The sequence below is a fragment of the Pseudomonas sp. 2822-15 genome, assembly GCF_002742515.1.
Lineage (GTDB): Bacteria > Pseudomonadota > Gammaproteobacteria > Pseudomonadales > Pseudomonadaceae > Aquipseudomonas > Aquipseudomonas salomonii.
Map to the genome: position 1 here is coordinate 403,701 of NZ_LJRY01000209.1, position 221,787 is coordinate 625,487.

General features: G+C 60.7%; 194 protein-coding genes and 3 pseudogenes (1 of these 197 cut by a window edge). 93 read left to right on the top strand and 104 right to left on the bottom strand.

Annotated features, from left to right (window positions below; all coding sequences use genetic code 11):
* The 3 genes from AOA59_RS23935 to AOA59_RS23945 all read left to right on the top strand — a co-directional run.
* Window positions 1-652, top strand: the final stretch of a protein-coding gene (locus AOA59_RS23935) for an NAD-dependent succinate-semialdehyde dehydrogenase (RefSeq protein WP_099489294.1). 728 nt of this gene lie to the left of the window's left edge; 652 of the gene's 1,380 nt are visible here — the last part of the coding sequence; its start codon lies beyond the left edge, outside the window; it ends in the stop codon at window positions 650-652.
* A 113-nt stretch (window positions 653-765) separates the two neighbouring features.
* The gene (locus tag AOA59_RS23940) at window positions 766-1,674 is read left to right on the top strand and encodes a LysR substrate-binding domain-containing protein (RefSeq protein WP_099489295.1); all 909 of its coding nucleotides are present in this window, start codon (window positions 766-768) and stop codon (window positions 1,672-1,674) included.
* Window positions 1,671-2,027 carry an MmcQ/YjbR family DNA-binding protein gene (locus AOA59_RS23945; RefSeq protein WP_099489296.1) on the top strand — a complete coding sequence of 119 codons (357 nt, stop codon included), beginning with the start codon at window positions 1,671-1,673 and terminating at the stop codon, window positions 2,025-2,027. The genes AOA59_RS23940 and AOA59_RS23945 overlap by 4 nt, the downstream gene beginning before the upstream one ends.
* Here the strand turns inward: AOA59_RS23945 and AOA59_RS23950 are convergent.
* Together AOA59_RS23950 and AOA59_RS23955 are read right to left on the bottom strand one after the other, a co-directional pair.
* Entirely contained in the window at window positions 2,016-2,399 is a 384-nt protein-coding gene (locus AOA59_RS23950) for a DUF1294 domain-containing protein (RefSeq protein WP_099489297.1), read from the bottom strand. The two genes, AOA59_RS23945 and AOA59_RS23950, sit on opposite strands and share 12 nt — an antisense overlap.
* Window positions 2,396-3,226 carry an undecaprenyl-diphosphate phosphatase gene (locus AOA59_RS23955; protein WP_099489298.1) on the bottom strand — a complete coding sequence of 277 codons (831 nt, stop codon included), beginning with the start codon at window positions 3,224-3,226 and terminating at the stop codon, window positions 2,396-2,398. Before AOA59_RS23955 ends, AOA59_RS23950 begins: the two co-directional genes overlap by 4 nt.
* Before the next feature lie 224 nt (window positions 3,227-3,450).
* On the opposite strand from AOA59_RS23955, the gene AOA59_RS23960 reads away from it, so the two are divergent.
* The 3 genes from AOA59_RS23960 to AOA59_RS23970 all read left to right on the top strand — a co-directional run bounded on the left by AOA59_RS23960 (window position 3,451) and on the right by AOA59_RS23970 (window position 6,301).
* Window positions 3,451-5,085, top strand: a complete 1,635-nt coding sequence (locus AOA59_RS23960; protein WP_065911686.1) for a methyl-accepting chemotaxis protein — start codon at window positions 3,451-3,453, stop codon at window positions 5,083-5,085.
* 101 nt (window positions 5,086-5,186) lie between these two features.
* The gene (gene pnuC, locus AOA59_RS23965) at window positions 5,187-5,750 is read left to right on the top strand and encodes a nicotinamide riboside transporter PnuC (RefSeq protein ID WP_056859884.1); all 564 of its coding nucleotides are present in this window, start codon (window positions 5,187-5,189) and stop codon (window positions 5,748-5,750) included.
* On the top strand, window positions 5,747-6,301 hold the full coding sequence (locus AOA59_RS23970; RefSeq protein ID WP_099489299.1) for an AAA family ATPase: 555 nt from the start codon (window positions 5,747-5,749) through the stop codon (window positions 6,299-6,301). The genes pnuC and AOA59_RS23970 overlap by 4 nt, the downstream gene beginning before the upstream one ends.
* Here the strand turns inward: AOA59_RS23970 and ggt are convergent.
* Window positions 6,295-8,019 (bottom strand): gamma-glutamyltransferase, encoded by a 1,725-nt coding sequence (gene ggt, locus AOA59_RS23975; RefSeq protein ID WP_099489300.1) that lies wholly within the window; start codon window positions 8,017-8,019, stop codon window positions 6,295-6,297. The genes AOA59_RS23970 and ggt overlap by 7 nt on opposite strands.
* Before the next feature lie 159 nt (window positions 8,020-8,178).
* On the opposite strand from ggt, the gene AOA59_RS23980 reads away from it, so the two are divergent.
* Window positions 8,179-8,826, top strand: coding sequence for a TetR/AcrR family transcriptional regulator (locus AOA59_RS23980; protein WP_065911692.1), 648 nt, complete (start codon window positions 8,179-8,181; stop codon window positions 8,824-8,826).
* Between the two features lie 120 nt (window positions 8,827-8,946).
* Here AOA59_RS23980 and AOA59_RS23985 read toward each other — a convergent pair whose 3' ends face one another.
* From AOA59_RS23985 to AOA59_RS24000, 4 genes are all read right to left on the bottom strand, one after another.
* Window positions 8,947-12,465 (bottom strand): molybdopterin cofactor-binding domain-containing protein, encoded by a 3,519-nt coding sequence (locus AOA59_RS23985; protein ID WP_099489301.1) that lies wholly within the window; start codon window positions 12,463-12,465, stop codon window positions 8,947-8,949.
* Window positions 12,462-12,953: a (2Fe-2S)-binding protein gene (locus AOA59_RS23990; protein ID WP_099489302.1), complete on the bottom strand. Its 492-nt coding sequence runs from the start codon at window positions 12,951-12,953 to the stop codon at window positions 12,462-12,464. Before AOA59_RS23990 ends, AOA59_RS23985 begins: the two co-directional genes overlap by 4 nt.
* A 143-nt stretch (window positions 12,954-13,096) precedes the next feature.
* Window positions 13,097-13,531, bottom strand: a complete 435-nt coding sequence (locus tag AOA59_RS23995) for a MarR family winged helix-turn-helix transcriptional regulator (protein WP_083221688.1) — start codon at window positions 13,529-13,531, stop codon at window positions 13,097-13,099.
* A gap of 188 nt (window positions 13,532-13,719) precedes the next feature.
* Window positions 13,720-14,772: a 2,5-dihydroxypyridine 5,6-dioxygenase gene (locus AOA59_RS24000; RefSeq protein ID WP_099489303.1), complete on the bottom strand. Its 1,053-nt coding sequence runs from the start codon at window positions 14,770-14,772 to the stop codon at window positions 13,720-13,722.
* 305 nt (window positions 14,773-15,077) lie between these two features.
* Between AOA59_RS24000 and AOA59_RS24005 the strand changes: the two genes are divergently transcribed.
* From AOA59_RS24005 to AOA59_RS24025, 5 genes are all read left to right on the top strand, one after another.
* Complete coding sequence (locus tag AOA59_RS24005; RefSeq protein ID WP_099489304.1) at window positions 15,078-16,211, top strand: FAD-dependent monooxygenase; 1,134 nt, start codon at window positions 15,078-15,080, stop codon at window positions 16,209-16,211.
* Complete coding sequence (locus tag AOA59_RS24010; protein WP_099489305.1) at window positions 16,208-17,008, top strand: alpha/beta fold hydrolase; 801 nt, start codon at window positions 16,208-16,210, stop codon at window positions 17,006-17,008. Before AOA59_RS24005 ends, AOA59_RS24010 begins: the two co-directional genes overlap by 4 nt.
* 11 nt (window positions 17,009-17,019) lie before the next feature.
* The gene (locus AOA59_RS24015; protein WP_099489306.1) at window positions 17,020-17,772 is read left to right on the top strand and encodes an Asp/Glu racemase; all 753 of its coding nucleotides are present in this window, start codon (window positions 17,020-17,022) and stop codon (window positions 17,770-17,772) included.
* Window positions 17,773-17,783: 11 nt separating this feature from the next.
* On the top strand, window positions 17,784-18,416 hold the full coding sequence (locus AOA59_RS24020; protein ID WP_099489307.1) for an N-carbamoylsarcosine amidohydrolase: 633 nt from the start codon (window positions 17,784-17,786) through the stop codon (window positions 18,414-18,416).
* A 280-nt stretch (window positions 18,417-18,696) separates the two neighbouring features.
* The gene (locus AOA59_RS24025; protein ID WP_099489308.1) at window positions 18,697-20,007 is read left to right on the top strand and encodes an MFS transporter; all 1,311 of its coding nucleotides are present in this window, start codon (window positions 18,697-18,699) and stop codon (window positions 20,005-20,007) included.
* A gap of 181 nt (window positions 20,008-20,188) precedes the next feature.
* On the opposite strand, the gene AOA59_RS24030 is transcribed toward AOA59_RS24025, so the two are convergent.
* Complete coding sequence (locus tag AOA59_RS24030) at window positions 20,189-21,556, bottom strand: PLP-dependent aminotransferase family protein (RefSeq protein WP_099489434.1); 1,368 nt, start codon at window positions 21,554-21,556, stop codon at window positions 20,189-20,191.
* 133 nt (window positions 21,557-21,689) lie between these two features.
* Between AOA59_RS24030 and AOA59_RS24035 the strand changes: the two genes are divergently transcribed.
* The 3 genes from AOA59_RS24035 to AOA59_RS24045 are packed head-to-tail and all read left to right on the top strand — an operon-like array spanning window position 21,690 to window position 23,186.
* Window positions 21,690-22,166: a carboxymuconolactone decarboxylase family protein gene (locus AOA59_RS24035; protein ID WP_099489309.1), complete on the top strand. Its 477-nt coding sequence runs from the start codon at window positions 21,690-21,692 to the stop codon at window positions 22,164-22,166.
* The gene (locus AOA59_RS24040) at window positions 22,156-22,599 is read left to right on the top strand and encodes a GNAT family N-acetyltransferase (RefSeq protein WP_099489310.1); all 444 of its coding nucleotides are present in this window, start codon (window positions 22,156-22,158) and stop codon (window positions 22,597-22,599) included. The genes AOA59_RS24035 and AOA59_RS24040 overlap by 11 nt, the downstream gene beginning before the upstream one ends.
* Window positions 22,596-23,186 carry an FMN-dependent NADH-azoreductase gene (locus AOA59_RS24045; RefSeq protein ID WP_065911709.1) on the top strand — a complete coding sequence of 197 codons (591 nt, stop codon included), beginning with the start codon at window positions 22,596-22,598 and terminating at the stop codon, window positions 23,184-23,186. Before AOA59_RS24040 ends, AOA59_RS24045 begins: the two co-directional genes overlap by 4 nt.
* Window positions 23,187-23,246: 60 nt before the next feature.
* Here AOA59_RS24045 and AOA59_RS24050 read toward each other — a convergent pair whose 3' ends face one another.
* The gene (locus AOA59_RS24050; RefSeq protein WP_256593110.1) at window positions 23,247-27,473 is read right to left on the bottom strand and encodes a hypothetical protein; all 4,227 of its coding nucleotides are present in this window, start codon (window positions 27,471-27,473) and stop codon (window positions 23,247-23,249) included.
* A gap of 430 nt (window positions 27,474-27,903) precedes the next feature.
* On the opposite strand from AOA59_RS24050, the gene AOA59_RS24055 reads away from it, so the two are divergent.
* Window positions 27,904-29,049, top strand: a complete 1,146-nt coding sequence (locus AOA59_RS24055) for a MalY/PatB family protein (protein ID WP_099489311.1) — start codon at window positions 27,904-27,906, stop codon at window positions 29,047-29,049.
* 102 nt (window positions 29,050-29,151) lie between these two features.
* Here AOA59_RS24055 and AOA59_RS24060 read toward each other — a convergent pair whose 3' ends face one another.
* The gene (locus tag AOA59_RS24060; RefSeq protein ID WP_003173733.1) at window positions 29,152-29,367 is read right to left on the bottom strand and encodes a molybdopterin-binding protein; all 216 of its coding nucleotides are present in this window, start codon (window positions 29,365-29,367) and stop codon (window positions 29,152-29,154) included.
* Between the two features lie 151 nt (window positions 29,368-29,518).
* Here AOA59_RS24060 and AOA59_RS24065 point away from each other — a divergent pair.
* Window positions 29,519-29,813: pseudogene (locus tag AOA59_RS24065) on the top strand (ATP-binding cassette domain-containing protein); the annotation flags it as partial.
* Here AOA59_RS24065 and AOA59_RS24070 read toward each other — a convergent pair.
* Window positions 29,810-30,730, bottom strand: a complete 921-nt coding sequence (locus AOA59_RS24070; RefSeq protein WP_099489312.1) for a FecR domain-containing protein — start codon at window positions 30,728-30,730, stop codon at window positions 29,810-29,812. The pseudogene AOA59_RS24065 and the gene AOA59_RS24070 overlap by 4 nt on opposite strands.
* Window positions 30,727-31,245, bottom strand: coding sequence for a sigma-70 family RNA polymerase sigma factor (locus AOA59_RS24075; RefSeq protein WP_069787891.1), 519 nt, complete (start codon window positions 31,243-31,245; stop codon window positions 30,727-30,729). Before AOA59_RS24075 ends, AOA59_RS24070 begins: the two co-directional genes overlap by 4 nt.
* Before the next feature lie 173 nt (window positions 31,246-31,418).
* Between AOA59_RS24075 and AOA59_RS24080 the strand changes: the two genes are divergently transcribed.
* Both AOA59_RS24080 and AOA59_RS24085 read left to right on the top strand, forming a co-directional pair.
* Window positions 31,419-32,384, top strand: a complete 966-nt coding sequence (locus AOA59_RS24080) for a threo-3-hydroxy-L-aspartate ammonia-lyase (RefSeq protein ID WP_099489313.1) — start codon at window positions 31,419-31,421, stop codon at window positions 32,382-32,384.
* Entirely contained in the window at window positions 32,381-32,761 is a 381-nt protein-coding gene (locus tag AOA59_RS24085; protein ID WP_099489314.1) for a RidA family protein, read from the top strand. Before AOA59_RS24080 ends, AOA59_RS24085 begins: the two co-directional genes overlap by 4 nt.
* On the opposite strand, the gene AOA59_RS24090 is transcribed toward AOA59_RS24085, so the two are convergent.
* Together AOA59_RS24090 and AOA59_RS24095 are read right to left on the bottom strand one after the other, a co-directional pair.
* Window positions 32,749-33,375, bottom strand: coding sequence for a transcriptional regulator (locus tag AOA59_RS24090; RefSeq protein WP_065911721.1), 627 nt, complete (start codon window positions 33,373-33,375; stop codon window positions 32,749-32,751). The two genes, AOA59_RS24085 and AOA59_RS24090, sit on opposite strands and share 13 nt — an antisense overlap.
* Before the next feature lie 139 nt (window positions 33,376-33,514).
* Complete coding sequence (locus AOA59_RS24095; protein WP_099489315.1) at window positions 33,515-33,982, bottom strand: GNAT family N-acetyltransferase; 468 nt, start codon at window positions 33,980-33,982, stop codon at window positions 33,515-33,517.
* A 248-nt stretch (window positions 33,983-34,230) separates the two neighbouring features.
* On the opposite strand from AOA59_RS24095, the gene AOA59_RS24100 reads away from it, so the two are divergent.
* The 5 genes from AOA59_RS24100 to AOA59_RS24120 all read left to right on the top strand — a co-directional run bounded on the left by AOA59_RS24100 (window position 34,231) and on the right by AOA59_RS24120 (window position 39,010).
* Entirely contained in the window at window positions 34,231-35,481 is a 1,251-nt protein-coding gene (locus AOA59_RS24100) for a ribonucleotide-diphosphate reductase subunit beta (RefSeq protein WP_099489316.1), read from the top strand.
* Between the two features lie 134 nt (window positions 35,482-35,615).
* Window positions 35,616-36,104: a DUF1289 domain-containing protein gene (locus AOA59_RS24105; RefSeq protein WP_065931754.1), complete on the top strand. Its 489-nt coding sequence runs from the start codon at window positions 35,616-35,618 to the stop codon at window positions 36,102-36,104.
* 152 nt (window positions 36,105-36,256) lie between these two features.
* The gene (locus tag AOA59_RS24110) at window positions 36,257-37,171 is read left to right on the top strand and encodes a class I SAM-dependent methyltransferase (protein ID WP_099489317.1); all 915 of its coding nucleotides are present in this window, start codon (window positions 36,257-36,259) and stop codon (window positions 37,169-37,171) included.
* 149 nt (window positions 37,172-37,320) lie between these two features.
* Window positions 37,321-38,037 (top strand): phosphatidylcholine synthase, encoded by a 717-nt coding sequence (gene pcsA, locus AOA59_RS24115; protein WP_099489318.1) that lies wholly within the window; start codon window positions 37,321-37,323, stop codon window positions 38,035-38,037.
* A 193-nt stretch (window positions 38,038-38,230) separates the two neighbouring features.
* Window positions 38,231-39,010, top strand: a complete 780-nt coding sequence (locus AOA59_RS24120) for a TSUP family transporter (protein WP_017139107.1) — start codon at window positions 38,231-38,233, stop codon at window positions 39,008-39,010.
* Here AOA59_RS24120 and nudC read toward each other — a convergent pair.
* Together nudC and AOA59_RS24130 are read right to left on the bottom strand one after the other, a co-directional pair.
* On the bottom strand, window positions 38,978-39,811 hold the full coding sequence (nudC, locus tag AOA59_RS24125) for an NAD(+) diphosphatase (protein WP_099489319.1): 834 nt from the start codon (window positions 39,809-39,811) through the stop codon (window positions 38,978-38,980). The genes AOA59_RS24120 and nudC overlap by 33 nt on opposite strands.
* A gap of 5 nt (window positions 39,812-39,816) precedes the next feature.
* The gene (locus AOA59_RS24130; protein ID WP_099489320.1) at window positions 39,817-40,629 is read right to left on the bottom strand and encodes a crotonase/enoyl-CoA hydratase family protein; all 813 of its coding nucleotides are present in this window, start codon (window positions 40,627-40,629) and stop codon (window positions 39,817-39,819) included.
* A gap of 192 nt (window positions 40,630-40,821) precedes the next feature.
* Here AOA59_RS24130 and AOA59_RS24135 point away from each other — a divergent pair, with 192 nt between their 5' ends.
* Both AOA59_RS24135 and AOA59_RS24140 read left to right on the top strand, forming a co-directional pair.
* Window positions 40,822-42,111 carry a chloride channel protein gene (locus AOA59_RS24135; RefSeq protein ID WP_099489321.1) on the top strand — a complete coding sequence of 430 codons (1,290 nt, stop codon included), beginning with the start codon at window positions 40,822-40,824 and terminating at the stop codon, window positions 42,109-42,111.
* 41 nt (window positions 42,112-42,152) lie between these two features.
* A complete protein-coding gene (locus AOA59_RS24140; protein ID WP_099489322.1) occupies window positions 42,153-42,707 on the top strand; it encodes a UPF0149 family protein in 555 nt (184 codons plus the stop codon).
* A 6-nt stretch (window positions 42,708-42,713) separates the two neighbouring features.
* Here the strand turns inward: AOA59_RS24140 and AOA59_RS24145 are convergent, their stop codons facing one another.
* On the bottom strand, window positions 42,714-43,343 hold the full coding sequence (locus tag AOA59_RS24145) for a lytic polysaccharide monooxygenase auxiliary activity family 9 protein (protein ID WP_099489323.1): 630 nt from the start codon (window positions 43,341-43,343) through the stop codon (window positions 42,714-42,716).
* 341 nt (window positions 43,344-43,684) lie between these two features.
* Between AOA59_RS24145 and aroA the strand changes: the two genes are divergently transcribed.
* Both aroA and AOA59_RS24155 read left to right on the top strand, forming a co-directional pair.
* Window positions 43,685-44,941, top strand: a complete 1,257-nt coding sequence (gene aroA, locus AOA59_RS24150) for a 3-phosphoshikimate 1-carboxyvinyltransferase (protein WP_065931636.1) — start codon at window positions 43,685-43,687, stop codon at window positions 44,939-44,941.
* Between the two features lie 31 nt (window positions 44,942-44,972).
* On the top strand, window positions 44,973-45,362 hold the full coding sequence (locus tag AOA59_RS24155) for a hypothetical protein (protein WP_099489324.1): 390 nt from the start codon (window positions 44,973-44,975) through the stop codon (window positions 45,360-45,362).
* Here AOA59_RS24155 and AOA59_RS24160 read toward each other — a convergent pair whose 3' ends face one another.
* A complete protein-coding gene (locus tag AOA59_RS24160; RefSeq protein ID WP_099489325.1) occupies window positions 45,363-45,962 on the bottom strand; it encodes an NAD(P)H-dependent oxidoreductase in 600 nt (199 codons plus the stop codon).
* 83 nt (window positions 45,963-46,045) lie between these two features.
* On the opposite strand from AOA59_RS24160, the gene AOA59_RS24165 reads away from it, so the two are divergent.
* Window positions 46,046-46,651 carry a TetR/AcrR family transcriptional regulator gene (locus AOA59_RS24165; RefSeq protein ID WP_099489326.1) on the top strand — a complete coding sequence of 202 codons (606 nt, stop codon included), beginning with the start codon at window positions 46,046-46,048 and terminating at the stop codon, window positions 46,649-46,651.
* A 533-nt stretch (window positions 46,652-47,184) separates the two neighbouring features.
* Here AOA59_RS24165 and AOA59_RS24170 read toward each other — a convergent pair.
* Window positions 47,185-47,856: a GNAT family N-acetyltransferase gene (locus AOA59_RS24170; RefSeq protein ID WP_099489327.1), complete on the bottom strand. Its 672-nt coding sequence runs from the start codon at window positions 47,854-47,856 to the stop codon at window positions 47,185-47,187.
* Between the two features lie 20 nt (window positions 47,857-47,876).
* Complete coding sequence (locus AOA59_RS24175) at window positions 47,877-48,782, bottom strand: LysR family transcriptional regulator (protein WP_099489328.1); 906 nt, start codon at window positions 48,780-48,782, stop codon at window positions 47,877-47,879.
* 113 nt (window positions 48,783-48,895) lie between these two features.
* Between AOA59_RS24175 and AOA59_RS24180 the strand changes: the two genes are divergently transcribed.
* The 3 genes from AOA59_RS24180 (at window position 48,896) to AOA59_RS24190 (ending at window position 53,392) form a co-directional block, all read left to right on the top strand.
* Window positions 48,896-50,110, top strand: a complete 1,215-nt coding sequence (locus AOA59_RS24180) for an MFS transporter (RefSeq protein ID WP_099489329.1) — start codon at window positions 48,896-48,898, stop codon at window positions 50,108-50,110.
* A gap of 81 nt (window positions 50,111-50,191) precedes the next feature.
* Entirely contained in the window at window positions 50,192-51,043 is an 852-nt protein-coding gene (locus AOA59_RS24185; RefSeq protein WP_065931644.1) for a CAP domain-containing protein, read from the top strand.
* A 162-nt stretch (window positions 51,044-51,205) separates the two neighbouring features.
* Entirely contained in the window at window positions 51,206-53,392 is a 2,187-nt protein-coding gene (locus AOA59_RS24190) for a GAF domain-containing protein (RefSeq protein WP_099489330.1), read from the top strand.
* Window positions 53,393-53,396: 4 nt separating this feature from the next.
* Here AOA59_RS24190 and AOA59_RS24195 read toward each other — a convergent pair whose 3' ends face one another.
* From AOA59_RS24195 to AOA59_RS24210, 4 genes are all read right to left on the bottom strand, one after another.
* Complete coding sequence (locus tag AOA59_RS24195; protein ID WP_099489331.1) at window positions 53,397-54,563, bottom strand: GGDEF domain-containing protein; 1,167 nt, start codon at window positions 54,561-54,563, stop codon at window positions 53,397-53,399.
* A 51-nt stretch (window positions 54,564-54,614) separates the two neighbouring features.
* Window positions 54,615-56,852 carry a 1,4-alpha-glucan branching protein GlgB gene (gene glgB / locus AOA59_RS24200; RefSeq protein ID WP_099489332.1) on the bottom strand — a complete coding sequence of 746 codons (2,238 nt, stop codon included), beginning with the start codon at window positions 56,850-56,852 and terminating at the stop codon, window positions 54,615-54,617.
* On the bottom strand, window positions 56,849-60,196 hold the full coding sequence (gene treS / locus AOA59_RS24205) for a maltose alpha-D-glucosyltransferase (protein ID WP_099489333.1): 3,348 nt from the start codon (window positions 60,194-60,196) through the stop codon (window positions 56,849-56,851). Before treS ends, glgB begins: the two co-directional genes overlap by 4 nt.
* A gap of 153 nt (window positions 60,197-60,349) precedes the next feature.
* Entirely contained in the window at window positions 60,350-62,338 is a 1,989-nt protein-coding gene (locus tag AOA59_RS24210; protein ID WP_099489334.1) for an alpha-1,4-glucan--maltose-1-phosphate maltosyltransferase, read from the bottom strand.
* A 203-nt stretch (window positions 62,339-62,541) separates the two neighbouring features.
* Between AOA59_RS24210 and AOA59_RS32710 the strand changes: the two genes are divergently transcribed.
* Both AOA59_RS32710 and AOA59_RS24215 read left to right on the top strand, forming a co-directional pair.
* Window positions 62,542-62,709 (top strand): hypothetical protein, encoded by a 168-nt coding sequence (locus AOA59_RS32710; RefSeq protein ID WP_178076284.1) that lies wholly within the window; start codon window positions 62,542-62,544, stop codon window positions 62,707-62,709.
* A 178-nt stretch (window positions 62,710-62,887) separates the two neighbouring features.
* Window positions 62,888-63,436 carry a hypothetical protein gene (locus tag AOA59_RS24215; RefSeq protein ID WP_065931650.1) on the top strand — a complete coding sequence of 183 codons (549 nt, stop codon included), beginning with the start codon at window positions 62,888-62,890 and terminating at the stop codon, window positions 63,434-63,436.
* An 8-nt stretch (window positions 63,437-63,444) separates the two neighbouring features.
* On the opposite strand, the gene AOA59_RS24220 is transcribed toward AOA59_RS24215, so the two are convergent.
* Window positions 63,445-63,942: an MgtC/SapB family protein gene (locus AOA59_RS24220; RefSeq protein ID WP_065931651.1), complete on the bottom strand. Its 498-nt coding sequence runs from the start codon at window positions 63,940-63,942 to the stop codon at window positions 63,445-63,447.
* Between the two features lie 120 nt (window positions 63,943-64,062).
* On the opposite strand from AOA59_RS24220, the gene AOA59_RS24225 reads away from it, so the two are divergent.
* The 3 genes from AOA59_RS24225 to mapR all read left to right on the top strand — a co-directional run bounded on the left by AOA59_RS24225 (window position 64,063) and on the right by mapR (window position 67,463).
* Window positions 64,063-64,302: a DUF3203 family protein gene (locus tag AOA59_RS24225; RefSeq protein WP_065931652.1), complete on the top strand. Its 240-nt coding sequence runs from the start codon at window positions 64,063-64,065 to the stop codon at window positions 64,300-64,302.
* Between the two features lie 184 nt (window positions 64,303-64,486).
* Entirely contained in the window at window positions 64,487-65,896 is a 1,410-nt protein-coding gene (gene ccoG, locus AOA59_RS24230; RefSeq protein ID WP_099489335.1) for a cytochrome c oxidase accessory protein CcoG, read from the top strand.
* Between the two features lie 157 nt (window positions 65,897-66,053).
* A complete protein-coding gene (mapR, locus tag AOA59_RS24235) occupies window positions 66,054-67,463 on the top strand; it encodes a GntR family transcriptional regulator MpaR (RefSeq protein ID WP_099489336.1) in 1,410 nt (469 codons plus the stop codon).
* A gap of 115 nt (window positions 67,464-67,578) precedes the next feature.
* On the opposite strand, the gene AOA59_RS24240 is transcribed toward mapR, so the two are convergent.
* From AOA59_RS24240 to tpx, 7 genes are all read right to left on the bottom strand, one after another.
* On the bottom strand, window positions 67,579-68,325 hold the full coding sequence (locus tag AOA59_RS24240; protein ID WP_099489337.1) for an SDR family oxidoreductase: 747 nt from the start codon (window positions 68,323-68,325) through the stop codon (window positions 67,579-67,581).
* A gap of 54 nt (window positions 68,326-68,379) precedes the next feature.
* Complete coding sequence (locus tag AOA59_RS24245) at window positions 68,380-70,476, bottom strand: bifunctional diguanylate cyclase/phosphodiesterase (RefSeq protein ID WP_099489338.1); 2,097 nt, start codon at window positions 70,474-70,476, stop codon at window positions 68,380-68,382.
* A 260-nt stretch (window positions 70,477-70,736) separates the two neighbouring features.
* The gene (locus AOA59_RS24250) at window positions 70,737-72,212 is read right to left on the bottom strand and encodes an efflux transporter outer membrane subunit (protein ID WP_099489339.1); all 1,476 of its coding nucleotides are present in this window, start codon (window positions 72,210-72,212) and stop codon (window positions 70,737-70,739) included.
* Complete coding sequence (locus AOA59_RS24255) at window positions 72,209-75,316, bottom strand: efflux RND transporter permease subunit (RefSeq protein WP_074854508.1); 3,108 nt, start codon at window positions 75,314-75,316, stop codon at window positions 72,209-72,211. Before AOA59_RS24255 ends, AOA59_RS24250 begins: the two co-directional genes overlap by 4 nt.
* On the bottom strand, window positions 75,313-78,414 hold the full coding sequence (locus AOA59_RS24260; RefSeq protein WP_065931659.1) for an MdtB/MuxB family multidrug efflux RND transporter permease subunit: 3,102 nt from the start codon (window positions 78,412-78,414) through the stop codon (window positions 75,313-75,315). Before AOA59_RS24260 ends, AOA59_RS24255 begins: the two co-directional genes overlap by 4 nt.
* A complete protein-coding gene (locus AOA59_RS24265) occupies window positions 78,411-79,715 on the bottom strand; it encodes an MdtA/MuxA family multidrug efflux RND transporter periplasmic adaptor subunit (RefSeq protein WP_069788841.1) in 1,305 nt (434 codons plus the stop codon). The genes AOA59_RS24260 and AOA59_RS24265 overlap by 4 nt, the downstream gene beginning before the upstream one ends.
* A 230-nt stretch (window positions 79,716-79,945) precedes the next feature.
* Window positions 79,946-80,446 (bottom strand): thiol peroxidase, encoded by a 501-nt coding sequence (gene tpx, locus AOA59_RS24270; protein WP_065931661.1) that lies wholly within the window; start codon window positions 80,444-80,446, stop codon window positions 79,946-79,948.
* Between the two features lie 158 nt (window positions 80,447-80,604).
* Between tpx and AOA59_RS24275 the strand changes: the two genes are divergently transcribed.
* The 11 genes from AOA59_RS24275 (at window position 80,605) to AOA59_RS24325 (ending at window position 98,228) form a co-directional block, all read left to right on the top strand.
* Window positions 80,605-81,894: a glycosyltransferase gene (locus AOA59_RS24275; protein WP_099489340.1), complete on the top strand. Its 1,290-nt coding sequence runs from the start codon at window positions 80,605-80,607 to the stop codon at window positions 81,892-81,894.
* Between the two features lie 71 nt (window positions 81,895-81,965).
* Window positions 81,966-82,895: an AraC family transcriptional regulator gene (locus AOA59_RS24280; RefSeq protein ID WP_065931663.1), complete on the top strand. Its 930-nt coding sequence runs from the start codon at window positions 81,966-81,968 to the stop codon at window positions 82,893-82,895.
* 482 nt (window positions 82,896-83,377) lie between these two features.
* Window positions 83,378-89,161 (top strand): hypothetical protein, encoded by a 5,784-nt coding sequence (locus AOA59_RS24285; RefSeq protein ID WP_143522806.1) that lies wholly within the window; start codon window positions 83,378-83,380, stop codon window positions 89,159-89,161.
* A 298-nt stretch (window positions 89,162-89,459) separates the two neighbouring features.
* Window positions 89,460-90,743 carry a sugar ABC transporter substrate-binding protein gene (locus AOA59_RS24290; RefSeq protein WP_371919087.1) on the top strand — a complete coding sequence of 428 codons (1,284 nt, stop codon included), beginning with the start codon at window positions 89,460-89,462 and terminating at the stop codon, window positions 90,741-90,743.
* Window positions 90,744-90,909: 166 nt separating this feature from the next.
* Window positions 90,910-91,800 carry a carbohydrate ABC transporter permease gene (locus AOA59_RS24295; RefSeq protein WP_056859283.1) on the top strand — a complete coding sequence of 297 codons (891 nt, stop codon included), beginning with the start codon at window positions 90,910-90,912 and terminating at the stop codon, window positions 91,798-91,800.
* A 10-nt stretch (window positions 91,801-91,810) separates the two neighbouring features.
* Window positions 91,811-92,641, top strand: coding sequence for a carbohydrate ABC transporter permease (locus AOA59_RS24300; protein ID WP_078742104.1), 831 nt, complete (start codon window positions 91,811-91,813; stop codon window positions 92,639-92,641).
* A 22-nt stretch (window positions 92,642-92,663) separates the two neighbouring features.
* The gene (locus tag AOA59_RS24305; RefSeq protein WP_099489342.1) at window positions 92,664-93,767 is read left to right on the top strand and encodes an ABC transporter ATP-binding protein; all 1,104 of its coding nucleotides are present in this window, start codon (window positions 92,664-92,666) and stop codon (window positions 93,765-93,767) included.
* A 16-nt stretch (window positions 93,768-93,783) separates the two neighbouring features.
* Window positions 93,784-95,265 (top strand): mannitol dehydrogenase family protein, encoded by a 1,482-nt coding sequence (locus AOA59_RS24310; protein WP_099489436.1) that lies wholly within the window; start codon window positions 93,784-93,786, stop codon window positions 95,263-95,265.
* Window positions 95,266-95,434: 169 nt separating this feature from the next.
* Window positions 95,435-96,916 carry a xylulokinase gene (gene xylB, locus AOA59_RS24315; protein WP_099489343.1) on the top strand — a complete coding sequence of 494 codons (1,482 nt, stop codon included), beginning with the start codon at window positions 95,435-95,437 and terminating at the stop codon, window positions 96,914-96,916.
* A 12-nt stretch (window positions 96,917-96,928) separates the two neighbouring features.
* The gene (locus tag AOA59_RS24320; RefSeq protein WP_099489344.1) at window positions 96,929-97,867 is read left to right on the top strand and encodes a carbohydrate kinase; all 939 of its coding nucleotides are present in this window, start codon (window positions 96,929-96,931) and stop codon (window positions 97,865-97,867) included.
* Window positions 97,868-97,967: 100 nt separating this feature from the next.
* Window positions 97,968-98,228, top strand: coding sequence for a DUF2790 domain-containing protein (locus AOA59_RS24325; RefSeq protein WP_099489345.1), 261 nt, complete (start codon window positions 97,968-97,970; stop codon window positions 98,226-98,228).
* A gap of 87 nt (window positions 98,229-98,315) precedes the next feature.
* On the opposite strand, the gene AOA59_RS24330 is transcribed toward AOA59_RS24325, so the two are convergent.
* Both AOA59_RS24330 and ilvA read right to left on the bottom strand, forming a co-directional pair.
* Window positions 98,316-98,582: a DUF1652 domain-containing protein gene (locus tag AOA59_RS24330; RefSeq protein WP_099489346.1), complete on the bottom strand. Its 267-nt coding sequence runs from the start codon at window positions 98,580-98,582 to the stop codon at window positions 98,316-98,318.
* A gap of 224 nt (window positions 98,583-98,806) precedes the next feature.
* Complete coding sequence (gene ilvA, locus AOA59_RS24335) at window positions 98,807-99,829, bottom strand: threonine ammonia-lyase, biosynthetic (RefSeq protein ID WP_099489347.1); 1,023 nt, start codon at window positions 99,827-99,829, stop codon at window positions 98,807-98,809.
* A 275-nt stretch (window positions 99,830-100,104) separates the two neighbouring features.
* On the opposite strand from ilvA, the gene AOA59_RS24340 reads away from it, so the two are divergent.
* Together AOA59_RS24340 and map are read left to right on the top strand one after the other, a co-directional pair.
* Entirely contained in the window at window positions 100,105-100,305 is a 201-nt protein-coding gene (locus AOA59_RS24340; RefSeq protein ID WP_017135045.1) for a ParD-like family protein, read from the top strand.
* Window positions 100,305-101,066, top strand: a complete 762-nt coding sequence (map, locus tag AOA59_RS24345) for a type I methionyl aminopeptidase (RefSeq protein WP_069788835.1) — start codon at window positions 100,305-100,307, stop codon at window positions 101,064-101,066. Before AOA59_RS24340 ends, map begins: the two co-directional genes overlap by 1 nt.
* Before the next feature lie 88 nt (window positions 101,067-101,154).
* Here map and AOA59_RS24350 read toward each other — a convergent pair whose 3' ends face one another.
* On the bottom strand, window positions 101,155-102,741 hold the full coding sequence (locus tag AOA59_RS24350; protein WP_099489348.1) for a RimK family protein: 1,587 nt from the start codon (window positions 102,739-102,741) through the stop codon (window positions 101,155-101,157).
* Between the two features lie 94 nt (window positions 102,742-102,835).
* Here AOA59_RS24350 and AOA59_RS24355 point away from each other — a divergent pair, with 94 nt between their 5' ends.
* Complete coding sequence (locus AOA59_RS24355) at window positions 102,836-103,936, top strand: GNAT family N-acetyltransferase/peptidase C39 family protein (RefSeq protein ID WP_099489349.1); 1,101 nt, start codon at window positions 102,836-102,838, stop codon at window positions 103,934-103,936.
* Here the strand turns inward: AOA59_RS24355 and sfnG are convergent.
* Window positions 103,920-105,005, bottom strand: a complete 1,086-nt coding sequence (gene sfnG, locus AOA59_RS24360; RefSeq protein ID WP_099489350.1) for a dimethylsulfone monooxygenase SfnG — start codon at window positions 105,003-105,005, stop codon at window positions 103,920-103,922. The two genes, AOA59_RS24355 and sfnG, sit on opposite strands and share 17 nt — an antisense overlap.
* A 266-nt stretch (window positions 105,006-105,271) precedes the next feature.
* Between sfnG and AOA59_RS24365 the strand changes: the two genes are divergently transcribed.
* Window positions 105,272-106,510: an acyl-CoA dehydrogenase family protein gene (locus AOA59_RS24365; RefSeq protein ID WP_099489351.1), complete on the top strand. Its 1,239-nt coding sequence runs from the start codon at window positions 105,272-105,274 to the stop codon at window positions 106,508-106,510.
* Between the two features lie 127 nt (window positions 106,511-106,637).
* Here the strand turns inward: AOA59_RS24365 and AOA59_RS24370 are convergent, their stop codons facing one another.
* The gene (locus AOA59_RS24370) at window positions 106,638-107,423 is read right to left on the bottom strand and encodes a sulfite exporter TauE/SafE family protein (RefSeq protein ID WP_065931677.1); all 786 of its coding nucleotides are present in this window, start codon (window positions 107,421-107,423) and stop codon (window positions 106,638-106,640) included.
* Between the two features lie 82 nt (window positions 107,424-107,505).
* The gene (locus AOA59_RS24375; protein WP_099489352.1) at window positions 107,506-108,285 is read right to left on the bottom strand and encodes a class I SAM-dependent methyltransferase; all 780 of its coding nucleotides are present in this window, start codon (window positions 108,283-108,285) and stop codon (window positions 107,506-107,508) included.
* Window positions 108,286-108,420: 135 nt separating this feature from the next.
* Here AOA59_RS24375 and AOA59_RS24380 point away from each other — a divergent pair, with 135 nt between their 5' ends.
* The 3 genes from AOA59_RS24380 (at window position 108,421) to AOA59_RS24390 (ending at window position 110,202) form a co-directional block, all read left to right on the top strand.
* Window positions 108,421-108,942, top strand: a complete 522-nt coding sequence (locus AOA59_RS24380; RefSeq protein ID WP_099489353.1) for a DUF3455 domain-containing protein — start codon at window positions 108,421-108,423, stop codon at window positions 108,940-108,942.
* A gap of 61 nt (window positions 108,943-109,003) precedes the next feature.
* Entirely contained in the window at window positions 109,004-109,531 is a 528-nt protein-coding gene (locus AOA59_RS24385) for a sigma-70 family RNA polymerase sigma factor (protein ID WP_099489354.1), read from the top strand.
* Window positions 109,528-110,202 (top strand): anti-sigma factor domain-containing protein, encoded by a 675-nt coding sequence (locus AOA59_RS24390; RefSeq protein ID WP_069788830.1) that lies wholly within the window; start codon window positions 109,528-109,530, stop codon window positions 110,200-110,202. The genes AOA59_RS24385 and AOA59_RS24390 overlap by 4 nt, the downstream gene beginning before the upstream one ends.
* Here AOA59_RS24390 and AOA59_RS24395 read toward each other — a convergent pair whose 3' ends face one another.
* Entirely contained in the window at window positions 110,203-111,504 is a 1,302-nt protein-coding gene (locus AOA59_RS24395; protein ID WP_099489355.1) for an ATP-binding protein, read from the bottom strand.
* A gap of 3 nt (window positions 111,505-111,507) precedes the next feature.
* Window positions 111,508-112,209: a response regulator transcription factor gene (locus tag AOA59_RS24400; protein WP_017135033.1), complete on the bottom strand. Its 702-nt coding sequence runs from the start codon at window positions 112,207-112,209 to the stop codon at window positions 111,508-111,510.
* Between the two features lie 171 nt (window positions 112,210-112,380).
* Here AOA59_RS24400 and AOA59_RS24405 point away from each other — a divergent pair, with 171 nt between their 5' ends.
* The 3 genes from AOA59_RS24405 to AOA59_RS24415 all read left to right on the top strand — a co-directional run bounded on the left by AOA59_RS24405 (window position 112,381) and on the right by AOA59_RS24415 (window position 117,471).
* Window positions 112,381-113,535 (top strand): efflux RND transporter periplasmic adaptor subunit, encoded by a 1,155-nt coding sequence (locus AOA59_RS24405; protein ID WP_099489437.1) that lies wholly within the window; start codon window positions 112,381-112,383, stop codon window positions 113,533-113,535.
* Between the two features lie 6 nt (window positions 113,536-113,541).
* A complete protein-coding gene (locus AOA59_RS24410) occupies window positions 113,542-116,640 on the top strand; it encodes an efflux RND transporter permease subunit (protein ID WP_099489356.1) in 3,099 nt (1,032 codons plus the stop codon).
* A 189-nt stretch (window positions 116,641-116,829) separates the two neighbouring features.
* On the top strand, window positions 116,830-117,471 hold the full coding sequence (locus AOA59_RS24415; protein WP_065931684.1) for a DUF1345 domain-containing protein: 642 nt from the start codon (window positions 116,830-116,832) through the stop codon (window positions 117,469-117,471).
* Window positions 117,472-117,589: 118 nt separating this feature from the next.
* Here AOA59_RS24415 and AOA59_RS24420 read toward each other — a convergent pair whose 3' ends face one another.
* The 3 genes from AOA59_RS24420 to AOA59_RS24430 form a co-directional block, all read right to left on the bottom strand.
* On the bottom strand, window positions 117,590-119,845 hold the full coding sequence (locus tag AOA59_RS24420; protein ID WP_099489357.1) for an autotransporter outer membrane beta-barrel domain-containing protein: 2,256 nt from the start codon (window positions 119,843-119,845) through the stop codon (window positions 117,590-117,592).
* Between the two features lie 240 nt (window positions 119,846-120,085).
* The gene (locus AOA59_RS24425) at window positions 120,086-122,134 is read right to left on the bottom strand and encodes a hypothetical protein (protein WP_143522808.1); all 2,049 of its coding nucleotides are present in this window, start codon (window positions 122,132-122,134) and stop codon (window positions 120,086-120,088) included.
* Between the two features lie 142 nt (window positions 122,135-122,276).
* Window positions 122,277-124,241: a hypothetical protein gene (locus AOA59_RS24430; protein WP_099489359.1), complete on the bottom strand. Its 1,965-nt coding sequence runs from the start codon at window positions 124,239-124,241 to the stop codon at window positions 122,277-122,279.
* A 248-nt stretch (window positions 124,242-124,489) separates the two neighbouring features.
* On the opposite strand from AOA59_RS24430, the gene AOA59_RS24435 reads away from it, so the two are divergent.
* From AOA59_RS24435 to AOA59_RS24455, 5 genes are all read left to right on the top strand, one after another.
* The gene (locus AOA59_RS24435; protein ID WP_099489360.1) at window positions 124,490-125,548 is read left to right on the top strand and encodes a LacI family DNA-binding transcriptional regulator; all 1,059 of its coding nucleotides are present in this window, start codon (window positions 124,490-124,492) and stop codon (window positions 125,546-125,548) included.
* A gap of 85 nt (window positions 125,549-125,633) precedes the next feature.
* Complete coding sequence (locus tag AOA59_RS24440; protein ID WP_099489361.1) at window positions 125,634-126,416, top strand: sugar phosphate isomerase/epimerase; 783 nt, start codon at window positions 125,634-125,636, stop codon at window positions 126,414-126,416.
* Window positions 126,409-127,350, top strand: coding sequence for a sugar kinase (locus AOA59_RS24445; protein ID WP_099489362.1), 942 nt, complete (start codon window positions 126,409-126,411; stop codon window positions 127,348-127,350). The genes AOA59_RS24440 and AOA59_RS24445 overlap by 8 nt, the downstream gene beginning before the upstream one ends.
* Window positions 127,351-127,395: 45 nt before the next feature.
* Entirely contained in the window at window positions 127,396-128,688 is a 1,293-nt protein-coding gene (locus tag AOA59_RS24450) for an MFS transporter (protein ID WP_099489363.1), read from the top strand.
* On the top strand, window positions 128,685-129,674 hold the full coding sequence (locus AOA59_RS24455; RefSeq protein ID WP_099489364.1) for a D-glycerate dehydrogenase: 990 nt from the start codon (window positions 128,685-128,687) through the stop codon (window positions 129,672-129,674). The genes AOA59_RS24450 and AOA59_RS24455 overlap by 4 nt, the downstream gene beginning before the upstream one ends.
* Before the next feature lie 295 nt (window positions 129,675-129,969).
* Here the strand turns inward: AOA59_RS24455 and AOA59_RS24460 are convergent, their stop codons facing one another.
* From AOA59_RS24460 to AOA59_RS24505, 10 genes are all read right to left on the bottom strand, one after another.
* On the bottom strand, window positions 129,970-131,673 hold the full coding sequence (locus tag AOA59_RS24460) for an AMP-binding protein (protein ID WP_099489365.1): 1,704 nt from the start codon (window positions 131,671-131,673) through the stop codon (window positions 129,970-129,972).
* 31 nt (window positions 131,674-131,704) lie between these two features.
* The gene (locus AOA59_RS24465) at window positions 131,705-133,003 is read right to left on the bottom strand and encodes an acetyl-CoA C-acetyltransferase (RefSeq protein WP_099489366.1); all 1,299 of its coding nucleotides are present in this window, start codon (window positions 133,001-133,003) and stop codon (window positions 131,705-131,707) included.
* On the bottom strand, window positions 133,000-133,890 hold the full coding sequence (locus AOA59_RS24470; protein ID WP_099489367.1) for a MaoC/PaaZ C-terminal domain-containing protein: 891 nt from the start codon (window positions 133,888-133,890) through the stop codon (window positions 133,000-133,002). The genes AOA59_RS24465 and AOA59_RS24470 overlap by 4 nt, the downstream gene beginning before the upstream one ends.
* A 3-nt stretch (window positions 133,891-133,893) precedes the next feature.
* Entirely contained in the window at window positions 133,894-135,237 is a 1,344-nt protein-coding gene (locus AOA59_RS24475) for a 3-oxoacyl-ACP reductase (RefSeq protein ID WP_099489368.1), read from the bottom strand.
* Between the two features lie 111 nt (window positions 135,238-135,348).
* The gene (locus tag AOA59_RS24480; RefSeq protein ID WP_099489369.1) at window positions 135,349-137,874 is read right to left on the bottom strand and encodes an acyl-CoA dehydrogenase; all 2,526 of its coding nucleotides are present in this window, start codon (window positions 137,872-137,874) and stop codon (window positions 135,349-135,351) included.
* A gap of 272 nt (window positions 137,875-138,146) precedes the next feature.
* Window positions 138,147-139,592 (bottom strand): outer membrane protein transport protein, encoded by a 1,446-nt coding sequence (locus tag AOA59_RS24485; protein ID WP_065912138.1) that lies wholly within the window; start codon window positions 139,590-139,592, stop codon window positions 138,147-138,149.
* Window positions 139,593-139,715: 123 nt separating this feature from the next.
* Complete coding sequence (gene praB, locus AOA59_RS24490; protein WP_065912136.1) at window positions 139,716-140,228, bottom strand: alkane oxidation protein activator PraB; 513 nt, start codon at window positions 140,226-140,228, stop codon at window positions 139,716-139,718.
* Window positions 140,229-140,362: 134 nt separating this feature from the next.
* Entirely contained in the window at window positions 140,363-140,857 is a 495-nt protein-coding gene (gene praA, locus AOA59_RS24495; RefSeq protein ID WP_099489370.1) for an alkane oxidation protein activator PraA, read from the bottom strand.
* A 134-nt stretch (window positions 140,858-140,991) separates the two neighbouring features.
* Window positions 140,992-142,272 carry an alkane 1-monooxygenase gene (locus tag AOA59_RS24500; RefSeq protein WP_099489371.1) on the bottom strand — a complete coding sequence of 427 codons (1,281 nt, stop codon included), beginning with the start codon at window positions 142,270-142,272 and terminating at the stop codon, window positions 140,992-140,994.
* A 281-nt stretch (window positions 142,273-142,553) separates the two neighbouring features.
* The gene (locus tag AOA59_RS24505) at window positions 142,554-143,552 is read right to left on the bottom strand and encodes an alpha/beta fold hydrolase (protein ID WP_099489372.1); all 999 of its coding nucleotides are present in this window, start codon (window positions 143,550-143,552) and stop codon (window positions 142,554-142,556) included.
* A 275-nt stretch (window positions 143,553-143,827) separates the two neighbouring features.
* Here AOA59_RS24505 and AOA59_RS24510 point away from each other — a divergent pair, with 275 nt between their 5' ends.
* From AOA59_RS24510 to AOA59_RS24520, 3 genes are read left to right on the top strand one after another with little or no spacing between them, the layout of a single operon-like run.
* The gene (locus tag AOA59_RS24510) at window positions 143,828-145,366 is read left to right on the top strand and encodes an NAD(P)/FAD-dependent oxidoreductase (protein ID WP_099489373.1); all 1,539 of its coding nucleotides are present in this window, start codon (window positions 143,828-143,830) and stop codon (window positions 145,364-145,366) included.
* Window positions 145,363-146,253 carry an SDR family oxidoreductase gene (locus tag AOA59_RS24515; protein WP_099489374.1) on the top strand — a complete coding sequence of 297 codons (891 nt, stop codon included), beginning with the start codon at window positions 145,363-145,365 and terminating at the stop codon, window positions 146,251-146,253. The genes AOA59_RS24510 and AOA59_RS24515 overlap by 4 nt, the downstream gene beginning before the upstream one ends.
* 15 nt (window positions 146,254-146,268) lie before the next feature.
* The gene (locus tag AOA59_RS24520; RefSeq protein ID WP_056859239.1) at window positions 146,269-147,123 is read left to right on the top strand and encodes a metal-dependent hydrolase; all 855 of its coding nucleotides are present in this window, start codon (window positions 146,269-146,271) and stop codon (window positions 147,121-147,123) included.
* Here the strand turns inward: AOA59_RS24520 and AOA59_RS24525 are convergent.
* A complete protein-coding gene (locus AOA59_RS24525) occupies window positions 147,114-149,186 on the bottom strand; it encodes an EAL domain-containing protein (RefSeq protein WP_099489375.1) in 2,073 nt (690 codons plus the stop codon). The genes AOA59_RS24520 and AOA59_RS24525 overlap by 10 nt on opposite strands.
* A gap of 293 nt (window positions 149,187-149,479) precedes the next feature.
* On the opposite strand from AOA59_RS24525, the gene AOA59_RS24530 reads away from it, so the two are divergent.
* Window positions 149,480-149,809, top strand: a complete 330-nt coding sequence (locus AOA59_RS24530; RefSeq protein ID WP_099489376.1) for a DUF6388 family protein — start codon at window positions 149,480-149,482, stop codon at window positions 149,807-149,809.
* A gap of 74 nt (window positions 149,810-149,883) precedes the next feature.
* On the opposite strand, the gene AOA59_RS24535 is transcribed toward AOA59_RS24530, so the two are convergent.
* The 16 genes from AOA59_RS24535 to tssA all read right to left on the bottom strand — a co-directional run bounded on the left by AOA59_RS24535 (window position 149,884) and on the right by tssA (window position 169,671).
* On the bottom strand, window positions 149,884-150,726 hold the full coding sequence (locus AOA59_RS24535) for a serine/threonine-protein kinase (protein WP_099489377.1): 843 nt from the start codon (window positions 150,724-150,726) through the stop codon (window positions 149,884-149,886).
* The gene (locus AOA59_RS24540; RefSeq protein ID WP_099489378.1) at window positions 150,723-151,454 is read right to left on the bottom strand and encodes a PP2C family serine/threonine-protein phosphatase; all 732 of its coding nucleotides are present in this window, start codon (window positions 151,452-151,454) and stop codon (window positions 150,723-150,725) included. The genes AOA59_RS24535 and AOA59_RS24540 overlap by 4 nt, the downstream gene beginning before the upstream one ends.
* Window positions 151,451-154,828 carry a type VI secretion system membrane subunit TssM gene (gene tssM, locus AOA59_RS24545; protein WP_099489379.1) on the bottom strand — a complete coding sequence of 1,126 codons (3,378 nt, stop codon included), beginning with the start codon at window positions 154,826-154,828 and terminating at the stop codon, window positions 151,451-151,453. Before tssM ends, AOA59_RS24540 begins: the two co-directional genes overlap by 4 nt.
* Before the next feature lie 15 nt (window positions 154,829-154,843).
* Window positions 154,844-155,710: a type IVB secretion system protein IcmH/DotU gene (icmH, locus tag AOA59_RS24550; RefSeq protein ID WP_178076289.1), complete on the bottom strand. Its 867-nt coding sequence runs from the start codon at window positions 155,708-155,710 to the stop codon at window positions 154,844-154,846.
* 5 nt (window positions 155,711-155,715) lie between these two features.
* Window positions 155,716-157,044 (bottom strand): type VI secretion system baseplate subunit TssK, encoded by a 1,329-nt coding sequence (tssK, locus tag AOA59_RS24555; RefSeq protein WP_099489380.1) that lies wholly within the window; start codon window positions 157,042-157,044, stop codon window positions 155,716-155,718.
* 1 nt (window position 157,045) lies between these two features.
* On the bottom strand, window positions 157,046-157,528 hold the full coding sequence (gene tssJ / locus AOA59_RS24560; RefSeq protein ID WP_065912107.1) for a type VI secretion system lipoprotein TssJ: 483 nt from the start codon (window positions 157,526-157,528) through the stop codon (window positions 157,046-157,048).
* A complete protein-coding gene (gene tagH, locus AOA59_RS24565) occupies window positions 157,525-158,718 on the bottom strand; it encodes a type VI secretion system-associated FHA domain protein TagH (RefSeq protein WP_099489381.1) in 1,194 nt (397 codons plus the stop codon). Before tagH ends, tssJ begins: the two co-directional genes overlap by 4 nt.
* A gap of 13 nt (window positions 158,719-158,731) precedes the next feature.
* The gene (locus AOA59_RS33225) at window positions 158,732-158,863 is read right to left on the bottom strand and encodes a type VI secretion protein (protein WP_074854505.1); all 132 of its coding nucleotides are present in this window, start codon (window positions 158,861-158,863) and stop codon (window positions 158,732-158,734) included.
* 73 nt (window positions 158,864-158,936) lie between these two features.
* Entirely contained in the window at window positions 158,937-160,457 is a 1,521-nt protein-coding gene (locus AOA59_RS24575; RefSeq protein ID WP_099489382.1) for a sigma-54-dependent Fis family transcriptional regulator, read from the bottom strand.
* Entirely contained in the window at window positions 160,454-162,892 is a 2,439-nt protein-coding gene (locus AOA59_RS24580; RefSeq protein WP_099489439.1) for an AAA family ATPase, read from the bottom strand. The genes AOA59_RS24575 and AOA59_RS24580 overlap by 4 nt, the downstream gene beginning before the upstream one ends.
* A 12-nt stretch (window positions 162,893-162,904) precedes the next feature.
* Entirely contained in the window at window positions 162,905-163,897 is a 993-nt protein-coding gene (gene tssG / locus AOA59_RS24585) for a type VI secretion system baseplate subunit TssG (protein ID WP_099489383.1), read from the bottom strand.
* Complete coding sequence (gene tssF, locus AOA59_RS24590; RefSeq protein WP_099489384.1) at window positions 163,861-165,648, bottom strand: type VI secretion system baseplate subunit TssF; 1,788 nt, start codon at window positions 165,646-165,648, stop codon at window positions 163,861-163,863. The genes tssG and tssF overlap by 37 nt, the downstream gene beginning before the upstream one ends.
* Entirely contained in the window at window positions 165,638-166,057 is a 420-nt protein-coding gene (gene tssE / locus AOA59_RS24595) for a type VI secretion system baseplate subunit TssE (protein WP_371919084.1), read from the bottom strand. Before tssE ends, tssF begins: the two co-directional genes overlap by 11 nt.
* On the bottom strand, window positions 166,054-167,529 hold the full coding sequence (tssC, locus tag AOA59_RS24600) for a type VI secretion system contractile sheath large subunit (protein WP_065912088.1): 1,476 nt from the start codon (window positions 167,527-167,529) through the stop codon (window positions 166,054-166,056). The genes tssE and tssC overlap by 4 nt, the downstream gene beginning before the upstream one ends.
* A gap of 26 nt (window positions 167,530-167,555) precedes the next feature.
* Complete coding sequence (gene tssB / locus AOA59_RS24605; protein WP_065912087.1) at window positions 167,556-168,053, bottom strand: type VI secretion system contractile sheath small subunit; 498 nt, start codon at window positions 168,051-168,053, stop codon at window positions 167,556-167,558.
* A gap of 34 nt (window positions 168,054-168,087) precedes the next feature.
* Window positions 168,088-169,671: a type VI secretion system protein TssA gene (gene tssA / locus AOA59_RS24610; protein WP_099489385.1), complete on the bottom strand. Its 1,584-nt coding sequence runs from the start codon at window positions 169,669-169,671 to the stop codon at window positions 168,088-168,090.
* 479 nt (window positions 169,672-170,150) lie between these two features.
* Between tssA and AOA59_RS24615 the strand changes: the two genes are divergently transcribed.
* Window positions 170,151-170,666, top strand: coding sequence for an Hcp family type VI secretion system effector (locus AOA59_RS24615; RefSeq protein WP_017136833.1), 516 nt, complete (start codon window positions 170,151-170,153; stop codon window positions 170,664-170,666).
* A 53-nt stretch (window positions 170,667-170,719) separates the two neighbouring features.
* Here the strand turns inward: AOA59_RS24615 and AOA59_RS24620 are convergent, their stop codons facing one another.
* Window positions 170,720-171,541, bottom strand: a complete 822-nt coding sequence (locus AOA59_RS24620; protein ID WP_065912082.1) for an aldo/keto reductase — start codon at window positions 171,539-171,541, stop codon at window positions 170,720-170,722.
* Between the two features lie 106 nt (window positions 171,542-171,647).
* On the opposite strand from AOA59_RS24620, the gene AOA59_RS24625 reads away from it, so the two are divergent.
* Window positions 171,648-172,142, top strand: a complete 495-nt coding sequence (locus AOA59_RS24625) for a DUF1543 domain-containing protein (RefSeq protein ID WP_099489386.1) — start codon at window positions 171,648-171,650, stop codon at window positions 172,140-172,142.
* 4 nt (window positions 172,143-172,146) lie between these two features.
* Here AOA59_RS24625 and AOA59_RS24630 read toward each other — a convergent pair whose 3' ends face one another.
* Window positions 172,147-172,692 carry a GNAT family N-acetyltransferase gene (locus AOA59_RS24630; RefSeq protein WP_083221697.1) on the bottom strand — a complete coding sequence of 182 codons (546 nt, stop codon included), beginning with the start codon at window positions 172,690-172,692 and terminating at the stop codon, window positions 172,147-172,149.
* 149 nt (window positions 172,693-172,841) lie between these two features.
* Window positions 172,842-174,053 (bottom strand): YgcG family protein, encoded by a 1,212-nt coding sequence (locus AOA59_RS24635; RefSeq protein ID WP_099489387.1) that lies wholly within the window; start codon window positions 174,051-174,053, stop codon window positions 172,842-172,844.
* Between the two features lie 127 nt (window positions 174,054-174,180).
* Between AOA59_RS24635 and AOA59_RS24640 the strand changes: the two genes are divergently transcribed.
* A complete protein-coding gene (locus tag AOA59_RS24640; protein WP_099489388.1) occupies window positions 174,181-174,999 on the top strand; it encodes an alpha/beta fold hydrolase in 819 nt (272 codons plus the stop codon).
* Window positions 174,989-176,122 (top strand): PAS domain-containing sensor histidine kinase, encoded by a 1,134-nt coding sequence (locus tag AOA59_RS24645; protein WP_065912070.1) that lies wholly within the window; start codon window positions 174,989-174,991, stop codon window positions 176,120-176,122. Before AOA59_RS24640 ends, AOA59_RS24645 begins: the two co-directional genes overlap by 11 nt.
* Here AOA59_RS24645 and dapF read toward each other — a convergent pair.
* Window positions 176,119-176,922, bottom strand: coding sequence for a diaminopimelate epimerase (gene dapF / locus AOA59_RS24650; RefSeq protein ID WP_099489389.1), 804 nt, complete (start codon window positions 176,920-176,922; stop codon window positions 176,119-176,121). The two genes, AOA59_RS24645 and dapF, sit on opposite strands and share 4 nt — an antisense overlap.
* Before the next feature lie 104 nt (window positions 176,923-177,026).
* Between dapF and AOA59_RS24655 the strand changes: the two genes are divergently transcribed.
* Both AOA59_RS24655 and AOA59_RS24660 read left to right on the top strand, forming a co-directional pair.
* Window positions 177,027-178,055, top strand: a complete 1,029-nt coding sequence (locus AOA59_RS24655) for an alginate lyase family protein (RefSeq protein ID WP_099489390.1) — start codon at window positions 177,027-177,029, stop codon at window positions 178,053-178,055.
* 42 nt (window positions 178,056-178,097) lie between these two features.
* Window positions 178,098-178,676: an AAA family ATPase gene (locus tag AOA59_RS24660; RefSeq protein WP_099489391.1), complete on the top strand. Its 579-nt coding sequence runs from the start codon at window positions 178,098-178,100 to the stop codon at window positions 178,674-178,676.
* Window positions 178,677-178,802: 126 nt separating this feature from the next.
* On the opposite strand, the gene AOA59_RS24665 is transcribed toward AOA59_RS24660, so the two are convergent.
* Window positions 178,803-180,386 carry a murein L,D-transpeptidase gene (locus AOA59_RS24665; protein WP_099489392.1) on the bottom strand — a complete coding sequence of 528 codons (1,584 nt, stop codon included), beginning with the start codon at window positions 180,384-180,386 and terminating at the stop codon, window positions 178,803-178,805.
* A gap of 41 nt (window positions 180,387-180,427) precedes the next feature.
* Here AOA59_RS24665 and AOA59_RS24670 point away from each other — a divergent pair, with 41 nt between their 5' ends.
* Both AOA59_RS24670 and AOA59_RS24675 read left to right on the top strand, forming a co-directional pair.
* Window positions 180,428-181,141: a murein L,D-transpeptidase catalytic domain family protein gene (locus AOA59_RS24670; RefSeq protein WP_065912060.1), complete on the top strand. Its 714-nt coding sequence runs from the start codon at window positions 180,428-180,430 to the stop codon at window positions 181,139-181,141.
* Between the two features lie 30 nt (window positions 181,142-181,171).
* Window positions 181,172-181,918, top strand: a complete 747-nt coding sequence (locus AOA59_RS24675; protein WP_099489393.1) for a creatininase family protein — start codon at window positions 181,172-181,174, stop codon at window positions 181,916-181,918.
* A gap of 145 nt (window positions 181,919-182,063) precedes the next feature.
* On the opposite strand, the gene AOA59_RS24680 is transcribed toward AOA59_RS24675, so the two are convergent.
* The gene (locus AOA59_RS24680; protein ID WP_065912053.1) at window positions 182,064-182,405 is read right to left on the bottom strand and encodes a hypothetical protein; all 342 of its coding nucleotides are present in this window, start codon (window positions 182,403-182,405) and stop codon (window positions 182,064-182,066) included.
* A gap of 33 nt (window positions 182,406-182,438) precedes the next feature.
* A complete protein-coding gene (locus AOA59_RS24685) occupies window positions 182,439-183,083 on the bottom strand; it encodes an ATPase (protein WP_099489394.1) in 645 nt (214 codons plus the stop codon).
* Between the two features lie 143 nt (window positions 183,084-183,226).
* Here AOA59_RS24685 and AOA59_RS24690 point away from each other — a divergent pair, with 143 nt between their 5' ends.
* The gene (locus AOA59_RS24690; protein ID WP_056859831.1) at window positions 183,227-183,472 is read left to right on the top strand and encodes a hypothetical protein; all 246 of its coding nucleotides are present in this window, start codon (window positions 183,227-183,229) and stop codon (window positions 183,470-183,472) included.
* 3 nt (window positions 183,473-183,475) lie between these two features.
* On the opposite strand, the gene yfcF is transcribed toward AOA59_RS24690, so the two are convergent.
* On the bottom strand, window positions 183,476-184,108 hold the full coding sequence (gene yfcF / locus AOA59_RS24695; protein WP_099489395.1) for a glutathione transferase: 633 nt from the start codon (window positions 184,106-184,108) through the stop codon (window positions 183,476-183,478).
* A gap of 185 nt (window positions 184,109-184,293) precedes the next feature.
* Between yfcF and AOA59_RS24700 the strand changes: the two genes are divergently transcribed.
* Window positions 184,294-185,742 carry a hypothetical protein gene (locus AOA59_RS24700; protein ID WP_099489396.1) on the top strand — a complete coding sequence of 483 codons (1,449 nt, stop codon included), beginning with the start codon at window positions 184,294-184,296 and terminating at the stop codon, window positions 185,740-185,742.
* 144 nt (window positions 185,743-185,886) lie between these two features.
* On the opposite strand, the gene AOA59_RS24705 is transcribed toward AOA59_RS24700, so the two are convergent.
* On the bottom strand, window positions 185,887-186,429 hold the full coding sequence (locus AOA59_RS24705) for a DUF924 family protein (protein ID WP_099489397.1): 543 nt from the start codon (window positions 186,427-186,429) through the stop codon (window positions 185,887-185,889).
* 187 nt (window positions 186,430-186,616) lie between these two features.
* Window positions 186,617-187,222 carry a LysE family translocator gene (locus tag AOA59_RS24710; protein ID WP_099489398.1) on the bottom strand — a complete coding sequence of 202 codons (606 nt, stop codon included), beginning with the start codon at window positions 187,220-187,222 and terminating at the stop codon, window positions 186,617-186,619.
* Between the two features lie 246 nt (window positions 187,223-187,468).
* Here AOA59_RS24710 and AOA59_RS24715 point away from each other — a divergent pair, with 246 nt between their 5' ends.
* Window positions 187,469-187,993 (top strand): GNAT family N-acetyltransferase, encoded by a 525-nt coding sequence (locus AOA59_RS24715; RefSeq protein WP_099489441.1) that lies wholly within the window; start codon window positions 187,469-187,471, stop codon window positions 187,991-187,993.
* Here AOA59_RS24715 and AOA59_RS24720 read toward each other — a convergent pair.
* The 7 genes from AOA59_RS24720 to AOA59_RS24750 all read right to left on the bottom strand — a co-directional run bounded on the left by AOA59_RS24720 (window position 187,972) and on the right by AOA59_RS24750 (window position 194,919).
* Complete coding sequence (locus tag AOA59_RS24720; protein WP_099489442.1) at window positions 187,972-189,291, bottom strand: OprD family porin; 1,320 nt, start codon at window positions 189,289-189,291, stop codon at window positions 187,972-187,974. The genes AOA59_RS24715 and AOA59_RS24720 overlap by 22 nt on opposite strands.
* A gap of 139 nt (window positions 189,292-189,430) precedes the next feature.
* The gene (locus AOA59_RS24725; protein ID WP_099489399.1) at window positions 189,431-190,264 is read right to left on the bottom strand and encodes a phosphodiesterase; all 834 of its coding nucleotides are present in this window, start codon (window positions 190,262-190,264) and stop codon (window positions 189,431-189,433) included.
* A gap of 9 nt (window positions 190,265-190,273) precedes the next feature.
* The gene (locus AOA59_RS24730; protein WP_099489400.1) at window positions 190,274-191,305 is read right to left on the bottom strand and encodes an ABC transporter ATP-binding protein; all 1,032 of its coding nucleotides are present in this window, start codon (window positions 191,303-191,305) and stop codon (window positions 190,274-190,276) included.
* Window positions 191,302-192,096 (bottom strand): ABC transporter permease, encoded by a 795-nt coding sequence (locus tag AOA59_RS24735; protein WP_099489401.1) that lies wholly within the window; start codon window positions 192,094-192,096, stop codon window positions 191,302-191,304. The genes AOA59_RS24730 and AOA59_RS24735 overlap by 4 nt, the downstream gene beginning before the upstream one ends.
* Window positions 192,093-192,911 (bottom strand): iron ABC transporter permease, encoded by an 819-nt coding sequence (locus AOA59_RS24740; RefSeq protein ID WP_099489402.1) that lies wholly within the window; start codon window positions 192,909-192,911, stop codon window positions 192,093-192,095. Before AOA59_RS24740 ends, AOA59_RS24735 begins: the two co-directional genes overlap by 4 nt.
* Window positions 192,912-193,916 carry an ABC transporter substrate-binding protein gene (locus tag AOA59_RS24745; protein WP_099489403.1) on the bottom strand — a complete coding sequence of 335 codons (1,005 nt, stop codon included), beginning with the start codon at window positions 193,914-193,916 and terminating at the stop codon, window positions 192,912-192,914.
* Entirely contained in the window at window positions 193,900-194,919 is a 1,020-nt protein-coding gene (locus AOA59_RS24750) for a LacI family DNA-binding transcriptional regulator (protein WP_099489404.1), read from the bottom strand. The genes AOA59_RS24745 and AOA59_RS24750 overlap by 17 nt, the downstream gene beginning before the upstream one ends.
* 220 nt (window positions 194,920-195,139) lie before the next feature.
* Here AOA59_RS24750 and AOA59_RS24755 point away from each other — a divergent pair, with 220 nt between their 5' ends.
* Both AOA59_RS24755 and AOA59_RS24760 read left to right on the top strand, forming a co-directional pair.
* Window positions 195,140-196,237 carry a carboxynorspermidine decarboxylase gene (locus tag AOA59_RS24755; protein WP_065912037.1) on the top strand — a complete coding sequence of 366 codons (1,098 nt, stop codon included), beginning with the start codon at window positions 195,140-195,142 and terminating at the stop codon, window positions 196,235-196,237.
* Window positions 196,238-196,265: 28 nt separating this feature from the next.
* Entirely contained in the window at window positions 196,266-197,510 is a 1,245-nt protein-coding gene (locus AOA59_RS24760) for a saccharopine dehydrogenase family protein (protein ID WP_065912035.1), read from the top strand.
* A gap of 212 nt (window positions 197,511-197,722) precedes the next feature.
* Here AOA59_RS24760 and AOA59_RS24765 read toward each other — a convergent pair whose 3' ends face one another.
* Window positions 197,723-198,502 (bottom strand): IclR family transcriptional regulator, encoded by a 780-nt coding sequence (locus tag AOA59_RS24765; protein WP_099489405.1) that lies wholly within the window; start codon window positions 198,500-198,502, stop codon window positions 197,723-197,725.
* Between the two features lie 216 nt (window positions 198,503-198,718).
* Here AOA59_RS24765 and AOA59_RS24770 point away from each other — a divergent pair, with 216 nt between their 5' ends.
* The 7 genes from AOA59_RS24770 to AOA59_RS24800 all read left to right on the top strand — a co-directional run bounded on the left by AOA59_RS24770 (window position 198,719) and on the right by AOA59_RS24800 (window position 204,300).
* Window positions 198,719-199,501, top strand: a complete 783-nt coding sequence (locus tag AOA59_RS24770) for an ABC transporter substrate-binding protein (protein ID WP_099489406.1) — start codon at window positions 198,719-198,721, stop codon at window positions 199,499-199,501.
* Complete coding sequence (locus tag AOA59_RS24775; RefSeq protein WP_099489407.1) at window positions 199,498-200,166, top strand: amino acid ABC transporter permease; 669 nt, start codon at window positions 199,498-199,500, stop codon at window positions 200,164-200,166. Before AOA59_RS24770 ends, AOA59_RS24775 begins: the two co-directional genes overlap by 4 nt.
* On the top strand, window positions 200,163-200,915 hold the full coding sequence (locus AOA59_RS24780) for an amino acid ABC transporter ATP-binding protein (RefSeq protein ID WP_069788790.1): 753 nt from the start codon (window positions 200,163-200,165) through the stop codon (window positions 200,913-200,915). Before AOA59_RS24775 ends, AOA59_RS24780 begins: the two co-directional genes overlap by 4 nt.
* On the top strand, window positions 200,912-202,180 hold the full coding sequence (locus AOA59_RS24785) for an FAD-binding oxidoreductase (protein WP_099489408.1): 1,269 nt from the start codon (window positions 200,912-200,914) through the stop codon (window positions 202,178-202,180). The genes AOA59_RS24780 and AOA59_RS24785 overlap by 4 nt, the downstream gene beginning before the upstream one ends.
* Before the next feature lie 425 nt (window positions 202,181-202,605).
* A complete protein-coding gene (locus AOA59_RS24790) occupies window positions 202,606-202,941 on the top strand; it encodes a DUF6124 family protein (protein ID WP_099489409.1) in 336 nt (111 codons plus the stop codon).
* A gap of 454 nt (window positions 202,942-203,395) precedes the next feature.
* The gene (locus AOA59_RS24795) at window positions 203,396-203,731 is read left to right on the top strand and encodes a DUF6124 family protein (protein WP_099489410.1); all 336 of its coding nucleotides are present in this window, start codon (window positions 203,396-203,398) and stop codon (window positions 203,729-203,731) included.
* Between the two features lie 65 nt (window positions 203,732-203,796).
* Complete coding sequence (locus tag AOA59_RS24800) at window positions 203,797-204,300, top strand: signal peptidase II (protein ID WP_099489411.1); 504 nt, start codon at window positions 203,797-203,799, stop codon at window positions 204,298-204,300.
* Window positions 204,301-204,341: 41 nt separating this feature from the next.
* Here AOA59_RS24800 and glsB read toward each other — a convergent pair whose 3' ends face one another.
* Complete coding sequence (gene glsB, locus AOA59_RS24805) at window positions 204,342-205,250, bottom strand: glutaminase B (RefSeq protein ID WP_099489412.1); 909 nt, start codon at window positions 205,248-205,250, stop codon at window positions 204,342-204,344.
* 213 nt (window positions 205,251-205,463) lie between these two features.
* On the bottom strand, window positions 205,464-205,874 hold the full coding sequence (locus tag AOA59_RS24810; protein ID WP_065912018.1) for a hypothetical protein: 411 nt from the start codon (window positions 205,872-205,874) through the stop codon (window positions 205,464-205,466).
* A 210-nt stretch (window positions 205,875-206,084) separates the two neighbouring features.
* Between AOA59_RS24810 and AOA59_RS24815 the strand changes: the two are divergent.
* Window positions 206,085-206,234: pseudogene (locus AOA59_RS24815) on the top strand (AraC family transcriptional regulator); the annotation flags it as partial.
* On the opposite strand, the gene AOA59_RS24820 reads toward AOA59_RS24815, so the two are convergent.
* Window positions 206,235-206,864 carry a ribonuclease T2 gene (locus tag AOA59_RS24820; RefSeq protein WP_099489413.1) on the bottom strand — a complete coding sequence of 210 codons (630 nt, stop codon included), beginning with the start codon at window positions 206,862-206,864 and terminating at the stop codon, window positions 206,235-206,237.
* A gap of 37 nt (window positions 206,865-206,901) precedes the next feature.
* On the bottom strand, window positions 206,902-207,882 hold the full coding sequence (locus AOA59_RS24825; protein ID WP_099489414.1) for a Gfo/Idh/MocA family protein: 981 nt from the start codon (window positions 207,880-207,882) through the stop codon (window positions 206,902-206,904).
* Between the two features lie 127 nt (window positions 207,883-208,009).
* On the opposite strand from AOA59_RS24825, the gene AOA59_RS24830 reads away from it, so the two are divergent.
* Window positions 208,010-208,372, top strand: a complete 363-nt coding sequence (locus AOA59_RS24830; protein ID WP_065912014.1) for an NUDIX hydrolase — start codon at window positions 208,010-208,012, stop codon at window positions 208,370-208,372.
* Between the two features lie 317 nt (window positions 208,373-208,689).
* On the opposite strand, the gene AOA59_RS24835 is transcribed toward AOA59_RS24830, so the two are convergent.
* The 4 genes from AOA59_RS24835 to AOA59_RS24850 are packed head-to-tail and all read right to left on the bottom strand — an operon-like array spanning window position 208,690 to window position 210,520.
* A complete protein-coding gene (locus tag AOA59_RS24835) occupies window positions 208,690-209,172 on the bottom strand; it encodes a periplasmic heavy metal sensor (protein ID WP_099489415.1) in 483 nt (160 codons plus the stop codon).
* Window positions 209,169-209,600 (bottom strand): hypothetical protein, encoded by a 432-nt coding sequence (locus AOA59_RS24840; protein WP_099489416.1) that lies wholly within the window; start codon window positions 209,598-209,600, stop codon window positions 209,169-209,171. The genes AOA59_RS24835 and AOA59_RS24840 overlap by 4 nt, the downstream gene beginning before the upstream one ends.
* Complete coding sequence (locus tag AOA59_RS24845) at window positions 209,597-210,175, bottom strand: RNA polymerase sigma factor (protein ID WP_099489417.1); 579 nt, start codon at window positions 210,173-210,175, stop codon at window positions 209,597-209,599. The genes AOA59_RS24840 and AOA59_RS24845 overlap by 4 nt, the downstream gene beginning before the upstream one ends.
* A gap of 33 nt (window positions 210,176-210,208) precedes the next feature.
* Window positions 210,209-210,520, bottom strand: coding sequence for a YXWGXW repeat-containing protein (locus AOA59_RS24850; protein WP_069788783.1), 312 nt, complete (start codon window positions 210,518-210,520; stop codon window positions 210,209-210,211).
* 217 nt (window positions 210,521-210,737) lie between these two features.
* Between AOA59_RS24850 and AOA59_RS32715 the strand changes: the two genes are divergently transcribed.
* The gene (locus AOA59_RS32715; protein WP_178076285.1) at window positions 210,738-210,878 is read left to right on the top strand and encodes a hypothetical protein; all 141 of its coding nucleotides are present in this window, start codon (window positions 210,738-210,740) and stop codon (window positions 210,876-210,878) included.
* Here the strand turns inward: AOA59_RS32715 and AOA59_RS24855 are convergent.
* Complete coding sequence (locus AOA59_RS24855; protein ID WP_065912004.1) at window positions 210,875-211,123, bottom strand: DUF1652 domain-containing protein; 249 nt, start codon at window positions 211,121-211,123, stop codon at window positions 210,875-210,877. The two genes, AOA59_RS32715 and AOA59_RS24855, sit on opposite strands and share 4 nt — an antisense overlap.
* Before the next feature lie 246 nt (window positions 211,124-211,369).
* Here AOA59_RS24855 and AOA59_RS24860 point away from each other — a divergent pair, with 246 nt between their 5' ends.
* A complete protein-coding gene (locus AOA59_RS24860; protein ID WP_099489418.1) occupies window positions 211,370-212,314 on the top strand; it encodes a sensor domain-containing diguanylate cyclase in 945 nt (314 codons plus the stop codon).
* A gap of 287 nt (window positions 212,315-212,601) precedes the next feature.
* Here AOA59_RS24860 and AOA59_RS24865 read toward each other — a convergent pair whose 3' ends face one another.
* The 5 genes from AOA59_RS24865 to AOA59_RS24885 form a co-directional block, all read right to left on the bottom strand.
* Window positions 212,602-212,862, bottom strand: a complete 261-nt coding sequence (locus tag AOA59_RS24865) for a hypothetical protein (RefSeq protein ID WP_056859792.1) — start codon at window positions 212,860-212,862, stop codon at window positions 212,602-212,604.
* A gap of 3 nt (window positions 212,863-212,865) precedes the next feature.
* On the bottom strand, window positions 212,866-213,312 hold the full coding sequence (locus AOA59_RS24870; RefSeq protein ID WP_099489419.1) for a GNAT family N-acetyltransferase: 447 nt from the start codon (window positions 213,310-213,312) through the stop codon (window positions 212,866-212,868).
* 83 nt (window positions 213,313-213,395) lie between these two features.
* The gene (locus tag AOA59_RS24875; protein ID WP_099489420.1) at window positions 213,396-214,304 is read right to left on the bottom strand and encodes an AraC family transcriptional regulator; all 909 of its coding nucleotides are present in this window, start codon (window positions 214,302-214,304) and stop codon (window positions 213,396-213,398) included.
* 36 nt (window positions 214,305-214,340) lie between these two features.
* Entirely contained in the window at window positions 214,341-215,036 is a 696-nt protein-coding gene (locus tag AOA59_RS24880) for a fumarylacetoacetate hydrolase family protein (RefSeq protein ID WP_099489421.1), read from the bottom strand.
* A gap of 66 nt (window positions 215,037-215,102) precedes the next feature.
* Entirely contained in the window at window positions 215,103-216,158 is a 1,056-nt protein-coding gene (locus AOA59_RS24885; RefSeq protein WP_256593112.1) for an AbrB family transcriptional regulator, read from the bottom strand.
* 106 nt (window positions 216,159-216,264) lie between these two features.
* Between AOA59_RS24885 and AOA59_RS24890 the strand changes: the two are divergent.
* Window positions 216,265-217,164: pseudogene (locus AOA59_RS24890) on the top strand (LysR family transcriptional regulator).
* A 13-nt stretch (window positions 217,165-217,177) separates the two neighbouring features.
* Here AOA59_RS24890 and AOA59_RS24895 read toward each other — a convergent pair.
* Entirely contained in the window at window positions 217,178-217,507 is a 330-nt protein-coding gene (locus tag AOA59_RS24895; RefSeq protein ID WP_099489443.1) for a hypothetical protein, read from the bottom strand.
* 90 nt (window positions 217,508-217,597) lie between these two features.
* Entirely contained in the window at window positions 217,598-220,090 is a 2,493-nt protein-coding gene (locus tag AOA59_RS24900) for a TonB-dependent siderophore receptor (RefSeq protein ID WP_099489423.1), read from the bottom strand.
* A gap of 255 nt (window positions 220,091-220,345) precedes the next feature.
* On the opposite strand from AOA59_RS24900, the gene AOA59_RS24905 reads away from it, so the two are divergent.
* Window positions 220,346-221,787 (top strand): DUF6531 domain-containing protein (locus AOA59_RS24905; protein WP_256593115.1); only part of this gene is annotated, 1,442 nt, incomplete at its 3' end.

Here is a 221,787-nt window from a genome sequence, read left to right on the forward strand (position 1 = left end):
CCTGGATGCGGCGGTACAAGGATTGGTCAGCGCCAAACTGCGCAACTCGGGCCAGGTGTGCATCTCGCCGAACCGGATCTTTGTGCAGCACAGCATTTTCGAAGCTTTTATGGAACGCGTGAAGGCTGCGGTCGCCAACATCGAAGTGGACCAAGGCCTGCGCGAAGGCTTTGTGGTCGGGCCGCTTGTCAATCAACTGGGCTTCGACAAAGTCGTGCGTCTGGTCGAGGACGCCAGGGCGGCGGGCGCCAAGGTGCTGATGGGCGGCAAACCCCACGCCAAGGGCGGGCTGTTCTATGAACCGACCGTATTGACCGGCTTGCAGGACGATTCACCACTGGCCACCGAAGAGATTTTCGGCCCGGTGTTCGCCCTCTATTCGTTCAAGGATGAAGAAGAGGTCATCGCCCGCGCCAACCAGACCGAGTTCGGCCTGGTGGCCTACGCCTACACCAGCGCACTCGGCAGATCGTTGCGCCTGTCACGTCAATTGGAGGCTGGCATGGTGATCCTCAACTCGGGCTCAGTGGGCACGGCGTCGGTTCCGTTTGGTGGCATCAAGCAGTCCGGCTATGGGCGTGAAGGCAGCTATTACGGGATCGAGGAGTACGTACATGTGAAGTATGTGTTGATGGCGGGGGCGCAGTTCTAAGCCCTCTGCCCCTCCAAAAGCCAGTGCCTGCAAGGTGCTGGTTTTTTTTCAGGCTGGATTTGTGCAGGCCAGGCGCGGATAGTTCGTCCCACTGACAGGACAATAGGTTGACCATGCAAGACCTCAACGACCTCTACTATTTCGCCAAAGTCGTCGAAGCCGGCGGCTTTGCGGCGGCCGGCCGGCTGCTGGGGATTCCCAAGTCACGGCTGTCACGACGCATTGCCGAACTGGAAGAACGCCTCGGCGCGCGCCTGTTGCAGCGCACCACGCGGCAATTGACCCTCACCGCCGTCGGCGAGCGCTACCTGCGCCATTGCCAGGCGATGCTGCTGGAGGCGGAAATGGCCGACGAGGCCGTGGCCAGCATGTCCAGCGAACCGCGCGGGCGCCTGCGGGTGAGTTGCCCGGTGGGCATGGCCCAACACATGTTGCCGGGGATGGTTGCCGGCTTTCTCGCCGCTCACCCACTGGTGCAGCTTGAGATGATGTTGGTCAACCGACGCGTCGACCTGGTGGCTGAAGGCATCGACGTGGCCCTGCGCGTGCGCGAACTGGGCGATGAAGACCCGTTGCTGGTGACCAAGCGCCTGCGCCAGGCCCAGACCGTGTTGGTGGCCAGCCCACAGTTCCTGCAAGGCAAGCAAATCAAGACCCCGGACGATCTCAAGCAATTGCAGGTACTCGCTGCGCTTGAGGCCGATCGCCTGGTGCACTTGCGCTTGATCGACCCGCAGGGCAATACCGAAAACTTATCCATGGAAGCGCGCCTGGGCATCGATGATTTCATTGTGCGCAAAGCCTGCGCCTTGCAGGGCCTGGGCTTTACCCTGCTGCCGATGATGTATTGCGAAGAAGAATTGGCCAGCGGCCAATTGGTACAGTTGCTGCCGCAATGGTCTTCGCCGGGCGGCTGGCTGCAGGCGGTCTACCCGCATCGCCGTGGTGTTTTACCGGCGATTCGGGCCTGGATCGACTATCTGGAAGAAGCCTTCAAAGGTTGCGGAGACCGTTTGCTATGAAGATGAGCGAAGCACAAGTCGCGGCGTTCTGCCTGGGCCTGCCCGGCGCACGTGAAGACTACAAATGGGGCGGCGTGCGCGTGTTCTCGATTGCCGGCAACAAAATGTTCGCCGTGCAGAACCTGCGCGGTGACTCGCTGGCGTTCAAGGTCGACAAGGAACTGTTCCTGGGCCATGTGGACCGCCCCGGCATCCACCCGGCGCCCTACCTGGCGCGGGCGCAGTGGGTGATCATGAACACGCCCTACCCGCTCGGCGCCGAGGAACTGCGTGGCCTGTTGCAGCGCTCGCACCAACTGGTGGTGAGCAAGCTGCCCAAGCGCACACAGATTGGCTTGTTGCTAGAGGACTGACAGCAGCGTGCCGCCGAGGAACAACTGGTCGAGCCAGAACACCTCGTGCAGCAACACAATCACCCAGAACAGCACCTGATACGACACCTTGCGCGTCTTGTGGCGAAACACCTGTTGGGCAATCAACGCCCCGGGCCAACCACCGGCCAGTTCCACGGCATGCAGGATATTTTCGCGCACGCGCGGGCCTTCGGTTTGGGCCTTGCGTTTGTCGCCCCAGTACAGGAAAAACGCCACCACGCTGACCACGCCATAGGCGGCCAGCGGAATCAGCGTTTCGCCGCGATACCACAGCAGCGCCGAGCCGATCAGTGGCGCGGCGCACAGCAACACAAAAATCAGCGCCTTCAGGCGCGGGTATTGAATGCTCATGGCTTGACCGCCGTCCAGTCGATCCAGCCGAATTGCCAGGTGGCCAGGATCACCAGGCCGAACGCGATCCGATACCAGGCAAACGCCGCGTAACTGTGGCTGGCGATGAACTTGAGCAACGCCTTGACCGCTATCATCGCGAAGATGAACGAGGTGACAAAGCCGATGGCAAACACCGGCAAGTCATCGGGCTGGAACAGGTGACGGTATTTGTAGCCCGAATACACGGCCGCACCGACCATGGTCGGCATGGCCAGGAAGAACGAGAACTCGGTGGCGGTTTTACGCGACAGGCCGAACAACAGGCCGCCGATAATGGTCGCGCCCGAGCGCGAAGTGCCCGGAATCATCGCCAGGCACTGGGCCACACCGACCTTGAGCGCGTCTTTCCAGGTAATCTCATCCACCGTTTCAGCGTGCACCGCATGTTGGCGACGCTCGGCCCACAGCATGATCACCCCGCCCACTACCAACGCGGTGGCCACCGTGATCGGGTTAAACAGGTAATGCTTGATCAGGTCGGCAAAAATCCCCCCCAGCCCCACCGCCGGCAGCACCGCAATGATCAGGTTGACGGTAAAGCGCTGGGCCTTGGGCTGGGTCGGCAAGCCCATCACCACGTCGAGGATCTTGCGCCGAAACGCCCAGACCACCGCGAGGATCGCGCCCAGTTGGATAATGATGTTGAACGCTTCAAAGCGTTCGCCGCCGAAGCCGATCAGGTCGGCGACGATGATCTGGTGCCCGGTGCTGGAGATCGGCAGGAACTCGGTCAGCCCCTCCACCACGCCAAGAATCAATGCCTGTATGGCGGTCCAAAAATCCATGTATCCCCCAAAGGTCATGCGCTGCGGCACGCCTTGTCTGTCTTTTTAATGTTCACTGACCACGTGCAATCGTGATGCGCTGCGGATTTTCACCAGCCGTGCGCAAAAATTTCGTGAAAAATCAGGGAGTACTCAGGTTTTTCGGTTACAGGCCGAAAGCCTATCAGACAAGATGGAATTGTCGATGCAGCACACAATTATAAAAAGCACGGAGTGACAGGACGATGAACAGTTTGCGCAGCATGTCGATCAGCCGCCGTCTTTGGCTGATCCTGATAGTCGCCGTGTTGATGCTGCTGACCCTCGGGTTGCTGATGCTCAAGCAGATCCATGGCGACCTCTACCAGGCAAAACGCCAGCAGACCCAGCACGTGGTGCAAACCGCCAGCGGCGTGCTGGCTTACTATCAAAACCTTGAAAAAACCGGCGTACTGACCCGCGAGGCCGCGCAACAGCAAGCCCTCAGCGCAGTCCGCGGCCTGCGCTACGACCACGATGATTACTTCTGGATCAACGACCTGACGCCCGTGATGATCATGCACGCGGCCAACCCCAAGCTCGACGGCCAGAACCTCTCGGCCATCCGCGACCCGGACGGTTTTGCGGTGTTCAATGAATTTGTGCTCCTGGCCAAGGCCAAGGGCGCCGGGATCGTCAACTATCGCTGGCCCAAACCGGGCGCCGACGCGCCAGTGGAGAAAACCTCGTACATCCAACTGTTCGAGCCGTGGGGCTGGATTATCGGTTCCGGCGTGTATGTGGATGATGTGCAGGCTGAATTCAACGGCCAGGTTTGGAAAGCCTCGCTGATCGGCCTGGGCATTGCGCTGGTGATGGCGCTGCTGGTGATCCTGATCGCGCGCAGCATCGTGCACCCATTGCAGGCGGCAGTGAACGCCATGGGCAATATTGCCAGCGGCGAAAGCGACCTGACCCGCACCCTCGACACCCACGGGCGCGACGAGGTCACTCAACTGTCGCTGCACTTCAATAGCTTCACCGCCAAGCTGCGCCAGGTGGTCGGCCAATTGCAGGCGTGTGCCAACGCGCTGGGCCAGTCGTCCACGGAGCTGGGCACCAATGCCAGCCAGGCCCACGACCGCAGCCAGCAACAGTCCCAGCAGATGGAGCTGGTGGCCACGGCGATCAATGAAGTGACCTATGGCGTGCAGGACGTGGCAAAAAACGCCGAGCATGCCGCCAGCGAAATGCGCGACGCCCAGGCCCAGGCGCAGCAGGGCCAGGTGAATATCGACGGCAGCCTGCAACAGATCGACCAGCTCTCCAGCACCATCAGCCAGGCCGTGGAGGTGATCCGCACGCTCTCCAGTGAAAGCACACAGATTGGTGGCGTGCTGGAAGTGATCCGTTCAATTGCCGACCAGACCAACTTGCTCGCGCTCAACGCCGCCATCGAGGCGGCGCGTGCCGGTGAGCAAGGCCGTGGGTTTGCCGTGGTCGCCGATGAAGTGCGGCTGCTGGCCCAGCGCACGCAAAAATCCACGGCCGAAATCCAGGTGATGATCGAGCGCCTGCAAGGTCATTCGGAAGCGGCGGTTAAAGTGATCAGCGACAGCCACAGCGCCTCGCAATTGACCATCGAACAAGCGGGCCAGGCGGGTGCGAGCCTCACCGCCATCGGCCAGGCGTTGCGCAACCTCAACGGGCTGAATGCCTCGATTGCCAGCGCGACCTTGCAACAGGCGCATGTGGTGGAGGACATCAACCAGAACGTCACCCAGGCGGCAGGCTTGTCCCACAGCACGGCCCTGGCGGCAGAGCAATCCAGCGTGGCGAGTGCGCATTTGCGCGGGTTGAGTGAGCAGCTTGAGGGGTTGTTGCGCCAGTTCAAGATCTAGTACTCATGATCGTTCCCACGCTCCGCGTGGGAACGAGCATTCCTACGACCCACCATCTTGGTTACAATCACCGCCCTCACCCACTCTCCCAAGGAACCACCATGTCCGGGCTTGAACTGTTCGCCGCCGCCCTGGGGGTGATCGCTGTCTGGCTGACGGTCAAACAAAACCCTTGGTGCTGGCCCATCGGGCTGGTGATGGTGCTGCTCTACACCTGGGTGTTCTTCGACGTAAAACTCTACTCCGACATGCTCCTGCAAGTGGTCTACGCCGGCCTGCAACTCTATGGCTGGTGGCAATGGACCCGCGCCGGTGAGGTCAAGCAGGGCCGCCAGGTCACAAGCCTGGGCTGGCCCGCGATCATGGTCAGCCTCGCCGTCGGCGCCGTGTTCAGCGCGTTGCTCGGCGCCGCCATGGCCCACTGGACCGATGCCGCGCAACCCTGGCTGGATGCCGCCCTCACCGGTTTCAGCCTGGTGGCGCAAATGTGGATGGCACAAAAACGCGTGCAATGCTGGGCGCTGTGGATCGCCGTGGACGTGATCTTCGTCGGCCTGTTTCTCTACAAAGGCCTGTACCTCACCGCCGCGCTGTATGCACTGTTCACCGTGATCGCCGTGCAGGGCTGGCGTGAATGGCGCGCCGACCCGGCGTTGCACGCATGAAAGTGGTGGTACTGGCCGGCCCCGAATCCAGCGGCAAAAGCTGGCTGGCCGCGCAACTGTACGCCCGCTTCGGTGGGCTGATGGTGGGTGAATACGTGCGCTATTTCATCGACCATCACCAGCGCGACACCACCCTGGCGGACATCCCGGCCATCGCCCGTGGCCAACTGGCCTGGGAAGACGCCGCCCGCGCCGAGCAGCCTCACCTGCTGATCCTCGACACGAACCTGCTGACCAACAAGCTCTGGAGCCAGACCCTGTTCGGTGACTACCCGGCGTGGCTGGATGACGAGCTGCTGGCCCGCCATTACGACCTGCACCTGCTGCTGTCCCCCGAGGACGTGGAATGGAGCGCCGACGGCCAGCGCTGCCAACCAGAGTTGGCGGATCGCCGAGTGTTTTTCCAGGGCAGCCTGGACTGGATCGAACAGCACCAACAACCCGCCCTGGTGATACGTGGCGACTGGGAAGCACGCCGCGCCACAGCCCTTGAGGCGGTCGAGCAACTGCTTGCCCAGCCGCGCCAAGGGCAATGTCTAACGCCTCAGTAGCCCAAGGACAAACCGGTGTTACGACGCGGGTCGTTCGCCCCGTAGAAACGGTTGTTGCCCACCGGCTTGCCGCCCAGCGAAGGCGCGCCCACCAGGATCGCCGCCAAGTGGTTGGCATCCTGGGGACCGGCAAACTTATGGCCCCAGCTTTCCAGAATCTTCTGGGTGTCCGGGCTCACCGCGAAGGTTTCCAGGTTGGTGGTCTCAGGCATCCACTGTTGGTGGAACCGCGGCGCGTCCACGGCTTCCTGGATGTTCATTTTGTAGTCGATGACATTGAGGATGGTCAGCAAAGTCGCGGTGATAATCCGGCTGCCGCCCGGCGTACCGACCACCATCACTGCCTTGCCATCCTTGGTGACGATGGTCGGGCTCATCGATGACAACGGCGCCTTGCCCGGTGCGATAGCGTTGGCTTCGCCCTGCACCAGCCCGTACATGTTCGGCACGCCGACCTTGACGGTGAAGTCGTCCATTTCATCGTTGAGGATCACCCCGGTTTTGCTCGCCATCACGCCGGCACCGAACCAGTCGTTGAGGGTGTAGGTCACGGACACCGCGTTGCCCCACTTGTCGACGATGGAATAGTGGGTGGTGTTGTTGCCTTCATGGGGCGACACACCTGGCTTGATCGCCTGGGAATCCCCGGCTTTCTGCGGTTCGATGGCGGCGCGCAGCTTGGCGGCGTAGTCCTTGTCCAACAGGTGCGCGATGGGGTTCTTGACGAAATCCGGGTCGCCCAGGTAGCTGTTGCGGTCCACGTAGGCATGACGCATGGCTTCGATCTGGTAGTGCAGGCCCTGGGCCGAGTGATAACCCAGGTCGGCCATCGGGTAGCCTTCGAGGATGTTCATGATCTGGCAGATCACCACGCCGCCGGAGCTTGGCGGCGGCGCCGAGACCACGTGGTAGCCACGGTAGTCGCACTCGATGGGCGCCAGCTCGCGGGTCTTGTACTTGTCGAGGTCGGCCTGGGTGATGATGCCCTTGCCGGCCTGGCTGGAGTCCACCAGCGCCTTGGCGACCCAGCCTTTATAGAAGCCGTCGGTGCCCTTGGCGGAGATTTCCTTGAGGGTCTTGGCCAGGTCTTTCTGCACCAGCTTCTGGCCGACCTGCATCGGCTGGCCGTTGTGCAGGAAGATCCCGCGCAGGTCCTTGTCTTTTTCAAACTCGCCGGTGGCGGTGTGCAGCAGGTCGATATCGCCCTGCTCCAGTTCAAAGCCGTTTTCGGCCAGTTTGATCGCCGGGGCAATCACCTGGGCGCGCTTGAGGGTGCCGTATTTGTTCAGCGCGGTTTCCATGCCGGACACGGTGCCGGGTACGCCGACGGCCAAGTGGCCCTTGGCGCTGAGGCCGTCGATGACCTTGCCGTCTTTGTCCAGGTACATGTCGGCGGTGGCTGCCAACGGGGCTTTTTCACGGAAGTCGAGGAAGGTCTTGCGCCCATCTGCCAGTTGCACGGTCATAAAGCCGCCGCCGCCGAGGTTGCCCGCTGCCGGGTACACCACGGCCAGCGCATAGCCCACGGCACCCGCCGCATCCACCGCGTTGCCGCCGGCCTTGAGCACCTCCACGCCGACATGAGTGGCCAAATGCTGGGCGGTCACCACCATGCCATTTTCACCGGCCACCGGGGCCTGTGACGCGGCTTGCACACCGCTGACCGTCAGCACCAGCGCAGTGGCAATCAGGGTACGGCTGAAGGGTTGGTATTTCATCCATGGCTACTCTATTTATTGAGGTGCACCAAAATAGCCCGACTCGAATCCAATCCCCAGCGCAATGGCGTTTTTATTACAGAACTTGTCGGTCATAGAACGGGCTCGAAAAAGCCCATGCTATATTTCGCGCCCAGACTGGCGGCAAGGCGCTTTGTGATGGCGATCAAAAAGACCGGGATTCGGGCGCAACAGGCCGACCAGACACGTGCACGCATCTTGCAGGCGGCGGTCAAGGTGTTCACCCGCGACGGCTATTCCGGTGGGCGCGTCGACACCATTTCCAAGGCCGCGGACTCCAACGACCGCATGCTTTATTACTATTTCGGCAGCAAGGAACACTTGTTCGTCTGTGTGCTGGAACAGGTCTACGAACAGTTCAATAAAGCCGAAAGCACACTCAAGCTGGACCTGGGCGACCCCGTGCAAGCCTTGCGTGAATTGGTGGCCTTTATCTGGAGCTACTACGTCAAGCACCCCGAGTTCGTGGCGATCCTGAGCATCGAGAACCTGCACCAGGGTAAACATGCCCGGCAGTCGGGTGAGATGCGCAGGCTGTCGGGCGAAGCGGTTGGCGTGTTACGCCCGATCATCGAAGCCGGCCAGACCCAGGGTGTGTTTCGCCAGGACATCGACCTCAAACACGTGTATTTGATGATTGCCTCGCTGTGCTACTTCTATAACTCCAACCGCCACACCCTCAGTTCATTCCTCGGTGAAGATTTGGCGGACAAGGGACAGCAGCAGGATTGGCTGGGGTTTATCAGTGACTTGGTGCTGCGGGGTGTAACGCCGATTTCCCGATAGAAACCGGTTCATCCTGTGGGAGCTGGCTTGCTCGCGAATGCGGTATATCAGTGACTGATGAATTGACTGACCCACCGCATTCACGAGCAAGCCAGCTCCCACAGTTTTAACCGCGTCCTGTCAGTGAGTGCCAGGGTTGGCGCGCAGGTGCGCGACCTTTTGTTCCAGGCCCTTCCACTGCGGCGCATTGGGTGCAAAGCGCGTGCGCAGGTAGGCCACCAGATCCGCTACCTGGCCATTCGACAGGCTGTTCTTGAACCCCGGCATATACCCCAAGTCCCGGGTCGCCGGGTTGCTGATGCCTTGCAAGATCACCTGGATCAAATTATCCGGCTGATCGCTGAACACGTTGGTATTGCTCGCCAATGACGGGCTCACCCCAAACAGCTTCGGCCCCAGGCCATCGGCGTGACAGGCCTTGCACGAACCTTCGAATACACGTCGGCCATTGGGGTTCGCAACAGTCGCAACCTGGACTTGCGCCTCGGCAGTTGCCTCGCCCTTGAGCGACGCCAGGTACACCGCCATCGCACGAATATCGGCCTTGGGCAGCTTTGCCAACTCACTCACCACCGGCCCCATCGGGCCTGCCGCCACGCCATGGGCATCGGAATAGCCGGTGCTCAGGTAATTGAACAACTGGTCCTCGGTCCACGGCGTCGGTGCCTTGGACTGGCCCGTCAACGCCGGTGCCTCCCAGCCATCGACCACGCCCCCGGCAAGGAAGGATTTTCCGCCCTTCTGCGCCCCCATCAGGTTGCGCGGCGAGTGGCACGCGGCGCAGTGCCCCAGGCCATTGACCAGGTAATTGCCGCGATTCCACTGCGCGCTGCGCTCAGGCTGTGGGGTGATTTCACCCCGCCGCAGGTTCAGTGCATTCCAGCCCGCCATCAACGGCCGGAAATTGAACGGAAAGCGCATGGCATTCGGCGTCGGCGCCTGGCTCACCGGCGCCTGGGACATCAGGTAGGCATACAGCGCCTGCGTGTCCGCCTCATTGATATTGCGAAACGCCGTATAGGGAAACGCCGGGTACAGGTTGCGCCCATCGCGGCCAATGCCGTCACGCATCGCCCGCTCGAATGCCGGGTACGACCAGGCGCCGATGCCGGTTTTCACGTCTGGCGTGATATTGCTGCTGTACAGCGTGCCGAACGGCGTTTGCATGGCCAGGCCGCCGGCATTCGCGGTGCCACCCGGCGCGGTATGGCACACCGCGCAATCGCCCACCGCCGCCAGCAAGCGCCCGCGTTCGAGGGTAGCCTTGGACCAGGTGCCCGCGCCGGGCGGCGCGATCGGTGCGATTTCGTTGTGAAACGGCCAGGCCGTCGCCATCAGCGCCCCCAAGGTGGCAAACAACGCACCGAACCACCACTTCCTGCGTTTTTCCGGCGACTTGGCAGGCTCACCAAGGGTGCCGGCGTTCAGCGCCGCCAACACCCGCTCGGGCGTTATCGGCAACTCGCGAAAACGAATACCGGTGGCGTCATAGATCGCATTGGCAATCGCCGCCGCACTCGGCACCGAGGCCGACTCACCGGCGCCCATGGGCGGCTGGTCCTGGCGCGGCATCATCAGCACGTCGATCTGCGGCACTTCGGGGAAGGTCAGGATCGGGTAGCCGCCCCACTCCTTGCTCGCCACCGTCGACTCTTCAAAGGTCACTCGCTCCTTGAGCACACGGCTGGTGGACTGGATCACATTGCCGTGGATCTGATGCTGCACGCCCGCCGGGTTGATCATCATCCCCGAGTCATGGCCGATCACCACCCGCGTCACCGACACATCGCCGGTGTGTTTGTCGATCGCCACGTCCGCCACCCATGCCGCCCACGCCGCGCCGAAGCCGGGGAACTTGCTGTGGATATAGCGCGCATAGGCAAAGCCGCGACCGCGCAACAGGTGGTCATCGCTGGCGGTTTGCATCGGCGCCGTGCGCGGCGCCCAGTTGGCCCGTTCGGCGGTGGATTTGACCAACTCGATGGCGCGCTCGTCCTTGAGGTAGCGCAGGCGGTATTCCACCGGGTCGACGCCCGTAGCGAAGGCCAACTCGTCGATATAGGATTCATGCGCAAAGGTGTTGGGCAACGCCGATACGCCGCGCATCCACGAGGCGCGCACGATGGGCGCCATGTCGTTGATGGTCACGCGCATATTGTCGATGGCGTAGGGCGGGATCGAGGTGCGGTCGCCCATCTCGAACATCGCCGCCACCGGCTCCACGCGGCCAGTGAGTAACAGCGCCAGGGTCGGCGCGCCGTTGGACGGGTAGCTGGTTTCAAAATCATAGGCGGCGATGCTGCCGTCGGCATTGAGCCCGCCGTCCACATCCATCAACTGCGCGGTGCCCTTGGGTTCCCACAGGTGTTCCTGTTCGCGGGTCAGTTGCACCCGCACCGGCTTGCCCACCGCGCGCGACAACAGCAACGCATCGGCGCACACGTCGTCCGCGCAGTTACGCCCGTAACAGCCGGCGGCTTCCATGCGGATCACGTCGATCAACGCTTCGTCGCATTCCAGCAACCACGCCAAGTCGGCGCGCAGCAGGTGCGGGTTCTGGCTGCCCGACCACACGCGGCTGCCGGTTGCTTGATAGTCCGCCACGCCACACGAAGGCCCGATCGAGCCATGCATCTGGTACGGCCACAAATAGCTGCGCGGCATGCGCTGGCTGGCGCCCGCCAGGGCTTCGTCGACATTGCCCTGGTCGAGCACCGTGCGGCGTACCCGTGGGTTGTCGCGGACGGCTTGCTCGACATCGCTCATGTCCGGCAAAGCGTTGCGCCACGGCTTCCAGTGCACCTGGAGTGCGTGGGCGGCCTTGATCGCCTGTTCTTCGCGCAACGCCACCACGCCGACAAAATCGCGAATCACCACCACCGCGACAATGCCGGGGATATGCGCGATGGACGCCTCATCCACACTCAGCAGGCTGTTGCCGACAAAATCGCCGCAGTCGAGCCCGGCATACGGTGGGCGGACCACGCGGCCATGGAGCATGTCCGGCACACGCATGTCGTGCACATAGGTCAGCTCGCCGGTGGCCTTGCCGGGGATATCCACGCGCGCGGCGTCCTTGCCGACCAGGCGATAATCCTCGACGGGTTTTAACGGCGCCTCGCCGCTGATGCGCAACTGATCATGCTGGCCGCTGACCAGTTCGCCGTAGGTGGTGGTGCGCCCGTCGGCGGCGTGCACTACCCCGGCTTCAACCTTGAGGCTGCCGGTGCTCACACCCCAGCGCGCCGCTGCGCGCGCGAGCAAAAAGCGCCGTGCTTCGGCGGCCGCATTACGCAGGGGGACCGCCGAAATCTGCAAGGTCGCGCTGGCGATGGTGGCGCCCTGGTTGGGCGCGCGCTCGGTATCGCCCAGCACCATCTTGACCTGCTGCAGGTTCAGGTCCAACTCCTCGGCCACAATCTGCGCCAGCGAGGTGCGAATGCCGGTGCCCAGGTCCACATGGCCGTTGAAGGCATACACCAGGCCGTCATCGTTTACCGCTATGAACAATCCCAGTTCCTTGGGTTTAACGGTGGGTGTGCCGCCCTTGGCCACCGGGCCGGAAGGTGGCAGCACATCATCGACAATCAATAACACGCCAGCCTTGGCCAGCCATTGCTCACGGGACATATCCGTCATGGTCGGCCCTCCACGCTCATAAGGTGCGCGGCACGCAGCACGGCGCGCAGGATTTCGATATGGGTGCCGCAACGGCACAGGTTGCCCGACAGCTCATTGCGCACCTGGGCTTCGCTGGGGTTGGGGTTGCGGTCGAGCAACGCCTTGGCGGTCATGATCATGCCATTGAGGCAATAACCGCACTGCGCCGCCTGCTCATCGATAAAGGCTTGCTGCACCGGGTGCGGCGCCTGGCGAGTGCCGAGGCCTTCGAGGGTGACAATCTCGCGCCCGGCTGCACCCGCCAGTGGAAACACGCACGACCGCGCCGCCACGCCATCAATGATCACGGTGCAGGCACCGCACTCGCCCAGGCCGCAGCCGTACTTGGGGCCGTTGAGTTGCAGGTCATTGCGCAGCACCAGCAGCAGCGGCGTATCCGCCATCGCACTGACTTCGCGAGTGTGGCCGTTGACCTTGAGACCAACGGTGATGGGTGGACTGATCATTCGCTTCGCCTGTATCAGTTGATGAAGCAACCACTACACGAAACAGTCAAAAAAAAGCGTCGCGGATGTGGGGCCTCGCGACACACTTGACACGTGAAGTGACTACTACATGAACTCAGAGCAAAAACGATGCCAGCGCCGTTTTATTCCTGCGGGTCGTCGATCATCTTGCGCAGCAGGAACAGCACCGCCACCCGCTCTGCGGGGTTGAGGTTGCTCATGGTCAGCTCGCTGATCTGCGCGGCGCGCGGCGCGGTTTGCGTGACCAGTTCGGCGCCGGCTGGCGACAGGTCGACCACCACTTTGCGTTTGTCCTGGGGATCCGGCTCCAGGGTAATCAGCGCCTTGCTCTTGAGCCGCTCGACGATACCGCGAATGGTCGCCTGGTCGACGGCCGTGGCCTTGACCAGCTCGGTGAGGGAACTTGCACCCTGATCGCGCAGCGCACACAGGGTGACGAACTGCACGGCGGTGAGCTGCGAGTCGCCGACATTCTGCTGAAAGATCGCCAAGTGGCGCTGGTAGGCCTTGCGCAGCAGGTGGCCAACTTGTTCAGAGAAAACGTAGGAATCAGGCACGGCGTGGCTCGGTGGGTGATTGGCGATGGTGGGCATGATGGCGGGGATGGTGAACGGACTCAAGCCTGGAGCTGACGGAACACTTCAAACTGTGGGAGCTGGCTTGCCTGCGATAGCGCCGGGTCAGCCAGCCATGATGTGACTGACAGACCGCTATCGCAGGCAAGCCAGCTCCCACAGTTGAACACTCAGCGTGCCAGGGACGCTTGCGGTGCGACTACATCTCCCGCAATCACCACCGCCTCATCATCCAGGTACACATCACAATTTCGCAGCGGAATATCCATATGGCACGGCGTCTTGCGCGTGCCGCCCACTTCGGTATTCGGCCCGGTGGAGAACAGGAAGTTGCCGTAGAACGCCCGTGCATCCATGCACATGCCGTCGTTTTTGTCGTGCAAGCCCATGGCCGTCCATTGCGCCTTGGGCTGCAAGCCCCAGCCGATATGGGAGATGCCGTACACCTCGGGGTCATTGAAATACTTCATGTAATCGCGCAGGTACTCGGCCTCGAAACCACCGTGGATTCTGGTGATAAAGCCCTTCTCGATCTCCAGGGTGATCGTCTCGCGGGTGTAGGTCTTGAACGGCAGCAGGATGTCGCCGATATCCAGCACCAGCACGCCCTCGGCGGTTTCTTCGTTGGGCCACGAAAACAGGAAACCACTCGGCCAATGGTCCCAGCGCCCTGGCTCATCGGCAAAACCGTACTCGGTGACCGACGGGTATTGGCCCAGTGCGGCGCGAAAATCACTGCCGGCGCGGGATTTGACGTGGATCGAGCGGGCCTTCTTCAGCAACTGCTCGGCCGCCAGCACACGCACCTTATCGGCTTCGGTGGGCAGCATGCGCGCCAGCACTTCCGGCGGTTCCACGGCCAGCAGGATGCGCGTGCCGGTCTTGAGGATCTGCTCCTGCTCCGGCGAGTGCAGCAGCATCATGGTGTCGACGATCAGGTCGGCGGCCTCCAACGCGCGCTGGGCGGCGATATTGCCGGTGAGCGCGGTGTCGCCGCAATAGGCGGTCATGTCGTTGCCCATGGCCTTGGGATGGTTGAACGACGGCAATTCCACCGCATACACCTTGGCCCCCAGGCGCTGCGCCGCGTCCATCGCAGCACGCACGGTGCGCGGGTCGGAGTAATGGCTCTTGAGCACGGCGACGCTCTGGGTCGGGTCAACCTTCGACAGTTTCAACACGTGCTCAAACATGTGGGTGAGTTCGCAATCGCTTACCGGCATTTTCCTGTCTCCTGTGGGGCTGCACCAAGTTCAAGCATCAAGCTTCACTCCGGTGCATTTTTATAGTGTGTACACCAATTAAAAACGATAAGACCCGAATTTAAGACGAACTGCAAGTGGTGCACCAAAACGTTACCAATCCACACAAACCCTACAGATAAAGGCCAAAACCGTTACAGAGGATAAATACGGTCAAACAATAAAATTTTAAATGCAGGCTTCCCATTTCAAAAAATGAGCGTATACACTTTAAAAACCTTGCGGACAGATGCCGCCAAAATCAAAAAGAGAGAGGTTTACGCCCCATGGGAAGCACACAGAAAATCGCCATCGTCGGTGCCGGCCTGGGCGGCGCGGCGGCGGCCACCCTGCTGCAGCAAGCCGGTTTCGACGTCGATATCTACGAACAGGCGCAGGAGTTTTCCCGCTTGGGTGCAGGCATCCACATGGGGCCTAACATCATGAAAATCTTCCGCCGCATGGGCATCGAAAAACAGCTGGACCTGATGGGCTCGCACCCCGAGCACTGGTTCAGCCGTTGCGGCGAAAGCGGTGACTACCTCTCGCGCATCCCACTCACCGGCTATGGCGCCTCCTACATCACCGTGCACCGTGGCGACTTGCACGCATTGCAAATGTCGACCCTCAAACCCGGCACCCTGCACTTCAACAAGCGTCTGGAAAGCCTCGAAGAAACCGATACCCAAGTGCGCCTGACCTTCGCCGACGGCGAAGTGACCTACGCCGACATCGTGATCGGCGCCGACGGCATCAACTCCAGGATCCGCGAAGAGCTGCTCGGCGTGGAAAAACCGTTGTACAGCGGCTGGGTCGCGCACCGTGCGCTGATCCGTAGCGACCAGTTGGCCAAGTACGACTTGAAGTTCGAAGACTGCATCAAGTGGTGGACCGAGGACCGCCACATGATGGTCTACTACACCACCGGCAAGCGCGACGAGTACTACTACGTGACCGGCGTGCCCCATGCCGAATGGGACTTCCAGGGCGCGTTCGTGGACAGCAGCCGCGAAGAGATGTTCGACGCGTTCAAGGGCTACCACCCCACCGTGCAGGCGCTGATCGAGTCCACCGAAAGCGTGACCAAATGGCCGCTGCGCAACCGTAACCCGTTGCCGCTGTGGAGCCGTGGCCGCCTGGTGTTGCTGGGCGACGCCTGCCACCCGATGAAACCGCACATGGCCCAGGGCGCCGGCATGGCCATCGAAGATGCGGCCATGCTCACCCGTTGCCTGCAGGAAACCGGCATCAGCGACTACCGCACGGCGTTCCAGCTCTACGAAGCCAACCGCAAGGAACGCGCGTCCCGCGTACAAGCGGTGTCCAACGCCAACACCTGGCTGCGCACCCAGGAAGACCCGGCCTGGGTCTACGGTTATGACCTGTACGCCCAGGAGCTGAAATCGGGGGTGGCCGCGTGAGTACCCTTCTGTTCGGCGCCCATGTGCAAGCCAATGGCATTCGCCAGCACTACCTGCGCTACGGCGGCAAAGGCCCGGCGCTGATTTTGATCCCGGGCATCACCAGCCCGGCGATTACCTGGGGCTTTGTGGCTGAGCGCCTTGGCGCCCGGTTCGACACTTACGTGCTGGATGTGCGCGGGCGCGGTTTGTCGTCCACCGGGCCGCAATTGGACTACAGCGCAGACACCTGCGCCGAGGACATCGGCGCGTTTGCCGATGCGCTTGGGCTCGATAGCTACGACCTGGTCGGCCACTCCATGGGCGCGCGGTTTGCCGCGCACAGCGCGGTCATGCACCCCCAGGGCGTAAACCGCGTGGTGCTGATCGACCCGCCTGTGTCCGGCCCCGGCCGGCGTGAATACCCCAGCAAGCTGCCATGGTACGTCGACTCGATCCGCCAATCGCTGGTCGGCATGGACGCTGATGCGATGCGCGCCTTTTGCGCCACCTGGACCGTCGAGCAACTGCAGCTGCGCGCCGAGTGGCTGCACACCTGTTATGAGCCGGCCATCGTGCGTGCCTTCAACGACTTCCACACGGTCGACTTCCACCAGCACCTGCCCAAGCTCAAGGCCCCTGCCCTGTTGATGGTGGCCGGGCGCGGCGGCGTGATCCTCAACGAAGACATCGCCGAAATCCAGGACCTGCAGCCCGCGCTCCAGGTCGCCCACGTGCCGAACGCCGGGCACATGATTCCGTGGGATGACCTTGAGGGCTTTTTTGCCGCCCTCGACGGCTTCCTCACACAACAATAAGGACGCCACCCATGCTCAAGCCTTACCGCATCGGCCAGATCGTGCCGAGCTCCAACACCACCATGGAAACCGAGATCCCGGCGATGCTTAATGCGCGCCAGGTAATCCGTCCCGAACGCTTTACCTTTCACTCCAGCCGCATGCGCATGAAGCAGGTGCGCAAGGAAGAACTGGCGGCCATGGACGGCGAGTCCGACCGTTGCGCCATCGAGCTGTCCGACGCCAAGGTCGACGTGCTGGGTTATGCGTGCCTGGTGGCAATCATGGCCATGGGTCTGGGTTATCACCGCAATTCCGAACAGCGCTTGCGTAAAGCCACCGCAGACAACGATGCCAACGCGCCGGTGATCACCAGCGCCGGCGCCTTGATCGAAGGCTTGAAAGTGATGGGCGCCAAGCGCATCGCCATCGTCGCGCCGTACATGAAGCCGCTGACCGAGCTGGTGGTGAACTACATCCGCGAAGAAGGCTTTGACGTGGTGGACTGGCGCGCCCTGGAGATCCCCGACAACCTCGAAGTGGCGCGCCACGACCCGGCCAACTTGCCGGCGATCGTCGCCGGCATGAACCTGGAAGGTGTGGACGTGATCGTGCTCTCGGCCTGCGTGCAGATGCAGTCGCTGCCGGTGGTGGCCAAGGTTGAAGCGCAAACCGGCAAACCGGTGCTCACCGCCGCCATCGCCACCACTTACGCGATGCTCAAGGCCTTGGACCTGGAGCCTGTCGTGCCCGGCGCCGGCGCCTTGCTGTCCGGCGCTTACTGAGGAGTTTTACGATGAGCGAACAATCCGCCGACGCCAACTACCAGGGCGTCTGGGGCAATCGCATCGGCTTCGGCAAAAAATCCGCGCTGCTGATGATCGACTTTATGCAGGGCTACACCACCGAAGGCGCGCCGTTGTATGCCCCTGAAGTGGTGGTGGCCGTGGCTGAAAGCGTCGAGCTGCTGGCCACTGCTCGCCAGCACGGGATTACGGTGGTGCACACCAATATCCGCTACCATCCCGGCCATTTCGCCGATGGCGGTATCTGGGTCAAGAAAGCCCCGGTGATGAAAGACATGGTCGAGGGCAACCCACTCGCCGCGTTCTGTATCGAGGTGTTGCCCCAGGCAAATGAAGTGGTGATCACCAAGCAGTACGCCAGCGCCTTCTTCGGCAGCAGCCTGGCCCCGATGCTGCACGCCCAAGGCATCGACACCGTGGTGCTGGCCGGCTGTTCCACCAGCGGCTGCATCCGCGCCACCGCCGTGGATGCGGTGCAGCATGGGTTTCGCACCATCGTCGTACGCGAATGCGTCGGCGACCGACACCCGGCGCCCCATGCAGCCAATCTGTTCGACATCGACAGTAAGTATGGCGATGTGGTGAGCAAGCAGGAGGCGATGAGCAAGTTCAAGGAGCAATAAACGACTACGAAGAACTGCGCCACAGAGCGCGGTCTTGCACAAAACTGTGAGCCGCCCCCGCCCAACGGTGGGAGCTGGCTTGCCGGCGATGACGGAGTGTCAGGCAACATAATTGTTGCTGACCCACCGCTATCGCAGGCAAGCCAGCTCCCACATTGAAAAGCCGGTGCAGCTTTCAGTCTTCTGTCACTGCCTTTGGACGTCGCTTTTACAGCACGCCGAAGTGCTGGAAAAAAGCGGCTGTATAAAAACCATAAGTCACCGCCAGGAGACACCCCCAATGCCCATTGCGAATGCAGCACCCGCGACTACGGTCGCCGAACCCGTTACCACGCTTTACCACAAGATCACCTGGAAGCTGATTCCGTTCCTGTGTTTCTGCTACCTGGCCGCCTACCTGGACCGCATCAACATCGGCTTCGCCAAGTTGCAGATGCTTGACCAGCTGCACTTCAGCGAAACCGCGTTCGGCCTGGGGGCCGGCTTGTTTTTCGTCGGCTATATCATCTTTGAAGTGCCCAGCAACCTGGTACTTGAGCGGGTCGGCGCGAAGATCTGGATCGCACGCATCATGATCACCTGGGGCCTGCTCTCGGCCTGCACCATGCTGGTCACTTCCACCACCCAGTTCTACATCCTGCGCTTTCTGCTCGGCGCCGCCGAAGCGGGCTTTTTGCCGGGCGTTTTGTATTACCTGACCACCTGGTTCCCGACGCACCGACGCGGGCGCATCATCGCGCTGTTCATGATCGGCCTGCCGTTGTCCAGCGTCATCGGCGGCCCGCTGTCAGGCTGGATCATGGGCCACTTCGACAACCTGGGCGGCCTGCGTGGCTGGCAGTGGCTGTTCCTGATCGAGGCGGTGCCCAGCGTCCTGCTTGGCGTGCTGACCTTCTGGGCATTGCCCAATTCCTTTCAGCAGGCCAAATGGCTGTCGGACGAAGAAAAAGCCTTGCTGGAAAGCGAACTGCGCAAGGACGAAGCCGACGCCACCGGCAGCAAGCACAGCTTCCGTGACGGCTTCTTCAACCTCAAGGTGTGGATGCTCGGCGGCATCGACTTTTCGATTCTGCTCAGCGCCTACGCCATGGGGTTCTGGATGCCGACCTTCATCCGCAACGCCGGGGTGACCGACACCTTCCACATCGGCGTGCTGACTGCATTGCCCAGCGTTGCGGCGCTGCTGGGCATGCTGCTGATCGGCGCCAGCTCCGACAAACACCGCGAACGCCGCTGGCACATCATCGTGCCGTTCTTCATCGGCGCAGCGGCGATGGCCACCAGTACGTTCTTTACCCACAGTGTGGTTGCCACCGTGTTGCTGTTCGCCATCGCGTCAGCCGCCATCATCGGCGCCGTGCCGGTGTTTTTCAGCCTGCCGGCAACCTTCCTCAAAGGCACCGCAGCGGCCACCGGCTTTGCCCTGGCCTGTTCGCTGGCGAATATCGCAGGCCTGGTCAGCAACTCGTTGATGGGGGTTGCGATCGACGTCACCGGCAGCAGTGCGGGTGCCTTGTGGTTTTTCGCCGGCTGCCTGATTCTCAGCAGCTTCCTGGTCATCGCCTTGCCGGCGAAACTGGTGAACCGTTAATAACAACAATTTTTTGCGGATGAATCACCCTGCCTACGAAGCAGAAGCAAAAATTCCGGGATGGCTATGTCAACCTGGTGACGCTGCCAACACCCGTAAAAACCTGACGGTTTGAAGCAGAACATGATCTAAATGTGGGAGCGGCAGTGCGACGATTCGCGAGCAAGCCTGCTCCCACATTTTACGGGTGACATGCCTGCAGTATCTGCCGAAGCTTCACCGCCAGCTCAGTGGCCTGTTCCGCCGTCGCCACATTGGTAAAGCCCATCAACACACCCTGTGCACCTCCCGGCTCAAGGGTCCAAGACGACAAGGCGTTAACCGCCAACCCCGCCTCATTGGCGGCCTTGGCAACCACACGATCCGGCATGGGCACCCGCAACCGCGCCAACAGGTTAATCCCCCCGGCCTGTTCATCCACGCGTAAAAAATCCGCGCAATGCAGTTGCAACGCCACCACCAAAAAGCCCCTTCGCAACGCATACAACTGACGCATCTTTTTCAAGTGCCGGGTGAAGTGGCCCTGCTCGAGAAAATCCGCCGCCGTCAGCTGCAACAACTGCGCACCGCGCTGCTGCAAGGCTTCGGCGCTGCGCCCGAACACCTCCACCAACGCCGCCGGCACCACCAGATAGCCCAAGCGCAAGCCCGGAAACAGCATCTTGCTGAAGCTCCCGGCATGGATCACCCGGTCGTGCACGTCCTGGCTCTTGAGCGCCGCCAATGGCTGGCCCTGGTAGCGAAACTCACTGTCGTAATCATCCTCCAACACCCAACTGCCCTGCGCTTGCGCCCAGGCCAGCAACGCCTGGCGCCGCGCCAGGCTCAACGCCACACCCAGCGGGCTCTGGTGGGCCGGCGTGACAATCGCCAATCGCGCCTGCGGCTCACGCTGAATGCCCTGCGCCACATCCAGCCCATCACGGTCGACCGGTACCGGCACCAGCTCAACCCCTTGATGGAGCAACAACTGCCGCGCATGCACATACCCCGGGTCTTCGTACCAGCAGCGCTGCCCGGCCATCTGCAGCGCGTCGCACATCAGGGTCAGGGAGCCGGCATACCCCGAACAGATAAATACCTGTTGGGGGGTGCATTCCACGCCCCGGTACAGCGCGAGATAACTGGCAATCGCCACGCGCAACGTCTGGACGCCGCGCACGTCGCCCATGGCCAGGCTGTCGGCGTCGGTGCGGCGTACCTGCTGGGTGACCAGTCGCGCCCAGAGCTTGCGCGGGAAGGCATCCAGCGCCGGCTGGCCCATTTGCAAGGCTGGCGGCGCCGATGTCGGCGGCGGTGCGGCAGGCTGGGGCTTCATCGCCACCTGCGGCAATGTCCGCGCAATCACAGTGCCCGCCTGCCCACGCGCCTCGAAAAAACCCTCGCTGACCAGCAATTGGTAAGCCGCCTCCACGGTCCCACGGGCGATCTTGAGTTCCAGCGCCAGGCTGCGCACCGACGGCACCCGATCACCGGGGCCGAGTTGGCCCTGGTCGATGGCCAGGCGGAAACGCCGGTAGATTTCCTGATATTTGGGCAATGACGACATCACAAGGGGGCTCGGCAGGACGACAAGGTGGAGTCTGATCATGTCCCAACCCACTTGTCCAATCATGCCCCTGTCGAGCGACCCGGCCACCACCGAAAATGGCGCATCTCTTAACGCAACCCGAGGATCACCCATGAAACACCGTCTCGATTACGGCCACGCCGCCCCTGTTGGTTACAAGGCCCTGGGCGCCGTGCACAGCTATGTGCATGGCTGTGGCCTGGAGAAAGAACTGATTGAACTGGTGTACCTGCGGGTTTCGCAGCTCAATGGCTGCGCCTATTGCCTGGACTCCCATTCCCGCGACCTGCTCAAGCAAGGCGTAAGCCTGGAAAAGATCATGCTGCTGGCCGCCTGGCATGAAGCCTTGCCGTTGTTCACGGTGCGTGAACAAGCCGCCCTGGCCTGGGCCGAAGTGGTCACCCAGGTCGCGCAAACCCACGTGCCGGACGCCGATTACGCCGCCGTGGCCACGGTGTTCAACGACAAGGAAGTCGCCGACCTGACCCTGGCCATTTCCTTGATGAACGCCTTGAACCGCGTGGCCATCAGTTTTCGTAAAGTACCGGAGGCGATCAAGGCCCACCTGGTGAACCTCAATGACCAATGAGCACGTCGAGTTCGCCCTCATGGAAACCGAGGCCGACTGCATTGCAAGCTTTGCCGTGATGCAGCAACTGCGCCCGCACCTGAACGACGCCGCCCATTTCGCCGCCCAGGTTCAGCGCCAACGCCAGCACGGCTATCACCTGCTGGCCGCGCGTGAACATGGCAAGGTCGTTGGCCTGGCCGGCTACCGCCTGACCGAAAACACCCTGTACGGTGAGTTTATCTACGTCGATGACCTGGTGGTGGACGCCACCTTGCAGCGCCGTCGCCTGGGCGAGCAGTTGCTCGACCGGGTCCGCGCAGAAACCCGCGCCCGCGGTTATCGTTACCTGGTGCTGGACACCGGCCTGCATATGGTCCTGGCCCAGCGTTTCTACTTTCGCCAAGGCCTGCTGCCGCGAGGCATGCACTTTTCCCAGGACCTGAGCCAATGACCCGCGCCCTGCTCCTCAGTTTCAGCCCCCACGGCAAGGCCGCGCAGACCTTCAAGCTGGCCCGTGCCCTGCTCAACGACCTGGTGCCTGGCGCCGACGTCATCGAGCGCGACTACGGCAGCCAGGCGCTGGCGCCGCTGAGCCGGGAATACGCGAACGCACTCACCACCCCGGGCGGTTTGAGTGGCAGCGCCACGGCGTTGTCGGAACAGTTGATCGTCGAACTGGAAGCCTGCGACCTGTTGATCATCTGCACGCCGGTACACAACTTCACCGTGCCGGCGGCGCTTAAGGTCTGGATCGACCATGTGGTGCGCATCCATCGCAGCTTTACCATCAATGCGCAGTTTGAAAAGGTCGGCCTGCTTGAGGATCGACGCACCTTTGTGCTGGTCAGCAGCGGCAATGCGCGCAAGGGTCATGAGCCGGACTTTCTCACGCCCTATATGACCACCATCCTGTCTACGGTGGGCATCCATTCGGTGGACTTCGTTTACCTGGGCGCCATGGTGCGCGGCGAAGAAGCGGTGGCCCGCGCCGTGGAACAGGCACACCGGCAGCTGTACGAAGCGATCCGCCCCAGCTGAATGCGGGGCACGCTTGAGTGCGCAGCTCGACTGGCCCCTCCATGGGCCAGTCAGCGTTCGTCATGCCTTGGGGGTATCGACTTTCAAACGGTTTACCTGCACGACCCGGTCATCCGAACCCGCCTTGCGTGGGGCATTGATCGTTATCATTACGCCATCATTGGTGAGGAAAGTGGGCTTGGCCTTATCCTCCGTCCCGCCCATGGGGTAGGCATTCTTGATAAACAACGTCCGGTATTCCCCAGGCTTGTCGCCCTTGAGCGTGGCCACCAGGTCACCCTCACGCGTAACGCCCCAATCGAAAACCTGCGAGGCGCTGTAGTCCAGTTTGATAACACTTTCGACCGGATCATTGATGGTCACAGCCTGATAACCCTTGTTGATTTCGTAGGTATTAAACCCACCCTGGCCGACAATGTCGGCGCCACCATTGATAACAATCACGTTGGCGCCTTTGCCCGTCAGCACCACGTCCTTTTTGCCGTTCAACGTCAGGTGATTGTCTTGATCATTCCCCTGGATATAACTTTCTCCATTTTCAACCGTGACGGCATTGGAGAAAGCATGGAAATACGCAATTGGCGTGACACCATTGGTTTTGGAGTCCTGGGCGTTGACCGAAACCGCCCCGGTTTTAAAGTCGATGACGTGCCCTAAATAGGCCGCTGTTTTCGACTCGCCATCGACGCTGTAAGTAGTACGCAGCTCACCCGAAAAGCTCAGCGTATTGGCGCCCTCGCCGCCCCAGAGTTCTGAGGCCTTTGGGCTGAACCCGTTTTTCTCGGTGTCCTGCACCTGCCGCATTTGCTCGAGTGTCTGGCGTGCATCGGCATTGAAGTTAAAGGTATCGTCGGCGTCTCCGCCGGTGATCAGCTTTTTGCCGCCCTCGAAAGAAAAATAATTGTGTTTTTTCCTTGAGCCCGCCACCACGTCATCTCCGTCACCCAACACCCAGAACGTGCCTCTTCCACCGCCCGGTACACCTTCGACAGGCTTGATCGACATGCCATCCCAGGAGTCTTCAGGTGCGGTAATGCGATCATTACCGCCGCGCAAGTGCGCGGCCGGGACTTTGCCATCCACTTTAATCAGGTTCAGCAGCAAACTCGGAATGTTCCACCAGAGTGCGGGAGTCAGTGGAACCTTCCCCGGGACCTGTGTGACCTCGACCTTGGTGTCGCCATACACAACACGTTCATAAAGATCCTTGCCTGGCCCTTCCAGAAACGCCTTGTAGAGCGCCCGGATGTTGTCATCGTGTTCATGGGAGTATTTCGCTTGCAAGTAGGGCTTCATCACATCAAACCCCGGTGCAAAGCCCAGGAATGACTTCAAGCCAAGCGTAAACTTCTGGTTGCCTGTCAACGGTGTGTATTTATCAATGTCTTGCACAGTACGCACGGCTGAATAAATTGACTGTGCAACCATCAAGCCCGCAGCCACCACCAGCCCAGCCGGCCCTGCGCTGCTGGCTCCGGCGAGAAACGCTGCCCCCAGGGCGATCGACGTAGCGGCATTGGCAACGGCGAATGCACCATTGACATAGTGATCCTGAGCTTCTTTATCGGTGCTACGCCCCGCTTTTTTGAACGAATCGACAGCCGTGTAAATATCAAACGGCATACTGATAACTAAACCGGCACCCCCTGCCACTTTACCGATCATCTTGCCCATGGAGGATGATTGAAAGCTGAGTATCGTCGGTGCGGCCCGGTTGACTACCTTCTGCGCCACTTTATTGAGCCCCGTCTCCACGCCAATTCCGACGTAGTCAGCCCCTACAGCGCCCAGCCCTATGGCGCCCGCCGTGGTGTCACCACGTTGAATGCTCTCAATGGAACTGCGCAACCCTTGAAAGGTACTGAAAGCCCGAAAACCCAGACCTCCCGAGTCAGTCGCGCCTGTTTTACCGGGTGTGCCCGCAGAAAAAAAGTCCGCGGGAAGCGGTTTATTGCTGCGCCGCATATCGCGGATGGCGGCAGCATGCCGCGACATGTCATTAACGGATTGTTGCAGCGCCTCCGGGATAGTGCCGCCGTCCCGCCTGCTCAGCAGCGGTACAGTGGATTCACGCAGGGAGGCGATCTCAGCAAGCACATTACTTGCACGCTCGCTGACAGCATCCGACCCGGATTTGATAAATGCTTCCAGACGCAGATAGTCAATCTCCATCGCGTCGACCATCTTTCTGCCGTCTGGATCATCGGGCATCTGCGTCTCGATCGGCGCGCCATTGAGGTTTACGCCCATTTTGTAAAGCTCGACGCGGCTGACCTCGATTTCACCGAACTTAATGGGCGGCTGGCTGGCATCAAGCTTTTTCAGGCGTTCCATTACCGCTGGGTCAATCGCGGGTACCGTCTTCGGCGGTGTGACCGCAGTGACTGTCGGCGATGCTTGCGCGGGTGTTTTGGGCGGCGTCACTGCCTGGCCCGGTGGCGTAGCGATCGGAGCCGAGGGGCTGGTTGCCGTAGGAAACAGTTTGTCGTGCGCTGCCTTGGTCTGTGGGTTGAGCTTGCCTTCATAGAGACGCGACGTATAAGTCTCTTCCAAGAAATCCCGTGGGCTTTTACCTGCACGCTGACTGTCTTGAGGGCCAGCCTCGCGAAACGGTTCCTTGCTGGCGATCACTTCCAGGAACCCTTTGGCATCGGCTTTGTAATAGCCAAGCATACCGAGCTTGCCGGCGATCAACGCGGCTTGCTTCTTGGTGACGGAGTCAAGGCCTTCGACCCCAGCCCGATAGCCAACGCGATCGGCGACGGTAGTGTCCGCCGAAGAGGCAGGCGCGAAAAAGTCGTCGCCGATAATCAACGTGGGCGGATTGCTGAACAGCAGCTTCGTTTGCGGATGATCGCCCGGTTTGGCAATAACCACGTCGATGTCACCGGCCACCGCCAAGGCTTTTTTCGGGGTTTTGGACTGAATGCGTTGCAGCGCTGCGTCCACCGCCTTGGCTACCTGCTCAGACCTGACGGGGTCACTGCCGGCTGGGCTGACGATATCAAACGTCGTCCCTCGAACAACCTCGGTACGCGAATTGAATGGCGTGCCGATTTGTTTGTTGGCCAGAGAGGATCGCTGTTGCTCTATACGCTCGAAAGCATAGGGATATCCAACAGGCGTAGCGGCCGCCTTGATGGCGTTGATCAAACTGTGCTCGAGTTCCCTCATGGGCGACAACAGTGGGGAGTCCGGGTATTTCCCAATATAGTCCTGAACGGACTTTAATGTCTCTTTCGCATGATCAAATTGTGACATCCCCTGGCAATCATGCAGCTTGCCCAAGCCTTGCGTAATTTTCTGATAGTCCGCCGCCCCCTGTGCGGCCGGGGCCGGCGCCTGTTTGCCGAATGCCTCTTTGGTTGGCACACGCGTGGCGTCGATCACCTTAACGTTATCAAGGCCGTTCAAGGGCGCGTCGAACATGAAACGTATAGCGTTATTGTCGCTGGAAACCTCAGGCACATGGTCAGGTTTGAACACACTGATCAGATATTCGGGTTTAGCGCTGTCTTTGTTATACGGCTGATGTAAATGTTTCAATTCGGAGCTGGTAAATATCCTTTTCAAGCCTTTTTCAAACGCTTCCTTAGAAGAAAACGTCGTAAACCCGATATTCGGGTCATTGTAATAGTAGGTTCGAGCGCCTGTAGCGTCGACGATAACTCCTGCCGTCAGGCGATGCTCGTCAGCGCTGATCAACAGGGTTGTGGTCTCAGTCGCGTTGTAAAGTCGCGGCGCAATCTGTGTATAGGCTTGAACCTTTCTGGTCGCCGGGTCATGCGCAACGCTACGATCATCAACCTTGCCATGCACCTCGGCCAGCTTGCGAAAAAACACTTGGGATTCGGGATCATCCGGATGCGCCAGCGCCTGGTAAACATTGCTCAAAAACGTATCCTGCTTGCCCTCTGCCACGGCCAACGACAAAAGATGGCAAAACCCCGAACATTGCCCGTCCGATAACTTATTGATTAAAGACAGGTAATAACCCTGTGGCAGGGGCGTGACCTTCACCCCGTTATCCGTGATCACCTTGGTAAATATTCTCGCATCGTCATGCGGGCCACTGATCAGGCGTTGCTCAACCCTGTATCGCAGTGCTCCCAGTTGCTGCGGGCTCAATGGCTGATTCAGTGCCAACCGCATCAGCGCCAAGTCGCTCATTTTTGCTGAATACCCCGGCAGCGTGACGGCCGAGGGAGTGTCATAGCCTTGTTTAAAATCGGCATGCCCTGGCCCCACAGCGGCGTCGCTCATCTTGCTGACAAAATGTTCAAGCACTTTGTTATCCGGTAGGGAGGCAGGCGGTGTTACCCGGCCCCGAACCTCGACCGTAGAGGTATCCCTGCGGGTTCGGCTGTGCTCAGCAGGTTGTACAGGCGGCGATGTGTCGGTAAGCGCAGGTTGAACATAGCCAGAGAACCGTTGAGTCGTAGCCGAGGAGACGTGCGACATGAAGACTTCCAAGTATAAATAAAGTGAAGCGCTGCCCGTGTAACAGGCATGCCGTAGAGGGCTAACCTACAAACACACACCGTGTGTAACTATCAGATTTATCTGCGAACTTTCTGTTAGGAGCGTTGCTTTTCAGCCCCCCGTCTCAAGCTGTTTTTCGTCCTCGCTTATACCCAAAAACACTTGTTCCTTATCACCGGGGCTGGGGCTAGAATCAGCGCCATTCCTGCACCTGCCTCCCTGATACGAGCGCCCCATGAGCTTTGATTTCGACACGATCCACCCCCGCCAAGGCACCGGCAGCACCAAGTGGAACCGATACCCGCAAGACGTTCTGCCGATGTGGATCGCCGACATGGATATCGCCGCGCCACCCGCCGTTCTGCAAGCCCTGCACGCACGCCTCGACCAGCAGGTCCTGGGCTACAGCGTGGCTGGCCCGGATGTGCGCGAAGCCATCATCGCGGACCTGTGGGCCAAGTACGCCTGGCGCGTACAGCCTGAAGAGTTGCTGTTCCTGCCCGGTGTCGAGCCTGGTTTCAATATGGCCCTGCACGCGTTCGTGCAGCCGGGCCAGCCTGTGGTGCTGCAAACCCCGAACTACCGGCCGATCCGCCTGGCACCGGGCCACTGGAACCTGCCGCGTATCGAAGTGCCGTTTGAATTGATCAATGACGAGTACATCACCCCTATGCCCGCCATGCGCCAGGCGCTGAACGGCGCCGGTGCGCTGCTGCTGAGCAACCCGCACAACCCAGTGGGCAAGGTCTTTGCGCGTGAAGAATTGCTGGCCGTGGCCAATGCCTGCATGGACAACGGTGCACTGATCATCAGTGACGAAATCCATGCCGAGCTGTGCTTTGACGGCCGTCGCCATATTCCCACCGCCAGCCTCAGCCCCGAGATCGCCCAACGCACCATTACCCTGATGTCGGCGAGCAAGGCCTATAACGTCGCCGGCCTGAAGACCTGCTTTGCCGTGGTGCAAAATGCCGAGGTGCGCGAGCGCTTCAACAATGCCCGCTGCGGCATGGTCGACAGCGTCAGCCCGCTGGGCCTGGAAGCCACCCGCGCCGCCTACAGCCAATGCAGCGAATGGCTGGACGCACTGGTGCCGTACCTGCAAGCCAACCGTGATTATCTGCTGCACGCCGTGCAAAACCGCTTGCCTGGCGTGGTGATGCACGCGCCCCAGGGCACCTACCTGGCCTGGCTGGATTGCAGCGCCCTGGGCCTCGCCGACCCGCAGCAGTTCTTTCTGGAACAGGCCAAGGTCGGACTGAGCGCAGGCATCGAATTCGGTGATGACAGCCAGCAGTTCGTGCGCCTGAACTTCGGCTGCCCACGGGTGATGCTCGAAGAGGGTTTGCAACGCATGGAACGTGCACTGCGTCAGCGCTAAAACGCAGACGCATCAGTCGGGCGGCGGTGGCCCACGAACTATCTGAAGAGACATAGCACAATGTGGGAGCTGGCTTGCCAGTGCCCACACTTGCGAACACATTTACAGCTTGGCGATCGACACTTCAGTCGACTTCACAAAGGCAATCACTTCACTGCCCACTTTCAATTCCAGGTCACGCACCGAGCGGGTGGTGATCACTGAGGTGACGATGCCGGACGCGGTTTGCACGTCGATTTCAGACACCACTTCGCCCAGCAGAATTTCCTTGATCACGCCCTTGAACTGGTTGCGCACGTTGATCGCTTTGATGGTCATGTCGGCTTTCCTTTTGGCTGTTGGGTCAATCCGCACGAATGCGCAGGCCCTCAAAATGCGTTATCGGCATCGATATTAAAAGGAATATATAAGTCTTTATTTATACGATATAGATATATAAAAGGTGATCGCCTGCCAACTGCCGTTCAACGCCCAGGCGCTGCCCAAGGCCTTGTCCGGCGGCATGGCGCAACGCGTGGCCATTGCACGCGGGCTGTATTCACGCCCGCAGGTGTTATTGCTCGATTGCCTTGCTGCTGGTGACCCATGATGTCGGCGAAGTGCTGTACTTGAGTGAGCGGGTGCTGGTGATGGACAACCGGCCGAGCAGTATCCGCCAGGAACTGGCAATCGACCTGCCACACCCACGGGGCCGGCGTGACCCGGCGCTGGCGCAGCTCAAGGCACAGGCATTGACCGAGTTGCAGCGCGCGCATGTGATCTAGGCCAGGGTTCGACTGAGTGTCACCCAATAACGCGTGCGCGCTCGCACTTCGAACCCCAGGGTCTGGGCCAGCAGCGTGAGGATGCGATCGGTGTCATCCAGGCGAAAGCTGCCGGTGACCCGCAGCGTTTCCAGGCTCGGGTCCCAGCGCAACACACCAGGGCGGTAACGTTCCAGCTCGCGCAGGAAATCCCCAAAGGGTTGGTTCTGCGCGGTCAATACGCCGTCACGCCAGCCCAGTTGCTGCACGTCAAACACCGCCCCGGCACTCAGCCCGTGAGGCCTTAACCAGGCTTGCTCACCGCTGTTCAACGTCGTCAATTGCCCGGTCAGATCACGCACCTGCACTGCGCCCTTGAACACCGACACCAGGCAGCCGGACGCCAATTGCCGCACGCACACGTCGGCCTGGCGCACTGCTACCTGGCCATAGCGCGTGTGCACGCTGATCGCCGCTGCGCCCGGCACCGTCAGCGCGAGTTCGCCGCCCACCAGCGTGATGCGCCGCTGTGCCAGGTCGACATCCACCGCCGTCGCCGTGTTGAGTTGCAGGCTGCTGCCATCGGCCAATGGCAGGCGCTTGCGCTCGCCGGTGGCGGTGTGCAAATCAGCCCGCCACGCCTCGATGGGCAACTGGCGGCTGATCAACCAAGCGGTCGGCACCAGCGCCGCCACGCCCAGGGCCCGTTTGAGCAGCGCACGCCGCCCCGGTTGCGGGCGGTCGAGGCTGGCCATTGCCACGGCCTGGGGCAAGTCACTAAAGCGCCGGCGCAGTGATTGGGCCTTCTGCCAGGTCTGTTCGTGCTGAGGATGGCTGTCGCGCCAAGCCTGCAAATTGGCATGGTCACGCTCGGTGGCCGCGCCGGATTCCAGCAGCGCCAACCAGTGGGCGGCGGCGCGCGCAACCTCGCGGCTCACAAGTCCACCAGCAAGCAATGTTCATAAGCCTGGGCCATATAGCGCTTGACCGTGCGCTCAGAAACGTCGAGCCGCTCGGCAATCTCGCGATAGCCCAGGCCCTCCAACTGGCTCCACAGAAAGGCGCGGCGCACCACTTGCGGCAAACCGTCAAGCAACTCATCCAGGGCGTGCAGGGTTTCCAGTACCAGCCAGCGTTGCTCGGGTGACGGCACGCAGGTCTCGGGCAAACTCGCCAGCGCCGTCAGATAGGCTTGCTCAAGGCTGCGGCGCTGATGAAAGTTGGCCAGCAAGCGCTTGCCGACCGTCACCAGATACGCCCGTGGCTCCTGCATGTGTGCAATCGGCTGGGCACTGGCCAGCACCCGCACGAAAGTGTCCTGGGTCAGGTCCGCTGCATCCCAGGCGTTGCCCAGGCGCCGTCGCAACCAGCTTTCGAGCCAGCTGCGATGATCACGGTACAAACTCGACAAGGTCAGTTCGCCAGTGTGGGACGGGGCAACAGCATCAGTCATGGCAAGCAACCTGCGCGGCGCGAGTGAGTCTCAAATGAGATTCATTCTATTTAATATCGTGCTGGTGCACCATGCTCTTTTCAACATCGTGTTTATGCCCTGGGTGACAAACCAGCCTTTACTATTTGTCTTTATATGGATATTTTATCCAGATACGCCCATGAGGTCTGCCCATGCAATTGCCCGACTATTCCGATGTCGTCGCCGCCGCCCAACGCCTTGAAGGCTTCGCCCATCAAACGCCGGTGTTCACCTCACGCACCCTCGACACCGAAACCGGCGCCCAGGTGTTTATCAAATGTGAAAACCTGCAACGCACCGGCTCGTTCAAGTTTCGCGGTGCGTTTAACGCCCTTTCGCAGTTCGACGCGCAGCAGCGCAAGGCCGGCGTGGTGGCGTTCTCCTCCGGCAACCATGCCCAGGGCATTGCGTTGGCCGCCCAATTGCTGGGCATGCCGGCGACCATCGTGATGCCCACCGACGCGCCCGCAGCCAAGGTCGCCGCCACCCGGGAATATGGCGCCAGCGTGGTGCTGTATGACCGCTTCAACGAGGACCGTGAGCAAATCGGTCGCACCTTGGCGGTTGAGCATGGCATGACGTTGATCCCGCCTTACGACCACCCACACATCCTCGCCGGCCAAGGCACGGCCGCCAAGGAACTGTTGGAATTCAGCGGCCCCCTCGACGCCCTGTTCGTCGGCCTGGGGGGTGGCGGCATGCTCTCGGGCACCGCGTTGTCGACCCGTGCGCTGGCCCCCGATTGCCAGCTGTTGGGTGTTGAGCCCCACGCAGGCAATGACGGCCAGCGTTCATTCCAGAACGGCAGCATCGTGCACATCGACACCCCGGCGACCATCGCCGACGGTGCGCAAACCCAACACCTGGGCGACTACACCTTCCCGATCATCCGCGACAAGGTCAGCGACATCCTCACCGTCTCCGACGCGCAGTTGGTGGCCGCGATGAAGTTCTTTATGCAACGCATGAAAATGGTGGTCGAACCCACCGGCTGCCTGGGCCTGGCCGCGTTGCGCCAGCTGGGCGAGCGGTTCAAGGGCCGGCGCGTGGGCATTATCGTCACCGGCGGCAACGTCGACATCGCGCGCTACGCCGCGCTGCTCAGCGAGGCACCATGAACATCATCCACACCGAGACCGCCTCGGCGCCTGCCGGGCACTACTCCCAGGCCGTCAGCCACGGCGACACGCTGTATATCTCCGGGCAATTGCCGGTCAGCCCCGACGGGCGCCACAACCTTCAAGCATCGTTTGCCGAACAGGCCCGGCTTGCGCTGGCTAATCTGCTGGCCATCCTGAAAGCCGCCGGTGGCTCGCCGCAGGATCTGGTGAAAGTCACGGTGTATGTGGCCGGGGTGCAGCATTGGGCGCAATTCGACCGTATTTACGCCGCCGCGCTGGGCGAGCACCGCCCTGCCCGCGCGGTGGTGCCGGTGCCCGAGTTGCACCACGGTTACCGGGTGGAGATTGAAGCTGTGGCGCGCTACCTGGCGTAGGTGTAGACCGCCGCCCGTGACACGCCCAGGTGCGCAGCCACGGTCTCCATGGCCCGGCGAATGTCCATGCAGCCCGAGTCTTTGAGCTCTTGCAGCAACAGCCGTCGATCCGCCGCCTTGAGCGCGCGCGGCGTGGTGGCCAGGCGTGCGGCGAACTGGTCGATGCGGGTGCGAATCACATCGGCGCCGGACGGCTCCAGGGATTCAATCAAGGTGTCGCCGGTGACCGAGCCAAATTGCTCGAGCATGCCCTGCAGGCCACGGAACAATGAGAGATCGACGTTCATGCACAAGGCCGCGACGTACTTGCCGCTGGTGTCCTTGATGCCGATCGAGGTGCTTTTGACCTGGCGGCCATCGGCGAACTGGTTGCGGTAATTGGCAATGATCTGCGGATAGTCGGGGTCGGCAATCCGCGCCAGGCCCAACTCGGTGGTCGGGTCGCCCGGCGAGCGCCCGGAGAGGTTGTTATGGATCGCCAGGATCGCCTGCTGCGGGTCGCGCAAATCGTGCAGCACCACCTCGCAGAACGGGCTGAAGGTTTTGCTCAAGCCTTCGGCAATCTGTTCGAGCTGGCTGATGAGGGTGGTTTCTTCAGGAGCGGTCTTTTTCATGCAAGACAACATATCCAGTTCTGGACAGGCCGTCAATTTGGCCGCTGTCCCCTGAGCGTGCCGAGCACAGTGACAACGCGGTGTTGCACAACGGTGACGTGCAGGTCCGGGAGCGACTGCGTGGTTGGTAGACCAACCGCTACAGGGCGAGCTCCATCTTGATGATCTCGATGGACACCGGGCTGTTGCCCCGACTGAAAGTGCCCTCGCCGACCTTTTCAAAGCCGAACGCGGCATAGAACATTTCGGCGTTGAGGGTCGCTTCCAGGCAGGCCTTGGCATGGCCGGCGTTTTTGATGCGCTGCAAGGCTTCATTCAATAAGCGTGCGCCAATGCCCTGCCCGGCGGCAGCGCCGCGCACGAACAGCTTGCTGATTTCATTGCCATCGATCTCGATAAACCCCTGCAGCCTGTCGGTGTACGCCAGCCACAGGTTGCCGGCGGCGATGGCCTCGCGGTAGGTCGCGGATGAGCGGCCGTTGAGCCACATGGCGATCTGCTCGGGGCCATAGTCGCCCGTGCAGAGGTTTTCGACAGAGTTCTTATGCACCTCGAAGACACTTTGCGCGTCTTCCAGCAGGGCGGATCGAATCAGTACTTTTTTCATTCCCTTGAAATTCCACCGGCAGCCAATGAACCCAGGTTTTATAGCTCAACCGGCGCTGCGCCGCGACCCAAGACCGCACATCTTGTGCGTTGACCTGTTTTGTTACACACCATATAGTGTGCCCACAAACACAAACCACCACTACATAGTGTGCAGTACCGGTATTTACCGACCACACTCTGCGCAGTATTTCAATGCCTTGAAGCCTGCAAAAACCTATTTTTCGAGTACCAGGAAGGAGAATTTCAATGTTGAGTTGGGATGAAGTCGACAACGAAGACACCGGTGCAGCGGTGATCAAAGGCGCCAACGCCGGCCACGCCAGCGAAGCCAACATGGACCGCCTCGACGGTGCCGGTGCTGCCGCCGCCCTGGAAGCGCGCAACGTCACCGCCAGCGACTCGGCTGCGATCATCCGCGCCAAGGCCGCCCTGGACAAACTCGACGTCGCCGAAGGCCTCGCCGAACTCGAAGGCTCCGCCGCCCGCGTCGCCGTCGACGAAAAGCGCATGATCAACTGCCGCGCCGACCTCAACCAACTCGTGCCCTTCAAGTACGACTGGGCCTGGCAGAAGTACCTCGACGGCTGCGCCAACCACTGGATGCCGCAAGAGGTCAACATGACCGCCGACATCGCCCTGTGGAAAAACCCCGAAGGCCTCACCGACGACGAACGCCGCATCGTCATGCGCAACCTGGGCTTCTTCTCCACCGCCGACTCCCTGGTCGCCAACAACCTGGTCCTGGCCGTATACCGCCTGATCACCAACCCGGAGTGCCGCCAGTACATCCTGCGCCAGGCCTTCGAAGAAGCGATCCACACCCACGCCTACCAGTACTGCATCGAATCGTTGGCCATGGATGAAGGCGAGATCTTCAACATGTACCACGAGATTCCATCGGTCGCTAAGAAAGCCGCCTGGGGCCTCAAGTACACCCGTTCGATCTCCGATCCGAAGTTCGAAACCGGCACCGTCGAAACCGACAAAGAGCTACTGCGCAACCTGGTCGCCTACTACTGCGTCCTGGAAGGCATCTTCTTCTACTGCGGCTTCACCCAGATCCTGTCCATGGGCCGTCGCAACAAAATGACCGGCGTGGCCGAACAGTTCCAGTACATCCTGCGCGATGAGTCGATGCACCTGAACTTCGGTATCGATGTGATCAACCAGATCAAAATCGAAAACCCGCACTTGTGGGATGCCGAGATGAAGGAAGAAGCGACCCAGATGATTCTGCAGGGGACGCAGCTGGAGATTGAATATGCGCGCGATACCATGCCGCGTGGGGTGTTGGGGATGAATGCGGCGATGATGGAGGACTACCTCAAATTCATCGCGAATCGTCGCCTGTCGCAGATTGGTCTTAAAGAAGAATACCCAGGGACGACTAACCCGTTCCCGTGGATGAGCGAAATCATGGACTTGAAGAAAGAGAAAAACTTCTTCGAAACCCGCGTGATCGAGTACCAGACCGGCGGCGCGCTGAGCTGGGATTAAATATGTGGGAGCGGGCTTGCCCGCGATGGCGGTGTATCAGTCACAGATGTATCCACTGATACACTGCTATCGCGGGCAAGCCCGCTCCCACATGGGTCTTCGGTGTTTCATAGAATTTTGCAAAAAAGCCTTTTATGCCCAACCAAACCATCAAAACGCCCTGCGTCGGCCTGTGCTCCACCGTTTACGGCGACCTGGTCTGCCGGGGCTGCAAGCGTTATCACCATGAAGTCATTCAATGGAATGGCTACAACGCCGAGGAAAAACAGGCGGTGTGGCTGCGCCTGGAACAGTTGCTGGTGCAGGTGATGGCCAGCAAGCTTGAGGTGTTTGACCCGCAGCTTTTGCGCCTGCAACTTGAAACCCGCAAAATTCGCTTTGTGCCACACCAGTCGCCGTACTGCTGGGCGTACCAGCTGATTGCCCGGGGCGCGCGGGTGATTTCCAAACTGGATGCGTATGGGCTGGCGCTGCTGCCGGAGTTTCGCGAGCGTCACCTGGCGGATTTGCGTGATGCGATTGACCGCGAGTTTTTCCTGCTGTCCGAGGCGCATTACGAGCGCTATATCGCACCGGGCTTTTTGCGTGAGTCTTTTGGCGCGCCATTGATCGCAAGTATCTAAGCGGCAGCACAAAACCAATGTGGGAGCGGGCCTGCTCGCGAAAGCGAAGTGTCAGTTAGCACATCTGTAACTGATCACCTCCGGGCTTTTTTTCCAGTTTATGTCGGTGACTGTGTTTAAAATGCCGCCCGCTCAACGATTGACGCTCAACGATGAACCCAGACGCACTCGCTACCCTGCACGCCCATTTGCTCACCGCCCTGGCCAACCCGCCGAGTGAAACCCGGCGCCTGTTCCACGGCCGTGGCCGCTGCTGGCCGGGCCTGGAGCAACTGACGGTGGACTGGTTGCAGGGCGTGCTGCTGGTCTCGTTGTTCAAGGAACCCGAGCCTGCGCAGCTCGAAGCCCTTAAACAACTGCTGCAAACGCAGTTCAGCGCTTACACCGTCGCCCTGCAACACCGCTACCTGCCGCAAAGCACCACCGAATGGCTCGCGGGCGAAGCCGTAGACGAGCTAACCATTACCGAAGGCGGCCTGCGTTACCTGATCGACCTGGGTAAAAAACAGAACAGCGGGCTGTTCCTCGACATGCGCTACGGCCGCAACTGGGTGCGCGAACAGGCCAAGGGCCAGCGTGTGCTCAACCTGTTCGCCTACACCTGTGGTTTCTCGGTGGCGGCCATCGAAGGCGGTGCCGACCATGTGGTGAACCTGGACATGGCCCGTGGCGCCTTGAGTCGCGGGCGCGATAACCATCGCCTTAATGGTCATGACCTGAGCCGCGTCAGCTTCCTGGGCCACGACCTGTTCAAGTCGTGGGCCAAGGTGACCAACAGCGGCCCTTACGATCTGGTGATCATCGACCCACCGTCCTTCCAGAAGGGAAGCTTCCTGCTGACCAAAGACTACCAACGCGTGCTGCGCCGCCTGCCGGATTTGCTCACGGCCCAAGGCACCGTATTGGCCTGCATGAACGACCCGGCCTTCGGTGAGGACTTCCTGATTGACGGCGTAACCCGCGAAGCGCCGGGCCTTAGCTTTGTACAGCGGCTGGAAAACCCGCCGGAATTTCCCGATGTCGACCCGCAGAGCGGTTTGAAGGCATTGGTGTTCCGTCAGGGTTGATGCCGAAACGTCTGACCCTTGCTACGCTAAGTGATACGCCGGGGCGGTGAACCTTATACCTCCCTTCCCGGTCGATACCTGCATTCCCCGGCCAGACTCGACGGCGTTACGTCGTCGGCTGCCCTGTTTCATCTTTTGGAGAGCCGCCCGTGATATCGACCCTGCATGTAGCCAGACTCAAAGCCTGGGGCGCCCACGGCTTTACCGCCACCGGCGTGGTGCTGGCGTTCCTGGCCACCCTGGCCTTGCTGGAAAACTCACCCAAGGCCTGCCTGCTGTGGCTGGGCCTGGCGCTGGTGGTCGATGGGGTCGATGGCTCGCTGGCGCGACGGGTCAATGTCAGCACGGTACTGCCCAGCTTTGATGGCTCGGTGCTGGACCTGGTGATTGACTACCTGACGTATGTGTTTATCCCGGCGCTGTTTATCTACCGCTATATCGACCTGCCGGACTTCACCCACCTGTTTACCGTGTCGGTGATCCTGGTGTCGTCGCTGTTCTGCTTCTGCAATGTGAACATGAAGAGCAAGGACAACTATTTCGTCGGCTTTCCTGCGGCGTGGAATGTGGTGGCCTTGTGCGTTTACATCATCCAGCCGGACGCCTGGGTGACCCTGGCCACGGTGATCGGCCTGGCGCTGCTGACCGTGACACCGATGAAGTTTCTGCACCCGTTCCGAGTCAAGCGCTTTATGCCGATCAACATCGCCGTGACCACCCTCTGGTTGCTGTGCAGCTTTTTGATGGTGGTGGACTACCCCAATACCAACCCGTGGACGTTTGGGTTGTGGTCGGTGATGTCGGCGTATTTTCTGGGGATTTGTGTGTGGCGCACGGCGTTGGAGTGGCTGGGAACCCACAAATAGTCAGGCGGGCACGGTTTAAAGGTGGGAGCTGGCTTGCCTGCGATGGCGTCGGGTCAGTTACAGCAGGTGGGCCTGCCCTACCGCTATCGCAGGCAAGCCAGCTCCCACATTTGGATCTGGGTCCATCCGGCAGGTAAGATGGCGATCTTTGACGCAGCCCCTTTCTGCGCCCTGCCAATAATAAGCCCTGCCCATGCCCTTCGAACTCAGCGTTGACCTGACCACCCTAGCCATTCTTGCCTGCGTGGCCTTTATTGCCGGCTTTATCGACGCCATCGCCGGCGGCGGCGGCCTGCTCACCACGCCGGCCCTGCTCACCGCCGGCATGCCACCGCACCTGGTGCTGGGCACCAACAAGCTCAGCTCGACCTTCGGCTCCGCCACCGCCAGTTTTACCTTCTACCGGCGCAAGCTGTTCCACCCGCGCCAATGGGTACACGCCATCGTCGGCACGCTGGTCGGCGCATTGGCAGGTGCCGTGGTCGCCCACTACCTGCCCGCCGAAACCCTGAACAAAATGCTCCCGGTGATCGTGTTCGCCTGTGGGGTGTATTTGCTGTTCGGCGGCACACCCAAGGCGCCGCTGGATGCCGATGCACCGATCAAGAAGAAATGGCAGTCCACCCAAGGCTTCGGCCTGGGCTTCTACGACGGCGTGGCCGGCCCCGGCACCGGCGCGTTCTGGACGGTGAGCACGATGCTGCTGCACCCCATCGACCTGGTCAAAGCCAGCGGCGTGGCGCGCAGCATGAACTTCGTCAGCAACGCGGCGGCGCTGTCGGTATTTATCTTCAATGGCTCGGTGGACTGGATCGTCGGCCTGGCGATGGGCTTCTCGGTAATGTGTGGCGCGTTCTTTGGCGCACGCAGCGCAATCAGCGGCGGCGCCAAATTCATTCGCCCGGTGTTTATCACCGTGGTCCTCGGCCTGACGGTGCGCCTAGCCTGGCAACACTGGTTCAGCGTGGCCTAAACGGCGCGCCAGGTAGAGATCGATCAGGTAACGCGCAATCGAACGTGACGCCGGCAACGGCGGCAAGTCGTGGATGTTGAACCACTGCGCGTCTTCGATCTCATCGGCCTGGGGCACGATGTCTCCCCCGGCGTATTCGGCATGGAAGCCCAGCATCATCGAGTGCGGGAACGGCCAGCACTGGCTGCCCATGTACTGGATGTTCTTGACCTCCACCTGCACTTCTTCGCGCACTTCACGGATCAGGCAATCTTCGGCCGACTCACCCGGCTCGGCGAATCCCGCGAGCGTGCTGTACACGCCCGTGACAAAACGCGGCGAACGCGCCAGCAGGATCTCGTCGCCACGGGTCACCAGCACAATCATGCTCGGCGAAATCCGTGGGTAACTGCGCAGGTCGCAGGCCTCGCAATACATCGCCCGCTCGCGCGGCACCTGCACCATCGCCTGGCCGCAACTGCCACAGAACCGATGCTCCCGCGCCCAAGTGCCGATCTGCGCGGCGTAGCCCAGCACTTTGTACAGGGTGTGGTCGCCCTGCAACATAAAGCCGCGCAGGCCCTGCCAACTGCAACCCGGCACCTCGGCCGCCGCGTTCAGCTCCAGCAAGTACACCGGCTCACCGTCAAGGTGACCAATGCCATGCTCAGCAAACACCGACAGGTCCTGGCGCTTGAGCCATTCACGCGGGAATAGCGGGCCATTGGTGTCATACAAAAAGCCCTCGCGGCTGCGGGCGACGGCCCAGCCGCCAGGGGCGTCGTTGTCCAGCAGTGTTGTGGTAATCCAGCCTGGTGTCATATCAGTCAATCCACGAATTCGGGTTTCTGCTTACTCATATGGGCCGCGATGGCCACGCGCAGGTCGTTGGATTGCAACATAGCCGAGTTCCAGGTGGCAACGTATTCCAGACCATCATTGACCGTATGGTCACGCATGTAGCTGATCATGGCCTTGGTGCCGGCCACGGCAATCGGCGATTTGCTCGCGATTTCCCGGGCGATTTCCATTACACCGGCCAACAGGCTGTCCTGGTCGGGGTACACACGGTTGACCAGGCCGATGCTGCGCGCTTCTTCGGCGCCGAACGGGCGACCGGTGTAGGCCAGTTCTCGCAACATGCCGTCGCCGATGATGCGTGGCAGACGTTGCAGGGTGCCGACGTCGGCGGCCATACCGATGTCGATTTCCTTGATCGAGAATTGCGCGCCTTCGGCGGCGTAGCGCATGTCACAGGCGCTGATCAGGTCAATGGCGCCGCCGATGCAGTAGCCCTGGATCGCCGCCAGCACCGGCTTGCGGCAGTTGTCGACCGCATTGAACGAGGCTTGCAGTTCGAGGATCTTGCGCCGCAGCAAGCGTGCATTGCGGCCTACATCTTTGCCGAAGCTATTGGCCACCGAGGCCATCATCATCAAGTCGATACCGGACGAGAAATGCTTGCCGGCGCCGCTGAGCACCACCGCGCGCACGGCGTCGGTGTCTTCGACCCACTGGAAGATGTCGATGATTTCGGTCCAGAACGCCGCATTCATCGCGTTGATTTTTTCCGGGCGGTTGATTTGCACATGGGCAACGTTGCCAGTGAGTTCGACGATGAAAGCTTGGTATTCGGACATGGCAGTGATCCCTGACTGGCGAGTAATAAGGCTCGAACTATAACAAGGGAGCATGACGGCGCATCAGCCAAAAACGGGACTGGCAAACGTAATGAAATGTTGTGGCTGCCGGGTTTATGGCCTGCCGATACATTTCACCCAGGCACCGCACTTTATCGGCTATACACTCAGGGCCACTGCCTGGAGCCCGTTATGCCGTCCACCTTTCGTTCATCATTGATTCTGGCCCTGGTGGTCGTGCTGACCGGCATTGGCGCCGGGCTGGGCGGGATGCTGCTGGCGTTGCTGCTGCACGGCATCCAGCACCTGGCCTACGGTTACAGCCTCGACAGCCTGGTCAGCCACGAAACCTTTTTGTGGGGCGTCACCGCTGCCGCGCCGGAGCGACGTCTGCTGGTGCTGGTGGTGTGCGGCCTGGTCGCCGGGTTGGGCTGGTGGATGATTTATCGCTATGGCCGACCGCTGGTGAGCATCAAGCAGGCCGTGTCTGAAAAGATGCCGATCATGCCACCCAAAACCACCCTCGCCCACGCCGTGCTGCAGATCATCACCGTCGCCCTCGGCTCACCATTGGGCCGTGAAGTGGCGCCGCGCGAAGTCGGCGCGCTGGCCGCGACCTGGCTGTCACAACGGGCGCGCCTGGAACCGCACATGCACCGTTTGCTCGTGGCCTGCGGCGCCGGCGCGGGGCTGGCGGCGGTGTACAACGTGCCCTTGGGCGGCGCGGTGTTTGTGCTGGAAGTGCTGGTGGGCGCCTTCAGTTGGCCGGCGGCGGTGATTGCCCTGGCCACCTCGGCGATTGGTGCGTCGGTGGCCTGGATTGGGCTGGGTGCGGAATCGCAATATGCCGTGCCGCATTTTGTGTTGAGCCCGGCGCTGATCGCCTGGGCCGTGGTGTGCGGGCCAGTGTTTGGCGTGGCCGCTTATGGGTTCAGCCGTTTTACCGGCACCGCCCGGGCCAACGCCGCGCGCGGTTGGCGCCTGCCCGTCATGTCGCTGATCAACTTTACGATTATCGGCGGGCTGGCGATGCTGCTGCCGCAGATCCTCGGCAATGGCAAAGGCCCGGCGCAACTGGGGTTCGACAATGAGCTGACGATTGGGCTGGCCGCCATCCTGCTGCTGGTCAAGGTGTTGATCACCGCCGGCAGCCTGCGCGCCGGCGCCGAAGGCGGCCTGCTGACGCCGGGCCTGGCCAATGGCGCGTTGCTGGCGATTCTGCTCGGCGCTGCCTGGAGCCTGGTGTGGCCCGGGGTGCCGCTGGGCGCGTTTGCGATCATCGGCGCGGCGGCGTTTTTGGCCTCCAGCATGAGCATGCCGCTGACCGCGATTGTGCTGGTGGCCGAATTTACGCGCATCGAACATGACTTTCTGGTGCCGATCATTCTGGCGGTGGTGGGTTCGATGTGCGTGAGCAAGCTGTGTCAGCGCCGGGAAATAAGTGGAAAAAAGCCCGCCCAAGCGCCATCCTCTGCGCTTTAAGCCGCCCACTTCGCGGCGCTCGACGTTTAAAGGATATGCCCATGCTCGCCCAACCCCTCACCCCTGCCGATTTCGACTTCATCGACGAAACGCTGTTGAAATACGGCGACGATCATTCGGTGCTGAACCTGGCTGAACTCGACGGCTACTTCACCGCGCTGGTCTCAAGCCCCGCACAAGTGGACGTCGGTGAGTGGTTCCCGGCGATCTGGGGTGGGCAGAACCCGGCCTGGGAAAACGTGGAAGAGGCCCAGCGCTTCCTTGAGTTGTGCGTGCGCCATATGAATACGCTGGCGGCGCAATTGGCCACCGGCGCGCAAAGCTTCAAGGCCCGCTTTGATGACACCGAACACCAAGGCCAAACCGTCACGCTTGCCGAGGAATGGTGCTTTGGCTATATCCGGGGTGCGGCGATTGGCAACTGGCCAGAACTGCCTGCCGAACAAGCGGCGCTGCTGGAGAAGATTTCCTGGTGTGCCGAGCAAGACAACTTTGAACTGCCGGCAGACCTGGACGTAAACGCCCACCAACAGCGGGCTCGAGCGATCGAACCCGCTGCGCGGGCGCTGCATGATTACTGGTTGGCCCAGCGTTAACAGCGCTTATTTGAAGTCCAGGTCAAACGCCTGATAGAACGCGTTGCCGGTGTTGGCCACGATCCACATCAACACCACCACATGCCGGCCTTTCTTGCCCTTGGGCAGCGTGACCTGGTGTTCGACCTTGGCTTTCATTGCATCGGCGTGCTGGTAGTACGGCACCTGGGTGTAGAAGTCTTCGAAAAACGGCTGGGCCTCAAGTTGCGCACGGCTGATGCGTTGCTTGGGGTCCCAGCCATCCTTGGTGATCAGCCAGCGATAACCACGGGTGACGTGGGCGGCGGTGTACTCCCACTGCACCTTGAACACCTGGCCAGCCTCGACATTCAGCAATGGCCAGGTAAACGGCGTGTTGAGCTTTTTGCTCATCTCCTCGTCGGTGAAGTTCAGGCAATCGCGGTCGTCGGTCTTGCCGCCGCTCAGGATATGCCCGTCGGCCGGCGGCGTGACGCTTTGATCATCGGTTTCATAGGGTGCCGGGAACGGCCCGGCGGTGAGCGCCGGGAAGTTTTTACCGCCTTCCATCTCGTTGACTTGCCAGTTGCCGAGCAGCCCGCGCTCCACCGCCACCGAGCCACGGCTGGGCGGGGTCACGACGCGACCGTGACGAAGTTGGGTCTGGGGTTTGTTCATTTCATTCACTCCTTGATTGAATGTGCCCCGTCATGGGGCACACATCGAACTTACCTTGGCGGGCGCTATTGTCCAGCCGCGGCTCGCCTCGGAAAAATCGCACACTGCCCGCGTTTCGCTGAGTAAAGGGCGTTGTCCTGCATCAGTTTTGCGGCTTGTCCTACGCCCACAGAAGTAGTTCGACTACAGGAGCAGTCCGTTCCCCGGACAAGTCGGCGACCGCCTCGAAATACGCGGCCTGCCACGATCCCTGCTCGACAAGGGTGGCGTGTTTGGCTGATTATTCGGGTCCGCCCGTCGGCCACTCCACACCGCCTTGCCTTGATCAGGAGCCTTGTCCCTTGAGTTCGCAGAAAACCGTGACCGTTACACCGCCCAATTTCGCCCTGAACGGCAAGGTCGCGCCCCCCGGCTCCAAATCCATTACCAACCGCGCCCTGTTGCTGGCCGCCCTGGCCAAGGGCACCAGCCGCCTGAGCGGCGCGTTGAAAAGCGATGACACCCGTCACATGTCGGTGGCCTTGCGCCAGATGGGCGTGAGTATCGATGAGCCGGACGACACCACCTTCGTGGTCACAGGCACAGGCAAACTGCAATTGCCGTCGCAGCCGCTGTTCCTCGGCAATGCCGGCACCGCGATGCGCTTTCTCACCGCCGCCGTGGCGACCGTCGAAGGCACCGTGGTGCTCGACGGCGACGACTACATGCAAAAACGCCCGATCGGCCCGCTGCTGGCTACCCTTGGCCAGAACGGCATCCGCGTCGACAGCCCGACCGGCTGCCCGCCGGTGACCGTGCACGGCGTGGGCAAGGTGCAGGCCAAGCGTTTCGAGATTGATGGCGGCTTGTCCAGCCAGTACGTGTCGGCGCTGCTGATGCTCGCGGCCTGTGGCCAGGCGCCGATTGAAGTGGCGTTGACCGGCAAGGACATCGGCGCCCGTGGTTATGTTGACCTGACCCTGGACTGCATGCGTGCGTTCGGTGCGCAGGTCGAGGTGGTCGACGACACCACCTGGCGTGTAGCTCCCACCGGCTACAGCGCCCATGACTACCTGATCGAACCCGACGCCTCCGCCGCCACTTACCTGTGGGCTGCCGAAGTGTTGACCGGCGGGCGCATCGACATCGGCGTGGCCGCGCAAGACTTCACCCAGCCGGACGCCAAGGCCCAGGCCGTGATTGCGCAGTTCCCGAACATGCAAGGCACCGTGATCGGCTCGCAGATGCAGGACGCGATCCCGACTCTGGCAGTGCTGGCCGCGTTCAACAACACCCCGGTGCGCTTCACCGAACTGGCCAACCTGCGCGTCAAGGAATGTGACCGTGTGCAGGCGCTGCACGACGGCCTCAACGAAATTCGCCCAGGTTTGGCGACCATCGAGGGCGACGACCTGTTGGTGGCCAGCGACCCGGCACTGGCCGGCACTTCATGCAATGCGCTGATCGACACCCACGCCGACCACCGCATCGCCATGTGCTTTGCCCTGGCCGGGCTGAAGGTGGCGGGAATCCGCATTCAGGACCCGGACTGCGTGGCCAAGACCTACCCTGAATACTGGAAGGCCCTGGGCAGCCTTGGGGTTGCGCTGAGCTACTGAGCCAGCACATCGGCGTGGGGAGGGACTGCACATGACCATCCGCCAACCCTGCCCACCCGGCGTGTGTGCCTGTGACCGCGAACAGCTGTTGCAAGCACCCGGCGCCGACCTGCGTATCCTCAGCCTGACGCGTCAGGAAGAGAAGAAGCTGGTCGAGCGCCTGGAAAACCTCCAGAGCCTGCAAGACCTGGAACACATGCAACAGCGGATGTTCGAGCAATTGGGTATCCGCGTGCAGGTGGCGCCAGGGCACACCGAGGTCAAGAGCATGCGCGGCATTCAGATCAATATCGACGAGCAACCCGGCCTGTGCCGCAAAACCCGCCAGGCGATTCCGGCGGCGATTCGCCGTGGCCTGGAGAAGCGCCCGGAAATTGCCTACCGCCTGCTGGATGCCCACGATCTGTTTCGCGAAGGCTGACTACCCAGCCACCGTTTCGGCTTCAAACAAGCGCTGCCCGATGGCTTTTGCAGTTCGCAAATGCGCCTGCGCAGCGCCGCTTTCCGTTTCCAGCAGCAGCTTTGACGTCACCACCTGCGCCCCACAGTAATCAAAAATCCCGTAGTCGATCTGCGTGCGCATGGCCCTGGCATAACCGTGCCGATCGAACGCACTTTCATCTGCCGCACCCAGCGCCAGCAGGTGCACCTGCACGCGCCGCAGTTTTTTCACCACCGGCGTATCGGGGCCGTAATCGATCGCCCAGCCGTTGACGAACACGCGGTCGATCCAACCTTTGAGCAGGCCCGGCAGCGACCACCAATAAATGGGGAACGCCAGCACCAGCGCATCGGCGCGGTCGATGCGCGCCTGCTCGGCGAGCACATCGGCGGGCGGCTCAGCGCGAGTGCGGTGTACGAGGTGGTCGGCGGCGCAATAGCGTGGGTCGAAGCCTTCGGCGGCGAGGTCGGCAACCTCATAAGTGTGGCCGGCCGCCGTGAGCCCGGCCGCCACCTGTGCGGCCACGCTATGGGTGAGGGATTGCGGGTCGTGATGGGCTACTACGATCAGTGCGTGCATGACATTCACTCCATTTCGGGCTAGGCTGGGCGCTAGCTACTTTTAGTAGGTTACGCACTTTAAGTTACTTTTGGTATATAAGCATGTCAAGCACTGAATCCCCTGCCCCACGCCGCCGCCTGTCCCGCGAGGATCGCCTGCGCCAATTGCTCGACATGGCCTGGCAACTGGTGCGCGAGGAAGGCACCGAAGCCCTGACCCTGGGCCGCCTGGCCGAGCTGGCAGGCGTTACCAAACCGGTGGTCTACGACCATTTCGTCACCCGTGCCGGCTTGCTGGCCGCACTCTATGAAGACTTCGATAGCCGTCAGAACCAGGTGTTTGCCGATGCGCTGGACGCCAGCGCCGCCAACCTGCAAGAGCAAGCCTGGGTCATCGCGTCGTGTTACGTCGATTGCGTGTTGTTGCAAGGGCGGGAAATTCCGGGGGTGATTGCCGCCTTAAGCAGCTCGCCGGAACTGGAAACGCTGAAGCGCAAATACGAGGCGATCTTTCTGCAAAAGTGCCGCGACGCACTGGCGCCGTTCGCGCCCAACGGCACTGTTTCCCAAGCGGGCTTGCGCGCCATGCTGGGTGCCGCCGAGGCCTTGTCCCAGGCGGCCGCCAGTGGTGAGATCAGCCGTGAGGAGGCACAGCAGGAGCTGTTGGCGACGATTCTGGCGATGGTCAATCGCGGCACGGTGAACTGATCCATCATGTGGAAGCAGGCTTGTCGAATTATCGTACCGCTGCGATACCGAGGTGCCTGCATCGCAGGCAAGCCAGCTCCCACAGAAAAGCAGATCTTCGGTGTATGCAGGTCCGCTTTTCGCTTTTGATCTAACCACTCAGGTCGGCTTTCAGGCCGCCGTGCTGTAGATCTTGATCTTGATTTTGATCTGAGGCGCCCCGTTAACCACGATGGCCGAACGCAGGCTTGAATCCGTGGGTAACCCGGCAGGACGCCGGGTTAGCCGCGCTGGGCCAAGGATGGCCCATCGCGGCGGCCCACGGATTTAAGCCGGAGTGCGGGCATGCCGAGCCTAAGCGAGGCACCGAGTGGTGGGGCACAGACCTTTTGGTTACTTTTGGGGCGTTTGCCAAAAGTGACCCGCCGTCAGGGCGGAACCCTAAGCCGCCGTTACCGCAGTAACGGATATACACACAACACCCTTCCGACAACCACAAACCTCAACCCAAATAAAATAGTTAGCTACCTATATCCAAGGAGGATTTTTAACACTCAGGACAGATGCTGATTCACAAACAACCGCACCTTACGCCCCAATTGGTCCAAGTGCCGATCCCGCTGCTTCTCGGCATCAACCATCGCGCGCTTGCCGTGTTTTTGCAGCAGGTACGTATGAATCTGCCGCACCTCCAGCGAGCTGTAGATCGCAGCCACGTCCAGCACGCCCATCAAACCATCGGTCCCATAATCGCGCGTGTTCATCAACACCTGGGTGCCCCGCGCACCACGCACCTGAAAGCCCATCGCTTTAAACGCCGGCACTTTTTCCACTGAGCAGGCCAGCTCTGCATGGGGATAATGCGCGAGCACCTCGCCAAGCATGGCGCGCGCCACGCCCTGGCGCCGATGCCCGGCCTGCACTGCCATAAAGGCGATGCCACAGGCGTGCGGATCATCCTTGACGGGCAGGTACAGGCTAAAGCCGATCACCTGTTCGCCCTGCAGTGCCACCACCAGTTCAACCGCGATGCCCTTGGTGCCATTCAGCGCTTCAAGGTACAGGTGCACCTCAAAGCCGACGGCATACTGATAGATGTTGTAGAGCAGGTTGCTCGGCGGCAATGCCACGCTGCTGATGTCGGTGAGGTTGTCGACCACCATCTGCAGGATCTGGCTGTTGATCGGCTCGGGGCTGGCGGTGGTGTAGCGGGTAAGGCTGAACATGCAAATTCCTGGGTTTAGCATCAAGGCAGCGGTGATTGTACCTGCTGCCCGCACACCTCGCGCAAACAGCCGCGCAACCAGCGGTGGGCCACGTCGGCATCCAGGCGCGGGTGCCAGAGCATGGCCACGGTGAACGACGGCACGACTACCGGCAGCGCAAAGCTGTGCAGCCCGTCGCGCTGATGGGCGGTGTAGCGTTCGGGCACGCTGGCGATCAGGTCGGTATCGCGGGCCAGGGCGATGGCGGTGGCAAAGCCGGCGACGATGGTGCTGATGTTCCGCGTCAGGCCCAGCGCATGCAGCGCGTCGTCGACTTGGCCACGGTCGAGACCACGGCGCGACACGTAGACATGCTGGCCCTGGGCAAAACGCTCGGCGCTGACGTCACCCTGGCTCAGCGCATGGCCGCTGCGCACCACACCGATCAGCCGGTCACGGAACAGCGCCTGGGTCAGCAGTTCGGGGCTGGCGCTGGCGTCGACCACGCCAATGGACAGGTCAATACTGCCCTCGCGCAGCAGCGCCGAGTCTTTGTCACTTTTGTCGACGAAACGCAGGCGCACGCCCGGCGCTTGCTGGGCGATATGCGCGAGCAACGCCGGGCCGAGGTTTTCCACAAACTCCTCGCTGGAGCGCAGCGTGAAGGTGCGTACCACCTGGCCCATATCCAACGCTTGCGCCGGGCGCAGCACCGCCTGGGCCTCCTGCACCAAACGGCTGACCTGTTCACGCAATTCGACCGCCCGCGGTGTCGGCACCAGGCCGCGTCCGGCACGCACCAGCAAGGGGTCGCCGGTGGTTTCGCGCAGGCGGGCCAGCGCTCGGCTCATGGCCGAAGGGCTCAGGCGCAGGCGCTTGGCGGCAGCGGCGACACTGCCTTCGCTGAGCAACGTATCCAAGGTAATAAGCAAATTCAGGTCGGGCATACGCGCTCCTTATCAGGCGTTTGATGCAGGTATTAGCTGCAACCCATGCGTCTTCCGCCATAGTAGGCCACGCCGTAGAGTTGTGTCAGTTGCCTTCACTCAAGGAATCGTCCATGCACAACTCTTCACCTGGTGCGCTCGTCAGTCTGTCGTTCGCCATGTTGCTGGCCTCTTTGGGCACCAGCATTGCCAATGTCGGCCTGCCCAGCCTGGCACAGGCGTTTGATGTGTCGTTTCATGCCGTGCAATGGGTAGTGCTCGCCTACCTGTTGGCGATTACGGCGGTGATTGTCGGCGCCGGCCGCCTGGGCGATCGCTTCGGGCGCAAGCGCGTCTTGCTCGCCGGCTTGCTGCTGTTCGCCGTGGCGTGTGCACTGTGCGCGGCAGCCCCATCGCTTAAATGGCTGATTGCAGCGCGCGCCCTGCAAGGGTTGGGCGCAGCCGGCATGATGGCGATGACCCTCGGGCTGGTGGGCGACACGGTGACCAAAGCGCGTACCGGCCAAGTGATGGGTTTGCTCGGCACGATGTCGGCAGTCGGCACCGCCATGGGCCCCAGTGTCGGCGGGGTGTTGCTGAGCCTTTGGGGCTGGCGCGCGTTATTTGCGGTCGGTATGCCGCTGGGCCTGTTGGCGGCTGCCCTCGCCCTTTATTACTTACCGACAGATCGCCAGGCCAGCGCCCGCGTATCGGACGGTGCTTTCTGGCAGCCGTTGCAAGACCCGTCGCTGCGTGCCGGGTTGGCGATGAGCGCACTGGTGGCGGCAGTGATCATGGCCACGTTCGTGGTCGGGCCGTTCTACCTGTCCCGTGGGCTGGGGTTGGACCCGGCCTGGATGGGCCTGGCCATGGCCGTCGGCCCTTGTGTGGCGGCACTGACCGGCGTGCCGGCGGGCCGCCTCACCGATCGTCTGGGCAGCCATCGCGTGACCCTCGCGGGCCTGGGCGTCATGGCCCTGGGCGCGCTGTCGCTTTCGTTGACGGCGGGACTGCCCGCTTACCTCGGCGCCCTGGTCCTGCTGACGACAGGCTACAGCCTGTTTCAAGCCGCCAATAACACCGCGGTGATGAGCGATGTCGCGCCGACACGCCGAGGCACCGTGTCCGGGCTGCTGAACCTGTCGCGCAACCTGGGCCTGATTTTCGGCGCTTCGGCCCTGGGCGCGGTGTTTGCCTGGGCCAGCCCCGATGTGACCCACGCAGCGCCGACCAGTGTTGCCTCCGGCTTGCACGTGACCTTCGCCGCCGCGTTGGCCCTGATCGTCACCGCCAGCACTTTTGCCTGGGGCCGCAACCGCGCCACGATCTGCCCGCAGAACACCCGTTGAGGCAAAAAAACAAAAAAGGCGTTGCCCCAAACCGGGTTACTTCGCGCATCATGGGCACTTTCAAGCTCAAGGGTAACGTCCATGCGCGTGCTGTCATTGATGATGGGTCTGACGACGCTGGCCGCCAGTTTGGTGTTCTGCGCCAGCGCGATGGCGAATGAAGAAAGTCAGTTGGTGCAACAGATCAACGAATACCGCAGCCAGGTGCAACGCTGCGGCAACCAGGGTTCCCAGGAACTGCCACCGCTGACCGGTGATACGCGGCTGGTGTTGCCGGCCACCAATGTCGGCGACTTGCAGCAGGCGCTGGCACGGGCCGCCTACCCGATGGTGAACGTGCAGGCCATCAGCCTCTCCGGCCCCAAAAACGCCGAAGCGGCGATGAAGGCCGTGCGCGAAAGCTTCTGTCGCGTGGTGCTGGACCCACAATTTGTCGATATCGGCGTGAGCAACAGCGGCCAGGATTGGCGCATTGTGCTGGCACGCCCGCTGCTCTCCAGCGGCCTTGGTGACTGGCAGACCGAGGGCAAAAAACTGCTCGAGCTGGTCAACGCTGCGCGTCAGCAACCGCGTCAATGCGGCACCCAGGCGTTCACCGCGACCACGCCGCTGTCGTGGAATGATGACCTGGCCAGCGCCGCCAATGGGCATTCGCGCAACATGGCTAACGGCAATTTCTTCGACCACCTGGACCATGACGGCCGCACACCGGGCGACCGCGCGGAACTGGCGGGGTATATCGCAAAAAACATCGGTGAAAATATCGCCGCCGGCCTCGACACCCCGCGCAAAGTAGTGGACGGCTGGCTCGCCAGCCCCGGGCATTGCGCCAACCTGATGAACCCGCAATTTCGTGAATTGGGCGCGGCCTACGCCATGGACCCAAAAAGTGATGCCGGCATTTATTGGACGGGGGTTCTCGGCGCGCAATAGAAGGCGTGAGACCCGTCTGCCCGTCTATTCATTTGGATAGAGCATCAAATTGCCATCACCTGTGTAATCGTGCTGAACTGGCGGCATTCATTCCGGTCTGTAGCTTGTTAGCCTGACCGCTTCAGGCCCTCGACAGACCGTGGTAAACAAGGTGTTCTCGCAATGATGAATTGGCTGCAAAGCAGCAGCGACATGGCTGAGCGGGTTCGCCAGCATGACTGGGCCAACACGCCATTGGGCCCGCTGGAGCAGTGGCCCGACGTGCTCAAGACCACCGTAGCGCTGTGCTTCGCATCGAGCTTTCCCCAGGCGATTGTCTGGGGCCCGCAGTTGATCACGCTCTATAACGATGCATTCATTCCTATCCTGGGCTCAAAACCCGATCCGTTGGGACGCCCGTTCAACGAGGTGTGGCATGAGGTGTGGGCGGATATCAGCCCCATCGCCGATGCCGCCTTCCAGGGCCATGCCACCTACATCGAAAATTTCCCTCTGGTGATTGAACGCGGCCCGACGCCGGACCAGGCGTACTTCACCTTTTGCTACAGCCCGATTCGCGACCCCGAGGGCAAGGTGGTCGGCATTCTTGACACCGTGTCGGAAACCACCAGCACGGTATTCCTCACCCGACGCCTGGCGGTGCTGGATGCCATCAGCCGCACGGTGGCCAATGCGGCCGATGCCGAAACCATTCTGACCGGCACCACCCAACTGGTGGCCGAACACTTGCAGGTGAGCAACTGCGCCTACGCCGATATGGACGCCGATGAGGACGGCTTCACCATCCGCGACAATTGGGTAGCACCCGGTTCGCCCAGTATCATCGGCCACTACAGCCTGGCGGCGTTTGGCGAGACGGCGGTCAAGTGCCTGCGCGCGGGTGAGCCACTGGTGATCCATGACAATCTGCGCGAGCTGCCGCCAGAGGAATCGGCGTCCTTTCAGGCACTGGGGGTCAGCGCGACGATCTGCATGCCCTTGATCAAGAATGGCCGGCTGACGGCCTTGATGGCGGTACACGATAAACGCCCACGGTTGTGGTCGAGCTACGACCTGGCGTTGCTGCGCGAAGTCACCGAGCGCTCCTGGGCGCATATCGAGCGCGTGCGCGCCGATGCCCATGTGCGTGAAGGCCTGGCAGCCTTTGCCGAACTCAACACCACCCTGGAGCAACGCGTCGAAGAACGCACCCTGGCACTGGCCCAGGCCGAAGCCTCATTGCGCCAGTCGCAGAAGCTTGAGGCCATCGGCCAGTTGACCGGCGGCGTGGCCCACGACTTCAACAACTTGCTGACCATCATCCGCTCCTCGGTGGATTTTCTGCGCCAGCCGGGGTTATCCGAAGAGCGCCGCCAACGCTACATGAGCGCGGTGTCCGACACCGTCGAGCGGGCCAGCAAGCTCACCAGCCAATTGCTCGCGTTTGCCCGCCGCCAGCCGTTGAACCCGGAAGTTTTCGATGTGAGCCTGCGGGTCAAGAACATCGGCGAGATGCTCGAAAGCCTCACCGGAGCGCGTATCCGCGTGCAGCTGGAACTGCCACAGCGGCCGTGCCATGTGCGCGTCGACTCCAGCCAATTTGAAACCGCCCTGATCAACATCGCGCTCAATGCCCGCGATGCCATGGAGGGCCAAGGCACCCTGACCTTGCGCGTCGCTCCCCTGGCAAAACTGCCGCGCATCCGTGGCGATGCCGAATCAAACCAGCCCTTTGTGAGCATTGCCCTGGCCGACACCGGCAGCGGCATTGCCGTTGAGACCGTCGAGCGCATTTTCGAACCCTTCTTTACCACCAAGGCGGTGGGCAAAGGTACCGGGCTTGGCTTGTCCCAGGTGTTCGGGTTTGCCAAACAATCCGGTGGCAACGTCGACGTCACCAGCAACCTCGGCCAGGGCAGCGTATTTACCCTGTATCTACCCGAGGCCGAGCCTGTGGCGGTGCAGGCCTGCCCGGTTCAGGAAGACCAAGGCCCGGTGCCCGACACTACGGCGCGTCACATCCTGATAGTCGAAGACAACCTTGAGGTTGGCCGCTTCGCCAACCAGATCCTGCAGGACCTGGGCTACCGAACCACCTGGGCCACCGATGCCGAGCAGGCACTGGCGCTGGCCGGCCCGGACGGCATGGCGTTTGACGCGATTTTCTCGGATGTGGTGATGCCCGGCATGACCGGCGTGGCCATGAGCAAACGGCTGCGCGAGCGCCGCCCCGACTTGCCGGTGGTGCTCACGTCAGGCTACAGCGAAGAACTGGCCGACAGCGGCTATGAAGGCTTCGAATTCCTCCCCAAGCCCTACTCCGCCGACCAGGTGGCGCGGGCATTGGCCAGGTCGATGCTCAAGGAATGACGCGCTACTGCGCGACGGCCACCTGATTACGGCCCATGGCTTTGGCACGGTACAGCGCTTTGTCGGCGTTGTTCATCAGGCTGTGCAAGTCCTGATCGAGGCTGCGGGTGGTGGCCACACCGAGGCTGGCGGTCAAGCCTTTTACCGGCTCGGAACTCAGCCCCGAAATCGCCTGGACCAGTTGCTCGGCGATGCCCTGTGCAGTTTCCAGCGAGGTGTTGGGCAGCAACACCGCGAATTCTTCACCGCCGAGTCGACCATAAACGTCGGCCTGGCGAAACGAGGCGCTGATTACCCCGCCAATCTGGCGCAACACCTGGTCACCGGCCTGGTGGCCGTAGGTGTCGTTGATGTCCTTGAAGTGGTCCATGTCCAGCATCAGCGCGCTCAGCGGCTGCTGGTTGTGCCGGCATTGCGCGTACAGCAGGTGGGCCTGCTCGAAAAACGCGCGACGGTTCATCAGCCCGGTGAGCTCGTCGGTCTGGGCGGCGCGCGTGGAGATATGGTGAGCCCGCTCCATCTGCCGGGTCAGGCGAAAGGCTTTTTCCAGCGCATCCGAGAGCTTGCGTGTGGCACTGGCCACAAAGGTCGAAAACACCAGTACCGCAATCGCCACGCCGACTTGCATCGGCGCCGGCTGGAACAGCAACCACAGGGTGCACGGCAACAGCACCAGCGCCATGGAACCCAGGGTCATATAGCGATAAGCCGAATAACACGACACGGCGCTGACCGACATGCCCACGGTAAACAGCATGACCAGCACCTGGGAGACGCGATCATCCGGGGGCATCACCGCCAGGGCGCCGAGGCCCCAGGTGCCGGCTGACAGCATCAGCGTGACCCAATAACGGCGCTCCCAGCGCACGGGCGTGCGCTCGCTGTCGGGGCAGCGAAACCAGTCGGTAAAGAGCTTGACCCGCACCAGCGAGGTCACCGCCAGCACCCCCAGCCAGACCAGCATGACCTCATGGTCAAACCGGCTCCAGCACAGCCAGCAGAGCATGACGGCGCCCAAGTAGCTGCCGAAAATGGCCGAGAACGATTGGCGAAACAGCTGGTGCAACCGGTCGGTTCGCACCTGCTGTTCGATAAGTTCATCCGGGTCTTGCCCACGCCCAAGGCCGTTCATGAAATACGCCCGCTTCGACTGCCACGACAAAGGCGCCATTGTGGCACCCTGCCAGTAGCGCGGACAACAGAATCCACCACGCTAGAGCCCTTAAAGCGCTTCCGGCCGCAGAATCAACACGCCCAAAGGCGGCAGGTTCAGCGACAGCGACACCGGTTGCCCATGGCGCGGCTCCTCCTGGGTGAACACTTCGCCGCCATTGCCATAATTGGAGCCGGCATACGTATCGGCATCGCTGTTGATCACCTCGCTCCAGCGCCCGGCAAACGGCACACCGACCGCATAGCCCTCACGCGGCACGGGGGTGAAGTTGGCCACCACCAGCACCGGCTTGCCGTCCTTGCTCCAGCGTAGCCAGGCATAAACGCTGTTGATTGCGTCGTCGCCAATCAACCATTGGAAGCCTTGGGGCGCATCGTCCTGCTCGTGCAGCGCCGGCTCCTCGCGGTACAGGCGGTTCAGGTCGCCGACCAGTTTCTGCACGCCGCGGTGTTCAGGGTATTGCAGCAAGTACCAGTCCAACTGCTGGTCGTGGTTCCACTCGCGCCATTGGCCGAATTCGCAGCCCATAAACAACAGCTTCTTGCCGGGGTGCATCCACATGAAGCTCAGGTAAGCGCGCAGGTTGGCGAATTTTTGCCAGCGATCGCCAGGCATCTTGTCGATCAGTGAATGCTTGCCGTGCACCACTTCGTCGTGGGAGATCGGCAGGATAAACCGCTCGGACCACGCATACACCAGGCCGAAACTCAGCTCATTGTGATGATGAGCGCGGTACACCGGGTCTTGCTGGATGTAATGCAGCGAATCGTGCATCCAGCCCATGTTCCACTTGTAGTTGAAGCCCAGGCCGCCTTGCTGCGTGCTCTGGCTGACGCCCGGCCAGGCCGTGGATTCTTCGGCGATCACCAGTGCGCCCGGCGCTTCCAGCGCGACCACATCATTGAGATGGCGCAGGAAGTCGATGGCCTCCAGGTTCTCGCGGCCGCCATGGCGGTTGGGCACCCACTCCCCGGCTTTACGCGAATAGTCGCGATACAGCATTGAGGCCACCGCATCCACACGCAAACCGTCGATGTGGAAGTGTTTGAGCCAATGCAGCGCCGAAGCCAGCATAAAGCCGTGCACTTCGGTGCGGCCCAGGTTGTAGATCAGCGTGTCCCAGTCCTGGTGGAAACCTTCCAGCGGGTTGGCGTACTCGTACAAGGCCGTGCCGTCGAACTGCGCCAGGCCGTGGGTATCGGTGGGGAAATGCGCCGGCACCCAATCCAGAATCACACCGATGTCGGCCTGGTGCAGGGCATTGACGAAAAACCCGAAGTCTTCCGGCGAGCCAAAGCGTGCGCTCGGCGCAAACTGCGACAGCGCCTGGTAACCCCAGGAGCCGCCGAACGGGTGTTCCATGATCGGCATCAGCTCGATATGGGTAAAGCCCAGTTGCTGCACATAGGGAATCAAGCGCTCGGCCAGTTCGCGCCAGCCATATTGGCGCGACACTTCGCCGGCCTCATCCAGTTCGCACTGCCAGGAGCCGACGTGCAGTTCATAGATCGACAACGGCGCCGTGGCCTTTTGCTTGTCGGCACGCGCCTGCATCCATTCATGGTCTTGCCAGTCCACCTGCAACGGGGCGGCGACTTTTGAGGCAGTGTCGGGCGGCAGCTGGGTGGCGAGTGCCATCGGGTCGGCCTTGAGCGGCAGAATCCCATGGGCGCCGAGAATCTCGTACTTGTAGGCTGCACCCGCTTGCAGGCGCGGGATAAAAATTTCCCACACGCCAGACGGATGCCGCAGGCGCATCGGATGACGGCGGCCATCCCAGATATTGAAGTCGCCCACCACCGACACGCGCCGCGCATTCGGCGCCCACACCGCAAAACGCACACCCTGCACGCCGTCGACGCTGGTGACCTGCGCGCCCAGGCAATTGCCGAGGTCACGGTGATTGCCTTCGGCGAACAGGTACAAGTCCATTTCACCCAGCAGCAATTGGCTGAAGCTGTAAGGGTCTTCGGTGATCTGTTCGCCGCCGGCCCACTGGATCTTCAGCAGGTAGCCCTGACGCGTGGAAAAATGCCCGACAAACAAACCCGGCACCTGGGTCGCGTCCAGGCTGCCGATGGTTTCACCGCTATCGCGGGCCAACACGTGGACACTCAAGGCTTCGGGCAGAAACGCGCGGATAAATTGCCCGCCCTGCTCGTCATCGTGCGGCCCCAGGATGGAAAAAGGGTCCGGGTGTTCCGCGCGCACCAGCGCCTCTACATCTTTTGGCGCCGGCATGGCGGTCAACTTCGCTTGCAGCGGTTCTCTCTGTGTAAAATTCATGACGTCTCCCCACCGCGTGCATTATTCACTTGAGATACCAGCCCGCTGAGTAAACCGTGCAGCCCTTGCAGGGGCACCGGCAACCAGGTCGGGCGATTTTCTGCTTCGTAAGCCACTTCGTACGCGGCCTTCTCCAGACTGAACAACGTCAGCGCTGCGTCCTGGCCGTTGGCATCCTGCCAGTCATGCGCCAGTGTAGACGTAGCCTGATGATAAGCCTGGATAAATGCGCTGCGCGCCTCACTCAGGTAACTGTCAGTCACACGCTTGCGGGCGGTATCCGCTTGCGGTGAATGATCCACGCCTTGCACATTGAGGGCCATGGCGGCGGCGTAATCAAACGAGCGCAACACGCCACTTACATCTTTATACGGGCTGTGCTTGCCGCGCCGTTCATGCAGCGGGCGCGCCGGCTCGCCTTCAAAGTCGATCAAGTACGCATCGCCCTTGACCACCAGGACCTGCCCCAGGTGCAAGTCACCGTGGACGCGAATGCGCAACCCGCCCGCCGTGGCTTTCGCCAGGGCCTGGACACGGCTGGCAAGGGCTTTTTTCTGCCCCTGCATTTCACTGACCAGCGCCTGATCGGCGGGGTTCAACTGGTTTTGATGAAGTTTTAACAACTGCAGCGCGCGGTCGATCTGCGCGCCGACGTCCTTGGCCCAGGCCTGGGTGTCCTTGGCCGTGGTAGTCTCGGGCTTGAAGTCCTTGTTGGTGGTTTTCGCTGCCAGTACCGCGTGCATTTCACCCAGGCGTTGGCCGAGTAAACCGGCAAAATCCTGCAACTCGCCCAGGGCGTTGTAATGCTGTTCCTGCTCGGAAATCGCCTGGGCCAGCTCGTCGCGAATCGCGCGCTCCAGGTTGTTCTGAGTCCAGCTCCAGGCGTCGCCCTGGTTGCTCAGGTAGCCTTGGGCAATCATCAGCAGGTTGTCCTGGCCGTCGCCATCGCGGCGAATCATCGAGCCCAGCAACGGCGAAATATTCGGGTATTCGGCGGCCGTGAGGTAAGCGCTCATTTCCAGTTCCGGGTGCACCCCGGCGCTGACTTTGCGGATCAGCTTGAGCACCAGGCTCTCGCCCACCACCACCGAACTGTTGGATTGCTCGGCCGACAGGTAGCGCACCTGCGCCTCATCGGTCAGTTGCAATGCGGCCAAGTGCGGTGTGGCTTCAAAACGCAAATCACCTTCGTGGGTGTTCAACACCGTGCCCGCCTGCAGGCCCTGGATCACCGCGCGGATAAAGTGTTCCAGGCTGAAAGCATCGGTCACCAAACCGACCTGACGCCCCCGGCGTACGCGGGCCAGCGCCAATTGCTGGGGCAAGGCACTGGTGAACTGGTCTTCGGCTAAAAAGCCGAACGGCAATTGATAACGACTGACCTGACCGCCGCTGGTCACCTCGACCTCGCTGAGCAGCACCGGGTGCTGGGGGTCGCCAAACCGCACGCCGTAGGCAATCCGCACCTGATCGATGGCCGTGTCTTTACCGGCAAACCAACGCCGCTTGGGCAACCATGCCGGCAGCGAGGTGCGTTCAAGGGTGGTGCGGCACGGCTCGTCGAGTAACTCTTCCATGCGTTGTTTAAGCACCAGCGTGGTGAAGTCCGGCATGCTCTGCACCGGCTCCACATGCCAGCTCGGCATCTGGTTTTCGGCCGCCAGCACAAACCAATAGAAACCGTACGGCGCCAACGTCAGCAGGAAATTCAGCTGGCCGATGGGCGGGAACGCGTTACCGCCGAGCATCTCCACTGGCACCATGCCGGCGAAAGCGGACAAGTCCAGCTCGGCCGCCTGGGCGCTGCGCGACACGTTGGCCACGCACAGGATGGTTTCCGTGCGGCCATCGTCGCCGGTGAACTCACGGGTATACGCCAGGATGCGGCGGTTGCTCGGCGAGAGCATTTTCAGGCTGCCGCGCCCAAAAGCCTTGGACTGCTTACGCACCGCCAACATGCGCCGGGTCCAGTTCAGCAGCGAATGCGGGTCCTGGGCCTGGGTTTCGACGTTGACCGACAGGTAGCCATATTGCGGGTCCATGATCGGCGGCAGCACCAGGCTTGCCGGGTCGGCGCGCGAGAAGCCGCCGTTACGGTCGATGGACCATTGCATCGGCGTGCGCACGCCGTCGCGGTCGCCCAGGTAGATGTTGTCGCCCATGCCGATTTCATCGCCGTAGTACAAGGTCGGCGTGCCGGGCATCGACAGCAACAGGCTGTTGAGCAATTCAACGCGGCGACGGTCACGCTCCATCAGCGGTGCCAGGCGCCGACGAATACCCAGGTTGATGCGCGCGCGGCGGTCGGCGGCGTAGTAGTTCCACAGGTAGTCGCGCTCTTTGTCGGTGACCATCTCCAGGGTCAGTTCATCATGGTTGCGCAGGAAGATCGCCCATTGGCAGTTAGCGGGGATCTCCGGGGTCTGGCGCAAAATATCGGTAATCGGGAAACGATCTTCCTGGGCCAGCGCCATATACATGCGCGGCATCAGCGGGAAGTGGAAGGCCATATGGCATTCATCGCCGTCGTCGCCTTTTTTGTCACCGAAGTACAGCTGGGTATCTTCCGGCCACTGGTTGGCTTCGGCCAGCAGCATGCGGTCGGGGTAATGCGCGTCGATCTCGGCGCGGATCTGCTTGAGCACGCCGTGAGTTTCCGGCAGGTTCTCGTTATTGGTGCCATCGCGTTCGATCAGGTAGGGAATGGCGTCCAGACGCAGGCCATCGATGCCCATGTCCAGCCAGTAGCGCATCACCGACAGCACGGCTTTCATGACTTGCGGGTTATCGAAGTTGAGGTCCGGCTGATGCGAGTAGAACCGGTGCCAGAAGTACTGGCCGGCGACCGGGTCCCAGGTCCAGTTGGACTTTTCGGTGTCGAGGAAAATGATGCGGGTGCCGTCGTACTTCTGGTCGTCATCGGACCACACGTAGAAGTCCCGCGCCGCCGACCCCGGCTTGGCCTTGCGCGCCCGCTGGAACCAGGGATGCTGGTCGGACGTGTGGTTGATCACCAGTTCAGTGATCACCCGCAAGCCACGCTTGTGTGCCTCGCTGATAAAGCGCCTGGCGTCGGCCATGGTCCCGTAGTCGCTGTGCACACCCCGGTATTCGGCGATGTCATAGCCATCGTCGCGACGTGGCGACGGGTAGAACGGCAGCAGCCAGATGGTGTTGACGCCCAGATCGGCGATGTAATCGAGTTTGGCGATCAGGCCAGGAAAGTCGCCGATACCGTCGTTATTGGAGTCGAAATAGGATTTAACGTGAACTTGATAAATCACCGCGTCCTTGTACCAGAGCGGGTCTTTGATAAAAGTGGCTGGGGTGGGTTTCTTCGCCATTGGAAACTCCTGGAACACTGAAAATTGTGCAGAAGAAATGCGATCAATGTGGGAGCTGGCTTGCCTGCGATAGCGGTGGGCCAGCAAGCCTTTTCGGTGCTGACATACCGTCATCGCAGGCAAGCCAGCTCCCACAGTTGATCCCTGTCAGGCTCAGGAGACGGTGATACGCCAGATCCCGAATGGCATCTGCGGCTCGATGCGCATCCATTGGTTCTTGCCGTACCAGGTCCAGCGATGGCCATTCATCAGATCTTCACCTTGTGTCTGGGCGTCGTCCGGCAGGCCCAGCTCCCACAGTGGCAATTCGAAATGGGCCTCTTGGGCGTTAAACGGGTCAAGGTTGACCGCCACCAGGATAAAGTTGCTGCCATCGTCACTGCGTTTGCCGAAGTACAGGATGTTGTCGTTCCAGGCGTTGTAGAGCTTCAAGCCCAGATGGGTGTGCAACGCCGGGTTCTGCCGACGAATGCGGTTGAGCTGGGCGATCTCGGCAATGATGTTGCCGGGCGCCGTGAAGTCCCGAGGGCGGATCTGGTATTTCTCCGAGTCCAGGTATTCCTCTTTGCCAGGCACCGGCGCCGCTTCGCACAGTTCAAACCCCGAATACATGCCCCACAGGCCCGAGCCCATGGTGGCCAGCGCGGCGCGGATCAGAAAGCCCGGACGCCCGGATTCGTGCAGAAACCCTGGGTTGATGTCCGGTGTATTCACAAAGAAATTCGGCCGGTAGCACTCACGCCATGGCGATTCGTTCAGCTGCGTGAGGTACTCGCTCAACTCGGCCTTGCTGTTACGCCAGGTGAAGTAGGTGTAGCTCTGGGAATAACCGACCTTGCCCAAGCGCGCCATCATCGCCGGTGTGGTAAAGGCTTCGGCCAGGAAGATCACCTCCGGGTGCCTGGAGCGCACGTCACTGATCAGCCATTGCCAAAACGGCAGCGGCTTGGTGTGCGGGTTATCCACACGAAAGGTTTTCACGCCCTCTTTGACCCAACCCACAACAATGTCGCGCAACTCGGTCCACAGGCTCGGGATCGAGTCGGCGGCGTAGAAGTCGACGTTAACGATGTCCTGGTATTTCTTCGGCGGGTTTTCGGCGTATTTGATCGTGCCGTCCGGGCGCCAGTTGAACCAGCCTGGGTGCTGCTTGAGCCACGGGTGGTCCTGGGAGCACTGGATGGCAAAGTCCAGGGCGATTTCCAGGCCATGTTCGGCGGCGGCCTTGACCAGCCGGCGGAAGTCGTCGCGGCTGCCCAGCTGCGGGTGGATGGCTTCATGGCCGCCCTCCTCGCTGCCAATCGCATAAGGGCTGCCGGGATCATCGGCGCCTGCGGTCAGCGAGTTATTCTTGCCCTTGCGATGGCTGCGGCCGATCGGATGGATCGGCGGAAAGTACAGCACATCAAAGCCCATGTCATGGATCATCGACAGCCGCGCATGCACGTCATTGAAGGTGCCATGGCGGGCCGGATCGTCGGTGATCGAGCGTGGAAACAGCTCGTACCAACTGGCAAATTGCGCGGCCTCGCGCTCCACGTCGATCGGGTAGACCGTGCTGACGCTCAAGTAGGCACGGTGGTCGGCCTGGGTCATCAAATGTGCACTGTCTTCGTGCAGGAACTGCGCGACCTGCTCGGTTTCCAGCAGGCCCGACAGTTCATGGTGCAGCAGCATAAGGCGGTCGAGCAGCTCATTGTCGCTGCGCTCGGCGGCCTGCAACACCAGGCTGCGGCCCTCCTGCAGTTCGAGGCTGACCGGCACCCCGGCCTCATGTTTTTTGCGCAACTCGTAGCAGAAACTTGCGAAGGTATCGATCCAGGCTTCAATACAGTATTCGTGCGGACCCTGCTGGGCCACGGTGAACGCGCCTTCCCAGCCATTGTTGCCCACATCGGTCATCACTACGCTGTGCCAGCTTTCGTCCTGCAGCGGGCGCCAGCGGATCAGCACGGCCAGCTTGTCATGGCCGTCGGCAAATACCTTGCTGGTGACGTTGACGCGCTGGCCGACCACGGCCTTTACTGCAAATTCACCGCCGTCAATCACGGGTGTGGTGCTTTCAATCGCGATCCTGGGCAGCAGCAACGCCTGGGACAGCGGCAATATGGAGTCTTCTGAAGTCAGTGTTTCAGCAGTCATCGAGCATCTTCCCCTTACGCCCTGTGGACGCTCTTTGCTTGATCCGAATTCTGAGACGGCACCGCTCTCCCTGAGCAGGGCCGTAATAGGTCCGAACCTGGGCTGCGATGAAAAGTTCAGGTGGATGTACCGCCATTGGGCGGGAATCAAACCTGCCCGGCGGTTGTCCACCGATAGAGCAAAGCACAAAGGAGGCCACACCGATGAATATCCCGATCCCGGCTGAAACCCCGGACCCGAATATCGACAATCCAACGCTGCCGCCGAGTGAACCGGAACCGATCCCGGAGAAGGAACCACCGGAAAACCTGCCGCCACCCGTGGAGGAACCGCCCATAACCATGCCGCCGGTGATTGTTCAACCTTGTTGATCAACGCCATCACTCACACGCGTACTCGCGTCAGAATGCCTGCCTTAAAAACGCATTAACCTGCGCGTACAGGCGAAATGGCCTACATCTCGCCTGTGCGCCTATTGCTACAGTCCTACTCGCGATTACTTGAGCACCTTTTATTTTTCCCCTTCTTGAACGCGAGCAGGTTAATACCATGTCGGACATTAATGTGAAGCAGGGCCGCCACCAACACGTAGAGTCAGAGGTTTCCATCAGCCGGCGTTATCTCAAGGAGTTTAAAGCCAGACTCACAGAGGACGATATCGCCCAGGTTTTGCGCGCCCCCAACGACCTGAAGTCGCGAAAAGTGCTCAATGACATGCGCGTGCACTTCAGCCAGGAAAGTGTCGACTCCATGTTGAAAGAACCAGACGCAGAGGAAGTTGCTCACCTCCTGACGGACATCGGCAAGTTTCTGCAAAAAAACAGCGACGAGGAATGCGTAAAGTTATCCACCCAACTGTATTTCAACGACTATCAGGCAGCCTATGACAAACAGAAAATCGCCTTACTGTTAAAGTTGATATCGGGTAAGGACGATTATGGCTTTCGCCATGTCTATGACTTTTTCAAAGGCACGGCCGGCGCATTCGAGCAACTGAATGGGTGCGTGAAGGACACAGCCCAAACGGTGATGGATATGAACACCATCACCGAAGCGCTCAACCCAAAACATATTAAATCAAGGATGAAGACGCTCTGAGCGCGGACTCAACGTTCCTTCTCCCAAAGCTTGACGATTTTGGGCATGACGCCAAGTACGACGAGCGCCAGCAGTGTACTCAAGACCGCCGTTGATTCACGCCCAACCCCTGCCGCCACGCCAATGGCGGCCGTCATCCACAACCCGGCAGCGGTGGTCAGGCCTTTGACGTGCTGGCCCTCTTCATCCTCCTTGCCCTTGAGGATAGTGCCGGCCCCCAGGAAGCCGATCCCGGCGATAACCCCCTGCAATACCCTGCTCATGGCGTCCGACTGGCTGCCTGACGTCTGCGGCACCAGCACAAACAGTGCAGCGCCCAAGGCCACGAGCATGTGGGTGCGCACCCCCGCCGCCTTGCCCTTTTGCTCACGCTCAAACCCCAGGATACCGCCCAGGATCGCGGCGATAAGCAGGCGAACGGTTATCTGCGTGAGCTGCTTTGCATCAGCGATGTCTGCAAATTCTGCATGCAGGGTTTGAAGCACTTCTTGCCACCAGGCATCCATGGTCGTTATCCGTTTTAGTGTGGTTAGACGATGGACAGCGCCGACCGCCAGTCAGTTGCCTGGAACACCTGGCACTGCGCGACGCCCTAACCCATAACTGCCCATAAAAAGGAGAGCACCATGCCTGTACGTATCGACAATCAAACGTGCTTTTTCAAGGTCGCTGACGACGGCCAGGAATACGCCCTGCCCGCCACTGATGTGACGGTGAGTACCGACAGCGCCAAATCCATGTCTTTTGTAGAGTTAAAAGGCGATCGGGTCTACATCACTGAAGCCGAAGCCGACGCACTGACCGTCGCCGGTGCCCAGGACGGTCGCAAACACTTGAAGGCGACCGACAGTGATTCGGTGATTTGATTGATCTGTATCAAACCGCGCACAAGCCAGCTGCGCCCCAGGCGCTACAGGGTGCAGCACATTGTCGCAGTGACGTATAAAAAGCCTGTCTGATCCGCTTTTTATCGACCCACCTGAGTCTGTTATGCAAACAGCTTGAAGCTCATAGTTCATTGGCCTGATGGAGGCTGATGAGCGAACGACCATGAGCGAAAGAATCCCAACCGTGGACACCTTTGAGCCCATACACCCAAAGAAGGTGAAGGCCAAATCCAGCGACAACCTGATCCATACCCGCAGTTTTACCGGCCTGTTCCGCACCTTGCGCGTGAGCGGCGCCGCTGTACTGTTCCTGGCGTTTTTTGGCACCGTGTGGCTCAACTGGTCCGGGCGCCAAGCCGTGCTGTGGGACTTGGCCGAAAGCAAATTCCACATCTTCGGTGCCACCTTCTGGCCCCAGGATTTCATCCTACTGTCGGCACTGTTGATCATCTGCGCGTTCGGCCTGTTTGCCATTACCGTATTTGCCGGCCGCGTATGGTGCGGCTACACCTGCCCGCAAAGCTCGTTCACCTGGCTGTTCATGTGGTGTGAAAAGGTCACCGAAGGGGAACGCAACCAACGCATCAAACTGCAAGCGGCGCCCTGGAGCCTGAACAAACTGGCGCGGCGTTCGGCCAAACACGCGCTGTGGCTGGGTATCAGCGTGCTGACCGGGCTCACGTTTGTCGGCTACTTCACGCCAATCCGCCCGCTGGCCGCTGAGTTGCTGACCTGGCAGATGGGCGGCGTGAGCCTGTTCTGGGTGCTGTTTTTTACCGCCGCCACCTACATCAATGCCGGCTGGCTGCGTGAAGCGGTGTGCATGCACATGTGCCCGTATGCACGTTTTCAAAGCGTGATGTTCGACAAAGACACCCTGACCATTTCCTACGACGCGGCGCGTGGCGAAAGCCGTGGCCCGCGCAAACGCGAGGTGAAACCGGCGCAGGTTGGCCTGGGGGATTGCATCGACTGCCAACTGTGCGTGCAGGTGTGCCCCACCGGCATCGACATTCGTGACGGCCTGCAAATGGAATGCATCGGCTGCGCCGCATGCATCGACGCCTGCGATTCGATCATGGACAAGATGGGCTACCCCCGCGGGTTGGTCAGCTATACCAGCGAACATCAACTGCAAGGTGGCAAAACCCACCTGCTCAGGCCACGCCTGATCGGCTACAGTGCCGTGCTGCTGGTGATGATCGCGGCGTTGGTGGTGGCCTTGATTGAGCGACCAATGGTGTCGCTGGACGTGACCAAAGACCGTGGCATGTTCCGTGAAAACAGCCAGGGGCTGATCGAAAACATCTACAGCTTGAAGGTCATTAACAAGACCCAGCAGCGCCAGGACTACCGCCTGGAACTGGTGGACGCCGAGGGCTTCCAGTTGCAAGGCAAGACCCGCATCAGCCTGGCGCCGGGGGAAATCAGTGACGTGCCGGTGTCGGTGGCGTTGTTGGCCGATAAACCGGCGAGCAGCTCGCAGACCTTGCGCTTCAAGGTTGTGGATGTGAATAAGCCGTGGATTTACAGCGCAGCAGACAGCCGTTTTGTGGCGCCGTTGAATCGTTGAGTTCCAACACACACAGAAGATCAAGTGTGGGAGCTGGCTTGCCTGCGATGGCGTCCGGTCTGGCAAGGATGATGTTGAATGAGCCACCGTCATCGCAGGCAAGCCAGCTCCCACATTGAGTCGGCGTTCAATTTTTTAGAAAGTTAATCAGGCCCCCATGAAACGCTACGAAAAATTCGCCGACGACATCGCAGAACTGATCCGCTCCGGCGTGCTCGGCCCCGGCCAACGGGTACCGTCGGTGCGCTATGCCAGCCAGACCTACGGCGTCAGCCCGTCCACGGTGTTCCAGGCTTACTACCTGCTGGAACGCCGTGGCCTGATTCGTGCGCGGCCACGCTCCGGCTACTTCGTCAACACGCATGCGCCCAGCCCGTTTTCCGAGCCGGTGGTGAGTGAACAGGTGCACGAATCCACCGAAGTCGATGTGAGTGAGCTGGTGTTCTCAGTGCTCGACTCCATCAAGGACCCCAATACCGTGCCGTTCGGCTCGGCGTTCCCCAGCCCCATGCTGTTCCCGTTGCCACGCCTGGCGCGTTCGCTGGCCAGTGCCGGCCGTGAGATGGACCCGCGCCTTGTGGTCACCGACATGTCGCCGGGCAACCCGCAACTGCGCCGCCAGATTGCCCTGCGCTATATGGTGGGCGGCCTGATGCTGCCGATGGAAGAGCTGCTGATCACCAACGGCGCCCTCGAAGCGCTGAACCTGTGCCTGCAAGCGGTGACCGAGCCGGGCGACCTGGTCGCTATCGAAGCCCCGGCGTTCTATGCCTGCCTGCAAGTGCTCGAACGCCTGAAGCTCAAGGCGGTGGAGATTCCCGTGCACCCGCGCGATGGCATCGACCTCAATGCCCTGGCGCAAAGCCTGGAGCGCTACCCGATCAAGGCCTGCTGGACCATGACCAGCTTCCAGAACCCCATGGGCGCCACCCTGCCGGAAGCGAAGAAACAGGCGCTGGTGGAGCTGCTGCGCAGCCATCAAGTGCCACTGATCGAGGATGATGTGTACGCCGAGCTGTATTACGGGCAGCACGCGCCAAAACCGGCCAAGGCCTTCGACACCGAAGGGCTGGTGATGCACTGCGGCTCCTTCGCCAAGAGCCTGGCGCCCGGTTATCGCGTCGGCTGGGTCGCAGCCGGGCGCTATGCGCAGAAGGTTGAACGCCTGAAACTGATGACTTCGTTGTGCCCCTCGATGCCGGCCCAGGCGGCGATTGCCGACTACCTGCAACACGGCGGCTATGACCGGCACCTGCGCAAATTGCGCTACGCCCTGGAAGAACAGCAGAGCGCCATGCTGGCCGCGATCGCGCGGTATTTCCCGGCACAGACGCGGGTCAGCCAGCCGGCCGGCGGCTACTTCCTGTGGCTGGAACTGCCGGAGCAAACCGATTCGCTGAAGCTGTTCCAGATGGCCCTGGCCCAGGGCATCAGCATTGCGCCGGGGCCGATTTTCTCGGCGACCCAACGCTTCAGAAATTGCATTCGCTTGAACTACGGCAGCCCGTGGACCGAGGCATCGGAAAGGGCCATGGAAACACTCGGGCGCATTGTGCGATCGTTCTAGGCTCGGTTGTTGCCTTATCTGACGCCATCGCGGGCAAGCCCGGCTCCCACAGTGAAATGCGTTCCACTGTGGGAGCCGGCTTGCCCGCGATGGCGCCTTGACTGGCGTTAAAGCCTCAACGGCCGCCGCCCAAATCGAGAAAGGTGCCGGTGGTGTACGAGGCCTTGTCCGACAGCAGCCAGATAATCGCTTCCGCCACTTCATCCGGGCGCCCGCCGCGGGCCATGGGGATGCCGGACTCCAGCTTGCTGACGCGGTCCGGGTCACCGCTCAGGGCGTGGAAGTCGGTAAAGATGTAGCCAGGGCGCACCGCGTTGACACGGATCCCTTCACCCGCCACCTCTTTGGACAGGCCGATGGTGAAGGTATCCAGCGCGCCCTTGGACGCGGCATAGTCGACATATTCGCCCGGCGAACCCAGGCGCGCGGCGACCGACGACACGTTGACAATGCTGCCGCCCTGCCCGCCATGCTTGGGCGACATGCGCAGCACCGCCTGCTTGGCGCACAGGATCGGCCCCAATACATTGGTCTTCAAGATTTTAAGGATGCGGAACTCGGACATTTCATCGACCCGTGACTTGTGCCCCACGGTGCCGGCGTTGTTGACCAGTGCCGTCACGCGCCCCAGTTCGGCGTCAACACGATTGAACAATGCGATGACTTCATCTTCGATGCTGACATCGGCCCGCACCGCAATGGCCTGTGCGCCCAAGGCGCGCACCTGGTCCAGTACACGCTGGGCCGCCGCCTCATCAGACTGGTAGTTGATGCAGATGCGATAGCCCTGGCGTGCAGCCAGCAAGGCCGTCTCGGCGCCAATACCACGGCTGCCTCCGGTGATGATGACGACTTTGTCCATGGGTGCGGTCTCCTGAATAAACCAACGGTTTAAGGTTGGATCCAAGAATACCCGTCATCCACGGCTTTTGTCAGGCGTCAGGGCGTCTTCGGCGCGCTGGATGTCGGCCATGAAACCCTCGGCCGGCAACGGATGACCCAGCAAGTAGCCTTGCAAGGTGTTGCACCCCAAGCGGGTAAGGAAACTCTGCTGCACATCGGTCTCTACCCCTTCGGCGACAATGCGCAGCCCAAGTGCCTGGCCAAGGGCAACGATGGCCGAGACGATGGCGGCGTCGTCGCTGTCGTGTTCCAGGTCCCGCACAAACCCACGGTCGATCTTCAGCTCGTTGGCGGGCAGGCGTTTGAGGTACATCAGGCTTGAATAACCGGTGCCGAAGTCGTCGATGGACAGGTCCACGCCCATGTCCGAGAGCTGTTGCAACACCGTCATGCTCGCATCGGCATCGCTCATGGCGGTGGTTTCGGTGATTTCCAGGGTCAGGCTGTTGGCCGGCAAGCGGTGACGCGCCAACGCCGCCGCGACACTCCTGACCAGCCCGGCATGGCAAAACTGCAGCGCCGAGAGGTTGACCGCAATGCGCCAGTCTTCATAACCCTGCGCATACCAGACAGCCATCTGGCGGCAAGCCTCGTTGAGCACCCATTCGCCGATGGGAATAATCAGCCCGGTTTTTTCCGCCAGCTCGATAAACATCGCCGGCAACAACAGGCCCTGTTGCGGGTGCTCCCAACGCAACAACGCTTCGGCGCCGACCGCAATACCGCTGAGCGCGTCGAACTTGGGCTGGTAGTACAGGCGGAACTGTTGGTGCTCCACGGCGTTGCGCAAGTCCTGCAACAACTGCAGCTGTTTGCGCGCATTGGTGTTCATCGACACATCAAAGAAGCTGTAGCCGTTCTTGCCCATGCCCTTGGCGTGGTACATGGCGGCGTCAGCGTTCATCAGCAGTTCCTGAGGGTTCACGCCGTTACCGGGGAACATGGCAATGCCGATGCTCGCGGAGATCTTCAGTTCATGCTCGGCTACCTTGAACGTACGATCGATCAAGCCGACCTGGCGTTCGGCCAGGCCCACGGCGTCGTCCGGCTGGCTCAACTGCACCAGCAGCACAAACTCATCGCCACCGATGCGCGCCAGGGTGTCCTGGCTGCGCAGGTCCTCGCGCAGACGCAAACCCACTTCACGCAGCAATTGATCACCCAAATGGTGGCCAAATGCATCATTGACCGGTTTGAAACCGTCCAGGTCGATAAACATCAACGCAAAACAACCACCCTGCTCCATGACGGACTGTATGGCTTGTTGAATGCGGTCGGCGAGCAAGGTGCGATTGGGCAGGCCGGTGAGCATGTCATGCAGGGCCAGGTGGGTGAGTTCCTGGTTGGCCAGGGTCAGTGACTCGGCGAGCACGGCGGTGCGGGCTTCAAGCCGGGCGTCGAGCAATGAGGTCAATAGCGCGATGATCAACACCGCCAGCGAGGTGACCAGCACCAGGTTATCCAGGCCCTTGCCACTCAGGCCCGTCAGCGCGGCGCCGCAGAAACTGTTGTCAGCAAAACGCGCGGCAGCCATGCCGGTGTAGTGCATACCCACAATCGCAATGCCCATCACTACCGCGGCGCCACCCCGCGCCAGGCGTACGTAAGGCGTATTGCGCCGCAGGTTGAACGCGATCCACAAGGCCGCGCCGGACGCCACCACGGCGATCAACAACGAGGTGCCAAACAGCGCGGGGTCGTAATCGATGCCAGGGGTCATGCGCATCGCGGCCATGCCGGTGTAGTGCATGCAGGCAATCCCTGCGCCCATCACCAGCGCGCCAAACCCCAACTGCCAGGCCGGCAGACGTGGCTGGCTGACCAGCCACAGTGCAAAGCCACTGGATAACACCGCGATCAATAACGACAGTGCGGTGATGCCCAGGTCAAACCCGAGAGCAAAGGGCAGGCGCAACGCCAACATACCGATAAAGTGCATGGACCAGATGCCCACGCCCAGGGCCAATGCCCCGCCGGTCATCCACAGGTACGCCACGCGCCCCCTGGCGGTCGCAATACGGCCGGCCAGGTCCAGTGCGGTATAGGACGCCAGGATCGCAACGCACAGGGAGATCACGACCAGAGAGGGGGAATAACTACCGATCAGCATGGGACTTCTCAAGACTGACGGGCCTGGAACGCCCGTGCCAAGTGGCAAAGCGGGCGATTGTAGCGAGAATAATTATGGCCGGTTTAATTAATTATCAAGGGGCCATTAGTGGCATTTTGACGCCAATCTAATGACCTTGAAATGCCACCTGCTTCAGGCCGCTGCGCCGAGTGATCTGCTTGAATATCAGGCTCGGTGCGACAGGATCGGCCACTTTAAAATCCGCGAGACGACTGAGTCGTTTGTTGAAATCTGCTCAGTCATTTCTTGTCAGCCAAGGACGTCTGCCCGTCCCAGCCGCCACCCAGTGCCGCAATCAATTGCACACTTGCCACCAACCGCGTCTGCAACAAGGTCAGCACGGTGCGTTCATTACTCAACGCCGTGGCCTGCACCGTCACCACATCGAGGTAGGCGATCAGCCCGGCCTTGTACTGATTCTGCGTCAAACGCAGGGATTCGCGCGCGGCCTCCAGGGCTTCATTGCTGACCACCGCCTCATCTTCCAGCACTTTCAACTGGACCATATAGTTTTCCACTTCGCGGAAACCATCCAGCACTGTCTGGCGGTACTTGGCCACCGTCTCGTCGTAAGACGCCACACTACGATCGACCTCAGCCGAACGCTGCCCACCGTCAAACAAGGTCATCGCAAGCTTGGGCCCCACCGACCAGAACCGGTTCGGCAAACTGATCCAGTCCGCATAGGTGCTGCTGGAATACCCACCCGCCAGGCTCAAGGTCAGGTCCGGGTAATACGCCGCCTTGGCCACGCCGATATTCGCGTTGGCTGCAATCACCGAGCGCTCCGCCGACGCGATATCCGGGCGCCGCTCAAGCAATTGCGATGGCACACTCACCGGAATCTGCGGCAAGGCTGGAATGTCCTTGCTCACTGCCAGATTGAAGTTGGCCGGCGCTTCGCCGATCAACACCGCAATGGCGTTTTCCAACTGCGCACGCTGCCAGATCAAGTCGATCAAGCTGGCCTGGGTCGTCTTCAGTTGAGTCTGTGCCTGAGCAATCGCGGCTTTATCGGAAACCCCCGCGCGGTACTGGTTTTCAGTCATCTTCAGGGAGCGCTGATAAGTCTCCAGCGTGGCCTGCAGCAAACGTGTCTGCTCGTCCATCACGCGCAGTTGCAGATAGTCCTGCACCAACTCCGATTGCTGGCTCAAACGCATCGCCGCCAGATCCGCCGAACTGGCCTCAGCCGTGGCTTCATTCGCTTCAAGACCACGGCGCAACTTGCCCCACACATCCGCTTCCCAACTCACGCCCAACTGCGTATTGAGCGTGTCGCGGATACCACTGCTGGAACTGCTGAGGCTGGCGTTGCTGCTGCCGGTGCCCTGACTGGCACGGGTTTTACCGGCACTGAAGTCCACCGTGGGGAAAAACGCCCCGCGTGCACTGCGCACCTGGGCCTGGGCCTGGCGGAAGCGCGCTTCGGCCTGGGCCACGGTCTGGTTGGCGTTATTGAGGCGCGTGACCAGCTCGTTAAGTTGACGGTCACCGTACAACTCCCACCAGGCACCACGGGCCAGGGAATCACTGGGGTTGGCCTGGCGCCAGCCCTGGGCTTGCTTGAACTGCGCGGGCTCGACCACCTCCGGGCGTTTGTAATCCGGGCCGATGGCGCAGGCGCTGAGCAATGCGCCGCACAGCAGCAGGCTGGCGATACGGGAACCACGGGGCATGCTCATGGCCAATTTAGTCAAGGTTGAATCGGTCATAGCGCAGTATCCAAGGCAGCATCGGTACGCACGCCGCGCCAGGCGTTGAAGCGGTGGCGCGCGCGGTCAAGATAGAGGTAGACCACCGGGGTGGTGTAAAGGGTCAGGATCTGGCTGAACACCAGCCCGCCGATAATGGTCAGGCCCAGGGGCTGGCGCATTTCGGCGCCATCGCCGGAACCGAGCAGCAATGGCAAGGCGCCCAGAATGGCCGCGAGCGTGGTCATCAAAATTGGCCGCAGGCGCAGCAGGCAGGCGCTACGAATCGATTCCAGCGGGCTCATGCCGTCATGGCGCTCCAGTTGCAGCGCCAGGTCAATCATCAGGATCGCATTCTTCTTCACCACGCCGATCAACAGGAACAGACCCAGCAGGGATATCAGGCTGAATTCACCGCCCAGCAGGTAGATCGACAGCAGCGCGCCGACACCGGCCGATGGCAACGTCGACAGAATGGTCAGCGGGTGAACATAACTTTCATACAGAATGCCCAACACCAGGTACACCGCCACCAGCGCGCCCAGAATCATGAACGGCTGGCCCTTCTGCGTCGCCGCAAAAGCATCGGCGGTGCCGGCCATTTTGGCGATCACGTCTTCCGGCAAACCGACCTTGGCAATCGCCCGCTCAATGGCGGCCGTGCCCTGCTCCACCGTCACCCCGGGCGACATGTCGAAGGCGATGTTTTCCGAGGCGAACTGGCCTTCATGGCTGACACGGTCGTCGGCCAGGCTGTTTTCGTAATGGGCAATGGTCGACAACGGCACCCGCGCACCCGTGGAGGTGATCACCTGCATCTGGTTCAGGGTGATCGGGTCCTGGGCGTATTTCGGGTTGACCTCCATCACCACCTGGTACTGGTTGAGGCTGTCATAGATGGTGGAAATCTGCCGTTGGCTGTAGGCGTTGTTCAACACCGAGGTGACCATGCTCATGTCGATACCCAGGCGCTTGGCCTGGTCGCGGTCGACCACCAGCGTCACCTGCGCCGCACCGCGTCCTTCGCGGGCGTCGATGGCGGTCAGCTCCGGCAGCTCGCGCAAGGCAGCGACCACTTTCGGGTACCACAAACGCAGCGCAGCCAGGTCGCCGCTTTGCAGGATGTAGGAGTATTGGGCGCTGGTCTGGTCCCGGCTGCCGCCAAATTGCAGGTCCTGGTCGGCCATCAGGAACAGCCGCCCGCCCGGCACCAGCGGCACTTCCTTGCGCAGACGCTCGATCACCGCCTGGGCCGAGAGCTTGCGCTCGGCAATAGGTTTGAGGCGCACCAGCATCACCGCGTTGTTGGTGCCGTTGTTGCCGCCGATAAAGCCGGCCACGCTGAGCACTGCCGGGTCCTTGAGCACCGCCTTGCGGAAAGTTTCCATCTTCGGCTGCATCACATTGAACGACAGCCCGTCATCGCCGCGCACAAAGCCGATCAACTGGCCGGTGTCCTGCTGCGGCATGAAGGTTTTCGGTACCACCACGTACAGCGCGATGTTCACGCCCACGGTGATCAACAGGCTCAGCAGGGTCAGGCGGCGATGGCGCAGCACCCAGTCCAGGCTGGTGGCGTAGGCCGCAACCATGCGGTCATTGACCTTCTGGCTCCAGCGCTGCAAACCGGTCATGTGCCCCTTAATGTGCGGTTTGAGCCAGCGCGCGCAGAGCATCGGGGTCAAGGTCAGCGAGACGATCAGCGACACAATGATCGCCGCCGACAAGGTGATGGAAAACTCACGGAACAGATTGGTGACAATGCCGCCCATAAACAGGATGGACAGGAACACCGCCACCAGCGACACGTTCATCGACAGCAAGGTAAAGCCGACTTCCTCGGCGCCCAGGTACGCCGCCTTCATCGGCGGCACACCCTCGTCGATATGCCGGGAAATGTTTTCCAGCACCACGATGGCGTCGTCCACCACCAGGCCGGTGGCCAGGATCAACGCCATCAGCGAAAAATTGTTCAGCGAAAACCCAAACAGGTACATCACCGCAAAGGTGCCGACCAGCGACACCGGCACTGCCAGGGTCGGGATCAACGAGGCGCGGAAGTTACCCAGGAACAGGTACACCACCAGCACCACCAGGGCCACGGCAATCAGCAGGGTCATCTCGGCTTCATGCAGGGTCGCGGTGATCACCGGCGAGCGGTCCATGGCCAGGTTGAGTTTGACGCTGGACGGCAGCACCGCCTGCAACGCGGGCAACTGGGCCTTGATCTGCCGGACGGTCTCGATGATGTTGGCGCCGGACTGGCGGTTGATCACCAGCAGCACCGCCGAATCATTGTTGAAGAAGCCGCTGTTGTAGCGGTCTTCCACGCCGTCGCTGATCTTCGCCACGTCGCCCAGGCGCAAGGCTGCGCCGTTCTGGTAGCGGATCAGCAGCGGCTCGTAGTCCTTGGCCTTTTCCAGCTGGTCATTGGCCTGGATCTGCCAGTTACGCTCGCTGTCTTCCAGGGAACCCTTGGGCCGCCGCTGGTTGGCATTGGCGATGGTGTTGCGCACATCGTCCAGGGCCACGCCGTATTGGTCCAGGGCCTTGGGTTCCAGCTCGATGCGCACCGCCGGCAAGGAACTGCCGCCGATCTGCACTTCGCCCACCCCCGGCACCTGGGACAGGCTTTGCGAGAGGATGGTCGAGGCCAGGTCGTACAACTCGCCCTTTTGCAACACGTCGGAGGTCAGCGAGAGCACCATGATCGGTGCCTGGGACGGGTTGATCTTTTTGTAGGTCGGCATGCTGCGCATGCCACTGGGCAGCAGGTTGCGCGAGGCATTGATGGCCGCCTGCACTTCCCGCGCCGCACCGTTGATATCACGGTCGGAGTCGAATGCCAGGATCACCCGCGTGGAGCCTTGGCTCGACGAACTGCTCATGGTGGTGATGCCGGCAATCGCGCCGAATGAGCGTTCCAGCGGCGTCGCCACCGTCGAGGCCATCACCTCCGGGCTGGCGCCGGGCAAACTGGCCGACACCACGATCACCGGGAAGTCGATCTGCGGCAACGGCGACACCGGCAGCAAGTTGAAGCTGACGCCACCGAGCAACATGATCGCCAGGCTCAGCAGCATGGTGGCTACCGGCCGGCGAATGAAAGGTCCGGACAGGTTCATGACTCAACCGGCTCCAGGCTTTGCGGCTCTTTGCGCCAGCGACGGCCAAGGCGGTCGAAATACAAATAGATCACCGGCGTGGTAAACAGCGTCAACACCTGGCTCACCAGCAAGCCGCCGACCATCACCAGGCCCAGCGGTTGTCGCAACTCGGCGCCGGAACCCGTGGCCAGCATCAATGGCACCGCACCAAACAAGGCCGCCAGGGTGGTCATCAAAATCGGCCGAAAGCGCAGCAGCGCGGCCTGATAAATCGCCGTCTGCGGGTCCAGGCCCTGGTTGCGTTCGGCGTCGAGGGCAAAGTCGATCATCATGATCGCGTTCTTTTTGACGATACCAATCAGCAGGATGATGCCGATGATCGCGATCATGCCCAGGTCATTGCCACTGAGCAGCAACGCCAGCAAGGCGCCGACTGCGGCGGACGGCAACGTGGAAAGAATCGTGATCGGGTGGATGTAACTCTCGTACAGCACGCCGAGCACGATGTACATAGTCACCACCGCCGCCAGGATCAGCAGCAAGGTGCTCGACAGCGAGGCTTCGAAGGCCTGGGCCGCGCCCTGGAACTGGGTCTGCACGCCCACCGGCATGCCGATGTCCTTCTGGGTCTGGTTGATCAGCTCCACGCCTTTGCCCAGCGCGACGCCAGGCGCCAGGTTGAACGACATCATCACCGCCGGGAACTGGCCGATATGTGCAATTGCCAGTTGTGCCTGACGCTGCTCCACATGCGCCAGGCTCGACAGCCGCACCTGGCCGCCGTCGGTGGTTTTCACATAAATCTGGTTGAGCGCTGCCGGCCCCAGGGTTTCACCCGATTGCGCCTGCAATACCACGCGGTACTGGCTGGCCTGGGTGTAGATGGTGGAAATCTGCCGCTGGCCGAAGGCGTCGTAAAGCGCATCGGTGATGGTCGACACACTCACGCCCAGGCGCGAGGCCGCATCACGGTCGATCACCAGGAACACTTGCAGGCCCTTGTCCTGCAGGTCGCTGGCCACATCGGTGAGTTCCGGCAACTGGCGCAAGGCGTGCACCAGCTTGTCGCTCCACAGCGCCAGCAAATCGGCGTCCGGCGAGGACATGCTGAACTGGTACTGGGTACGGCTCACGCGGTCTTCAATGGTCAGGTCCTGCACCGGCTGCATGAACAGGCGAATGCCCACCAGCTTGTCGATCTGCGGTTGCAGGCGCGTGATGACCTGGGCCGCGCTCACGTCGCGCTGGCCATGAGCCTTGAGGTTGATCAGCAAACGGCCGCTGTTGAGGGTGGCGTTATCGCCATCCACACCGATGTAGGACGACAGGCTTTCGACCGATGGGTCGGCCAGGATCACCTTGGCCAACTCCTGCTGGCGCTGGCTCATGGCGGCAAACGAAATCGACTGCGGTGCTTCCGATATGCCCTGGATCACGCCGGTGTCCTGCACCGGGAAAAAGCCCTTGGGCACCACCAGGTACAGCACCACGGTAAGGCCCAGGGTGGCGATGGCCACCAGCAGGGTCAACGGCTGGTGCTTGAGCACCCACTGCAATTTGCGCCCGTAGGCTTCGATCAACCAATCGATCCAGGCGCCGCTGGCCTTGTAGAAACGGCCTTGTTCTTCTTCCTTGGGTTCGCGCTTGAGCAGGCGCGCGCACATCATCGGCGTCAGGGTCAGGGACACCACCAGGGAAATCAGGATCGCCACCGCCAGGGTGATGGCAAATTCGCGGAACAGCCGCCCGACCACATCGGCCATGAACAGCAGCGGAATCAGTACCGCGATCAGCGACAGGGTCAGGGAAATCAGGGTGAAACCGATTTGCTTGGCGCCCTTGAGCGCAGCCGCCATGGGCGTCTCGCCTTCCTCGATGTAGCGCGAGATGTTTTCCAGCATCACGATGGCATCGTCCACCACAAACCCGGTGGCGATGGTCAGTGCCATCAGCGTCAGGTTGTTGATGGAGAAGCCCGCCAGGTACATCACGCCAAAGGTGCCCACCAGCGACAGCGGCACGGCGATCGACGGAATGATCGTGGCGCTGACCCGGCGCAGGAACAGGAACGTGACCATCACCACCAGGGCAATGGCGATCAGCAATTCATGCTGTACGTCCTTCACCGAGGCGCGGATGGTCTGGGTGCGGTCGGTAAGCACCGTCACATCCAGGCCTGCCGGCAAGTTATCGGTGATGCTCGGCAGCAACGCCTTGATACGGTCCACCACCTCGATCACGTTGGCGCCGGGCTGGCGCTGGATATTGAGCAGCACCGCCTGGTTTTCATTGGCCCAGGCAGCGAGGCGCTCGTTTTCGGCGCCGTCGACGATCTGCGCCACGTCTTTAAGGCGCAGCGGCGCGCCATTGTTGTAGGCCAGGATCAACTCGGCGTATTGCGCAGGCGAAACCAACTGGTCGTTGGCATCGAGCATGGAGACACGCGTAGGGCCGTCAAAGTTGCCCTTGGGCTGGTTGACGTTGGAGGCGGCGATCAGGGTGCGCACGTCCGACAGGTTCAAGCCGTTGGCCGCCAGGGCCTCGGGGTTGACCTTGATGCGCACGGCCTGGCGCTGGCCACCGGCGATGCTGACCATGCCGACGCCGCTGATCTGTGCAATTTTTTGCGCCATGCGCGTGTCAACCAAGTCGTTGAGCTTGGGCAGCAACATGGTCTTGGAGGTAATTGCCAGGGTCAGCACCGGGGTGTCTGCCGGGTTGACCTTGTTGTACACCGGCGGCGCCGGCAAATCCTTGGGCAACAGGTTGGTCGCGGCGTTGATCGCGGCCTGCACCTGTTGCTCGGCGACATCCATATTGATGTCGAGGTTAAAGCGCAGGGTCAGCACCGAGGCGCCGCCCGAACTGGTGGACGCCATTTGTGTGAGGCCGGGCATTTGCCCGAACTGACGCTCCAGCGGCGCAGTGACCGCGCTGGTCATCACGTCCGGACTGGCGCCTGGGTACAGGGTCATCACCCGGATCGTCGGGTAGTCCACCTGCGGCAAAGCCGAGACGGGGAGCAAACGGTAAGAAATGATGCCGGCCAGGACAATGGCCAGCATGCTCAGCGTGGTGGCAACCGGGCGAAGGATAAACAGTCGCGACAGGTTCATGAACCGACCTTTTGCGCCTTGCCGGCGTTAGCGCCGGTCTCCCCTTTTGCCGCAGGCTTGCCTTGCAGGTGTTCGGTCGGCGTGGTCGGCACTTCGCTGCTGTCGTTGACCACTTCAATGTCGCTGCCGTCCTTGAGGCGGTCGGTGCCTTCCAGCACCACGCGGTCGCCGGCCACCAGGCCTTCCTTGATGACGGTGTTGTCGCCATCGGTATCGCCGACCACCAAGGGTTGCATCTTGACCTTCTTGTCGCCGTCGAGCTTGTAGACGAAGGTGCCGCTGTTGCCGAACTGGATTGCGGCGGACGGTGCCAGTACCACATTGTGCAAGGTGTCGGCCAGCAGGTGCACATTGACGAACTGATTAGGGAACAGCGCCTGGTCCTTGTTATCGAAACGGCCTTTGAATTTGAGGGTGCCGGTGGTCACGTCGATCTGGTTGTCCAGGCTCTGCAACACGCCGACCGCCTGCTGCTTCACATCGCCACGGTCCCAGGCTTCCACGGGTAATTTGTTACCGGCGTGGTAGCGGGTGAGCACGGTGTCGAGGGTGTTTTCCGGCAGGGTGAAGACCACGCTGATCGGCTGGGTCTGGGTGATCACCGCCAGGAAGGTGGTGTCGTTGGCCGCCACCAGGTTACCGACGTCGACCTGACGCAGGCCGACGCGGCCGCTGATCGGCGCGCGGATCTTGGTGAACTCGAGGTTGAGCTTGGCGTCGTCGACCGCGCCCTGGTTGGTCTTGACCGTGCCCTGGTACTGCATGACCAGGGCTTCGGCGGTGTCCAGAGTCTGTTTGGCGATGCTGTCCTGGGCATACAGGTCACGGTAACGCTGCACATCAACCTGGGCGTTTTTCAGTTGGGCCTGGTTCTGCAGGAGCGTGCCCTGGGCCTGGAGCAAGGCGTTCTGGTAGCTGCGCGGGTCGATCTCCGCGAGCAGGTCGCCCGCCTTGACCATCTGGCCTTCTTCAAAGGCGATCTTGACCAGCTCACCGCCCACCCGGCTGCGCACATTAATGGTGTTAAGCGCGGTCACCGTACCCAGGGCCTTGTAGTACACCGGGAACTCGCCCAGCACGGCCGGCGCCACACGCACCGGAATCGGGCCGGTGGCCCCCCCGAAACCGGGCCGCGCCATCCCCGTCTTGCCGGTATGCCCGGCCGGTTTCTGCGCGGTGTCATCTTTATGGCCGGCGGGCCAGAATTTCCAGCACAGGCCGGCGATGACCAACAGCACAAGCAGGCCGAACAGCCAGCGGCGGGAATTGCGAGGGGAAGATTGCATGGAGTGATCAACCATTGGGCGCGAGAGCTTCTTCTTTGGGAGGCTGAAAGATAAGCACTGGGGCGCATTAAGAAAAGCGCCTTTACCGGCTATTTACCTTGGATTACAACTTTTAACGGTTGACCTTAGTCCGCGGGCTATTTCGCTAAACGTCTGAAGCGCAAATAAAAACGGCCTGGACTAGGCCAGGCCGCAATCTTGCCGCAAGCGTGCTACTGCAAAATGACAGTAATGCGCCGAAACAGTTACTTCAAAACAGCCAGGGCTGCTTCGTAGTTTGGCTCCTGGCCGATTTCAGGCACCAGTTCGCTGTGCAGCACGTTGTTGTTTTCGTCCAGTACCACCACGGCACGGGCGGTCAGGCCTTGCAGCGGGCCGTCGGCCACGGACACGCCGTAGTCTACGGCGAAGTCGGCGTTGCGAAAGTCCGACAGGCTCAGCACGTTGTCCAGGCCTTCGGTGCCGCAGAAGCGCTTCTGGGCAAACGGCAGGTCAGAGGAGATGCACAGTACAACGGTGTTGCTCAAATCGTTGGCCTGGGCGTTGAACTTGCGTACCGAAGTGGCGCAGGTCGGGGTGTCGACGCTTGGGAAGATGTTCAGCACTTTGCGCTTGCCGGCGAATGTTTCCAGGGTCGCTTCCGACAGGTCTACAGCGACAAGGCTGAACGCTGGAGCGGTGGCACCGGTTTTCGGCAATTCGCCTTCAACCTGGACAGGGTTACCACGAAGGGTGACTTGGGCCATGAACGGAATCCTTATGCTGGGTTTTGGTTTAACGAATTCGAGAGGCCGAAGTTAACCACAAACTGAGGTGGCTACCTACCTCCAGACACAAATTGTCATGCCGCACAGGTGTGGTTTAATTGCGCGTTTTTTGCCCGCCCTTCAAGGATCCGCTTTAGATGAATCAGCCCGCCACCAAAGTCCTGGTCATTGGTTATGTCTGGCCGGAACCCCGCTCCTCCGCCGCCGGTGGGCATATGATGCAGATTCTGCAAAGCTTTCTGGACCAGGGTTGGGACATTACCTTCAGCAGCCCGGCGACCCTTGGCGAACACAAGGCCGACTTGCCTGCCCTGGGCATCAGCGAGTGCGCCATCGAGCTCAACAACAGCAGTTTCGACGATTTTATCCGCGCGTTAGCCCCGGACATCGTGCTGTTCGACCGTTTCATGATGGAAGAGCAGTTCGGCTGGCGCGTGGAGCAATGCTGCCCCAATGCCTTGCGCGTGCTGGAAACCTCCGACCTGCAAAGCCTGCGCGATGCGCGCCATCAGCGTTTCAAGGCCCATCTCAAGGCCCACCCCGACAGCGACGATTTCAGCGCACTGTTCAAGCCGGCCTTGCAGGAGGAGTTCCAATGGATGGCCGACACCGACCTCACCAAGCGCGAGATCGCCGCCATTTACCGCTGTGATATCAGCCTGATGATTTCCGATGTGGAAATCCGCCTGCTCACCGAGCACTTCAAGGTGCCGGCCGCCCTGCTCCACTGGTGCCCGTTAATGCTGGAGCCGCCCACCGAAGCCTTTGCACCGTTTGAAGACCGCGCGCACTTTCTCAGCATCGGCAATTTCCGTCACGCGCCCAATTGGGATGCGGTGCTGTGGATGAAGAACAGCGTGTGGCCGTTGATCCGCCAGCAACTGCCGGGCGCACAGCTGCATATCTACGGCGCCTACACGCCGCCCAAGGCCACCGCCCTGCACAACCCTGCGCAGGGTTTTCATGTGATGAACTGGGCCGAAGATGCCCTGCAAGTGATGACAGCCGCACGTATCTGCCTGGCGCCCATACGCTTCGGCGCCGGGATCAAGGGCAAACTGATGGATGCCATGCTTTGCGGCACGCCGAACATCACTACGCCGATAGGCGCCGAGGCCATGGGGGACGAACAGCCGTGGCCGGGCATGATCGAACAGAGTGCGCCGGCACTGGCGGCGGCGGCCGTGGCGCTGTATCAAGACCACGAACGCTGGACACAGGCCCAGGAGGCGGGCCGCCGGTTGCTCGCCCGACGTTACGACCAGACCTTCCACGGCCCGGCACTTGTAGACTGCCTGCAACGCTGCCGCAGCCGACTCGCTGCCCATCGCCGGGATAACTTCACCGGCAGCATGCTGCGCCACCATGCGCATAAAAGCACCCAGTACATGTCGCAGTGGATCGAGGCAAAAAACCGCAGCCTATAAGGTTGGCGCTGGCGAGGTTGCGCACAAGGGGGCATTATCCTGTGCAGCAACCACAATAAAGCGACGGCAGCATGACCCGAGCAATGCGCATCACCGACCCTTCCTACGAGTTGATGGACGATCACAACGGTCTGTCCATCATCTATCGCCAGCACGGCTTCCCCTGCCCGCTGGTGCGCTGGCACTTCCACAAGGAATACGAGCTGCACCTGATCGTGGCCAGCGCCGGCAAGGTGTTTATCGGCGACTACATCGGCAACTTCTATCCCGAAAGCCTGTTCCTCACCGGCCCCAACCTGCCCCACAACTGGATCAGCCAGGTGGAAGAGGACGAGGTGGTCCCCAAGCGCGACATGCTGGTGAACTTCACCGATGAGTTGTTTGAGCAGGGCAACCACTTGTTCGCCGAACTCAAGAGCCTGACGCCGTTACTTGAACGGGCACAGTACGGCGTCGAGTTTCGCTGCAAAAAAACCATCGCCCAGGCCATGGACCTGATGCAGCGTATCGAAGACAGCCGGGGCATGGCGCGCCTTGGGCATTTCTTCATCTTGCTGGACGTATTGAGCGCCTGCGAGGACTACCAGTTGCTCTCCGGCGTGACCACGCCGCAACTGGCCGACGAGCACAGCATCGACCGCACCAACCGCGCGGTGGACTATATCTTTGCCCACTACGCGCGGGAGTTGCCTTTGGAGGAAGTCGCGGAACACCTGGGGATGAAGCCGACGTACTTTTCCCGGGTGTTCAAGCAGGCCACCGGGCGCACTTTTATCGAATTCGTCAACCGGCTGCGCATCAGCAAGTCCTGCGAATTGCTTGCGGACGGTGACAAGGCCGTCACCGATGTGTGCTTTGAGTCAGGCTTTAACAATATCTCCAACTTCAACCGGCGCTTTCAGCAACTCAAGGGCATGACCCCTTCCCACTATCGACGGTTGGCGATGCAGCGGTTGACGGAGCAGAACCTGATGCCGGTAGACGCCTCGCACTTCAGTTAAAAAGACCGCAAGCCTGAGGTGCCCTGGCGATCAGCGATGAATGCTCTCACGCCCGCCACCAGCATATCCCGCAATATAAATGGGGCGTAACGCCCTCCTGTGTACGACCAAAAAGCTAAAAGTCATTGGCTGGATGCACTGTCTCCTTACGGAACAGAACCTGGCTTGATTCTGTTGGGCGCGAAACACCCGGAACACAAAGTACCGGTGAAACCGCAACGCGCAGCAGGAACCTTGTAGGACCCACTGTCACTCAGCGAAGGCATCGCCGCTACTTTAGGCATTGGCTGGTGCTTTTCTGACGCACAAAGGGTAACTCTATGATCAACGTTCAGCCTTCACCCACTCAAAGCGCCCCGCTACTCCCCGTCGAGCCAGTCAAACCGCTAACCCGCCACCCTCAGCCGACTCAGGAGGCCCTCGACAACCCACCACCCGGCCCATCGAACACTCGCCCTGTTGCCGCGCGCATACGCCGAGACTTGCAGAACCCCAACGCCACACCGCCTTCACGCTTGGCGTCAACCCGCCAGTTCGCCGACGCGTTGGTTGAACAAGGCGACCAGCAACTGGCCATCGGCGTTGCCAACAGCATTATCCGCCAACGGCTCGCCAGAGAAACCCGCCGCTCAAGCGAGGAGCCGGACAAGGTTGTCGTCCCACCGCACTCAACCTTCGGCCAGGCGTGGTCTGCGCTGGCTGACGCGCTCGAGTCGCAACCGTTCAAATCGTTTGCCGAAGCCAAGTTGATTGAGACTTCGAACCTGATCATTGGCGTCGACGGCGCCCTGACGGAGAAGGTTGATGGCGGCTTAGTCAGTTACTTCTCCCCCAATGACCCTGAATGGTCTGCGGTCTCAGGCGCCGTATGGGCCGCCGCAAAAAAACTGGCAGGCATGCGTTATTCAGACATTGCGTTCTACGGTCGAGCGCAGGCATCCGCCAGCGACATCGCTGGTTTCTACGGTATGCAACTGGGCTCGATCGGCAGTAACGACACTCTGTCGATGGCCGGGCAACTGTTGCGCGACGGCAAGTTCGCTGCGTTAAGCAGCACCGACCCGCTGGATGCGCCCATCAAGCAGCGACAGCGGGAGGCGAGCCAACGGATCGTGGATCTGCCGACACACGCACTACGGCAGACGCTTGAGACGTTCGCCCCGCTCACCGCGCAACAGCAGGTTAAGCAAGCGGATCGTGCGCTGGCGCAGCTCGTCAGCCAGGGGTTGATGAAACTGGTTCCGGAAACGACCCAATATGAAACCTCAGTCATTCTGGAAGATATTCCTGAGTATTCAACCTTCAGCCAAGTGCGCAAACATCTCTTGAATGCACTCAACGGCAATGCGTTCAAAACCTTTGCGAAAGACAACGATTTGGACCCCGGCAGCGTGCGCATCAACCCTGTCAGCGGTGCGCTGACAGGTGAAGTGAAGGGTGTCCCCACCACGTTCACCGTCAACGATGTGTCAGGCTGGGCCGATGCCTGGGTCGAGGTTAAGCCAGCCGTTCAACAGATGGCCGCCGGGTCTGACTCGGACGTGACCTACCCCACCGGCACCCGCGCGACACTGTTTGAAGTAATGGCGTTCTACAACGAAGCGCCGCCTCACCAAGAGGACAGTCGTAAACCGAGGTGGGAGCAACGCCAACTTGCGGCCACACTCGGCCGGGTGGTCGAGATCAACCAAAACAACAACTTCAAAGCATTGGCCGACACCGACCCAGCTAATGCCATACAGCAGCGCCAGCAGGCGGTAATACAGCAACTGGCCGGCACGACCATTCCCCCCTCGCCCCTTGAAACCCTCGCCGCCGCCGTGCGAGCCAACACAAACAACGCCACGGAAGAAAGCCAACAGTCACCCGCTGATGTGTTGGCCAAGGCCGAACACGACCTGGCCATCGCCGTGCATCGAGTGATGCTGCAGATCAAGGCTGACCCAGCCAAGGCCACGGCAACGATGATTGACTCGATCCCGGCCAACAGCCTGTTCGGTCAATCACTGGCTTACTTGGGCGACGCCCTGAACGCACGGGGTTATAGCGATTGGCGCCAGCAGAACAACCTCGTCGGTACCGACACAACTTGGGTTGCGCCAAAAGATGCGGCCGATCTGCGGACGAGAGAAACCGACTTTGCCAAACAGTTTCCTGAGCATTTCGACGTAATGAACCCTGTAAACGCTGCCGCAGCGCCATTCGCTGCCGGCACAAAGCCCGTCGAACTCAAATATGGCACCGCCAGCAGCGTACCGTTCGAATGGCTCTGCAATTTCTACGGTATCAGCACCGACCCCAGCAGCGAAAAATTTGCCCGGCAGTTGGAACTGATAGGCCGCACTCAGCACTTGCCGGAGCGATCGGAGCCTGCGCAAGTCACAGTGGCGCGGCTGCGAAGTCAGCGTACCGCGCTGGGTAACAGCAATGATCGGTATGCGTTAATCAATCTGTTGAAGCAAGGCAAAGTCGACGACAGCGCGCGCTTTGTAGTCTCTCCCGACTCATCGCATCAGCCTAAAAGCGTCACGACGGTTCAGCAATTTATCGCGGACAACGGCTGGTACACCACGCAGTCGAAAGCCGATAACGACAATCTACTGGCGGCGTTGCAGACGCCAGTCCCACGGTCGCCACCGCTGGGCAATCATTGGGGGTTTCTGTCGACGCCGCTGTCGCTGAGCACTGCGCAACGCAGCGCAGTAGTGGAGCAGGTAAAAACACTCATTGGCGCCGAGAAAAGCCTGCTCGACTATCTAGGCACAGCGGTCCCCAACCTCAGTAGTGATCCGGCAACCGCGTTGCAACAACTGCTCTCCACGGATAAAGCCCTGGCGTTAGCGGCCAGCCTGCAAACCCAGATGAAGGGTGCGCCAACCGCTACCAGCCTTCAACAATGGCTGTTGACCGTGCTGGTGCTGGAACTCGACCCGGCCGCCGGCACGATGCGCAATAGCGTTGCGGGTTTTGATTTCATGCAATCGGCCAACTGGGGGCTTGAGCCGGGTGAGATTCGTGAACGCTTCAACCAGCACTTGGCTTCAGAGCGCAACATTGCGCCCAACCTTGTGCCGGCAGTTGCCCAATTATTGATGGCGGGGACGGCCCCTGCCCTGCTGGTAAAAGAGATGCCATCAATGGCCTGCTTCAGTTCCACTGAGTGGGTCGCCTTTGCCACTGCCGTCAACCGGGTTGAATGGATAGCCCCCGGCGCCAGCGCAAATATGACCTTCCAGCAAGTGATGAACTTTCACAAGATAAGGCCCATTTCAGCCACTGAAGCCCGACTGGAGGCCTTGGCCCAGGTCAATCCAGTCAGAGACTGGGCAATTGCCAACAATCACGAAATCCAAAGTGACACCGCTCCCTATACTCCTGAGCAGCACAGATTGAGCCAGGAAAAACTGGACCAACAGATCAAGGAGACGTCCGAGGCAATCAACTTCCTGCGCGGGCCGGAGGCGCCCACCAGAAGGAGCATGGCTCTAAAGGCGTTGCGAGAAAAATTTGGTAACCATATCGACTACGAACGCGCTGATCTTTGGGAATCGGTGGGAGGCGGGCTGTTTTCGGGTGTCAATGCAAGCATCGTTGAAGCCTACGAGGCCGGGCGCCTTGGAGAACGCTGGACGTCATCGCGTCCGGGGCTGGATACCGAGGCACTGCGCGCCGGCGCTAGCGAGTTGCCTGATATTAATGCCCAGTTCAACCAAGCCATTGAACAAGACTACACGCTGCGCAGACGACACACCGTCACACTGTTCAAGGGGATGCTGAGCAAGCTGCCTCTTGCTGATCGCGAGAGTCTCGTCAACGGATCGGTGAAAGTTTATCAAGTCAAAGGCGCCGGCAATGGCATCGTATTAACGACAAATTACCAGGGCGTTGACAGAGCCTTTGCGATCTACCCGGCCATTGGAAAAATAGTAAAAATCCCCGCTATCGACCCAACGATCCCTGACGGCACTTCCGGCCTGCAAACCCTCGACGCAACGGCGTTCAATAACGGCGCAGAGCCGAAGCCCGGAACCCGATCCAACGTCGTATTGACCCGGATCGACGAAACCGACTTCGTTATCCCGAATGACGACCCAACAACCGGTATCAGGCAGCTCTTGGTTGCGTTCAGCGCAACCCATGAGACCTCCAACTACGACAGTCAAAGAACCCAGTATTTGTCTAAGTTGCTGGTGGACTCGATCTACTTGAACAAAACCAGTTTTGTCGCAACGCATTTGAACCGGCGTGCGAACAGAGTTGAAAACAGCGTGGAACCTATTGACGCCTTCGAAGGCATTTTACGCGCCCTCCCGGGAGGTTCCAGTGTGCTGGATGTTTTCCAGGGCAAGTATGCGCAGGCGGTGTGGGACCTAGGCGTTGATATTGTGATGTACGTCGCCACCGAGGGCCTGGGCAAACTATGGACATTGGCAAAAACAGGTGCGGGCTGGGCAGGTTCCAAGATCGCCGCCGGTTTGATCGATAAGTTCGGGGTTAAAGAGGTTGAAAATATTGCGTTCACCGACCTGACTGCCTCCAGCGTCTCGGAGTCGTTAAGCTCGTTCGGGCGCACGCAAATTGCCCCTTCAGCCGAACGCAATGCGGGCACATTTGCTTCGGCGGCCAACCGGGCTGATGGCACAATAAGTTACGGCGGTACTGAGCAAGCCAATATCAGCGCAGTACGCCAAGACGGTCATTGGTACGCGTATGACGTTACGACCGAGGCGGCTTATGGCCCGCCTCTGGTGAGCTTTGTGCCCGATACCTCTTACGTCTTGCATCAAGAAGCCCTGGCGGACGGCAGCCACGCACTGGTGACGGAGAAATCGGTATCCGCCAACGCTTACACAGTGCCCCGCACCCATGGTTTTGACCTGGTCGAAGGCGAACGCGTGTACCGCTACGACACTCGCAACCCGGGGGTAATGACTGATCTGGAATCAGCCGAGCACTTTAAACCTTTGGAGGGCTTTGAAGGCATCTGCCCTGCCCCTTCTATCTCGGCGGGCAGGACTAAACGCGTGGTCGATACGACCTGTTTTTCCAAAGTGCTCAACAACGTTGACGACCTGGCCGCTCAGGAACTTCAAGCGCTTGAACACGTGCGCCTGTTCCCTTCAGTACCCGAACTTCTGGAGAAGGACAGATTCACTGTTTTCCAGCGCCGCCGTTACCGTTGGGTTGAACACGATACGGGGCTTCGCTTGGAGCCCGTGACAGATCAAAAACCCATCATCTATAAACAGGAGATAAGCGCCAGCCTCAAGAACGACGCTGGGTTTGGTTTTTATAACTTGAACCCGGACAACCTGTTAGAAGCAGAATCGCGTGTCGTCAAACTCAACCGCATCAGTGATCTGTGTGACGACACGCGGGAACTCAGAGGCATTGTCGTCAACGACCCCCAGGGCAGCGCCGCTAAATACTTGGTAATCGAGGCCGACACCGCCGAGTTCTATTACACAAGGCTGGAGACTCCGCAGCCAAACGAGATCGTATTCAAAAAATGCACGTCCGCTGAAAAACCGATGATCAAAGAGTACCGGGACACCCTCAGAGCGCGCCAACAACCTGGCCCTAAAACACTTCGTCCCACACAGCTGGTCAGTGAGGGCAAGGTGGCCAACCTCAATGATTTGTCCCTGTGGCGCACACTGCAAGCGCCTAAGGGAGATAAGGCACGTGTCGTCATGGACGAGGTTCAACAAGCACTTCAACCGCACTTCGAAGAGATCGCTATCACCGACGTCCCCACCGCTAATGAAAACGGGGTCACTCAATACAAATATGATGGCAACCACCAGGCCGTGAGGAGAAGACGCGACGAACTGCGCAAGGAGCTGGGGCTGGATAATTATGGCGCAGTGCGCAGTGAGACGTTTCAAACCCGATTGGCCCGACGAGTGGGCGCGGAAAGGGACGCAAACGGAAAAATATTCGGACAATGTGCCGAGATGGCGGCGTATGCCGCAGATACCATCAAGGCGTCAGCCAAAGAGAGTGGCTACCGAACTTATATGGTGCAAATCCCAGGCAGCAATCATACGCTCGTGTTGCTGTCAAAAAATGTTTACCGGGCCGGGGAGAAAATTAACTGGGAGCGTGAGTTCAAAGAAGGATCCATCACGGTTGATTTGTGGCAAAGCGTTTTAAATAAGACAAGCGCCCGAGCCAATAAAATGTTGACGCACTTATCGAAAAACCACCTGTACACCAAAAGCAAACCTCCCGCCACGATTCAAGTGGAAATGAAAGTTCATTGATTCAAACATCCCAGCCACGGGATTTCTGAGCAGGCCGCACGGCAACTGTGCGGCCGTGCGTTTGCCCAACCCTGGAGAAACCGTATGAGCCGCCTCAGCGACCAGTGCAAAAAAGTATCAGCCCCAGTGCGCCCAAGGATTTGTCATAACCCCAATTGAAGGCTGTAATCACCGCACACTCTTCCTGACATCTTGTCGGAAGACACAACAACAATAACTGTCCTTCTGTAGCCCCCTGGGCGCGGAAATGGAGTGCGCGATGAAGTTCACAGCAAAAGCACTGCTTGTCTCCACCTGCATGACTACCTGCATGACCCTCAGCGCCGTCAGCTTTGGCGCGCAAACCCTGACCATTGCCACCGTCAACAACAGCGACATGATCCGCATGCAAAAGCTCTCGAAAACCTTTGAGACCGAGCACCCGGACATCAAGCTGAACTGGGTGGTGCTTGAAGAGAACGTGCTGCGCCAACGCCTGACCACCGACATCGCCACCCAGGGCGGCCAGTTCGACGTGTTGACCATCGGCATGTACGAAGCTGCACTGTGGGGTGCCAAGGGGTGGTTGGAGCCGATGAAAGACCTGCCGGCGTCCTACGACCTCGACGACGTGTTCCCTTCGGTGCGTGACGGCTTGTCGGTCAAAGGCTCGTTGTATGCCCTGCCGTTCTACGCCGAAAGCTCGATCACCTACTACCGCACCGACCTGTTCAAGGGCGCCGGGCTGAGCATGCCCGAGCACCCGACCTGGACCCAGATCGGCGAATTCGCCGCCAAACTCACCGACAAGAGCAAAGAGCAGTACGGCCTGTGCCTGCGTGGCAAAGCCGGTTGGGGTGAGAACATGGCGCTGATCACCACTCTGGCCAACGGCTACGGCGCACGCTGGTTCGATGAAAAATGGCAGCCTGAATTCAACGGCCCGGAATGGAAGGACGCGTTGAACTTCTACGTCGACAACATGAAGAAATCCGGCCCGCCGGGTGCTTCCAGCAACGGTTTCAACGAAAACCTCGCGCTGTTCAACAGCGGTAAGTGCGCGATCTGGGTGGACGCCAGCGTGGCCGGTTCGTTCGTCACCGACAAGTCTCAGAGCAAGGTCGCTGACAACGTCGGCTTCACCTTCGCGCCCCACGAGAAGACCGACAAAGGCACCTCGTGGCTGTACTCCTGGAGCCTGGCGATCCCGACCAGTTCCAAAGCCAAGGACGCCGCCAAGGTGTTCACCACCTGGGCAACGTCCAAGGAATACGGCGAGCTGGTTGCCAAGACCGATGGCATTGCCAATGTGCCGCCTGGTACGCGCAAATCGACCTACAGCGACGAGTACCTCAAAGCCGCGCCGTTCGCCAAGGTGACCCTCGAATCGCTGAAAGTCGCCGACCCGACCAAACCGACCCTCAAGCCGGTGCCGTATATCGGTATCCAGTTGGTGACCATTCCTGAATTCCAGGCGATCGGTACCCAGGTCGGCAAGTTCTTCTCGGGCGCGCTGACCGGCCAGCAAACGGTGGACCAAGCCTTGACCGCCGCGCAGACCACCACCGAGCGTGAGATGAAGCGGGCGGGTTATCCCAAATAACTCAGCATCACCGCGATAAATGCTTTGTGTGGGAGCTGGCTTGCCTGCGATGCGGGCGACTCGGTCTGTCAGCCAGACCGATGTGATGCCATCGCAGGCAAGCCAGCGCCCACATTGAGCGCGCTCCGATTCTAGTTTTGCATGCACCCGACTGGTCTTGATCCTAATGAATACAACACCCAAAAACCGCCTGGCCAACCCCGGCTGGTTCCTTGTCAGCCCCTCGGTGGCCATGCTGCTGCTGTGGATGATCGTGCCGCTGGGCATGACCCTGTACTTTTCGCTGATCCGCTACAACCTGCTCTACCCTGGCGAAAACCAATTCGTGGGGCTGGAGAACTTCACTTACTTCATCACCGACTCGGGCTTTCTGCCTGGCGCCACCAACACCCTGTTACTGGTGGGCAGCGTGCTGCTGATCAGCGTGGTGTTCGGCGTGTTGATCAGTGCGTTGCTGGAGGCCAGTGAATTCTTTGGCCGTGGCATTGTGCGGGTGATGCTGATTTCGCCGTTCTTCATCATGCCCACCGTCGGTGCGCTGATCTGGAAGAACCTGATTTTCCATCCGGTGTCGGGGATTCTCGCCGCCGTGTGGAAGCTGTTCGGCGCCGAGCCGGTGGACTGGCTGGCGCACTACCCGTTGCTGTCGATCATCATCATTGTGTCGTGGCAGTGGCTGCCCTTCGCCATCCTGCTGCTGATGACCGCCATGCAGTCCCTCGACCAGGAACAAAAAGAAGCCGCACGCCTGGACGGTGCCGGCGCCATCGCGATCTTCTGGCACCTGACCCTGCCCCACCTGGCCCGCCCGATTGCCGTGGTGGTGATGATCGAAACGATCTTTTTGCTCTCGGTATTCGCCGAAATCTTCACCACCACCAACGGTGGCCCCGGTTACGCCTCGACCAACCTCGCCTACCTGATCTACAACCAGGCGCTGGTGCAGTTCGACGTGGGCATGGCCTCGGCCGGCGGCTTGATTGCCGTGGTCATCGCCAATATCGCGGCGATCATCCTGGTGCGGATGATCGGCAAAAACCTGACTGACAAGCCTTGAGGGCCGCGCCATGACGCTTCAACAATCCCGCCGCCTGCAAAGCCTGCTGCTCGGCACGTTGGCCTGGGCCATCGCGATCCTGATTTTCTTTCCGATCTTCTGGATGGTGCTGACCAGCTTCAAGACCGAAATCGACGCGTTCGCCACGCCGCCGCAGTTCATCTTCACGCCGACGCTGGAGAACTACCTGCACATCAACGAGCGCAGCAACTACTTCGCCTACGCCTGGAACTCGGTGGTGATTTCGTTCAGCGCCACCGCGCTGTGTTTGCTGATCTCGGTGCCGGCCGCCTACTCCATGGCGTTCTACGAAACCAAACGCACCAAGGGCACCTTGCTGTGGATGCTGTCGACCAAAATGCTGCCGCCGGTGGGCGTGCTGATGCCGATCTACCTGCTGGCCAAGAGCATGGGCCTGCTGGATACGCGCATTGCGCTGATCATCATCTACACCCTGATCAACCTGCCGATTGTGGTGTGGATGGTGTACACCTACTTCAAGGACATCCCCAAGGACATCCTCGAAGCCGCACGCCTGGATGGCGCCACCCTGTGGCAGGAAATGGTCCGCGTGCTGCTGCCCATCGCCAAGGGCGGCCTGGCCTCCACCGTGCTGCTGTCGTTGATCCTGTGCTGGAACGAGGCGTTCTGGTCGCTGAACCTGACCTCCTCGAATGCCGCACCGTTGACCGCGCTGATCGCCTCTTACTCCAGCCCCGAAGGCTTGTTCTGGGCCAAATTGTCCGCCGTTTCGACCCTCGCCTGTGCGCCGATCCTGATCTTTGGCTGGATCAGCCAGAAACAGCTGGTGCGTGGCCTGTCCTTCGGCGCAGTTAAATAATAATTCCAAGCGGAGGCCCATCATGGCCAACCTGAAAATCAAGAATTTGCAAAAAGGCTTCGAAGGTTTCTCGATCATCAAGGGCATTGACCTTGAGGTGAACGACAAGGAGTTCGTGGTGTTCGTCGGCCCGTCGGGCTGCGGTAAATCCACCCTGCTGCGTTTGATCGCAGGCCTTGAGGAAGTCACCGAAGGCACCATCGAACTCGATGGCCGCGATATCACCGAAGTCACCCCGGCCAAGCGCGATTTGGCCATGGTGTTCCAGACTTACGCGCTGTACCCGCACATGAGCGTGCGCAAAAACATGTCGTTTGCCCTGGACCTGGCGGGTGTCGACAAGAAGCTGGTGGAAAGCAAAGTCAGCGAAGCGGCGCGTATTCTCGAACTTGGCCCGTTGCTGGAGCGCAAGCCCAAGCAACTGTCCGGTGGCCAGCGTCAGCGCGTGGCGATCGGCCGCGCAATCGTGCGTAACCCAAAGATTTTCCTGTTCGACGAACCACTGTCCAACCTCGACGCCGCCCTGCGTGTGCAGATGCGCCTGGAACTCTCGCGCCTGCATAAAGAACTGCAAGCAACCATGATTTACGTGACCCACGACCAGGTCGAGGCCATGACCCTGGCCGACAAGGTGGTGGTCCTCAACAGTGGCCGCGTTGAGCAGGTCGGCTCGCCGCTGGAGTTGTACCACCAGCCGGCCAACCTGTTTGTGGCAGGCTTTCTCGGTACGCCGAAAATGGGTTTCCTCAAGGGCAAGGTGGCCCGTGTCGAGGGTCAAAGCTGCGACGTGCAACTGGACGCCGGCATGCTGATCAGCCTGCCAATGAGCGGCGCCAGCCTGAGCGTGGGCAGCGCGGTGACCCTGGGTATTCGCCCGGAACACCTGGAAATTGCCTCGCCTGGCCAAACCACTCTGACCGTCACCGCCGACGTCGGCGAGCGCCTGGGCAGCGACACTTTCTGCCACGTCATTACCGCCAGCGGCGAGCCTCTGACCCTGCGCATCCGTGGCGACATGGCCAGCCAATACGGCGAAACGCTGCAGTTGCACCTGGACCCGGCGCACTGCCATCTGTTCGACACCGATGGCGTGGCCGTGGCTCGTCCACTGCGCGCTGCCGCCTGATTTCGCGAGACTTGTGATGAAACTGAATAAACAGAACCTCACCCAATTGGCGCCGCACGTGAAAATTCCCGCCTATGCGATTGCCAGCACCACCCAGGGCATCGCGCATATCGGCGTCGGCGGTTTCCACCGCGCGCACCAGGCGTATTACACCGACGCGCTGATGAATACCGGCGTTGGCCTGGACTGGAGCATCTGCGGCGTCGGCCTGCGCAGCGAGGACCGCAAGGCCCGCGACGACCTGGCCGGCCAGGACTACCTGTTCACCCTGTATGAGCTGGGCGATACCGATGACACCGACGTGCGCGTGATCGGCGCGATCAGCGACATGCTGCTGGCCGAAGACGGTGCCCAGGCGTTGATCGACAAGCTGGCCAGCCCGCAGATTCGCATTGTTTCGCTGACCATCACCGAAGGCGGCTACTGCATCGATGACAGTAACGGCGAGTTCATGGCGCACCTGCCGCAGATCCAGCACGACCTGGCGCATCCCAATGCCCCGAAAACCGTGTTCGGGTTTATCTGCGCCGCACTGACCCAGCGTCGCGCCGCCGGCACCCCGGCGTTTACCGTGATGTCCTGCGATAACCTGCCGCACAACGGCGCCGTCACGCGCAAGGCACTGCTGGCATTTGCCGCCCTGCACAACGCCGAACTGCACGACTGGATCAAGGCCAACGTGAGTTTCCCGAATGCCATGGTCGACCGCATCACACCGATGACCAGCAGCGCCCACCGCCTGCAACTGCACGACGAACACGGCATCGACGACGCCTGGCCGGTGGTGTGCGAGCCGTTTGTGCAATGGGTGCTGGAAGACAAATTCGTTAACGGCCGCCCGGCCTGGGAAAGCGTCGGGGTGCAGTTCACCGATGACGTCACGCCTTACGAAGAGATGAAGATCGGCCTGCTCAACGGCAGCCACCTGGCCCTGACCTACCTGGGGTTTCTCAAGGGTTACCGGTTTGTGCACGACACCATGAATGACCCGGTGTTTGTGGCCTACATGCGCGCTTACATGGACCTCGACGTCACGCCAAACCTGGCGCCGGTGCCGGGCATTGATTTGACCCAGTACAAGCAGACGCTGGTCGACCGTTTTTCCAACCAGGCGATCGCCGACCAGTTGGAGCGTGTATGTTCCGATGGTTCGTCGAAGTTTCCCAAGTTCACCGTACCGACCATCAATCGCTTGATTGCCGATGGGCGTGAAACCGAACGTGCGGCGCTGGTTGTCGCAGCCTGGGCGCTGTACCTCAAAGGCGTTGATGAAAACGGCGTGACCTACAAGATCCCCGACCCACGCGCCGAGTTCTGCCAGGGGCTGGTGAGTGACGACGCGCTGATCAGCCAGCGCCTGCTGGGTGTGGAAGAGATTTTTGGCAAGGCTATTCCCAACTCGGCTGAGTTTGTGGCAGCGTTTGAGCGTTGCTTTGTCAGCTTGCGCGACCACGGTGTCACCGCGACCCTGCAGCAACTGCTGAAGAAACTCGATTAAACATGTGGGAGCTGGCTTGTGTGGGAGCTGGCTTGCCTGCGATAGCATCACCTGGGTTTGACTGATAGACCGAGGTGCTGGCATCGCAGGCAAGCCAGCTCCCACACAGACCAGCCCCCACATTTGACCGGGTTATCAATCCAAGAATAATACTGCTGAGCAATCCACCATGACCCAGCAAAACCTGTACCTCGGCATCGATTGTGGCACCCAGGGCACCAAAGCCATCGTCCTCGACGCGTCCAGCGGCAAGGTCCTGGGCCTGGGCGCCGCCGCGCATACATTGATCAGCGGCGCCAATGGCCGCCGCGAACAGCACACCCAGGAATGGCTGGACGCTTTTACCGAAGCTACCCACCGCGCCCTGCAACAGGCCGGTGTAGACGGCCAGGACATCCTCGGCATCGGCGTGTCCGGCCAGCAGCACGGTCTGGTGCTGCTGGGCGAGCAAGGTGAAGTGCTGCGCCCGGCCAAACTCTGGTGCGACACCGAAACCGCGCCGGAGAACGAGCGCCTGCTGGCCTACCTGGGCGGCGAAAGCGGCTCGCTGGAACGCCTCGGCGTGGCCATTGCGCCGGGCTATACCGTGTCGAAACTGCTGTGGACCCGTGAACAACACCCGGACGTGTTCGCGCGCATCGCCCATATCCTGCTGCCCCACGATTACCTCAACTACTGGCTCACCGGCCGCGCCGTGGCGGAATATGGCGATGCGTCGGGCACCGGCTACTTCAACGTGCGCAGCCGCGAGTGGGATGTGGCGCTGCTTACGCACATCGACCCCAGCGGGCGCCTGGAAAAAGCCTTGCCGCAACTGATTGCCGCCGATCAAGCGGTGGGCACCATCTTGCCGGCCATCGCCGAACGCTTAGGGATAAACCCGAATGCCAAGGTGTCCAGCGGCGGCGGCGACAACATGATGGGCGCCATCGGCACCGGCAATATCGCCCCCGGCGTGATCACCATGAGCCTGGGTTCGTCCGGCACCGTGTATGCCTTTGCCGATCAGCCGAATGTCAACCCGCAAGCGTCGGTGGCGACCTTCTGTTCGTCCAGCGGCGGTTGGTTGCCGTTGATCTGCACCATGAACCTGACCAACGCCACCGGGGTGATTCGCGAGCTGTTCGACCTTGACCTTGCGACCTTCAACAGCCTGGTTGAGCAAGCGCCGATTGGCGCCGACGGCGTGAGCATGCTGCCGTTCCTCAACGGCGAACGCGTGCCCGCCCTGCCCCACGCCACCGGCAGCCTCCACGGGCTGACCATGACCAACCTGACCCGCGCCAACCTGTGCCGCGCGGTGGTCGAGGGCACCACCTTCGGCCTGCGCTACGGACTCGACCTGCTGCGCCAGACCGGCCTGCAAAGCCACAGTATCCGTCTGATAGGCGGCGGCTCGAAAAGCCCGGTGTGGCGGCAGATGGTCGCCGATATCATGAACACTGAAGTGGTGTGTACCGAACAAAGCGAAGCCGCCGCCCTGGGCGCGGCGATTCAGGCGGCCTGGAGCCAGTCCGGCGAATCCCTGGCCAGCCTGTGCGACAAATGCGTCAGTGTCGACCCGAGCAGCCGCACGCTGCCGGTGGCGACCAATGTGAGTGCCTATCAACAGGCTTACGAGCGCTACCAGCAGCTCGTGGCAACCCTTTAAGAGCGAACGACTATGTATCTGGTGTGTGGCGAAGCGCTGTTTGATTTTTTCAGCGAGCAAGAGGCCAGCGGTCAGGCTTCCAGGGTCAATTACAAGGCCATTGCCGGCGGTTCACCGTTCAACGTGGCCGTGGGTTTGCGCCGCCTGGGCATTGAGTCCGCGCTGTTGGGTGGCGTGTCCGACGATTTCCTTGGCCAGCGCTTGCTGCAAGTGCTCAAGGACGAAGGCGTCAGCCGGCAGTTTCTGCTTGAGTTTGCCGCGCCGACTACCCTGGCAATGGTTGCCGTGGGCGCCAACGGCTCACCGCAGTACAGCTTTCGCGGCGAAGGCTGCGCAGATCGGCAATTGACCCTTGAGCATCTGCCGACGTTGGGCGATGAGATTCGTGGCCTGCATGTCGGCTCGTTTTCGCTGGTGGTGCAGCCGATTGGCGACACGCTGCTGAGCCTGGTCAAGCGCGAAAGCGGCAAGCGCCTGATCAGCCTGGACCCCAATGTGCGGCTCAACCCGCAGCCGGATATCCAGCTGTGGCGTGAGCGCGTGGCCGAGCTGGTCAAACATGCCGACCTGATCAAGGTCAGCGACGAAGACCTGCACCTGCTCTACCCCGACCAATCGCCCGAGAGCGTGCTGCAAGGCTGGTTGCAACACCGTTGCCAGTTGGTATTCCTCACCCGTGGCGGCGATGGCGCGACAGTATTCAGCCGCCAGCACGGCAGTTGGTCGCAACCTGCGGTCAAGGTCGTGATGGCCGATACGGTAGGCGCCGGCGACACCTTCCAGGCCGCGTTGATTGCCTGGCTGACCGAGCAGCAGCTGGATTCGATTGACGGCCTGCAACAACTGACACGCGAGCAGATCGACAGCATGCTCGGCTTCGCCATCCGCGCCGCCGCGCTGACCTGCAGCAAGACCGGGCCGGACCTGCCGTATCGTCAGCAGTTGGGCTGAAGCCCGGGTTTCATGAAGGTTTTGTCAGCCAAGGCAAAATTAATCGATGGTTAATCCCGCAAGCCGAGAGTGAAATTGAACTCACTTGCGGAGCACCCTCATGAAACTGCGTACATGGTTATTCACCGCCACCCTGGCCCTTGCAGCAGTATCGGGCATGGCCCAAGCCGACACCGCGGCCAAGCCCGTGCCTTATCAATACGGCACGCCGTTGAACATCGACAAAGTCATCGCCATGCACGAGGAAGACACCGACGCGTGCAAGGTAATCAATGCCGATATCAAATTCGTGGACAAAGCCGGCAAAATCGAAGACGTGGGCTATCGAAAAATGTCCGAAGCCTGTGATTTCCAGAACTGATGCACACCGTATTGGGCCTGGCGATTGCCAGGCCCACAGGTCATCGGTGACTGACTCTCAACCACTTGCACTCAACCACTTGGCTGACTAGTAGCCGCGCCCCGCCACTCTTTGCTGAGCAGGCACTTGGGTGTGCTTGAGGTCTTCGCGCAACCCGCTGATCAGGTTGCAAATGGCTCGACTGCTGTCGAGTTTTTCCGCGTTGATACCTTTGACTTCCAAATCTAACCGGTCACGGTCGCGATCGTCATAGACCTTGATCGTCAACGAGGCGTCTTCGGCTTTGGTGCATTCACACCGCTTGGGCAGGAAACTTCCTTCAATAATGCTGCGTAGTTCCAGTTCCGAAAGCATGGCCAACCTCTCCTTTCTTGAGACTGCCAACAGATTTTTTGTGTGTCCGGCAGGCACGGGCCCGCCACGTCTTACCGACCTTGGCAGACGCTTACAGTCAATAAGCCTACTCGGCAAAATCCGTTCTTGTTGTAACTTTTCCTCATAAGCGCAACGACCCGTTATATAAGCCGGTTTGTGTAGCCAACATCGTCGTCGAACCGCGCCGATTAAACGTTTATGCACTAAATGACACCTTGCGCTGCGACTCTCTCTGCAACATGTCGCAAACTATCAAAGTTGATATTGGCCCCGGAATTCACCGCCACCAGGGTCTGCCCGCGCACGCCGTTTTGGCTGACGTACTTGCGAATGCCCGCCACCGCCAGTGCGCCGGAAGGCTCGGTGATGGAGCGCGTATCGTCGTAGATCAGCTTGATGGCGCTGCACAGTTGGTCATTGCTGACGGTGATCACTTCATCGACCCAATCGCGGCAGATCTCAAAGCCATAGGCGCCGATCTGCGCCACGGCAGTGCCGTCGGCAAACCCGTCGACACTGGGCAGCACCACTCTTTCACCGGCGCGCAGGGCCGCCAGCAGGCAACTCGAGCCCTCGGGTTCGACCCCGACGATGCGCACCTCGGGCCGCAGGTATTTGACATAGGCGGCAATCCCGGCGATCAGGCCGCCGCCGCCCACCGGTACGAAGATCGCGTGCAGCGGGCCTTGCTGTTGACGCAGTATTTCCATGGCCACAGTGCCTTGGCCGGCGATCACATCGGGGTCATCGAACGGCGAAACAAAGGTGCAACCCGTTGCCTCGGCCAATTGCAGCGCGTGGGCCAGGGCAAACGGAAAGCTCTCGCCATGCAGCACCGCCTCGGCGCCCCGGGAACGCACGCCCAGCACCTTTAATTGCGGTGTGCTGCACGGCATGACGATGCTGGCCTTGATCCCCAGCTCCCGCGCCGCCAGCGCCACACCCTGCGCATGATTACCCGCCGAGGCGGTCACCACGCCACAGGCTTTGTGCTTATCGCCGAGTTGCACCAGCTTGTTGTAGGCGCCACGGATCTTGAAGGAAAACGTCGGCTGCAAATCTTCGCGTTTGAGCAGCACCTGGTTGCCCAGTAGCGCTGACAGCGCAGGCGCCGGCTGCAAGGGCGTGCGCACCGCCACGTCGTAGACCGGGGCGGCGAGGATCTTTTTCACGTAGTGCTCAAGCAGCCCGGTATTGGCGGTTTGCGCGGCGCGGTGGGTACTCATGGGCGTCTCCTGGAATTGGTGTGCTGCCCAGGAGTCGGAAAAACAAAACCCGCCTCCAGGGCGGGTTTGGGTGCAGCCGTGTGCTATCCCGCCAAATGAGGAATGGCGGTAATAATAATGCTCGGCTGGCGGCGCAAGGCTTGAAATGTCATGCAACGAAATTAACCGGCGGTGGTTGGGCAAGTCAATGGCCTGTCGCCATTTAGCCGGTTGGGGTTTACGCGCGATATACGAAACGTATACGCTTTGTATATCCATCCAACACAGTGAACCCCATGGGCATCGTCAAGATCACCGACCAACTGCACGAACAGCTACGCCTGGCCAGCGCGGCCATGGACCGCTCCATCAATGCCCAGGCCGAGTTCTGGATCAAGATCGGCCTGCTGGCCGAACTCAACCCGCACCTGCCCTACAACGAGCTGATCAACAAGCTGTTGCTGGACAAACCCGACCTGATCCGAGGGCGCGGCTGATGATCAAGACCCCCGCACAACTGGCGGTGATGCGCGAATCCGGGCGCCTGCTGGCCAAGGTATTCAGCATGCTCGACGGTTTTGTCGCTGCCGGGCGCTCGACCCTGGAGCTGGACAGCGCCGTCGAAGCCTTCATCCGCAACGACCTCAACGCCCGCCCGGCGAGCCTTGGGCAGTACGACTACCCCTTTTGCATCAACACCTCGATCAACGAAGTGGTGTGCCATGGCATGCCCAGCGCCAAGGAGGTGTTGAAAGACGGCGACATCATCAACATCGATATCACTCTGGAGAAAGGCGGCTTTATCGCTGACTCCAGCAAGATGTACATGATCGGCAACGTGGCGCCCAAGGCCCGGCGCCTGGTGGAACAGACCTTCGAAGCCATGTGGGCCGGCATTCGCCAGGTTCGCCCCGGCGCCCGCCTGGGCGATATCGGCCATGCGATCCAGAGCCACGCGCAAGCCAACGGCTACAGCGTGGTGCGTGAGTATTGCGGCCACGGCATCGGCCGGCAGATGCACGAGGAACCCCAAGTGCTGCACTTCGGCCGCCCCGGCACCGGCCTGGAACTGCGCGAAGGCATGGTGTTTACCATCGAGCCGATGCTCAACCAGGGCAGCGCCAAGGTGCGCGACCTCAAGGATGGCTGGACGGTGGTGACCAAGGACAACAGCCTGTCGGCGCAATGGGAACACACCGTGGCGGTGACGGCGGACGGCTTTGAAGTGCTGACACTGCAACCGCACACCGACGCATAACCTGTGGGCGCTGGCTTGCCTGCGAGGGCGTCCTCAATATTGCTATCGCAGGCAAGCCAGCGCCCACAGGTTGTTCATGCTGTTTGCATCACCAGCCCTGGCCCTGGCGTTTCAACTCCAGGCGCCGTACGAACTCCTCCAGCACCAGCGCATACAGGTCGTCTTGCAGATAGGCATCTTCGATACCGGCGTCCATGTTCGGGTTGTCGTTGACCTCGATCACCACCACTTTGTCGCCGGACTGTTTGAGGTCGACGCCATAAAGGCCGTCGCCGATCAGGTTGGCGGTCTTCACCGCCAGTTCCACCACCGCCTTGGGTGCTTCGTGGACCGCCAGGGTGCGGCATTCGCCGTTGATGTCCTGGCCGATGGCCTTGTGGTTATAAATCTGCCAATGGCCCTTGGACATGAAGTACTGACAGGCAAAGATCGGCTTGCGGTTGAGCACGCCAATGCGCCAGTCGTACTCGGTGTAGAAAAACTCCTGGGCCAGCAACAGCACCGAATGTTCGAACAACTCGGCGGTAGCCTTGAGCAGGGCCTCCTGGCTTTCCACCTTGATCACGCCGCGCGAGAAGCAACCGTCGGGGATCTTCAACACCAACGGGAAGCCCAGGCGCTCGCCAACCCGTTCGAAGTCCTCCGGTCGCTCCTTGTAGAGAATCTCGGTGGCGGGCATGCCCAGTTGATGGCTGTTGAGCAGGTCAGTGAGGTAGACCTTGTTGGTACAGCGCAGGATCGATGCCGGGTCATCCATGACCACCAGACCTTCGCTTTCGGCTTTTTTGGCGAAGCGGTAAGTGTGGTTGTCGACACTGGTGGTCTCGCGGATCAGCAAGGCGTCGTACTCGGCCAGGCGTGAATAATCCTTGCGCTCGATCAGCTCCACATCGATGCCCAGGCCCTTGCCGACCCGCACAAAGTTGTCCAGGGCGCGGGCATTGGACGGCGGCAGTTGTTCCTGCGGGTCGTGAAGAATCGCCAGGTCATAACGCGCCAAACGGCGTGAGCGCGGCTGGCGCCAGATCTTGCGGCTGAAGTTGTCGAGGGCGTGGGCGAACTGGTCTTCCTGGTCATCGCGCAACTTGTGCAATACCCCGGACTTGACTCCGTCGATATGCCAGCCATTGTGTCTGCGAAACTCAACTAACAAGATTGGGCACGGGAAGGTTTCAAATAACTGGCGCGCCAACTCTTGCAGCGGCTCTATATTGGTTCGACCAAAATAAAGTGTCAGGGTAAAACCTTCGGTATTGCTGTAAAGGTGATGACTCAGGGCTTTATCGAGGGTTTTATCCAGGTCGTCCAGTGCCAAGCCATACAGCGACTTTTTAGTCAATTCACTGATGGTGCGCACCGACGGAATCACCTTGTGCCCACGCGCTTCGGCCAGCAACGAGCAGTAGTAGCCGTGCCCAAGGTACTTGTAGCTGCGGCACAGGTTGATGACCTGCACACGCTTGCCCGTCTCGCTTTCACGGGTTTGCTCAAGGTATTCCTGGGCCGTCACGATGTCTTCGCTGGGAAAGTAGGAGGCCCAATCTTCCTTGCGTTCGACAATGATCACCACTTGACTGGACCCTTTGCTCGCGACCGATAAATAACTGCCGGAAGTTATTGTCGCCGCGACGTTTTGCTCGGATACTTCACGCCAATGACCTTGTACCGCTGACATAATATTTGATCCGCTTTAGAGAACTCGACCTTTTCTATTAAGCACGATCTTTTAGAGAAGTCCCGTTTCGTTACGCAACTTTTACGGCGGTCATATGGCTCTTTCCTTTCGCGTTGCAATACCCGCTGACGTGCCCGAATTGGTCGCGCTGGAACAGCACTGTTTCACCACCGACCGGCTCTCGCCGCGCAGTTTCCAGTGGATGATCAGCCGTGCCCATGGCCAGTTACTGGTGGCGGAAAACGACGCGCAATTGCTCGGTTATGCACTGGTGTTGTTCCACCGCGGCACCTCGCTGGCGCGCCTGTACTCCATCGCAATCGCCGAGCACGCACGCGGCATGGGTTTGGGCAAGCGATTGCTGACGCGCATCGAGGCCTGCGCCCTGGAACATGACTGCGCCTACCTGCGCCTGGAAGTGCGCACCGACAACCCCGGTGCCCTGGCGTTGTACGAGCGCAATGGCTATCGGCGCTTTGCGCTGATCAATGATTATTACGAAGATCACACCGCCGCCATTCGCCTGGAAAAACGCATCCTCCAGCACCAGGTCGCACGCCCCCAGAGCGTGCCGTATTACCAGCAGACCACCGACTTCACCTGTGGCGCCGCGTGCTTGCTGATGGCCATGGGCGCGTTGCGGCCTGGGCGTGTGGCCGGGCGGCGCGAAGAACTGCAGATCTGGCGTGAAGCCACCACCGTGTTCATGACCGCAGGCCACGGCGGCTGCAGCCCGCAAGGCTTGGCGTTGGCGGCCTGGCGCCGGGGGTTTCGGGTGCGTATGCAGGTGAATGTGCGCGGGCCGTTGTTTCTCGACGGCGTGCGCGACCCGCACAAGAAGGACGTGATGCGCTTAGTGCACGAAGCGTTTGAAGAGGAATTGGCCGGCAGCGACGTCGAACAGATACTCGGCGGCGCCCTGGATTTACCCCAGGTATTGCAGGCCGGCGGGCAGCCGCTGGTGCTGATCAGCAGCTACCGCCTCACCCGTTCGAAGTCGCCGCACTGGGTGATGGTCACCGACTGCGACGCAGAGTTCGTCTACCTGCACGATCCTGACGTGGACCACAGCCAGCATCGCCAGCCCCTGGACTGCCAGCATCTGCCGGTCAGCCATGGGGAGTTCGAGCGCATGTGTCGTTTTGGCAGCAAACAATTGCGCGCGGCGGTGGTGCTGTTCAAGCCACCTGCTTGACCCCGGCCTTGGCTTCCAGCTCGCGCACCAGCGGCAGGACGCGCTGGCCGAAGTATTCGACTTCTTCCTGAAAATGCAGGAAGCCGGCCAGTATCAGGTCCACGCCCACAGCCTTGAGCGCAACAATGCGCTCGGCGATCTGCTGCGGCGTGCCGATCAGGTTGGTCTTGAAGCCGTCGTTGTATTGCACCAGGTCTTCAAAGCTGGACTTGGCCCAGTTGCCCTCGCCTTCCGGTGAGGCCTTGCCCGCCTGTTTGGCCGCGTCGCCAAACGCATTCACCGCCTCGGGGTCGGCCTTGTCGATGATTTCGGCGAGCACGGCGCGGGCTTCTTCTTCGGTGTCGCGGGCGATCACAAAGGCGTTTACACCGACTTTCACCGAATGATTATTGGCCGCGGCCTTAATGCGGATGTCATCAACCTGGGCCTTGATGCCTTCGGGCGTGTTGCCGTTGGTGAAGTACCAGTCCGACACGCGTGCCGCCATGTCCCGCGCCGCCCGTGAGCTGCCGCCCTGGAACACTTCCGGCTGGCCGAGTGGCTTGGGTTTGAGGCTGTAATTGTTGAAGCGGTAGAAGTCACCCTTGAAAGTGAAATCGTCCTGGTTCCAGATGCCTTTGAGGGCGCGGATAAACTCCTCGGAGCGACGATAACGTTCGTCGTGTTCCAGCCAGGGTTCGCCGATGGCCTGGAATTCGCCCTTGAACCAGCCACTGACGATATTCACCGCAATGCGCCCGTTGGTGAGCTGGTCGATGGTCGCCAGTTGCTTGGCTGCCAACGCCGGCTGCCAAGGGCCAGGCAGGATCGCCGCGATCACCTTGAGCGTGGTGGTCGCCGCCAGCAACGCATGGCTGAACGCGACGGACTCATGCTGGTTGTCGGCGCCGTAACCGGCGGTAAAGCGAATTTGCGTCAGGCCATATTCGAAGCCGGCCGCCTCGGCCAACTGCGCAAGCTTGCGGTTGTAGTCGATGCCCCAATGAGTGCGCTGTTCGATCTTGCTGACCACCAGCCCACCGCTGACGTTGGGTACCCAATAGGCAAATTTCACGGCTTGCTGACTCATCTGGCAGTACCTCGCAGGAAAGGATGTAACCAGGCTTGAGCAGCAAGCGTGCCAGACAGCATCAAAGCACCACCCCATGGGCGTTGTGGCGCATATCGCCGTGGTGGTTGCCAAGCGGGTGAATGTCGCGGATGGCCTTGATTTGTCGATTTGCTGTTGCTGGAGCAACAGCAGTTTGGCTCCAGCCCCAGCAAATAGGGGCTGCGCCGCCCGGCACGGACTGTGCAATCCGCTAAGCATTGATCACTGCCCAGGAGCCGTACCCCATGACCGAGCAACATGTCATCAACCCGCTGTCCATCGGCGTCGATTACCCCACACTTGCCGCGCGCTTTCGGCCGATCTTCCAGCGCATCGCCGAAGGTGCCGTGGCGCGTGAACAGGCGCGCGCCCTGCCCTACGAGCCGATTGAGTGGCTCAAACACGCTGGGTTCGGCGCGGTGCGGGTGCCGGTGGAATACGGCGGCGGCGGCGCGTCCCTGCCGCAATTGTTTGAGCTGCTGATCGAACTGGCGGCGGCCGACTCCAATGTGCCCCAGGCGTTGCGCGGGCACTTCGCCTTTGCCGAGGACCGCCTGAACGCGCCACCCGGCGCGGGTCGCGACCTGTGGTTCAAGCGTTTTGTCGACGGCGATATCGTCGGGTGCGCCTGGACCGAAATCGGTAACGTGGCGATCGGCGATGTGGTCACTCAAGTCAGCCCGGATGGCGACAACTGGAAGCTCAACGGCGAAAAGTTCTACAGCACCGGCAGCCTTTTCTCCGACTGGATCGACGTGTACGCCCAGCGCAGCGACACCGGCGCCGACGTGATCGCCGCCACCCGCACGCGCCAGCCTGGCGTGGTGCAACGTGATGACTGGGACGGGTTCGGCCAGCGCACCACGGGCAGCGGCACCACGCGGTTTACCGATGCGGTGGTTGAGGCCGACAACGTGATCGACTTTGCCACGCGCTTCAAATACCAGACCGCGTTTTACCAATTGGTACTGCTGGCGAGCCTGGCCGGCATCGGCCGTGCCGCGCTCAACGACGTGGCGCAGCAGGTGCGCAGCCGCAAACGCATCTACAGCCATGGCAATGCGGCGCATGTCAGCCAGGATGCGCAGGTTCAGCAAGTGGTGGGTGAAGTGGCCGCCCTGGTGTATGCCGCCGAGGCCAGTGCGTTGAAAGCTGCAGTGCCGGCGCAGCGGGCTTACCTGGCGCGATTTGCCGGGGATGCGGTGGCTGAGCGTGCGGCGAACGTGGCTGCCGAGATTGAATCGGCGACAGCGCAGGTGGTGGTGTCGGAGCTGATTCAGCGGGCTACCAGTGAGCTGTTCAATGCGCTGGGGGCGTCGGATGTACGCCAGGGTAAAGCGCTGGATCGCCATTGGCGCAATGCGCGGACTGTGTCGTCGCATAACCCGGTGATCTACAAGGCGCGGATTGTGGGGGATTGGGTGATCAATGGGACCGAGCCGCCGTTTGTATGGCAGATCGGGAATGGGCCTGGCAAAGCGTAATTGATCGTTCCCACGCTCTGCGTGGGCATGCATCCTGTGACGCTCCGCGTCACGGCTTCAAGAGCGGGACGCAGAGCGTCCGGGGTGGCATTCCCACGCAGAGCGTGGGAACGATCCTGTGTACCACTCAGAACGCGAGCTTATACCCAATGGTCATCAACATAATCGCCAGACACGGTCGCAACACGCCGTCCGGGACTTTGCCGGTCATGTGACTGCCCAGGTAAATCCCCGGCAACGACCCCATCAGCAAAAAGCCCAGCAGGTGCCAGTCCATATTGCCCATGCTGGCATGCCCCAGGCCCGCCACCAGGGTCAGCGGCACGGCGTGGGCGATCTCGGTGCCGACCAACCGCCGCGTGGCCAGGAACGGATACAAGATAAACAATGCCACAGTCCCGAGGGCGCCGGCACCGATAGAGGTCAACGCCACCATGGTGCCCAGGACCGCCCCGGTGACCACCGTGAGCGCATTCAGGTTACGCGGGCTCATGTGATAATCATCACCGGCATGCCGCTGAGCAAACGCCAACAGGCTTTTCTTGAACAGAATCGCCAGTGCCGTCAGCAGCAGCACAAAACCCAGCGCCTGCTTGATCACCGCATTCATCGCGCTCGGATCAGTGTGCAGGCTGGCCAGGAACCACAGGGTCAGCAACACCGCCGGCACACTGCCCAACGTCAGCCAGCCAGTGATGGTCCAGTCGATGTTCCGGTTTTTGCTGTGCACCAGCACGCCACCGGACTTGGTGATGGCGGCATACAGCAAGTCAGTGCCCACGGCGGTGGCCGGGTTGATCCCGAACCACAACAGGATCGGCGTCATCAAAGAGCCCCCGCCGACCCCGGTCATGCCGACGATAAAACCAACGATCAGGCCAGCGACTACAAAACCAATATTGCCTACATCCATTACAACTACCCGCGGCCTTATAAAATTCTGGCCGCAGGATAGCGATTTTTCTTATAACGACTTATACCAATATGATCTGACTTTATGCTTTTTCTGTCAGACGATGGCAGACATACGCCTGGGTCTGATACGGGAACGCCACAGTGTCACGCCCACGCAGTGCCGGGTGCGTGTCGATCAGCTGGCGCAATTGCTCGGTCACCGTGGCCTTTTGCGCGGCGGGTAGCGCCGCGATGAAGCTTACCGACAGGAAGCGATCCATGATCACTTCCTGAGGGCTGCCCACATGCTGATAGGCAAAACAGCTCATTTGCGGCGCGGAAAAATACTCACCCGTGAAGGCTTCGCGCCAACGGCCTGTATGAAAACGCGGGGTGTCGCCTTCATAGGGCGTAATGATTTCGGTGATGGCCGCAACCCAATCCACCGACTCATCGCGCACATTCCACACCAGCCCCAGGCGCCCGTCGGGCTTGAGCACGCGGTGGATCTCGGCCAGTGCGGCCTCGGTGGAAAACCAGTGGAAGGCTTGCGCACACACCAGCGCATCGGCGCTGGCGCCCGGCAACGGTATGGCTTCAGCGGTGCCGCTGAGCAGGCGCACATCCGGCAACAGTTTGCTCAGTTGCGCGCCCATGGCCTCGACCGGCTCGACGGCAATCAGGCTGGGCGCCAGGGTGCTGAGCAAACGGGTGAACTTGCCGGTGCCGGCGCCCAGGTCGATCACGGTCGACTGTGCATTGATCAGCAGCGTGTTGGTCAACCAGCCGGTGAGTTGGCGGGGATAATCCGGACGACCTTGGGCGTAAGTGGCGGCCTGGGTCGAAAAACCTTGTTGAGCAGACGTGTGAACACCAGTCATTGCGACGTTCTCCTCGGGGGCGGGCGCACAGTGTGCGCCCTCTGAGGTTTATTTTCTAACCCGTGCATCCAATCGGGCGTGTGGCGTGTAGTCCTTGCAGTCACCCCGCTGTTTTACTCAAATGGAGCACTACCCATGAACGCTAAAACACTGTTCTGCCTCGCGGCTGCACTCACCGTCGCGCCCGCGGCTTTCGCCCAGACCGGTTTGCCGGACAACATCAAGGTGCCGGACGGGCACAAGATTGCGATGGAAACCACCGGGGTCGGCGAAATCACCTACGAATGCCGTGACAAAGCCAACGCCATCGGCCAGACCGAATGGTTCTTTGTCGGCCCCAAAGCCGTGTTGAATGACCGCAGCGGCAAGCCAGTGGGCAGCTACTTCGGCCCGCCTGCCACCTGGCAAGCCCAGGACGGCTCGAAAATCACCGGCACTCAATTGGCGGTAGCGCCTTCCAGTGCAGGCAACCTGCCCTATCAACTGGTCAAGGCCAACCCGGCCGAAGGTAAAGGTGCCATGAGTGGTGTCAGTTACATCCAGCGGGTCGCGCTCAAAGGCGGCGTGGCGCCAAGCAGCGAATGCACGGCGGCGAACAAAGGGCAGCAGGCCGTGGTGAAGTACCAGGCCGACTACATCTTCTGGGCGGCCAACTGAGCAAACTCGGCTACGCTGCCTGTGGCGAGTGCGCTCGCCACAGGACCCAGCCTTTTTAAGGATGCCGTGTTTGTTTGATTATCAAGCGTGCCTGGCGGCATGTGCCCGTGGCGACCCACGCGCCTTGCGCCAACTCTATGCCGAGGACAGCAGCCGGTTGCTCGGCGTGGCGTTGCGCATTGTGCGCGACAAAGCCCTGGCCGAAGATGTCGTGCACGACGCGTTTATCAAGGTCTGGCGCGGCGCCGGCAGTTTCGACCCAAGCCGTGGCTCGGCGCGGGGCTGGGTGTTCAGCATCACCCGGCACCTGGCACTCAATGCCGTGCGCAATCACGCCCGGGAGGTGGCCTTGGGCGAAGAGCACGAGCAGCTCGCCGCCGCCCATGACAGCTTCGAATTCAGCGCCCGAGAAGGTCAGGTGTACCGCTGCCTGGAACAACTCGACCCACCCCGTCGCGCGTGCATTCTTCACGCCTATGTCGACGGCTTTTCCCACAGCGAAATCGCCCGGAAACTGGACACGCCCCTGGGCACCGTCAAAGCCTGGATCAAACGGAGCCTCGTCGCGCTGCGCGAGTGCATGGCATGAGCAACCCACTGGATGAACTCGCCAGCGAATACGTGCTGGGCACCCTGCCCGCCGAGCAACGCGCTGAGGTCGAACAACGCTTGAAACATGACCTAGAACTGCGTGCGGCGGTGGATGCCTGGGAGCAGCGCCTGTTGCCGCTGACCGCCTTGGCCGAACCCGTGCCGCCGTCCGCACAACTGTGGCGGCGCATCGAACGCAGCACGGCAGATCAGCCAGCCGGCGTACCGTGGTGGAACCTGCTGGCGCTCTGGCGTGGTTTGGCCGGCGCAGGCTTGGTGACCACTCTGGTGTTGGCCGCGCTGTTACTGACCCGCCCGCCCGTGGCAGAACCAACCTTTGTGGTGGTGCTGGTCGCGCCACAGAGCCAGGCACCCGGCTGGGTGATCCAGGCCAGCCATGATCAGCAGATCCAACTGATTCCGTTGGGGGTGATGGAGGTACCGAGCGACAAAGCCCTGCAATTCTGGACCAAGGGCGATGGCTGGCAGGCTCCGGTTTCGTTGGGGCTGGTCAAGCCTGGGCAAACCTTGTCGGTGCCGCTGAACAAACTGCCGCCGCTCACACCTAACCAACTGTTCGAGCTGACCCTGGAAGACCCTCGCGGTTCACCGACCGGCAAGCCGACCGGGCCGATCCAGGCCATCGGCCGCGCGGTCAAAGTGCTTTGATCAGCTGGCGCTGGGCAACCACACCCTGAATTGCGCCCCGCCCAGAGGCGAGGCCAGGGCCGTCAAGGTGCCGCCCTGGGCTTCCATGGCGCGCCGGCTGATCGCCAGGCCAAGGCCGAAACCGCCCGTGCCGCGGTCACGGCTGCGGTCGAGGCGATAGAAGGGTTCGAAGATACGCTCGCGCTGCTCCACAGGAATGCCGATGCCGTCATCGTCCACGCAGATTTCACAGCCGTCGGCACACACCTTGACCCCCACCTGGATGCGCCTGTCGCAATAGCGCGTGGCATTGCGCAACAGGTTCTGCAACGCCCGGGCCGTGAGGCGCGGGTCGAGGCTGAAACGCTCCACCGCGCAGTCGAGCGCCACATCGATGACGATCTCGGGGTTTTCCAGTTCGTCATCGACGCTGCCCAGCACGCTGTCGATAAACTCATCGAGCACCACGTCGACCCGCTCCGGCAACTGCGCCGGGTTTTGCAGGCGGCTGTAGGAGAGCAATTCCAGCACCAGCTCGTCCAGTTCGCGAATATGCGCCACCAGGCTTTGCAGGCGCTCGCGGCTGGCCTGGGGCAAGTCTTCGGACAGCGCCAGGGCCAGGCCGAAGTCCAGGCGCGTCAGCGGCGTGCGAAGTTCATGGGACACGGCGTTGAGCAAGTCGCGCTGCTGGTTGAGCAGGCGTTCGATGTCGTCGGCCATGGTGTCGAACACCGACGCCAGGCTGCCGATGTTGGAGCTGGCGGGGATCTGCGTGCGCTCACTGAGGTTGCCCCGGCCCAATTGCGCGGCGGTGCTTTTCAGGCGCTCCAGGTCACGCCAGTGCGGGCGCAGCCAGAACAGCAGGCAGGCGAGCAAGGCCGCGCCGATCAGTACGTTCATCGACCAATACAACAGGTTCATGTCCAGCGGGTCCGGCGGGATGCTCAGTTTCACCGCAAACTGCTGGTTGATCGGCGAGCTGATGTCTTCCATCCAGCCCCACTCGCCCAGGCGGATCACCGGCTTGCCGTGCTCCAGCAGTTGCTCCTCCTCGGGCGTATAGCTGGCGTCCTGGCGCAGCAGCAACTTGACTTGCAGCGGTGCGAAATCCCGGTTCAGTTGCTCGGTCACATGGGACCAACGCTCCACCGGCGCGCGCAGATACTGCTTGACGATAAGCTTTTGCAGGCCACGGGTCTGCTCGATGTTGTAGTCCATGTAGCGGTGTTCAAACAGCTGAATCACTAACTTGGGTATCAGGAAGATCGCGGCACTGAAGGTAATGATGGTGACCAGGTAGAGGCGCAGCAATACACGAAACATGGATCAGCATTCCCACTCGGAACGGCTGAACAGGTAGCCCTTGCCCCACACGGTCTTGATCTTGCGCGCTTCGCCGGCGTGGTCGTCGAACTTGCGCCGCAGCTTGGAAATGGCCACGTCCACCGAGCGGTCGGTGCCGTTGAACTCGATACCGCGCAGGCGTTGCAGGATCTGGTCGCGGCTGAGCACTTCACCGGCATGCCGGGCCAGCACCACCAGCAGGTTGTACTCACCGCTGGACAACTCCACCGCCTGCTCGCGCCAGGTCACGGTGCGTTCCGACAGGTCGATGCACAGGTTGCCCATGACGATCTGGTCATTGGCCACCTGCGGTTCGGACAAACTGCTGCGGCGCAGCAAGGTGCGTACACGGGCAAGCAGCACGCGTGGCTCGCAGGGCTTGGTGACGTAGTCGTCGGCACCCATCTCCAGGCCCAGCACCTGATCGTGGCTGTCATCGCGGGCGGTAAGCATCAGAATCGGCAGGCCCGCCGAGTCGGCGCGCAGCAGGCGGCACACCTGCAAGCCGTCGAGGCCGGGCAGCATCAAGTCGAGGATCACCAGGTCCGGTGGGTTGAGCCGCGCCCGTTCGCGCACATGGTCGCCACGGCTGAGCACGTTGACGTGGTAGCCATTGCGTTCCAGGTAGCTGGCAATCAGCTCGGAGAGTGCGGCGTCGTCTTCCACCAGGAGGATATTGGGCATGGTGTTTCCAAATAATACTGTTTGTTGGTGTGTTGCAGGATTGTGCAAGGATATACGCCCCCGTCGCGCAGCGCGCCGCACCTTACACTTCTTCACACACGGCCTACACAGCTTCACAGCACCACGGCGCAGGTGTCTTTAGGATGCGCCAGTCAATATTGGGATATGAGCATGTCGAAGAATCTGTTTGCGCCGTTTTGTCTGCTGGCCCTGACGCTGGCCCTGAGCGGCTGTGGCCAGTCGGCCGAGGAAGCGCCAGAGACGCCACTGGCCAAAGTGCGCATCGAAACCCTGCAAGCCAAGCCCCTGTCGATCACCAGCGAATTGAGCGGGCGTATCGCCGCGCCGCGCATTGCCGAAGTGCGCGCACGGGTCGCCGGCGTGGTCATGCAGCGGGTGTTCAAGGAAGGCCACGACGTCAAACAGGGTGATGTGCTGTTTCGCATCGACCCCGCGCCGTTCAAGGCCGACCTGGACAGCGCCCAGGCCAACCTGAGCAAGGCCGAGGCCAACGCGTTCCAGGCCCGTCTGCAAGAGCAGCGTTACAGCCAGTTGGTCGAAGGCAACGCCATCAGCGGCCAGGACTACGACAATGCCCGCGCCAACCTGCGCCAGACCAACGCCGAAGTCGCTGCCAACAAGGCCGCGGTCGAACGTGCCCGGTTGAACCTGGGCTACGCCACCGTCACCGCGCCGATTTCCGGGCGTATCGGGCGTGCGCTGGTGACCGAAGGTGCGCTGGTCGGTCAGAACGAGGCCACGCCCCTGGCAATTATCCAGCAACTGGACCCGATCCACGCCGACCTCACCCAGTCGACCCGCGAACTCAATGACCTGCGCCGCGCCTTTCGCGCCGGCAGCTTGAAGCAGGTCGGCCAGGACCAGGCCAAGGCCACGCTGATCCAGGACGACGGCAGCCTGTACCCGTTGCCGGGCAAGCTGTTGTTTGCCGAAATCAGCGTCGACCCAGGCACCGGGCAGATCATCCTGCGCAGCGAGTTCCCCAACCCGGACCTCGACCTGTTACCGGGCAGCTTTGTGCGTGTGCGCCTTGAACAGGCTGTGGACAAGCAAGGTATCAGCGTGCCGCAACGCGCCATCACCCGTGACAGCGCCGGCATCCCGATGGTGCTGCTGTTGGACGCCGAGCAAACCGTCAGCCAGCAGCCGGTGGAACTGGGTGCGGTGATTGAGGACCGCTGGATCGTCAGCAGCGGCCTCAAGCCCGGTGACCGCATCGTCGTCGAAGGCCTGCAACACGCGCGCCCCGGCGAAAAAGTCGAGGTGGACGACAGCCCCGCCTCCGGCCAGCCAGTCAAGGAATAACCCGCCATGCCGCAGTTCTTTATTGACCGCCCGATTTTCGCCTGGGTGGTGGCCCTGTTTATCCTGCTGGCCGGCGCGCTCGCCATCCCGCAGTTGCCGGTGGCCCAGTACCCCAACGTCGCGCCGCCGAAGGTGGAGATCTACGCGGTGTACCCAGGCGCGTCGGCCCAGACCCTGGATGAAAGCGTGGTCAGCCTGATCGAGCAGGAGCTTAACGGCGCCGATCACCTGCTGTACTTCGAATCCCAAAGCAGCCTGGGTTCGGCCACCATTACCGCAACCTTCCAGCCGGGCACCAACCCGGAAATGGCCCAGGTAGATGTGCAAAACCGCCTGAAAGCGGTGGAGCCGCGCTTGCCGCAAGCCGTGACCCAGCAAGGCTTGCAGGTGGAGAAAGTCTCCGCCGGCTTCCTGCTGCTGGTGACCCTGACCTCCAATGACGGCAAGCTCGACGACGTAGCGCTCAGCGATTACCTGGCGCGCAACGTGATGAACGAACTCAAGCGCCTGGACGGCGTGGGCAAGGCCCAGCTGTACGGCGCCGAACGCGCCATGCGCATCTGGATCGACCCGCAGAAGCTGATCGGCTTCAACCTGACGCCGGCTGACGTGAACGCCGCGATCAGCGCGCAGAACGCCCAGGTCTCGGCGGGCAGCATTGGGGATTTGCCGGGCACCAAGACCCAGGAAATCACCGCCGCAATCCTGGTCAAGGGCCAGTTGTCGACTCCGGCGGAATTTGCCGACATCGTGCTCAAGGCCAACCCCGACGGCTCCACCGTGCGCATCGGCGATGTGGCGCGGGTGGAAGTCGGCAGCCAGGAATACCAGTTCTCCACGCGCCTGAACGGCAAGCCGTCGACCGCCGTCAGTGTGCAACTGTCGCCCGGCGCCAACGCGCTGAACACCGCGACCCTGGTGCGGGCGAAAATGGACGAGCTGTCGCGCTACTTCCCGGCCAACGTGGAGTACAAGATCCCTTACGACACGTCGCCGTTCGTCAAAGTCTCGATCACCAAGGTGGTCTACACCTTGCTGGAGGCGATGGCGCTGGTGTTTGCGGTGATGTTCCTGTTCCTGCAGAACGTGCGCTACACCCTGATCCCCACGCTGGTGGTGCCGATTGCACTGATGGGCACCTTCGCCACCATGCTGTTGCTGGGTTTCTCGATCAACGTGCTGACCATGTTCGGCATGGTGCTGGCGATCGGCATCCTGGTGGACGATGCGATTGTGGTGGTCGAAAACGTCGAGCGCATCATGGCCACCGAGGGCCTGTCGCCCAAGGACGCGACGAAAAAAGCCATGGGCCAGATCACCGGCGCCATCGTCGGTATCACGTTGGTGCTGGTGGCGGTGTTTCTGCCGATGGCGTTCATGCCGGGGTCGGTGGGTGTGATCTACCAGCAGTTCTCGCTGTCGATGGCCACTTCGATCCTGTTCTCGGCGTTCCTGGCCCTGACCTTGACGCCAGCACTGTGCGCCACCTTGCTCAAGCCGATTGCCAAGGACGAGCACCATGCCAAGGGTGGTTTTTTCGGCTGGTTCAACACGCGTTTTGAGCGCCTCACCGACCGTTATGAAGGCTGGGTGGCTTATGCCCTCAAGCGTAGCGGCCGCTACCTGTTGATTTATCTGGTGCTGCTGGTGGGCCTGGGGTGGATGTTCAGTCGCCTGCCCTCCTCGTTCCTGCCGGTGGAAGACCAGGGTTACACCATTACCGATATCCAGCTGCCACCGGGCGCGAGCAAGAACCGCACGGTGCAGGTGGCCGAGCAGATCGAGGCGCACAACGCCGGCGAGCCTGGGGTGGGCGATACCACCATGATTATGGGCTTCAGTTTCTCCGGTTCCGGGCAGAACGCGGCGCTGGCCTTTACCACGCTCAAGGATTGGTCGCAGCGCAGCAGCGAAGATTCGGCCTCGGCAATTGCCGAGCGTGCCAACGAAGCGTTCAGCGAGCTTAAGGATGCGATTGCCTACGCGATCCTGCCGCCGCCGGTGGACGGCCTGGGCACCTCCAGCGGCTTCGAGTTCCGCTTGCAGGACCGTGGCGGCGTCGGCCATGCCGCGCTGATGCAGGCGCGCACCGAGTTATTGGCGGCCGCGGAAAAAAGCCCGATCCTGGCCAACGTGCGCGAAAGTGCCCTGGCCGAAGCACCGCAAGTGCAGTTGCAGGTGGATCGCAAGCAAGCCAACGCCCTGGGCGTGTCGTTTGCCGATGTGGGCAATGTGCTGTCCTCGGCCATCGGCTCGGCCTATGTCAACGACTTCCCCAACCAGGGCCGCATGCAGCGGGTGGTGGTGCAGGCCGAAGGCGACCAGCGCAGCCAGGTGGCGGACTTGATGAAGATCAACGTGCGCAATAACGCCGGCAAGATGGTGCCCTTGTCATCATTCGTTGAAGCCAGCTGGACCCAAGGCCCGGCGCAGCTGACGCGTTATAACGGCTACCCGGCGATTTCGATCAGCGGCGAAGCGGCGCCGGGGCACAGCACCGGTGAGGCCATGGAAGAAATCCAGCGCCTGGTCAGCCAACTGCCGGCCGGCCTGGGCCAGGAATGGACCGGGTTGTCGTTGCAGGAACGCTTGTCCGGCTCCCAGGCGCCGTTGCTGTTGGGCCTGTCGCTGCTGATCGTGTTCCTGTGCCTGGCGGCACTGTACGAAAGCTGGTCGATACCCACCTCGGTGTTGCTGGTGGTGCCGCTGGGTGTGCTTGGCGCCGTATTGGCGGTGGGCTTGCGTGGCATGCCCAATGACGTGTTCTTCAAAGTCGGCCTGATCACCATCATCGGTTTGTCGGCGAAGAATGCGATTCTGATTATCGAGTTTGCCAAGGACCTGGTAGACCAAGGTGAGGATCTGATCGACGCCACCCTGAAGGCCGCACGGCTGAGGTTGCGGCCGATCATCATGACCTCGCTGGCGTTTATTCTCGGTGTGGTGCCCTTGGCGATTGCCACCGGCGCCAGCTCGGCCAGCCAACAGGCGATTGGTACAGGCGTGATCGGCGGCATGATCACCGCGACGCTGGCGGTGGTGTTTGTGCCGGTGTTTTTTGTGGTGGTGATGAAGCTGGTGCGCAGGCGCCACAAGACGGATTAACTCAGCCGAACTCGATCAAAATGTGGGAGCGGGCTTGCCCGCGATAGCAGTATATCAAGATCAGATGTTTTGACTGGCACACCGCAATCGCGGGCAAGCCCGCTCCCACAGGAGGCATCGTGCTGTTCATGATCAAGTCCGCCTGAATAAGCTATGGTGCTCACAACCTCCCTCCTGTTGTGAGCACCTATGGCCTTCCTCGCCCGCACCCACCCTCGCCTCTCATCCGCCGCCGTCCTTGGCCTTGCCGTGGGCATTCTGGCGCCGGCCGATACGCTGATCAGCAAAATCCTGATTGGCTGGAACGCCGGGGTCTGGACCTACCTGGCGCTCATGCTGTGGCTCACCAGCCGTTCACACGCCGATGACGTAAAACGCATCGCCGAGATCGAGGATGAAAACGCCGGGCTGGTACTGTTCATGGTGTGCATTGCCGCGATAGCCAGCCTTGCGACCATCACGGTGAACCTTGTGGGCAGCAAAGACCTGGACAGCACGGCGCGCCTGCTGCACTACGGCTTTACCGGCATGACGGTGATTGGCTCATGGTTGCTGACCGGGGTGATCTTCAGTGTGCATTACGCCCGTCTGTTCTACACCTGGGAGGGCGACGAGCCGGCATTGCGTTTTGCCGAAGGGTTGCGTAACCCCAATTACTGGGACTTCCTGTATTTCTCGTTCACCATTGGCGTAGCAGTGCAAACGGCGGATGTAGGGGTTGCAACACGTGCAATGCGCAAAGTCGTTTTGGGCCAGTCATTGATTGGATTTCTGTTCAATACGGCGATTCTGGGTTTCTCGATCAATATTGCTGCCGGACTGTTCAGTTGAACCCAAATGCTGCGGCGCCAATCCTGATCTAACCGGGAAGGCGATTGAAAAACGCTTTTGCGTTCATCAAAAAAAACCCTGATCTTTCGATCAGGGCTTTTTAGCGTTGCCTGTTTATTTAGAACGCATAACGCAGGCCAACGTTAACCGCGGCTTTTTGCTTGATTTTGTCACTGGTGCTGGTCTCCACGTCGACATGTGCCTGCAGGTCCTGGGTAAACGAAACGGCCAAACCGGCACCGTACTTGGCGCGCGAACCCGACAAATCATTGTTGAAGGTCTGGTTGTTGACCGTGACCTTATTGTTGTCGGAAAACTCGTGGACCATTGCCGCACGCAGGTAAGGCTTGATCAGTGTGCCATCATCGAGTTGGAACTCATGGCCAACGGTCGCGCCGGCCTCGGCGGTCCTTGAGCGGGTACGTTCACCGTCCACTTGCAAGCCGTTTTTCAGGCTGTACGTGCCACCTTGGACCACAATGGTCGACAGTCGGCCGTAAGGTTCAATAAAGGAGCTGTCACCCAGCTTGATATGACGGCCGAACTCAGCCGATATACCACCGCCTACGTTGTTGTAGCCACCCTTGGTGGACGTGTTATCACTGAGTGTTGCCTTGGCCTGGTTCTGGAACCGGTTCGCTTTGGCCACGGCATCAAAATAGAAACCGCTCTCTTCGTCCACCCAGGTGGCATAAGTACCCAGGAAGTAGCTCTTGACGGTACCGGCAGCGCCGCGAGCCGGGTTCACGTCAGAATTACTGTTGCCGCCGAATACCCCCACCTTCCATTGGGTGTCGGCCAGCGGCATGTCAGCACCGATGGAAAAACCCTGCAGGCTCTGCGAGTAGCCGGTGCCCGAACTCTGGGACACATCATATTTGCTGCCGAAACCACGGATCCAGAGACCGGTACTGTTCGGGGAGTAGCGCAACTCACCCATACGGGCACGCAACGAACCCTCTTCGGCGGTCATGATGGTCACCGGGGTGTTGAACAATGCCGTCACCACGCGGGCACTGCGGCTGACTACACGGGTTTGCGTGTCCAGAAACCAGTCATTACCTTCCTGTTTCAGGTTGTAGGCATAGGCACCCATGTCGACCGGGCCGCCCTCAAGGGAGAACACCGCGTCACCGCCGCCGGTGTGCACAACCTGGGTTTTGACCAGTTCGCTGCCGCTGGCGGAGAGCGCCAGCGTGTGGTTGCCCGAGGCCTGATTGGCGACGTCGATAAAACTCGCCTTGCCCTCATCAAAATTGACGCTCCCGACAAACCGGCCCTCGCCGGACAGCGAGTCCAATTTCAACCGATAGAACTCGCCCGGTGCACCGAGGGTCACCGTACCACGGTCCATCGTCAGTGAGCGTGCCTGGCTGTCGCCGGTGATGAACAAATTGGAGTTGCTGCCCACCTTTACCGTGTCGACACCTTGCAGCTGGCCCTTCAACTCTGCGTTGTTTTGCAGGTTCAAATGCACAGTGCTGGTGGCGTCGCCGACCACATTACCGACCAGGTTCCGGCTGTTATCCACATTCATCGTCGCGGTGGCACCACCCGACACCGACAGCAGATTGCCATTGCCGCCTTTGAGCGTGGAACCGTTGAGTACGTCGATCGACACCACTGGCACCTGACCTGGCGTGCCCCTGACCGATAGGGCCGAACCCGTGCGTCCCTCAACCACAGACTGGTCCAACACCAGTTTGCCATCGGTTGTATCGGAGCGACCGCGAGTAAACAAGACACCATGACCGTTGCCGATGATCGCACTCTGGTTGGCGGTTGCCGTTGCACCGACCAAAGCGAGGCCAAAGGCTGCGGCTCCCGTACCCTGCACGACTGAATTTTGGGTGAAGTGAAGTTCACTGCCACTGGCGGCTAGCGCACCGCCAGAAGCCCCACTGATAGAACTGCTGGCGATTTGTGCCAGTGAGGCTGCACCTGCGTTGCTGACCGCCTGCAACCCCATGCCGGCGGAGTTGGTGACCGTACTGTTAGTAATAAAAGCTTTACTGTTTTCAAGCCGCACGGCGCCCAGAACAGGATCGCTCGACGTCACGTGCGAATCATTGATATTGACGGTAGAACGGCCAGAAGCACGCACTGCACCCGACTGGCTGCCCCTGTTCATGTTTAATGTAGAAGCTGACAGGTCGATGCCGGTGGCTCTCGCGCTGTTCATCGTCAGCGTGGACCCGTCCGACAGTTGCCAATCCGTAGCGGCAGTATTAGGGCCGATAGTACGTTGGGCACCGTTATCCAGCTGAATCGCCTGTGCTTGGCCCTGTACTGCTACGAAGAAGCAGAATGTAAGGGTGGGAACTTTCATCTTCACACTCAATGGCTTGAGGTCAAACGTATTCAGTGCCGACATGCTCAATCACTCTCATGATGAAACTTACAAAAGCGGTTTGGCCTACTGCAGACAAAATGCGGCCTTACCTGTGCAGCGCGTAGAGTAAGAATTAAACGCTCCCGTTTATGTAGGAGTAGTCTGTAGAACCCTGGTAAGAAACCTGAGTAATGGGTGATCTATGGGATGGAGTGGTGTGAGGGAGTTCCCCCTCTCTCAGGTAAAGAGAGGGGGATGCTGTCACCGCCTGACTAACGCCTGTTACGGGCTAACGAGTGGCGAGAGATCACACCGCGAGGCCGACAGCCCAGTACGCATAATGGCCGTCGCCGTGCCGACCCCCAGCGTACCGTCGTTTAGCTTGGTAAAAGCACGCGCATAAGCGCGCCCTGCCTGTGCGTTCCCAACGAAAGCGAAATCGAATATGAAAGTGTGCCCACTGGCCTTGACCGCATCCGTAATAGGGACGCTAGGGGACTGCGTTTGGTCATAAGCCAGAGGTGCTGCGATGGGCCTCGTAATCCGCAGGTCCAAAGTCAGCCGTTCACCCACCACCATTTTCGGATTCCCGGCTACGAAAACACGTAGCTCAAAGATTTTTGGCGTCGTCACCGGCATCCTGGTCAGCGCATCGCAGTTAACCGAAAGGGACGCCCCCATGCCTCGAGCGCCCCCAAATTGAGGTGCTGGCAAGGCAGTAACCACGGCGTCTATCAGACTAACGTCGGTGTAGGGTGCAGGGTTCAGGTTAGTGGCCGCTGTTGGCGTAGGCGTAGGCGAAACAACATATCTAATCTTATGCGTGCCGTTCCCCAATGCGGCGAAGTAAGACCAGGGGAGCTTCCAACTGACCGGAGTTCCGGCTACCTGAGTGTCATCCAATTCTTGAGCAGGTGCCAGAAACGTTCCATCGGCCAGCTGAGGAACCAACCACATACCTCTGGTCGGCGTTTCAAGGCCGGTCCATGTCACAACGGTAATGGTCACGTCCTGGTTAGCGTCTACCTCCCTGAGTATATTCAACTCCTTCGAGACTTCACCCATAAAACTTGCAACAAGCAATCGGCCATTTTCACTACCCGGCGTTGTGGTAGTCGGTCCAGAGTAACTCAGATCCACTCTGATCGTGGTGGTCGGGCCGGGTACAATGTCTCCGTCTTGTTCGATTTCATAGCCCACCACGGTGGTTTTGGGACCCTTTGCATTACCATAGTCAGCCGTACACAGCGGGTTCAGGAAGAGCCGATCCAAGGTTATCGGAAACGCGACAACATCAAACCACTGGCTCACAGGCTGACCGCCCCATGTCACCCGAAACCGGTACTTGCTCGCACTGTTGTAGTTCCCAAAAACCGGGATTTTACCGGTTGGGCCTACGGCGAGGTCTGCAAGATTGATCAGGTCGTCAGCCAAGTCTGGAGCCTGATCAATCATAATCGGCTGCAAATTCGCTGGCGCAGGCGCCAGCACTATTGTGAAAGGCAGGGAGGGCAATGAAGGCTCACTGAGATTGCCTGCCCGGTCCTCGATTTGATAGATAAGCCGCCAGTCACTACCGCTTTTATTCAAGTCATTCTCGGTCAGTACGCCGGTATTGCCGGCTTGCAGCATGAGCCGCGGTGGAATTAGCCCCCCCACCTCTTCCGCAGGAATGACGATGTCGCCTTTAGTGAGATACATCCGGACTTTATCATTCGGGTCCCACTGCCCGCTTTTAAAAGCGTAAGTGTTGGCAGGAATGCTGAATGGGAATCCGAACTGGGTCAGATGGGCCAACGTAAAGGCCTGACCCGCCGGGAGCGTACCCGTATAGACCAGTGGCGGTGGCCGAATGGCAGTGCTGCCATTGGAATAGGCAGGAATCAAGTCGATCTCAAACCTGGTAGGCGGCGAAGTTTCTGACGTGTTAGCAGGAACGTCTACGTCGCCTGGATTGCTCGCCGGATAATTTTCTGTTAAATCAAAACAGAAAAGCCACGCACCATGTTCCTGCAGGCCCGTATCCGGTCGAACTTTCATTTCATAAGTAAAGGTATCGCCTGGATTCGCAATGGTGAACTGGAAGTAGTCTTCCACCAGCGTCCATTGAGTGGGGGTTGGACTATTTACAGGTTGTTTATAAATCCTGCACCAGTCCCCATCAAACGAAATCGGTCCCGACGTGATTGTAAAGATTAAATTTTTACTGGCTCCATCTTTTGAAACAAGCCCCAGTGCCGGATCTATGACAACTGATGGATCAAGCACTGCCGCGCTTAAGTTCGAGCTGGGAGGACCTATAAGAATTCTTGGAACGATTTTAATAGTCATTTCATATTCTCCGTTATCATCAGATATGCTTTACCTGCAGAGCCACCGCTCACGACCCACTGACTACCTGGCATTGAAACACTTTTAATTGCTTGACCACCCTACCTTCAACTGCAAATATGCGCCTGCCATCCTCGGCGAATCAATCCACGCCTTTACCTGTCGGCGTACAGTAAAACCCGGTCGAATGTTTACGATCCACCCTCACGTAGCCGGTTTCAGACACCCCTATTAGTACGCTGTTTCGAATAACACTGTACTTGGCACCCGCGCTGGCAAAAGCCTTCAACGGCTGAAGATAGTTCTTATAGTCCGTGATCACAAAATCGTGGAAAGTTTGCGTGGCGTCCCATCGATGAGTCATTGTATGTTCCGTGGACTTTATTGGCTGTTGATTGAGGGGGATTAAATACCCAACAAAGGCCAGTGTCAGTATATCCCCCGGCAATACCTTACTACCGGGGATCACCCGAATAGTCAGCCCCTCCCAAATCGGCGGATCCGTTCTGCACGTAATAAACCCTCTATCATCTGCGTGCGGATAAGTGGGTTTGGATAAGACAGTGGGCGGCGTAATATTTACCGCCACCGGTTGATCAGCTGATTGTTGCTGGTTGACCCCATTTGTGGACAGATAGTAAAACAGCGCAGTTTTATTACCGACAGACTGTATTACCGACCAGGGAATCAAATTATCAAAGATTATATTGGTACCGGCGACGTCCCCTTTCTTGACGGTATAGGTCGTTACTACATTTGTCTGTCCTTGCACATAGAGCGACAGCATGTTACCCACTTGAGGGTCGCCGGAGAGCAGCACTTCAGCCCTGCAAGGCTGGTTATTGTCGCGACTGTCCAGCTGATTAGCCGTATTAGACTCAGCGCCAAAGATGTTGACCTTGTCCAGCAGGAGATTCAACAGCGCGGGCGCCTGATTATGATCGCGGCCGAAAACCGTGAAATCCATATTGATCAATTTCAGAGGAGAAGGCGTGCCACCGTTCGTCGGGTTGGACGCGCGTCGAATAAGGTAGCGAAACGGTACATTGTCCTTGCGCTGGAGGTTGGCGCCATTGGCAATCAACTGCTGCCAACTTAAGGTCCCGGTAAACGGCAATGACATTACGGGTATTGCCGGGTACTCAACCCCGGCCAATACAGGGATACACAGATCCCCCTGCCGATAATGGGTGTAGGTGCTGATACCGAACGATACGATATTACGCGCGTCTTCCCGATTGATAAGGCGATCAAAATCAAACGCGGGCACCGTGGGCACAGGCAAATCGGCTGGCAACGCCTCCAGAGAGAGCTTGGTACTTCCGAACAAAGAAAACTGCGGGGTTATATTGCCTGCCTCGTCCATGACTTTATAACAGGCATACAGTGGCGAGGTACCCGCGAACTTTCGAATTTCCGCGGCCGGCACTTTCAGAACCATAGCGCCGGTGGTGGCAGCAAATGTCTCTATTAAAATTGGCAGGCCGACCGGAAATGCATTAGTGTCCATGAGATACAGGTATATCTTGTCAAGCGCAGCACGACCTGAATAATCCCCCGGCACGACAACATCGAAGGTTGCATTATCAGTCGCATCAGACTCAGTGATGTCGTCATCCACAAACCAGGGCGCTTTAAGCACCTCATTTTCTGCTGGCGGCCTGCGATCAATAATAATGTCCACCGGATGCGAAAACTCGAACACCTGAGCATCTTCGTACAGGTTATGTATACGGTAGTAAATACGCACACGGGCATTGTTAAGCAGGTAAGACGCAGGAATAGAGAGTTCCAACGGAAAGTCTTTGGCGGTTATAGGCCCCACCAACTCTCTGGCAGGAAGAGGGAAAGGCACATTTCCTTCCACCTCCCAAACCACTACAAAAAAATCACTTTCCCCTAACTGCGGCAGCAGTGTCCAAGGTGTATCCAAAAAAACTTTCAGCGGTTGATATAAAAGGGCTGTAGGGATGACACCACTCGGCAACCTGCCCTCCACCGTGAGTGCGGTTAACGTCGGCGTTCCGAAAGCAGCTGTCATTGCATCGATGGGCAACGTTGTGGCGCTATTGATTTGACCATTGTTATTGGTTGGGGGGGTGCTCATATCGCTCTCCAGAACATCAACATTGCGCCAGCCACTGGTTTTTTGTCTGATTGCTTTAGCGACGATTGAATACCCACCGACAACTTCTCGTAACTGTCAGATTTAACAGGTCGCACCGCCGTCCGTCGGATGCGCGACCGGCTGAGCCGTTGTTTTGCGCTGAATGACACTTGACGTTGTTCCGTGAATGAGTTCTCCTGAAACCGGTTTCAGAGCATCACTACTTCCAATAAGAAAGGCCTGCCACCGTGACTACTTTTTCCGCCGCCCAGCGCAGCCGCGTGACCATGGTCGACGTTGCCGAACGCGCCGGCGTGTCCAAAGCCAGCGTGTCGCGCTTTATCGGTGACGACCGCGCCCTGCTCTCCGACGCGATTGCCTTGCGCATCGAGCGGGCGATCAGCGAACTCGGTTACCGCCCCAACCAGATGGCCCGCGGTTTGAAACGCGGCCGCACGCGCCTGATCGGCATGCTGGTGGCCGATATCCGCAACCCCTACTCCATTGCCGTGATGCACGGCGTCGAAACCGCCTGCCGCCAGCATGGCTACAGCCTGGTGGTGTGCAACACCGACCGCGATGACGAGCAAGAGCGCCAGCACCTGGCGGCATTGCGCTCGTACAACATCGAAGGGCTGATTGTGAACACCCTCGGCCACCACCTCGACCAGCTGCTGGAGTTGCAGCGGGAAATGCCCCTGGTGCTGGTGGACCGCAAGGTCGAGCCGCTGCACAGCGATATGGTTGGCCTGGATAACCCTGCGGCGGTCCGTGTTGCCGTGCAGCACCTCGCACAGCAGGGTTATCGCGACCTGCTGCTGGTGAGCGAAAAGGCCGATGGCACCAGTTCACGCGTGGAGCGCCAAGCGAGTTTCACGGCGGAAATTGCGGCCCGGCCGGCGTTGACCGGTGCAGTGCTCGAACTCGATGACAGCCTGGCAAACCACCTGCACAGCTTCCTGGCCAAGCCCGGCCCCAAGGCATTGTTCTGCGCCAATGGCGTGGCTGCGCTGGCCTGCACCCACGTGCTCAAAGCGCTGGGCTGCAACCTCTTTGATGACATCGGCCTGATTGCCCTGGATGACCTCGACTGGTACCCGCTGGTGGGCAACGGCATCACCGCCCTCGCCCAACCCACCGACGCGATTGGCGCCAGCGCCTTCGACTGCCTGCTTAAACGCTTGCGCGGCGATGACGCGCCACCGCGCACCCTGGATTTTTTGCCCGAACTGATCGTTCGCGGCTCCACCCAATCCCTTGTGGGCGCTGGCTTGCCTGCGATGGCGGTCTGTCAGGCGAAGCCGTAGCCGACTGGCACACCGCCATCGCAGGCAAGCCAGCTTTCACATTGTTTGCGAGTAAAAATGAAACCGGTTTCAGAGGTACACAACAATGCATAAATACCCCGTTTCCATCAGCCTATCCAGCTACGGTGCCGACCTGGTACGTACGCTTGGCCAATTGAGTTTTGTCGATCTGCTCAGTGCCGCCGGCGCCCAGCGCATCGAGTGGCGCGAAGAACTGTTGACCAGCGAACAACCCGCCGCCCTCGCCCAAGCCGCTGCCGAACACGGCCTGGAATCGGTGTTCTCTTCACCGCTGGAGCTGTGGGTGGCCGGGCGCGCCCAGCCCAACGCCGAGCTGAGTGCAACCCTGGACCGCGCCCAGGCCTTCGGCTCGCGCTGGCTTAAAGTGTCCCTCGGTTATTTCACCGACACCAACGACTTGCAAAGCCTGCAGGCCCTGCTCAACCGCCACCCGGTCAAGCTGCTGGTGGAGAACGACCAGACCCTGCACGGTGGGCGCATCGAGCCGATGCAGCGCTTCTTCAGTGAGGTGGAACGCCTGGGCCTGCCGGTGAAAATGACCTTCGACATCGGCAACTGGCAGTGGCAAGACCAATCTGCGCTCACTGCCGCACGCCTGCTGGGCCGGCATGTGGACTACCTGCACTGCAAGGCCGTGGCGCGGCGCCAGGACGGCAAGCTGGTGGCCTTGCCGCCCGGCGCCACTGACCGGCATCTGTGGGAACAACTGCTCAAACATATGACTCAAGGCATTACCCGGGCCGTGGAATTCCCGTTGCAAGGCGACGACCTGGTTGCCGTTACCGCGCAGCAGGTGACCGCCCTCGCCCTCCTTGGCCAGCCCCGTGCGGAGAATGCCCATGTCTGAGATCGATATCCTTTCGTTTGGTGAAACCATGGCGATGTTTGTCGCCGAACAGACCGGCGACCTGGCCCAGGTGGCGCAGTTTCACAAGCGCATTGCCGGGGCCGACAGCAATGTTGCCATCGGCCTGTCGCGCCTGGGTTTCAACGTGACGTGGCTGAGCCGTGTCGGCGACGATTCCCTGGGGCGTTTTGTGGTCGACACGCTGAAAAAAGAAGGCCTGGATTGCCGGCATGTGGCGATCGACCCGCTGCACCCGACCGGCTTTCAATTCAAGTCCCGCGAAGAAGCCGGCGCCGACCCGCAGGTGGAGTACTTCCGTAAAGGCTCGGCAGCCAGCCATTTGTCGATTGCCGCGATCAGCCCCGCCGTGCTGCAAGCGCGTCACCTGCACGCCACCGGCATCCCGCCCGCCTTGTCCGAGGCCACCGGCGAGTTGTCCGTGGAACTGATGACGCAGATGCGCAAGGCCGGGCGCAGCGTGTCGTTCGACCCGAACCTGCGCCCGTCGTTGTGGTCCAGCCAAGCGCAGATGGTGCGCGAAATCAACGCCCTCGCCGCCCTCGCTGATTGGGTCTTGCCGGGCCTGGGCGAAGGCCGCCTGCTCACCGGCTTTGACGACCCGGCCGACATCGCCGCGTTCTACCTCGACCAGGGCGCCGAAGCCGTGGCGATCAAGCTGGGCGCGGACGGCGCCTACTACCGCACCCACATGGACCAGGGTTTTATTGCCGCCGTCCCGGTGGAAACCGTCGTGGATACCGTGGGCGCCGGTGATGGTTTTGCCGTCGGCATGATCAGCGCCCTGCTCGAAAACCTGAGCTTCCCTGAGGCAGTACAGCGCGGCAACTGGATCGGCAGTCGCGCCGTGCAAAGCCGGGGTGATATGGAGGGTTTGCCCACCCGCTCTGAATTACCCAGCCGATCTGTTGCATGACCCACTCCCTGTTGCCACAACTACAACAAGCTCAGGAGCAACCCCATGGAAACTGTGAAACTCGCCACCCGCCGCTGGTGGTACATCATGCCTATCGTGTTCATCACCTACAGCCTGGCGTACCTGGATCGCGCCAACTACGGCTTCGCCGCGGCCTCCGGCATGGCCGAAGACCTGATGATCACCCCCGGCATGTCGTCATTACTGGGCGCGCTGTTTTTTCTCGGCTACTTTTTCTTCCAGGTGCCGGGCGCGATCTACGCGCAAAAACGCAGCGTTAAAAAGCTGATTTTCGTCAGCCTGATTCTGTGGGGCAGCCTGGCCACGCTGACCGGCGTAGTGTCCAACGCCTATATGCTGATCGCCATTCGCTTCATGCTCGGTGTGGTCGAGGCGGCGGTAATGCCGGCGATGCTGGTGTACCTGTGCCACTGGTTTACCCGTGCCGAACGCTCACGGGCCAACACCTTCCTGATCCTCGGCAACCCGGTGACCATGATGTGGATGTCGGTGGTGTCGGGCTACCTGGTGCAGCACTTCAGCTGGCGCTGGATGTTTATCATCGAAGGGCTGCCGGCGGTGATCTGGGCGTTTATCTGGTGGAAGCTGGCGGATGAAAAACCCGCCGACGCCCAGTGGCTGAGCGAGCGGCATAAACAAGACCTGCAAAGCGCCCTGGCCGCCGAACAGGTCGGGATCAAGGCGGTGAAGAACTACGCCGAAGCCTTTCGTTCGCCCAAGGTGATCATCCTGGCGCTGCAGTTTTTTTGCTGGAGCATCGGCGTGTATGGCTTTGTATTGTGGCTGCCGTCGATCCTCAAGGCCGGCTTGCAGATGGACATGGTCGAAGCCGGTTGGCTGTCGGCGCTGCCGTACCTCGCGGCGGTGATCGGCATGCTGGCGGTGTCGTGGGGCTCGGACAAGCTGCAAAAACGTAAACGTTTTGTGTGGCCGCCGCTGCTGATTGCCTCGATCGCGTTCTACGCGTCCTACGCGCTGGGTGCTGAGCACTTCTGGTGGTCCTACACCCTGCTGGTCATCGCCGGGGCGTGCATGTACGCGCCTTACGGTCCGTTTTTCGCCATCGTCCCGGAAATCCTCCCGGCCAACGTCGCCGGCGGCGCCATGGCGCTGATCAACAGCATGGGCGCGCTGGGCTCGTTCGGCGGGTCGTACCTGGTCGGTTACCTCAATAGCAGCACCGGCTCACCCGGCGCCTCCTACCTGCTGATGAGCGGCGCGCTGATGTTTGCCGTGGTGCTGACGATTTTCCTCAAGCCCGGCGCCACTGATCGCGTGCCGGTGCCAACCCTGGAGTTGAAGGTAAAAACCTCATGAAAAAGTCTGTGGTCCTGTACAAAAAACTCTCCGCGCCATTGATGGCTCGCCTGCACGAACAGGTCAATGTGACCCTGATCGACGCCCTCGACGAACCCGGCCTGGCCCGGCTGCGTGACGCCTTGCCCAACGCCCACGGCCTGCTGGGTGCGAGCCTGCGCCTGGATGCCAAGCTGCTCGACCTGGCCCCCAGGCTTGAAGCGGTGGCCAGTGTGTCGGTGGGCGTCGACAACTACGATATCGACTACCTGACCCAACGCGGCATCCTGCTCAGCAATACCCCGGACGTGCTGACCGAAACCACGGCGGATACCGGCTTTGCGTTGATCCTGGCCACTGCCCGCCGGGTGGTCGAACTGGCCGAAATGGTGCGCGCCGGCCAGTGGAACAAAAACATCGGCCCGGCGCATTTCGGCACCGATGTGCATGGCAAGACCCTGGGCATTATCGGCATGGGCCGCATCGGCGAAGCCTTGGCTCAGCGTGGGCATTTTGGTTTTGGCATGCCGGTGATCTACCACAGTCACTCGCCCAAGCCGCGGGTCGAGGAGCGCTTCGGGGCGCAGTTTCGCAGCTTGCCGGACTTGTTGCAGCAGGCTGACTTTGTGTGCCTGACCTTGCCGCTCACGGCTGAAACCGAAAAGCTGATCGGCGCGCGAGAGTTTGCGTTGATGGGGCCGGACACCATTTTTATCAACATTTCACGCGGCAAGGTGGTGGATGAAGCGGCGCTGGTTGAGGCGCTGCAACAACGCACAATTCGGGCGGCGGGGCTGGATGTGTTTGAGCGCGAGCCTTTGAATCATGACTCGCCGTTGTTGCGCTTGAACAACGTGGTGGCTACACCGCATATCGGTTCGGCGACCCACGAAACGCGTGAGGCGATGGCCGCCTGCGCGGTGGAAAATGTGCTGATGGCGCTGGCTGGGGAGCGGCCGAACAATCTGGTTAATCCGAGTGTGTATTCTGATATAGCGGTGGATTAGTCAGTGTCTTCGGTGACTGACACACTGCTGTGTACATATCCGTTACTTGGGTAATGGCGGCTTGGGGTTTGGCTGTGTTTCACATCAAGCCATGCAGAGCCATAACGGCCTGAACACGCTCCCACATTTTGACTGTATGTCAAGTCAAAGCATGTAGAGCCACAACGGCCTGAATGCGGTCAACCTGTGGGAGCTGGCTTGCCTGCGATGGCATCAACTGGGTGTACCTGACACACCGAGGTGTCTGCATCGCAGGCAAGCCAGCTCCCACACGCAAAGCACCCAACCCCTCACATCAACGCAACGCCCGCCGGAGCACTTTACCCACCGTGGTCTTGGGCAATTCGATACTGCGAAACTCCACATACTTGGGCACCTTGTACCCCGTGAGATATTCCCGGCAATGGGCCAGGATCTGCTCCTGGGTCAAGCTCGGGTCCTTGCGCACCACAATGATCTTGACCTTCTCCCCCGTCACCGAATCTTCCACCCCGATCGCCGCCACTTCCCCCACACCCGGATGCAAGGCCACCACGTCTTCAATCTCATTGGGATACACGTTAAACCCCGACACCAGGATCATGTCCTTCTTGCGGTCCACCAGACGAATATACCCACGCTCATCCATCACCCCGATGTCCCCGGTGGAGAGCCAGCCCTCCGCATCCAGCACTTCAGCCGTTTCCTTGGGCCGCTTCCAATACCCCTGCATCACCTGCGGGCCACGCACTTGCAGTTCACCCTGCTCGCCAATCTCCGCCAGCTCGCCATCCTCACGCATAAACCGCACCCAGGTCGACGGCAGCGGCACGCCGATGCTGCCGGTGAATTCCATCTCGCGCATGCGCGCAATATTGATCGGGCTGATGCTCACCACCGGCGAGCACTCGGTGAGTCCATAACCTTCAATGATCGGCAGCCCAGTCACCTCCTTCCAGCGCTTGGCCACCGCCGTGTGCGTGGCCATACCGCCGGCGATGACCATGCGCAAGTCAGAGAAATCCCGCGCACAGAACTCCTTGTTTTCAAGCAAGCCGTTAAACAAGGTGTTAACCCCGGCGATGCCATTGAAGCGCTCCTTGCGCAAAATCATCTGCACCCGTTTCACATCCCGTGGGTTGGCAATCAGGATGTTGCGCCCGCCCAGGCACATAAACATCAGGCAGTTCACCGTCAGCGAAAAGATGTGATAGAGCGGCAGCAAGGTCACGTTGGTTTCCTGCTTGTCCTGATCCAACTGATCACCGACCCAGGCCTTGGCTTGCAGCAGGTTGGCGATGATATTGCGGTGGCTGAGCATCACGCCCTTGGCATCGCCGGTGGTGCCGCCGGTGTATTGCAGAAACGCCAGTTCATCGAGGTGCATCTCCACCGGAAAATGGTTCAGCGCCCGCCCCTGTTTCAACACGTTGTTGAACCGCACTGCGCCAGGCAGATGAAATTTTGGCACCTGCTTTTGCACGCGACGCAGGATAAAGTTCATCGCCGCGCCCTTGAAGGTACCGAGCAGATCGCCAATGGCCGCCACCACCACGCGTTTGACACGGCTGCCCTGCGCGACTTTTTCAAAGGTATGGGCGAAGTTTTCAAAGATCACCAGGGTTTCGGCTTCGCTGTCCTTGAGCAAATGCTTGAGCTCATGGGAGGTGTACAACGGGTTGACGTTGACCACCACCGCGCCGGCCAGGATCGTGCCCAACAGGCAGATCGGATACTGCAAGCAGTTGGGCATCATCAGCGCCACACGGTCGCCCTTTTTCACGCCCTGGCCCTGTAACCACGCGGCGAACGCCTGGCCTTGCACCTGCCAGTCGGCGTAGGTCATTTCGGTGCCGATGCTGACGTAGGCGACCCGCTCGCGAAATTTTTCCAGGTGCTCCAGGAACACCTCGCGCAGCGACGGGTACGCCTCGATACCGGCCTCGATGTCCGCCGGCACGCCCGGCAAGTAGGCGTTCAACCAGACCCGTTCGGTGTGTTCCTGGCTTACAGCGTTCATGGCAGTCTCCTTATTGTTGTTTTTGATCAGGCTATTTTTCGACGATGGCGGTAATGCCCAGCCCGCCGGCTGCACAAATCGAAATCAGGCCGCGCCCACCCCCGTTCTCATGGATGGTTTTGGCCAGCGCCGCCAGTTGCCGGCCACCGGTGGCGGCGAACGGATGGCCACAGCCCAGGGAGCCGCCATTGACGTTCATCTTGCTGCGGTCGATGGCGCCCAGCGGTGCCTCCAAGCCTAGACGCTCGCGGCAATACTCGGGGTCTTCCCACGCCTTGAGCGTGCACAGCACCTGGGCGGCAAAGGCTTCGTGAATTTCAAAGAAATCGAAGTCGGCAAACCCCAGGCCCTCGCGTTTGAGCATGCGCGGCACGGCATACGCCGGGGCCATCAACAAGCCTTCGGTGCCGTCGATAAAGTTCACTGCGGCAGTCTCGCCGGTACGCAGGTAGGCCAACACCGGCAAGCCCTGTTCGGCCGCCCAGGCTTCGCTGGCCAGCAAGACCACCGAGGCGCCATCGGTCAGCGGCGTGGAGTTGCCCGCCGTCAGCGTGCCGTTCTGGCGATCATAGGCGGGCGAAAGGCCGGCGAGCTTCGCAAGGCTAGTGTCGGCACGCAGGTTGTTGTCGCGTGCCAGCCCGCGATAAGGGCTGATCAGGTCATCGAAAAAACCGCGTTGGTAGGCCGCATCCAGACGCTGGTGACTGGTGAGGGTCAGCTCATCCTGGGCCAGCCGTTTGATCTGCCAGCGCTTGGCCATTGCTTCGCAGTGCTCGCCCATGGACAAACCGGTGCGCGGCTCGCCATTGCGCGGCAGCAGCGGTTTGAAAAACATCGACGGGCGCACCTTCAGCAAGGTCTTGACCTTGGCGCCCATGCCCTTGGCGCGATTGGCCGCCAGTAAGGTGTGGCGCAGCGATTCGTTGATACCGATGGGCGCATCGGAAGTGGTGTCGGCACCGCCGGCGATGCCCACTTCGATCTGGCCAAGCGCAATTTTGTTGGCCACCAGCAAGGCCGCTTCCAGCCCGGTACCGCAGGCTTGTTGCACGTCGTAGGCCGGCGTGTCAGGTGACAATGTGGTGGACAGCAAGGCCTCACGCGCCAGGTTGAAGTCCCGCGAGTGCTTGATCACCGCGCCCGCAGCAAACTCGCCCAGGCGCTGGCCGTGCAGGTTATAGCGCTCGACCAGACCTTGCAGGGCCGCCACCAGCAGGTCCTGATTGCTGTCGTGGGCATACACGGTGTTGGAGCGGGCAAACGGGATACGGTTGCCGCCGATAATCGCCACGCGGCGGGTCGGGGCCGGGTTGAAACTGTAGTCACTCATTGATGGCTCTCGTTCCAGATAAATAGCCCGCGCATATGCGGTTTGTCACCGGCAACATTGCGCACTTCGAACTCACGGCGCGGGCCGGTCACCGGGCGGCTCCACAGCGCAACCTGGCCTGGCAGGAAGATCGGCAGCTTGAAGTCGCAATGCGCCTGGGCCTGATCCAGGCCGCCCGGCGGTTGCTGCGCCGCCAGTGCGCGGCCCAGGGTCCACATGCCATGGGCGATGGCGCGGCGAAAGCCGAAGATTTTGGCGCCGATCACCGAGGTGTGAATCGGGTTGAAATCCCCCGAGACCTTGGCAAACCGGCGCCCCAGGTCGGCGGGCAGCACCCAGCGCTGGGTGCGCAGCAGGCCGTCTTCCTGCAAGGGCAGCACGTCATCCCAGGGTTCTCCGACCGGGCTTTTGACGTCGCGGCGCAGGTACAGGCTGTCGCTTTCCCACACCAGCGTATCCGCCGCAAAGGCGCGGGTGGCGATGCTCAGCGCCTGGCCCTTGGGGTGCGCCACCCAGCATTCGCAATACACTTCCAGGCGCAGGGCCTGGCCTTCATGCAAACGCTGGTGCTGACGAATGCGATTGGCCAGGTGCACCATGCCACTGGCCGGGTACGGGAAGCTCGGCCGAGTCAGCAGCATCAGGTGCAAGGGGAACGCCAGCACGTGCGGATAAGACAGTGGCACGCCCTGCTCACGGCGAAACCCGCAGGCGCGGCTATAGTCGGCGATGCCAGCGGCACTCAGTTCCACCGCCGAGCGCACCAGGCGCGCGGTGGGCAGCGGCGGCGGCCCGTCGAGCTTGGGTTTGCGCAGTGCGCGCACGCCGTCCAGCAACAACTGAGTGCGCGACGGTGGCGGGTCGATGATCTGCGTCACATAGTCCATGGCTCAGGCTCCCAGCAGGCTTTGGCCGCACACGCGCACCACCTGGCCATTGACCCCGCCGGACGCCGGATGCGCCAGCCAGGCAATGGTCTCGGCCACATCGATCGGCTGCCCGCCCTGGGACAACGAGTTCATGCGCCGCCCGGCCTCACGGATCATCAGCGGGATTTTCGCGGTCATCTGGGTTTCGATAAACCCTGGCGCCACCGCATTCACCGTGACTTGCAGCGCAGCCGCCTGGGGTGCGAGGCCCTGCACCAGGCCAATCACGCCCGCCTTGGAAGTGGCGTAGTTGCTTTGCCCGAGGTTGCCGGCGATACCGGAAATCGACGACACGCACACAATCCGTCCGCCGGGTTTCAAGCCCTGGCCTTGCAACAGTGCGGTGCTGAGTTGCAACGGCGCTTCGAGGTTGACCGCCAGCACACTGCGCCAGGCGGCTTCGGTCATTTTGGCGATGGTTTTGTCGCGGGTGATCCCGGCGTTGTGCACCACCACGTCAAACGCGCCGTATTGGCTGACATGCGCCTGCAACAGTGCGGCCGCATCGGCTGCGGTGATGTCCAGCGGCAAGGCCGAGCCGTTGACACTGTCGGCGGCTTGAAGCAGCGCCGCCTGGGCCTGGGGCACGTCCACGCACACCACGTGGGCGCCGTCGCGGGCCAGCACCTGGGCAATTGCCAGCCCAATGCCACGCGAGGCGCCGGTGACCAGGGCACGGCGACCGACGAAGGGTTTGTCCCCGTTCACCGCCACCTGGGCGTCCACGGGTTTTTCCAGGCGCACCACCTGGCCCGACACATAGGCCGAGCGGCGTGACAAAAAGAACCGCAGGCTGCTGTCCAGCGCGTCTTCGGCGCCCGGCGCCACGTAGATCAATTGCACCGTGATCGCCCGACGCAATTCCTTGGCCAGCGAGCGCACCAGCCCTTCAAGGGCACGTTGGGCGATGGCCTGGGGCAGGTCCTGGCAATGTTCCGGCGCGGTGCCGAGCACCACCACGCGGCCGTGCTGGCCGAGGCGCTTGGCATTGGCGTGGAAGAACAGGTAGAGCTCGTCGAGTTGGTGCAGGTCGAGCACCGCCGTGGCGTCGAATACCGCGCCCTGCACCTTGACCGTAGACGGCGCCTTGAGGGTTGCCGGCGTGGCGACGACGGTGTCGGTGTCTTTGAAGAGCTGTTGCACCTGCGCACCCAGGCGCCCTGCCCCGGCGACAATCACCGGGTTGGCCAGGCCCTGCTGGCCGCTGCGGTGGCGTTGCAATGGCAAGGGTTGCGGCAGGCCAATGGCCTGGGCCAGGCGTCGGCCCCAGGGGGAATTGACGAAGGATAGGTAGTTGTCACTCATAAAACATTCTTTCCCTGTAAACCCGATCCAGTGTGGGAGCTGGCTTGCCTGCGATAGCGGTGTGCCAGGTAAACCGCTATCGCAGGCAAGCCAGCTCCCACACTGACCGTGTTAACTAACTGAGGCGTTTTCGCTTTGGCTGCTGCGGCGTTTGGTCGTCGGCTCCAAGGCTTGCTTGCGCTGTTGCAAAGCCTCCAGCAAGCCAAAATCCTGCGGGAAGTCGTCAACCTGAATACCGTGGTCGGCATATTCCACATAACGCCCGAGCAAGCTGTCTTCCTCATCACTGATCAAGTCCAGCGCCCGCGCCTTGACGCGCCAGGCGGTGAAGGCGGTGGCGGAAATCGGCATCGGTTCGATCAGGCCTTGCTTGATCGCAGGCTTGAGCCGCGCTTCGATCAGCTCCACCTGCGGTAACAACCGGAAGCCCAATTCGCCATAGGCCAGCTTGTCGATTTCCGGGCGCGGGATGTAGGAATTGGCCAGCAAGCGGTCGCGGGTTTCGCCGGGGGTTTGCACCACGTCGGCCACTTGGGCCAGCAGGCGGTCCGAAGGCTTGTGCTGGGGAATACCGAACGGGAAACTCAAGGCACGCACCACGGCTGCCGCCGGTTTCGACGGGTAGTTGTCGAGCACTTCGGCCAGGGCTTCATGGGCGCGCAGCAACGCGTCCTGGGCCGACCAGTGCACCAGCGGCAAGTCGGACTGAGGCCGACCGTCGTCCTCAAAACGCTTGAGCGCGCAGGACAAGATGTACAGCTGCGACAGAATATCGCCCAGGCGCCCGGTGATACTTTCCTTGCGCTTGAGCGCACCGCCGAGCACGCCCATGGACACATCCGAGATCAACGCCAGCACCACCGACAGCCGATTGGCCTGGCGGTAGTAGGACGCCAGCGCCGGGTCGGTCTTGGCCGGTGCGGCAATCAAGCGCCCGCCGGTCAGTGAGTGCACCGCAGCGCGCACGGTATTGGCCAGCACGAAACTCAGATGGCCAAACATCGCACTGTCAAAAGCTTCCAGGGCCTTGCGCCGATCCGGGTTGTGCGCCGCTTCCATTTCGCGGAACACATACGGGTGGCAACGGATCAGCCCCTGGCCAAAGATGATCAGGCAGCGGGTCATGATGTTCGCGCCCTCTACCGTGATCGCAATCGGGCTTTGCTGGTAGGCGCGGGCCAGGAAGTTGTTGGGGCCCATGCAGATGCCTTTGCCGGCCACGATGTCCATGCCGTCATTGACGATCATCCGCGCGCGCTCGGTGACGTGGTACTTGGCAATCGCCGAGATCACCGAAGGCTTTTCACCCGCATCCAAAGACGCCACCGAGACCTTGCGCACCGCATCACAGGCATACAGATGCCCGGCCATGCGCGCCAAGGGCGCCTGCACGCCTTCGAACTTGCCGATGGGCAGGCCGAACTGTTTGCGCATCGCCGCATAAGCCGTGGTGCCGCGTACCGCCACCTTGCCCAGGCCGACATTGGCCGACGGCAGCGAAATCGCGCGCCCGGCCGCCAGGCATTCCATCAGCATGCGCCAGCCATTGCCGACCTGTTCGCGGCCGCCGATCACCCATTCCAGCGGAATAAACACATCCTTGCCGGTGGTCGGCCCGTTCTGGAACACCGCGTTCAGCGGCCAATGCCGGCGACCGCTGTTCACGCCCGGATGGGAGGTGGGGATCAACGCACAGGTAATCCCCAGCGAGCCGGCCTTGCCGAGCAAACCGTCCGGGTCTTCGGCGCGAAAGGCCAGGCCCAGCACCGTGGCAATCGGGCCGAGGGTGATGTAGCGCTTGTCCCAGGTCACTTTAAAACCCAGCACTTCCTCGCCTTCGTGCACACCTTTGCAGACGATGCCCAGGTCTGGAATCGCCCCGGCATCCGAGCCGGCGTATGGGCTGGTCAGGGCAAAGCACGGGATGTCTTCGCCGCGTGCCAGGCGCGGCAAATAGTAATTGCGCTGGGCATCGGTGCCGTAATGCAGCAGCAGTTCAGCTGGGCCGAGGGAGTTGGGGACCATCACCGAAATCGCCGCCGCCGAGCAACGCGTCGACAGCTTCATCACCACCTGCGAATGCGCATAGTGAGAGAAGCCTTTGCCGCCGTACTGCTTGGGAATGATCATGCCCAGGAACCCGGCGTCCTTGGTGTACTGCCAGCCTTCGGGGGACATATCCTGCCAAACCTGGGTGGTTTCCCAGTCGTTGGCGATGTCGCAAAGGGTTTCCACTTCGTTGTCGAGGAACGCCTGTTCTTCAGCGCTGAGGCTGGCCGGCGCGGCTTGCAGCAGACGCTGCCAGTTGGGCTTGCCGCTGAACAGCTCGGCGTCCCACCACACGGTGCCGGACTCGATGGCGGCGCGCTCGGTGTCGGACATCGCCGGCATGATCGTACGAAACAGGCCCAGCGCCTTGCTGGTCAGCAGTGTGCGGCGCAGCGGCTTGATCGTCATCAGCACAGCGGGCAGTACCACCAGGATGGCTGCGACGCTGGCGCCAACGCCTGCGACCACATTGAACAGATAACCAAGCGCCAGCCAGACCAGGCCGACGCCCAGCCACAGAGCCGCGGCGGCTTGTCGATAGGCCAGGGCAATCGCGGCGGCGACACCCATCAATAACCAGATAACCATGGGGATACCTCTACTCAATTCAGGGTATGGCATGCGCGTCGCTCGTTCAGGATGAACGAGGGCGTAAAGCCACACTACAAACTTGAAAGGATAAATTCAAATTTTGTTTTGAAATTTTTATTTAATGCATACGCAAAAAAATAGGCTGATCGAATCAGCCGGTTTCTGCATCGGGGAAAACTACAAAAACGGAGCATGTACAGCACGGGTGTGAAGCGCCAGAAAGATGCGCCGACTGACCACTTCACACCTGAGCACGCACAGATTGTGGGTTAGAACTTATAAGTGGCCGACAGGCTAACCACCTCCCCTTTGCTGTCCACCTTGCCATCCAGGCGCGCAGCCCCAAGGCGATCTTCGTTGACAGTCTTGAGCTTGACCTCTTGTACAAACTGCCGCGAGTAGGCGCCGTCAACACTCAAGCCTGGAACCGCTTTGATGTTGTAGCCAAAACCCAACGAGGCGAAATAACGATCACCGTCAGGAATGCGCGGATCCCGCGTGGAGTCACGGGTAGGCGTTTGATCATAGGCAACACCGGCACGCAGGGTGAAATCGTCAGTGAGCTTATAGTCGCCGCCCAGCGAGTACATCATCACGTCTTTGTACTTGTAGGGAATCGACACAATGGTATTGCCGTCAGACTTCAACGTCAGGGCCTTGAAGGAAGACCACTGGGTCCACAAGGCACTGGCGCCCAGGGTGAAACGGTCATTGAACACGTGTACCCAATCGATGGCAGCGGTCGCCGGGATGTCCAGTTGCGTGCTGGCGTTGGCACCGTCCGGGAACAGTTTCAAGCCTGGGTAAGCGCGCTCAACCAGCGTCAAGCCGTCGCCGCCTGCGTCAGTCATCAGTAACCGACTGCCTGGGTCGGCATTGAATTTGTACTTGCCCTCCAGCTTGTTCTTGATTTTGGCGTGGTAGTTGAAGCCAACGGTATCCTGGTCGGTGGGTTTCCACGCCATGCCGCCAAACCAACCCACAGACGTATTATCGACCTTGACCCGAATCAGCGATTGGCCCACCCCGGATGGAAAGGGAATACCAAAGCCGCCCAGCCCCGGTGACACTGCCGCGGCTGCGTACAAGTCGACGTTCTGGCTGACAAACCCACTCGTATGCTGAACGATGGCGCCGCCACCGATAGAGAACTGGTCATTAACTTTGAAGGACAGCGAACCGGTCAGGCCCACGGTTTCGATTTTGGTGTCCACGGCAAAATCGCGGCCTTTCCAATCCGGGTCCCAGGTCGACTTCATCCCCTGGGGCACCACCTGGCTCAGACCAACACTGAAGCGATCGTTAATCGGTATCACCAGGAACCCGGTCGGCAGCCAAGCGGTGAACCCGCCTTCGCCACCGTCACCCGTACGCGGCGTAGAGGTAACGCCGCCAAATTCGTCCAACACCCCTACAGAGGCAGGGTCGCCTTTGTAATCAGTGGCATTGCCTTTGAACTTGATATTGACGCGCGCATAAATGACGTTTTGCTGCGCGATAGTTTGGTCGATAAACGCCATGGCAGCCGGGTTGTTGTACGCCGAAGACGGGTCGTCCTTGAACAACGAACCACCACCGAACGCACGACCCCAACCTTGGGCACCAAATGTAGGAGTCGAGAAGCCGCCGGCCTGCACCGAACCGCCCGCGACCATGAGACCGCCCAACAATGCCAGGCCGATTAACGTCTGGGCCGGTTGTTTCTTATTATTCATGCTCCACTCCTTATTATTTTTATCCACCACGGCCGGGCCTACCGTCCCTGGTTTTCCTCAACAGGTGCCCCGAAAGGAGCACCTGCATTTCAACGTGTGATCATCACGTCCAACGCATTGCTATCAAGGATTCACGGTGATTGCTGGGGTTGGAGCGGCGTTCAGAGCAGTAATCTTGCAGCTGCCGACCGTTTGAGCAGATGGCAGGGTGATGGTGTGGGTGTTGTTGTTGTAGAGCACGTTGATCGTGGTCGGGCCACTGGCGCAGTTGCTGACAATCTTGAAGTTAACACCGGACACGGTACCCGCATACACACCTGCACCCGTGGCGGTGGAGGTTGGCGTCAAGGTCCAAGGCAGACCCAGCAACACCGGCACGCCACAGAGTGGGTTGGCACCACTGACGGTCGCGCCCGTAATAGCAGCGGCGGAACCGTCGGCAGCCACACTACCGGTGAACACGATATTGCAGGAAACAGGCGCACCGAACGACGCCGGCGACGACACCGCAATGGTCCCGGCAGGCGTGGAAAAGCCCGTGCCCGCAGGAGAAATGGTGGCTGCACTCGCCATGGAAGTAGCACCCATGCAAACAGCCAGAGCAGTCAACGACACGAGAGTTTTCAAGCTTTTCATTGTTTTTCCTCACATGTTATGGCGAATCATTTCGCCAGGGGTAATGGCCATGATCGAGAGGTCACGGTGAAACTGCAGAACTTCCCTTTCCAGCCAAATTTCAATGCATCTACCGCTACAGTTTTAGAATTCGTTTATTCGACCACTTTGAAGGTCGGCGGCATCTTGATCGACACCGCCTTGATCTTGCAGTCTTCGCCGATCGGCACATTGGCGGCTTCCAACTTGCCGGTGGCGTTATCCCAGGTGCCGTCGGCGGTGGACGGGCCGCACTTGCCGCCTAAACCGAAGGCATGCACATCCACGCTGATGTTCGACATCGAGCCGCTTTTAGTGTCTTTGGCAATGAGTACCCAGGGTAAGTTGATGGCCTCGACACGGCTGCATTTAAGGCCGCCGTCGAATTCAACTTTATCGACATTCACCGACGTGCCATCGGCCGCGACTTTGCCGGCCACCTTGATGGTGCAGTCGGCGCTGATCAACGCGCCCTTGGAAAAGCTGATCGGGCCTTGGGCCGTAAAGGCGCTGCCGGCCGGCTCGATCCGCGCAGCCTGGGCCTGTTGGTAAACCATCAGGCCCAGTGCGGCCAGGATGACATGGGCAGTAAAGGTGGCAGGGCTTTGCATGGTGTACGTCCTTCCCTTGAAATTATTGTTGTAGGGTCAAACCACTAACTTGCAATAAAACCGATGAATCCCGGGCGAAGAAGGCCTGCGTGGTACACAGACCCCGCGTTCACCCACACACGCGTTAGTTCAGATTAAAACGGTGTCGCACTGTTGCTGTACTTCTCCAGGTACTTCAACCGCTGTGAGGGTTGAAGGTTGGTCAGGGTGATATCCCCGGCATAGTGATTCAATACACGATGGTCCATGCGACGTCGCCACAAGTACGGCACATAAGCCCAAACAATCATGCTGGCGTAACCGTAAGGCAGTTGCGGCGACTCATCAAAGTGGCGCAACGACTGGTAACTACGAGTCGGGTTGGCATGGTGATCGGAGTGGCGCTGAAGTTGGAACAGAAAGATGTTGGTGACAATCCGATTACTGTTCCACGAATGCCGAGGGGAACAACGCTCATAACGGCCGTTGGGCAACTTCTGACGTTTAAGCCCGTAGTGCTCGACGTAGTTGACCACTTCCAGCAGCGAAAACCCGTAGATGCCCTGGATGATCAGGAACGGAATCACCGCCGCGCCCAGCCAGGCAATCATCGCGCCCCACAACACCAGGCTGTACATCCAGGCGCTGAGCACCGCGTTCTTCCAGTGCAGAGCCGGCAGGCCGAGTTTGCGCAGGCGTTCGCGCTCCAGGTTCCAGGCCGACACGGCGCTGAACCACACCGAACGCGGCAGGAACGCCCAGAAACTCTCACCCAGGCGTGAGCTGGCCGGGTCTTCCGGGGTGGCGACGCGTACATGGTGGCCACGGTTGTGTTCGGTGTAGAAGTGCCCGTAGAAAGTCGGCGCCAGGGTGACCTTGGCCAGGAACACTTCCAGCGGCTTGGGCTTGTGCCCCAACTCGTGGGCGGTGTTGATGGCAATGCCGGTGGCGGCGCCGGTGGACATCGCCATACCCAGGTAGGTGAACCCGCTGACGGCGCCGTGCAACTCAGTGCGCGCGGTAATGAAGGCGGCGGTTTTGGCCAGCCAGCTCGACGGGGCCAGGTGGGCGGTGGCGTTCAACAGACCACCGCTGATGATCCAGTCGATGCCGCCGGCGGCGAGCCAGCCGGTGATCACCACCGACGAGATGACGAACAGCACACCGGTGTAGACGATCCAGCGGTAGTAGCTTTGGGATTCGAGGTGGTTGACGGCGGATTCGGGTGGGTTGCTGACGTCTTCACCGAGCAGGCCGTCGATCAGCGGGATAAGGCCGAAGATCACCAGCACACCGACCCACCACAGTTGCTGTACGCCGGTGGTAATCGCCAGGGCGCCGGACAGCAGCGGAGTTGCCAGCGGCATGATGCCGAGCCACCACAGGTGACGCTTGCCGTCGGCCCAGACAGTTGGGGTTGCCAGAGTGTGATTCATGGCAGCCTCCGAACGAGGCAGATTGCGTATGCGATAAAAGGCGTTTTTTTCATTATTTTATTCGCTCTTAGGCATTTCAAAAATTGTTTCAAATTACACATTGAAATAATTTTTTAAAATTAATAGCGCGGAATCGTTAGGTCGTCAACTAGTTTCTCGAAGGCTTTTTTACGTGACCAGGCAGTCTCTTTTTTTGCCGTTTGGTCAGGTGTCTAAAGCAGGCATCGACGCCGTCGAACCGCGAGTCGGGTAGCACAATTTTTTACTCAGCTGTTTATCAGCTACTTGCCCACCAAGGCCAATGGCCGTTGCGGCAGCGGGTCGGTTTGGGGCGGCTTGACGCGCTTGGCAATCTGCTCCACCACCGCCACCACGCGCTCGGTGGCGGTAATCGGCAGCATATGGCCCCTGCCCTCCACCACTTGCAGCTTCAAGCCGGGCACCTTGCTCGCCAGGGCCTGCCCGTGCTTCTGGAAGTCCAGCACCTTGTCGCGCGCGCCATAGATCAGGCCGATGGGCAGGGTCAGTTGCGGGTAGCGTTTGACCATGTCCGGCAGGTGATCATTGACCGTGTTGATTTCGGTGGAGGCGGCGTAAAAGTTGTCCGGGCGCATCCCCAACAGGCCGCCGCCACGGGTGGCGAAGTCCGGCGGCGCGGCATCGGGAGCAAACACGCCCTTGACCACTGAACCTTTGGTCAGCAACCCCACGGGCATGGTCAGGGTGTGCGACAGCCAGCGACGCAACCACGCCGGACGCACCGCCAATGACAAAAACACCAACGGCAAAAGGCGCTGCGGGTGGGTCAGCGGCGCAACCAGGACCAGGCCGGACACCGCATGCGGATGATCAAGCGCCAATGCCAGGGCAATCGCACCGCCAAGGGAATGCCCCAGCACAAGCGGTTTATCCAGGTCGAGGGTCTTGATAAACGCGGCGATTTGCCGGGCCTGGGCCGGCAGGTCTGCCGCCGTGTGTGCGCCCCGGCTGGAATAGCCGGAGCCCGGACGGTCCAGCGTAATCACCCGAAAGCGTTCACGTAATTGCCCGGATAATGCATAAGTGAGGTTGCGACTGCTGCCCATGAGCCCGTGAATCATCACCAGCGGTGGGCCTTTACCTTCGTCTACATAATGAAAGCGCTCGCCATCGACCTCGACGAAACGCCCGTTGATCGGAACGATGGTTTCTATGCGCCGTGTCATCCAGGCACTCAAGCCCCACAACAACGCACTTGCACCCACCACCACACCCGCAGCGACAACCCATTCAACCGCCATAGCTCGGTCCTCTGCTTCCCTGCTGCTGCTCCCTGACCGGTATTGGTCAAGGCCTCAGCCACCGTCCACACCCTGGACCCGGACTTGCTGCCCAGCGTGCTCGTCCGTCGGACAAGGCGCACATTGGGAACAAGGTCCTGGCGTAGGCGATATTTTCAGGTAGATTATTTAAAATCTTTTTTAAAATAATTAATTCATTTTTTCTTTGCAATGGTGTTCTATCTAAAAGACAAAACAAAAACAGGAGCACATCTGATGCCCATGAGGGACAGCCTATGAATGCCCACAGTGATTCAATCGACATCGCCATCATCGGCTCAGGCTTTGCCGGCCTGTGCATGGCAATCAAACTCAAGGCAGCCGGGTTTACCGACTTCTTTGTCGCCGAGCAGGCCGATACCCTGGGCGGCACCTGGCGTGACAACCATTACCCGGGCTGCGCCTGCGACGTGCAGTCCCATGTGTATTCGTATTCGTTTGCGCCCAACCCCACCTGGACGCGGCAGTTCGCGCCGCAGGCGGAGATCCGCGCCTACCTTGAGCACTGCGCGCAGCGCTTCGAGCTGGCGCCCTATTTGCGCTTCGGCATGGGCCTGCAACGTGCGGTGTTTGATGAACAGCAGCAACGCTGGCACCTGAGCTTCAGCGACGGCCGCGAGGTTAGCGCGCGGGTGCTGGTGTCGGGCATGGGCGGCCTGTCACGCCCGGCGCTGCCCGATATTCCAGGGCTGGACAGCTTCAAGGGCAAGCGCTTCCACTCCCAGCACTGGGATCACGACTATTCGTTGAAAGGCAAGCGCGTGGCGGTGATCGGCACCGGCGCCAGTGCGATCCAGTTCGTGCCGCAGATTGCCCCGCAGGTGGCACACCTGGACCTGTTCCAGCGCACGCCACCGTGGATCATGCCCAAGCCGGATCGCGAGATTTCAAGGCTCGAACGCTGGGCCTTCAAACACCTGCCGTTTACCCAACGCCTGGTGCGCGGCGCCTTTTACTGGGCGCTGGAAGGCCGCGTGGTGGGCTTTGCCCTGCATCCACGGCTGATGAAGATGGTGCAGAAGATCGCCCTGCGCCACTTGCGCAAACAGGTGGCGCGCCCTTCCCTGCGCAAAACCCTGACGCCGGACTACACCATCGGCTGCAAGCGCGTGTTGATCTCCAATGACTATTACCCGGCGCTGTCACGCAGCAATGTCGAGGTGGTGACCGACACGGTATTGCGCATCGAAGCCGACGGCGTGGTGACCAGCGACGGCATCAAGCACCCGGCCGACTGCCTGATTTTCGGCACCGGCTTCCAGGCCACCGACCCGCTGCCCCGCGACTGCATCATCGGCCGCGACGGCGTCGACCTGATGGACGCCTGGCGCGATGGCGCCCACGCCTATAAAGGCACGACGGTGCCGGGTTATCCCAACCTGTTCCTGATTGTCGGGCCTAACACGGGCCTGGGGCATAACTCGATGATTCTGATGATCGAAGCCCAGGTTACCTACATCCTCGATGCGCTCAAACACATGCAGCACCAGCGCATTGCCACGGTCGAGGTCAAACCCGCCGTCGAGCAGGCCTACAACCAACAGTTGCAGGACAAGCTCAAGCGCACCATCTGGAACACCGGCGGTTGCCAGAGCTGGTACCTGGACCCGCGCACCGGCAAGAACACCACCTTGTGGCCCGGCTCGACCTGGCGTTTCAAACAGGTCACCCGCCACTTTGCGCTCAAGGACTACCTCGCCAACCCGTTGCCGGCCTCCGCGTCGCGCGCGGTTGTCGTGGCCCCGCAACCCACTGCAGAAGGCAGCCTGTCATGAAGTCATTCAAGGGCCGCGTGGCGGCAATCACCGGCGCAGCTTCCGGCATGGGCCGTGCCCTGGCACTCGCACTGGCGCGCGAAGGCTGCCACCTGGCGCTTTCGGACAAGAACAGCCAAGGCCTGGAACAGACCTTGGCGCTGATCAAGTCATCGACCTTGTCGCCGGTCATGATCACCACCCACGTCGTCGATGTGGCCGACCGCCAGGCCATGCAAGACTGGGCCGCACGCTGCGCGGCGGAGCATGGTCAGGTCAACCTGATCTTCAACAATGCCGGCGTGGCGCTGTCGAGTACGGTCGAGGGCGTGGGCTATGCCGACCTTGAGTGGATCGTCGGCATCAACTTCTGGGGCGTGGTGCATGGCACCAAGGCGTTTCTGCCACACCTCAAAGCCAGCGGCGAAGGGCATGTGGTCAATACTTCCAGCGTGTTCGGCCTGTTTGCCCAGCCGGGCATGAGCGGCTACAACGCGACCAAGTTTGCCGTGCGCGGCTTTACCGAATCCCTGCGCCAGGAACTCGACCTGCAAGGCTGCGGTGTGTCCGCCACCTGCGTGCACCCCGGCGGCATTCGCACCGATATCTGCCGCAGCAGCCGTATCGACGCGAACATGACCGGTTTTCTGATCCACAGCGAGCAACAGGCCCGCGCCGACTTCGAAAAACTCTTCATCACCGACGCCGACCAGGCCGCCAAGGTGATTCTGCACGGTGTGCTCAAGAACAAGCGCCGCGTGCTGATCGGTCGCGACGCGTATTTTCTCGACCTGCTCGCCCGTTGCCTGCCGGCGGCCTATCAAGCCCTTGTGGTCTTCGCCAGCAAGCGTATGGCGCCCAAACCACGCACGCCGGTGTTCGAAACCAACGACGAAACCCGACTCTGAACAGGAGCACGCACCATGCTGCCGATCCGTCGCGATATCCGTTTTGCCTTGCCTGCCGAGCGCATCAAGGACTGGCACGAACAAGGCCCGTTCATCACGCACTTTTTCAACGCGTTGTCGCTGCTGTTTCCCCAGGGCGAGCTGTTTTTCATGGACAGCGTGCGCCACTACCGCCAGCGCATCGACGACCCGGCGCTGAAGAAAGAAATCCAGGGGTTTATCGGCCAGGAGGCCATGCACAGCCGCGAACACGTGGCCTATAACGATCACTTGCAAGCGGCCGGTCTGCCGGCGCACACCCTCGACAAGCGCCTGAAGTTCTTCCTCGACCTGCAAAAAAAACACCTGCCACCGTCGTTCAACCTGGCGGTGACCATCGCCCTGGAACACTACACCGCGATGCTCGCGGAAATCCTGCTCAGCGACCCGTCGCGTTTTGGCAAGTCACTCAAGGGCTACCAGCAGATGTGGTACTGGCACGCCCTCGAAGAAACCGAGCACAAGGCCGTGGCGTTCGATGTGTGGAACACCGTGATCAAGCCTGGGCCGATGCGCTATCTGTTGCGCACCGGCACCATGTTGACCACCACGCTGCTGTTCTGGCTGGTGGTGTTTGATTTCCACGTGCGCCTGCTGTTGGCCGACCGCAAAGCCGGTGGGCACCTGAAGGGATTCTGGCGCATGCTCAAGTTTCTATACGGACCCAAGGGCGTGTTCCCACGCATGCTGCGGCCGTGGCTGCACTACTTCAAACCGGGCTTTCACCCCTGGGACCATGACAATCGTGCACGGCTGGCGGGTATCGACGCTCTGGTCGAAGAGATCGAACAGACCCAGCGCGAATACGCATCCGCCCACGCTTACAGCTGAGCCGCCGCCCGCCTGCGGACAAAGCCCGGCAGCAGGTCGCCGGGCAGCGCCTTACTGAAATACCAGCCCTGGATAAACAACTCGGTGCCGGTGTTCAAAAAGGCCAACTGCTCGGCGGTCTCCACGCCCTCGACCACCACGCCCAGGTTCAGCGCCTCACAGAAGCGCAGCATGCCGGTCAATACCTGAGCGCCTTTGGGGTCGCGCTGGGCCACCACGAAACTGCGGTCGATCTTGATAAAGTCCACCGGAAACTGGTGCAGATAGCTCAAGGCCGAAAACCCGGTACCGAAGTCATCGATATACACCTTGGCGCCGATCGCCTGGAGCCTCTGGATGGTCTGGCGGGTGGCCTGGAGATCACCGACCAATGCGTCTTCGGTGATTTCCACCGAGACCCGGCCATGGGCCTGGGCGAGAATTTCCACCAGGCGCTCGCCATAGCCGGCCTGGGTCAGCGTGGCGCTGGAAATATTGATGGTCATGGGCAAGTCAAAGCCGATCTTCTGCCACTTCTGATACTGGCGCACGGCCTGGGAGGCCACCCACACATCCACGTCCGGCATCAACCGCGCCTGGGCCAGCCATTGCAGGAATTCCCAGGGCGAATGCACCGTGCCCTGGCTGTCGCGCGCACGCATCAGCGCTTCACAGCCGGAGCACAGGCCGGTGCGGGTCGAGACTTGGGGCTGGAATTCCAGGTAGAACTCGTAATCGCTGATCTGCTGGATACGGCTCAGTTCGACGGCCTGACGGGCGGCCGCCTTGTGGGACGCCAACACCGGGTCCAGTTCCAGCAGGCGACCTTTCTCTTCGAGGCCGCGGAAGGTCATATCCAACGACTTGAGGTACACGGTGCCGCCATCACTGGACTGGCGATGAATCGCGCGCACATAGGGCGCATACACCAGGGTGCCCAGGCCCAATAGCAGCACTTGCAGCACCACTGCCGCGATGTCGCCGTGGGTGCTGAGGTAAGCATTGAGCAGCACGGGCGCGGTAAATGGCACGCTGGCCACTGCCGGCGACACCCAGCCCCACTGCACCACCGTCAAGGCCAGCAGGGTGTTGAACGCCGGCACCAGCAAAAACGGGATAAACAAACGCGGGTTAAGGATGATCGGCAAGCCGAACAACAGCACTTCGCTGACATTGAACAACGACAGCGGCAGGCTGGCCATCGCCAGCAAACGCATGGACTGGCTTTTGGAAAACAGCAGGATCGCCAACAGCAAACACAACGCCCCGCCTGACCCACCGATAAATGCGAAAGAGCCGAGCAGGCCACTGTTGAGCAGGTACTTGATCGGCTCACCCGCCGCCAGCGCGGCGCCATTGAGCACCACGGCCTGGTCCAGTACGTCGAACAGCGGCTGCATGGCGTACACACCGTGAATGCCGAAAAACCACAGCAATGAGTTCATCAGGGTGACAAACAACCCGCTGCCATACGGCGATTGCAGCGCATCCAGTACCTGCGGCCCCTGAAGTTGCGCCACAGAGGGAATCTGCACCAGCAATGACAACACCAGCACCAGCAACAGCGCCGTAATGGCGCCCGGCACCACCATATTGATGGTGCCGCGCAGGTTGTGGCCCACCAGGTCTTCGTTGACCAGGCGCGTCCAGCGAAAGCGGTGCAGCCAGGCGATTGCCGGCACATTCAACAGGGGCGATGCGATGGCGATAAACAACACAAACGTCGCCGATGCGCGCGGGTAGTCACGCAATACAAAGGTAGCGACCACCACATGGGCCAGGCACAAAAATGCCACCGGCAATTGTGGCAGGCGGTGCTGGATGGCGAGCATGTAGCCAATGGAGGCCGCCACCAGCAGCGGAATTACCGAGCTGATCTGGTTATGCAACCCCGACAGAAACGCCACTACCTGCGGATCGAAGCCCAGCGCGTTGGCGCATTCGGACAAGATCAGGAAACCGGCGGACACCAGCAGGCACGGCAGGATCCACAACAAGCCCTCGCGAATAGCGCGTAATGACTCGGTGCTGGCCAAGGCAGCCAGGCGCTGGGTGAGGAAAAGTTTGAACAGCGTTTGCGACATGCCCCGTCCCTCTGCCCGTATCGCTTTCTGCCCATGCTTGGCAGTGCCCAAATCCCATGTAACGCTACACGGCCACCTACCGGTAGCGAAAGGCTTTTGCCGTACTACGATTAATTATTCAGAATTAATGTCAGTTTGCGCGATTTGCCGGGGCCATCGGGTTAGCCTTCAAACCGGCTTCCCCCATGCCAGGCCGGCGACCCTGGCCGCCTGTATGGCGATTGCCCGCTGACTGATTGCAAAGCCTAGTGCATGCCCCCATCTATTGACTTCATCCAATCAGGAGTAAGCCCTTGTCAGAACCCGGTGATAACCACCAGCGCGCCCTGGACCGTTTCTTGAGTGAACACCCCCAGGTGGCTACGCAACTGGACACCCTCAACCCTCTGGCCGCCCAAGCCAAAGGCGAAACCCTCGCGCAGTATCGCGCCGAGCGCTTGCATGAGGCTTTCGAGGCCGAGGCTGAGCGCCAGAATCTGTTTGCCTGGGAGCTGACGCTTAAGTTGACGGCCGAATCGGCCGAAGCCTTTGAGGCTCAGCGCCTGGAAGTGCACAAGGAAGTCGCGCAGATGGCCGGGTTGGGGTGGGAAGAGTACTGCCGGCTGCATGACTTGGTCGGGTAGCCAATGTGGGAGCTCCCCACAAAACAGCAGATACACAGCGTCGGCCCAATCGAAACATCGGCAGACACCCCTAGCTATCTGAACCAGCGCCATCGACAACGCGCCATCACCTCGCCCAACTCCTCCACGCTGATCGTTCGGCGCTCAGGATCCATCGCCAACGCCAAGCGCAAGGCGGGCCAACACGCTGCGGGCAGGTGCCGGGGGCGCTCCAGCCGCTCAGTGGCCCGACGCTCGCCCAAGCGTTTGCCATGGGCCAACTCATACACCACACACGCCACCGCATACAGATCAGCACTCGCCGTCAGCGCACCGCCCGCCAACAACTCCGGCGCCGCATAAGCCGGAGTCCAGGCGCTGAACCGGTCACGACTCACACTCGCCAGCCCCGCCATCGCCTCTGCCGTCGCCTGCCCCAGGCCGAAATCGAACAAACGAATACCGTCGTCACCCAGCATGATGTTCACCGGTTTTACATCACCATGCAGTACACCTTGGCGATGCACATATGCCACGGCATCCAGCAATTGCACGGCCAGGGGCTGCAACTCACGCCAGGGCAAGCCATCGGGACCCTCCAGCAGGAGCCGGTCCAGGGTCATGCCGCGCATCAACTCCATGGTGAAAAAAGCCATCTGGCTGCTGATATCCACCTCGAACGCAAACATGCGCACCACGCGCTCATGCTGCAGGCTGCGGGTCAGGGCGAACTCGCTGTAGAGCAGCACATGTGCATCGGGCGCCAGGCGCAGATTCTCACCGAGCACCTTGATTGCCACACTGGAACAGGGCTCGCCAAACTGCTCATGCAACAGGTCGCGCGCCCGGTAGACCACGCCCATGCCGCCCGAACCCAGCACGCGCTCAAGGTGATAACGCCCCGCCAGCAAGGTGGGCATGCCAGGTGCCGTGGTCATGTGCGCACCGCCACGGCCGTCAGGTCATCCCGCGCCGGGCCGCGTAGCGCCGCCGTGAACAGCCGTGCCACCACCTGTTGTGGCGTACCGCTGTCCATGGCGCAGCCCAGCTCGGCGTGCGTCATCGCCTGGTACACACCGTCACTGCACAGCACAAATACATCGCCTGGCTGCACGCCCAACTCCAGCACCTCGAGTTTCAGCGGGTGCCGCGCGCCGACGGCGCGGGTCAATGCCCTGGCGCCGGGATGCGCCTGAGCCTGCGCCAGGCTCAACCGCTGCTCATCCATCAACTGGCGCAGCAGTGAGTGATCGCGCGACAGCTGGTACAACCGCCCGCCTCGCCACAGGTAACAGCGGCTGTCCCCCGCCCAGATACACGCTGCGCGCCGGCCCTCCAGCAGCAGGACCACGACGGTACTGCCCATTCTGTCGTCGCGACCTTCGGCCGGCGCAGAGGCGTTATCCCCCCAACTCTGATTGAGCCGTTGCAGGCATCGCCGCACTGCATCAATGCGCTGATCGAACGTACCCTGGGCCGGCAACGCGGCAAGGCTGTCGATCACCCATTGGCTCGCCCTGTGCCCGGCGCGGTGGCCGCCCATACCGTCGGCAACCGCCCAGCAACCCTGCTGGGGGCAGTCGAGGAACGCATCTTCGTTGCGCTGCCTGGCCTTGCCACGTTGGCTGCGTGCCGCGCTGTTTGCAGCGGCTTGCGACGCGGTCATAGTCGCTCCGGCAAACGGAACGTGCGCCACGCGTCCATCAGAAACGGGCTGGGTGTGCGCTGGCTGACCAACAGGTAATTGGCACGCAAACCGGCAAGATCGGCCTTGAGTAGCTGCGCATCGCGCCCACTGGCGGGCTCGCTGTGCAGCAAGTCAAAGAAGCGAAACAACGACCAGGCCCCGTTATTGTTCTCGATGCCCAATGGCCGCTGTGCGCCGCGCTCCAGGACCAGGCTGCTGCGACCATTTTCCGCCTCGCTGGGCCACTGGAACGTCACAGGCACAATCGGCCCATGGCGGTATTCCAGCTGCTGACCGCCAAAGCTAAACACCGCGCGGCTGACCGCCTGGTCCAGGCTATAAGGCGCCAACGTAAATCGAACCGCCAGCTCGGCGGGGTCGCCACCGAAAAAACCACGGCGGATGATCTGCGCTTTGCCGAGTTGCTCCAGCAACGCGCGTGACATTGGCAGGCTCTGGCCTTCCAGCCCGCGCAAGCGATAACGCCCGCCGTCGGCGCTGATAAACGGGCGCAGGTAATGGTCATGGAACCTTGCCAGCACGCCCTGGGGTTTGAAAAACTCCTCAAAATCGCCCAAAGCCACGTCGCTGCCGGCATGGGCATTGAACGGGTAACGCTGGCGGATAGCCCTGGCATACAGGCTATACACCTCGCTCTGATAGCGTTGGTTCACATGCGTATAAGCCTCATCGAACAAATGCCGCCAACTGTCGTCGGCAAGGCCCTCGACCCAACCTTTGAGCGGCAGCGGCAAACGTGCGGCACTGTCGCGTAACTGTCCCAACCCGGGCTGTTGCCCTTCCATACGCCGTTTCACCATCTGGAAAGCCGCCTGCTCCGGCGCCCCTTCGCGATTCAGCGCCGCCAGTTGCAGGTGCACAGCATCAAGCTGGCGCAATGCCTGGGTCAGTTGTTCACCGGGGTTTTGCTGCTCATCAAGCAGTTGATGCAAGGGCTCGAAACGGCGTTGCAAGGCGCGTCTTGCGGCGTCATCGCCTGTGGGCTTGGGCAAAACGCCTGCGTGTACACGGGCAGCCATCGACTGAGCGATAGCCGCCACGTCACCGGCCTCGTGGGGCACCGCTGACATCGGGGCATCGGTGGATAGCAAACGGGTATTTTCACGCACCTGCTGTAACAGCAACACCAGCGGTGATTGCGCCGAGGTAAGGCGCGCCAGTTGTTCGGCGTCCTGGCGCAGGTTGTCGGTTTCGCGCAATCGAACCTGACCCAAGGCCTGGCTCCACGCATCGGCGTACTCACTGAAATAGCGCTGTTGCAGCTCGACGATCAACCGGCGCAACTCTATCGCACTGAGGTCAGTCGCCTGCCCCAGCACCCAATTGTCCAGGACAATCGCGTTAACCAGTCGCGGGCCTTGCTGGTCGAAATACTGCACATAGCGCTTGCTGTAAAACCCGGCAATCGGTTGATCCAGCGCCGTGAACACAGTGCCGTCCGTGAGGCGGCTGGGTTCCAGCGTATACGATTGCTCGCGCAGTACGCGATACACCACATCTGCCAACGACTCTCCGCGCAACACCTGGCGAGCCTGGGCAACCAGCTCATCATTGAGTGGCGCGGCAAAGGGCTGTTCAAGCAGCCGGGCAAAGTGCTCACTCAGGCGCGCCTGCGTCGCAGACTCCCCGGCAAAGCGCTCGGACCACCGACTGGCCACGCGCTCCGCCAGCCACCCGGCGTCACGTCGCTCGCGCAGATTGAGCATCAGGTAGGCGCGCAGGTTATCCAGTAACCGTTCGCGATCCCCAAGGCTCGACCGCACCTGCTCTTCGAGCAGCGAAGCGACCTGCACAACCATTTGCTGCAGGGCATCGTTGTAGGCATTGACCAGCGGCGGCCGGCTTACTTCGCCCTGAAACAGTCCGGCTCTCTCCAGCACGCCCGCCTCTGACACCGGCGGAAACACCCGCGTCGCCGCCAGGCGATTGTCCAGCAACGTCAGTAACGCCAGGGTCTGGTCCGCATCGGTCGGGGCCGACGTATCCACCTGACCTAACTGCGCCAACTGCTCCAGGCGTTGGTGGTTGATCCCATAGCTGTGCATCCAGAGCATGCCCGCCGCACCGATGACCAACGCGACGGCGCTCGCCCATCCCGCCTGCTGCCAACGAATGCGTTGATGTTCCTCGGTGTGCAACCCTGCAAGATCGGCCTCGGCGAAAATCACTTGGTTGAAAAGACCTTGCACAAAGCGTTCGTGCCGCTCACCCGCACTGGTCAAAAAGAAACCTCGCACCCCCTGGATGCGCTGATTGCGATGGGCGCAGAACGCCACTTCGATAAACAGGCACAAACGCTCACCGATGCGTGCCACCTGGGGCACAAAATCCAGCATCCGGCCACGGCGCTCGACATTGCGCTCCTGATGCAGGCGCTGCATCAGTTCGCCACTCACGCGCTGGAGCAACGCCTCGAACGCCTGGCGTACCTGCGCCATGGGCACACCCGTGGGGTCGCCAGTGATCAGCTCACCCAGCACGCCCTCTGCGGCGCTGTCGTGCGGCGTATCAAAAAACGCGCTAAAGCCCGGGATGTGGTCAGCGTGAGTCAGCACCAGATACACCGGAATATCGATATGCAGCGTCTGCTGGATATCTTGTAACCGGGAATGCACATGCCGTGCATGGCGCTCCAGATCATGCTCATTGCTGCCCAACAGGGTGTCCACCGACAACGTCACCACCACGCCATTGAGTGGCCGCACCCGGCGCCTGGACTTGAGCAGCCCGAGTAACGTCGACCAACCTGCGGCATCGACTGCGCGGTCGGGTTGGTCCAGGTAGCGCCCGGCACTCTCCATCAGGACGCCCTGATCGGCGAAGAACCAGTCACAGTAAGCACCGGCCCCTGATGATACGGCCTGAAGGTGATCCGGCGGGCGCTGCAAGCCATTGGCCGCCAGCAAAGCACTCTTGCCGCTGCCTCGCTGTCCGATCAACAAGTACCAGGGCAGCTCATTGCGTGCGCGCAAGCTGCGCCCGACATATTGGCGAGATGTTTTCAAGGTATGCAGCGCCTCCTTGAAACGCCCGCGCACCTGTTTGCGCTCATCCTCTACCAGCCCAGGGTGCTGACGGCCAGCCTGGTCTTCCTCGATCCGGGGCAGCACGCTGCGGCGTGTTCCCATAACAGCCATCGCCAGCCCCCATAGCAGAAACAGCGTGCTGATGGTCAAAAGGCGAGCCGTAGCGCCTTGCCAGAACCGGTGGTCATCCACCGCCAGCAGAGGCCCGAAAAACCACACCAGGCAGGCGCTGCAAAGCACCAGCAACAAGCTCCATACCCAAACGATGCGCAGCAGGGTGCCCGCGCCCTTGAAAAAAGCGTTCATTGAATGTTCCCGGCGTTACAAGGGCGTCGGAGTCAGTTCCGGCGCCGAAGATTGAAAGGGTTGCAATGCATGGGCTCGCTCCTGCCCCAGTACCCAGGCAGTTGTCGAATACATCGCCAGCAAAGCGATCACGCCCAGCGCCACACACCCGGTTGCGGAGAGCGTGCGCAGCCGCTTGCGGCGTGCCTGCTGGGGTCGGGAGGCACAGGCCGACACAGAAACCGGGGCGCCACGCACATGCCTTATCTGGCGATACAACGCGTCACGTACGCCCTCAAGCTCGATCACGCCGCGCTCCATGACTCTGTATTTGCCTTCAAACCCCATCGACAGGCACAGGTACATCAGCTCCAGCATGGCCAAGTGTTTTACCGGGTCGCGAGACAGTCGCTCCAACAGCTGGAAAAACTTTTCGCCGCCAAAGGTTTCGTTGTGAAAACGGCTGAGCAGACTGATCTTCGACCAGTCGCTGCGGCTCCCCCACGCCGTGGTCACTACCGCTTCATCAACGACGCTGCACAGCACATAGCGAGCAGCAATCACCTGAGCGCTTTCCATGCCGTCATGCTGGGCGCGGACCTCAAAGCGTGTGAGGCTCGCGGCCAGGCGGTCGTTGAGCGTCTGCAGGTTCTCCCGGCCGCTGCTGAGTTTGAGTTCAAGCACCTCGGACATCAGTTCCCAGGCCGCTGTCACCAGCGGGTTAAGGCCCACGTTGAAACGTTGCGCGCCCTGTACAGCGGCGGCGTACACCATGCGGTCTTCCAACTGTTCAAAACGCGGTGGCGAGACGAAGTCCGTCACCGGCCCCTGTGCCGGGCCGTGGCCGTTACGGTCCAGCAATACGGTTTTCTCATCCAGCGGGTATTCACTGTCCATGTTCATCATGTTCAATTCCTGATAGCCCAGAAGGTCAGTTCCAACTCGCTGAACTCGCCGCCGACATGGAACGCAAAACCACCCGATTGCTCCAGTTGTGCGATGTCACGGGCACTGAGCTCGAGCATGAAATAGGTTTTACCGGCATGAAACGGGATCTGGCGTGGCGCGACCGGCAGCGGTTTGACCTTGATGCCCGCCAGGTGCAGGTTGACCAGTTCACGGATGCGCTCTACGGGGCCGACCTTTAGATGGGCCGGCAAACGATGGCGCAGTTCTTCCGAATCGCATTGAGCCGCGACCGCCAGGATGAATGTCGCGCTGCCCAACAGCTTGAGATCGGCCACCGGGCAGACCATCACCCCGTACTGGCGTTGTTGCAGCACCAGCTCCAGGGCATGCTGCTCAAAGACCATCGACAGCACCGTGCGCAACCCCGCCATCAACCCACGAAAACTCGCGCCCTGGTCGCCATGGAGGTAGCGCACCTGCTGGGTGGCACGTTTGCTGTCACTGGCAAACGTCGCCAGTTCGCCCAGTATCGACAGCATCTCGCGGAACAACGCCTCTGAACGCACTTGCGGCTGAGCCAGGTAATGACGCAACACCGGCTCGGCCCGATTGATCAGTTGCAGCATCAGAAAGTCGGCAATCTGCGCACCCGCCGTGGCGCCATTGCCGCCAATCCGCTCAGCAATCGCATCTCCCCGGCTGGCCAGCAGGCTGATCACTTCTTTGAGGCAGGACGAAACAAACCCCGAGCCCTGCACATAAATAAACGTCGGGGCAAAATCAGGTTCCATCCGCAGCCCCTCTTGCGCAGAGCATTCCAGCACCTGGGCAATCTTCAGCTTCACGTAGGCCTCATCACCCGGCTGCTCGCCCAGCAACAGGCGCAAATCCGGGCGTGCGCAACTGATCTGGCAACGCGCGTCCCGGCCCGCATTGGAGTCCGCCACTTCAACGTCACAGGCGATGTAGCGCGCCAGCACATCCGGCGCCTCCTGCGTGCGGGTTTCAACCTGATTGCCGATCGCCATCGGCAACGCCAGGTACACCGATTGCCTGCCCGCGTTGGCCGGCACCTCCAGTACCAGTGGCGCCATGGTGGTGGTCAACTCGAAAAGACTGCCGTCCGGCAAAACGCCACTGGCTTGATTGACCACCAACTTACCAAGGCCCAGGTATTGCAGATCGATGTCCAGGCTCAGGAACCCCCAGGCATCACTGCCCAGCAAGCGGGTTCGGTTGAGCTGGTGCTGGTAATAACGGTCGTTGTGTTGCAAGTGCTGGGGGCGCAGCAACATCCCTTCCTGCCAGATGACTTTATGAACCTGCATCTTAATTCTCCAAGGCGCTGACGAGCGGGTCGCCAGCACGGATGCCCGCCTGGTCAAGCACCAGGTGCGCTCGCGTCACTTGCTGTGGCGCCAGCGGCAGCACCCAACGCCATTGCACATGGGGCAAATCACGGTATGCCGCGATGATGCCCACGTAACGGCTTTGCGGTTCGCTCCTGAGCTTGAGGGCCACCTGCTCGCCGGGGCGCAACTCCAGTTCCTCGCTGCTCACCCAGTCTTTGGGCAGTGCCTGCTCGGCATGCCCGTACAGCGTGAAAAAATCCGCGTTTTCGAATGCCACTGGATGCTTGAGTTCGAACAGCTGCACCACCACCGGAGAGGGGCGCCCATGCAGGTCGGGATTCACTTCGTCACTGGCGGCCAGCGTCAGGTCGAGCTTGGTCACTGTGGAAAAGGGTGACAGGCTGGTGCAACCACCCAGCAGCATCAATACGACCAAAAGAGGTAGCGCGACACGGGTCATGGGCATCCTCCTGACGGTGTGGCAAACAAGGCTGAGGCCAGGCGTACCTGTTCCTCATAGGCCTTGGCAAAATCGCCGCGCAACGGGCCCGTGTTCAATGCATCTGCTTCGACCAAGCGTTGATAGTGGCGCTGGTAGGCCCGCCAATGCGCCCTGTCGGCAAAGAACCTTGGCAGCTTGTCATCGCGCGCAAAACCGGCCTGCAAATGGCCGGGGGCAAACGTCGCCAGCGAGGTGCGCAGCGCCGTGCGGCACGCAACGAGCAGCGCGACCTGATGCACTTGCATTTGCCGGTACACCTGCGTAATGGCCGCTTCGGCGCCGGGTTGCGCCAACGCTCCCATGCCCAGCAGCGACGCCAACACAGAGTCAATGCCCAGGTTGTCCTTCAACACGTTCGGACGTTTGATCAAGGTGCTAGGGTCCAGGCTCAATTCACTGTGCAGTTCGTCATGAGTGCGCAGGTTCTGTTGCAACCCATCAATCACGTGCCTGAGTAAGCCCGCAGCTCTAATCGCCAACGCCTCGCGGCCAGCGCAATCAAGCGTCTGCACACGGACGCCCAACGCTGTGGCGAATTGCGTCCAGAACGCTTCATCGGTCTGCGGCGCCTGCGAATCAGGCAAGACAGGCTCGACCCTCTCTCCCGGAGCGTCTGCCTGGGCGGGTAAGGCCAGGTAATCGCGCTCAACGCAGTCACTCGACATCCAGGCACTCGGTGCCTCTTGCACGTCGTTCAAGGCGTCCAGCTCGCACGGTGGTGCCCCGTGCATCGACTGGCGATCCCATTCTTGAACGGGGTCCAGGCCCAGGTAAGCATCCTCGGGTATCACCCCGCCCGCAGCGGATAATGGCTGACGATGCGGCGTCACGCGTTCAATCAAGCGCGCACAGATAGCAAATGGCCCCAACTGGAAAACATCACCCTCCACGATCAGCCGCGCCTGCCCCTTTTGCAGCGACTTGCCACTGCCCACCTCACGGATACCATTACTGCTGATATCCGTCAGGAAATAACGCGCGTCACGGTAAGCGATCAACCCGTGGTGACTGGAAAGCAAACGACTGGGGTCAGGAATAATCCAGTCGCAACCGGCTCCACGACCGACCACGCCGCCCATCCCATCGAACACCTTGCGCGGTGGCGGCTCATCGCCCCCGCCCTCACACACCTCAAGCACTAATTGCATGAAAGGCTCCATCTCATTGGCCGCGACGGGTCGCTTGGGGGTCACCCAAAGGACGATAGTCAGCATCATCAAACACGTAATTGCCGCTGCAGCCGCTCAGCAAACACAACACAAGCACCACGGCTCGCCATGGACGATCAGGCATCGGGGTTCTCCCAGGTAGATAAGACAAACGGGTAAGCGCAGAGCCCATGAGCACGCCAGCGTGAATACGCCATTCAACATTCCCCTCGATTGGGGATATTCAACCGCGCAAGCCGGTACAGCAGCGTGCGACGCGCTACCCCAAGTTCACGCGCAGTGCGCGTTCGATTGCCACGGTTCTTGTGCAGGCAGTCGATCAGAAAGACCCGCTCCACGCGCTCCAGGCGCTGACGGAGGGTGGCCTCGATGGTTGCACCTGCGGGCGCCGATGACAGCGACAGGTGCGCAGGTAAAATCACCCCGTCATCACACAGCAGCACCGCCCGTTCGACCAGGCATTTGAGCTCACGCACATTGCCAGGGAAGGCATGGCTGGAGAGCTGATCAAGCGCCGCGCCGGACCAGCTGACCACCGGTTTTTCGAGTGCCGCGCAGACCTTTTCAGCAAAGTGCCGGGCAAGCAGCAGCACATCGCCGTCGCGCTCACGCAATGCCGGTAACTGGATAGGGAACTGCGCCAATCGGTAATAGAGGTCTTCGCGAAATGTCCCCTGGCTGACCATTGCCAGCAGGTCGCGATGGGTGGCGGCGATAATTCGCACGTCGACCTTGTGAGCGGTATTGGCACCCAACGGGCGCACTTCACCTTCTTGTAGAACCCTCAGCAGCTTTGCCTGCAGGGAGAGTGGCATATCGCCAATCTCATCCAGCAGCAGTGTGCCGCCATCGGCTGCGTCAAACAGCCCCGCATAGTTACGCTCCGCACCGGTGAACGCGCCTTTGCGGTAGCCGAACAGCTCACTCTCCAGCAAGCCCTCAGGGAAGGCTGCGCAGTTTTGCACCACAAACGCTCGCGTGCTGCGCGGGCCGGCGGCGTGAATAGCACGCGCCACCACCTCCTTGCCCGTGCCGGTTTCTCCGTGCAACAGCACGGTAAACGGTGCCTGCACAACCTTGCCGATCAGGTGGCAGGTCGCCTCCATCGCGGCACTGTTGCCAATCAAGCCATAGGCGCCGGTCACGGGTGTATCGCACGGGGGAACAAGCCGGACTTGCCTGGGCTGGGCAAGCCGCAACAGGGTTGATTGGCCCAGGGCGAAGCTGCCCAATCGGCCCAAAGAAGCGGCGTAGCCGTGCAATTGCGCAGGGCGCAGGCTGGCGCAAAGCAGAACGCCGCACACCGCCTCGCTCCGATTAAACAAGGGCAGGCAGGTCAGCGAGTGCCAAGGCAGCGCCGCCAAGGGCAGAAAACCGCTGTCATAGGCGCTGTTGCACAGTTGATCAATGGTCAGTTCCCGCCCCTGATCAAGGACGTAGTGCAATAACTGCTGGTGCTGAACATCTACGCTTGCGCCACGCTGGCCTGAGGGTTCCCCGTCGGGAAAATACTGAGCGATCAGCCCCAACTGGCCGGTGGTTTCATCCCGTGCATACAGTTGGCACAGGTCGCACTGGCTCAACTGCGCAGCGGCCGTGACGCAAAGGTCCGCCAACCTCGACTCCTCCCGCTCGAAGCCCAGGCGGGTAAACCAGCCCAGCAGTTGGTCGACGTAGGCCGGCGAATCAGGCAACGACTTGAATGGGCTGTGCGTCATAGGCTGAACTCACACACTGGCACACCGCTGCCATCGAGCGTCGCGTGGGTGGCCGAGAGGGATTCGCCAACGGCCATCGCACCGAGCAGACGATCAACGATCGGCGGCAGCAGGTGGGACTCGATCCACTGGTCGATAAAACGCGCCCCACTGTCCTGGTGCATACAACGCTCGACCATGTGCGTGACCAGTTCGGCGCTGTAGCTGAACACCAGTTCGCGCGCCTGCAACCGTTGGCCAAGGCGCGCCAGCTTGAGCCTTGCCACGTCCTGTAAGCGTTCGCCTGCGAGTGGGTAATACGGTACGACTCGCATGCGAGCGAGCAGAGCCGGCTTGAAGTGAGCGCGCAATACCGGGCGAATCACTTCCTCCAGGGCCGCAGCGTCAGGTCGCCTGCCATCGGCGCACAGTGCGCTGATGCAATCGCTGCCCAGGTTGGACGTCATCAGGATCAACGTATTACGAAAATCAATTTCGCGGCCTTCACCGTCATTGGCCAAACCCTTGTCAAAGACCTGGTAGAACAGGTTCAGCACCTCTGGGTCGGCCTTCTCGATTTCATCGAGCAACACCACCGAATAAGGTCGCTGGCGCACGGCCTCCGTCAGCACCCCGCCCTCGCCGTAACCAATGTAACCGGGAGGCGCACCAATCAATCGGGACAGCGAGTGTTGCTCCTGGTACTCCGACATATTCAGCGTGATCACAAACCGCTCACCGCCGTACAGCAAGTCCGCCAGTGCCAGCGCCGTCTCGGTCTTGCCGACCCCGCTCGGGCCGGCGAGCAAAAATACGCCCACCGGCGCCTCAGGATTATTGAGGCCCGCAGCCACCGCTCGCAGGTTACGATCCAGCGCCTGCACCGCCGGTTCCTGCCCAATGATTCGCTCGCGCAGGGCGTCGGCAAAACCCAGGACGCGCTCACTGTGCTCCAAGGCCAGTTGCTCAACCGGGATGCCGGTCCAGCCGCTGATGACCTGGGCGACTACCCGTGGGCATACTTCATGGCTGGCTTGCTGCTGTTCACGCTGCATCCAGCGCTGCTCGGTTTGCTGGCGCTCAAGCTCGAGAGCGTCCAGCCGCTGGGCCAGTGCCTGCAACGCCGGTTGGTCAACGGGCAAGCCGGCTTCAACATCGCGCTCAAGCGCCACACGCTGGCGAGTGCCCTCAGCCCATTCAGCGCACAGCTGCTGCAACGCCTCAGGCGCCGTCGTCAGGCGGATACGCACTTGCGCACAGGCGGTATCCAGTACGTCGACGGCTTTGTCCGGCAACTGTCGCCCTGCCAGGTAACGAGCGCTCAGTTGTGCTGCTGCCACCACCGCGTCGTCACGTATATAGACGCCATGGCTGGCTTCATACACCGGCACCAACCCGCGCAAAATGGAGACCGCCGCCGCCACACTTGGCTCGTCGACTTTTACCGGCTGGAAGCGCCGTGCCAATGCCGGGTCTTTTTCGATGTATTTTTTGTACTCGGACCAGGTCGTGGCGGCGATGGTGCGCAATTGACCACGCGCCAGGGCGGGCTTGAGCAAATTGGCGGCGTCGCCTCCACCCACCTGCCCGCCGGCACCCACCAGGGTATGTGCCTCGTCAATAAACAGGATCACGGCCTGTGGAGAGGCGTTAACCTCGTCGATCACACCTTTGAGCCGCCGTTCGAACTCGCCCTTGATGCTGGCGCCGGCCTGCAACAAGCCCATGTCCAAGGTCAGTATGCGTACGCCCTTGAGTGGCTCGGGCACCTGTGAGGCAACCACTCGCAATGCGAGCCCTTCGACGATGGCGGTCTTACCCACGCCCGCGTCTCCCACCAGAATCGGGTTGTTCTTGCGCCGACGCACAAGGATATCGATCAATTGACGGATCTGCGCGTCACGACACAGGACCGGGTCGATCCGCCCTTCACGCGCCTGATGCGTCAGGTCATGGGTAAAGCGCTCCAGCAGTGACTCGCCTTGTCGCAACGGCGCGGTTTCGCAGCCCCGGCTCAACAAAAAATCACGCACGCGTTGCGCGTCCAAGCGGCTCAATAACGGCTGATAAGCACTGCCCGCGTGTTGCAGCGGATGACGCAGAAGTGCCAGCAATAAAGCACCGGCGCCGACCTCAACCTGCCCCAACTCCAGGTGGGCAACCATTAACGCTTGCTGCAACCATTGCACGAGTGCCGGGGCAAACACCGGGCTGCGCGATGCACTTTGTTCGCCTTTGAGCAGTAACAGGGCCTGAAGCTCACCTGGAGCAATTTCGGCATCCGCCAGCGCCTTTACCAAAGGCCCCTCGGCATGTTCCAGCAGCGTCAGCAGCAGGTCCTCAACCAACACTTCCTTGCCGCCACGCGTTACACAACGCTCGGCGGACCGCGCCAGGTCAAGGCGCGTCTGAGGCGTCAAGGTCCGGATCAGTTGTTGCAGGTCTACATTCATCATAATCATCAGTCCCTAATCAGAGTTGCTGGCCAGAGTGACCACACCGTCGGCACTCTCGTACCCCAACCAACTGGTCCAACCGAGACGACACACGTTGCGCTCGCCAATATGCAGCGGCCGAACTTCACCCTCGGCCAGTACCAGGCGCACGTCATATTCCAGTGGCGTGCGCAGCATCAGGCGAACCAGCGAGCACAACGGCTTGCACGCGCTGCCAGCGGGTAGAAACGCGTGAAAGCGCGGCCAGCTCAAGCCCTCGACCTGCACCCTGAACTTGCCGCTGCGATCGGCAACCTGGTGGCCGAGCAGCAGGTCTTCGCCAAGCACGTTGTTGGCCGCCCCGAGTTGATTGCGTTGCTGTTGGCCGATAACCACCGTGCGTTCAACCCATTGCTCTATGAACAAACGGCTGTGCTTGAAGTAATGACGCAGCACCGTTTCGATCAAGGTGGCCGAGTGCACTCGCAGGCTCAGCAGCCCCAGGTACGGCAACAATCGCTTGCAGTCCAATTGCGCCGCGTCGCGAATCTGGTGGCTGCCCAGCCCGACCAGCGCGAACATCTGCGCGGAAAAAGCATCACTGGCGTCGGTGCGAAAACTCGCTCGATAGCGATATTTGCGCCAGATCGGCAGCATCAACCTCTGCAGGCGATGGTGAAATACGTCAAGAAAGCCACGGCTCACGCTGCCACTCGCCTGTTCTTGATAGAACCCGGGCAATGGCGAACCGGCGCCAAACAGGCCCAGCACGTTAAGCCGCAGGCGAGCGCGTAACTGTCCGTGTTCGACAAAAAAAGCCACCCGGTCAATGTCGTGCCTAGGGAACCCCAGGCTTGGGTTGGCCTGGAACTCGAGCAAGTCATATAACGTGTCGTCATCCAGCGATGGATGGCTGTCGCGCAGGCGTTCGATCACCTGCAGCACCGCCTGGAACAACGAATACTCGCGAATTGTGCGTGTTAGAGCGCTCAAAGCAGGGCCTGCCGACCCATCCGGGGTGGCCATAGATACACGTCTCCTTGTGTGCTGGTGACCCGCAGTTCGTGATACGAATTGAGGCCGGCGTAGAGGGCAAAAAACTCATTGAGTGCCGAGGCGAAGACAAACAAGTCGCCCTGGCCGGCAAAGCCGTTGGCGTCAATACTCAGGTCGACCTGCAGGCCGCGTATCGGCAGCCCACGGTGCATTCGGTCGACGGCTTGATGACGGATGGCCTTCAATGCATCCAGTCTTCGCTGACTGACGTTGTGTGCCTGTCGATCGTGATAGCGCGGCAAGTCGTAGGTCTGGAGGATGACTTTCAGGGCGCGGGTATCGGTCAACGAGAGGTAGTTGAGCGACATGTTGCTGATCAACTTCCAGAGGAAGTCCTGGTCCAGAGGCGGAGCAAAGCTCGCCGTCGGCGCACAGATATTGCGAAACGTCAGGAATTCCGGTGTTTGTTCGCAGGGCTGGTTGATCTCTCCCACTTGCAGCAGCTGTGGCAAGTTGTGGTTGGTGCAGGTCAATTCAATCGAGAGGGTTTCCTGCTCATGGCCTGGGCCAGTGCCAAAACTCAACCAGGTATCCAGCTCGGCACTTTGCACCGACGAGCGCTGACGAATGCTGTAGCTGGGCGTGCGCGTTGAAGTGGCATTGCCACTGCCATGCTCGAAGGATTCGAATGGCACATACGCCTGGTAGCCCAGCCCACCCGGGCGCCATCCGGTCACCTGGTCCACGGAAAAGACCGCGGCATTGCCCCGCGCTATGCCACCCGGCAGCAGCAGGTACTCATCCTGCTTGCCATCCAGGCGAATCGGCACTGCATCATGTTTGAACAGGTTGGCAATGGGCGTGCAATACAGCTTTACGTTGTCCAGAGTGGGACGGTACGTCGCCTGCGCGTGGTGGTTTAACTTGAAACGCAGCTCTACACACCTGGCCCGCTTGAGCAGTTCATGTGGCAACGCCTGTAACGCATCCAGCCCGAGTACATCGACAAACAGATACTTGTCCGCAAACGCAAAATATTCCTGCAGGTGGCGATAGCCGCAAAAAGTGTTCGCCGGATAGGGAATCAGTGCATGTTCCTCATCGAACCCCACCGGCTTTACCTGGTTTGCAGCAAGCCGCAGCGACAACGGCTGGCCCTCGCGATCACTGATCACCAGCCCTTCATGGTCAAAGAGCCGCAGTTCGATGCCTTCCAGATGACGCAGCAGGCTCAGGTACAAACCTTGGCTCACCTGCCGATCACCCGCCAGGTGCAAGCGCAATTGATCGAATGCCAACTGACTCAAATTGCCCTCCACGCTCATCTCCATGCGCAGGTTGAGGAGCGTTTGTGGGCCCTGGGCCACGTACTCCAGGCGGCTCAGTTGCAGCGCCAGCACCTGGGTGGCGTAGCAGGTACGAAAGCGGCAGCGCTCACCCTTGACCAGCACGCTTTCAACCGGCGTGTCCCGTTCTACGCTGACCGTGGTGCACGCATGTTTCAACGGGTCAAACTGCAAGATGCTGAAGGCCGGCAGTGGCCGCATATAGTTGGGCCACAACAGATGCATCAATGAATGAGTCAGCTCTGGAAGCTCGTCGGCAAGCTTCTGGCGCAAGCGCCCGGTCAGGAACGCAAAGCCTTCCAATAGACGCTCTACATCCGGATCCTGGCCTGAATCGGCGAGAAAAGGTGCCAAGGCAGGATTACGCTCAGCAAAACGCCGCCCAAGTTGGCGCAAGGCACTGAGTTCACTTTGGTAAAAGTGGTTAAAGGACATCAGGCTGTACCTCAACCTGACCACCACCGGCCAACTGCGCATTAAAAACCACCGGTTGCACAACGCCGTCGATGAGCAGTGTTGCCTCAATCACAAACGCCAGGACCAAAGGGTTGCCGGTATCGGGCAAGCCCCTGACACGCACATTCGACAGACGTGGTTCGTATACCTGGATGAACCGTTCAATCGACAGCCGCGACTGGCTCAATGATTCATGCAGGCTCAAGCGCATGTCATTGAGGTCGGGCAGCCCGTAGTCTGGCAGCGTCAAGACACTGCCTGCACGTGTGCCGAGCATGTTCTCCAAGTGCGCGGCGATCGACGCTACGCTGCAGGCCCTGGCGGGTGCCAGGCCTTCGAGACGCTCAAACAGGCTGCGATAGTCGGGTATCCCCTGCCCCTTTCTCATTCTTTGTCGAGTTTGCCGACGAGGGACAAGGTGAAGTCCGCGCCCATGTACTTGAAGTGCGGCCGTACACTGAGGTTGACGCGGTACCAACCCGGTTCGCCCTCGACATCACTGACCACGATGCGAGCAGCCCGCAATGGGCGTCGCCCACGCACTTCGGCGCTGGGGTTTTCCTGGTCGGCAACGTATTGGCGGATCCATTTGTTGAGTTCCAGTTCCAGGTCGGTACGCTCCTTCCATGAACCCAACTGCTCGCGCTGCAACACCTTGAGATAATGCGCCAGCCGGTTGACCACCATCATGTAGGGCAGTTGCGTTCCCAGGCGGTAGTTCAACTCAGCTTCCTTGCCCTCGGCGCTGTTACCGAAATACTTGGGTTTTTGTACCGAGCTGGCGGAGAAGAACGCTGCGTTATCACTGCCTTTGCGCATGGTCAGGGCAATAAAGCCTTCCTGCGCAAGTTCGTACTCGCGACGGTCAGAGACCAGCACTTCGGTCGGGATCTTGGTTTCAATTTCTCCCATGCTCTGGAAGTGATGCAGGGGCAGGTCTTCCACCGCGCCACCGCTTTGCGGGCCGATAATGTTCGGGCACCAGCGAAAGCGGGCAAAACTGTCCGTCAGCCGGGTGGCAAAGGCAAACGCGGTATTGCCCCACAAATAGTGTTCGTGGCTGTTGACCACGTTTTCCTGGTAGGCAAATGTCTTGACCGGGCACTCAAGGGGATCGTAAGGGGTACGCAACAGGAACCGCGGCACGGTCAGGCCAATGTAACGGGCGTCTTCGCTCTGACGAAAGCTTTGCCATTTGGCAAATTGAGGCCCCTCGAAATGATCCTTGAGGTCCTTCATGTCAGGCAAACCGGTAAAGCTTTCCAAACCGAAAAAGCTCGGCCCTGCGGCGGCAATAAACGGTGCATGGGCCATGCAGGCAACACTGGAAACGTATTGCATCAGCTTCACATCCGGCGCGCTGGGCCCAAGGAAGTAGTTGGCAATGATGGCACCCACGGGCTGGCCGCCGAACTGGCCATACTCGGCACTGTAAATATGCTTGTACAGCCCGGACTGAGTGGTTTCCGGGGAGTCTTCGAAATCGTCCAGCAGGTCCTGTCGTGAGACGTTCAGCAGTTCGATCTTGATGTTCTCGCGAAAATTGGTGCGATCGACGAGCAGGTGCAACCCCCTCCAGGCAGCTTCCAGCGCCTGGAAATCCGGGTGATGAAGAATTTCATCCATTTGCTCGCTGAGTTTCATGTCGATCTCGGCGATCATTCGATCGACCAAGCGCTTCTTGACCGGCTCGCCGCTGTTGTGCGGTTTGACAAGCTCTTCGATAAACGCCGAGACACCGCGTTTGGCAATGCTGTAGGCCTCGTCATCCGCGCTCAGCAGTGTCTGGGCAATGATGGTATCGAGAATGCTGTGCTCGTCAGCCATTCGGGTGGGCAGCGCATGCTGTGGGATGGTCATGGCATCAGTTTCCTTTACTGAAAATGTCAGGCTGCGGGGTCACTCAACCCCAGTTCGGCCAATACCCGGGCGCGGGAGTCGTCATCCGCCAGCGCCTGTTCGATCGCCTTGCGAAAGCTCGGCGTGTTACCCAACGGCCCCTTGAGGGCCATCAGCGCTTCACGCAGCGCCATGAGCTTTTGCAGCTCCGGAATTTGCTCGACCAGGTTCGCCGGGGTGAAATCCTTCATCGAGTTGACCCGCACATGGATCGACAGCGCTTCGATATCGGGCTGTTCCTGCAGGCGATTCGGCACGCTCAGGGTCAACGCCAGTGCCTGTTTGGCCAGCACGTCATCAAAGGTGTGCTTGTCGATACCGATCGGCTTGCGGTCTTCGAGCTTGCGTGGGTCTTCGCGCTGGGCGAAGTCGCCCAGCACCAGCAACTTCAGCGGTAGCTCGACCTCTTCCTGGGCGCCCCCGACGGCGGGCTTGAAGGTGATATTGATACGTTCCTTGGGTGCTACCGAACCTTCTTTGGCCACGGTAAATCTCCTTTTTTCGAGGGGGTTCAAAAGCCTATTCAAGTACCGCTTCAACATCGAAGTGGCAGAGCCTTCGGTGGGTACTTTCCTTGCGCTCGCGTATGGCCTGGTTTTGCGGCAAAAGCTCGCAACAGCGATACAAAAGCTGTGCAACCTGCAGTGCCAGTTCCGGCTCCCAACGATCCAGACCGGCGCGCTGAAGCTCGTGGTCCAGGCCTTCCAGCTGCACCTTCGCCAGCTCATGCTTGCCTGCCGATATGCACAACCGCGCCAGTGCCAGCCGCCAATGAAAACGCGCGCGCTCGCTGCGTGCGCTGTGCATACACTGCTTGAGGTCGTGTATTGCCTCCTTGAGCCCGTCCTTGCGCAACCTGGGCATGACCTCTTGCAAGGCCGCCTCCCAGGGTTCGGCGTTGGCATCCACCACCACGCCGGACGGCGCAGGCGGCTGCAAGTGCCGAGCGACCTGAAGCGTGATCCAGTCCCGGGTGGCGGTATCGGCAAATGGCGCACCCCCGTGAAACCTGAATTCGGGCAGGTCCGGCAGCCGTTGCAGTAACAGCGCGAAGCTGACTTCGAGTTCGGTCATGGCCAGATCGGCCTGCAAGGCCTCAAGGCATTCCCAGACCATGCGCAAGCCGTCAAACCAGAACAAGGCCCCCGCCAGGCTGGCCTCAAGCTCAAGCAACAGTTCGCCGTAATGCCCTTGGGCAAAACGCTCTCGGTAGCGCTTGAGCTTGTCGGGCGTCGGGCCACGCAGCACCGTGAGCCGGTCGCTGTCAGCGTCGGGGTAGCTGTTGAGCGCCAGCCAGGTCAGTGCCCGGTTAAGGCGCAAGGCGCGCAGGTCGGTCGCATCCTGGCCCAGCCACCAGTTGCATAAGTGCCGTCCATGCTCCTGCAGCGTGCGCAGTGACTTGTGGGCCTCTTTTTCGCTGGCTATCGCAGGGTTGCCTGCTTTTTCTTGACCTGTTGCCGGCTCGGGGCTCAGCAGCCGCGTCGCCGCCTGCTTGACCTGAGCAATCACACCCGCCGAAACGGCTTCTGGCCGTTCTGCTTGTACGGCCTGCTCCAACCGCTGCGTCAACTGCCTGCGCAGCGGCAGCAACAGCGGCGCCTCATCACTCAAGTGCGCAGACCAGAGCTGATCAAGGTGCGCCAGGTGCTCAAGCATGCAGCGAAATATTGGCTGTTGATCCTTGAGCGAAACGTTGTGTGCAAACACCTGCTCCAGGCGCAGCGCCAACCAGCCCAGTGCTGCGCCACGGGTGCGCATTTTTTGCGGATAGACAACCGCCCAATAGTGCTCACACAAATGACGCATCAACCCCAGGCCCGCCAACAGCCCTGGAAAAGATTCGCGTTGGTACAACGCCCAGGTCAACCAGGCCGCCACGCGCAGATCCTTGGTGTGCTGACGCAACAGGCCTTCGCTGATCTGCATGACCACCTGCCAGTCCGGCTGGGTGCTGACATGCATCGATTGCAGCTTGCCAAGCTCGGCTTCCAAAGCCTCATATTCACTTGAAAAGCGCATGTCTGCGCCGGCATAGTTACCTGGCGAACAGGGCACTAAGGCAAGTTCAAGATAATAACCACACAAAGCGCCTGAATAATCCATTTTGGGCCGCACACCATTTAAAACATTAAATTCCACGCACCTGAAGCACACTCAGGTGCAAAAAATACGATTATAAAAACCTCGCCATTCTCTCCACGAAGTTCGCAAACACTAGCCGGACAAATAACATCCAGCAAGTATCAAAACCGCACTTAAGGATTTTCCTACAACCCCCTAAATCATTGGCGTGCGCACCATTTTGCGCAGCAAAACCAGCACACCACGTTCAATTAAACCTCTCCCCCAACAAGCACATGAAAAAGCTAGACGAGCAAATTAATGCACACTTCTGCGCAACCCATTTCATTTAAATCTGATTAAAACATCCACGCTTTTAATGAAATCAAGTTCAATAACAAGCAAACCCCCTGTTTTTACTGGGCTTGTTAATTTCAGGCACGCTTCTTGTTATAGGAACTTGCCCAGCCGGCACAACTACGGCTGGGCACTACTTCAACCATCAGGCAAGGAAACCCGTCATGCCAACACCCGCATACCTCTCGATCACCGGTGTCAAACAAGGATTGATTACGGCAGGCACGTTCACCCAGGACTCGGTAGGCAACATTTACCAGGAGGGCCATGAAGACCAGATCCTGGTCCAGGCTTTTTCGCATCAGGTGATCATTCCCCGTGACCCGCAATCCGGTCAGCCAACCGGCCAGCGCGTTCACAAACCGCTGATGATCAGCAAGGTCTTCGATAAATCATCGCCCCTGCTGTTCAGCGCGCTGACCAGTGGCGAGGAAGTCAAATGCCAACTTCAATGGTTCCGTACCTCTTCGGCCGGCACCCAGGAACACTATTTCACCATCGAGCTTGAGGGGGCGACCATCGTGGACATCCAGTCACGCATGCCCAACTGCCAGGCACCGGAAAACGCGCACTTCACGCATCTGGAAGACGTGCATTTCACCTATCGCAAGATCATCTGGACGCACGAAGTAGCGGGCACTTCCGGCTCGGACGACTGGCGTAGCCCGGTCGCCGGCTAACCCTGGGTGACGCAGAAACGGCGGCCATGGACGGCACCGTTTCTGCGGGTCTGCTAGACCATTGACAGTGGATGCTTGCGCTTGGGTGCACCGAACACGCGGTCGATCGCATCCAGATCATGCTCGTCGAGCACCAGTTTCGCGGCGTTTGCGTTAAGCCGCACATGCTCGGGGCTCACCGCCTTGGGGATGGCAATCACACCGTCCTGGCGCAGTACCCAGGCCAGGGCGATCTGTGCCGGGGTGGCCTCATGTCGGTGGGCAATTTGCTTGAGCGTCGGGCTGGACAGCAGTTCGCCGCCCTGGGCGATTGGGCAGTACGCCATCAGTGGCAAATGGTGCTGTTGCCACCAGGGCAACAGGTCGAACTCGATACCCCGCTCTTCAATGTTGTAGAGCACCTGGTTGGTCGCACAGTTGGGAGATGCAAGTTCCTGCAGGTCGGCGACGTCAAAGTTGGAAACACCCCAGCGGCCGATCTTGCCTGCCTCGCGCAGACGTTCAAACGCTTCGACGGTTTCTTCAAGCGGGTACTGGCCGCGCCAGTGCAGCAGGTACAGGTCGATATAGTCAGTGCCGAGGCGCTTGAGGCTGGCCTCACAGGCACGCGGCACGCCCTTGTGGCTGGCATTGTGAGGGTAGATTTTACTCACCAGGAACACCTGCTCGCGCTTGCCGCGAATGGCCTCGCCCACCACCTCTTCGGCGCCGCCTTCGCCGTACATTTCAGCGGTGTCGATCAGGCTCATGCCCTCGTCGATACCCAATTGCAACGCGGTGACTTCGGCTTTGCGCAGGTCCGGGTTTTCACCCATGCGCCAGGTGCCTTGGCCGATGACAGGCACGGGAACACCGGCCAGATCAATGGTGCGCATAACAACCTCCTGATGAGTTGGCGAATTAACAGTGTGGCACTGACCGGACAAAAGGGTTCAATCGAAGTATGGTTAGCCTTTACCCAACCGCCAGGCAGGAACTGTAATGCTGTTTGTGGTCATGCTCGGGGGCAAGCACCCAAGGGCGAAAATCGAAGTTCACGATGTGATGTTCGCAGTGGCGGATACGCTGCAAGCCACCTACTCGCAGTTGCGCGACGGCTGGTTCGGCAGCCCCAAGGGTATGCATATCGACGCCTGGATGGCGGTCGATGGCGTAGACGGCTGGAAGGTTGAACTCAGCCAAATGGCGCCGCCTGCCGGTGCCCATCACCTGTATTTCATCAACCTGGGTGGTTATGAAGCCAGGGTGTTCGGCGAGGCCCACCATTACTTACTGGTGGTGGCACGCGACAAACAGGAAGCCAAGCGCAAGGGCCGGCAGCAGCTATTGCAGCACTGGTCGCAGGCCCATACCGATGGCGTGATGGATATTGATGACTGCCTGCCTATCGATCTGGTGGACGGGCGCTATATTCACCTGGTGCAAGGCGCACACCAGCCGATCATCCAGCAGAACGATTACATCACCCTGCCCTGAGCCCTTATGTGCAGGGCTCCAAGGCTTTGCCAAATAAACGATTACCGTGGGTTTCTCCCTGGAAGGTATAGGTCGGCGAACCCAGCACCTCGTAACCACGTCGAGGGTAAAAACCCAACGCGCGTTCATTGCCTTCCCATACGGTCGCCCACAATAAAGACGCGGCGCCCAGGGCCGCGCGCTGTTCCGCCGCCTGCAGCAACCGATAGCCAATGCCCTGCCCGGTAAATCGCTCCTGGATGTAAAGGCGCTGCAACTCGGCGGCATCCGGTGCTGTGATCATCGAATGAGTGGCATGGAGTTTGATCTGGGCGAAGCCAACAAGATGGCCATTCGACTCAGCCACCACCAGCGAGAGACCGGGTTGTGCCAGCAGTTGGGCGATGGTCTGCGGCGCAAAGGCTTGCAACGCCTCATTGGCAATCGAGGCGCGGATGCCTTGGGTGGCGTACGTGTCGAGAAACACCTGCATACCGAGCACGCCAATGCATAAGGCATCCTCGGCAGTGGCCTCCCGAACAGTCATGGGTGGTGCGTTGAAAGCAGACATTGAGTCTCCATACCCAGGGGTGCAAGGGTTAACGTTTTACCACGAATACAGGCGCCAGTAATTGCCTCTGCCGAAGGGCCTGTGCGCCTGGTGCAGGGCTTCGATGACCTGCATAGTCAGGATGGGTAAGCTACAAACCGCGCTAGCGCTTACCAACTACCGGATGCCCCACCGCCACCACTGGAACCCCCACCGCCGGACGAACTGCTGCTTGAACTGGAGCTTGAACCTGAGCTGCCGGAGCTTGAGCCGGAGCCGCCCCCTGAACCCGAGCCGCCATCGGAAATGCTCTGCAAAAACACAATAAACGCCACTACCGAAGCGGCGGGTATGGCGATGATCCAGCCTTGGTAGCCGTTCCCCAGCAGCAACCCCACCGCCACATAAACGGCAGCCACCGCCAGCACCCGCAGGAGGAAGAAGCGCGGGCTGTTCTTCCAGGATTGGTGGATAACGAAAAACAGTCCCACGTATAACCCCAGCACCAACGCACTGCCCAACGGCCACACCAGCCAATGGACGAAGTTGACGGCCACGAAGTGGTCCACCCCCAGCAGCACGGCAATGTAGGCCAACACGCCAATCACGCAATAAAATACGGTGCGCGCCAGCCACAACGCACCGAAAGTCGCGCCGCCAATCAGCAGGGTCAGCGGCAGTACCAGCAGGTACATAGGCCAGTCGCGGCCGCCCCCGTACAGCGTCAACAACACCGTAACCGCCGCGGTGGCGATTAACGCCCGGCGCCAGGGCAGCTTGCCGGCGGCGATCAGCACGCCGCCGACGCCGCCCAGGATAAACGCCAACAACACTGCAATAGCCTGCGGGTTGACCTCAGGCCCCACGGGTTCGGGCAGATCGCCGCCGTCTACCAGCACGCCCAGGTCATCGACAGCTTGTTGAATCCCTCCCGCATAGTCGCCCTGGCGAAACGCCGGGGTGATGTGTTCTTCGATGATGCGATGGGCCAGCAGGTCGGTAACCGTGGCTTCGAGGCCGTAACCCACTTCGATACGCACTGTGTGGTCGTTCTTGGCCACCACCAGCAGGATGCCGTCATTGACGTCCTTGCGCCCCAGTTTCCAGGCACGGAACAGTTGGTTGGCGAAGTCCTCGATGGTTGCGCCGCCGGTAGTGGGCACCAGCAGCACCGCAACCTGGGCGCCCTTGCGTTGTTCAAGGGCGGCGAGTTGAGCCTTCAAGCGCTCGGTTGTGTCGTTATCCAGCGAATGGGTGAGGTCGATCACCCGCTGGTTGAGGGCGACCTTGATCGGCGAAGTGTCCGCCTGGGCCATGCTCAACAGCCCCATCAGCAGCAGGGACAGCAGGCTCAAGACGGATTGGCGCAAATACAGCCGCATGCTTTGTTACCTGAAGTTTCTTCGAGGAGGCGTCGACTTTACCTTATAGACGTATAACGCGTGACCCCACGCCCGCGACTATCTAAACTGCCCACACATATAGCAATGCGCCATAGCAGAGAACCCCATGAACCTAAAGCACCGCAACAACGTCAGTGTGATGGGCAACGGCACGGCGACCCTGGTGTTCTCCCACGGTTTCGGCTGCAACCAGGCCATGTGGAATTATCTGGTGCCGCACTTTACCGAGCGTTTTCGCGCCGTGATGTATGACCTGGTGGGCGCCGGCCTGTCGGACCTCAGCGCATTCGACAAGACCAAATATGCTGCGCTGGAGGGCTACGCCCGTGACTTGAACGAAATTATCGACGCGTTCGCCAGCGGCCCGGTGATCCTGGTCAGCCATTCGGTCAGCGCGATGATCGCCACCCTCGCGGACCGCCTGGCACCAGGCCGTATCGCCGCCCATGTGATGATCGGCCCTTCGCCGCGCTATATCGACGACGTGGGTTACGTCGGCGGTTTCAAGCGCAGCGATATCGATGACCTGCTTGACACACTCGACAGCAACTACCTGGGCTGGTCCAGCACCATGGCCCCGGTGATCATGGGTGCCTCCCCCGAGCCAACGGCGTTGAGTGCCGAGCTGAGCGACAGCTTCTGCCGCACCGAACCGGACATCGCCAAGCAATTTGCGCGAGTGACCTTTATGTCGGACAACCGTAAGGACGTGATCGGCCTGACCACGCCCGTGCTGATCCTGCAATCACGCGACGACGTGATTGCGCCAGTCGCAGTGGGCGAATACCTGCACAGCGTGCTGCCCAACAGCACCTATTGCCTGGTCGATAACGTCGGCCATTGCCCGCATATGAGCGCGCCCCTGGCCTGCACGGCGGCGATGGACGACTTCCTGGCGCCGTGGGCCGTGGCCCATGTCGGCTGACCTGTTCGACAGCGCCGCCTGTGCGCTGGCCGTCACCACTGAGGACGGCACGATCCTGCGTGCCAACACGCTGTTCGGCGAATGGCTGGGGCTGCGCAGCGCCGAGCTGTGCGGGCGGCGCTTCCAGGACTTGCTGACCATGGGCGGGCGAATATTCCACCAGACCCACCTGGCACCAATGCTGCGCATGCGCGGCAGCGTGAGCGAAGTCAAACTCGACCTGGTGCACCACGACGGGCACAAAGTGACCGTATTGCTTAACGCCAGCGCCCGCGAACAGGCCGGCGCGTTGCTACACGAGATCGCGCTGTTCGGCACCACCGACCGCGACAAGTACGAGCGCGAGCTGCTCAATGCACGCAAGCTTGCCGAAGCCCTGTTGCAGGAACGCACCAGTACCGAATTGGCGCTGCATCAGGCCCAGGCGGAACTGAGCGAAGCTTATGCCATCGCCCAGCGTCGCGCGTTGTTTGCCGAGCAGATGGTGGCGATCGTCAGCCATGACTTGAAAAACCCACTGACCGCCATCCGCATGGCCACGGACATCCTCGCGCGCAGCGAGCGCACGCCCAAGGAGCGCCAGTTGCTGGGCCATATCGGCCAATCCTCCGAGCGCGCTCAGCGCATGATTGCCGACCTGCTGGATTTCACCCAGGCCCGGGTCGGCCACGGGATCAGCATCAAAACCACGCCCTTGGACTTGCACAGCGTGATCCTGCACGCCGTGGATGAACTGCGCGTGGCCTTCCCCACGGCCACGTTAAAGCATCAGGCCGAAGGTATGGGCGAAGCGTGCCTGGATGCCGACCGGGTTCAGCAGATCATTGGTAACCTGGTGGCCAACAGCGTGGCCTACGGCGACTTGTTGATGCCCATCACCATCACTTCACGCTTGGGCGAAGGTGGCTGCCAAGTGGCCGTGCATAACCACGGCGCCGCGATCCCGCAAACACTGCTGGCCGGGCTGTTCGAGCCCATGACCCGTGGCACCGACCAGGGCAGCGAGGTGCGTAGTGTGGGGCTGGGCCTGTATATCGTGCGTGAACTGGCCAAGGCCCACGGTGGCGACGTGGTGGTGAGTTCCTGCGCCACCAAGGGCACGACCTTTACCGTGACGTTTTAGACCAAGTACGCCGTGCCCTGCATGACCGGCTCGACACGGCCGGTCAACACCACACCGCCCTGCCCATCCCACTGCACAGTGACCGTGCCACCGTCGCACTGCACCTCAACCGTAGCGTCCAGCAACCCGCGCCGAATCCCATTGACCACCGCGCCGCAGCAGCAGGAGCCGGAACCGAGCGGCACGCCCCCGCCGCGCTCCCAGATCCGCAGGCGGATGTGGCTGCGGTCCAGCACCTGCACAAAATGCACATTGGTGTTGGCCGGGAACAGCGGATGGGTTTCCAGCGCCGGGCCCACGGCTTCCAGGTCGATGCCGCTGATGTCGTCGACAAAATACGTGCAATGCGGGTTGCCCATGCTGCAGGCGGCAGGCGTGCCATCGATGGGCAAGGTGCGGGTGTCCAGCGCTTCGGCCAGCGGCACGGCAGACCAGTCCAACGAGGGCGCGCCCATGTCCACCGACACTTGCTGCCCGGCGGCCCGCACACAGGTCAGCAAGCCTCGATCGGTGCGCAGTACGACGGTGTCGCGGCCGGTTTCATGCATCAAGCGGTCGGCCACGCCGCGGGTGGCGCTGCCGCAGGTTTGCAGCGGCGTACCGTTGGGGTTCCAGAACTTGATGCGGGCCAGGGCATCTTCGCAGTCGAGCACCACGGCCAGTTGATTGAAGCCGATACCGGTGTGGCGGTTGCCCAGGCGCCGGGCGACCTGCGCAGTGATCGGGTCGTCCTGGCCACGGCGGTCGATGATGATGAAATCGTCGCCATGGGCATGCATCTTCACAAAGGGCAAGGTCATGGGCGGTCCTCGGTCGAGATCAGCCTGCAAGCATACGGGAGTTTCATCCAGGCCGTTTCAGCCGCGTGCTAGCGTTGGCGCATCCTTGTCCAACAGAACCGCTCATGAACAAAACGACTTTTGCCTTTACCTTGCTGCTGGCCGCATCGCCCGCGGTGACGATGGCTGCAAGCCTCTGCCAGCCTGCGGCTGCAAACCCCGCAGCCAACGCCTTGTTGGCCGCCGCCCAACGGCATTTGGCAGACCGGCCAGTGCCGTTGCCGCATGTGCACACTGAAGGCACCCTGCCAAACCACGGCATTCGCGAGCAAAGCATAGTTGCCGAAAAGGACTGGCCGCTGATGCGCCAGGCGGCACTGGCCTGGCGCATCAGCGGTGACCCGCGTTACCTCAAGCAAGTCGACGAGTACCTTGCCGCCTGGGCCGATGTCTACCAGCCGGACTTCAACCCCATCGACGAAACCAACCTCGATATGCTGATCACGGCCTATGCGCTGACCGCCGACCATTTGCGCCTGGAAACCCGCGCCGCCAGCCGCCGCTTGATCAGCAACCTGGGCAATGGCTACATCGCGCATATCGAGCAATTCCATGGGCAGAAAAAAGGCACCCAGACCAATAACTGGCAGAGCCACCGCGTCAAGTTGGTGACCCTGGCCGCCGCCGCACTCGACGACCGAGCCATGCTTGAGCAGGCTCATCAGCTGTTTAAACAGCAAGTGGCCGACAATATCCTGGCTGACGGCTCGGTCACCGACTTCCAGGACCGTGACGCCCTGCATTACGTGGTCTACGACCTTGAACCGCTGGTGCAGGCCGCACTGGCGGCCAAGCCCTACGGCGGCGACTGGCTCAACCTCAAGGCCAATGGCGCGTCGCTGCGCGCCGCCCTGGATTGGCTGGTGCCCTATGCCAACGGGCAACGCAGCCACCAGGAGTTCGTGTACACCCACGTACAATTCGACAAAGACCGCGCCAAGGTGGGCGAAGCCGGTTACAGCGGCACCTGGGATGCCAGAAGCAGCGCAACGTTGTTCTGGCTGGCGGCGCAACTGGATAAACGCTACCTGCCCGTAGCCACGCAATTGGCCGCCCGCCCCGCCGACTGGATCAGCGCCTGCTATGTGAAGTAAGCAACGCTAGACTGGCCAGGCGCCCTACTTAAAGGATTGACCATGCTTATTGTATTCAGCGGCCTGCCCGGCACCGGCAAGACCACGATTGCCAGCGAACTGGCACGTCGGATTAACGCGGTTTACCTGCGCATTGACGTGATTGAGCAGGCGCTTAGGGATGCAAACGTATTGAACGCTGATGTGGGTGCCAGCGGTTATGGGGTGGCGAATGCGCTGGCATTGAGTAACCTGCGATTGGGGCAGACGGTGATTGCCGACTGTGTAAACCCGGTGAAGGAGAGCCGGGAGGCATGGCAGGCCGTGGCGGCGACGGCGGGTGCCGAGCTGCTTGATATTGAAGTGGTTTGCTCTGACCTGCGGGAACATCGGCGCCGTGTGGAAAGCCGCACCGGTGATGTTGCCGGGTTGGTACCGCCTTCCTGGCAATCCGTTTCAGTACATGAATATGAAGCGTGGGCTGAAACGCCACTGACTGTCGACACTGCAGGTGCGACAGCTGCCGAGGCCGTCGACGTGATCCTGGCGCACATCAACCTGGTGGCGAGCAGGCATGATGTGGAGAACACGCTTGATGTGGCGAGCAGGCTTGCTCTGCGTTGGGCTGCGAAGCGGCCCTGATACAGTCACCGCGTTTTCTCAGATACACATAAGCGTCTGGTTTTGGGGCTGCTTCGCAGCCCAGCGCAGGGCAAGCCTGCTCGCCACAGCTAGCCTACTGGCCACGAAAAGCCGGCCACATGAGCTTCAGAGCACCGCCCCCATCGCCTTCACCAACACCGGGTCACGCCCATAAATATCCGGCGAGTACACCAACCCGCCTTGGCGATCGACTTCCACTGTCCAGTAGCCCAACAGCACCGGCACCGGCGTGGCCAGCCTGAACTCATGGGTTGTGCCGGTGGCGAGCAACTCTTCGGTGCGCGTGCGTTCGGCCGGGGTTACCAGCAGGTCGCGCAGCATCATCGGTTGCTCAACCCGCACACAGCCCGAACTGAAAGCCCGTGGGCCTTTGGTAAACAGCGGCTGGCTCGGCGTGTCGTGCAGGTAAACGGAATAGGGGTTGGGAAAGCGCATCACGATGCGGCCCAAGGGGTTGCGCGGGCCGGCTTCCTGGCGCAGCAGAATGTTGCCGGGGTGCGACCAATCCACCTGGTCGGCCGTCAATGGGCGGCCCTGGGCGTCGAGCACTTGCAGGTTTTGCTGGCGCAGGTATTCGGGGTTGAGGCGGATGACCGGGAGTTTGTCCTCACGCATGATGGTCGGCGGAATGGTCCACGTGGGGTTGAGGGTCAGCCGGGTAATGCGCGACTTGAGCAGTGGCGTCTGGCGCTCGGCACGCCCGACTTGCAGGCGGGTTTGCCACACCGGGATGCCGCTCTGGTAGACGCTCAGTTGCGCGCCCGCGACATTCACCACCACGCCTTCGGGCTCCAGGTCCTGGGCCAGCCAGCGGAAGCGTTCAAGGTTGATGCGCAGCTGGTCGCGGCGCATCGCCGGGCTGATATTGAGCTCGGCCACGGTGCCCGTGCCTATCACTCCGTCGGCCTGCAGCGAGTGGCTGAGCTGGAAAGCCTTCACCGCCTTGACCAACTCATCGCGGTACTGCCGGCTGTTGCCCGCCGGCGCCTTGGCCAGGTAGCCGCCGTTGTACAAGCGCCGCGCCAGTTCGGGCACGCGCGGGTCGTCCATGCCCGGCTTGAGCAGCGGCCCGGTAGCGACCGGGTCCCAGTGGGGCAACGGCTGCAGGCGCACGGTGGCATAGGTATTGCGCAAACTGCGGTACAGATCGGCGCTGGGGCGCGCCTGGTCAAAGGCTTGGGCCATGTCTTGCAGGCCGGTGGCGGCGAAGGCCAGCACTTGAATATTGGGGTCGAGGGTGGGTGGCTGGGAATGCCACAGCGGTTCTAAACGCGATTGTTGCAGACGCCCGTAATGCAAATCCTGCAGGGCTTGCAGGTATTGCCGGCTGCTGCCGATATCGCTGCACAGCATGTTACCCGTGGCCTCCACGATAGGCAGGCTATAGTGGGAAGGCTCAAGGCCATCGTCGGCCAGCATCAGCAACTGAGATTGCAGTGCGTGGCGGCGCTCATCGGACCACAGCGTCACATTGCCCTGTTGCTGGTAGAACGCCTGCAAGCGCGCTTGGGCCGTGGCGTCTGTCTGCGCGGCAAGGTCGGGGCAAACGCTGGGCAGTTGAGAAAGGGCCAATTGCACCGGGCTGGTCGAAACCACCGGTACGGCATCCATCGGCAGCTCATCAGCTGTCGCGACCAGTGGTGCAACGAGCAGGCAAATGCTCAAGTAACATGCGTGTTTTTTGAACAATTGACTCAACTCCAATCCACAGCGGGGGGGATGTACTGTACATGCTGACTTTAATATGCCGCGCCGGCTTGATCGCCGTGACCCTGGCTTCGCTGAGCAATGTTACGCTCGCCGCCACTGCCAACCCTCCTACTTTGTATAGCAGCCTGGCGCGCTCGGCTCCAGAACTCAATCCCACTGTACTGAAAAGCGCCCTGAGCGCGGTGCAATGCGCGGTCAATAACGGCGAAGAGCGCTCGGATCGCCTGGCCGTCATTGACTACTCCCAGCCCTCGACCGCCCGTCGGCTGTGGATCTTCGACCTGCGCAAGAAGACCCTGGTACTGCGCGACCTGGTGGCCCATGGTGCCAAATCCGGGGAAAACTTCGCCACGCAATTTTCCAATCGAGAAGGCAGCCACCAATCCAGCCTGGGTTTGTTCCGCACCCAGGAGAGTTACTTGGGCACCCACGGCTACTCGTTGCGCATGGACGGCCTGGAGCCGGGCTTCAATGACCAGGCCCGCGACCGCGCGCTGGTGATTCATGCGGCCGACTACGTGAACCCGGCCTGGAGCAGGCGCGAAGGCCGTATCGGCCGCAGCCAGGGCTGCCCGGCCGTACGCCCGCAAGTGGCGCGCCAGGTGGTAGACAAACTCAAGGATGGGCAGTTCATGTTCTCCTGGTACCCGGACCAGCGCTGGCTGAAGTCTTCGACGTACTTGAACTGCAAGCCCCAACAAGTGGCGAGTAGTCGTACAATCCGTGGTGGTTAGCCTGTCCCCACAGATAAAAGAGAGCGTCGCATGCTTCTACACACATCCACCTGGATCGAGATCGGGCAGTTTCTGGAGCGCAGCCGCACGGTGGTGATCCCCATCGGCTCCAACGAACAACACGGCCCCACCGGCCTGCTGGGCACTGACTGGATGTGCCCGGAAATCATCGCCCATGAGGCGCAGAAGAACGCCGACATTCTGATCGGCCCGACCTTCAATATCGGCATGGCCCAGCACCATTTGGGCTTTCCCGGCACCATTTCGTTGCGCCCTTCCACCTTTATCGCTGCAATTGGCGACTGGGTGCGTTCATTGGCCGGGCATGGTTTCGAGAAAATCCTGTTCTTGAATGGCCACGGCGGCAACATCGCCACCATCGAAGCGGCCTTTTCCGAGCTGTACGCCGAAGCCAGCTACGCCCGACGCCCGGCCGGGTTTGCGCTCAAGCTGGTGAACTGGTGGGACCTGGAAGGCGTCAATGAGCTGGCTCACCGCCAATTCCCAGTGGGCCACGGCAGCCACGCCACGCCGTCGGAGATTGCGGTGACGCAGTGGGCGTACCCGGAATCGATCAAGTCGGCGGAGTACTCGCCGCAAATCGCCAATACCGGGCCGATCCGCGAAGCGCTGGATTTTCGCGCGCGTTTCCCCGATGGGCGCATGGGTTCGGACCCGGCGCTGGCGACGGTGGAAAAAGGCGGTGAGTTGGTAGCGTTGGCGGCCCAAGGGTTGGTCAACAGCGTGAACGCCTTCAGCAACGAAGCCAAACCCTAGGCCCACCATAAATCCAAATGTGGGAGCTGGCTTGTCGGGTCGCCGCATCGCTGCGATGGCGGTCTATCAGTCGAGAGGTTTAGTGACTGACACTCTGCTATCGCAGGCAAGCCAGCTCCCACCTTGAACGGTGTGAAGGCTGGGATTACTTGCAATCCTGCGCCGCCAACTCCAGCCGCGAAGGCTTGATTGCCGACGCCAGTGGCTTGCGCTCATACAGGAACACTTTGGTGCCGTCCTGGGACTTGTAGGCTTCCAGCACATCATCGGCGGCAATCTTGCTGGTCAACACCACTTTGGCGTGACGCGAGTTCTGGGTCACAGTCGAGGTGATGCCGTGCTTTTCGAGCTTGGGCAATACGCACTGCACATAGCCCTCAGGGGTCTTGTTGGTTTGCAGAGTCAAGCTCGGAGCATTGGGAGCGGTGATACAACCGGTCAGCAACAAAGGTGCAGCAGCCAGGGCCGGAATGAAAAAAGCGCGCATATAAAATCCTGAGTATAAAAAGAAAAGTTCACATCAACTGGCGCGTACCAACGCCTTGAGCGACACATCGAACTGCTTCAACGCATCAAGCTGTACATCACGCTGCTGTTCAATCTGTGCGGCAATTTCCGGCGCCGCCTTGTCATGCACCCACACCGACGGTACTTGCTTGTGCACCGAGCCTTCGGCCTTGGCGATGTATTGCAGGTTCGCGTCATAGAAGCGTGCAACAAAGCGCGCCTCAACCTGATCGTTACGCTGGGTCAACAGTTGGTTGTGGGTATCGAGCACCACCACCACATCCGGGTGCGCCTGCACCAGTTCATCCAGGCTGCTATAGACCGTTACGGTAAGAAAAGTGCCCTGCAACGAACTCATTAACCAATCGATCGCCAGTTCCGGGTCGGAGCTGTTGACGAATGCCTCACGGATGCGCCCGTCGAGGGCATCCTTGGCGCCGTTCATGGCCATGGCGTGGTAGCGTTCAAGATAGCTGAGGTTGTCGCGGGTGTTTTCGCTGTACAGCACCCCCACCGATTGCGCGTGCCGCAGCGAGTCTACGCTACCGACGATGGGCAGCAAATGGCCGGTACGCAGATCATCGGCAATCGCCGGGTTGGCCAGCACCGTAGTGCCGAGCATCAGTATCATCAGGCCCAGCTGGATTATCGTCCTCATCGCGCATTTCCTTGAGCAGCGTGTCGATGGGGCGATTGTCCGCTTTTGGCGCAAAAACAGAACGTGTGATCCTTGATGGTGACTATCATTTGAACCGATAGTGTCAGGCAGCCTCTTCTCATAAAACCTATAAGGACCACGCCATGAAGCCCCACCAGAAAACCTTCGACCGCATCCGCGAAGCCGTATTGCCGGAGTTTCGCGAGCGGGTCGCCGATTACCTGGTCGATTATGAAAACGTGCTGCAGGACCCAACCGCAGATGCCGACCTGCGTTGCGCCAGCGCCCAGCAACTACGCGGCTACCTGCGCGGCTTGAACACCATGCGCGTGCTGGGCATGGCCGATTGGGAAGACCTGGACCGGCGCGTGGCCCAGGAATGGCTGTAACCCCTAGAGCGCCGGGCGTTGCAGGTTGACCCAGGCCTGCACCGAGGGCCGCTGCCATTGGCGCTGTGCATAGGCCACCAACTCGGACGGCACGTTGTCACCGTTGAGGATCAGGCGGTTGAGCATCACGGCCAGGTCAACATCGGCAATCGACCACGCGCCGAACAGGTATTCCGAGTGGCCTGCCAATAACGCCTGTGCCGCGCTGATCAACTTGCGTGCGGCCGCCTCACCTGCAGGCGACAGCGGCGGCCTCTTCTGTGCGTAAAACACCACCAGCGTCGAGCGTTCCTGACGAATCGCCTGCAAGTCGCTGCGCAGCCACGCCTGGACCTGGCGCGCCCTCGCCCGCTGTTTTGGGTCCGTCGGGTACACCGTGGTCTCGGGGTAAGCCTCATCCAGGTATTCGCTGATCGCCGAGGACTCCGACACTGCAAAGTCGCCTTGCACCAGGGTGGGCACGCGCTGGGTCAAGGACAGTTGGGCAAATTCCGCTGCGCGGTTTTGCGCCGTGTCCAGGTCAAGGGTGACGGTTTCGAAGGCCAGGCCCTTTTCCAACAGGGTGACGAACACCGACAGGGCGTAGGGGCTGGTGAATTGAGCATCGACATAAAGGCGCAACGACGGTGCAGGCATAAGGTTCTCCTTGGGTGAAGGCCCACGCTACGAGATCGGCAACCAGAAAGACAATGCGCAGTTTTTATGGAGGCATTCCTGGCAGGAATAGCAGCATTAGTGGCAAGATCATAGCTCTTTGCCACGCCGCGAAGCCGTTCCAGCCTTCGCACCACTCACCCATAGCTTTCAAGGAAGATAAGCTTATGAAACAAGCAGTTGTCGTTATCCATGGCATCGGCGAACAGCGCCCGATGGACACCTTGCGCGGCTTCGTCGAAACGATGATCCCGGCGGACACGCCCGATGGCACGCCGTTTTACTGGAGCAAGCCGGACCGGCTTTCGCGCAATTTTGACCTGCGCGTTTTGAAGTCCTCCGGCCGCACCAGCACGGATTTCTACGAGTATTACTGGGCCCACAAGATGCAGGGCACCAAGGTTGGCCACCTGCTGGGCTGGTTGTGGGATATTTTCAAGCGCCCGCGCCGTGACATTCCCGAGGCCATCGTGCCGATCTGGCGTACCACACGCTGGACAGTACTGGTGCTCCTGCTGCTGATTGCCAGTGGCGCCCTCGCCACGGCCTGGGGCCGGTTCGACCACAGCGACAACCCCTTCGCGCTGGTGCCGCTGCTGCTCGGCGCCATCGGCCTGGGGCTGCGTTATTCCGCGCTGTCCTACCTGGGCGATGCGGCCCGCTACCTGAGCCCCAACCCGCAGAACGTGGTGGTGCGCGAACAGATCCGCGCTGATGGCGTCGCGTTACTGCGCGCCCTGCACAACAAGGGCGACTACGACCGCATCATCGTCGTCGGCCACAGTTTGGGCAGTGTGATTGCCTACGATATCGTCGGCTACCTGTGGCATGAACATCACGATCAACTGACCAAGGTGATCCCCAGCAACCGCGAGCTGGCCGACCGTTATGCCGAGCGCCAACCGCTGCAACCGGTGATCAACGAAACGCTGCCCAACGCCGGCGCCGCCCTCGACGGTAGCCTAGGCAGTGTCCTGAAATTTCGTGAACAACAGGCCCAAGCGTTTATCGAACAGCGTGGCCTGGGCAACCCCTGGCGCATCACGGATTTGGTCACGGTGGGTAGCCCCATGGCCCACGCCAGCCTGTTGCTGGGCCGCAGCGTGAGTGACTTTAAAAAACGCATCGAGCGCCGCGAAGCGCCGGCCTGCCCGCCAACCGAAGACACCAAGGGCTACGGCTACAACGCCCGCCAGCCGGTGATGCTCGGGCAAAAACCGTTCACCCCGCAGTACCTGCACCACGCCGCGGCGTTTGCGGTGACGCGCTGGACCAACCTGTATTTCCCCGCGCCCTACGGCTTGTTTGGCGATATCGTCGGCGGCCCGGTCATGCCGGTGATGGGTGCAGGTGTGCTGGATTTACCCGTCACCGTGGGCACCTGGAAAGGCTGGCTCGCCCGCTCCTGGCTCAGCCACACCCGCTACTGGAGCGAACGCGGCGGTGCCCAGGGCTACCTCGGCACGCTCACCCAGGATGAAAACGCGACCACCCATGGCCCGCGCCCCTCGGCCACCGAAGCTCTGCGCTGGGCGGTCGACCTCAAGGGGCTGCGGCGCTTTCGTCCGGTGGGCGCCAAGGCAACCTTGGCGCCCGCCAGCGCCCAAGAAGCATGATCGTCCCCACGCTCTGCGTGGGAATGCCGCCCCGGACGCTCCGCGTCCCAAGTTGGCGCATGCCTTAAGCCTTGCGCAAGGCGACGCAGAGCGTCGCTGGATGCATGCCCACGCAGAGCGTGGGAACGATCACGCGACCGCCGCCTAGCCGGCGAAGCCGCCGGCCTTGAGAAACTCGTGCTCGAGTTCGGTGGTTGCCCTGGCCAACACCGCGTTGCGATGGGGAAACCGCCCAAACCGTTCAATGATATCGGCGTGTTCCTTGGCCCAATGGTAGGTGCCGGCGTCCAAATGCTGGTTCAACGCCAGCGAACGCTGCTGGTCCGCCGGCTCTTCGGAATGTTCAAACGGCAGATAACAGAAGGCGCGCAGTTGGGGCTCGATCTGTTGATCCAACCCGGCGTCCACCATCCGGTAGGCGTATAAACGCGCCAGCGGGTCGGTGGCGAACATATGCGCGGTGCCGCGAAACGCATTGCGCGGGTATTGATCCAGCAAGATCAGCAAGGCCAGCGCGCCCTGCGCCGACTCCAGCCAGCTTTCCAGCTCACGTCGAGCGGCTTGCATATGCGTGGCGTGAAAGGTCTCGCGAAAGGCTGCGTCAAATGCGTCGTCCTTGGCGAACCAGCGCTTGGGCCCGGCCTGCTTCCAGAACGCGATCACCGCCTCGGCGGTTTGTTCGTTCATGCTCGTCATTGTTCTCTCCCACTCTTTAACGCAAAAAAAGCCCGGTAGATTTCATCATCGACGTCGGCGATATCCATTCAGTTTCCCACAAGTGCCGCGCAAGCTTGTGCGCGTTCGCACCGATGGAGTATTGACCGCCCTTGACGTCGGGGCCTGACACTGCGCGCCACCGAGGCTGACCCACGGCTTAAGGTGTAAAGACGTGCAGGTAGAATGCGTGAAACATGAAATACGCACACCCGGCCAGCGCCAGCCCCATGCAGCGGTTGAACCAGGTAAACGCCGCCGCCCCGTTGATCCGCCGCCCCAGCAGCGCGCCCAGCAAGGCGTACGCCCATGGCGCGCCGACCGCCCCCAGCCCCAGCAAGGCCGACACGCCAAAGATCGAGGCGCCGGTAATATGCGCCGCCGGCAACATCACGCTGGTAATCGGCAACACCGCGACGATGCCCTTGGGGTTGAGCAACTGAATCACCAGGCCATTCCAGAAGGTCAGGGTCCTGGCAGGCGAGCGTGAAGCGTCATCCACCTCGGTACGCGCGGTGAACACCTGGTACGCGAGGTACAGCGTGTACACGCCGCCAATCAACGAGATATACGGCAACGCCGCCTGGGAGATGATCGCTTCGCCGGTGTAGCCGAACAGCACGAACATCAACAGCATCGCGCACCCCACGCCGATGTAGAAGCCGCTGGAGCGACGAAACTTGCCCGTGAGGCCGGCGTTCAGGCCCATCAGGTTGACGGGGCCGGGGCTGTACATGACGCTGAACGCGTAGAGAAAAATGTCCATGGGGAACCTGCAGTAGAAGAAGTCTGGCGAGTCTACTGAGGGGGGTGGTGCGCAATCTTGAACGTTTGTGGTTGATGGGCGCACGCACGTGGCAAGGGCGCTTGCTTGCGCTATGCTGCGCAGCAGCCCCGAAGCTACACTTGGTGTAGAGAGTTCCCGGGAGCCCACTACAGATTAAACCGGGCCGCTACGCGCCCCAACGGGAGCAACCTCCCTCGCCACAGGTAGAGTGTCGCCGGCCAAATGATGGAATCACTCAATGCGGTTCGTCGCTATTCTGGTAAGCCCAGCGATGACCTTTCGATACGCAAGCTCGATGAGCTCCCCGAGCAAGCGCTCACACTGCAATCACAGGCCGTGGCCGAAGGATTCAGATTTTTGACCCGGCTTATCAGCGAATGGGAAAACCGCACCCTGCGGTTTGACAAGCCTGGTGAGTGCCTATTGGGCGTGTTTCGTCACGACCTGTTGATTGCGATCGGAGGTGTTTCACGTGATCCGTACTCCAATCCAGACATCGGCCGGTTACGCCGCGTGTACGTTGCCCCCTCAATGCGCAGACACAACGTTGGCAAGGCGCTGGTGCAACAGTTATTGGAACACGCAGCGGCACATTTTCAACAGGTACACCTGACCACCGACACACCAGAAGCCGCAGCGTTTTATCTGCGCTGCGGCTTTCATCAGATAACCAATGGCACCGCAACCCACGCGAAATCACTTGTGCCGGGCGCCACCGGTCCTGAACCTTACATCAACGGAATCGAGTAATTCACAAAGACTCGGTTCTGGTCCTGATCCCGCGTGACTTCGCTGCGCGACATGCCATTGCGCCAGCCGAACCCGACGTTCTTGAACGGACCGCTTTGCACCACGTAGTCCAGGGAAATATCCCGTTCCCATTCGCTGGCGTTGTTGCCGCTGGCGGTGAGGATGTGGTCGCCCTTCAAGTACATCACCGACGCTTTCAGGCCGGGCACGCCGAGCGCAACGAAGTCGTAGGCGTATTGGGCGAACGCCGTGCGTTCACCAGCCTGGATAAAAGTTTGCACGGTACGGTCGGTGTAGAGGTACAGGCTGGAGCCGCCCTCCCCTTTATTCACCAGACCGCCCTGGTTGAGTTGGGCGAAGTTGCTGTCGTCCGAGACTTGCTGGTAACCAGCGGTGATCGCGTGCGGGCCGAGCGAATAGATGAACGCAGCGCTCCAGGTATTGTTGTCGATTTCCCCCGTGCCGTTCCTGGTATAGCCGCTGAACTTATAGCCTTCTGCACGGCCGGCGGCGTTGCTGTTTTTGCCGTCGGAGGTGGTCTTGAAATAACGCAGGTCGGTTTTCAGTGAACCGTAATCACCCAGCGGCAACACATGGATCAGCCCGGCAAAGTGTTGTTGGTAATAGTCTTCAAGGTTGGCGTAGTAGTACTGCACCAGCAGGTCCTTGGTTACTTGATAGTCGGCACCGGCGTAGTTGAATTTATTGCTTTCCTGGGTGCCGCCTGCCGCTGCCAGGCCACTGCGGTCGCTGGACCCGCGACCGGTGGTGTGTTGCAGTTGGCCGCCTATCAAGGTCAGGTTGTCGATGTCTTTACTGGTAATCTGCCCACCTTCGAAAGACTGCGGCAACAGGCGGCCATCGTTGCTCACCAGAATCGGCAGGTTTGGGCGCAGGTAGCCGTAGCGCAGCTCGCTCTTGGCGAAACGCGCCTTGGCGGTCGCACCACCACGGGCCCAGCTGTCGGCGGCTTTGCCGTCATCGTTGGGGATCATCGAGCTGCCGACATGGCGGCCGGCACCACTGTCGAGCGCCAGGCCGAGCATGCCGATGGCGTCCAGGCCAAAGCCTACGGTGCCGTCGGTAAAGCCCGACTGGTAGTTGAGAATAAACGCCTGGCCCCACTCTTCGGTCTTCGACGGCGCGGCGGTGCCGTCGCGGTTATCGTTGTTGAAATAGAAGTTACGCATGTTCAGGTTGGCTTTGCTGTCGTTCAAAAAATCAGCCGAGGCCAAGGGGCTCAGGGCAATGCCCAAGCCGCCGGTCAATACGCTTAAAACATTCAAAGTGGCTTTCATCAAGGCGAACTCCGGCGCGGAATCCAAGTTCCGGGCGCAAAAAAAGGGCAGCAGGATGCACGCGACCAAACTTGAGTGGGTCGCTGCGTTAACTAACGTTCAATTACCTGGTAGTAAGGAAGTGGACCTCCGTGAAACCTCAGTCAATCAATCCATGGGCGTCATAAAACGGATACGGCCCCGGGTAGTCCCCGAACACACCGTTGTGGCTGATCAACCCGTGCTGTTCATCCCAGCGATGCAACAGGTAACCCGCCGGCTCCAGGTTGAAATGCGCAGGCGCGGCGTCTTGCAGGTCGAGCACGATCTGATGGGAGGTGCCGGGGCAGACACAACTCAGGCTGCCGCCAAAACGCCGCTGCATCGGGCGGTGCAAATGGCCGCACAACAGACGCTCCACTTGCGGGTGACGGGCGACGACCTTTTCCAGCGCAGCCGCGTTGATAAAAGGCTCACGGTCCATATGACCGATGCCGCTGATAAACGGCGGGTGATGCAGGATCAGCAGGGTCGGTACATGCGGGCGCAGCGCCAATTGCGCGTCCAGCCATTGCAACTGGCTCTCCAGCAACTGCCCGCCATGGCCACCGGGAACGGTCGAATCAAGGCCGATCAAGCGCAGCGGGTGCTCATCCACAACCCAGTCCAACGGGCCATCCGCCGACGTCGGCAAATAACTGTGATCGTCAAATGCATCCAGCAATGGCCCGCGCGTGTCATGGTTACCCGGCACCAGATAGCAAGGCATGTGCAGGCGCGACAGCTCCGGGTGCAGCACGGCGTATTCATCGGCGCGACCAAAATCCACCAGGTCGCCGCTGACCACCACGATATCGGGCCGTGGGTCACTGGCATTCAGATGGTCGACGGCACGGCGCAGTGCGCCCAGCGTGTCGACCACGCCGTAGGTAAGGCGATTACCGGCTTTCAGGTGCAGATCGCTGATCTGGGCAACAACAAACGGACGGTTCACAGTAAATTCTCAAGCATTGAGGGTAAACAACGTGTGTGGCGCAATCGCCAGGGCAATCGGTGCGCCGACGCTGTGCAATTGGCTGTCGCTGCTGTCCACCAGCAGCGGCTGGGGGCCTCCGACATCCACCAGCAGGCGGCTTTGTGCGCCCTGGAAGAATTGCGCCACAAGATGGCCGTGCACATGCCCTTCGTCTTCCATCACCCGCAAGTGCTCGGGCCGGCAATAGACGGTGCTCGGCGAGCCAGCCATGTGCCACGGCAACTCGCCGCCGCAGACTTTCAGGCCATGGGTAGTGCGATCAAGCACCACAAAGGCATTGAGGTTGCCGACAAAGCCTGCGACGAACGCATTGGCCGGTTGCTGGTAGATCTCCCGCGGGCTGGCCAGTTGCGCCACACGGCCCTGCTCCATGACCAGGATGCGATCGCCCAGGGCCATGGCTTCGCCTTGGTCGTGGGTGACAAATACCGAGGTGATGCCCAACCCACGCAGCAGTTCATCCAGCTCACTGCGCAAACGCTCGCGTAATTGCGCATCCAGGGCTGCCAACGGCTCGTCCAGCAACAGCACTTTGGGGCGCGGCGCCAAGGCACGGGCCAGGGCCACACGCTGGCGCTGGCCCCCGGACAATTCGTGGATGCTGCGTTTGCCATGGTTCTGCAAACCCACCAGTTCCAACAGTTCCTCACAACGCTTGTTGCGCGCCACTGGCGACATGCCGCGAATCTTCAAGCCATAGACGATGTTCCCGGCCACATCCAGGTTGGGAAACAGCGCGTAGTTCTGGAACACCATGCCCACATCGCGGCGCTCGATCGGCAGGCGGGTGACATCCTGGTCGCCGAAAAACACCTGCCCCACGTCAGGGCGTTCCAGCCCGGCGATCAGGCGCAAGGTGGTGGTTTTGCCACAGCCGGACGGGCCGAGAATCGCCAGGGTTTCACCGCCTTCGACGGTCAGGTTCAAGTCATGCACGGCCACGGTGCCGTCGGCGAACGCCTTGCGACAACCCTTCAGGCGGATAGTGATAGCGGTCATCGACGTTCTCCACGGGACAAACGAGCGCTGATGGCCTGCAACGCAATCAGCAGCGGCACGATCATCAGCAAAAAGATAAGGGTGTAGGCGCTGGCGATTTCCAGGCGCGCCGAGGCATAGCTGTCGGCCAGACCGACCGGCAAGGTTTTGGTCATCGGCGTGTGGAGCATCCAGGTCAGGTTGAACTCACCCAGGCTCAGGGTGACCACCATCAGTATGCCTGCCAGAATCCCCGCCCGGCAGTTGGGTACCACCACACTGAAAAAACGCTTGATCGGCCCGGCCCCCAGGCTCGCGGCGGCCTCTTCCAGCAACGGCAGGTGCTGGCGTTGCATCACCGCCATCACCGGGCGTACCAGAAATGGCAGTGTGAACAGCACGTGACCGACAAGAATGAACAGCCAACTGCTACGAAAGGTGCCGAACTGGCCGTAGGTCAGCAGCAACGCCAACGCACTGGCGAGCCCCGGCATCGCTACCGGCAGTACCATTAGTTCCTCGAACGCACGGCTGAAGCGGTTGTTCATGCGCACTAACGCATACGCTGCGGGCACACCCAACACACAGACGCACACCGCGCAGGCCACCGCCAATTGCAGCGACAACCACACCGTCGGCGAGTAGGCCTGCCACACCTGAATCAGCCAATCGCAGGTCAAGCCGCTGGACAGGCCGACAAAGAAATTGCGCGTCAACCCGGCCAACAACGACATCAGCACCGGCACCAGCATGAAAGCGCACACCAGCAGGGTGAACAGCAGTTGAATCACAAACAGCGATGAGCGCTTCACAGGACAGTCCCCGCGTTTTTAACCAGACGTCGTGTCAGCAACAGCACCGCCCAGGTCACCGCGCCGAGCACCACCGACAGCGCGGCTGCCACGGCAAAGTTGGCGTAATTGGTGAAGACGTTGTAGATCGCCACCGGTGTGACGTTCAGGCGTGTACCCAAGGTGAAGGCCGTGCCGAAGGCGCCCATGGAGGTGGCAAAGCAAATGGCCCCGCAGGAAGCCAGCGCCGGCGCCAAGCCCGGCACGATCACGTCACACACCACGCGCCAATGCCCCGCGCCCAGTGAATGCGCGGCTTCTTCGAGGCTGCGGTCGAGGCTTTCGCACGCGGCCATCACCGTGAGAATCACCCGTGGGATCGAGAAGTACAGGTAGCCGACAAACAACCCCGCCAACGAATAGGCAAAGATCCAGCGCTCACCGGCCAATTGCATCCCCAGCGCCGCAAACAAACCTTGACGCCCCGCCAACAGAATCACCAGAAAGCCCACCACCACGCCGGGAAACGCCAAGGGAAACGTGAGCAACGCCACCAGCGCCGAACGCCCGAAAAACTGCTGGCGCGCCAGAAACACACCGCTGATGCCACCGATCAACAGCGCGACCAGCGTCACCACCATTGCAAGCACCAGGGTTTGCCCAAGGCTGCCAAGGTACTGCGCGCTGCTCAGCACCTGCCAATAGCCGCTGCCATTGCTGTCACGGCTCTCGGCGCCCAACACCATCAGGTGCGCCAACGGCAGCAGCCAAAAGGCGAGCAGCACCGCAAAAGCCGGGGCCAGCGCCCAGGCCGCGTGTCGGGTCGAGGTTGCCACTTACTTGACCTCGTTGAGGTAACGGGCGGCGAAGGCTTCCTGCACCGCGGCCATTTTCTGGTAGTCCACTACGCCAGCGCGGGCGTAATCGCTGTCGGGCAAGAATTGTGCGGCGACCTCGGCCGGCATTTTCACCGGGCGCACCGGGCGCAGGTACGCCTTGGCCCACAGCGCCTGGCCTGGGTCCGAGAGCACAAAGTCGAGCACCTTCTCGGCGTTGGCACGATGCGGCGCGTTGGCCACTTGGCTCATCACATACGGCACACTGATGCTGCCCTCTTGCGGGATCACAAAGGCAACGTTGGCGTTGTCCTTGTAGCGGGCACGGTAGGCGTTGAAGTCGTAATCCACCAGGATCGGCAACTCACCGGACAGCACCCGGGCATAGGCGGTTTGCTTGGGCACGATGGGCGCGTTTTTCGCCAGCTTCTGGAAATAGTCGATGGCCGGGGCGAAATTATCCAGGTCGCCGCCCAACGCGCGGTTGATGGCCACGGCGGACACGTAGCCGACAAACGCGCTGGACGGGTCTAGGTAGCCGACCATGCCTTTGTATTCTGGCTTGAGCAGGTCGGCCCAGCTCTGCGGCACCGGCAAACCGCCGAGCGCGTCGACGTTGACCATGATGCCCAGGGTGCCCGAATGGATGGCGAACCATCGGCCCTCGGGGTCTTTCAAGCCTGCGGGAATCTGCTCCCAGCCCTTGGGCTTGTAACCCTCCACCACCCCGGCTTTTTGCGCTTGTAAACCGAACGTCACGCCGTAGTACACGACGTCAGCGACCGGTGCGGCCTTTTCCGCCACCAGTTGCGCCAGCGACTGGCCGGAGTTTTTGTTGTCCAGCGGCACCTGCACGCCGGTGCTGGCAGCGATGGCCTTCAACTGCGTGCCCCAGTCGGCCCAGTCCGGCGGGCAGTTGTAGCAAATCGCGGTTTCGGCGGCCTGGGCCAGGCTGGCCGCACCGCAAAGCAACACAGCGGCCAGGGTTTTACTGAATGCGCGCATCGAGGGGCTCCTCATAGGGTTGAGTGCTTTCGCCCGGCCGGATATGGCAAGGCAAGCAATGGGAAATCGGGGCGTTACCGGCAATTTGCGCCAGCAGTTGGTCAATCACCGTGCTGGCCAGCAGTGCAATGGGCTGCACCACGCTGCACAGGGTCGGGTGCATCTGGGTGCCAAGGGAGATACCGTCAAAGCCCATCACCGAGAGCTGCTCGGGCACATGCCAGGCATTGCGGCGCAGTTCGGCGATCAGGCTGATGGCCAGGAAATCGTTGGAGCACAGCAACGCCGTGGGCGCGTCAGGACCTTGCAGATAGGGCTGGATCGCGGCAAATTCGGCCTGGGTATGCGCCAGCATTTCGATCACGGCACGCGGTTGCAGGCCATACGCTTTCATCGCATCGCAATACCCGGCGTAGCGCAGTCGTGCACGGTCCGATTGCAGGGCGGGCCCGGCGACCATGCTGATGCGTCGGTGCCCGGCCTCAAGCAAATACCGGGTGGCCAGGGCCATGCCCGCGCGGTTATCGACCGACACCGCGCTGTAGCCGGGGTTGCTCGGCTGGTGGTAGGCCAGCACAAACGGCGTTTGCTCCGTAGCCAGGCTGTTCAGCACGCTGCTGCTCTCGGCGTCGGTGACGGTCAGCACCAAACCATCCACGCGCTGGCGCAGCAGCTCTTCGACCACCACGCTTTCGCGCTCGCAGCTATAGTCGGTGGTCGCCAGCAACAAGCTGTAGCCACGCAGCCGCGCTGCACGCTCCATGGCCTGGAACTGTTCAGCGAACACCGGGTTGAGCAGGTTGGGCACCACCACACCGATCAGATGGGTGGTTTGGAGGCGCAACTGGCGGCCGAGCAAGTTGGGCCGAAAACCCAGCTCACGGGCAGCGGCGAACACCTGTTCACGGGTGGCCGGGCGCACTTGCTCCGGGGAGGCAAAGGTGCGGGCGGCAGTGGCGCGGGATACACCCGCCAACTGCGCAACGTCTTTCAAATCAGTCATTGTCACTCGCTTGAGATCGATCTCATTGGCGAGGACAGTAAAGGGGTAATGTGGCAGGACGGTAGCAGGGAAATGACGTTTTTATGGCAGTCAGGGTTCATGAGAATGTCTTTATTGCGACGTAGGGTTCAGCAAATCCGCCCGCCAAGCTTTCGATCTGATCCAAGTGCGGGCACAATGCGTGTCCTTTTTTGGCAGGCACCGCCGCAGGCTCTCAAAAATGATCAAAACGCCGTACTACCTCATCGATAAACAGAAGCTTCTGGTCAACATGCAGAAGATTGCTTACGTGCGCGAGCAGTCCGGCGCCAAGGCGCTGCTGGCGCTCAAGTGCTTCGCCACCTGGTCGGTGTTTGACCTGATGCAGGAATACATGGACGGCACCACCTCGTCGTCGCTGTATGAATTGAAGCTCGGTCGCCAGAAGTTCGAAGGTGAAGCGCACGCCTACAGCGTGGCGTGGGCTGACGACGAAATCGAAGAGATGCTGGAGAACTGCGACAAGATCATCTTCAACTCCATCAGCCAACTGCAACGTTTTGCCGAACGCAGCGAAGGCAAGACCCGCGGCCTGCGCGTCAACCCGCAGGTCAGCAGCTCCGACTATTTGCTCGCCGACCCGGCGCGCCCGTTCAGCCGCCTGGGCGAGTGGGACCCGGTGAAGATCGAAGGCGTGATCGAGCAGATCTCGGGCTTCATGTTCCACAACAACTGCGAGAACGGTGACTTCAACCTGTTCGACCAGATGCTCAACACCATCGAAGAACGCTTCGGTGCACTGCTGCACAAGGTCAACTGGGTGAGCCTCGGCGGCGGCATCCACTTTACCGGTGAAGGCTATGCCATCGACGCCTTCTGCCAGCGCCTCAAGGCGTTCTCGCAGAAGTACGACGTGCAGGTGTACCTGGAACCCGGCGAAGCGGCGATCACCAACAGCGCATCGCTGGAAGTGACTGTGCTCGACACGCTCTACAACGGCAAGAACCTCGCCGTGGTAGACAGCTCCATCGAAGCCCACCTGCTGGACCTGCTGATCTACCGCCTCAACGCCAAGCTGGCGCCGAGCGAGGGTGAACACACCTACATGGTGTGCGGCAAATCCTGCCTGGCCGGGGACATCTTCGGCGAGTATCAATTTGATCGTCCGCTGGCCATCGGCGATCGGCTGTCGTTCATCGACACCGCAGGCTACACCATGGTCAAGAAAAACTGGTTCAACGGCCTGAAAATGCCGTCCATCGTAGTGAAACAACTCGACGGTACAGTCGAGGTGGTTCGTGAATTTGGTTACGACGACTACCTGTCCAGCCTTTCGTAAGCTGGCGGATAAAGGAGAGATAAAGCAATTGAAAAAGAACGTTCTTATCATTGGTGCAGGAGGTGTCGCCAAGGTGGTGGCCCACAAGTGCGCGCAGCACAACGACGAACTCGGTCGTATTGCTATCGCGTCGCGCAACATCTCCAAATGCCAGGCCATCATCGACAGCGTCAAGGCCAAGGGTAGCCTCAAGGTGCCTGCGGATATTAAAGCCTTTGCGCTGAACGCCATGGACGTGGAAGCGACCAAGGCCCTGATCCGCGAGACAGAGTCGCAGATCGTCATCAACGTAGGTTCCTCGTTCCTCAACATGTCGGTACTGCGTGCCTGCATCGACACGGGCGTTGCGTACCTGGACACCGCCATTCACGAAGAGCCGGGCAAGGTCTGCGAGACCCCGCCGTGGTACGGCAACTATGAATGGAACCACCTGGAAGAGTGCAAACAGAAGAACATCACTGCCATTCTTGGCGTGGGCTTCGACCCGGGTGTCGTCAACGCGTATGCCGCGCTGGCGCAGCAACAGCATTTCGACCGCATTGATTCGATCGACATTCTCGATGTCAATGCCGGCAGCCATGGCAAATACTTTGCCACCAACTTCGACCCGGAAATCAACTTCCGCGAGTTCACCGGGCAGGTGTGGAGCTGGCAGAACAGCCAGTGGACCAGCAACACCATGTTCGAAGTCAAACGCACCGACGACCTGCCGGTCGTCGGTTCGCAGAACCTCTACCTTACCGGCCACGATGAAGTGCACTCGCTGTCGAAAAACCTCGACGTGCCCAACGTGCGTTTCTGGATGAGCTTCGGCGAACACTACATCAATGTGTTCACCGTATTGAAAAACCTCGGCCTGCTCTCCGAAAAGCCGGTCACCACCGCCGAAGGCCTGGAAGTCGTGCCGCTTAAACTGGTCAAGGCCGTGCTGCCCGACCCGTCTTCGCTTGCCCCGGGCTACACCGGCAAAACCTGCATTGGTGACCTGGTCAAAGGCACCAAAGGCGGCCAGCCACGTGAGATGTTCATCTACAACGTGGCCTGCCATGAAGAAGCCTTTGCCGAGACCGACAGCCAAGGCATCTCCTACACCGCAGGCGTACCACCGGTGGCCGCTGCGCTGCTGGTCGCGCGTGGCGAGTGGGACGTGAAACACATGGCCAACGTTGAGGAACTGCCGGCTGAGCCGTTCCTGAAGGCGCTGGACGTGATGGGCTTGCCGACTCGGATTAAAGACGAGCACGGTGATCGGGCTTGGGATGCGATGGCCTGATCAGGTGATTGCTGACCGAACAAAAAAATGCGCCCTCAGGGGCGCATTTTTTGTTGGGGCTCACATAACGCTCAACGAAGAATGAAGATCAAAATGTGGGAGCGGGCTTGCTCGCGAATGCGGTGGATCAGCCAATACATGTATGACTGACACACCGCTTTCGCGAGCAAGCCCGCTCCCACATTGGATTGGCTGTGTTCTTGAGAATGGAGCTATTCAAGATTCCGCGCCGAATTACTCAATGCCCTTGAACACTGCAAAAGCGCCGGCGCTAGCTGCTTCTCCGCATCCGCCCGGCTCCACCGACTGGTCGGCGCCACCACATGCACCGCCGCCACCGGCCGGCCGTTGGCACCGAGCACCGGTGCGCCGATGGTCATGTCGCCCAGGAACAGCTCCTGGCCATTCACCGCGTAGCCCTGCTCGCGCACCTGCTGCAACGACTCCAGAATCCTGTCGACCTCAGTCAACGTTTGGCTGGTGTGCGCAATGCGCTGGCTGTTCTCGACCAACACCAGCGCTTCATCCACCGGCAAGGCACTCAAATACGCGCGCCCCGACGCCGTGCAGTACATCGGCACCCGTGAACCGATCGGCATGTGCACCGGCACAAAACCCGCACTGACAAAGCGTGCGATGTAGGTCATGTCCAGGCCCGCCGGCTCGGTCAGGCATGAAGTTTCGCCGGTCAAGCGCGTCAACTCCGAGAGAAACGGGTTGGCCACTTCGATCAGCGAATGCGCATCCAGATAACTGAACCCCAATTCCAGCACGCGGGGTGTGAGTTGGTAATGCCGTGTGCGCGAGTGTTTCCGAAGGTAACCCAGGCTTTCGAGGGTAAACACCATGCGCTGGGCCGAGCTTTTGGTCATGCCGGCGGCCTCGGCCACCTCTGCAAGGCTCATGCTGCGGCGCTGGGCGCTGAATGCCTTAAGCACCGACAGGCCCTTTTCCAAGGATTGGTTGTGCAAACTGTTGCGTTCTTCGGACATGGTGAGCTCAGGGGTCTGGTCGGTCGGGCGTGGCGATATTTCTACCTCATATCACAAAAATAGACCATTAAAAATCGCATATCGATACGAATGGTTCATTTTGTCGAATTTAGATAGCGATATACGATTTTTATGAATCGAAATGGCACAGAGCTTGCGGTTTCATCCGTAACCGCTTGCGGTACTGACGATCCGTTTTCCTTCTGGAGTAACCCGATGAACAGTCTTTCGCCCCTGTTTCGCCGCCTCGCCTTCGGTATATGCGCCACGCTCGCCGTTACCGCCGTGCACGCAGAAAGTGCGTCCTCGTACAAAGTCGGTGCAACGGCCAGTGGCTCTCCGTTTACCTTCCTCGATATCAAGAGCAACAGCATCCAGGGTGTGATGGTCGATGTGGCTGAGGCAGTGGGCAAAGCCGGCGGGTTTACCAGCCGGATCGAACAGACCAACTTCGCTGCGCTGATCCCCTCCCTCACCTCCGGCAAGCTGGACTTCATCGCCGCCGGCATGCTCAAGACCGCAGAGCGCACCAAGGTGGTCGACTTCAGCGCCCCGGTGTACGCCTACGGTGAAGGCCTGATCATCAGCGCTGATGACAACGCCGCCTACCCCGACCTCACGCCCTTGAAAGATCAGGTGGTCGGCGTACAAGCCGGCACTGTCTTCTACGACCAGTTGAAAAAACTGGGCATTTTCAAGGAAATCCGCACCTACGATTCTATCGGTGAGATGGTCCGAGACCTGTCCCTGGGCCGGATCAAAGCTGCCGTCGGTGACCAGCCAGTGGTGGCCTACCAGATCCGTCAGAAGCTGTTTAAAGGCGTAAAACTGGCCAGCGACTACACGCCCACCAATGTCGGCGAAGTGTGCCTGGTAGTGCGCAAGGGCGACGCCGAAACCCTCGAGCGCCTGAACATCGCCATCGCCAGCATCAAGGCCGACGGCACCCTGGACAACATCCTCAAGAAGTGGGGACTTGATACCCAGGTGCGCCCATGAACCCGGCTGAATTCCTGCAAAACGCCCAGGACTTCCTGCCGATTCTGCTGCAAGGCGCCTTGGTGACCATTCAGATCACCGTACTGTCGTTCCTGCTCAGCAGCGCCATCGGCCTGGTGCTGGCGCTGCTCAAGTTGTCGCCGATCCGCGCGTTGTCGTGGGCGGCAAGCACCGTCATCAATGTGATTCGCGGCCTGCCTATCATCGTGCAACTGTTCTACATCTACTTTGTGCTGCCGGACATGGGCGTGCACCTCACCGCGTTCTACGCGGGTGTGATCGGCATGGGCATCGCCTACTCGGCATACCAGGCGGAGAACTTTCGCACCGGCATCATTGCCGTCGAACAGGGCCAGCGTGAAGCCGCCGAAGCGCTGGGCATGCGTTCGGTGTTGATGATGCGCCGGGTAATCCTGCCGCAAGCGTTTCGCATCGCGCTGCCGCCCTATGGCAACACCTTGGTGATGATGCTCAAGGACTCGTCCCTGGTGTCGACCATCACCGTCGCCGAGATGACCCGCCAGGGCCAATTGATTGCCTCGTCCACGTTCCAGAACATGACCGTCTACACCCTGGTTGCCCTGCTCTACCTGCTGATGAGCCTGCCGCTGGTGTATGGCCTGCGCCGCATGGAACAGCACCTGGGCCGGAGGAAAAAAGCATGATCGAGATTCGCCAACTGCAAAAACATTACGGCAGCCACCGCGTGCTGCACGGCGTCGACCTCGACGTGGCCAAGGGCGAAGTGGTGTGCCTGATCGGTCCGTCGGGTTCGGGCAAATCCACCTTGCTGCGCTGCATCAATGCGCTGGAAGCCTACGACGGCGGGGTCATCACGGTGTTCGGTCAGACCGTGCAGCGCGCCAGCAAAAGCGTGCACGCACTGCGCAGCCGTATGGGCATGGTGTTCCAGCGCTTCAACCTGTTCCCGCACCGCACCGTGTTGGAAAACGTTATGGAAGGCCCGGTGTACGTCAAAGGCGAACCCTTGAAACAAGCCCGCGAAGAAGCCCTGGTGCTGCTGGAAAAAGTCGGCCTGAGTGCCAAGACCGACGCCTACCCGGAACAACTTTCCGGCGGCCAACAACAACGCGTGGCCATCGCCCGCGCTCTGGCGATGAAGCCTGACGCCATGCTGTTCGACGAACCCACCTCAGCACTGGACCCGGAACTGGTCGGCGACGTGCTGGCGGTAATGCGCACCCTGGCCGACGAAGGCATGACCATGATCGTGGTCACCCACGAAATGGGCTTTGCCCGCGAAGTGGCCGACCGCGTGTGCTTTTTGCATGGCGGTTACATCGTCGAAAGCGGCGCGGCCGAGCAGGTACTGGGTAACCCGCAGCACCCACGCACCCAGGACTTCCTGCGCCGCGTGCTGCACCCCATCGGTAATACGCGGAGCCTGTCATGAGGTCGTTGTGGTCAGCGACCGCGCCGTGCGTGGTGCCGACACCCGCGCTGGGGGCGTCGGTGAAAGTCGATGTGGCGATTGTTGGCGCAGGTTACACCGGGCTGTCCACCGCGCTGCATTTGGCCGAGCGCGGCGTGAGTGTGTGCGTGCTGGAGGCCAATGAGCCGGGCTGGGGCGCGTCGGGGCGCAATGGTGGGCAGGTCAACCCCACACTCAAATACGACCCTGAACATCTGATGCAGATGTACGGGCCTGAGCGCGCTGAGCCGTTGATTTCGACCGTCTCGAGTTCTGCGGATTTGGTATTCAAGCTGATCGAACGCCATAACATCGACTGCGCGCCGGTGCGCAAAGGCTGGATGCAGGTGTCGTACACACAAAAAGGCGTGGCCGGGCTGCATGCGCGAGCCGAGCAATGGGCGCGGCGTGGCGTGCCAGTGCAGCGTCTGGATGCCGCGCAGGTGGCTTCACGCATGGGCAGTGAGTCGTTTGCCGGTGGCTGGCTGGATGGCCGCGCCGGGGCAATTCAGCCACTGGCGTATGCGCGCGGGTTGGTGGGGGCGGCGTTGGCAGCGGGTGCACGCATTCACGGTCACAGCGCTGTGATCGGCCTGCAACGCCAGGGGTCCGGTTGGCAATTACAGACCGCCAACGGTGCGCAGGTGTCAGCCGATCAAGTAGTGCTGGCTACCAATGGCTACAGCGGTAACCTGTGGCCGGGCATGGCGCAGAGCATCCTGGCGGCCAACAGTTTCATCGTCGCCACCAAGCCGTTAAGCGGCAGCGCGGCCGAGAACATTTTGCCGGGCCAGGAAACCGTGTCGACCGCGCAAAGGTTGCTGTTGTATTTTCGCAAGGACAGCCATGGCCGTTTATTGATGGGCGGGCGCGGGCTGTTTAACGACCCCACATCGCCTGCCGACTTTGCGCACCTTGAACGCTCCCTGGCATTGCTGTTTCCGCAACTGGGGCCGCTGGAATTCGAGTTCCGTTGGGCCGGTCGCATCGCGATCACACGGGATTTTATGCCGCATGTTCACCAGCCTGCGCCGGGGCTGACGCTGGCCTTGGGTTGTAATGGGCGCGGGATTGCGTTGTGTACCAGCCTGGGCCAGCAATTGGCGGCACGCTTGTGTGACAGCCAGGCGGAATTTGCCTACCCGGTGACGCCATTGCAGCGCTTGCCGATGCATGGGCTGCAACGGTTCTATATTGGTGCGGGTGTGGCGTGGTACAGCTTGTTGGACCGCCTCAACATCAGCTGAATGTAACGCCGCAGGTAGGCAAATATGAGAGCTGGCTTGCCTGCGATGGCAGTGATTCAGTCAATACATCCGGCACTGGAAGACCGCTTTCGCAGGCAAGCCAGCTCCCACAGGTGCTCGCGTGCGTTCAGATATTTCCCACGAGGGTTTCAGGTTGTCGGTCGGAAGTTGGCTCACTACTCTCTGCTTCGTCGCTGCCAATGCAGCGGCCGGATTTGACCGTCCGACTTTAAAGAGCAACTGCACCAACACCGATATTGGGCGTTTTTTTACGTCTGATGTATCGTGTCGCGGCAGCTGTACGCGGGATACCTTCGGGTATGCCGGATTTGCTTCTTTAGCCGGTCGGTCAACCCGCGTATAGCTGCCACCCTAATTCGTTTGACCGCGAAGCGTGGCGGCTCCATTTATAAAGGAGCTTTACCATGATCAAAGACAGCCCAAATCCCCCTGGCCAGCCAGACTACGACACCAGCACCCTGCACGAAGTGGCCTACCGTGCGATCACCCACTACCTCAACCCCGGCAAACCCATCCCCGAACCCAGTGAAGGCATCTTCACCGTGCGCGCCGACCTGGGCACCGAAACCCTGCTGGTCAACGCCTCCCAGGACCTGGCGTCCATCAGCGATATCGCCAACCACCTCGCGTTTGAAATCGACGGTTCCCAACGCAATGTCGCGCTCGGCATATGCCGCATGCTCGAAGGTGTGCAACTGCTGGTGGACAAAGCCCTGAACGTGGCCCACCCAGCCGCCTGAAGATCGTGGGAACGATCAACCGATCAACCTCAAATCGGATGAAGATCAATAGGTGGGAGCTGGCTTGCCTGCGATTGCAGTCTTTCAGTACCGCATGGGTTGACTGACACACGGCTATCGCAGGCAAGCCAGCTCCCACAGGTGATCGCGTGCGTTCAGATTCCCACAAGGGTTTCAGGTTGTCGGTCGGACGTGCGCTGACTAATCTCTGCTTCGTCGCTGCCAATTCAGCGGCCGGATTTGACCGTCCGATTAATTAAAGTACAGCTCGGTTCAAACCTATTTCAGGTGTTTTTTTCACGCCTGAGGTATCGTGTTGCGGTGGCTGTACGCGGGATACCTTCGGGTATGCCGGATTTCCTTTGATTGCCGGTCGGTCAACCCGTGTACAGCTGCCACCCTCTTCGCTTGACCGCGAATGTTGGCAGCTTCACTCAATCTTAGGACCTTCACCATGATCAAAGACAGCCCAAATCCCCCTGGCCAGCCAGACTACGACACCAGCACCCTGCACGAAGTGGCCTACCGTGCGATCACCCACTACCTCAACCCCGGCAAACCCATCCCCGAACCCAGTGAAGGCATCTTCACCGTGCGCGCCGACCTGGGCACCGAAACCCTGTTGGTCAACGCCTCCCAGGATCTGGCGTCCATCAGCGATATCGCCAACCACCTTGCGTTTGAAATCGACGGCTCCCAACGCAATCTCGCGCTGGGCATCTGCCGCATGCTCGAAGGTGTGCAACTGCTGGTGGACAAAGCCTTGAACGTAGCGCACCCAGCCGCCTGAAGATGGACGAGATAGAGCGCCTGAGCTATCTTCGGGGGCTCTATCGACAGACAGGAAGTTACCGCTTGAGTACATCGCCCCTTCTGCGAAGCCGCACCTTCACCCTCCTCGCCGGCCTTGCTTTTGTTGCCGTGGACCAGTTGGTCAAGCTGCTGGCGCTGGTTTCGCTGCAAGCCAGCAGCTTCAAAATCGGCTCCAACCCTCTCAACCTTGCGCTGGAACTGAGCCTCAACCCAGGTGCCTTCCTGAGCCTGGGCGCCGCGTTGCCGCCGCAGGTCAAACAGCTGATCTTTATTGTTGGAGTCGCCGTCGTGGTGGCATGGGCCATGTGGTGGTCGCTTTCCAACTGGAGCCAGCCGCTGCGTAAAGTCTTGCCGCTGTATGCGATTGCCTTGGGCGGTATCGCCAACTTGATCGACCGTGTGTTTCGCGACGGGCATGTCGTGGATTACATGGTGCTGAATGTGGGGCCTACGCATACCGGCGTGTTCAATATTGCTGATATTGCGATCACTGCCGGGGCGTTGTTTTTGATGCTTGATCTGATCGTGAAACCTCACAAGTCCTGATCAGCAAGGGGATTCATGCATCAGCGTGAATCCCCAGGCACTCAAAACACCGCCCACCCAACCCGCTCACTCAGCACCCCCACCGCCTTCACCCCCGCCAGCGAGTTCCCCGCCGCATTCAATTCCGGCGACCACACGCACACCGTAAATTGCCCCGGCACCACCGCGACAATCCCCCCGCCCACCCCGCTTTTACCCGGCAAACCCACACGGTAGGCAAAGTTGCCCGCCTCGTCATACAGCCCGCTGGTGGCCATGATCGAGTTGACCTGCTTGGTCTGGCGCGCGGTCAAGATCTGCTCGCCGCTGTGGGCACTCACACCCTCGTTGGCCAGGAAGCTGAAGGCCCGGGCCAGATCCAGGCAGCTCATTTGCAGCGCGCAGTAGTTGAAGTAACTGTGTAGCACCGCGTCGACGTCATTGTGAAAGTTGCCGAAAGACTTCATCAAGTAGGCCATGGCTGCGTTGCGCGCGCCGTGCTGGGCCTCGGAGTCGGCGACGACGCTGTTGACCAGGATTTGCGGATTGCCCGACAGGCGCCGCACGAAGTCACGCATCGACAGAATCGGCACGGCAAAGCGCGACTGGTTGATGTCGCAGATCACCAGGGCGCCGGCGTTGATGAAGGGGTTGCGCGGGCGCCCGCGTTCGAACTCCAGCTGCACCATGGAGTTGAACGGTTGCCCCGAAGGCTCGTGGCCCAGGCGCTCCCAGATGGTTTCGCCGCCATGGTCGATGGCCTGCACCAGGCTAAACACCTTGGAGATGCTCTGTACCGAGAACAGCGTGTCGGCGTCGCCTGCGCAATAGGCCGAGCCGTCGTTGCCGTACACGGCGATGCCGAGCTGGTTGGCGGGTACATCGGCGAGTGCGGGGATGTAGTCGGCGACTTTGCCCTGGCCGATCAGGGGGCGAACTTCGCCCAGGATCGATTCCAGCAGTGCCTGCATGTCTTTTCCGGTCATTCTTATTGAATCAGTGATAGGCGGGGCGCGGAGGATACTTTAATGCGCCCGCGAGGACACCCCCTTGATCGTTCCTACGCTCTGCGTGGGAATGCCGCCTCGGACGCTTCGCGTCCCGCACCTGAAGTCGTGACGCGGAGCGTCACAGGATGCATGCCCACGCGGAGCATGGGAACGATAGCGCAACGATCGGGCACGTCAAAAATGCGCCACATCCGACACCTGCTCATCGAGCACATCCCGCGCCAGCGCCCAGGCGCGGTCCCTGGATTCCACCACCAGCAGCGGATAGCCCCAGGCTTTGCCGAACATCACCGCAAAGGGCTTGAGGGCCAGGCGTTGCGCGGCGCTGGGTTCCACCTGGATCATGCCTTTGACGTAGGCACGCAGCGCCTGTTTGTTTTTTTTCATCCAGATCGATGCGTGTTTGCGCTCATCGTGAGCGTGCTTGTGGTTGTTTTCGTCGACGGCTTTTTCGTGCAGCAGCACAAATGCTTGCTCGCGAGCCAGCAGGCTTTCGAACACCACAAAAGCATCCTCGGGGCCGCCTTCGTTCGGCGCGTCAAACACGATTTTCACCACGGGGAAGGTTGTACTGTCGAGTCGCATGGCAAAGCTCCTGAATGAGAGTGGCTCTCACTATAGTGATCTCGCGACTGGACGGCATTGCACAGAATAGCCAGAATGTTTCGCAATTCGGCCAAAGAGCGAACCCGCGATGCAACGTCACCGCCTCGCAAAACGCGACCTGCCCCGGTCCAGGGATGCCGACCTGATTCCGCGCGCAGTGGTGGCCGTGGGCGCCACCAGCACGTCCGAGCGCTGGGCCTGGGTTACGAGAATGCCAGCGGTTTTATCACCATGTTCCGTAAGGCGGTGGGCCAACCGCCGGCGCGTTACCTGGCCGATCGCAGCGGCGCGTCGAGTGCAACGGCGCCTGCCGCCATCGCGTTGCGCCCGGACAGTTGATCAGCGTTGAACCGGAATGCGGATATCGCCGCCCTTGCACTGGGTTTTAACACTGCGCGGGCAGCCGGCAAAACGCAGCTCTTTGCTCAGGCACACGCGTACTTCAGACAGCACCTTGCCTTTGCAGATGACCGCCATGCCATGGTTGCCCATGGCCGGGTTGCTCTGGCGGAACAGGCTTTCGATCGCTTGTGCATTCATGTAACCGGGCACATTGAACGGCTGTAACTGCTGCGGAATCTGCACGTTGGCCAAGGCTGTATCGGTGGCCTCAAGGTAACGCGAAGCGTCCAGCCCGCTGCAGGTGCCGTGCTTGGCCCACTCGTGCTTGAGCAAGGCCTGCGTGGGGAAGATCAATGCGCCTTTGGCCAGGTCGGCCGCCGACAACCGCGACTGCTTATCGCACGACGCGGGCCAGCCGCCTTTGGCGTACTGCGGCCAAAGCCCGTGCAGCACAAACCCGTAGCCCTTGCCCGTGCATTGCTCGTTGCCGGGGTTGGTCAGGCAGAACGTCGGCGACCATGACAACGACAACACATAAAAATCAAACTCCCCAGGCGTCCCTTGGCTACGCGGAGCCGCCAACACATTCGTGGCCAGTAACAGCCACAACAGCATCCAATATTTCATTTGCCCATTCCTTAGAGAAAACACCGGTATATCGCGATTAACCGGGCAAATTGGGGTTTCGTTGTAATACCTTATCCAGGATCCGGTCGGTCTTCAGCGCCTCGATCGCCAGTGACGGATGTTCGGCTTCGCCACGAATATGCGCATTCATGGCCAGTACGTGATGCCACTGGATATGTTCATGGCAGGCTATTTCCAGCACCTCATCCACCTCACTTTCCAGGCGTAACGGCTGGTCTTCAAACACGGCAAAGGTGATGCGGCCACGGCTGCCGATCAACTCCACATGGTCTTCGCGCCGGTCGGCGACAAAGTTCCAGCAGCCCATGCCCAGCGCGCCGTTTGCGAAGGTCCAGCAGGCCGTTACCGCATCTTCCGCGGCGTAATTGCCGGCCTGTCGTGCGGTAAACCCGGTGACCTCGACGATATCGCCGGCCAGGTACTGGAACAAATCAAACCCATGGCTGGCCAGGTCGGCAAAGTAGCCGCCACCGGCAATGGTCGGGTCGGTGCGCCAGTTGGCAGCGCTGGCATCGGCGGCGGCCGGCGGCTTGCACAAGCTCCAGGTCACCTGGCGCAAGTCGCCGATGCGCCCGGCCTGCAGCCAGTCGCGTATTTGCTGGAAGCGCGGCAACGAACGGCGGTAATAGGAAACAAACAGATGCAGCCCCGCCCGCTCGAAGGTGCGCTGCATCAAGGCGCTCTGCTCGGCATTCAGCGACATGGGCTTTTCGACGCAGCAATGCTTGCCGGCTGCCGCCACCATCAAGCTGTATTCGAGGTGGCTGTCGGGCGGTGTGGCGATGTACACCGCGTCCACTTCGGGGTCGTCGATCAAGGCCTGGGCGTCGGTATAGAAGCGGGCAATGCCGTGGCGTGCCGCATAATCACGCACCGCTTCTTCACGGCGCCCCATCACGGCCACCAGCGCCGAACCTGGCGCTTTGTAGAAAGCGGGTCCACTCTTGAGTTCAGTGACGCTGCCACAGCCAATCATGCCCCAACGTACGGTATTCATCAGTTGTCCTCGTCCGTTTTCATCAAGGGGGCAGTATCCACATCACCGCTGGTGCATGCCAGCCTCAATCAGCATGACAATTGCATTACACTTTCATGACAGTCGCTGAGCCAGGCAGGTGTAGACATTGAAAATCCGTGCAACCGTTATTTGTGAACACGAGGGGCATATCCTCTTCGTGCGCAAGGCCCGCTCCAAATGGGCGCTGCCGGGCGGCAAGGTCGAGCGTGACGAGCGCCCGGTCGGCGCCGCCGCACGCGAGCTGGAAGAAGAAACCGGGTTGAATGTGGATGGTTTGTTGTACTTGCAGGAGCTGAAGGCCCGCGACACCGTACATCACGTGTTCGAGGCCTCGGTGGTCAACATCAGCGAGGCGCGCCCTTGCAACGAGATCATTGACTGCCGGTGGCACGCCTATGGCGCCATAGACGAGCTAGACACCACAGATGCCACCCGGCACATCGTCAAGTCCTTCGTGCGCCGCCTCTGATTCCCTGCTCTGCCGTTCGACAAAGGATTTGACGAACGCGGCAGCGGCTGCAAATCCCGCCCCACCCAACGCGTACTGGATCACGCTCTCCTCTGCTGCCGCTTAAAGCCAGATAGACCGAGGCGCCTGCATCGCAGCGGTGCGACGATTCGACAAGCCAGCTCCCACAGAATAGCGGACCGGTAAAGCTATTGAAGCCTCACTCGGTTAAAGATGTGGGAGCTGGCTTGCCTGCGATAGCATCAACTCGGTGTACCTGATGTACCGAGGTGTCTGCATCGCAGGCAAGCCAGCTCCCACACCTGGATGGCATTGCATCAGCTAGATGTGGGCAACCGCTCAAGAACGCGGTTTTTGGCCTGCCCACGCTGGTACAGCGCCTCGACCAGTTTCTGCCGCTCATCCTGGGGCAAATTGCTCGCGAACTGCGCCAGCGTCGCGTCCACCAATGCTCTGAGCGCCGCATCCGCCTCGCGGGCCTTGGCCAGTTCAGTCACCAGTGCCTCACGATCCAGCGTCGGCGCTTCGAGCTGCTTGATCACCCCCAGGCGTGCTTCGCGACCGGCCATGATCAGCGGCTGGCTGTCGGCGCGGTTGTGGCGCAGCAACTGACGCAATTCCTTGCGCCGCTCCATCGGCAACTTGATCATCGCCTGGCGCAGACCGTGCTGGTTAACCACCGCTTCAGCGGGCTTGGCAGTGGCCATCCAGTGATAGAGGCCGCCGCCCACACCGCCGATCAAAAACACGTTGAGCAATACCGAAAAGACCAGCCAGGGTTTAAGGGATGTGGGGGTCATTGCTCGGTTTCCTCGGCGTTGACGGTGAAGACGACATCGGCGTCGCCCTGATCGAAGACGCTGGGCAGCACGTCGGATGACAGCATCGGCAACGGCACACTCAGCGACGCCACCAGTACTCCGGCGGCGATGCCGGCAATGCCCACGCCCACCAACCCGGCGGGCGACAGCCAGTTGGCATAGCGCGACCAGAACGACGGCCGTCGCGGCGCAGACTCGCAAATCTGTCGCGCAAGGGCCGGTTCGTTGAACACAAGCGGGTGGCTGTCCAACCGGGCATCGAGCCAACCGACCTCGCGCAATGCCTCGCGGGCTTGAGGGTTGCCGCTGTCGAGCAATGCCTGGGCAGCGGCTCGTTCGGCGCTGGGCCAGCGATGCAGGCTGGCACCGTAGGCGTCAGCCAAGTGCGCAAAGCGTTCAGGTGTCATGGTTTTCCCCTTCCTGGGCGGGCGAGCCCGGGTGTGTCGGCAAGTTGGCTGCGCAACTGGCGTCGGGCCCGCGACAACAGGCTCTCCAGTGCCTCGACGCTGATGTTCATCAGGGCCGCGGCGTCGATGTTCGACAGCTCCTGGTAGTACTGCAGCACAATGGCTTCACGCTGGCGCTCGGGCAAGCTCGCCAGGGCGGCGGCCATCCTGGCGCTGCGGTCCGCCGTTTCCAACTGTTCATCCGGCGAGGGTGCGCTGTCCGCCAGTTCCAGCGCCTCGTCCTCATTCAACGGGCGTTCCTTGCGCCGGCGCAAGCGGTCATGGCACAGGTTGAGCGCCACGCGGTGCAGCCAGGTGTCAAAACGCGCTTCGCCGGGGCGCCAGTTGGCCGCCTGGCGCCAGATGCGCAGGAAGCTTTCCTGGGCCACGTCCTTGGCTTCGTCGGCATCCCCCAACAGCCGAGCGGCAAGCGCAAGCAGGCGCGGCAGCTTGCGCGTCACCATTTCGTTGACGGCCGCAGGTTCGTTGTTGCCGATACGTGCCAGTAGCTCAACGTCCGGATCAGTGTCTTTCAATCAGGTAATACTCGGTCCGGGGGCTAAGAGGTTTCAGCGGATCCAGTGCCCTTCGCGCCAGTACCAGTTGGGGCCACGGGATTCCCAGTGCCCAGGCTCCCAGCGTGCGTTACGCACCACTTCCTGCCAGTGGCCCGGCACCCAGGCATAGGCGCCACGTTCCCATTGCCAATGGCCACGGTCCCAGACGAAACCTGCGCGTTCAGCCGGGATCACTTCGACGCGCTCCGCCGGTGGGGCCTGGCGAATGATCACTTCGGTCTGGGCGAAGGTCGGGGTGCTGACAAGCGCGGCGAAGGCCAGCGGGACCAGCAAGGCGTAGCGCAATTTGGCCAGTGGGTTCATGGCAACTCCTTCATACGGCGGACGAAAATGTTCGCATCTGATGGGTTGAACGCTGGGCACAGGGAAATCCGTCGCGAGAAACCCAAGTTTTTTCTCGACGCTGGAAGTATTGCTCAGAGGATGAATGCGCTGGATGAAATGTTTGAAAGTATCGCGACGGATTTGTGCAGGTGGTTGCGTTCAAGACGTAACGCAGAACACACAATGAGGAAATATCATGACCCGTCGACTCTCTATGCTGGTTGCCGCCCTGCTGATTGTCAGCCTGAGCGGCTGCGTGATCCTGCCTGAACACCGGCATTGCTGCTGGCGCTACTACGGCGCAGTCGACACCTTAACCAGCACCGTGAACGGCTAACCTACCGCCGCAAAACCACGGCGCCCGGCCTTGATCTCGGTGCGCAATTCGCCAATAAGGTTTGAGATGGAACGGATGCTGTCCAGGCCTTGGGGCGAGACCCGGGTCAGCAGCAGATCGACGCGACCCGACGCCGGCTCAAACACGCTGATGCGCAGTGAACCGTCGCTGTTAAGGCTGCAATCACAAGCCAGCGGCAGGAAGCCTGAGGCCATGATCTTATTGAGTTCATTGATCGCAATCATGCTGAGCCCCCGTCCCTGGGTCCTACCCTGTGGGTGTAATGCAACCAGCATAGATAAGGATTTGCCTGCTACTGAACAATTAATTCAAAAGTGATACCTGTGCCGCATTTCGCCCTGTAAACGCTGGTGCACTGGCGTCAGAAACCCAGCACACGACCTCTCGTCTGCTGCTTTGGCAAGGGCTTGACTCACGATCTGTATCAAAAGACGCTCTTGGCTTTTCGCCATCATCCCGAGCCGACCGCCATGAGCATCGTTCCTCCGAGCCAGCCCGACAGCGACGTGTACAAAACCCTGCTGGAGTCGACCAACGCCATCCCGTGGCGCATCGAATGGCAGAGCATGACGTTCAGCTACATCGGCCCGCAGATCGAAGCGCTGCTGGGCTGGAGCCCGCAAAGCTGGGTGAGCGTGGACGACTGGGTCGAACGCATGCACCCGGACGACCGTGAATACGTGGTGAACTTTTGCGTGTCGCAATCGCGCGCCGGCGTGGACCACGAGGCCGACTACCGCGCACTGACGGTCAACGGCGACTATGTGTGGATCCGCGATGTGGTGCACGTGGTGCGCAAGGACGATGAAGTCCAAGCCTTGATCGGCTTTATGTTCGATATCAGCGAGCGCAAGAAGACCGAAGAGCACTTGATTCGCCTGCAAAAGCAACTGGAGGAATACTCCTTCCAGGACGGCCTGACCGGCATCGCCAACCGCCGCATGTTCGACACCGTGCTCGAGCGCGAATGGGCCAGCGCGCTGCGCAGCCAGTTGCCGCTGTCGTTGATCATTCTGGATATCGACTTTTTCAAGCAGTACAACGACCACTACGGCCATATCAAGGGCGATGAAGCCTTGCGCCAGGTGGCGCGCACCTTGTCGTTGGCGGCTAACCGGCCGCGGGATTTCATTGCGCGTATCGGCGGCGAGGAATTTGTGTGGTTGCTGCCTGAAACCGATGCAGCCTCGGCCAGGCAAGTAGCGCAACGCTGCCTGCACTTGATTTGCCAGCAGCAGATCGAACACGCCGTTTCGCCGGTTTCCAACTTGCTGAGCCTGAGCCTGGGGGTGGGCACGCGTACCGTGACGCCCAACAGCGACCTGCTGGCGTTCGTCGAGTCGGTCGACAAGTTGCTGTATCAGGCCAAACGCAATGGACGCATGCGCGCAGAGTTTGCCGACAGTCAAGTGTGACGCGAGGTCAAATTGCGGGCAAAAAAAATCCCAAGTAGCTGATGGAAACTTGGGATTTAAAAATGCATAAACCGTGGGAGGTGAACGCCCGGCTATAGTAACGACTGTAAAAACCTGTAACAAGATTATTTTATTCCTTTCGTCGGATTAAAAGCCGCGTAAGTCATTCAATAACCACATGATTTTTAAGGTAGCCAAGCAAACAAGTGCCACTTTTTGGTGCAATAAACTGCTATAACCCTGATCACTTCGTGGCTCTATATCCATTATTCAAATGGGGTTATTACTCATAACGGCGCGACACTCTCGCTGTATCGCTTTTTGAGTTGCTTACAGGCTTCAAGCAGTTCCAGACCGGACGTCGAAGTAGCGCGGGCCACACTTTCAAGATGTTGGCACAGCACCAAGCGTTCGGCGGCCTCTTGCCGTTCCAGGTCGACCTGAGCATTGAAACGCATAAACAAGACGCCCAGCAGCACCGCAGCGCACACAACCCCCATCGCCGCATAGCGAAGGCCGTTGGAGGACGGGGATTCTGCCGGGTTCATGAGTTAAGGTGCCCTGCTCTTTTCATACCGCACATCGTCGCCCTCGACCCGACCCACCTGCGTCCAGCCCAGCCGTTGATAGAACCCGTTGGCGCGGATCTCATCGCGCCCGTCGGTGATCAGGTACAGCGTCGAGTAGTGCTCAAACAGCGCGGCTTCAGCCACCGCCATCAGTTGGCGGCCCAGGCCCCGGCCTTCATGGGCGGGCAGTACGAACATCGCAAAAACCTCGCCGCTGTCAAAATTGACCATCGAAAAAGCCGCCGGCTCACCCGCCACTTCTGCCAGCCACACGCACGGCGCTTCACGGATGCTGTCGGCCAGCACCTGTGGGGTAATGCCCAGATCCGCCATCTGCTCACGGCTCAAGTGGTTCTGCACCACGGCGGTGCGAATGGCGAACAACGTGTCGATATCCGCCAGCGTCGCCAGCCGAATAAGGGTTTGCATAGATGCCTCCTCCGGGGATGCACGCAATTGTATGTAAATAGAAACACATAGATTGTCGTGGATTTGTAAGAGAAGGCGTTCGGCTACAGGGGTTTTGTCTGTTGTTGTCGCCGAAACTGCCCTGGCGCCAGGCCATGGGCCTTGCGAAAACAGCGGGAGAAGTACGCTTCGTCAGTAAACCCGCAACGCAGGGCAACGGCACCGATCATCTGCGCCGTGTTGAGCAATAAGGTGCGCGCCAATTGCATGCGGCGGTCGAGCACCCACTGGGAGAAGGGTTTGCCGGTTTCTTTGCGCAGCAAATGGGTGAGGTAGTTGGGTGACAGGAAGGCAGCGGCCGCCGCGTCAGTAAGATTGAGGCCCGGCTCGTACAGATGCTCGCGAATGTAGCCGTGCACCCGTGCCAGGGCGTCTTTGCGTCCGCGCCGGGTGGCGTTATTGGCAGCAAACGCCTGCAAGGGTTCGGCGTACTGCTGGCAAACCAACCCGACCAGTTGGAACAAGTAGCCTTTCAAGCGCTCACGGGCGCCGAAGGTGCGCTGGGCGTCCAGCGTGCGCATATGGCCGAGCCAGGTGTGCACTTGCTCAAAGTCCGCGTCGTCAAGGATGAAGTCCAGGTGCTCCTGAAAACGAAACGGTGACAGCTCCGGCGCCTGGCTGATGGGGATGTCTTCCAGGTCCAGCGGGTCGCAGGTCAACTGCGGCAGGAAGAACGCCTGGCTGAAGTTGATCAGCATGAACTCGCCGTCTTGCGGGTGGGGAATCACATGCAGGCGATGGGGCAAGATAAACGCCATGGCTTTGTGCGGGAACGGACGCACCGCGCCGCCGATATGTTGCACGGTGTCGCCGCCCAGGTTGATCTGGATCTGGAAGTACTCATGCCGATGCGGGCTGGTCAGCGCCGCCCGCCCGCGCTTGTCGCGGATATAGAAGTCGGGGCGGTCGCTGCGTTGTTCCATGCCATAGGTGGTGACGCGGGTGCCTGGCATAACGGTCTCTCGAATGGCCTGGGCACCACTTTAGCCTCAACCCTGGCTGAGGGTGAAACTCAACTCGCCGATGCCGTCGATGCCGGCGGTCACCACGTCTCCACGCTGCAACGCGCCGACGCCTGCCGGGGTGCCGGTAAAGATCAGGTCACCGGCCTTGAGCGCCACGGATGCTGAGGCGTAGCTGATAATTTCACTCACCGACCAGATCAGGTCAGCCAGGTCGCCGACCTGGCGCTGCTCACCATTGACCTTGAGCCAGATCTTGCCGCTGGCCGGGTGACCGATGACGCTCGCCGGTTGCAAAGCGGTGCTGGGCGCCGACTCATCGAACGACTTGCCCCACTCCCACGGGCGCGCGAGCTTTTTCGCCTCGGCCTGCAGGTCGCGACGGGTCAAGTCGATGCCGACGCCATACCCCCATACGTGGGACAAAGCGTCGTCAGGACTGATATCCACCCCGCCCTTGCCGATTGCCACCACCAGTTCCACCTCATGGTGCAGGTCGGCAGTCAGCGGCGGGTAGGCGATCACGCCTTCGGCCGGCACCACCGCATCCGCCGGTTTCATAAAGAAAAATGGCGGTTCGCGATCCGGGTCGTGCCCCATTTCGCGGGCGTGTTCACTGTAGTTGCGGCCCACGCAGAACACGCGACGCAGCGGGAAACGTGCGTCGCCGCCCTGAACGGCCAGGGATGGTGTTGGCGCGGGGGTGAATACGTAATCAGTCATGGCCTGTGCCTCTTGGTTTACCTGGCGCCAGTATGGCCAGCAGCGCCAAGGCAAAGTTGGACAGGCTTACGCAGATTTTGCACTGGCCGGTGTTTGTGCCCGCAACGCTCGATCAAGCAAGCGATACAGCGGCAGGCACGCGGCCTGGATCAGTAACATGCGGATAATCTGCATCGCCGTCACCAATGTCACTGCCAGCCCAAGCGCCTCGGCGGTCAAGCTCATTTCCGGCGCGCTACCGGGCATCATGCCCAGCGCCAGCGACAACCACGAGAATCCCAAACCGGCACCCAGGCCCCATGCGGCCAGTGCGGTAGCAATCACCGAGCCCGCCAGCAGTAACAGCACCTTCAACAGAAAACCGGGGGCGCGGCGCAAAAAGTCGCGGTCGAACGTGGCGCCCAGCGCACACCCTATCAACAGTTGCCCGCAGCCACTGAGCCACATGGGCATGCTCATCGACAGATTGTTGCAACCCACGCCGACCGCACAGATCAACAACGGCCCAAACGTCCAGGGATTGGGCAGGTTGCAACGTTTGAACGCCAACGCCGCCAGCAAGCCCATGGCCAGGAGGAAGATCAGCCACGGCCAGACCACCGGCAACGCCGTGCGCGCAACGCTATGTGCCACACCAAACTTCGCAACAGCAGGCACTGCCAGCAGAATGAGCAACAACCGCAGACTGTGGGCGGCGGCGATGAAACGGGGGTCGGCCTGGCGCTGCTGGCCCAGGTGCACCATCTCGGTGGAATTGGCAGGCATCAAGGCGAAAAATGCGGTGGGCAGCGGTACGCCCCACCGATGCAAGACCAATACCGAGCACAGTGCCAGCACCAGCGTCAGCAGGACGGCCATGCCGATCAAGCCAAAGTGGGCCGCCACTTCCTGCATGACCGGCAACGTGAAGTGGCAACCGATGGCCACCGCCACAATCAACTGCCCGGCCTTGCGCCCGTGAGGTACTTGCGGTATCGGGCCGCCGCCGCAACGTGTCAGCAACACTGCCAGCAATGAACCTATCACCCAAGGCAAAGGCCACCCCGCCCAGTGGGCAAGGCTGCCGCCCAAAGCCCCGACGATCAGCGTTACAGGCCAGTAAAAGCGAGGGTCACGGGGCATGATGAAATCCGGCATGGAGAAGAATGACGACAGGTTATAGACTTGCGCTCATCACAAAAAATATCCATTTGTGAAGCCTGTTATCATTCTTTGTTATGTGAGCTCTATGAATCTTAAAGCGCTGGAGTACTGCGTAGAGATTGCTCGCCAAGGCAGTTTCACTAAAGCCGCGCAGGCCTTGCACGTAGCACAGCCGGCCCTGAGCATGGCGGTCAGTCGCTTGGAAGATGAGCTGGGGGTGGCGCTGTTCAACCGGGCCACGCGCCAGATCAGTGTCACGGCCGAAGGCCAACTGTTTCTGGCCCACGCCGAAAAATGTTTGCAGGGGCTTGCCGGCGCCCGCCGTGAACTGCAGGACCTGGACCAATTGCACAGCGGCGAAATCCGCGTCGGCGTGCCGCCCATGTACGGCATCCGGCATATTCCCGAATTGCTGATGCAGTTTCGCGCGCGCTATCCGGGGATTGCCATGCATGTGGTGGAGGGCAGTGCCGATGACATCAGCGAACGCCTGGCCACACGCAACATTGACGTGGCGCTGCTGGAGTCACGGCGGGTCAATCCGCAGTGGCAATCGGAATGGCTCGGCAGTGATGAGATGGTGCTGTGCATGAACCAGGAGCATGCATTGGCCGGGTTCGCCTCAATCCCGGCAGAACGCTTGCAGGGCCAGGCCATGCTGGTGTTCGACAACACGTTCCTGCAACGCCACCTGCTGGATACTTTTTGCAGCAACGCCAGCGTGCAGTTCAGCATTGCCCTGGAAAGCAACTTCGTGCCGCTGGTGATCGCCGCCACGCGCAACGGCATGGGCGCGTCCACCCTCTTGCGTTCGGTTTAAATCCAGGAAGCGGGACTGGTGGGTGTTTCCTTCGAGCCCGCGCAGTTCATGCACTTCAACCTGTGCTGGCGCGCTAATGAGTACCTGTCGCAGGCCAATCGGCGTTTTATCGAAATAGCCCGAGCGTTTTTCCAGGAGGACGCCGGTTCGCCGCTGTCACGCTGAAACGGCGAAGCGATCATTTACGCGCCACTTTGTAGCGCAGGCAGTCCTGGTAAAAACTCTTGCGGATGACTTCGGGCTTGAGCCGTGAGCGGCTGTCGTAGGTCTGCTCGGTGATGCCCATGGCCATCATGCGCATCCACGACTTGCTGAACTTGATGGTCTGGATCTTCTGGCGCGCGGCATACAGCGACACGCCCGACAGCTTGAGTTCCTGAGCCCTGGCGGCGGTGCCGGCGCCCCAACTGCACATGTACTTGTCGCCCTCGCGCAACTCTCGGGCCTGCACGCTCGCCGCGCCGCCGACCAGGGAACAGGCGATCAGCATCATTCCAACAGTGCGCATTTGCATCCCCACCTAACCACCTGAAAATAAAAGTGATTTTGGCGGGGATTTTGTTACAAAGGGGCCATTAAATTGCCTTATCGGCAATTACTACCACTGGTAGGTGGCGCTCGCCTGCACGGTGCGTTGCGAGCCATACCAGCACCACGAATAGGAGTAGCACGAGGCCACGTATTCCTTGTTCGCCAGGTTGGTAGCGTTCAGCGCCAGGCGCAGGTTGTCCGTGGGGTTGGCGATATTCGGAATGTCGTAGTGCAGCGCCGCATCCATCAAGGTGTAACCCGGCACTTTCAGGGTGTTGGCGGTATCGCCCCAGGACGACCCCACATACCGCGCGCCGGCGCCCACGCCAAAGCCCTTGAGCCGGCCGTCGTGGAAGGTGTAGTCGGCCCACGCAGAGGCGGTATGGCGCGGCACGCCGTAGGTGGTGGTGCCCTCAACGGGAACCGCCGGCCCGGTGCCGACATCGCTGATCGGCGCGTAGCGAACGGTGCTGTTGGATTTGCTCGCGCGGTTGTCCAGATAGGCATAAGCCGCGGTAATGTCCAGGTTGTCGTTCAGGCTGGCCTTGCCTTCCAGTTCAAAGCCACGGGACTGTTGTTCGCCGTCCTGGATCTGGCAGCGGCCACTGCCGCACAGGTGGGTTGGGTCCGGGTCCATGGTCGGTACGTTGGATTGACGCAGGTCGAAAATCGCTGCGGTGATAAAGCTGTTGCTGCCCGGCGGCTGGTACTTGATGCCGATTTCATACTGTTTGCCTTCGGTGGGCTTGAACACCGAACCGCCGTAACCGGTGCCCGATTGCGGGTTGAACGACTCCGCATAGCTGGCATACGGCGCCAGGCCGTTATCGAACAGGTAGACCAGGCCGACCCGTCCGGTAAACGCCTTGCTGTCCAGCGACGACTTGCTCTTGGCGCCGGAGCTGATGGTTTTGGTGGTGCTGTCGGTGCTGGCCCAGTCATAGCGACCACCGAGCAACAGCACCCATTGGTCCCACTTCATTTGCTCTTGCAGGTAAACACCGGTCTGCTCGCTGCGCGCCGTGGCGTCGGTGATGAACGCGGGCGTGGTGACCGGCGCGCCGTAAACCGGGTCGAAGATATCCAGGTCCGGGCCACTGCCATAGCCAGTCTTGGTGTCGGTGCGAGTGTTCTGGTAATCGAGCCCCATCAACAGCGTGTGCTGCAACGGCCCGGTGTCGAACTTGGCCTGCACCTGGTTATCGAGGGTGTAGGCATCCATGTCCACATCGGCAGCGATGGTCGAGCGCTTGGAGGTGCGGTAGTCGCCCATCAGGTAGCTATTATAGATACTGCGATAGACCCCCTCGGCGCGCAGGTAGCGGGCGTTCTGACGCACCGTCCACACGTCGTTGAAGTGATGTTCGAAGGCATAGCCGAGGGAGTAATGCTCGCGGTCGCTTTTCTCGAAGTTCTTTTCACCGTCATAGAAGTCCACATCGATCTTGCGTCCCGTAGGGCTGCGCAGCACCGAGCCCCAGGCCGGCACCGAGCCGTAGGACGCGCCTTTCGGGTCTTTCTGGAAATGCCCGAGCAAGGTCAGCGAGGTGGCATCGTCCGGGCGCCAGGTGAAGGCACTGGACAGCGACTGGCGGCGGGTTTCGGTGTGTTCGACCTGGCCATCGGCGTCATCGAACAACCCCGCCACGCGGTAGGCATACACACCTTGATCATCAAGCGGGCCGCTCAGATCGAAGGTGGTGCGCTTCTTGTTGAAGGTGCCGTACTCCACGCCGATTTCATGAAACGGCGTGTCCAGTGGCCGTTTGGTGACCATGTTGATCACCCCGCTTGGCGTGCCCTGCCCGTACAACACAGAGGCCGGGCCGCGCAACACTTCGACGCGCTCCAGGTCGAAGGCGTCTTTCTGCGGCAAGGCATCCCGGCTTGACGGCATGCGCAAGCCATCGAGGTAGGTAGCCGGGGCGAAACCACGAATGGTCAACTGATCAAGACGCGACGCCGTGGCGCCACGGGTCTCCGGCACCACGGCAGCGCTGTAGCGCAGGATCTGGTTGAGGCTTTCGGCGTTTTGCGCACGCATCTGGTCCTTGGTGACCACCGAAATCGACTGCGGCGTCTCGATCAGCGCGGTATCGGTCTTGGTGCCCGACAGGCTGCGGGTGGCGACATAACCCGCCACCGGCCCGGTCGGGCTTTCGCTCTGGTAGGCGCCGCTGATGGTGGTGGCCTGCAACTGCATGGCGCCGCCATCGTTCGGGATCGCTTCGAGGCGGTAACGGTCGACGGAGATCTCCACGGCCTGCAAGCCACTGCCCGCGAGCAATTGCGCGAGTGCCACGTCGGTGTCGTATTGCCCGCTCACACCGTTGCTGTGCTTGCCGCGCGTCAAGCCTGCATCAAACGCCAGTACCAGCCCGGCCTGCTCGGCAAGGCTATTGAGGGATTGGCTCAAGTCTCCGGCGGGAATCGAGAACCGGCGCAACGTGCTGCCGGTTTCTTCGGCAAAGGATGGCTGGACGACGAACAACGGCACAGCGGCAAAAGCCATCGCCACTGACAGGGCCAGTGGGTGCGAGGGACGAGCAAGGCGCGACATGGGAAATCCTGCGTAATGGAGGTTCTATTAACCATGACGGCCATGTCGCCAAATCGGGCAAGGATGAGAGTCATTTTTATTTGCATGCCTTTATTGCAATGAGCCGGGTCGCTTTTTCGCGTAGTCCTTCGGGATAGTTTTTCGCGGTTTTTACCCGTCCCGCGTCATCCCATTCTGATTTTTCCAACCATTCGTCCAGCGGCTTTTTCCTGCAGCAGACTCCGACGCCTTGCCCTTTTTGCCGAGACGTCACGGATGACCAACGCCGCCCACATCGCCTTTATCGAACATGAGCTCAATGGCTTTCATCAGAGCCTGGCGGAGTACCGCCAGCAGATGGGCGCCTGGTATGCGCGGGCACTGGATACGCTCAGCCATGCGGCGGACATGCCGTCGCTGCTGGGCATGGACCGCGTGCTGCGGGTTGGCGATGTGCAGCAGTCCGTGAGTATGACTGACATGGGCTTTTCCACCGTGGCCCAGTGCCCGGCGGGCGGCGAGCTGAAAATCCAGAGCCTGTTCGAATCGGTGTATGACGTGCCGATCGGCGATATCCCCGTTGAGGTTATCGGGCTGGATGACGGCAGTTCCACGCTTGTCATGCTCGATGAGCACGGCAAGGGCTCGCATTTTTGCGCCGCTGGCGGGCGCTATCAGGTGCGGGTACAGGGCGGCGTTTCTACGCAGCAAGTGGACGCGCTGTTTGCCTCTTACGCAGGGCTGACGGCCGATCTGGAGCACTGGCTGCGCGAGCAGTGGAAAGATTTCAAACCCTATTGGCAGCAATCGACCACCAGCGCGATAGGCAGCGGCGTACTGGCGGGCAGTTGGGCGGCAGTCCGCGACGTGTGGGACAGCATCAAGCTGGTTCAGGCGATTCTTGAAGACCCGCTGAAATTCGCTGAGCAACTCGGCGCCCAGGCCGCCAAGTTGGCGCAGTTGGCTACCGATGCGCCCAAGGTCATGGAACAGGCCATGTTACTGGCCAGCGATGAGGCCGCGCTCTGCCTGATATTGCGCACCGCGATGCTGTGGCTGGACGCGCTGCCACCCGGCGAAATCGCGGAGACAGCGGCAGGGTTTGTAGTGTCGCTGCTGATTGATCTGGTGATCGGCGCAGTACTGACCATCGCGTTACCGGCGGCGGGCGTGGCTTATCTCGGCTTGCGGCTGGCCAAATACGGCGCGCGGGTGCTGGAGGCCGCGGTGGGTTTTGTCAGGAGCCTGCTCGGGATGCTGACCACATTCATGCAGGCGGTGGACCGTTACAAGGCGGTGGCGGTTCGCGGTGTGGTTGGCGGGTTGAAGCAAGGCACGCTGCAAATGCGCTGGCGGGCGCGGCAGAACGCGGTGCTGAAACAAAAAGAACACGTTGATGATGTGCCGGCTTCGGGCAAGAACCTCAATGGCGATGCTGCAGCTGCGGCGGACAAAACCGTTACCAATGGTTGCCCGGTGTCGATGGTTACCGGCGAGGAATTGCTGACCCTCACTGATGGCACGTTGGATGGGGTCTTGCCGTTTGAATGGACGCGGCTTTATCGCACCAGTGCAGTGGAAGTGGATGGCGGGTTGGGGTTTGGCTGGAGCCATTCACTGGCACAGCGGTTGGTGGTTTCGGGTGAGTCGGTGGTGTGGACCGATCATGAAAATCGCCGTACTGAGTTTGTGCTGCCTACCGCTGCTCGACCGGCGAT

Bases quoted from the DNA above. Each gene is read 5' to 3' on its own strand.
- AOA59_RS23940 (WP_099489295.1), top strand. From the start codon at position 766: ATGCAAGACCTCAACGACCTCTACTATTTCGCCAAAGTCGTCGAAGCC.
- AOA59_RS23945 (WP_099489296.1), top strand. From the start codon at position 1,671: ATGAAGATGAGCGAAGCACAAGTCGCGGCGTTCTGCCTGGGCCTGCCC.
- AOA59_RS23950 (WP_099489297.1), bottom strand. From the start codon at position 2,399: ATGAGCATTCAATACCCGCGCCTGAAGGCGCTGATTTTTGTGTTGCTG.
- AOA59_RS23955 (WP_099489298.1), bottom strand. From the start codon at position 3,226: ATGGATTTTTGGACCGCCATACAGGCATTGATTCTTGGCGTGGTGGAG.
- AOA59_RS23960 (WP_065911686.1), top strand. From the start codon at position 3,451: ATGAACAGTTTGCGCAGCATGTCGATCAGCCGCCGTCTTTGGCTGATC.
- pnuC (WP_056859884.1), top strand. From the start codon at position 5,187: ATGTCCGGGCTTGAACTGTTCGCCGCCGCCCTGGGGGTGATCGCTGTC.
- AOA59_RS23970 (WP_099489299.1), top strand. From the start codon at position 5,747: ATGAAAGTGGTGGTACTGGCCGGCCCCGAATCCAGCGGCAAAAGCTGG.
- ggt (WP_099489300.1), bottom strand. From the start codon at position 8,019: ATGAAATACCAACCCTTCAGCCGTACCCTGATTGCCACTGCGCTGGTG.
- AOA59_RS23980 (WP_065911692.1), top strand. From the start codon at position 8,179: ATGGCGATCAAAAAGACCGGGATTCGGGCGCAACAGGCCGACCAGACA.
- AOA59_RS23985 (WP_099489301.1), bottom strand. From the start codon at position 12,465: ATGACGGATATGTCCCGTGAGCAATGGCTGGCCAAGGCTGGCGTGTTA.
- AOA59_RS23990 (WP_099489302.1), bottom strand. From the start codon at position 12,953: ATGATCAGTCCACCCATCACCGTTGGTCTCAAGGTCAACGGCCACACT.
- AOA59_RS24000 (WP_099489303.1), bottom strand. From the start codon at position 14,772: ATGCCGGTAAGCGATTGCGAACTCACCCACATGTTTGAGCACGTGTTG.
- AOA59_RS24005 (WP_099489304.1), top strand. From the start codon at position 15,078: ATGGGAAGCACACAGAAAATCGCCATCGTCGGTGCCGGCCTGGGCGGC.
- AOA59_RS24015 (WP_099489306.1), top strand. From the start codon at position 17,020: ATGCTCAAGCCTTACCGCATCGGCCAGATCGTGCCGAGCTCCAACACC.
- AOA59_RS24020 (WP_099489307.1), top strand. From the start codon at position 17,784: ATGAGCGAACAATCCGCCGACGCCAACTACCAGGGCGTCTGGGGCAAT.
- AOA59_RS24025 (WP_099489308.1), top strand. From the start codon at position 18,697: ATGCCCATTGCGAATGCAGCACCCGCGACTACGGTCGCCGAACCCGTT.
- AOA59_RS24030 (WP_099489434.1), bottom strand. From the start codon at position 21,556: ATGTCGTCATTGCCCAAATATCAGGAAATCTACCGGCGTTTCCGCCTG.
- AOA59_RS24035 (WP_099489309.1), top strand. From the start codon at position 21,690: ATGAAACACCGTCTCGATTACGGCCACGCCGCCCCTGTTGGTTACAAG.
- AOA59_RS24040 (WP_099489310.1), top strand. From the start codon at position 22,156: ATGACCAATGAGCACGTCGAGTTCGCCCTCATGGAAACCGAGGCCGAC.
- AOA59_RS24045 (WP_065911709.1), top strand. From the start codon at position 22,596: ATGACCCGCGCCCTGCTCCTCAGTTTCAGCCCCCACGGCAAGGCCGCG.
- AOA59_RS24055 (WP_099489311.1), top strand. From the start codon at position 27,904: ATGAGCTTTGATTTCGACACGATCCACCCCCGCCAAGGCACCGGCAGC.
- AOA59_RS24060 (WP_003173733.1), bottom strand. From the start codon at position 29,367: ATGACCATCAAAGCGATCAACGTGCGCAACCAGTTCAAGGGCGTGATC.
- AOA59_RS24075 (WP_069787891.1), bottom strand. From the start codon at position 31,245: ATGACTGATGCTGTTGCCCCGTCCCACACTGGCGAACTGACCTTGTCG.
- AOA59_RS24080 (WP_099489313.1), top strand. From the start codon at position 31,419: ATGCAATTGCCCGACTATTCCGATGTCGTCGCCGCCGCCCAACGCCTT.
- AOA59_RS24085 (WP_099489314.1), top strand. From the start codon at position 32,381: ATGAACATCATCCACACCGAGACCGCCTCGGCGCCTGCCGGGCACTAC.
- AOA59_RS24090 (WP_065911721.1), bottom strand. From the start codon at position 33,375: ATGAAAAAGACCGCTCCTGAAGAAACCACCCTCATCAGCCAGCTCGAA.
- AOA59_RS24095 (WP_099489315.1), bottom strand. From the start codon at position 33,982: ATGAAAAAAGTACTGATTCGATCCGCCCTGCTGGAAGACGCGCAAAGT.
- AOA59_RS24100 (WP_099489316.1), top strand. From the start codon at position 34,231: ATGTTGAGTTGGGATGAAGTCGACAACGAAGACACCGGTGCAGCGGTG.
- AOA59_RS24105 (WP_065931754.1), top strand. From the start codon at position 35,616: ATGCCCAACCAAACCATCAAAACGCCCTGCGTCGGCCTGTGCTCCACC.
- AOA59_RS24110 (WP_099489317.1), top strand. From the start codon at position 36,257: ATGAACCCAGACGCACTCGCTACCCTGCACGCCCATTTGCTCACCGCC.
- AOA59_RS24120 (WP_017139107.1), top strand. From the start codon at position 38,231: ATGCCCTTCGAACTCAGCGTTGACCTGACCACCCTAGCCATTCTTGCC.
- nudC (WP_099489319.1), bottom strand. From the start codon at position 39,811: ATGACACCAGGCTGGATTACCACAACACTGCTGGACAACGACGCCCCT.
- AOA59_RS24130 (WP_099489320.1), bottom strand. From the start codon at position 40,629: ATGTCCGAATACCAAGCTTTCATCGTCGAACTCACTGGCAACGTTGCC.
- AOA59_RS24135 (WP_099489321.1), top strand. From the start codon at position 40,822: ATGCCGTCCACCTTTCGTTCATCATTGATTCTGGCCCTGGTGGTCGTG.
- AOA59_RS24140 (WP_099489322.1), top strand. From the start codon at position 42,153: ATGCTCGCCCAACCCCTCACCCCTGCCGATTTCGACTTCATCGACGAA.
- AOA59_RS24145 (WP_099489323.1), bottom strand. From the start codon at position 43,343: ATGAACAAACCCCAGACCCAACTTCGTCACGGTCGCGTCGTGACCCCG.
- AOA59_RS24155 (WP_099489324.1), top strand. From the start codon at position 44,973: ATGACCATCCGCCAACCCTGCCCACCCGGCGTGTGTGCCTGTGACCGC.
- AOA59_RS24160 (WP_099489325.1), bottom strand. From the start codon at position 45,962: ATGCACGCACTGATCGTAGTAGCCCATCACGACCCGCAATCCCTCACC.
- AOA59_RS24165 (WP_099489326.1), top strand. From the start codon at position 46,046: ATGTCAAGCACTGAATCCCCTGCCCCACGCCGCCGCCTGTCCCGCGAG.
- AOA59_RS24170 (WP_099489327.1), bottom strand. From the start codon at position 47,856: ATGTTCAGCCTTACCCGCTACACCACCGCCAGCCCCGAGCCGATCAAC.
- AOA59_RS24175 (WP_099489328.1), bottom strand. From the start codon at position 48,782: ATGCCCGACCTGAATTTGCTTATTACCTTGGATACGTTGCTCAGCGAA.
- AOA59_RS24180 (WP_099489329.1), top strand. From the start codon at position 48,896: ATGCACAACTCTTCACCTGGTGCGCTCGTCAGTCTGTCGTTCGCCATG.
- AOA59_RS24185 (WP_065931644.1), top strand. From the start codon at position 50,192: ATGCGCGTGCTGTCATTGATGATGGGTCTGACGACGCTGGCCGCCAGT.
- AOA59_RS24190 (WP_099489330.1), top strand. From the start codon at position 51,206: ATGATGAATTGGCTGCAAAGCAGCAGCGACATGGCTGAGCGGGTTCGC.
- AOA59_RS24195 (WP_099489331.1), bottom strand. From the start codon at position 54,563: ATGGCGCCTTTGTCGTGGCAGTCGAAGCGGGCGTATTTCATGAACGGC.
- glgB (WP_099489332.1), bottom strand. From the start codon at position 56,852: ATGAATTTTACACAGAGAGAACCGCTGCAAGCGAAGTTGACCGCCATG.
- treS (WP_099489333.1), bottom strand. From the start codon at position 60,196: ATGGCGAAGAAACCCACCCCAGCCACTTTTATCAAAGACCCGCTCTGG.
- AOA59_RS24210 (WP_099489334.1), bottom strand. From the start codon at position 62,338: ATGACTGCTGAAACACTGACTTCAGAAGACTCCATATTGCCGCTGTCC.
- AOA59_RS32710 (WP_178076284.1), top strand. From the start codon at position 62,542: ATGAATATCCCGATCCCGGCTGAAACCCCGGACCCGAATATCGACAAT.
- AOA59_RS24215 (WP_065931650.1), top strand. From the start codon at position 62,888: ATGTCGGACATTAATGTGAAGCAGGGCCGCCACCAACACGTAGAGTCA.
- AOA59_RS24220 (WP_065931651.1), bottom strand. From the start codon at position 63,942: ATGGATGCCTGGTGGCAAGAAGTGCTTCAAACCCTGCATGCAGAATTT.
- AOA59_RS24225 (WP_065931652.1), top strand. From the start codon at position 64,063: ATGCCTGTACGTATCGACAATCAAACGTGCTTTTTCAAGGTCGCTGAC.
- ccoG (WP_099489335.1), top strand. From the start codon at position 64,487: ATGAGCGAAAGAATCCCAACCGTGGACACCTTTGAGCCCATACACCCA.
- mapR (WP_099489336.1), top strand. From the start codon at position 66,054: ATGAAACGCTACGAAAAATTCGCCGACGACATCGCAGAACTGATCCGC.
- AOA59_RS24240 (WP_099489337.1), bottom strand. From the start codon at position 68,325: ATGGACAAAGTCGTCATCATCACCGGAGGCAGCCGTGGTATTGGCGCC.
- AOA59_RS24245 (WP_099489338.1), bottom strand. From the start codon at position 70,476: ATGCTGATCGGTAGTTATTCCCCCTCTCTGGTCGTGATCTCCCTGTGC.
- AOA59_RS24250 (WP_099489339.1), bottom strand. From the start codon at position 72,212: ATGACCGATTCAACCTTGACTAAATTGGCCATGAGCATGCCCCGTGGT.
- AOA59_RS24255 (WP_074854508.1), bottom strand. From the start codon at position 75,316: ATGAACCTGTCCGGACCTTTCATTCGCCGGCCGGTAGCCACCATGCTG.
- AOA59_RS24260 (WP_065931659.1), bottom strand. From the start codon at position 78,414: ATGAACCTGTCGCGACTGTTTATCCTTCGCCCGGTTGCCACCACGCTG.
- AOA59_RS24265 (WP_069788841.1), bottom strand. From the start codon at position 79,715: ATGGTTGATCACTCCATGCAATCTTCCCCTCGCAATTCCCGCCGCTGG.
- tpx (WP_065931661.1), bottom strand. From the start codon at position 80,446: ATGGCCCAAGTCACCCTTCGTGGTAACCCTGTCCAGGTTGAAGGCGAA.
- AOA59_RS24275 (WP_099489340.1), top strand. From the start codon at position 80,605: ATGAATCAGCCCGCCACCAAAGTCCTGGTCATTGGTTATGTCTGGCCG.
- AOA59_RS24280 (WP_065931663.1), top strand. From the start codon at position 81,966: ATGACCCGAGCAATGCGCATCACCGACCCTTCCTACGAGTTGATGGAC.
- AOA59_RS24290 (WP_371919087.1), top strand. From the start codon at position 89,460: ATGACTACCTGCATGACCCTCAGCGCCGTCAGCTTTGGCGCGCAAACC.
- AOA59_RS24295 (WP_056859283.1), top strand. From the start codon at position 90,910: ATGAATACAACACCCAAAAACCGCCTGGCCAACCCCGGCTGGTTCCTT.
- AOA59_RS24300 (WP_078742104.1), top strand. From the start codon at position 91,811: ATGACGCTTCAACAATCCCGCCGCCTGCAAAGCCTGCTGCTCGGCACG.
- AOA59_RS24305 (WP_099489342.1), top strand. From the start codon at position 92,664: ATGGCCAACCTGAAAATCAAGAATTTGCAAAAAGGCTTCGAAGGTTTC.
- AOA59_RS24310 (WP_099489436.1), top strand. From the start codon at position 93,784: ATGAAACTGAATAAACAGAACCTCACCCAATTGGCGCCGCACGTGAAA.
- xylB (WP_099489343.1), top strand. From the start codon at position 95,435: ATGACCCAGCAAAACCTGTACCTCGGCATCGATTGTGGCACCCAGGGC.
- AOA59_RS24320 (WP_099489344.1), top strand. From the start codon at position 96,929: ATGTATCTGGTGTGTGGCGAAGCGCTGTTTGATTTTTTCAGCGAGCAA.
- AOA59_RS24325 (WP_099489345.1), top strand. From the start codon at position 97,968: ATGAAACTGCGTACATGGTTATTCACCGCCACCCTGGCCCTTGCAGCA.
- AOA59_RS24330 (WP_099489346.1), bottom strand. From the start codon at position 98,582: ATGCTTTCGGAACTGGAACTACGCAGCATTATTGAAGGAAGTTTCCTG.
- ilvA (WP_099489347.1), bottom strand. From the start codon at position 99,829: ATGAGTACCCACCGCGCCGCGCAAACCGCCAATACCGGGCTGCTTGAG.
- AOA59_RS24340 (WP_017135045.1), top strand. From the start codon at position 100,105: ATGGGCATCGTCAAGATCACCGACCAACTGCACGAACAGCTACGCCTG.
- map (WP_069788835.1), top strand. From the start codon at position 100,305: ATGATCAAGACCCCCGCACAACTGGCGGTGATGCGCGAATCCGGGCGC.
- AOA59_RS24350 (WP_099489348.1), bottom strand. From the start codon at position 102,741: ATGTCAGCGGTACAAGGTCATTGGCGTGAAGTATCCGAGCAAAACGTC.
- AOA59_RS24355 (WP_099489349.1), top strand. From the start codon at position 102,836: ATGGCTCTTTCCTTTCGCGTTGCAATACCCGCTGACGTGCCCGAATTG.
- sfnG (WP_099489350.1), bottom strand. From the start codon at position 105,005: ATGAGTCAGCAAGCCGTGAAATTTGCCTATTGGGTACCCAACGTCAGC.
- AOA59_RS24365 (WP_099489351.1), top strand. From the start codon at position 105,272: ATGACCGAGCAACATGTCATCAACCCGCTGTCCATCGGCGTCGATTAC.
- AOA59_RS24370 (WP_065931677.1), bottom strand. From the start codon at position 107,423: ATGGATGTAGGCAATATTGGTTTTGTAGTCGCTGGCCTGATCGTTGGT.
- AOA59_RS24375 (WP_099489352.1), bottom strand. From the start codon at position 108,285: ATGACTGGTGTTCACACGTCTGCTCAACAAGGTTTTTCGACCCAGGCC.
- AOA59_RS24380 (WP_099489353.1), top strand. From the start codon at position 108,421: ATGAACGCTAAAACACTGTTCTGCCTCGCGGCTGCACTCACCGTCGCG.
- AOA59_RS24385 (WP_099489354.1), top strand. From the start codon at position 109,004: ATGCCGTGTTTGTTTGATTATCAAGCGTGCCTGGCGGCATGTGCCCGT.
- AOA59_RS24390 (WP_069788830.1), top strand. From the start codon at position 109,528: ATGAGCAACCCACTGGATGAACTCGCCAGCGAATACGTGCTGGGCACC.
- AOA59_RS24395 (WP_099489355.1), bottom strand. From the start codon at position 111,504: ATGTTTCGTGTATTGCTGCGCCTCTACCTGGTCACCATCATTACCTTC.
- AOA59_RS24400 (WP_017135033.1), bottom strand. From the start codon at position 112,209: ATGCCCAATATCCTCCTGGTGGAAGACGACGCCGCACTCTCCGAGCTG.
- AOA59_RS24405 (WP_099489437.1), top strand. From the start codon at position 112,381: ATGTCGAAGAATCTGTTTGCGCCGTTTTGTCTGCTGGCCCTGACGCTG.
- AOA59_RS24410 (WP_099489356.1), top strand. From the start codon at position 113,542: ATGCCGCAGTTCTTTATTGACCGCCCGATTTTCGCCTGGGTGGTGGCC.
- AOA59_RS24415 (WP_065931684.1), top strand. From the start codon at position 116,830: ATGGCCTTCCTCGCCCGCACCCACCCTCGCCTCTCATCCGCCGCCGTC.
- AOA59_RS24420 (WP_099489357.1), bottom strand. From the start codon at position 119,845: ATGTCGGCACTGAATACGTTTGACCTCAAGCCATTGAGTGTGAAGATG.
- AOA59_RS24425 (WP_143522808.1), bottom strand. From the start codon at position 122,134: ATGACTATTAAAATCGTTCCAAGAATTCTTATAGGTCCTCCCAGCTCG.
- AOA59_RS24430 (WP_099489359.1), bottom strand. From the start codon at position 124,241: ATGAGCACCCCCCCAACCAATAACAATGGTCAAATCAATAGCGCCACA.
- AOA59_RS24440 (WP_099489361.1), top strand. From the start codon at position 125,634: ATGCATAAATACCCCGTTTCCATCAGCCTATCCAGCTACGGTGCCGAC.
- AOA59_RS24445 (WP_099489362.1), top strand. From the start codon at position 126,409: ATGTCTGAGATCGATATCCTTTCGTTTGGTGAAACCATGGCGATGTTT.
- AOA59_RS24450 (WP_099489363.1), top strand. From the start codon at position 127,396: ATGGAAACTGTGAAACTCGCCACCCGCCGCTGGTGGTACATCATGCCT.
- AOA59_RS24455 (WP_099489364.1), top strand. From the start codon at position 128,685: ATGAAAAAGTCTGTGGTCCTGTACAAAAAACTCTCCGCGCCATTGATG.
- AOA59_RS24460 (WP_099489365.1), bottom strand. From the start codon at position 131,673: ATGAACGCTGTAAGCCAGGAACACACCGAACGGGTCTGGTTGAACGCC.
- AOA59_RS24465 (WP_099489366.1), bottom strand. From the start codon at position 133,003: ATGAGTGACTACAGTTTCAACCCGGCCCCGACCCGCCGCGTGGCGATT.
- AOA59_RS24470 (WP_099489367.1), bottom strand. From the start codon at position 133,890: ATGGACTATGTGACGCAGATCATCGACCCGCCACCGTCGCGCACTCAG.
- AOA59_RS24475 (WP_099489368.1), bottom strand. From the start codon at position 135,237: ATGAGTGACAACTACCTATCCTTCGTCAATTCCCCCTGGGGCCGACGC.
- AOA59_RS24480 (WP_099489369.1), bottom strand. From the start codon at position 137,874: ATGGTTATCTGGTTATTGATGGGTGTCGCCGCCGCGATTGCCCTGGCC.
- AOA59_RS24485 (WP_065912138.1), bottom strand. From the start codon at position 139,592: ATGAATAATAAGAAACAACCGGCCCAGACGTTAATCGGCCTGGCATTG.
- praB (WP_065912136.1), bottom strand. From the start codon at position 140,228: ATGAAAAGCTTGAAAACTCTCGTGTCGTTGACTGCTCTGGCTGTTTGC.
- praA (WP_099489370.1), bottom strand. From the start codon at position 140,857: ATGCAAAGCCCTGCCACCTTTACTGCCCATGTCATCCTGGCCGCACTG.
- AOA59_RS24500 (WP_099489371.1), bottom strand. From the start codon at position 142,272: ATGAATCACACTCTGGCAACCCCAACTGTCTGGGCCGACGGCAAGCGT.
- AOA59_RS24505 (WP_099489372.1), bottom strand. From the start codon at position 143,552: ATGGCGGTTGAATGGGTTGTCGCTGCGGGTGTGGTGGTGGGTGCAAGT.
- AOA59_RS24510 (WP_099489373.1), top strand. From the start codon at position 143,828: ATGAATGCCCACAGTGATTCAATCGACATCGCCATCATCGGCTCAGGC.
- AOA59_RS24515 (WP_099489374.1), top strand. From the start codon at position 145,363: ATGAAGTCATTCAAGGGCCGCGTGGCGGCAATCACCGGCGCAGCTTCC.
- AOA59_RS24520 (WP_056859239.1), top strand. From the start codon at position 146,269: ATGCTGCCGATCCGTCGCGATATCCGTTTTGCCTTGCCTGCCGAGCGC.
- AOA59_RS24525 (WP_099489375.1), bottom strand. From the start codon at position 149,186: ATGTCGCAAACGCTGTTCAAACTTTTCCTCACCCAGCGCCTGGCTGCC.
- AOA59_RS24535 (WP_099489377.1), bottom strand. From the start codon at position 150,726: ATGACCACGGCACCTGGCATGCCCACCTTGCTGGCGGGGCGTTATCAC.
- AOA59_RS24540 (WP_099489378.1), bottom strand. From the start codon at position 151,454: ATGACCGCGTCGCAAGCCGCTGCAAACAGCGCGGCACGCAGCCAACGT.
- tssM (WP_099489379.1), bottom strand. From the start codon at position 154,828: ATGAACGCTTTTTTCAAGGGCGCGGGCACCCTGCTGCGCATCGTTTGG.
- icmH (WP_178076289.1), bottom strand. From the start codon at position 155,710: ATGAACATGGACAGTGAATACCCGCTGGATGAGAAAACCGTATTGCTG.
- tssK (WP_099489380.1), bottom strand. From the start codon at position 157,044: ATGCAGGTTCATAAAGTCATCTGGCAGGAAGGGATGTTGCTGCGCCCC.
- tssJ (WP_065912107.1), bottom strand. From the start codon at position 157,528: ATGACCCGTGTCGCGCTACCTCTTTTGGTCGTATTGATGCTGCTGGGT.
- tagH (WP_099489381.1), bottom strand. From the start codon at position 158,718: ATGCAATTAGTGCTTGAGGTGTGTGAGGGCGGGGGCGATGAGCCGCCA.
- AOA59_RS33225 (WP_074854505.1), bottom strand. From the start codon at position 158,863: ATGCCTGATCGTCCATGGCGAGCCGTGGTGCTTGTGTTGTGTTTGCTG.
- AOA59_RS24575 (WP_099489382.1), bottom strand. From the start codon at position 160,457: ATGACGCACAGCCCATTCAAGTCGTTGCCTGATTCGCCGGCCTACGTC.
- AOA59_RS24580 (WP_099489439.1), bottom strand. From the start codon at position 162,892: ATGATGAATGTAGACCTGCAACAACTGATCCGGACCTTGACGCCTCAG.
- tssG (WP_099489383.1), bottom strand. From the start codon at position 163,897: ATGGCCACCCCGGATGGGTCGGCAGGCCCTGCTTTGAGCGCTCTAACA.
- tssF (WP_099489384.1), bottom strand. From the start codon at position 165,648: ATGTCCTTTAACCACTTTTACCAAAGTGAACTCAGTGCCTTGCGCCAA.
- tssE (WP_371919084.1), bottom strand. From the start codon at position 166,057: ATGAGAAAGGGGCAGGGGATACCCGACTATCGCAGCCTGTTTGAGCGT.
- tssC (WP_065912088.1), bottom strand. From the start codon at position 167,529: ATGACCATCCCACAGCATGCGCTGCCCACCCGAATGGCTGACGAGCAC.
- tssA (WP_099489385.1), bottom strand. From the start codon at position 169,671: ATGGATTATTCAGGCGCTTTGTGTGGTTATTATCTTGAACTTGCCTTA.
- AOA59_RS24615 (WP_017136833.1), top strand. From the start codon at position 170,151: ATGCCAACACCCGCATACCTCTCGATCACCGGTGTCAAACAAGGATTG.
- AOA59_RS24620 (WP_065912082.1), bottom strand. From the start codon at position 171,541: ATGCGCACCATTGATCTGGCCGGTGTTCCCGTGCCTGTCATCGGCCAA.
- AOA59_RS24625 (WP_099489386.1), top strand. From the start codon at position 171,648: ATGCTGTTTGTGGTCATGCTCGGGGGCAAGCACCCAAGGGCGAAAATC.
- AOA59_RS24630 (WP_083221697.1), bottom strand. From the start codon at position 172,692: ATGTCTGCTTTCAACGCACCACCCATGACTGTTCGGGAGGCCACTGCC.
- AOA59_RS24635 (WP_099489387.1), bottom strand. From the start codon at position 174,053: ATGCGGCTGTATTTGCGCCAATCCGTCTTGAGCCTGCTGTCCCTGCTG.
- AOA59_RS24640 (WP_099489388.1), top strand. From the start codon at position 174,181: ATGAACCTAAAGCACCGCAACAACGTCAGTGTGATGGGCAACGGCACG.
- AOA59_RS24645 (WP_065912070.1), top strand. From the start codon at position 174,989: ATGTCGGCTGACCTGTTCGACAGCGCCGCCTGTGCGCTGGCCGTCACC.
- dapF (WP_099489389.1), bottom strand. From the start codon at position 176,922: ATGACCTTGCCCTTTGTGAAGATGCATGCCCATGGCGACGATTTCATC.
- AOA59_RS24655 (WP_099489390.1), top strand. From the start codon at position 177,027: ATGAACAAAACGACTTTTGCCTTTACCTTGCTGCTGGCCGCATCGCCC.
- AOA59_RS24660 (WP_099489391.1), top strand. From the start codon at position 178,098: ATGCTTATTGTATTCAGCGGCCTGCCCGGCACCGGCAAGACCACGATT.
- AOA59_RS24670 (WP_065912060.1), top strand. From the start codon at position 180,428: ATGCTGACTTTAATATGCCGCGCCGGCTTGATCGCCGTGACCCTGGCT.
- AOA59_RS24675 (WP_099489393.1), top strand. From the start codon at position 181,172: ATGCTTCTACACACATCCACCTGGATCGAGATCGGGCAGTTTCTGGAG.
- AOA59_RS24680 (WP_065912053.1), bottom strand. From the start codon at position 182,405: ATGCGCGCTTTTTTCATTCCGGCCCTGGCTGCTGCACCTTTGTTGCTG.
- AOA59_RS24685 (WP_099489394.1), bottom strand. From the start codon at position 183,083: ATGAGGACGATAATCCAGCTGGGCCTGATGATACTGATGCTCGGCACT.
- AOA59_RS24690 (WP_056859831.1), top strand. From the start codon at position 183,227: ATGAAGCCCCACCAGAAAACCTTCGACCGCATCCGCGAAGCCGTATTG.
- yfcF (WP_099489395.1), bottom strand. From the start codon at position 184,108: ATGCCTGCACCGTCGTTGCGCCTTTATGTCGATGCTCAATTCACCAGC.
- AOA59_RS24700 (WP_099489396.1), top strand. From the start codon at position 184,294: ATGAAACAAGCAGTTGTCGTTATCCATGGCATCGGCGAACAGCGCCCG.
- AOA59_RS24705 (WP_099489397.1), bottom strand. From the start codon at position 186,429: ATGAACGAACAAACCGCCGAGGCGGTGATCGCGTTCTGGAAGCAGGCC.
- AOA59_RS24710 (WP_099489398.1), bottom strand. From the start codon at position 187,222: ATGGACATTTTTCTCTACGCGTTCAGCGTCATGTACAGCCCCGGCCCC.
- AOA59_RS24715 (WP_099489441.1), top strand. From the start codon at position 187,469: ATGGAATCACTCAATGCGGTTCGTCGCTATTCTGGTAAGCCCAGCGAT.
- AOA59_RS24720 (WP_099489442.1), bottom strand. From the start codon at position 189,291: ATGAAAGCCACTTTGAATGTTTTAAGCGTATTGACCGGCGGCTTGGGC.
- AOA59_RS24730 (WP_099489400.1), bottom strand. From the start codon at position 191,305: ATGACCGCTATCACTATCCGCCTGAAGGGTTGTCGCAAGGCGTTCGCC.
- AOA59_RS24745 (WP_099489403.1), bottom strand. From the start codon at position 193,916: ATGCGCGCATTCAGTAAAACCCTGGCCGCTGTGTTGCTTTGCGGTGCG.
- AOA59_RS24750 (WP_099489404.1), bottom strand. From the start codon at position 194,919: ATGACTGATTTGAAAGACGTTGCGCAGTTGGCGGGTGTATCCCGCGCC.
- AOA59_RS24755 (WP_065912037.1), top strand. From the start codon at position 195,140: ATGATCAAAACGCCGTACTACCTCATCGATAAACAGAAGCTTCTGGTC.
- AOA59_RS24765 (WP_099489405.1), bottom strand. From the start codon at position 198,502: ATGTCCGAAGAACGCAACAGTTTGCACAACCAATCCTTGGAAAAGGGC.
- AOA59_RS24770 (WP_099489406.1), top strand. From the start codon at position 198,719: ATGAACAGTCTTTCGCCCCTGTTTCGCCGCCTCGCCTTCGGTATATGC.
- AOA59_RS24775 (WP_099489407.1), top strand. From the start codon at position 199,498: ATGAACCCGGCTGAATTCCTGCAAAACGCCCAGGACTTCCTGCCGATT.
- AOA59_RS24780 (WP_069788790.1), top strand. From the start codon at position 200,163: ATGATCGAGATTCGCCAACTGCAAAAACATTACGGCAGCCACCGCGTG.
- AOA59_RS24785 (WP_099489408.1), top strand. From the start codon at position 200,912: ATGAGGTCGTTGTGGTCAGCGACCGCGCCGTGCGTGGTGCCGACACCC.
- AOA59_RS24790 (WP_099489409.1), top strand. From the start codon at position 202,606: ATGATCAAAGACAGCCCAAATCCCCCTGGCCAGCCAGACTACGACACC.
- AOA59_RS24795 (WP_099489410.1), top strand. From the start codon at position 203,396: ATGATCAAAGACAGCCCAAATCCCCCTGGCCAGCCAGACTACGACACC.
- glsB (WP_099489412.1), bottom strand. From the start codon at position 205,250: ATGCAGGCACTGCTGGAATCGATCCTGGGCGAAGTTCGCCCCCTGATC.
- AOA59_RS24810 (WP_065912018.1), bottom strand. From the start codon at position 205,874: ATGCGACTCGACAGTACAACCTTCCCCGTGGTGAAAATCGTGTTTGAC.
- AOA59_RS24820 (WP_099489413.1), bottom strand. From the start codon at position 206,864: ATGAAATATTGGATGCTGTTGTGGCTGTTACTGGCCACGAATGTGTTG.
- AOA59_RS24825 (WP_099489414.1), bottom strand. From the start codon at position 207,882: ATGAATACCGTACGTTGGGGCATGATTGGCTGTGGCAGCGTCACTGAA.
- AOA59_RS24835 (WP_099489415.1), bottom strand. From the start codon at position 209,172: ATGACCCCCACATCCCTTAAACCCTGGCTGGTCTTTTCGGTATTGCTC.
- AOA59_RS24840 (WP_099489416.1), bottom strand. From the start codon at position 209,600: ATGACACCTGAACGCTTTGCGCACTTGGCTGACGCCTACGGTGCCAGC.
- AOA59_RS24850 (WP_069788783.1), bottom strand. From the start codon at position 210,520: ATGAACCCACTGGCCAAATTGCGCTACGCCTTGCTGGTCCCGCTGGCC.
- AOA59_RS32715 (WP_178076285.1), top strand. From the start codon at position 210,738: ATGACCCGTCGACTCTCTATGCTGGTTGCCGCCCTGCTGATTGTCAGC.
- AOA59_RS24855 (WP_065912004.1), bottom strand. From the start codon at position 211,123: ATGATTGCGATCAATGAACTCAATAAGATCATGGCCTCAGGCTTCCTG.
- AOA59_RS24860 (WP_099489418.1), top strand. From the start codon at position 211,370: ATGAGCATCGTTCCTCCGAGCCAGCCCGACAGCGACGTGTACAAAACC.
- AOA59_RS24865 (WP_056859792.1), bottom strand. From the start codon at position 212,862: ATGAACCCGGCAGAATCCCCGTCCTCCAACGGCCTTCGCTATGCGGCG.
- AOA59_RS24870 (WP_099489419.1), bottom strand. From the start codon at position 213,312: ATGCAAACCCTTATTCGGCTGGCGACGCTGGCGGATATCGACACGTTG.
- AOA59_RS24875 (WP_099489420.1), bottom strand. From the start codon at position 214,304: ATGCCAGGCACCCGCGTCACCACCTATGGCATGGAACAACGCAGCGAC.
- AOA59_RS24880 (WP_099489421.1), bottom strand. From the start codon at position 215,036: ATGACTGATTACGTATTCACCCCCGCGCCAACACCATCCCTGGCCGTT.
- AOA59_RS24885 (WP_256593112.1), bottom strand. From the start codon at position 216,158: ATGCCCCGTGACCCTCGCTTTTACTGGCCTGTAACGCTGATCGTCGGG.
- AOA59_RS24895 (WP_099489443.1), bottom strand. From the start codon at position 217,507: ATGCGCACTGTTGGAATGATGCTGATCGCCTGTTCCCTGGTCGGCGGC.
- AOA59_RS24900 (WP_099489423.1), bottom strand. From the start codon at position 220,090: ATGTCGCGCCTTGCTCGTCCCTCGCACCCACTGGCCCTGTCAGTGGCG.